Origin of the sequence: Pelomonas cellulosilytica, from assembly GCF_021353265.1 — a bacterium.
Lineage (GTDB): Bacteria > Pseudomonadota > Gammaproteobacteria > Burkholderiales > Burkholderiaceae_C > Pelomonas > Pelomonas cellulosilytica.
The window spans coordinates 1-222935 of sequence record NZ_JAJTWU010000005.1 but is presented as its reverse complement, the minus strand read 5'-3'; the positions used below and the strand labels follow the sequence as shown (position 1 = coordinate 222935).

General features: G+C 69.0%; 204 protein-coding genes and 6 pseudogenes (1 of these 210 running past the window's edge). 102 read left to right on the top strand and 108 right to left on the bottom strand.

Annotation, left to right across the window (positions count from 1 at the left end; all coding sequences use genetic code 11):
* Window positions 1-57: the end of an ABC transporter ATP-binding protein gene (locus LXT13_RS14275; RefSeq protein WP_233372588.1), read on the top strand. 831 nt of this gene lie to the left of the window's left edge; only the last 57 of its 888 coding nucleotides appear in the window; the start codon falls outside the window, past its left edge; it ends in the stop codon at window positions 55-57.
* Window positions 57-1499 (top strand): hypothetical protein, encoded by a 1443-nt coding sequence (locus LXT13_RS14270; RefSeq protein WP_233372587.1) that lies wholly within the window; start codon window positions 57-59, stop codon window positions 1497-1499. Before LXT13_RS14275 ends, LXT13_RS14270 begins: the two co-directional genes overlap by 1 nt.
* 5 nt (window positions 1500-1504) lie before the next feature.
* Here LXT13_RS14270 and LXT13_RS14265 read toward each other — a convergent pair whose 3' ends face one another.
* On the bottom strand, window positions 1505-1948 hold the full coding sequence (locus tag LXT13_RS14265; protein WP_233372586.1) for an SRPBCC family protein: 444 nt from the start codon (window positions 1946-1948) through the stop codon (window positions 1505-1507).
* 157 nt (window positions 1949-2105) lie between these two features.
* Window positions 2106-2582, bottom strand: a complete 477-nt coding sequence (locus tag LXT13_RS14260; RefSeq protein WP_233372585.1) for a flavin reductase family protein — start codon at window positions 2580-2582, stop codon at window positions 2106-2108.
* A gap of 72 nt (window positions 2583-2654) precedes the next feature.
* On the opposite strand from LXT13_RS14260, the gene LXT13_RS14255 reads away from it, so the two are divergent.
* Window positions 2655-3623: a M48 family metallopeptidase gene (locus LXT13_RS14255; protein WP_233372584.1), complete on the top strand. Its 969-nt coding sequence runs from the start codon at window positions 2655-2657 to the stop codon at window positions 3621-3623.
* A gap of 3 nt (window positions 3624-3626) precedes the next feature.
* Here LXT13_RS14255 and LXT13_RS14250 read toward each other — a convergent pair whose 3' ends face one another.
* Window positions 3627-4259, bottom strand: coding sequence for a Crp/Fnr family transcriptional regulator (locus LXT13_RS14250; protein WP_233372583.1), 633 nt, complete (start codon window positions 4257-4259; stop codon window positions 3627-3629).
* A gap of 92 nt (window positions 4260-4351) precedes the next feature.
* Window positions 4352-5035 carry a helix-turn-helix transcriptional regulator gene (locus tag LXT13_RS14245; RefSeq protein ID WP_233372582.1) on the bottom strand — a complete coding sequence of 228 codons (684 nt, stop codon included), beginning with the start codon at window positions 5033-5035 and terminating at the stop codon, window positions 4352-4354.
* 268 nt (window positions 5036-5303) lie between these two features.
* On the opposite strand from LXT13_RS14245, the gene LXT13_RS14240 reads away from it, so the two are divergent.
* The gene (locus LXT13_RS14240) at window positions 5304-6101 is read left to right on the top strand and encodes a class II glutamine amidotransferase (RefSeq protein WP_233372581.1); all 798 of its coding nucleotides are present in this window, start codon (window positions 5304-5306) and stop codon (window positions 6099-6101) included.
* On the opposite strand, the gene LXT13_RS14235 is transcribed toward LXT13_RS14240, so the two are convergent.
* From LXT13_RS14235 to LXT13_RS14220, 4 genes are all read right to left on the bottom strand, one after another.
* Entirely contained in the window at window positions 6065-7270 is a 1206-nt protein-coding gene (locus tag LXT13_RS14235; RefSeq protein ID WP_233372580.1) for an acyltransferase family protein, read from the bottom strand. The genes LXT13_RS14240 and LXT13_RS14235 overlap by 37 nt on opposite strands.
* Before the next feature lie 59 nt (window positions 7271-7329).
* A complete protein-coding gene (locus tag LXT13_RS14230; RefSeq protein ID WP_233372578.1) occupies window positions 7330-8022 on the bottom strand; it encodes a LytR/AlgR family response regulator transcription factor in 693 nt (230 codons plus the stop codon).
* Window positions 8010-9077 carry a sensor histidine kinase gene (locus LXT13_RS14225; protein WP_233372577.1) on the bottom strand — a complete coding sequence of 356 codons (1068 nt, stop codon included), beginning with the start codon at window positions 9075-9077 and terminating at the stop codon, window positions 8010-8012. The genes LXT13_RS14230 and LXT13_RS14225 overlap by 13 nt, the downstream gene beginning before the upstream one ends.
* Window positions 9078-9150: 73 nt before the next feature.
* The gene (locus LXT13_RS14220; protein WP_233372576.1) at window positions 9151-9417 is read right to left on the bottom strand and encodes a hypothetical protein; all 267 of its coding nucleotides are present in this window, start codon (window positions 9415-9417) and stop codon (window positions 9151-9153) included.
* A 177-nt stretch (window positions 9418-9594) separates the two neighbouring features.
* On the opposite strand from LXT13_RS14220, the gene LXT13_RS14215 reads away from it, so the two are divergent.
* The 4 genes from LXT13_RS14215 to LXT13_RS14200 are packed head-to-tail and all read left to right on the top strand — an operon-like array spanning window position 9595 to window position 13170.
* On the top strand, window positions 9595-10746 hold the full coding sequence (locus tag LXT13_RS14215; RefSeq protein ID WP_233372575.1) for an MlaE family ABC transporter permease: 1152 nt from the start codon (window positions 9595-9597) through the stop codon (window positions 10744-10746).
* 17 nt (window positions 10747-10763) lie between these two features.
* Window positions 10764-11516 carry an ABC transporter ATP-binding protein gene (locus LXT13_RS14210; protein ID WP_233372574.1) on the top strand — a complete coding sequence of 251 codons (753 nt, stop codon included), beginning with the start codon at window positions 10764-10766 and terminating at the stop codon, window positions 11514-11516.
* Complete coding sequence (locus LXT13_RS14205) at window positions 11513-12550, top strand: MlaD family protein (RefSeq protein WP_233372573.1); 1038 nt, start codon at window positions 11513-11515, stop codon at window positions 12548-12550. The genes LXT13_RS14210 and LXT13_RS14205 overlap by 4 nt, the downstream gene beginning before the upstream one ends.
* Complete coding sequence (locus tag LXT13_RS14200) at window positions 12547-13170, top strand: PqiC family protein (RefSeq protein ID WP_233372571.1); 624 nt, start codon at window positions 12547-12549, stop codon at window positions 13168-13170. The genes LXT13_RS14205 and LXT13_RS14200 overlap by 4 nt, the downstream gene beginning before the upstream one ends.
* On the opposite strand, the gene LXT13_RS14195 is transcribed toward LXT13_RS14200, so the two are convergent.
* Together LXT13_RS14195 and LXT13_RS14190 are read right to left on the bottom strand one after the other, a co-directional pair.
* A complete protein-coding gene (locus tag LXT13_RS14195; protein WP_233372570.1) occupies window positions 13167-15650 on the bottom strand; it encodes a YbcC family protein in 2484 nt (827 codons plus the stop codon). The two genes, LXT13_RS14200 and LXT13_RS14195, sit on opposite strands and share 4 nt — an antisense overlap.
* 14 nt (window positions 15651-15664) lie before the next feature.
* A complete protein-coding gene (locus LXT13_RS14190) occupies window positions 15665-17182 on the bottom strand; it encodes an NADH-quinone oxidoreductase subunit L (protein ID WP_233372568.1) in 1518 nt (505 codons plus the stop codon).
* Between the two features lie 98 nt (window positions 17183-17280).
* Here LXT13_RS14190 and LXT13_RS14185 point away from each other — a divergent pair, with 98 nt between their 5' ends.
* From LXT13_RS14185 to LXT13_RS14175, 3 genes are read left to right on the top strand one after another with little or no spacing between them, the layout of a single operon-like run.
* Window positions 17281-18165 carry a LysR family transcriptional regulator gene (locus LXT13_RS14185; RefSeq protein WP_233372567.1) on the top strand — a complete coding sequence of 295 codons (885 nt, stop codon included), beginning with the start codon at window positions 17281-17283 and terminating at the stop codon, window positions 18163-18165.
* 28 nt (window positions 18166-18193) lie between these two features.
* Window positions 18194-18364, top strand: coding sequence for a hypothetical protein (locus LXT13_RS14180; RefSeq protein WP_233372566.1), 171 nt, complete (start codon window positions 18194-18196; stop codon window positions 18362-18364).
* Window positions 18361-18645 carry a hypothetical protein gene (locus LXT13_RS14175; protein ID WP_233372565.1) on the top strand — a complete coding sequence of 95 codons (285 nt, stop codon included), beginning with the start codon at window positions 18361-18363 and terminating at the stop codon, window positions 18643-18645. Before LXT13_RS14180 ends, LXT13_RS14175 begins: the two co-directional genes overlap by 4 nt.
* 49 nt (window positions 18646-18694) lie before the next feature.
* Here the strand turns inward: LXT13_RS14175 and LXT13_RS14170 are convergent, their stop codons facing one another.
* The 8 genes from LXT13_RS14170 to LXT13_RS14135 form a co-directional block, all read right to left on the bottom strand.
* On the bottom strand, window positions 18695-20086 hold the full coding sequence (locus LXT13_RS14170; protein ID WP_233372564.1) for an efflux transporter outer membrane subunit: 1392 nt from the start codon (window positions 20084-20086) through the stop codon (window positions 18695-18697).
* Window positions 20087-20088: 2 nt separating this feature from the next.
* Window positions 20089-23379, bottom strand: a complete 3291-nt coding sequence (locus LXT13_RS14165) for an efflux RND transporter permease subunit (RefSeq protein WP_233372563.1) — start codon at window positions 23377-23379, stop codon at window positions 20089-20091.
* 18 nt (window positions 23380-23397) lie between these two features.
* Entirely contained in the window at window positions 23398-24618 is a 1221-nt protein-coding gene (locus tag LXT13_RS14160; protein WP_233372562.1) for an efflux RND transporter periplasmic adaptor subunit, read from the bottom strand.
* Between the two features lie 188 nt (window positions 24619-24806).
* A complete protein-coding gene (locus tag LXT13_RS14155; RefSeq protein WP_233372561.1) occupies window positions 24807-26357 on the bottom strand; it encodes a peptide MFS transporter in 1551 nt (516 codons plus the stop codon).
* 131 nt (window positions 26358-26488) lie between these two features.
* The gene (locus LXT13_RS14150) at window positions 26489-27037 is read right to left on the bottom strand and encodes a L,D-transpeptidase (RefSeq protein WP_233372560.1); all 549 of its coding nucleotides are present in this window, start codon (window positions 27035-27037) and stop codon (window positions 26489-26491) included.
* 153 nt (window positions 27038-27190) lie between these two features.
* Window positions 27191-28015, bottom strand: a complete 825-nt coding sequence (locus LXT13_RS14145; protein ID WP_233372559.1) for a hypothetical protein — start codon at window positions 28013-28015, stop codon at window positions 27191-27193.
* A 37-nt stretch (window positions 28016-28052) separates the two neighbouring features.
* Window positions 28053-28526 (bottom strand): RodZ family helix-turn-helix domain-containing protein, encoded by a 474-nt coding sequence (locus LXT13_RS14140; protein ID WP_233372558.1) that lies wholly within the window; start codon window positions 28524-28526, stop codon window positions 28053-28055.
* A gap of 178 nt (window positions 28527-28704) precedes the next feature.
* Window positions 28705-29496: an exodeoxyribonuclease III gene (locus LXT13_RS14135; protein WP_233372557.1), complete on the bottom strand. Its 792-nt coding sequence runs from the start codon at window positions 29494-29496 to the stop codon at window positions 28705-28707.
* 181 nt (window positions 29497-29677) lie between these two features.
* Between LXT13_RS14135 and LXT13_RS14130 the strand changes: the two genes are divergently transcribed.
* The 3 genes from LXT13_RS14130 (at window position 29678) to LXT13_RS14120 (ending at window position 33427) form a co-directional block, all read left to right on the top strand.
* Window positions 29678-31957: a TonB-dependent receptor gene (locus LXT13_RS14130; protein WP_233372556.1), complete on the top strand. Its 2280-nt coding sequence runs from the start codon at window positions 29678-29680 to the stop codon at window positions 31955-31957.
* 104 nt (window positions 31958-32061) lie between these two features.
* Complete coding sequence (pyrE, locus tag LXT13_RS14125) at window positions 32062-32727, top strand: orotate phosphoribosyltransferase (protein ID WP_233372555.1); 666 nt, start codon at window positions 32062-32064, stop codon at window positions 32725-32727.
* 7 nt (window positions 32728-32734) lie between these two features.
* On the top strand, window positions 32735-33427 hold the full coding sequence (locus LXT13_RS14120; protein ID WP_233372554.1) for a hypothetical protein: 693 nt from the start codon (window positions 32735-32737) through the stop codon (window positions 33425-33427).
* A 73-nt stretch (window positions 33428-33500) separates the two neighbouring features.
* Here LXT13_RS14120 and gatB read toward each other — a convergent pair whose 3' ends face one another.
* The 3 genes from gatB to gatC form a co-directional block, all read right to left on the bottom strand.
* Window positions 33501-34952, bottom strand: coding sequence for an Asp-tRNA(Asn)/Glu-tRNA(Gln) amidotransferase subunit GatB (gene gatB, locus LXT13_RS14115; RefSeq protein WP_233372553.1), 1452 nt, complete (start codon window positions 34950-34952; stop codon window positions 33501-33503).
* A gap of 79 nt (window positions 34953-35031) precedes the next feature.
* Window positions 35032-36522, bottom strand: coding sequence for an Asp-tRNA(Asn)/Glu-tRNA(Gln) amidotransferase subunit GatA (gene gatA, locus LXT13_RS14110; protein WP_233372552.1), 1491 nt, complete (start codon window positions 36520-36522; stop codon window positions 35032-35034).
* Window positions 36519-36818, bottom strand: a complete 300-nt coding sequence (gene gatC, locus LXT13_RS14105; RefSeq protein ID WP_233372551.1) for an Asp-tRNA(Asn)/Glu-tRNA(Gln) amidotransferase subunit GatC — start codon at window positions 36816-36818, stop codon at window positions 36519-36521. The genes gatA and gatC overlap by 4 nt, the downstream gene beginning before the upstream one ends.
* A gap of 209 nt (window positions 36819-37027) precedes the next feature.
* Here gatC and LXT13_RS14100 point away from each other — a divergent pair, with 209 nt between their 5' ends.
* The 5 genes from LXT13_RS14100 to rodA all read left to right on the top strand — a co-directional run bounded on the left by LXT13_RS14100 (window position 37028) and on the right by rodA (window position 43057).
* Window positions 37028-38071 (top strand): rod shape-determining protein, encoded by a 1044-nt coding sequence (locus LXT13_RS14100; protein ID WP_056191483.1) that lies wholly within the window; start codon window positions 37028-37030, stop codon window positions 38069-38071.
* An 18-nt stretch (window positions 38072-38089) separates the two neighbouring features.
* Window positions 38090-39094 carry a rod shape-determining protein MreC gene (mreC, locus tag LXT13_RS14095; RefSeq protein WP_233372550.1) on the top strand — a complete coding sequence of 335 codons (1005 nt, stop codon included), beginning with the start codon at window positions 38090-38092 and terminating at the stop codon, window positions 39092-39094.
* A gap of 88 nt (window positions 39095-39182) precedes the next feature.
* Entirely contained in the window at window positions 39183-39704 is a 522-nt protein-coding gene (gene mreD / locus LXT13_RS14090; protein ID WP_233372549.1) for a rod shape-determining protein MreD, read from the top strand.
* Window positions 39705-39896: 192 nt separating this feature from the next.
* The gene (mrdA, locus tag LXT13_RS14085) at window positions 39897-41906 is read left to right on the top strand and encodes a penicillin-binding protein 2 (protein WP_233372548.1); all 2010 of its coding nucleotides are present in this window, start codon (window positions 39897-39899) and stop codon (window positions 41904-41906) included.
* On the top strand, window positions 41903-43057 hold the full coding sequence (rodA, locus tag LXT13_RS14080) for a rod shape-determining protein RodA (RefSeq protein WP_233372547.1): 1155 nt from the start codon (window positions 41903-41905) through the stop codon (window positions 43055-43057). Before mrdA ends, rodA begins: the two co-directional genes overlap by 4 nt.
* An 18-nt stretch (window positions 43058-43075) precedes the next feature.
* Here rodA and LXT13_RS14075 read toward each other — a convergent pair whose 3' ends face one another.
* Together LXT13_RS14075 and LXT13_RS14070 are read right to left on the bottom strand one after the other, a co-directional pair.
* A complete protein-coding gene (locus LXT13_RS14075) occupies window positions 43076-44575 on the bottom strand; it encodes a sensor histidine kinase (RefSeq protein ID WP_233372546.1) in 1500 nt (499 codons plus the stop codon).
* Between the two features lie 3 nt (window positions 44576-44578).
* A complete protein-coding gene (locus LXT13_RS14070) occupies window positions 44579-45250 on the bottom strand; it encodes a response regulator (RefSeq protein WP_233372545.1) in 672 nt (223 codons plus the stop codon).
* Window positions 45251-45398: 148 nt separating this feature from the next.
* On the opposite strand from LXT13_RS14070, the gene recA reads away from it, so the two are divergent.
* The 16 genes from recA to LXT13_RS13985 all read left to right on the top strand — a co-directional run bounded on the left by recA (window position 45399) and on the right by LXT13_RS13985 (window position 62381).
* Window positions 45399-46442, top strand: a complete 1044-nt coding sequence (gene recA / locus LXT13_RS14065; protein WP_233372544.1) for a recombinase RecA — start codon at window positions 45399-45401, stop codon at window positions 46440-46442.
* Window positions 46443-46466: 24 nt separating this feature from the next.
* Window positions 46467-47000, top strand: coding sequence for a regulatory protein RecX (locus tag LXT13_RS14060; protein ID WP_349254838.1), 534 nt, complete (start codon window positions 46467-46469; stop codon window positions 46998-47000).
* A gap of 352 nt (window positions 47001-47352) precedes the next feature.
* Window positions 47353-48513 (top strand): ADP-forming succinate--CoA ligase subunit beta, encoded by a 1161-nt coding sequence (sucC, locus tag LXT13_RS14055; protein WP_233372542.1) that lies wholly within the window; start codon window positions 47353-47355, stop codon window positions 48511-48513.
* 18 nt (window positions 48514-48531) lie between these two features.
* The gene (gene sucD / locus LXT13_RS14050; RefSeq protein WP_233372541.1) at window positions 48532-49425 is read left to right on the top strand and encodes a succinate--CoA ligase subunit alpha; all 894 of its coding nucleotides are present in this window, start codon (window positions 48532-48534) and stop codon (window positions 49423-49425) included.
* A gap of 60 nt (window positions 49426-49485) precedes the next feature.
* On the top strand, window positions 49486-50181 hold the full coding sequence (locus tag LXT13_RS14045; protein ID WP_233372540.1) for a TerC family protein: 696 nt from the start codon (window positions 49486-49488) through the stop codon (window positions 50179-50181).
* 10 nt (window positions 50182-50191) lie between these two features.
* A complete protein-coding gene (locus LXT13_RS14040) occupies window positions 50192-51313 on the top strand; it encodes a serine/threonine-protein kinase (protein ID WP_233372539.1) in 1122 nt (373 codons plus the stop codon).
* The gene (locus tag LXT13_RS14035; protein WP_233372538.1) at window positions 51310-52107 is read left to right on the top strand and encodes a Stp1/IreP family PP2C-type Ser/Thr phosphatase; all 798 of its coding nucleotides are present in this window, start codon (window positions 51310-51312) and stop codon (window positions 52105-52107) included. Before LXT13_RS14040 ends, LXT13_RS14035 begins: the two co-directional genes overlap by 4 nt.
* Window positions 52108-52158: 51 nt before the next feature.
* Window positions 52159-52809 carry an FHA domain-containing protein gene (locus LXT13_RS14030; RefSeq protein WP_233372537.1) on the top strand — a complete coding sequence of 217 codons (651 nt, stop codon included), beginning with the start codon at window positions 52159-52161 and terminating at the stop codon, window positions 52807-52809.
* Window positions 52810-53049: 240 nt separating this feature from the next.
* Window positions 53050-53835, top strand: coding sequence for an MBL fold metallo-hydrolase (locus LXT13_RS14025; RefSeq protein ID WP_233372536.1), 786 nt, complete (start codon window positions 53050-53052; stop codon window positions 53833-53835).
* A gap of 245 nt (window positions 53836-54080) precedes the next feature.
* Window positions 54081-54539: a pilin gene (locus tag LXT13_RS14015; RefSeq protein ID WP_304622816.1), complete on the top strand. Its 459-nt coding sequence runs from the start codon at window positions 54081-54083 to the stop codon at window positions 54537-54539.
* A 94-nt stretch (window positions 54540-54633) separates the two neighbouring features.
* The gene (locus LXT13_RS14010) at window positions 54634-56517 is read left to right on the top strand and encodes a hypothetical protein (protein WP_233372535.1); all 1884 of its coding nucleotides are present in this window, start codon (window positions 54634-54636) and stop codon (window positions 56515-56517) included.
* 2 nt (window positions 56518-56519) lie between these two features.
* Complete coding sequence (locus LXT13_RS14005; RefSeq protein WP_233372534.1) at window positions 56520-56933, top strand: GtrA family protein; 414 nt, start codon at window positions 56520-56522, stop codon at window positions 56931-56933.
* The gene (locus LXT13_RS14000) at window positions 56930-58501 is read left to right on the top strand and encodes an NAD(P)/FAD-dependent oxidoreductase (protein WP_233372533.1); all 1572 of its coding nucleotides are present in this window, start codon (window positions 56930-56932) and stop codon (window positions 58499-58501) included. Before LXT13_RS14005 ends, LXT13_RS14000 begins: the two co-directional genes overlap by 4 nt.
* Before the next feature lie 33 nt (window positions 58502-58534).
* A complete protein-coding gene (locus tag LXT13_RS13995) occupies window positions 58535-59023 on the top strand; it encodes a hypothetical protein (protein WP_233372532.1) in 489 nt (162 codons plus the stop codon).
* Entirely contained in the window at window positions 59020-60546 is a 1527-nt protein-coding gene (locus LXT13_RS13990; protein WP_233372531.1) for a hypothetical protein, read from the top strand. Before LXT13_RS13995 ends, LXT13_RS13990 begins: the two co-directional genes overlap by 4 nt.
* Window positions 60547-60575: 29 nt before the next feature.
* Window positions 60576-62381, top strand: coding sequence for a PglL family O-oligosaccharyltransferase (locus LXT13_RS13985; protein WP_233372530.1), 1806 nt, complete (start codon window positions 60576-60578; stop codon window positions 62379-62381).
* Here LXT13_RS13985 and moaC read toward each other — a convergent pair.
* Complete coding sequence (gene moaC / locus LXT13_RS13980) at window positions 62373-62861, bottom strand: cyclic pyranopterin monophosphate synthase MoaC (protein ID WP_233372529.1); 489 nt, start codon at window positions 62859-62861, stop codon at window positions 62373-62375. The genes LXT13_RS13985 and moaC overlap by 9 nt on opposite strands.
* A 74-nt stretch (window positions 62862-62935) precedes the next feature.
* Here moaC and LXT13_RS13975 point away from each other — a divergent pair, with 74 nt between their 5' ends.
* A complete protein-coding gene (locus LXT13_RS13975; RefSeq protein ID WP_233372528.1) occupies window positions 62936-64540 on the top strand; it encodes a M48 family metalloprotease in 1605 nt (534 codons plus the stop codon).
* 40 nt (window positions 64541-64580) lie between these two features.
* Here LXT13_RS13975 and LXT13_RS13970 read toward each other — a convergent pair whose 3' ends face one another.
* The 3 genes from LXT13_RS13970 to LXT13_RS13955 form a co-directional block, all read right to left on the bottom strand.
* On the bottom strand, window positions 64581-64787 hold the full coding sequence (locus tag LXT13_RS13970) for a hypothetical protein (protein ID WP_233372848.1): 207 nt from the start codon (window positions 64785-64787) through the stop codon (window positions 64581-64583).
* A gap of 239 nt (window positions 64788-65026) precedes the next feature.
* A complete protein-coding gene (locus tag LXT13_RS13960) occupies window positions 65027-66124 on the bottom strand; it encodes a DVUA0089 family protein (RefSeq protein ID WP_233372527.1) in 1098 nt (365 codons plus the stop codon).
* A 104-nt stretch (window positions 66125-66228) separates the two neighbouring features.
* Window positions 66229-66579: a phage holin family protein gene (locus LXT13_RS13955; protein ID WP_233372842.1), complete on the bottom strand. Its 351-nt coding sequence runs from the start codon at window positions 66577-66579 to the stop codon at window positions 66229-66231.
* Between the two features lie 129 nt (window positions 66580-66708).
* Between LXT13_RS13955 and LXT13_RS28805 the strand changes: the two genes are divergently transcribed.
* The 7 genes from LXT13_RS28805 to LXT13_RS13920 all read left to right on the top strand — a co-directional run bounded on the left by LXT13_RS28805 (window position 66709) and on the right by LXT13_RS13920 (window position 73149).
* A complete protein-coding gene (locus LXT13_RS28805; protein WP_233372526.1) occupies window positions 66709-67464 on the top strand; it encodes a TonB family protein in 756 nt (251 codons plus the stop codon).
* A gap of 98 nt (window positions 67465-67562) precedes the next feature.
* The gene (locus tag LXT13_RS13945; RefSeq protein WP_233372525.1) at window positions 67563-69821 is read left to right on the top strand and encodes a TonB-dependent receptor; all 2259 of its coding nucleotides are present in this window, start codon (window positions 67563-67565) and stop codon (window positions 69819-69821) included.
* A 25-nt stretch (window positions 69822-69846) separates the two neighbouring features.
* On the top strand, window positions 69847-70530 hold the full coding sequence (locus tag LXT13_RS13940) for a Fe2+-dependent dioxygenase (protein ID WP_233372524.1): 684 nt from the start codon (window positions 69847-69849) through the stop codon (window positions 70528-70530).
* Window positions 70527-71648: an alpha-hydroxy acid oxidase gene (locus LXT13_RS13935; RefSeq protein WP_233372523.1), complete on the top strand. Its 1122-nt coding sequence runs from the start codon at window positions 70527-70529 to the stop codon at window positions 71646-71648. Before LXT13_RS13940 ends, LXT13_RS13935 begins: the two co-directional genes overlap by 4 nt.
* An 11-nt stretch (window positions 71649-71659) precedes the next feature.
* Window positions 71660-71947, top strand: a complete 288-nt coding sequence (locus tag LXT13_RS13930) for a PepSY domain-containing protein (protein ID WP_233372522.1) — start codon at window positions 71660-71662, stop codon at window positions 71945-71947.
* Between the two features lie 3 nt (window positions 71948-71950).
* On the top strand, window positions 71951-72502 hold the full coding sequence (locus tag LXT13_RS13925; RefSeq protein WP_233372521.1) for a cytochrome b/b6 domain-containing protein: 552 nt from the start codon (window positions 71951-71953) through the stop codon (window positions 72500-72502).
* 221 nt (window positions 72503-72723) lie between these two features.
* On the top strand, window positions 72724-73149 hold the full coding sequence (locus LXT13_RS13920; protein ID WP_233372520.1) for an SWIB/MDM2 domain-containing protein: 426 nt from the start codon (window positions 72724-72726) through the stop codon (window positions 73147-73149).
* An 83-nt stretch (window positions 73150-73232) separates the two neighbouring features.
* On the opposite strand, the gene LXT13_RS13915 is transcribed toward LXT13_RS13920, so the two are convergent.
* The gene (locus LXT13_RS13915; RefSeq protein ID WP_233372519.1) at window positions 73233-73628 is read right to left on the bottom strand and encodes a response regulator; all 396 of its coding nucleotides are present in this window, start codon (window positions 73626-73628) and stop codon (window positions 73233-73235) included.
* Window positions 73629-73749: 121 nt separating this feature from the next.
* Window positions 73750-76659: an excinuclease ABC subunit UvrA gene (gene uvrA, locus LXT13_RS13910; RefSeq protein ID WP_233372518.1), complete on the bottom strand. Its 2910-nt coding sequence runs from the start codon at window positions 76657-76659 to the stop codon at window positions 73750-73752.
* Between the two features lie 198 nt (window positions 76660-76857).
* Between uvrA and LXT13_RS13905 the strand changes: the two genes are divergently transcribed.
* The 5 genes from LXT13_RS13905 to LXT13_RS13885 all read left to right on the top strand — a co-directional run bounded on the left by LXT13_RS13905 (window position 76858) and on the right by LXT13_RS13885 (window position 82804).
* Window positions 76858-77082 carry a hypothetical protein gene (locus LXT13_RS13905; RefSeq protein WP_233372517.1) on the top strand — a complete coding sequence of 75 codons (225 nt, stop codon included), beginning with the start codon at window positions 76858-76860 and terminating at the stop codon, window positions 77080-77082.
* A gap of 198 nt (window positions 77083-77280) precedes the next feature.
* Window positions 77281-78486, top strand: coding sequence for a hypothetical protein (locus LXT13_RS13900; protein WP_233372516.1), 1206 nt, complete (start codon window positions 77281-77283; stop codon window positions 78484-78486).
* A gap of 41 nt (window positions 78487-78527) precedes the next feature.
* Entirely contained in the window at window positions 78528-81527 is a 3000-nt protein-coding gene (locus tag LXT13_RS13895; RefSeq protein WP_233372515.1) for an ATP-binding protein, read from the top strand.
* Window positions 81528-81539: 12 nt separating this feature from the next.
* Window positions 81540-81998: a hypothetical protein gene (locus LXT13_RS13890; RefSeq protein WP_233372514.1), complete on the top strand. Its 459-nt coding sequence runs from the start codon at window positions 81540-81542 to the stop codon at window positions 81996-81998.
* Window positions 81999-82129: 131 nt separating this feature from the next.
* The gene (locus LXT13_RS13885; protein ID WP_233372513.1) at window positions 82130-82804 is read left to right on the top strand and encodes a calcium-binding protein; all 675 of its coding nucleotides are present in this window, start codon (window positions 82130-82132) and stop codon (window positions 82802-82804) included.
* A gap of 139 nt (window positions 82805-82943) precedes the next feature.
* Here the strand turns inward: LXT13_RS13885 and LXT13_RS13880 are convergent, their stop codons facing one another.
* Both LXT13_RS13880 and LXT13_RS13875 read right to left on the bottom strand, forming a co-directional pair.
* Window positions 82944-83735 (bottom strand): putative signal transducing protein, encoded by a 792-nt coding sequence (locus LXT13_RS13880; protein ID WP_233372512.1) that lies wholly within the window; start codon window positions 83733-83735, stop codon window positions 82944-82946.
* Entirely contained in the window at window positions 83735-87262 is a 3528-nt protein-coding gene (locus tag LXT13_RS13875) for a Dyp-type peroxidase (protein ID WP_233372511.1), read from the bottom strand. The genes LXT13_RS13880 and LXT13_RS13875 overlap by 1 nt, the downstream gene beginning before the upstream one ends.
* Window positions 87263-87473: 211 nt before the next feature.
* Here LXT13_RS13875 and LXT13_RS13870 point away from each other — a divergent pair, with 211 nt between their 5' ends.
* The gene (locus tag LXT13_RS13870) at window positions 87474-87746 is read left to right on the top strand and encodes a hypothetical protein (RefSeq protein ID WP_233372510.1); all 273 of its coding nucleotides are present in this window, start codon (window positions 87474-87476) and stop codon (window positions 87744-87746) included.
* 10 nt (window positions 87747-87756) lie between these two features.
* Here the strand turns inward: LXT13_RS13870 and recQ are convergent, their stop codons facing one another.
* On the bottom strand, window positions 87757-89646 hold the full coding sequence (gene recQ / locus LXT13_RS13865; protein WP_233372509.1) for a DNA helicase RecQ: 1890 nt from the start codon (window positions 89644-89646) through the stop codon (window positions 87757-87759).
* 26 nt (window positions 89647-89672) lie between these two features.
* Here recQ and LXT13_RS13860 point away from each other — a divergent pair, with 26 nt between their 5' ends.
* The gene (locus LXT13_RS13860; protein ID WP_233372508.1) at window positions 89673-90167 is read left to right on the top strand and encodes a cupin domain-containing protein; all 495 of its coding nucleotides are present in this window, start codon (window positions 89673-89675) and stop codon (window positions 90165-90167) included.
* Here LXT13_RS13860 and LXT13_RS13855 read toward each other — a convergent pair.
* The 6 genes from LXT13_RS13855 to LXT13_RS13830 form a co-directional block, all read right to left on the bottom strand.
* Entirely contained in the window at window positions 90146-92077 is a 1932-nt protein-coding gene (locus LXT13_RS13855; RefSeq protein WP_233372507.1) for an AAA family ATPase, read from the bottom strand. The two genes, LXT13_RS13860 and LXT13_RS13855, sit on opposite strands and share 22 nt — an antisense overlap.
* A 311-nt stretch (window positions 92078-92388) precedes the next feature.
* Complete coding sequence (locus LXT13_RS13850) at window positions 92389-92607, bottom strand: SlyX family protein (protein WP_233372506.1); 219 nt, start codon at window positions 92605-92607, stop codon at window positions 92389-92391.
* Between the two features lie 12 nt (window positions 92608-92619).
* Window positions 92620-93498 (bottom strand): hypothetical protein, encoded by an 879-nt coding sequence (locus LXT13_RS13845; RefSeq protein WP_233372505.1) that lies wholly within the window; start codon window positions 93496-93498, stop codon window positions 92620-92622.
* 66 nt (window positions 93499-93564) lie between these two features.
* The gene (locus LXT13_RS13840) at window positions 93565-94368 is read right to left on the bottom strand and encodes a head GIN domain-containing protein (RefSeq protein WP_233372504.1); all 804 of its coding nucleotides are present in this window, start codon (window positions 94366-94368) and stop codon (window positions 93565-93567) included.
* Window positions 94365-95108, bottom strand: coding sequence for a LytR/AlgR family response regulator transcription factor (locus LXT13_RS13835; protein WP_233372503.1), 744 nt, complete (start codon window positions 95106-95108; stop codon window positions 94365-94367). Before LXT13_RS13835 ends, LXT13_RS13840 begins: the two co-directional genes overlap by 4 nt.
* Before the next feature lie 59 nt (window positions 95109-95167).
* On the bottom strand, window positions 95168-96271 hold the full coding sequence (locus LXT13_RS13830) for a sensor histidine kinase (RefSeq protein ID WP_233372502.1): 1104 nt from the start codon (window positions 96269-96271) through the stop codon (window positions 95168-95170).
* 159 nt (window positions 96272-96430) lie between these two features.
* Here LXT13_RS13830 and ssb point away from each other — a divergent pair, with 159 nt between their 5' ends.
* Together ssb and LXT13_RS13820 are read left to right on the top strand one after the other, a co-directional pair.
* Complete coding sequence (ssb, locus tag LXT13_RS13825; RefSeq protein ID WP_233372501.1) at window positions 96431-96952, top strand: single-stranded DNA-binding protein; 522 nt, start codon at window positions 96431-96433, stop codon at window positions 96950-96952.
* Between the two features lie 178 nt (window positions 96953-97130).
* Window positions 97131-97457, top strand: a complete 327-nt coding sequence (locus LXT13_RS13820) for a type 2 periplasmic-binding domain-containing protein (protein ID WP_233372500.1) — start codon at window positions 97131-97133, stop codon at window positions 97455-97457.
* Window positions 97458-97496: 39 nt separating this feature from the next.
* On the opposite strand, the gene LXT13_RS13815 is transcribed toward LXT13_RS13820, so the two are convergent.
* Window positions 97497-98000 carry a hypothetical protein gene (locus tag LXT13_RS13815; RefSeq protein WP_233372499.1) on the bottom strand — a complete coding sequence of 168 codons (504 nt, stop codon included), beginning with the start codon at window positions 97998-98000 and terminating at the stop codon, window positions 97497-97499.
* 226 nt (window positions 98001-98226) lie between these two features.
* Here LXT13_RS13815 and LXT13_RS13810 point away from each other — a divergent pair, with 226 nt between their 5' ends.
* The 5 genes from LXT13_RS13810 to LXT13_RS13790 all read left to right on the top strand — a co-directional run bounded on the left by LXT13_RS13810 (window position 98227) and on the right by LXT13_RS13790 (window position 103050).
* Entirely contained in the window at window positions 98227-98373 is a 147-nt protein-coding gene (locus LXT13_RS13810) for a hypothetical protein (protein WP_233372498.1), read from the top strand.
* A gap of 5 nt (window positions 98374-98378) precedes the next feature.
* Window positions 98379-99227 (top strand): non-homologous end joining protein Ku, encoded by an 849-nt coding sequence (ku, locus tag LXT13_RS13805; protein ID WP_233372497.1) that lies wholly within the window; start codon window positions 98379-98381, stop codon window positions 99225-99227.
* A gap of 112 nt (window positions 99228-99339) precedes the next feature.
* Window positions 99340-100104, top strand: a complete 765-nt coding sequence (locus LXT13_RS13800) for a SapC family protein (RefSeq protein WP_233372496.1) — start codon at window positions 99340-99342, stop codon at window positions 100102-100104.
* Between the two features lie 190 nt (window positions 100105-100294).
* Window positions 100295-101887: a methyl-accepting chemotaxis protein gene (locus LXT13_RS13795; protein WP_233372495.1), complete on the top strand. Its 1593-nt coding sequence runs from the start codon at window positions 100295-100297 to the stop codon at window positions 101885-101887.
* Window positions 101888-102027: 140 nt separating this feature from the next.
* Window positions 102028-103050, top strand: coding sequence for a zinc-dependent alcohol dehydrogenase (locus LXT13_RS13790; RefSeq protein ID WP_233372494.1), 1023 nt, complete (start codon window positions 102028-102030; stop codon window positions 103048-103050).
* A 24-nt stretch (window positions 103051-103074) separates the two neighbouring features.
* Here the strand turns inward: LXT13_RS13790 and LXT13_RS13785 are convergent, their stop codons facing one another.
* On the bottom strand, window positions 103075-103797 hold the full coding sequence (locus LXT13_RS13785; protein WP_233372493.1) for a Rossmann-fold NAD(P)-binding domain-containing protein: 723 nt from the start codon (window positions 103795-103797) through the stop codon (window positions 103075-103077).
* 225 nt (window positions 103798-104022) lie between these two features.
* Here LXT13_RS13785 and LXT13_RS13780 point away from each other — a divergent pair, with 225 nt between their 5' ends.
* The 3 genes from LXT13_RS13780 (at window position 104023) to LXT13_RS13770 (ending at window position 105700) form a co-directional block, all read left to right on the top strand.
* Window positions 104023-104904 carry an AraC family transcriptional regulator gene (locus LXT13_RS13780; RefSeq protein WP_233372492.1) on the top strand — a complete coding sequence of 294 codons (882 nt, stop codon included), beginning with the start codon at window positions 104023-104025 and terminating at the stop codon, window positions 104902-104904.
* A gap of 276 nt (window positions 104905-105180) precedes the next feature.
* The gene (locus tag LXT13_RS13775) at window positions 105181-105336 is read left to right on the top strand and encodes a hypothetical protein (RefSeq protein ID WP_233372491.1); all 156 of its coding nucleotides are present in this window, start codon (window positions 105181-105183) and stop codon (window positions 105334-105336) included.
* A 4-nt stretch (window positions 105337-105340) separates the two neighbouring features.
* Window positions 105341-105700 (top strand): hypothetical protein, encoded by a 360-nt coding sequence (locus LXT13_RS13770; RefSeq protein WP_233372490.1) that lies wholly within the window; start codon window positions 105341-105343, stop codon window positions 105698-105700.
* Window positions 105701-105877: 177 nt separating this feature from the next.
* Here LXT13_RS13770 and LXT13_RS13765 read toward each other — a convergent pair whose 3' ends face one another.
* The 3 genes from LXT13_RS13765 to LXT13_RS13755 form a co-directional block, all read right to left on the bottom strand.
* Window positions 105878-107131 carry a D-alanyl-D-alanine carboxypeptidase family protein gene (locus LXT13_RS13765; RefSeq protein ID WP_233372489.1) on the bottom strand — a complete coding sequence of 418 codons (1254 nt, stop codon included), beginning with the start codon at window positions 107129-107131 and terminating at the stop codon, window positions 105878-105880.
* A gap of 69 nt (window positions 107132-107200) precedes the next feature.
* A complete protein-coding gene (gene eutC, locus LXT13_RS13760) occupies window positions 107201-107998 on the bottom strand; it encodes an ethanolamine ammonia-lyase subunit EutC (RefSeq protein WP_233372488.1) in 798 nt (265 codons plus the stop codon).
* The gene (locus LXT13_RS13755) at window positions 107995-109365 is read right to left on the bottom strand and encodes an ethanolamine ammonia-lyase subunit EutB (protein ID WP_233372487.1); all 1371 of its coding nucleotides are present in this window, start codon (window positions 109363-109365) and stop codon (window positions 107995-107997) included. Before LXT13_RS13755 ends, eutC begins: the two co-directional genes overlap by 4 nt.
* A gap of 194 nt (window positions 109366-109559) precedes the next feature.
* On the opposite strand from LXT13_RS13755, the gene LXT13_RS13750 reads away from it, so the two are divergent.
* From LXT13_RS13750 to LXT13_RS13740, 3 genes are read left to right on the top strand one after another with little or no spacing between them, the layout of a single operon-like run.
* Window positions 109560-111191 carry a hypothetical protein gene (locus LXT13_RS13750; protein WP_233372486.1) on the top strand — a complete coding sequence of 544 codons (1632 nt, stop codon included), beginning with the start codon at window positions 109560-109562 and terminating at the stop codon, window positions 111189-111191.
* Window positions 111166-112782, top strand: coding sequence for a hypothetical protein (locus LXT13_RS13745; RefSeq protein ID WP_233372485.1), 1617 nt, complete (start codon window positions 111166-111168; stop codon window positions 112780-112782). The genes LXT13_RS13750 and LXT13_RS13745 overlap by 26 nt, the downstream gene beginning before the upstream one ends.
* A gap of 23 nt (window positions 112783-112805) precedes the next feature.
* On the top strand, window positions 112806-113531 hold the full coding sequence (locus LXT13_RS13740) for a DUF6683 family protein (protein WP_233372484.1): 726 nt from the start codon (window positions 112806-112808) through the stop codon (window positions 113529-113531).
* Between the two features lie 6 nt (window positions 113532-113537).
* Here LXT13_RS13740 and LXT13_RS13735 read toward each other — a convergent pair whose 3' ends face one another.
* The gene (locus LXT13_RS13735) at window positions 113538-114419 is read right to left on the bottom strand and encodes a LysR family transcriptional regulator (RefSeq protein ID WP_233372483.1); all 882 of its coding nucleotides are present in this window, start codon (window positions 114417-114419) and stop codon (window positions 113538-113540) included.
* Between the two features lie 132 nt (window positions 114420-114551).
* Here LXT13_RS13735 and LXT13_RS13730 point away from each other — a divergent pair, with 132 nt between their 5' ends.
* Window positions 114552-115502: a DMT family transporter gene (locus LXT13_RS13730; RefSeq protein WP_233372482.1), complete on the top strand. Its 951-nt coding sequence runs from the start codon at window positions 114552-114554 to the stop codon at window positions 115500-115502.
* Between the two features lie 5 nt (window positions 115503-115507).
* Here LXT13_RS13730 and LXT13_RS13725 read toward each other — a convergent pair whose 3' ends face one another.
* A complete protein-coding gene (locus LXT13_RS13725; RefSeq protein ID WP_233372481.1) occupies window positions 115508-116065 on the bottom strand; it encodes a hypothetical protein in 558 nt (185 codons plus the stop codon).
* 121 nt (window positions 116066-116186) lie between these two features.
* Between LXT13_RS13725 and LXT13_RS13720 the strand changes: the two genes are divergently transcribed.
* From LXT13_RS13720 to LXT13_RS13705, 4 genes are all read left to right on the top strand, one after another.
* Window positions 116187-117047 carry an alpha/beta hydrolase family protein gene (locus LXT13_RS13720; protein WP_233372480.1) on the top strand — a complete coding sequence of 287 codons (861 nt, stop codon included), beginning with the start codon at window positions 116187-116189 and terminating at the stop codon, window positions 117045-117047.
* On the top strand, window positions 117044-117820 hold the full coding sequence (locus LXT13_RS13715) for a ThuA domain-containing protein (protein ID WP_233372479.1): 777 nt from the start codon (window positions 117044-117046) through the stop codon (window positions 117818-117820). Before LXT13_RS13720 ends, LXT13_RS13715 begins: the two co-directional genes overlap by 4 nt.
* Before the next feature lie 107 nt (window positions 117821-117927).
* The gene (locus LXT13_RS13710) at window positions 117928-118875 is read left to right on the top strand and encodes an alpha/beta hydrolase (RefSeq protein ID WP_233372478.1); all 948 of its coding nucleotides are present in this window, start codon (window positions 117928-117930) and stop codon (window positions 118873-118875) included.
* Between the two features lie 1190 nt (window positions 118876-120065).
* Window positions 120066-121445 (top strand): TAXI family TRAP transporter solute-binding subunit, encoded by a 1380-nt coding sequence (locus tag LXT13_RS13705; protein WP_233372477.1) that lies wholly within the window; start codon window positions 120066-120068, stop codon window positions 121443-121445.
* An 88-nt stretch (window positions 121446-121533) separates the two neighbouring features.
* Here LXT13_RS13705 and LXT13_RS28685 read toward each other — a convergent pair whose 3' ends face one another.
* The 6 genes from LXT13_RS28685 to LXT13_RS13670 all read right to left on the bottom strand — a co-directional run bounded on the left by LXT13_RS28685 (window position 121534) and on the right by LXT13_RS13670 (window position 127527).
* Window positions 121534-123093, bottom strand: a complete 1560-nt coding sequence (locus LXT13_RS28685) for a methyl-accepting chemotaxis protein (RefSeq protein ID WP_304622815.1) — start codon at window positions 123091-123093, stop codon at window positions 121534-121536.
* Window positions 123094-123661: 568 nt separating this feature from the next.
* Complete coding sequence (locus LXT13_RS13690) at window positions 123662-124639, bottom strand: relaxase/mobilization nuclease domain-containing protein (protein WP_233372476.1); 978 nt, start codon at window positions 124637-124639, stop codon at window positions 123662-123664.
* A 2-nt stretch (window positions 124640-124641) separates the two neighbouring features.
* Entirely contained in the window at window positions 124642-125301 is a 660-nt protein-coding gene (locus tag LXT13_RS13685) for a hypothetical protein (RefSeq protein ID WP_233372475.1), read from the bottom strand.
* A gap of 13 nt (window positions 125302-125314) precedes the next feature.
* A complete protein-coding gene (locus tag LXT13_RS13680; protein ID WP_233372474.1) occupies window positions 125315-125560 on the bottom strand; it encodes a hypothetical protein in 246 nt (81 codons plus the stop codon).
* Window positions 125561-126433: 873 nt separating this feature from the next.
* Complete coding sequence (locus LXT13_RS13675; protein ID WP_233372473.1) at window positions 126434-126928, bottom strand: RNA polymerase sigma factor; 495 nt, start codon at window positions 126926-126928, stop codon at window positions 126434-126436.
* A gap of 5 nt (window positions 126929-126933) precedes the next feature.
* Window positions 126934-127527: a transposase gene (locus LXT13_RS13670; RefSeq protein WP_233372472.1), complete on the bottom strand. Its 594-nt coding sequence runs from the start codon at window positions 127525-127527 to the stop codon at window positions 126934-126936.
* 282 nt (window positions 127528-127809) lie between these two features.
* Here LXT13_RS13670 and LXT13_RS13665 point away from each other — a divergent pair, with 282 nt between their 5' ends.
* From LXT13_RS13665 to LXT13_RS13655, 3 genes and pseudogenes are all read left to right on the top strand, one after another.
* The gene (locus LXT13_RS13665) at window positions 127810-128076 is read left to right on the top strand and encodes a helix-turn-helix domain-containing protein (RefSeq protein WP_233372471.1); all 267 of its coding nucleotides are present in this window, start codon (window positions 127810-127812) and stop codon (window positions 128074-128076) included.
* Between the two features lie 17 nt (window positions 128077-128093).
* Entirely contained in the window at window positions 128094-128255 is a 162-nt protein-coding gene (locus LXT13_RS13660) for a hypothetical protein (RefSeq protein ID WP_233372470.1), read from the top strand.
* A 68-nt stretch (window positions 128256-128323) separates the two neighbouring features.
* Window positions 128324-128706, top strand: a pseudogene (locus tag LXT13_RS13655) (ATP-binding protein); the annotation flags it as partial.
* Window positions 128707-129161: 455 nt separating this feature from the next.
* Here LXT13_RS13655 and LXT13_RS13650 read toward each other — a convergent pair.
* Together LXT13_RS13650 and LXT13_RS13645 are read right to left on the bottom strand one after the other, a co-directional pair.
* Window positions 129162-129368 (bottom strand): annotated as a pseudogene (locus LXT13_RS13650) (transposase); the annotation flags it as partial.
* A 172-nt stretch (window positions 129369-129540) separates the two neighbouring features.
* Window positions 129541-130002: a MarR family winged helix-turn-helix transcriptional regulator gene (locus LXT13_RS13645; protein ID WP_233372469.1), complete on the bottom strand. Its 462-nt coding sequence runs from the start codon at window positions 130000-130002 to the stop codon at window positions 129541-129543.
* Between the two features lie 54 nt (window positions 130003-130056).
* Between LXT13_RS13645 and LXT13_RS13640 the strand changes: the two genes are divergently transcribed.
* Both LXT13_RS13640 and LXT13_RS13635 read left to right on the top strand, forming a co-directional pair.
* Window positions 130057-130425 carry a VOC family protein gene (locus tag LXT13_RS13640; protein ID WP_233372468.1) on the top strand — a complete coding sequence of 123 codons (369 nt, stop codon included), beginning with the start codon at window positions 130057-130059 and terminating at the stop codon, window positions 130423-130425.
* Between the two features lie 258 nt (window positions 130426-130683).
* A complete protein-coding gene (locus tag LXT13_RS13635) occupies window positions 130684-131115 on the top strand; it encodes a hypothetical protein (protein ID WP_233372467.1) in 432 nt (143 codons plus the stop codon).
* Between the two features lie 81 nt (window positions 131116-131196).
* Here LXT13_RS13635 and LXT13_RS13630 read toward each other — a convergent pair whose 3' ends face one another.
* The 5 genes and pseudogenes from LXT13_RS13630 to tnpB all read right to left on the bottom strand — a co-directional run bounded on the left by LXT13_RS13630 (window position 131197) and on the right by tnpB (window position 134990).
* Window positions 131197-131517 (bottom strand): type II toxin-antitoxin system RelE/ParE family toxin, encoded by a 321-nt coding sequence (locus tag LXT13_RS13630; RefSeq protein ID WP_233372466.1) that lies wholly within the window; start codon window positions 131515-131517, stop codon window positions 131197-131199.
* Window positions 131507-131971, bottom strand: a complete 465-nt coding sequence (locus LXT13_RS13625; RefSeq protein ID WP_233372465.1) for an antitoxin PaaA2 family protein — start codon at window positions 131969-131971, stop codon at window positions 131507-131509. Before LXT13_RS13625 ends, LXT13_RS13630 begins: the two co-directional genes overlap by 11 nt.
* A gap of 274 nt (window positions 131972-132245) precedes the next feature.
* Window positions 132246-133146: pseudogene (locus tag LXT13_RS13620) on the bottom strand (IS1634 family transposase); the annotation flags it as partial.
* Between the two features lie 845 nt (window positions 133147-133991).
* A pseudogene (locus LXT13_RS13615) lies at window positions 133992-134600 on the bottom strand (IS66 family transposase zinc-finger binding domain-containing protein); the annotation flags it as partial.
* A gap of 39 nt (window positions 134601-134639) precedes the next feature.
* Window positions 134640-134990: an IS66 family insertion sequence element accessory protein TnpB gene (gene tnpB / locus LXT13_RS13610; RefSeq protein WP_233372464.1), complete on the bottom strand. Its 351-nt coding sequence runs from the start codon at window positions 134988-134990 to the stop codon at window positions 134640-134642.
* 384 nt (window positions 134991-135374) lie between these two features.
* Between tnpB and LXT13_RS13605 the strand changes: the two genes are divergently transcribed.
* Complete coding sequence (locus LXT13_RS13605; protein WP_233372463.1) at window positions 135375-135815, top strand: hypothetical protein; 441 nt, start codon at window positions 135375-135377, stop codon at window positions 135813-135815.
* Between the two features lie 18 nt (window positions 135816-135833).
* Here LXT13_RS13605 and LXT13_RS13600 read toward each other — a convergent pair.
* A pseudogene (locus LXT13_RS13600) lies at window positions 135834-136031 on the bottom strand (transposase domain-containing protein); the annotation flags it as partial.
* Between the two features lie 22 nt (window positions 136032-136053).
* Here LXT13_RS13600 and LXT13_RS13595 point away from each other — a divergent pair.
* Window positions 136054-136254, top strand: a pseudogene (locus LXT13_RS13595) (transposase domain-containing protein); the annotation flags it as partial.
* An 807-nt stretch (window positions 136255-137061) separates the two neighbouring features.
* Here LXT13_RS13595 and gyrB read toward each other — a convergent pair.
* The 3 genes from gyrB to dnaA form a co-directional block, all read right to left on the bottom strand.
* Window positions 137062-139572 (bottom strand): DNA topoisomerase (ATP-hydrolyzing) subunit B, encoded by a 2511-nt coding sequence (gene gyrB / locus LXT13_RS13590; protein ID WP_233372462.1) that lies wholly within the window; start codon window positions 139570-139572, stop codon window positions 137062-137064.
* 77 nt (window positions 139573-139649) lie between these two features.
* On the bottom strand, window positions 139650-140771 hold the full coding sequence (dnaN, locus tag LXT13_RS13585) for a DNA polymerase III subunit beta (protein ID WP_233372461.1): 1122 nt from the start codon (window positions 140769-140771) through the stop codon (window positions 139650-139652).
* Window positions 140772-140985: 214 nt separating this feature from the next.
* Window positions 140986-142467: a chromosomal replication initiator protein DnaA gene (gene dnaA, locus LXT13_RS13580; protein WP_233372841.1), complete on the bottom strand. Its 1482-nt coding sequence runs from the start codon at window positions 142465-142467 to the stop codon at window positions 140986-140988.
* 304 nt (window positions 142468-142771) lie between these two features.
* Between dnaA and rpmH the strand changes: the two genes are divergently transcribed.
* Genes rpmH through yidC form a run of 4 tightly spaced genes read left to right on the top strand, consistent with a single transcriptional unit; the run spans window position 142772 to window position 145471 of the window.
* Window positions 142772-142906: a 50S ribosomal protein L34 gene (gene rpmH / locus LXT13_RS13575; RefSeq protein ID WP_058937081.1), complete on the top strand. Its 135-nt coding sequence runs from the start codon at window positions 142772-142774 to the stop codon at window positions 142904-142906.
* A gap of 51 nt (window positions 142907-142957) precedes the next feature.
* Window positions 142958-143440, top strand: coding sequence for a ribonuclease P protein component (locus tag LXT13_RS13570; protein ID WP_233372460.1), 483 nt, complete (start codon window positions 142958-142960; stop codon window positions 143438-143440).
* On the top strand, window positions 143437-143781 hold the full coding sequence (yidD, locus tag LXT13_RS13565) for a membrane protein insertion efficiency factor YidD (protein ID WP_419964675.1): 345 nt from the start codon (window positions 143437-143439) through the stop codon (window positions 143779-143781). Before LXT13_RS13570 ends, yidD begins: the two co-directional genes overlap by 4 nt.
* Window positions 143774-145471, top strand: coding sequence for a membrane protein insertase YidC (yidC, locus tag LXT13_RS13560; protein ID WP_233372459.1), 1698 nt, complete (start codon window positions 143774-143776; stop codon window positions 145469-145471). Before yidD ends, yidC begins: the two co-directional genes overlap by 8 nt.
* Window positions 145472-145779: 308 nt before the next feature.
* Here the strand turns inward: yidC and LXT13_RS13555 are convergent, their stop codons facing one another.
* The 4 genes from LXT13_RS13555 to LXT13_RS13540 form a co-directional block, all read right to left on the bottom strand.
* Window positions 145780-147612, bottom strand: coding sequence for a hypothetical protein (locus LXT13_RS13555; protein ID WP_233372458.1), 1833 nt, complete (start codon window positions 147610-147612; stop codon window positions 145780-145782).
* 70 nt (window positions 147613-147682) lie between these two features.
* Window positions 147683-148660 (bottom strand): hypothetical protein, encoded by a 978-nt coding sequence (locus LXT13_RS13550; protein WP_233372457.1) that lies wholly within the window; start codon window positions 148658-148660, stop codon window positions 147683-147685.
* Between the two features lie 109 nt (window positions 148661-148769).
* Window positions 148770-151439, bottom strand: a complete 2670-nt coding sequence (locus tag LXT13_RS13545; protein WP_233372456.1) for a serine/threonine-protein kinase — start codon at window positions 151437-151439, stop codon at window positions 148770-148772.
* 34 nt (window positions 151440-151473) lie between these two features.
* The gene (locus LXT13_RS13540) at window positions 151474-152004 is read right to left on the bottom strand and encodes an ECF-type sigma factor (protein WP_233372455.1); all 531 of its coding nucleotides are present in this window, start codon (window positions 152002-152004) and stop codon (window positions 151474-151476) included.
* 51 nt (window positions 152005-152055) lie between these two features.
* On the opposite strand from LXT13_RS13540, the gene mnmE reads away from it, so the two are divergent.
* The 3 genes from mnmE (at window position 152056) to LXT13_RS13525 (ending at window position 154910) form a co-directional block, all read left to right on the top strand.
* Window positions 152056-153420, top strand: a complete 1365-nt coding sequence (gene mnmE, locus LXT13_RS13535; RefSeq protein ID WP_233372454.1) for a tRNA uridine-5-carboxymethylaminomethyl(34) synthesis GTPase MnmE — start codon at window positions 152056-152058, stop codon at window positions 153418-153420.
* Window positions 153421-153437: 17 nt separating this feature from the next.
* The gene (locus tag LXT13_RS13530) at window positions 153438-154586 is read left to right on the top strand and encodes a GGDEF domain-containing protein (RefSeq protein ID WP_233372453.1); all 1149 of its coding nucleotides are present in this window, start codon (window positions 153438-153440) and stop codon (window positions 154584-154586) included.
* Window positions 154587-154733: 147 nt separating this feature from the next.
* Window positions 154734-154910, top strand: a complete 177-nt coding sequence (locus tag LXT13_RS13525) for a hypothetical protein (protein WP_233372452.1) — start codon at window positions 154734-154736, stop codon at window positions 154908-154910.
* A 1-nt stretch (window position 154911) separates the two neighbouring features.
* On the opposite strand, the gene LXT13_RS13520 is transcribed toward LXT13_RS13525, so the two are convergent.
* The 3 genes from LXT13_RS13520 to LXT13_RS13510 are packed head-to-tail and all read right to left on the bottom strand — an operon-like array spanning window position 154912 to window position 157387.
* On the bottom strand, window positions 154912-155838 hold the full coding sequence (locus LXT13_RS13520; RefSeq protein ID WP_233372451.1) for an SMP-30/gluconolactonase/LRE family protein: 927 nt from the start codon (window positions 155836-155838) through the stop codon (window positions 154912-154914).
* Window positions 155828-156307: an acyl-CoA thioesterase gene (locus LXT13_RS13515; protein ID WP_233372450.1), complete on the bottom strand. Its 480-nt coding sequence runs from the start codon at window positions 156305-156307 to the stop codon at window positions 155828-155830. The genes LXT13_RS13520 and LXT13_RS13515 overlap by 11 nt, the downstream gene beginning before the upstream one ends.
* 12 nt (window positions 156308-156319) lie before the next feature.
* Window positions 156320-157387 carry an aldose epimerase family protein gene (locus LXT13_RS13510; protein ID WP_233372449.1) on the bottom strand — a complete coding sequence of 356 codons (1068 nt, stop codon included), beginning with the start codon at window positions 157385-157387 and terminating at the stop codon, window positions 156320-156322.
* Between the two features lie 265 nt (window positions 157388-157652).
* On the opposite strand from LXT13_RS13510, the gene LXT13_RS13505 reads away from it, so the two are divergent.
* The 4 genes from LXT13_RS13505 (at window position 157653) to LXT13_RS13490 (ending at window position 162403) form a co-directional block, all read left to right on the top strand.
* A complete protein-coding gene (locus LXT13_RS13505) occupies window positions 157653-158594 on the top strand; it encodes a dihydrodipicolinate synthase family protein (protein WP_233372448.1) in 942 nt (313 codons plus the stop codon).
* A 147-nt stretch (window positions 158595-158741) separates the two neighbouring features.
* Complete coding sequence (locus LXT13_RS13500) at window positions 158742-160640, top strand: glycoside hydrolase family 97 protein (RefSeq protein WP_233372447.1); 1899 nt, start codon at window positions 158742-158744, stop codon at window positions 160638-160640.
* Window positions 160641-160660: 20 nt separating this feature from the next.
* The gene (locus LXT13_RS13495; protein WP_233372839.1) at window positions 160661-161413 is read left to right on the top strand and encodes a FadR/GntR family transcriptional regulator; all 753 of its coding nucleotides are present in this window, start codon (window positions 160661-160663) and stop codon (window positions 161411-161413) included.
* Window positions 161414-161428: 15 nt separating this feature from the next.
* Complete coding sequence (locus LXT13_RS13490) at window positions 161429-162403, top strand: LysR family transcriptional regulator (RefSeq protein WP_233372446.1); 975 nt, start codon at window positions 161429-161431, stop codon at window positions 162401-162403.
* Between the two features lie 6 nt (window positions 162404-162409).
* On the opposite strand, the gene LXT13_RS13485 is transcribed toward LXT13_RS13490, so the two are convergent.
* Complete coding sequence (locus LXT13_RS13485) at window positions 162410-162712, bottom strand: hypothetical protein (protein ID WP_233372445.1); 303 nt, start codon at window positions 162710-162712, stop codon at window positions 162410-162412.
* A 44-nt stretch (window positions 162713-162756) separates the two neighbouring features.
* Window positions 162757-163443, bottom strand: coding sequence for a hypothetical protein (locus LXT13_RS13480; protein ID WP_233372444.1), 687 nt, complete (start codon window positions 163441-163443; stop codon window positions 162757-162759).
* A gap of 279 nt (window positions 163444-163722) precedes the next feature.
* On the opposite strand from LXT13_RS13480, the gene LXT13_RS13475 reads away from it, so the two are divergent.
* Window positions 163723-164526: a TSUP family transporter gene (locus LXT13_RS13475; protein ID WP_233372443.1), complete on the top strand. Its 804-nt coding sequence runs from the start codon at window positions 163723-163725 to the stop codon at window positions 164524-164526.
* A gap of 13 nt (window positions 164527-164539) precedes the next feature.
* On the opposite strand, the gene LXT13_RS13470 is transcribed toward LXT13_RS13475, so the two are convergent.
* From LXT13_RS13470 to LXT13_RS13460, 3 genes are read right to left on the bottom strand one after another with little or no spacing between them, the layout of a single operon-like run.
* Window positions 164540-165088 (bottom strand): ECF-type sigma factor, encoded by a 549-nt coding sequence (locus LXT13_RS13470; RefSeq protein ID WP_233372442.1) that lies wholly within the window; start codon window positions 165086-165088, stop codon window positions 164540-164542.
* A 16-nt stretch (window positions 165089-165104) separates the two neighbouring features.
* A complete protein-coding gene (locus LXT13_RS13465; RefSeq protein ID WP_233372441.1) occupies window positions 165105-166406 on the bottom strand; it encodes a serine/threonine protein kinase in 1302 nt (433 codons plus the stop codon).
* Window positions 166406-166678: a DUF4242 domain-containing protein gene (locus LXT13_RS13460; protein ID WP_233372440.1), complete on the bottom strand. Its 273-nt coding sequence runs from the start codon at window positions 166676-166678 to the stop codon at window positions 166406-166408. The genes LXT13_RS13465 and LXT13_RS13460 overlap by 1 nt, the downstream gene beginning before the upstream one ends.
* Window positions 166679-166756: 78 nt before the next feature.
* Here LXT13_RS13460 and LXT13_RS13455 point away from each other — a divergent pair, with 78 nt between their 5' ends.
* The gene (locus LXT13_RS13455) at window positions 166757-169345 is read left to right on the top strand and encodes an ATP-binding protein (protein ID WP_233372439.1); all 2589 of its coding nucleotides are present in this window, start codon (window positions 166757-166759) and stop codon (window positions 169343-169345) included.
* Here the strand turns inward: LXT13_RS13455 and LXT13_RS13450 are convergent.
* From LXT13_RS13450 to LXT13_RS13390, 13 genes are all read right to left on the bottom strand, one after another.
* Window positions 169342-169959 carry a glutathione S-transferase family protein gene (locus LXT13_RS13450; RefSeq protein WP_233372438.1) on the bottom strand — a complete coding sequence of 206 codons (618 nt, stop codon included), beginning with the start codon at window positions 169957-169959 and terminating at the stop codon, window positions 169342-169344. The genes LXT13_RS13455 and LXT13_RS13450 overlap by 4 nt on opposite strands.
* A gap of 76 nt (window positions 169960-170035) precedes the next feature.
* On the bottom strand, window positions 170036-171004 hold the full coding sequence (yjfF, locus tag LXT13_RS13445; RefSeq protein ID WP_233372437.1) for a galactofuranose ABC transporter, permease protein YjfF: 969 nt from the start codon (window positions 171002-171004) through the stop codon (window positions 170036-170038).
* Window positions 171001-171984, bottom strand: a complete 984-nt coding sequence (locus tag LXT13_RS13440) for an ABC transporter permease (protein WP_233372436.1) — start codon at window positions 171982-171984, stop codon at window positions 171001-171003. Before LXT13_RS13440 ends, yjfF begins: the two co-directional genes overlap by 4 nt.
* A gap of 17 nt (window positions 171985-172001) precedes the next feature.
* The gene (locus tag LXT13_RS13435) at window positions 172002-174950 is read right to left on the bottom strand and encodes a glycoside hydrolase family 31 protein (protein ID WP_233372435.1); all 2949 of its coding nucleotides are present in this window, start codon (window positions 174948-174950) and stop codon (window positions 172002-172004) included.
* Window positions 174943-176481: a sugar ABC transporter ATP-binding protein gene (locus tag LXT13_RS13430; RefSeq protein ID WP_233372434.1), complete on the bottom strand. Its 1539-nt coding sequence runs from the start codon at window positions 176479-176481 to the stop codon at window positions 174943-174945. The genes LXT13_RS13435 and LXT13_RS13430 overlap by 8 nt, the downstream gene beginning before the upstream one ends.
* 140 nt (window positions 176482-176621) lie before the next feature.
* Window positions 176622-177572 (bottom strand): ABC transporter substrate-binding protein, encoded by a 951-nt coding sequence (locus LXT13_RS13425; RefSeq protein WP_233372433.1) that lies wholly within the window; start codon window positions 177570-177572, stop codon window positions 176622-176624.
* Between the two features lie 43 nt (window positions 177573-177615).
* On the bottom strand, window positions 177616-179217 hold the full coding sequence (locus LXT13_RS13420) for an alpha-L-fucosidase (RefSeq protein ID WP_233372432.1): 1602 nt from the start codon (window positions 179215-179217) through the stop codon (window positions 177616-177618).
* A complete protein-coding gene (locus tag LXT13_RS13415; protein WP_233372431.1) occupies window positions 179214-181598 on the bottom strand; it encodes a glycoside hydrolase family 127 protein in 2385 nt (794 codons plus the stop codon). The genes LXT13_RS13420 and LXT13_RS13415 overlap by 4 nt, the downstream gene beginning before the upstream one ends.
* A gap of 29 nt (window positions 181599-181627) precedes the next feature.
* Complete coding sequence (locus tag LXT13_RS13410) at window positions 181628-183169, bottom strand: alpha-N-arabinofuranosidase (protein WP_233372430.1); 1542 nt, start codon at window positions 183167-183169, stop codon at window positions 181628-181630.
* Between the two features lie 156 nt (window positions 183170-183325).
* The gene (locus LXT13_RS13405) at window positions 183326-184912 is read right to left on the bottom strand and encodes an aldehyde dehydrogenase (NADP(+)) (protein ID WP_233372429.1); all 1587 of its coding nucleotides are present in this window, start codon (window positions 184910-184912) and stop codon (window positions 183326-183328) included.
* Window positions 184913-185033: 121 nt separating this feature from the next.
* A complete protein-coding gene (locus LXT13_RS13400) occupies window positions 185034-186788 on the bottom strand; it encodes an IlvD/Edd family dehydratase (RefSeq protein ID WP_233372428.1) in 1755 nt (584 codons plus the stop codon).
* 163 nt (window positions 186789-186951) lie between these two features.
* Window positions 186952-187185 carry a DUF2805 domain-containing protein gene (locus LXT13_RS13395; protein WP_233372427.1) on the bottom strand — a complete coding sequence of 78 codons (234 nt, stop codon included), beginning with the start codon at window positions 187183-187185 and terminating at the stop codon, window positions 186952-186954.
* A gap of 37 nt (window positions 187186-187222) precedes the next feature.
* Window positions 187223-187618, bottom strand: coding sequence for a DUF2177 family protein (locus LXT13_RS13390; RefSeq protein ID WP_233372426.1), 396 nt, complete (start codon window positions 187616-187618; stop codon window positions 187223-187225).
* A gap of 147 nt (window positions 187619-187765) precedes the next feature.
* Between LXT13_RS13390 and LXT13_RS13385 the strand changes: the two genes are divergently transcribed.
* From LXT13_RS13385 to LXT13_RS13370, 4 genes are all read left to right on the top strand, one after another.
* Window positions 187766-188521, top strand: a complete 756-nt coding sequence (locus LXT13_RS13385) for an alpha/beta hydrolase (RefSeq protein ID WP_233372425.1) — start codon at window positions 187766-187768, stop codon at window positions 188519-188521.
* The gene (locus tag LXT13_RS13380) at window positions 188518-190278 is read left to right on the top strand and encodes a RecQ family ATP-dependent DNA helicase (RefSeq protein WP_233372424.1); all 1761 of its coding nucleotides are present in this window, start codon (window positions 188518-188520) and stop codon (window positions 190276-190278) included. The genes LXT13_RS13385 and LXT13_RS13380 overlap by 4 nt, the downstream gene beginning before the upstream one ends.
* 126 nt (window positions 190279-190404) lie before the next feature.
* On the top strand, window positions 190405-192078 hold the full coding sequence (locus LXT13_RS13375; protein WP_233372423.1) for a long-chain-fatty-acid--CoA ligase: 1674 nt from the start codon (window positions 190405-190407) through the stop codon (window positions 192076-192078).
* 62 nt (window positions 192079-192140) lie between these two features.
* Window positions 192141-192656: a hypothetical protein gene (locus LXT13_RS13370; protein ID WP_233372422.1), complete on the top strand. Its 516-nt coding sequence runs from the start codon at window positions 192141-192143 to the stop codon at window positions 192654-192656.
* A 9-nt stretch (window positions 192657-192665) separates the two neighbouring features.
* Here the strand turns inward: LXT13_RS13370 and LXT13_RS13365 are convergent, their stop codons facing one another.
* Complete coding sequence (locus LXT13_RS13365) at window positions 192666-193226, bottom strand: thymidine kinase (protein ID WP_233372421.1); 561 nt, start codon at window positions 193224-193226, stop codon at window positions 192666-192668.
* Between the two features lie 167 nt (window positions 193227-193393).
* Between LXT13_RS13365 and LXT13_RS13360 the strand changes: the two genes are divergently transcribed.
* The 5 genes from LXT13_RS13360 (at window position 193394) to LXT13_RS13340 (ending at window position 196762) form a co-directional block, all read left to right on the top strand.
* Entirely contained in the window at window positions 193394-193597 is a 204-nt protein-coding gene (locus LXT13_RS13360) for a hypothetical protein (protein ID WP_233372420.1), read from the top strand.
* Between the two features lie 84 nt (window positions 193598-193681).
* Window positions 193682-194329: a hypothetical protein gene (locus tag LXT13_RS13355; RefSeq protein ID WP_233372419.1), complete on the top strand. Its 648-nt coding sequence runs from the start codon at window positions 193682-193684 to the stop codon at window positions 194327-194329.
* Window positions 194326-195546: a glycoside hydrolase family 19 protein gene (locus LXT13_RS13350; protein WP_233372418.1), complete on the top strand. Its 1221-nt coding sequence runs from the start codon at window positions 194326-194328 to the stop codon at window positions 195544-195546. Before LXT13_RS13355 ends, LXT13_RS13350 begins: the two co-directional genes overlap by 4 nt.
* Window positions 195547-195605: 59 nt before the next feature.
* Entirely contained in the window at window positions 195606-196097 is a 492-nt protein-coding gene (locus tag LXT13_RS13345) for a MarR family winged helix-turn-helix transcriptional regulator (protein WP_233372417.1), read from the top strand.
* Window positions 196094-196762: a GNAT family N-acetyltransferase gene (locus LXT13_RS13340; RefSeq protein WP_233372416.1), complete on the top strand. Its 669-nt coding sequence runs from the start codon at window positions 196094-196096 to the stop codon at window positions 196760-196762. The genes LXT13_RS13345 and LXT13_RS13340 overlap by 4 nt, the downstream gene beginning before the upstream one ends.
* Here LXT13_RS13340 and LXT13_RS13335 read toward each other — a convergent pair.
* The 4 genes from LXT13_RS13335 to LXT13_RS13320 form a co-directional block, all read right to left on the bottom strand.
* Window positions 196759-198156: an efflux transporter outer membrane subunit gene (locus LXT13_RS13335; RefSeq protein WP_233372415.1), complete on the bottom strand. Its 1398-nt coding sequence runs from the start codon at window positions 198154-198156 to the stop codon at window positions 196759-196761. The genes LXT13_RS13340 and LXT13_RS13335 overlap by 4 nt on opposite strands.
* A gap of 5 nt (window positions 198157-198161) precedes the next feature.
* Window positions 198162-201395, bottom strand: coding sequence for an efflux RND transporter permease subunit (locus LXT13_RS13330; RefSeq protein WP_233372414.1), 3234 nt, complete (start codon window positions 201393-201395; stop codon window positions 198162-198164).
* A gap of 80 nt (window positions 201396-201475) precedes the next feature.
* A complete protein-coding gene (locus LXT13_RS13325) occupies window positions 201476-202702 on the bottom strand; it encodes an efflux RND transporter periplasmic adaptor subunit (protein WP_233372413.1) in 1227 nt (408 codons plus the stop codon).
* Window positions 202703-202726: 24 nt separating this feature from the next.
* Window positions 202727-203512, bottom strand: a complete 786-nt coding sequence (locus LXT13_RS13320) for an alpha/beta hydrolase (protein ID WP_233372412.1) — start codon at window positions 203510-203512, stop codon at window positions 202727-202729.
* A 109-nt stretch (window positions 203513-203621) separates the two neighbouring features.
* Between LXT13_RS13320 and LXT13_RS13315 the strand changes: the two genes are divergently transcribed.
* On the top strand, window positions 203622-204557 hold the full coding sequence (locus LXT13_RS13315; protein WP_233372411.1) for a LysR family transcriptional regulator: 936 nt from the start codon (window positions 203622-203624) through the stop codon (window positions 204555-204557).
* On the opposite strand, the gene LXT13_RS13310 is transcribed toward LXT13_RS13315, so the two are convergent.
* From LXT13_RS13310 to LXT13_RS13265, 10 genes are all read right to left on the bottom strand, one after another.
* Entirely contained in the window at window positions 204554-204703 is a 150-nt protein-coding gene (locus tag LXT13_RS13310) for a hypothetical protein (protein WP_233372410.1), read from the bottom strand. The two genes, LXT13_RS13315 and LXT13_RS13310, sit on opposite strands and share 4 nt — an antisense overlap.
* 139 nt (window positions 204704-204842) lie before the next feature.
* Complete coding sequence (locus tag LXT13_RS13305) at window positions 204843-205529, bottom strand: uracil-DNA glycosylase (protein ID WP_233372409.1); 687 nt, start codon at window positions 205527-205529, stop codon at window positions 204843-204845.
* A 7-nt stretch (window positions 205530-205536) separates the two neighbouring features.
* Window positions 205537-206328 carry an indole-3-glycerol phosphate synthase TrpC gene (gene trpC, locus LXT13_RS13300; protein ID WP_233372408.1) on the bottom strand — a complete coding sequence of 264 codons (792 nt, stop codon included), beginning with the start codon at window positions 206326-206328 and terminating at the stop codon, window positions 205537-205539.
* Complete coding sequence (trpD, locus tag LXT13_RS13295; protein WP_233372407.1) at window positions 206325-207362, bottom strand: anthranilate phosphoribosyltransferase; 1038 nt, start codon at window positions 207360-207362, stop codon at window positions 206325-206327. The genes trpC and trpD overlap by 4 nt, the downstream gene beginning before the upstream one ends.
* Before the next feature lies 1 nt (window position 207363).
* Window positions 207364-207873 (bottom strand): DinB family protein, encoded by a 510-nt coding sequence (locus tag LXT13_RS13290; RefSeq protein WP_233372406.1) that lies wholly within the window; start codon window positions 207871-207873, stop codon window positions 207364-207366.
* A gap of 2 nt (window positions 207874-207875) precedes the next feature.
* On the bottom strand, window positions 207876-208922 hold the full coding sequence (ltaE, locus tag LXT13_RS13285) for a low-specificity L-threonine aldolase (RefSeq protein ID WP_349254837.1): 1047 nt from the start codon (window positions 208920-208922) through the stop codon (window positions 207876-207878).
* On the bottom strand, window positions 208919-209503 hold the full coding sequence (locus tag LXT13_RS13280; RefSeq protein ID WP_233372405.1) for an anthranilate synthase component II: 585 nt from the start codon (window positions 209501-209503) through the stop codon (window positions 208919-208921). Before LXT13_RS13280 ends, ltaE begins: the two co-directional genes overlap by 4 nt.
* Before the next feature lie 316 nt (window positions 209504-209819).
* A complete protein-coding gene (locus LXT13_RS13275) occupies window positions 209820-210230 on the bottom strand; it encodes a type 2 periplasmic-binding domain-containing protein (protein WP_233372404.1) in 411 nt (136 codons plus the stop codon).
* A 14-nt stretch (window positions 210231-210244) separates the two neighbouring features.
* Window positions 210245-211378: a porin gene (locus tag LXT13_RS13270; RefSeq protein WP_233372403.1), complete on the bottom strand. Its 1134-nt coding sequence runs from the start codon at window positions 211376-211378 to the stop codon at window positions 210245-210247.
* Window positions 211379-211442: 64 nt separating this feature from the next.
* Window positions 211443-212963, bottom strand: coding sequence for a methyl-accepting chemotaxis protein (locus tag LXT13_RS13265; protein ID WP_233372402.1), 1521 nt, complete (start codon window positions 212961-212963; stop codon window positions 211443-211445).
* 410 nt (window positions 212964-213373) lie between these two features.
* On the opposite strand from LXT13_RS13265, the gene LXT13_RS28680 reads away from it, so the two are divergent.
* Entirely contained in the window at window positions 213374-214975 is a 1602-nt protein-coding gene (locus LXT13_RS28680) for a methyl-accepting chemotaxis protein (protein WP_304622814.1), read from the top strand.
* Window positions 214976-215003: 28 nt separating this feature from the next.
* On the opposite strand, the gene trpE is transcribed toward LXT13_RS28680, so the two are convergent.
* Complete coding sequence (gene trpE / locus LXT13_RS13250; RefSeq protein WP_233372401.1) at window positions 215004-216491, bottom strand: anthranilate synthase component I; 1488 nt, start codon at window positions 216489-216491, stop codon at window positions 215004-215006.
* Window positions 216492-216764: 273 nt separating this feature from the next.
* On the opposite strand from trpE, the gene LXT13_RS13245 reads away from it, so the two are divergent.
* The gene (locus LXT13_RS13245) at window positions 216765-217364 is read left to right on the top strand and encodes a chalcone isomerase family protein (protein WP_233372400.1); all 600 of its coding nucleotides are present in this window, start codon (window positions 216765-216767) and stop codon (window positions 217362-217364) included.
* A gap of 164 nt (window positions 217365-217528) precedes the next feature.
* Here the strand turns inward: LXT13_RS13245 and LXT13_RS13240 are convergent, their stop codons facing one another.
* Complete coding sequence (locus LXT13_RS13240) at window positions 217529-218158, bottom strand: HAD-IA family hydrolase (RefSeq protein ID WP_233372399.1); 630 nt, start codon at window positions 218156-218158, stop codon at window positions 217529-217531.
* Window positions 218159-218535: 377 nt separating this feature from the next.
* Between LXT13_RS13240 and LXT13_RS28975 the strand changes: the two genes are divergently transcribed.
* The gene (locus tag LXT13_RS28975; RefSeq protein WP_419964674.1) at window positions 218536-219051 is read left to right on the top strand and encodes a DUF6933 domain-containing protein; all 516 of its coding nucleotides are present in this window, start codon (window positions 218536-218538) and stop codon (window positions 219049-219051) included.
* A gap of 502 nt (window positions 219052-219553) precedes the next feature.
* Here the strand turns inward: LXT13_RS28975 and LXT13_RS28485 are convergent.
* The 4 genes from LXT13_RS28485 to alaC form a co-directional block, all read right to left on the bottom strand.
* Window positions 219554-219769 carry a PIN domain-containing protein gene (locus tag LXT13_RS28485; RefSeq protein ID WP_255719473.1) on the bottom strand — a complete coding sequence of 72 codons (216 nt, stop codon included), beginning with the start codon at window positions 219767-219769 and terminating at the stop codon, window positions 219554-219556.
* On the bottom strand, window positions 219753-220010 hold the full coding sequence (locus tag LXT13_RS28480) for a PIN domain-containing protein (RefSeq protein ID WP_255719472.1): 258 nt from the start codon (window positions 220008-220010) through the stop codon (window positions 219753-219755). Before LXT13_RS28480 ends, LXT13_RS28485 begins: the two co-directional genes overlap by 17 nt.
* Before the next feature lie 7 nt (window positions 220011-220017).
* Window positions 220018-220323, bottom strand: a complete 306-nt coding sequence (locus tag LXT13_RS13225) for a type II toxin-antitoxin system Phd/YefM family antitoxin (RefSeq protein ID WP_233372397.1) — start codon at window positions 220321-220323, stop codon at window positions 220018-220020.
* A gap of 460 nt (window positions 220324-220783) precedes the next feature.
* Complete coding sequence (gene alaC, locus LXT13_RS13220; RefSeq protein ID WP_233372396.1) at window positions 220784-222004, bottom strand: alanine transaminase; 1221 nt, start codon at window positions 222002-222004, stop codon at window positions 220784-220786.
* A gap of 129 nt (window positions 222005-222133) precedes the next feature.
* Between alaC and LXT13_RS13215 the strand changes: the two genes are divergently transcribed.
* Entirely contained in the window at window positions 222134-222838 is a 705-nt protein-coding gene (locus LXT13_RS13215) for an alpha/beta hydrolase family protein (protein ID WP_233372395.1), read from the top strand.
* Window positions 222839-222935: the final 97 nt, after the last annotated feature.

Here is a 222935-nt window from a genome sequence, read left to right as displayed (position 1 = left end):
GACAGCGTGGCGGTGGACCGCGTGAACCTGGACGATCTCTTCACGGAGCTGACATGATGACGGCCACGCAGTTTTCTCAGGTCGTGCTCGCATCGTGGCGGCAGCGGGACCGTAGCGCGCCGTGGGGGCGGCTCGTACTGGCGCTGCTGTTGGTGGGCAGCCTCGTCATCACGGGCGTGTTCGCGCCGCTGGCCATCGCTTGGCGCATCTGGCTGGGCATCGCTGTGTTCACGCTGCATTGCACCTGGTGGGTGGTCGGCCTGAACCTGTCGGAGCAGAACCACCCGCATGCCGCCCGCTGCGTCCCTGGGCACCTGCGCGCGTTGCGCCAAGCCGCGCTGCTTGCATGGGTGCTGCATGCCGGCGCCACCACGTCGCTGGTGGTGCTCATCCTCCCAGGGCATGGCCATTGGGAGTTGGCGCTGCTCGTCAACAGCGCCATCGCCACCTTCCTGCTGTGGTCGGCCCGACTCTGGTGGCTGTGGCTGCTGCTCATTTTCCAATCGCCCCTCATCGGCGCGCTGTCGCAGCGGCTTGCACCGCTAGGCGCGCAGCTGTCGGCGGCGTGGCTGGCTCAGCCGCAAACGCTGCTGGCGCTGGCGCTGCTGCTGCAGGCCGGACTCGTCACGCTGATGTTCGACGACGGCGGGCCCAGGCACCGCGAGCGTTACGCGCGGCAGACGCAGCGCCGCGCCGTGATGCGCATGATGGCGGATGGCCGGCAGCCGAACCTGGCGGCCTGGGGTGGGCGCATCGAATGGCTGTTCCGCCCCTTCGAGCGCATGTTGTCGGCCTGGCGGCAACGGCTGCTGGCGCAGGCGGGCCCACACAACGTGATGGCCCGTGCCGACATCGTGCTGCGCGGCCCTCAGCACTGGCTGAATCAGGCGCTGACCTTCGGCACGATGGCGGCGGTCATGGCGTTAATTTTCGCGGCAGTCTGTCGGATCTATGAGCTCGACATGGCCAAAGTCTGGCGCACGGGCGGGACGAGCATCGGCCTGTGGCTGGTCTGCATGGGGCTCAATCCTGCGTTCATGCTGCCCAACGCTCTGTGGCAGAGCCGCCGCGAGCAGGCGCTGCTGCGCTTGCTGCCGGGCATGCCGCAAGGGGCCGCGCTGAACCGCGCCGTGGCCGGCCGGCAATTGCGCGACTGCTTCGTGACCTGGCTGGTGACGCTGGTGGTGCTGTGCGTCGTCTCCGTGAACGGCTACTCGCCGGCCTTGCCCTACCTGGCCCTCGGTGCGCTGCCCGTGGCGGTGCTGTCGCTCACTCGCCGGCCGGCGCTCATGCGCGCGCCCACGCCGGGTACGACGGTGCTGCCGGTCTTCGCATACCTCGGGCTGGGCGGACTGCTGTACCTGGCGGTCGACCGCGTCGGCGTGCCGCGGGCGCTGGTCATCACCGTCGTGCCGATCGTGTCGGCGGGCCTGCTCGCCTGGCGCTGGCGCGTGGTGCAGAACGCACCCGCTGCGCTGCCGGCCGGGCGCCTGGCCTGAGCACCCTAGCCGCGGATCTCCGGCTCAGCCACCTGGGCCAGCTGCACCAGCGACTCCTGCCAACCGAGCATGCAGCCAGCCACCGGGATCACCTCCGGGATGCCGTCCTGCGTGATGCGCACATCCGTGCCGCACGACACGGCGCGCAGCTCCACGGTGGTCGTCATCTCGCCCGGCAGGTGCGGGTCATCGAACGTCGCCGTGTAGCGCAGCCGCTCTCCCGGCACCAGCTCCACGTAGCGGCCACCGAAGCCGTGGCTGTCGCCTGTCGTGAAATTCGTGAACGACATGCGCCAGCTGCCGCCGACCCGGGCGTCCATCTCGTGGACGGTGCCGGTGAAGCCGAAAGGTGGCAGCCACTTGGCCATTGCGGCCGGTGTCGTGAAGGCGCGATAGACGCGCTCGGGCGGGCAGCGCAGCACGCGGTGCAGGGTGACGGTGTTTGGCATGGCTGTGGACGTGACTGGGCAGAGGACGACCCTCTGCGGTGACGACGATCAGAACGCAGGGATATCGACATCGCCATCCCGAAATTCCCACAGCCTCGCGTTTTCGGGCCGCGCGCCGGGCCGGGCCGCCTCGAGCAGGTCGGTCAGACCACAGGCGTCAGATAGGGAGCTCGGTGAAATACCGGCCGCCGTGGAAGATCAGCGGCTGCGCGCCGGGGCGGGCCGTGCAGCGCTCCACCTCGCCGACGAAGATGACATGGTCGCCCTCCTCGTAGCGGCTGCGGTTGGCGCATTCGAAGACGGCCACCGCGCCGTCCAGCACCGGCGCGCCGCCGGCACCTTCGCGCCACGCCACGCCGGCAAAGCGGTCGATGTCGCGCGTCGCAAAGCGCTGGGCCAGGTCCTTCTGGTCGGCCGCCAGGATGTTGATCGCGTAGTGCGTGCCGTGCGTGAACACCGGCAGCGAGCCCGCGCGGCGCGCGAGGCTCCACAGCACCAGCGGCGGCTCCAGAGACACCGAGTTGAACGAGTTGGCCGTCAGCCCGACGAGGCCGCCGTCCGCCGAGCGCACGGTGATGACGGTCACGCCGGTGGCGAACATACCGAGGGCGGCGCGGAATTGCTGGCTGTCCATGGCGGCATTGTCGCCAGTCCCGCATGTCGTCCTACGGCGAAGGGCCTCGCCGCCATCGCACAATGCCGGCCCATGGACGACCCTGACTTCCAGGTACGCGACGACCTGCAATTCACCACCCCGCGGCCGCGCATGTTCGGCGACTGCGCCGATTGCGCCGCCGGCCGCTGCACGCCACCGGCCCAGCGCAGCCGGCGGCTCTTCACCGGGCTGCTGGGTGCGTCGGCCTTCATGCCGGCCTGGGCGCGCGAGGGCGTGGACGTGGGCCCCAAGAGCCGCTTCGCCGGCATGATCTCGGCGGACGACATCGAGCGCGGCGGCGGCCAGCAGTACGCGCAGATGATGCAGCAGGCCGCCCAGCAGCGGGCGCTGGCGCCGATGGACCACCCGCAGCTGCAGCGGCTGCGCTACATCGCCCAGCGCATCATCCCGCATAGCTACGAGTGGAACGACCGCGCCCGGCAGTGGAAGTGGGAGGTCAACCTGCTTGGCAGCCCGGAGCTGAACGCCTTCTGCATGCCGGGCGGCAAGATCGCCTTCTATTACGGCATCCTCGAGAAGTTGAAGCTGGAGGACGACGAGGTCGCGGCCATCATGGGCCACGAGGTGTCGCATGCGCTGCGCGAGCACGCCCGTGAGCGCATGGGCAAGACGGCCGTCACGAACGGCGTCGTTGAACTCGGTGCGGCGCTGCTGGGCCTGGGCAACCTCGGTCGCGGGCTGGCCAATGTCGGCGCGCAGCTGATGACGCTGCGCTTCAGCCGCGAGGACGAGACCGAGGCCGACCTCGTCGGCATCGAGCTGTCCGCGCGCGCGGGCTACGACCCGTCGGCCGCCGTGCGGCTGTGGGAGAAGATGATGGCGGCCAACAAGGGGGCGCCGCCGCAGTGGCTGTCCACCCACCCGGCCAGCGGCACGCGCATCCGCGACATCCAGGCCAACCTGCCCAAGGTGGAAGGGCTGTACGCGCGCGCATCCAGACCGGACCAGCGCTTCCCGGTCGCGCCGCCGCTCAAGTCGCGGCAGCAGCCGGCGCAGTAGCGCTCACCAGCGCGCCGGCAGGTTCTTGAGCCGCTGGTACTCGCCGGCGGCCACGCGCCGCAGGTAGCCGCCCAGCTCCAGGTCCTTGACGAGCTTGGACACCATTTCGCGCGAGCAGCCCAGCCGCTGCGCCATTCCCTGGTGCGTCAGCGCGAGGTGGCGGCCGTCGATCGTCAGGTCCTCGACGAGGCTGCGCAACCGGCCGTAGACGTCGTTGAGGGCCAGCTGCTTGGTGGACAACGTCGCCGCGCGAGCGCGGCGGATGACCTTGGTCAGCAGCTCGAAAGCGAACTCAGGGTGCTCGCTGATGTGCGTCAGCAGGCTCGCCCGCGTGACCATGACCAGCCGGCTGGCCTCCTCGGTGATGACGCTGGCCGAGCGCGGTCCGCCGTCCAGGCTCATCTCGCCGACGTACTCGCCGGGGCCGTAGACGCCATAGGTGATCTCGCGGCCGCGGGCGTCGCTGCTGTAGGCGCGCAGCGAACCGGACAGGATCACGTAGAGGTTGTCGCCGACCGAGCCTTCCTCGATCAGCACGACGTCCTTGCGATAGCTGCGGGCGATGCCACGCACCGCGAGCTGGCGCAGCGCGGGAGGCAAGGCCTGGAATTCGGCGTCGGTGGGGGTGTCGGACATCCAGCAGCGCCGCAGGCAAGGGGCCTGCCCGGCGTGGGGCCGGATGTTAGTTCACCGGTTCAATGGACCACCCCGGGCGGGGCGGTCCCGATTCAATTGACCAGATTGGCGGGCCGCAGCGACGACACCAGCGGCGGCAGCAGTGCCAGTTGACGCATCAGCTCGCCGATGCTGTCGGCGCCGCTCTTGGCGCGGATGCTCTGGATCTGGCTGCGCACGGTGGAGATGGCCACGCCCTGGCGCTGCGCGACCTCCGTCGGCTTGACACCGTTGGACAGCGCCTTCAACACCTCGGTCTCCGCAGGCGTCAGTTGGTAGCGCAGCGCAAACCATTGCGCGGCCAGGTCGCCGCAGAGCTGGCGCCGCTCCAGCAGCAGCAGCACGGCCGCCTGGCTCACGTCGCGGTTCAGCGGCACGACGACGACATTGGCCCGGCCGCATTCGGCGCGGTCGTCGCCAAGGCGCAGCAGGCAACGGCGCCCGCCCGTCTCGGCGCTTTCAAGGGCCTCGGCCAGCGGCACCGCATCGGTCAGCAGCCGCGCGCGCAGGTGGGGGCCCACCTGCTCCAGCGGATGGCCCGTCTCCAGCGTCGCACGCGCCGCCAGGTTGGTGTGCAGCACGCGGCCCGCGCCGTTGAGCAGCACGACGCCGTAGTCGAGCTCTTCTAGCACCAGGCCGAGCCACTGGCTCGACAACGAAGCCGCGGCGCGGCGCTCCTGGCGGGGGCGGGCGCCGGACACGCCGTGGTCCGGCAGGAAGACGTCATTCATCCACATGTCAGCACTCCTCGGCCCGCAGTGCGAGCTCGAATGAAAGCGTAGGAGAGCATGCCTGACGTCAGGAGTAAATGTTGCAGGATGTGTTTGTGAACGAATCACCGCACGGCGTCACACGCGTCCGACGCCTTTGCAATCTAGGGATTGCCGCTGCGTCGTGTACAAAGCACGACTGCATGAGCTCATGACGGAAGGTTCGTTGCCCTTCATGTCATCCATCGTCAGACTTGCCGCGTTGCCTCCATACGCCCGCTGCCTGACGCCTCCGATGTGTGAGCTCTTCGCCCTCAACAGCCGCCTGCCGGCTGCCGCCAACTTCTCGCTGAGCGGCTTCGCCGCTCGCGGCGGACGCACGGCGGACCATGTCGATGGCTGGGGCGTGGCCTTCCACGACGGCGAGCGCTGCGATGTCGTCGTCGAGGACCGTCCGGCCGCCGAGTCGGATCTGGCCTCGCACTACGGCCGCCATCCGGTGCCGGCGCGCAACATCATGGCCCACATCCGCAAGGCGACACAGGGCGCACGGTCGGTCGACAACTGCCACCCGTTCCGTCGCCACTGGGCCGGACGCACGTGGGTGTTTGCCCACAACGGCGACCTGAAGGACTTCCACCCCCGGCTCGACGGCAGCTTCCTGCCGACCGGGCAGACCGACAGCGAGCGCGCCTTCTGCTGGCTGATGCAGCGGCTGCAGCAGCGCTTCGGCGACCGCCTGCCCGCCTGGCCCGAGCTGGCCGACACGCTGGTGCCGTGGCTGCACGAGGTTTCCCGGCACGGCCGCTTCAACCTGTTGCTGAGCGACGGCCACGCGATGCTGGCGCATGCGTCCACGCGGCTGCACTGGCTGCGCCGCGAGCCGCCGTTCGGCCATGTGCGGCTGCGCGATGGCGACCTGAGCGTGGACCTCGCGACGCTGAACGGCCCGCGCGACCTGATGACGCTGGTCGCCACCGAGCCGCTGACGCATGACGAGGCCTGGCGGGCGTTCGCGCCGGGCGAGGTTCGCGTGTTCGCCCAGGGCGAGTGCGTCTACGTCAACGAGGGCGCCGCGGCCGTCGCAGCCTGATCCGGCGCGCCAGGCCGGCGGCGCTGGATGCCCAGCAGCAGCGCCAGCCCCGGCACCCGACGGGCGCCCAGGTAGGCCAGCGCGCACAGCCCGAACGTCAGCGCGACCAGCACGAGCGCCTCCACACCCCACGGCTGGCCGAGCGGCCGGAGCGCCTGGGTCAGCACCACGATGACGCTCTGGTGCAGGATGTACAGGCAGAACACCGCCGCGCTGGCCTGCCTCAGCGCCGGTGATTCCCGCGTGAAGGCGCGCTGTGCCCAGCCGCAGGCGGCCAGGAGCGACCACCACACCATCGCGGCGCGCAGGCTGCGGGCGGCGGCCAGCAAGGCGTCGGGCGGGGCGGCGTCGCCGTAGTGGGCATTGAACGCCTGCAGCGCCGCCCAGCCGGCCACGGCCAGGCCCAGTGCCGCCCAGCGCCACCGCAGCGCGGCCGGCCAGAGCCCCTGGCCCAGCGATGTGCGGCTGGCCCAGCCCACCGCGAAGACGAAGCCGTACTGCAGGTGGTTGTAGAGGTCGTGCACGAGGTCATGCGTCGTGGGCCAGTGCGGCATGACGAACACCCGAAGCAGCGCCAGCGGCACGGCGGGCAGCAGCAGCCATGCCCAGCCGGGTAGCGCGAGCCCAGGCACCGGCTTTCGCCACGCTGCAGCGGCCAGCGCGCCGAGCACGGCGTAGACCCACAGGTAGGGCAGGAACCAAAGGTGGTTCCATGTCGGCACCACCATGCAGTCGTCGCCGCGGCAGTAGCGGCCGCCCTGCAGGTAGGCGCGCCAGAAGTCCAGGTAGCCGCCGTCGCCGGGCAAGAGCTGCGGCGCCTTGGTGAGCACTTCGTAGTAGGCCTGCGGTGGCACGATGACGGCCATGCCGAACAGCAATGGCAGCAGCAGGCGCATCGACCGGTCCTTCACCGTGCCCGCCAGGCCGCGCCAGGCGAACAGGCCCCGGCAGGCCGCGCCGGCGATGAGGAACAGCAGGCTCAGCCGCCAGGGCGAGCTGAGCATCATGAACGGCTCCAGCGCCGTGGAGGCTGCGGGGCTCTTCACGTGCCAATCCCACGTCACGTAGTACATGCCGACGTGATAGGGGATCAGCAGTGCGAAGGCGGCCACGCGCAGGCCGTCGAGGAAGGGCAGCCGGCGGGCCGGCAAGGTGGTGTCGGTGTGCATGGCGCCAGCTTCGCGGCCGGCGGCCACGCGGGCGAGGGGGCCGGGGCGAAGCGCTGGCGCTACGGGGCGAGTGACGCCAGCGCAGCCCGGTAGCCGCGCGACGCGCGCAGCGTCTCGCCACAGGTCAGCGTCAGCAGCGCCTCGCCGCTGCCCAGGCGCTCGATGCGCTGCACATGCCCCGGGTTCACCGCATGGCTGCGGTGCACGCGCAGGAAGCGGGTGGCCCAGCCGGGGCGGGACAGCGCCTCCCGCAGCGTGGCACGTTCCAGCAGGCTGCGTGGCGGCAGGTGCAGTTCGATGTAGTTGTCGGCAGCCGAGATCCACTGCACGTCGGCCAGCCGCACCCGCTCGCCCTCCACCCACCACTGGCCCACGGGTGGCACGGGGCGGGCCAGGCGCTCGCGCACGCGGGCCAGCGCGTCGGCCAGGCGCTCGGCGGTGTAGGGCTTGAGCAGGTAGTCCAGTGCGGCCAGCTCGAACGCGCGCAGCGCATGCTCGGCGTGCGCCGTGGAGAAGATGACACTTCGCACGCCGGCCTCGCGCAACGCGGCGGCCAGCTGCACACCATTGCCGCCGGGCATCTCGATGTCCAGCAGGGCCAGGTCCGGCGGCGCGGATTGCTGGCGGACGAGCGCCAGCGCGGCCGGTGCGTCGGGTGCCTCCAGCAGCTCCGCCACGTCGGCCTCAGCGGCGAGAAGCCGGCGCAGCTTGGCGCGCGCGCCCGGTTCGTCATCGACGATCAGCACGCGCACGGCAACTCCACGCACAGCGTCACGCCCTGCGCATCGGGCCCGAAGTCGACGCGCGCCGCGGCGCCGTAGCGCGCTTCCAGTCGCTCGCGCAGGTTGCGCAGGCCCAGGCCGCCGTCGGGGTCGGGCGGCGTCTGCGGCACCGGCATGCCGCCGTGGTTGCTCACACGCAGCCGCAGTCGATCACCGTCGCGCTCAGCCGCCACGCTGACCGTCACGCGCCCGCGGTGGCGCGCCACGTCGTGCTTGATGGCGTTCTCCACCGGCGCCAGCAGCAGCAGCGCGGGCAGCCGGCAATCCTGGGCAGCCGTGTCGGCCATGAGGTGGACGACCAGCCGCTCCGGTCCGAAGCGTGCCTGCATCAGCGCGAGGAAGGGCTGCACCAGCGCCAGCTCCTCGCGCAGCGTGTGCTCAGCGCGCTGCTGAGCGGCCAGCGTCTGGCGCAGCAGGTCGGCCAGTTGGCACAGCAGCCGGTCGGCGCTCGGCACGTCCTCGTACATGACCGCGCTGATCAGGTTCAGCGTGTTGAACAGGAAGTGCGGCTGTACCTGGTCGGCCAGCCGCGCCAGCCGCACCTCGGCCAGCTCGCGCCGCGCGCGCTCCAACTCCTGCGCACGCGCGGCCGCCGCGTGGGCCATCCACACGCCGCGCGCGATGAGGCAGAAGCTGATGTAGGTGACTGCGTCCTTGCCACCTTCATAGAGCAGCAGCGTGGGCAGCGAGTCCGGGTGGTAGGGCTGTCCGACCAGGCCGTAGACGAACAGGCGCAGGCCGAACATGCCAGCAATGTGCAGGCCACTGAACACCGGCAGAGCGACGGCATGCACCGTCAGCTGGTGCGGCCAGGCTTGTCCGCGCAACCGCCCCATCAGCGCGTGCACGCCCAGGCCCAGGGCGCCGACGACGTAGACCGAGCTGAACTCCCACAGGAAGGGCTCCCACGCATGTCGCCCTCCCGAGAGTCGGTAGGCCTGCAGCGCCGAGACGCTCAGCAGCAGGCCGACGACGGTCAGCAGCGCGACATACGGTAGGCGCCAACGAGGCGGCAGGATTGACATGGCGGGAGGTTAGCCCGCCGGCGGCAGCGCCCGGCGCCATTGGCCACCTCCGGCCCGCCATTCGCCCCAGGGCTCAGCGCTGCGACGACGGCTTGCGGTCGCTGGCGGCCCGTTCGCCGCCCTTCACCAGGTCGCCGCGCCGTTCGGCGTCCAGCCCTGGCGTGGCGCGCAGGTCGGTGTCCACCTGGCCTTGCGCCAGGTCACGCGCGGCGCGGTCGATGTGCGGGTTGGGCTTGGCTTCGGTCGACGCGGCCTGCTGGTCCCGGTCGTGCGGCAACGACGGGCCTTGCGGGCGTGACGCATCGCCGGGCGTGCGGGGCTGGTCCTGCTTGGGGGTCATGAAGGGCTCCTGTAAGAGGCACCAACTGTGCGCGCCGGCGTCGCCGCAGGGCATCGTCCATGGGTGGGTCGACTCGTCGGCCGCCGCCGACAGCGCAGGCGCAAGGCGCCGTCCTACAGGCGCCGTCGTCCGCGTCCGGGGCTGTGAGACGTGACGGCGGCCGAGCATCGCGCTGCCATGTCGACCGCTCAACCCGCCCTGCCGCCGATGCTCGCCGTGCCCGATGCCGAGCGCGCGCGCCAGGCCGCGGGCCAGGCCCGATGGGAGGGCGAGGGGCCGCAGTGGCGGCTGGTGCTGGCCGGCCGCTGGGGAGACGACGGCGCCACGTTGCCGGCGGCCCCTCCGGGGTTGACGGCCGACGCGGGCACGAGGGTGTCGTTCGACACGTCGGCCATGACGCATTGGGAACCGCCGCTGGCGGCGCTGCTGTGGCAGGCGCTGGCACCGCTGGCGCGCCAGGGCGTCGCGCTGGACCTGGGCGGCCTGCCGCGCGGCCTGCAGCCGCTGCTGCAGCTGAGCTTGCCGGCGCCGGATGGGGGCTCGGCTCCCAAGGCGGACGAGACGGCCGCTGTCGCCGAGCCGCCCTGGCACACGACGCTCGCGTTCGTGGGCGACCTGCTCGTCGCGCTGGGCCGGCTGGCCCGCGGCCGCACGGCGATGCGGCGCAGCGACTGGCTGTGGCAGATCGAGCAGACGGGGCCGCGCAGCCTGCCCATCGTGCTGCTGGTCAGCAGCCTCGTCGGCCTGATCGTGGCCTACATGGGCGCGCAGCAGCTGCAGCGCTTCGGCGCGCAGAGCTTCATCGCGAATCTTGTGACCATCGGCGTCGTGCGCGAGATCGCCGCGCTGGTCGTAGGCATTGTGCTTGCGGGCCGCGTGGGCGCGGCGTTCGCGGCGCAGATCGGCAGCATGCGCGCCGGCGAGGAGATCGACGCGTTGACGACGCTGGGTGTCGACCCGGTGGAGCACCTCGTGCTGCCCCGCATGCTGGCGCTGCTCGTCACCGGGCCGCTGCTGACGCTGTGCGCCGGTGTCGCTGGGCTGGCGGTGGGCGGCGTCATCGCGGTCGGCCTGTATGACGTGCCGGCCGCCGCCTACGTTGCGACGACGCGCGAATCGCTGACCGGCGCCGACCTGTTCGTTGGCCTGCTGAAAGGCAGCGTCTACGCGGTGCTCGTCGCGCTGGCCGGCTGCCGGCAGGGGCTGAACGCCGGCCGCAGCGCGCAGGCCGTGGGCGAGGCGACGACGGCCGCCGTCGTGCAGGCCATCGTCTGGATGGTCGTCGCGGCGTCAACGCTCACAGTCATTTTTCAGAGGCTGGACATCTGATGGCTGGTGAGGTGCTCATGCGCGTCGACGACCTCAGCCTGCACGCCGGTGGCCGCGAGCTGCAGCATGGCCTGACGTTCGATGTGCGGGCCGGCGAGGTGCTGGCCATCTGCGGCGCCAGCGGCTGCGGCAAGAGCACGCTGCTGCGCCACATGATCGGTCTGCAGACGCCGCGGCAGGGCCGCGTGACCTGGGTGGCCGGCGGCCGCGAGCGCGATGTGCATGGCGACGACCCGCCGCGGCGCGAGATCGGCGTGGCCTTCCAGGCCGGAGCGCTGTGGAGCAGCATGACGGTCGGCGAGAACGTCATGCTTCCGCTGGAGCTGCACACCGACCTCGGCGAGGTCGCGCGGGAGCGGCAGGCGCGCTTCAAGCTGGCGCTGGCTGGGCTCCCTGACGCCGCGACCTTCGACGCCGAGCCGGCCTCGCTGTCCGGTGGCATGAGAAAGCGCGCGGCCATCGCCCGCGCGCTGGTCCTGGACCCGCCGCTGCTGTGCCTGGACGAGCCCTCCGCGGGCCTGGACCCGCTGACCTCCGCGCGGCTGGACGACCTCATCCAGCGTCTGAAGACGGACCTCGGCACCGCCATCGTGCTCGTCACGCACGAGCTGGACAGCCTGTTCGCCGTGGCCGACCGGCTGCTGTTCCTCGACGTCGAGGCACACACCGCGACGGCGCTCGGCCCGCCCGCCGAGCTGCGCGACCACGGGCCCGAGGCCGTGAGCGAGTTCCTGACCCGCGGCGGGCTCGACCGCCGGCAGGCCGCATGAAGCGACGCCGCGCCAACCCGTTCGCCATCGGCGCCTTCGTCGTGGCCGGCATCGCCGCGCTCGCCACGGCCCTCATCGCGCTGCCGGGCCGGCACTGGTTCGACCAGCCGCAGAAGGTCGTCATGTTCTTCTCGGGCTCGGTGTTCGGCCTGCAGAAGGGCGCGCCGGTCGTCTTCCGAGGCGTGCGCGTGGGCAGCGTGACGGACATCAGCGTGCGCTACGAAACCAAGACCGACACGTTCGCCATCCCCGTGATGGCCCAACTGGACGACGACGCGGTGCGCGGGCTGGAGGGCCGCTTCTCGCACGACGACATCGGCCATGCACTGCCGGTGCTCATCAAGCGCGGCCTGACCGCGCAGCTCGGCACGCAGAGCCTGCTGACCGGACAGCTGTATGTGGATCTCGACTTCCGCAGCAAGCCGCCCGGTATCGTGCACGGCGGCGAGCATGGCGACGCCACCGAGATTCCGACGAGCGCGACGGCCTTCCAGGCGCTGAAGAACCAGCTGGAGAGCGTGGACCTGCGCAAGGTCCTCGATGACCTGAGCCAGATCGCGAACTCGACGCGCTCGCTGGTGGCGGCCCCAGAGCTGAAGCAGGGGCTGAGGGATTTCGCCGCCACCGCCGCCCATGCCCGCGCGTTGGCAGCGCAGCTGGAGCGCCGCGCCGCGCCGCTGACGCGCGGCGCCGAGCGTGCGATGTCCAGCGTGGACCGGGCGGGCGAGCGCGTGTCGGGCGCAGCCGACAAACTGGGAAGCAGCGCCGACCGCGCCGGCCGGCTGCTCGACCCGGACGGCCCGTTGGTGCCGGACGTGCAACGCACGCTGGCGGAGCTGCAGCGCGCCAGCAGCTCGCTGCGCGAAGCGGCCGATCGCGACGGTCCGCTGCTGCAGCAGACCGATCGCACGTTGCAGGACCTGTCACAGGCCGCCCGCGCACTGCGGCGTCTGGCCGACACGCTGGACGCGCAGCCCGAGGCGCTGCTGCGCGGCCGCAAGCCCGATGCGCCGCTGCCGGAGTCCCGCCGATGACGCCCCTCACCCCATGGGCCGCGCTGCCCCGCCGCCGCCTGCTGCTGCTGGCCGCTGCGTCCCTCGCCGGCTGCGCGACGCGTGAAACGCCGCCACGCCGCCTCTTCGGCCTGACCGGCACGCCGCCGCTGCCGGCCGATGCCCGGCCGGGCCAGGACGACCGCGCCTGGGTGTTGAGCCCGCAGGTCGCGCTGCCGGAGCTGCTGGACCGCGACGAACTGCTGGTGGCCGAAGGCAGCGCCGGCCTGCGCCCCTGGCCCGAGGCGCGCTGGGCCGAGCCGCTGCGCGACGCACTGCCACGGCTGCTGGCCGAGGACCTGGGCCGGCTGCGCGCGCCGTATGCCGTCTGGCTCGGCGGCGCGGCGGACCGGGACGTGGAATCGCTCCGGCTGAACGTGCGCGTGGACGAATGGCTGGCCCGGCCCGACGGCAGCGGCCTGGTGCTCACGCTGCGCGCCCGCTGGCATTGGGCCCCGCTGCAGGCGCCGGCCGGCACGGCGCTCCCACCCGCGGGCAACGCCGACATCGCGCAGCGCTGCGCGGCCGACGCCGATTCGCTGGCCGACGCCTACCGGCGCAGCATCGTCGCGCTCGCCGCGCGCATCGTGGCCGGCTCCTAGCCCAGCGCCGTCCAGCGGCCGTCGTCGCGGCGTGCCAGGGCGCCCTCGCCGAACCGCCACAGATGCAGCCAGCCGTTGCTGAGCAGCTGCTGCAGCACCGCGTGCTTCGCGATGACTGCCTCGATGGCTGCCTCCGGCGCGTCGATGACGACGGTCAGCCGCAGCGGCTCGTGCACCCAGCGCTCGCCGTCGTGCAGCGACTGTCGCGACAGGCCGATGCGCAGGTCGCCGCCATTGCCTTCGAAAACGCCGAGGTGGCCGCCGACGACGTTGTGCAGCAGCTTGTTGCCACTGCCCAGGCGCTCCGGCTCGCAGGTGGAGGCGTGGTACTGCCAGTTGATCCAGTGCGTGACCAGCATCGGCGCCGTCATCAGCAGTTCCAGCAGACTGCCGTCGGCGTCGTGGGCGGCGTCGTAGTCGTGCAGGAAGGCGCGGCCCTGCAGCACGGTGCCCCAGGTGCGACGGCGCGGCGCGATGACGAAGGCGGCATTGCCGGCCAGGCCCCACTCGGGCCGCGTCTGCGCGCCGTCGTTGGCGCGGCGGCGCAGCGCGGCCAGCAGCTTGCCAGCGGGCGCACGCGGGTCCAGCCTCAGCGACGCGGCCCGCTCGCGGCGCACGCGGTCGCCCGCTTCGGCGAAGACTGGCTGCCACTGCTGCCACCGCTGGCGCGTCTCGGGCGGCAGCAGGTCGACGTCGAAGCCTTCGATCTCATCGGTCGTCGTGTTGTGCAGCGCGGCGACGAAGCGCGTGCCCCCGGGCAGCGTGATGCCCAGCGCCGGCAGCCGCTCGCGCACGTCGGCGTCGTTGAGCAGCAGCGCCAGGCTGCGGGCGTTGACCTCGCCCGTCTGGCCACAGCAGGCGCCGCAGTCCAGCGCCGCGGCCTGCGCGTTGTTGGCCGACTGGCTGCCATGGCCCACCAGCATGACCAGCGGCGCCGCGCCTTGCGCCAGGCCCAGCGCACGCAGCACCTTGGCGGCGAGCGCCGCGCGCTCGTCGAGCGACAGCCCCAGCAGCTGCGGTCGGCACATGGGCCGGTACCGGGCAGGCAGGCCGGCCTGGTCGCCGCCGTCGCGCACGCGTTCGGCCGGCCTCAGCCAACCGCCCAGCTTGCCGAGGTACCCCATGCCCAGCGACTCGACAAAGGAGAACGCAGCGCCCGGCCAGCGAGTGGTGGTGGCCCACTGCTCCGCCCAGCCCAGGCGCTGGCGACGGGCCCGCTCGGCCTCAGCCTGGGCAACTGGGTTGCCGGGCAGCAGGCGGTCGACCACCTCGACCACCGGTTGCAACAGGCCGGGCAGCTGCGGGCGCCGCGCCGTGGTGCCCAGCGGCGTGTAGGCCGCCGGCACGCCGAAGAAGCCGGCAAAGCCCAGCGTCTGCAGTGTCGGCGCGGTGGCCTCCAGCGCGCGGCGCAGCGGCTCGCTGCGCACGTCGATGCAGAACACCGCCTGCGCCTCGGGCTCAGCCGGCGTGAAACCCGGCGCCTGGGCCAGTTGCGCGGCCAACTGGCGCTGGTAGCCGATCTCCAGCGCCAGCTGCCAGACCTCGTCGACGAGCAGCGCGGTCTCCGCCTTCGCCAGCCGATCCGGCGCACGCCGCCACGCAGCCTGCAAGGCAGCGAAGGCCTGGCGCGCGGCGAGGTCGTCCTTGACGTAGAGCAGCAGCGCGCCCCAGGCCAGCCGGATCGCCAGCAGGTCGCGCAGATGACGCGTCTCGGGCGCACCGGCCGGCGCCTGCCAAGCCCGGTATGCGCACCAGGACGCCCAGCCGTTGACGGTCAGCAGCACGGCCTCGAGGTAGTCGGCCCAGGCGTCTTCGTGCAGGCCCAGGTGCTGCAGCGCCCACGCCTCGGCGTCCTCGCGCGTGGCGGGCAGCGCCGGCAGGCCGCGCTGCAGCTGCGGCAGGCCCATCAGCGTGCCGATGCCATGGTCGTGCGTGATCGTGTCGCGCCAGAAGGCGTAGAGGCCGCCGTCGCGCTCGGGCTGCCAGTCGGCCTGCGCGGTGTCGAAGAAGGCGGCGCAGGTCTGGCTGACCTGGTGCGTGATGGCCTGGCGCCATGTCAGCCGGTTGTCGCGTGCGGGGTCGTTGTCGAGCACGTCGATGAGCAGCGGCAGCGGCGCGAGGCCCGGCGTGCGGTCGAGCGCAGCAATGCAGTCGGCCTCGGTGAGCCCGGTCGCGGCAGATAGGCGCTGCAGCGCCAGGGCCAGGTCTTGCGGCGTGATGCGGCCGGCCTGCCAGGTTTCGCGCTGGCGCTCGCGCGGCGGGAAGACCTGCAGCCCGCCCAGCAGGGCCATGCGCGCGGCGACGCGGCGCAGCGGCAGGCCGATGCGCTGCCAGTGCGGGTTGACGGCGATGGCGCGGTCCAGCGGCCAGGCCGGGGCGATGGCGTGGCAGGCGGCGTCGCAGGCGGCCTCGATGCGGCGGCGGGCCTCGGGTGTGGCAGCGTGGGCCACGGCTTGCTGTTCGGCGGCGTCGGTGTGCATGGCGGGTGCTCCAGTCAGAGGGCCGGGTGGGGGCAGGTCGTCGCGGGCGCGGCGGGCGTCCAGCGGCGCGGCCACAGGCGCAGGCTCCAGCGCGTGTAGAACTCGTCGAGATAGAAGCCGGTGTAGCTCCAGCGCCGGGCCACTCCCAGCGCCGCGGGGCGCCACTGCAGCGTGGCCAATACCGCATAGAGCGCCGCGAAGCCGGCCAGCGCGGGCACGCCCAGCGCGTCATGCGGCGCGTCCGCCAGGCCCAGCGGCAGCGCGTGGGCGGCGAGTGCAACGCCCGTCAACGCGGCGGCCAGCGCGAGACCTGTGGCGAGCGGCGCGGGCCGCCAGCCGGGCAGCCACAGCAGCGGCGCCCAGGCCAGCGCCAGCAGGCCGCTCCACCACCACGGCCACGGCGCACCGCCCGCGGCCCACGCGACACCGGCGACGACGGCCGCGGCCAACACCGGCGCCACCAGCAGGATCGCGCCGTGGACCAGTGCTGGCTCATACAGCGCCCGGCGCCGCGTCTGGCGCACGGAGTCGGAAGCGGCGAGGAAGGCATGGGCCTTGTAGAGCGAGTGGCCCACTAGGTGCAGCGCGGCCAGCGTCGTCAGGCCCAGGCCGCACTCCAGCACCATGAAGCCCATCTGCGCGACGGTGGACCAGGCCAGTCTCACCTTGATGCTGATGCGCGTCAGCATGACGAGCCCCGCCCCCAGCGCCGTGCCCAGGCCGAACACGACGAGCAACCCGCGCGCGACGAACGCCGGCTCCAGCAGTTCGGCGAAGCGGATCAGCACGACGCCGCCGAGGTTGACGACGCCGGCATGCAGCAACGCCGACACCGGCGTCGGCGCCTCCATGACCTGGATCAGCCAGCCATGAACCGGCATCAGCGCCGTGCGCAGCACGACGGCCAGGACCAGCAGCACGGCCGCCACCTGCAGCGCCGGAGACAGGCCGTTCGCCTGCACATGGGCGCTCAGATCGCTCAGGGAGCCGGTGCCCACCTCATGCCAGCTCAGGCCGGCGGCGGCGACCAGCAGCACGTCCGCGGTACGGTCGGCCACGCGCTTCTTGTGCGCAGCCAGCAGCGCGAACGGCCGGTCGCCGTAGAAGCACAGTAGCCGCTCCAGCGCCAGGCCTACGGCGGCCCAGGCGGCGATCAGCAGGCCCCAGTGGTCGGCCAGCAGCAGCACCTGCACGGCAGCCAGCACGGTGGCCAGCGCCGCAGCGTAGCGCCGTTGGTCCGGCTCGCCCTGCAGGTAGCGCGCGGAGAACACGCCGACCACCAGGCCCACCGTCTGCACCAGTACGGCGATGGCGAGGCCGAGGCGGCTGACCTGCAGACCGGGCAGGTCGGCGAGCCGCGGCGGCAAATCAACCAGCAGCACCGCGGTGGCCAGCAGCGCGACTGCCGTGCCGGCACCTAGCCAGCGCCAGGTGGAGCGGGTGGTCATCGGCACGACCGCGAGCAGCAGCGCGACGAGCGACATGCAGGCCGCCGGCAGCAGCGGGGCGAGGGAGAAGGGCAGGGCATCCATGTCCGTGGGGCGTGAGTCGCGACGGACGGCATGGTGCGGACGGCGACACGTTCCGTAAAATTCAATAAACGAAACGAATCAATCTCACAAACAGAACGATGCGGCTGGGGCAGCTGAACTTCCACCACCTGTTCTACTTCTGGCGCGTCGCCAAGCTGGGCCACCTGACGCGCGCGGCGGAAGAGGTGCACACGTCGCAGTCGGCGCTGTCGGCACAGATCCGCCAGCTTGAAGACCGCCTCGGCGAACCGCTGTTCAGCCGCGAGGGCCGGCGCCTGGTGCTGACCGAGGCGGGACAGGTCGTGCTGTCCTACGCCGAGGACATCTTCGGCCTGGGCCAGGAGCTTCTCGGCCGGTTGCAGGGTCACAGCCAGGGCCTCGTGCGGCTGCGCGTGGGTAGTGTCGCGACGATGTCGCGCAACTTCCAGGAGAACCTGCTGCGACCGTTGCTGGACGACCCGGGCGTCGTGCTAACGCTGGAGTCCGGCCTGCTGGACGGCCTGCTGCAGCGGCTGCTGGAGCACCAGCTGGACGCCGTGCTGGCCAACGAGAGCGTGCCGGCCGACGCGGAGCGGCCGCTGCACTGCCAGTTCCTTGCCAGTCAGGCGATCTCCATCGTCGGTCCGGCGTCACGCTGGGCTGCCGGCAGCCTGCGCGTGCCGCAGGACCTGCATGGCGTGGACATCGCGCTGCCCGGCCCGCGCAATGCGGTGCGCGGCCAGTTCGACGCGCTGTGCGCGTCAGCCGGCGTCGTGCCGCGGCTGCGCGCCGAGGTCGACGACATGGCGCTACTGCGCCTGATCGCCCGCGACAGCGGCTGGCTGGCACTGCTTCCCGAGGTGGTGGTGCAGGACGAGCTGAAGAGCGGCCAGCTTGTCATCGCCGGCCAGTCGGCCGACGTCGTCGAACGTTTCTACGCGATCACCGCGCCGCGGCGGCATCGGCTGGAGGCGCTGGAGAAGCTCCTCGCCGCGGCGGGGTGAGGTTGTCGCAGGCGGCCAAGCTGTACCGTTGAGCGAGACTTCAAGCTTCGCATCCAACCCGCCTTCCGTGCAGATCCAGACCTTTCGCCTTAACCGCGTCTTCGACGTGAAGCGAGATCCCATCGCCCGAGAGCCGGCCACCGCTCCCTCTCCGTTCATCTGCCCGGCTCGCCTCGCGTGGAGGCTGGAGACGCTGTGACAGCGGTGTTGCCCGAGACCGGCAACTGGCAGCAGCTGCGCGGCTGGAAGAACCTGTCGAACGGCGAAGTGGTCGTGTGCGGCGAACTCCGCGCCGCGGACTACTTGCGGCTGACGGCGACATTGGTGATCGCCTTCAGCCTCTGGCGTGGCGCGCTGGCCGGCAATGGCACCAGCGTACTGTCCAGCTTGCTGCTGACGTTGTGCGGCTTGATGGCCTTGGCATTGCTGCGGCAGCAGTGGGGCTCCGTCCAGGTGAGGCGGTTGCTGAGCCGCGATTGATTCACGACTCGGCAGCCGGGACCACGAAGGCCGCCGGCTTCCGACGCCCTCAGCGTTGGGCCGTCAGCTTTGCCGCAAACGCCTTGTGCACCGCCAGCAACGCCGCGGCGCGTGCCGTTTGCACCTGGATCAGCGCATCCTGCGCCACAAGCCGTTCCTGCTCGGCCGTCAGCAGCGTGTAGAAGTCGGTCACGCCGGCTTCGTAGCGCTTGAGGGCGAGATCGCGGGCGCGCGTCGTCGCCTCGGCCGCGGTGGCCTGGGAGACGGCCTGCAGCTCCGTTTCGCGCAGCGTCGACAGGCTGCCTTGCGCGTCCTGCAGCGCGGTGAGCTGAGCCTGCTCCGCCGTGGCGACGGCGGCCTCGTAGCCGGCGCGCGCGGCGTTCTCTTCGGCGCGACGGGCGCCGAAGTCGAGGAACTGCCAGTTCAGCGCCCCGGCGATGCTGTGGATCTGCGAGCCGCTCTTGAACAGGTCGCCCGCGCGGCCGGCGCTCCAGCCGATCTGGCCGGTCAGACCCAAGCTGGGCCAGCGCGCGGCCCAGGCGACCTGGGCGCGGGCGGCCGCGGCCTGCGCGCGGCTGGCCGCGGCCCGCACGTCGGGGCGGGCGGCGAGCAGGCCGGCGGGGTCGGGCAGCGTGCCGAGGCTGATGAGGCGCGGTTCAGGCATGGCGGGTAGCGGGTCGCTGTCGGCCTTGTCGCAATCGGCCGGTGGCTGGCCACGCAGCACGTCGAGCTGCAGGCGCGTCAGGCAGGCGGCGTTGCGCAGCGCAGGGACGCTCGCGGCCGTCTGCGCGACAAGCGCCTCGGCACGCGCCTGGTCCACTGCGGTGCCGCGGCCTGCGCCGACGCGTGCCTTGACGAGATCCAGCAGCTGGTTCTGCACCGTCAGCGCTTCCTTGGCGAGCGCCAGGCGATGGCCCAGGCCGATGAGCTGGGCCTGCAGGTTCAGCGCCGTGCCCGCCAGGCTCAGCTGCGCGGCGTCACGGTCCTGCGCGGCGCCTTCGGCGTCATAGCCGGCAGCCCGCGCATTGGCGGCAGCACGGCCCCACAGGTCGACCTCCCAGGCGGCCGTCGCATTGACCCCGTAGCTGTTGAAGTTGCGGAACTGGCCCTGGTCGTTGGGTGCGCGCTGCCGGCTGGCGCTGGCGCCGACGCCCACGCTCGGCAGGCGCTGAGCGCCCGCGGCGTCGGCCAGCGCCTCGGCCTGCTTCAGGCGCGCGGCGGCGGCCCGCAGGTCTCGGTTGTTGGCGAGCACGTCATCAACGACACGCTGCAGCTGCGCGCTGTCGGCAAAGGCGGTGGTCATCGTGGCCGCGCCGGCGTTGGATGGCGGCAGTTGCGCGAACGCGGCCGGTGCGAGGTTGGTCGGGCCGCTGGACAGGCCGGGCGCGGCGCAGCCGACCAGTGCAGCGGCCGCGGCGAGGAGGGTGAGACGGGCGATCATGCTTAGTGGCCCTTCGCATTCGTGGAGGCGTCGTCGTCGACACCGGGGTGGAAGGCATGGGCCGAGGCGTCGATCTGCGCCTTCAGCGCGGCGGCGCGGGCGCGGCGCTTCTCGGTGCCGGCGCGCAGCAGGCTGTAGAACACCGGCGTCAGGAAAATACCGAACAGCGTCACGCCCAGCATGCCAGCGAACACGGCGATGCCCATGGCGCGGCGCATCTCGCTGCCGGCGCCGCTGCCGAGGATCAGCGGGATGACACCGGCGCAGAAGGCGATGGACGTCATCAGGATGGGGCGCAGTCGCAGACGGCAGGCCTCGATGACGGCGTCCAGCATGGGCTTGCCGCGCTCCTCCAGCTCCTTCGCGAACTCGACGATCAGGATGGCGTTCTTGCACGCCAGGCCCACCAGCACGACCAGCGCCACCTGCGTGAAGATGTTCAGGTCGCCTGCCTGCATGAACGGCGGGAGATGCGACAGCCACACGCCGAACAGCGCCGACAGGATGCACATCGGCACGATCAGGATGATGGCCAGCGGCAGGCTCCAGCTTTCGTACTGTGCGGCCAGCACGAGGATGACCAGCAGCACCGAGAAGGCCAGCACCGCCGCCAGCGTGGGCACCTGGATGTTGAGCACCGGCAACGTCACGCTGCGGGTCAACCGGTCCTGGTAGCTCAGGTCGGTGAACTCGTAGCCGAAGCCGCGCGGCAGCGTCTTCAGCAGCCGCTCGATCTCCGCCTCCGCCTGGCCCGAGGAGAAGCCGGGCTTGGGCGCGCCGTTGATGTCCGCAGCCGGGAAGCCGTTGTAGCGTGTGACGCGCGTCGGGCCGAAGGTGGGCTCCACGCTCAGCAGCGAGCCCAGCGGCACCATCTGGCCGGCGTCGTTGCGGGTCTTGAGCTGCACGAGGTCGTCGGCCTTGGCGCGGAACGGGGCGTCGGCCTGCACGATGACTTGGTAGGTCTTGCCGAACTTGGTGAAGTCGTTGACGTACAGCGAGCCGAGGTTGATCTGCAGCGTGTCGTAGATGGAGCCCAGCGGCACGCCCATCTGCTTGGCCTTGGTGCGGTCCACGTTGGCGAACAGCTGCGGCACGTTGATGTCGTAGTTGGAGTACGGCGTGCCGATGCTGGTGTTGGGGTTGCCGTAGATCTGCCCCAGCGTGCCCCAGGTCGCTCCGTACAAGGCCTGCTCGCCCTGGCCGCCACGGTCCTGCACCTGCACCTTGAAGCCGCCGGCAATGCCCAGCCCGTCCACAGGCGGCGGCGGCACGACGAACATGCGCGCGCCCTGGATCTGCTGGATGGCGCCGTTGACCTGGCCGAGGATGGCTTCCTTGCTCTTCTCGCGCGACGTGCGCTGGTCGAAGCCCTCCAGGCCGAAGAAGACGATGCCTTCGTTCGGCGCGGCGGAGAAGCCGGCGACCGACAGGCCGGGGAAGGCCACCGAGTCGACGATGCCGGGCACCTTGAGCGCGATGGCGCTCATCTGGCGGATGACTTCCTCCGTGCGGTCGAGGCTGGCACCGGCCGGCAGCTGCGCGACGCCGATCAGGTACTGCTTGTCCGGCGCAGGCACGAAGCCGCTGGGAATGCGCGTGAACAGCAGGCCGGTCAGGCCCAGCAGGATCGCGTAGACGATGACGGCGGCCGACTTGCGCCTCAGGATGCCGGTCACGCCGCGGCCGTAGGACTCCGATCGGCGGTGGAAGAAGCGGTTGAACCAGTGGAAGAAGCCGCCGAACAGCTTGTCCATGCCTCGCGTCAACGCGTCCTTGGGCGCGTCGTGCGGGCGCAGCAGGATGGCGGCGAGCGCGGGCGACAGCGTCAGCGAGTTGAACGCCGAGATCACCGTCGAAATCGCGATCGTCACGGCGAACTGCTTGTAGAACTGGCCCGACAGCCCTGGCACCAGCGTCAGCGGGATGAACACCGCGCACAGCACCAGCGCGATGGCGATGATGGGCCCGGACACTTCCTGCATCGCCTTGACCGTCGCGTCATGCGGCGTCAGCCCGTCCTGGATGTTCCGCTCGACGTTCTCGACGACGACGATCGCGTCGTCCACGACGATGCCGATGGCCAGCACGAGGCCGAACAGCGTCAGCGTGTTGATCGAGAAGCCCAGCAGCAGCAGCACGGCGAAGGTGCCGACGATCGACACCGGCACGGCCACCAGCGGGATGATGGACGCGCGCCACGTCTGCAGGAAGACGATGACGACCAGCACCACCAGCGCGATGGCCTCGAACAGCGTGTGCACGACCTTCTCGATGGAGCTCTGCACGAAGCGCGTCGGGTCGTAGACGATGGCGTAGTCCACGCCCTTCGGGAAGCTGGGCTTCAGGCGCTCCATCGTCGCGCGGACGTTGTCGGAGATGGCCAGCGCGTTGGAGCCAGGCGCCTGGAAGATGGCGATGGCCGCGGCTTCCTTGTTGTTCAGCAGGCTGCGCAGCGCATAGGTGTTGGCGCTGATCTCGACGCGTCCGACATCCTTGACGCGCACCATGGCGCCCGTCTTCGTGTCGCTGCGGACGATGATGTTGCCGAACTCCTCCTCGGTGGCGAGGCGCCCTTGGGCGTTGATCGCGAGCTGGAAATCGGTGCCCTTGGGCGACGGCGACGCACCCAGCACGCCGGCGGCGACCTGCGTGTTTTGCTCGCGGATCGCGCCGACGACATCACCGGCAGTGAGGTTGCGGCCGGCCAGCTTCTGCGGGTCCAGCCAGATGCGCATCGCGTAGTCACCAGCGCCGAAGCTCAGCACCGAGCCCATGCCGGGCACGCGCAGCAGGTCGTCACGCACGTTCAGCGTGCCGTAGTTGCGCAGGTACAGCGCGTCGCGCGAGTTGTCCGGGCTGACCAGGTGGACCACCATCGTCAGGTTGGACGCGGCCTTCTCCGTCGTCACGCCGATCTGGCGCACGATATCGGGCAGGCGCGGCAGCGCGCGGTTGATGCGGTTCTGCACGGCCGTCTCGGCCGCCTCGGGGTGCGTGCCGATCTTGAACGTGACCGTCAGCGCCATGCTGCCGTCGCCGGTGGCCTGGCTCTCGAAATACAGCACGTTCTCGAGGCCGTTGATCTGCTCCTCCAGCGGCGTGGCCACCGTTTCGGAGATCACGCGCGGATTGGCACCGGGATACTGCGCGCGCACGACGACCTGCGGCGGCGCGACCTCGGGGTATTCCGAGATCGGCAGCAGCGGGATGGCCAGCGCGCCGATGAGGAAGATGAACAGGGACAACACGGTCGCGAAGCGCGGCCGGTCGATGAAAAAGCGTGAGATGTCCATGGGGCGTCTGCCTTCGGATTACTTCGAGGCGGCAGAGGCCGGCGCCGGAGCGGGCGCGGCACCGGGCTGGCCGGGAGGCGCGGCCGGGACGGGCATGCCCTTGTCGTCCACCTTCAGCACCTGCGGCGTGACCGGGGCGCCGGGGAAGGCGCGCAGCAGGCCGTCGACGATGACCAGCTCGCCGGCCTTCACGCCGTTCACGACGCGCATGCCGTCGATCAGCGCGCCGGGGGTGACCGGGCGAGGCTGGACGATGTTGTTGGCGCCGACGACGAGAACGATCTTGCGGGTCTGGTCGGTCGTGATCGCGCGGTCGGGCACGACGACTCCGGCGTAGCTGGCCGCACCGCCCAGCTTGATACGCGCGTACAGGCCCGGCGTGAACTGACCATTCTTATTGTCGAACACCGCGCGGGCGCGGATGGACGCCGTGGCCGGGTCCAGCCGGTTGTCAACGAAGTCCAGCTTGCCGGTGTGCGGGAAGCCCTCTTCGTTGGACAGGCCCATCTGCACGGCCAGCGACGCGGGCGACGCGACGCGGCCCTCACGCGCGGCGCGCATGTACTTCAGATAGGTCGCCTCGCTGGCGTCGAAGTACGCGTAGACCTTGTCGCTGGAGACCAGCGTCGTCAGCACCGGGTCGCCGACGCCCACCAGGTTGCCCGGCGTGACATTGGCCCGCGACGTACGGCCGCTGACGGGCGCGGTGATGTTGGCGTACTCGACGTTGAGTCGGGCCTGCACCAGCGCCGCCTCGGCGGCCTTCTGGTTGGCCTCGGCGGCCCGCAGCGCGGCGCGCTGCTGGTCGATCTCCTGCGGGCTCACCGCGTTGACGCTGACGAGCTTCTCCGAGCGGGCCAGTTCGGCACGGGCGAGGTCCACCTGCGTCTTCAGCGCGGCGATCTGCGCGTCGGCACGCGCGACGTCGGCCTTGAAGGCGCGGGCGTCGATGCTGAACAGCGGATCGCCCTTCCTGACGAGCTGGCCTTCCTTGAAGCGCACCGCCTCGATGGTGCCGGCCACGCGGGCCCGCACGTCGACGGTGTCGGGCGCCTCCAGACGCGCGGTGAACTCGTCGAACTCCTGAATGTCACGCTGCGTGGCCGGCGCTACGGACACCGGCGGCGGACCGCCCGCACCACCCGGGCCGCCTGCGCCGTCGGGGTGTTGTCCGCACGCGGCAAGCAGCGCGACGACCGCAAGGGGAGACAGGCTCAGGGCCAGGCTTTTCTTTGTCATGGGGGGCTCCGAATGCAAGCCGGCCACTGTAGCGAGATCAATCAGCCGCTAACTATTTCTCGCCTGAAGTCCCCTGAACCTGCTGACACTACTTGTCACCAGCGCCGAACTGTGACCGACAAGGCGCGTTGACGAGTCGTTCGGTTACGCGCTGGTTTCATCCGCCGACCTGGCGCCGCGTGCAGCGGTCAATGCACGCCGTGCATCCATTTCTTCATGAGCGGCGTCATCGCCATCAGCACCAATCCGGCTGCAATGGGGATGACCGTGAAGATCAGGAAGAAGGCCGACATCGAGTAACGCGTTGAAATCTCGTCGATGAACGAGCCGCTGACGCCGGCCAGCTTGTTGGCGATGGCGGTGTTCAGGAACCAGACGCCGAACATGACGCCCAGCAGCCGCGCCGGTGCCAGCTTGGAGATGTAGGACAGGCCCACCGGCGACAGGCACAGCTCGCCCATCGTGTGCAGCAGGTAGGCCAGCGTCAGGTAGAGCATGCTGACCTGCGCCGTCTTGGCGCCTTGTGGAATGCCGGCCGAGCCGTACGACAGCGCCGCGAAGCCCAGGCCCAGCAGCACCAGGCCCAGGCCGAACTTCACCGGGCCGGGCGGGTTCCACCGACGCTCCCACATCTTGGAGAAGCTCGGCGCCAGGATGACGAGGAAGAAGGAGTTCAGCACACCGAACCAGCTGGCCGGCACCTCGGACTGCTCCAGCGCGAACTCGCGGCCCAGCATCCAGATCACCAGGCCCCAGATGACGGCGAAGGCGAGCGCCAGCAGGCCATTGGCCAGCAAGTAGCGGCTGCCGGTGGCGCGGTTGAGCTTCCACAGCAGCCAGGTCAGGATGAACGCGGGCAGCACCGTCATCAGCGAGTTGATGACCTTGAACGCGAAGCCGCTGGCGCCGACCAGCGTGCGGTCGGTGTAGTCGGCCGCGAAGATCGTCATCGAGCCGCCGGCCTGCTCGAAGGCGAACCAGAAGAAGATCGTGAAGAACGAGAACACGAAGATGGCCTTCAGGCGGTCGGCCACGACGTGGGCCGGCGATTCATCTTGCGCAGCGGTGACGGCCGCCTTCTCGCCGGGCCGCGGCGGCTCGCCGATGGCGCCGAAAATGGCCTGGCTGAAATAGAACTGCAGCGCGCCGAGGATCATGAACAGGCCCGCCAGACCGAAGCCGAGGTGCCAGGACACCTTCTCGCCGATGTAGCCGCACAGCAGGATGCCGAAGAAGGCGCCCGCGTTCACGCCCATGTAGAACAGTGTGTAGCCGCCGTCGCGGGCGTTGTCTTCGTCGGGCCCGTAGAGCTGGCCGACGATGGCCGACACGTTGGGCTTGAACAGCCCTGTGCCCAGCACGACGAGCGCCAGGCCGGCATAGAAGCTCGGCACCGTGTTCAGGAACATCGACACGTGGCCCGCCGCGATGACGAAGCCGCCTATCAGCACCGCGCGTCGCGTGCCCAGCATCCGGTCGGCGATGTAGCCGCCCAGCACGGGCAGCAGGTAGGCGCCCATCGTGTACCAGCCGTACAGGGTGGTCGCCTCGGCGCGCGTCCAGCCCCAGCCGCCCTTGGCGACCTCGGACACCAGGAACAGCACGAGCAGGCCGCGCATGCCGTAGTAGGAGAAGCGCTCCCACATCTCCGTGAAGAACAGGACGAAGAGGGAGTTGGGCTGGCCGAGGATGCTGCGGCCGGACGCGGCCGGATCGGTCGCGGGGGTGGAGGTAGTCACGTCGTTCGTTCCAGGTGGGCCCAGTGGGGCGGAGAGGCGGGCGGTAGCCCGCGGCAGGGCTCGCAATTTTCCTGCCTGGAACGGTGCTTCTCGATCAGCCGGCCTCCGGGATTGCCCCGAGGCTCAGCCGCTCAGGGCGCGGCAGCGGCGCGAGAGGACCCCGCCGTGCCGGCCGCGACGGCGTCGCGCTCCGGCAGGATGTAGACGAGGCTCGGGCCGTTGCCCAGCGTCGGCAGCACGACATCGTCGAAGAAGGCCGGGTCGACGACGACGCAGCCGAACGTGATGCGGTGGTCCTGCGCGTGGGCGGAAACCAGGCGCTCGGGGCGGCGCTGGCTGGCCGCCACCGGCCGCAGCCGGTGGATCGCGAGGTGGGTGTCGTAGTTGAACCAGACGACACGCTCGCCGTTGAGATTGCGGCCCGGTATGGCCTCGAAGCGGCCGGCGGGTGTCACGCGTTCGTGCGTGCCGAGCTGGCCCGGCGTCTTGCCGCGCGCGCTGGCCGGCTCGACATCGCCGGGCGTCAGCCCCAGTAGCGCGGCCGTGCGGCCGACAAGGTGGCCATCGGCGGCGTAGACCGAGAGCGTCGCCTGGCGCTTGTCGACGATGGCGAAGGGGCGGCCGTCCTGCGCGTCATGCGCCACCGGCCGCACCGCCACGTCGGCCGAGGCGGCCGCCATCGAAATGACGCTCCATCCCACGAGAACGCCGGCCCCGACCCGGCTCGCCCATTTGCTGTCCACCTGCTGCCCCGCTGTCCATGCGTGGCGCCACCTGGCACCACCTTGGCAGGCAGTCTAGGAACGTGCAGCGCCCGCGCACAGGCGAGAACTTCACGGTCTGGCTCTGTTACCGTGGCCGCCCGCCTGGGCCAGCGTCGGCGTGTCGGCGGCGCCAGGGAAGAACGCGGTAAGGGGCAGGCGCTCCGGCAGCACGTAGACGACGCCCCGGCCCTTGCCGATGTTCGGCCACAGCGTCGTGTCGAAGAAGGCGACGGGGACGTTGATGCAGCCCCAGCTGATGCGGTTGTCGGCCGGCGTGGGCGTGGCCAGGCGCTGCAGGCGACGCTCCGACGGGTTGCTGTTGATGACGCGGTGCATGGACACGGCGGCGTCGTAGTCGACCCAGACGACGTCCTGATCGTGTGCATTGCGGCCCGGCTCGGACTGGAACCGGCCCGCCGGTGTCGTGCGTTCGCTCGGCTTGATGTCCTCGAGCTTCTTGTTGCCGATGCCTTCGACGGTGAGGTCACCCGCGGCGTAGCCGAGCAGCACGGGGCTGGTGCCCAGCAGCTTGCCCGTCACGTCGAACACGTAAAGGCTTGCGCCGCGCTTGTCGACGATGGCGAAGGGGCGGTCGCCGTTGTCGGCTTGCGCCACGGCCCAGGCCGCGACGCGAGTCACGTCGGCGGGCGCCTTCGCCGTGCCGAAGTCGAGCCGTCTCTGGATGGCGGGCGGCGGCGTCACGGGTGCTACGGCGACCGGTGGCGGCGGCGCTGCAGGCGTCGTGCGGTGGCGCTTTAAGAGGTGGCCGAAAGCGCCGTAGAGAACGGCCAGGGCCACGGCGGCGATCAGCGCGCCCTGGCCCAGGCCGGAGAGGATGTCGCGCCGGGCAGCGCCGGCGGCGGCATCCTTCGGGCGCGTGTCGTCGAATCGCATGGCGGTTCAGCGGGCGCGTCCTGTCAGCGGTACTCGATCAGTTCCGGTCGGCGCGCGGTGCGGGCTCGTAAGTGCTGCCGCGGTTGTTGGTGGCATTGTTGTTGTACGTGCTGTCGGTGCCGGTCGACGGGCTGGACATCGAGCTGCTATTGGCCGTCGATGTGTTGCTGTTGTCCATGCTGCTCGACGAGGGCGCACCGTTGGCATTCGTCGCCGCCTGGTTGGTGTTCAGCGAGTTCGGCGTGGCCGTGCTGTTGGCCGGCAGTTGCGCCGTGCTGTCGACCGGCGGGTTGGTGGCCGCGGGGGCGCCGGTGTTGGCCGGGTCAACGGCCATCGTGCCGGTCGTGGGCGCGTTCGGGTCGGCGGGCGTCTGCTCGCTCGGCATCGTGCCGGCGGCGGTCGTCGACGGTGTGGGCTGCGCCGAGTCGTCGGCCTGAGCCCAGGCCAGGCTGATGCCGGTGACGAGGGCGACGGCGGTCAGCGCGGAGGTGGCGGTCTTGAGGGTGGACATGGTGGATTCCTTTCAAAGCTTGGGGAGCCGGCCATTGCCACCGGCTGGAATCCACTCTAGACAGGTCGCTTCGGCGCCGGGGTCGGCTCCGTGCCCAACCGACTGTAGGAGGGCGGGCCACACCGTAGCGGCTCGTTACGCGCTGCAACCGAGCGCTTCTATCGCCCTTCTGCTCGCTTCAGAGCGTGAAGTCGTAGTCGATCGTCAGCGGCGCGTGGTCGCTGAACAGCTGGCCGGTGTAGATGGACTCGGCTCGCGCGAGTGCGGCGACGCCGGGCGTGGCCAGGTGGTAGTCCAGCCGCCACCCGACGTTGTTCGCGCGCGCGGCACCACGGTTGCTCCACCAGGTGTACTGCTCGGGCCTGTCGTTGAGCGTGCGGAAGACATCCACGAGACCGCCGCCAGCGGCCGTGTCGAACAATCGGGTGAGCCAGGCGCGCTCCTCCGGCAGAAAGCCGCTGTTCTTCTGGTTGCCGCGCCAGTTCTTCAGGTCGATTTCCTTGTGCGCGATGTTGACGTCGGCCACGAGGATGAACTCGCGCTCAGCCTTCAGCGCCATCAGGTGGGGGTAGACGGCGTCGAGGAAGCGGTACTTCACCTGCTGGCGCTCCTCGCCGCTGGTGCCGCTGGGGAAGTAGACGCTGATCAGGCTGAGCTTGCGGCCGGGCTTGTCGAAGCGCTTCTCGACCCACCGCCCCTCGCTGTCGAACTCGGGCAGGCCGAGGCCGGTGATGACGTCGCTGGGCGCCTCGCGGGTGTAGAGACCGACGCCGGAATAGCCCTTCTTCTCGGCGTAGTGGAAATGGCCGTCCAGCTTCTCGCAGCTGCGGAACTGCGTCTCGACGACGTCGGCCTGGGCCTTGAGTTCCTGCACGCCGACCGCATCAGCCTGCTGTTGTTCGAGCCATTGGAAGAAACCCTTGCTGGCGGCGGAACGCACGCCGTTGAGGTTGGCAGTGATGAAGCGCATGGCAGTGAAAGCAGAGGTCAGCGACCCAGTATCGCAGTGCAGCATGGACACAACAGGGGGGGCGCTTTCATCGTGAAACTGTCACGTGATCTTTACTATCCCGTAGCAATCCGGCGGCATCACAAATGCCCGGCTGCGTCTCCCCTCCTCCCCCGTCTCACCCGTCATCCGAGGATTTCCTATGCCGTATCCCCGCATCACTCCGACCCTGCTTGTGCTGGCGCTGAGCGCGGCCTTCCCCGTGCCGGCCGCGCTGGCGCAGGAGGCTCCCGCGGCCGACGCCAAGAAGGACGTGAACCAGCTGCAGGCCGTCATCGTCACCGGCAGCCGCCGGGCCGAGAACCTGAAAGACGTGCCCCAGTCCATCTCGGCCATCAAGTCGGAAGAGCTCGACGTCTACAACGCCAGCGGTCAGGACATCCGCGCGCTGGCAGGCAAGGTGCCGAGCCTGAACATCGAGTCCGACTATGGCCGTACCTTCCCGCGCTTCTATGTGCGCGGCCTGGGCAACACCGACTTCGACATGAACGCCTCCCAGCCGGTGGGGCTGGTGTACGACGACGTCGTTCAGGAGAGCATTGCGCTGAAGGGTTTCCCGGTCTTCGACATGGAGCAGGTCGAGCTGCTGCGCGGCCCGCAGGGCACGCTGTTCGGCCGTAACTCGCCGGCCGGCGTCATGAAGTTCGACTCCGCCAAGCCGACCAAGCGGCTGGAAGGTTATGCCAACCTGGGCTTCGGCCGCTGGAATGCGATGAACCTGGAGGCTGCCGTCAACGCGCCGGTCAACAGCGAGCTGTCGCTGCGCGTGGCCGGCCTCGTGCAGCGCCAGGACGATCGCGTCCACAACCCGCTGGCCGCCACCGGCAGCGCGACTGCCGACCTCGAGGGCTACAACGACAAGGCCATCCGCGTGCAGGCGCTGTACAAGACGAGCGGCTTCGAGGGTCTTTTCAAGGTGCAGGCGCGTGACTACAAGGGCACGGCCACGACCTTCCGCGCCAACATCATCAAGCAGGGCACGAACGAGCTGGTGGATGGCTACAACGACAGCTACTACCCCACCGACGGCTATAACTCGCAGACGCTGAAGTCCAGCGAAGTCAGCGCCCGGCTGCGCTGGGACTTCGACGGCGTGTCGCTGTACTCGATCACCGCGCACGACCAGGCTAAGTTCTACAGCCGCGGCGACGTGGACGGCGGCTTCGGCCCGAACAACGGCGTGTCCGGCCCCGACTACGGCAGCCAGAAAGCCAACATCCCGTTCGATTCGCAGACCGCAGACGGTATCCCCTACCTGCGCCAGACGACGCAGGAGTTCCGGCTGCAGTCCAACACCGGGGATCCGCTGCAGTGGATCGCGGGGCTTTACTACTTCAACGAGAAGCTGCAGGTGGACAGCTTCAACTACGACAGCTTCAGCGCCGGCGACCCGCAGAACGGTTATGCCGTGCAGCACCAGGAAGCCAAGTCCTGGGCCGGTTTCGGCAACATCAAGTACGCCGTCACGCCGGAGCTCAAGGTGACCGCCGGCCTGCGCTACACGCACGACCAGAAGGACTTCGACGCTGCCCGAACGCAGACGCCCTTCGGTGGCGCCAACGTCGGCCCGCTGACGGCCAACCCCAAAGCGTCCAACTGGAGCTGGGACCTGGGCGCCAACTATGCGCTGGACAAGGCCACCAGCCTGTTCGCCCGCGTCGCCACCGGCTACCGCGCGCCGTCCATCCAGGGCCGCGTGCTGTTCGGCGACACGATCTCGATCGGCAACGCCGAGAAGGTGCTGTCCGTGGAGGCCGGCTTCAAGGCCGACCTGCTGGACAACACCGCCCGCATCAGCGGCACGGTGTTCAAGTACCGCGTGAAGGACATGCAGCTCACCGCTGGCAGCGGCTCGGTCAACCAGAACCGCCTCGTCAACGCCGCCAAGGCCGAGGGCCAGGGCTTCGAGATCGATGCGCAGGCCATCATCGCCCGCGACTGGCGCACGACGCTGGGTCTGTCATACAACGACACGGAGATCAAGGACCCCAACCTGTTCGTGCGGGCCTGCGGTGCCCCATGCACGGTGCTGAACCCGCTGGTCGCCGGCTTCCCGGCCTCGGACAAGATCGTCAGCATCAACGGAAATCCGCTGCCGCGCGCACCCAAGCTGGTGTGGAACTGGACGCTGAAGTACAGCACCGAGCTGGCCGGCGGCGAGCTGACCGTGCTGACCGACTGGGCCTATAAAGACAAGTACGACATGTTCCTCTACAAGGCCGTCGAGTACACCGCCAAGTCGGCGCTGGAAGGCGGTCTGCGCGTGGGCTATGGCTGGGCCAACGGCAAGTACGAGGTGGCCGCCTACGGCCGCAACATCACCGACCACCGCCAGGTCGTCGCTGCCATCGACTTCAATAACCTGACCGGCATCGTCAACGAGCCGCGCAGCTACGGCGTGCAGTTCAAGGCGTCGTTCTGACCCCCTGACTGGGCGGGCTTCAGCCCGACCGGTGAAAACCAGCACAGGCCCGCGCCCTTTCTAGGGGTCGGGCCTGTTTTTTTGCCCCCTAGAATCTTTGTCACATGTCCATCGCCGCCGACTCCCTCGCCCAGTCCTTTGTCGCGTTTGCCGTCGAGGCAGGCGTCCTGCGCTTCGGCGAGTTCAAGACCAAGGCGGGCCGGCTCAGTCCGTACTTCTTCAACGCCGGCCTGTTCGACGACGGCGCCAAGCTCGGCCGCCTCGCCAGCTTCTACGCCGAGCGCCTGATCGCGTCGGGCCTCGCGTTCGACATGATCTTCGGCCCGGCCTACAAGGGCATCACGCTGGCTGCCGCGGTGTCGATGGAGCTGGCGCGGCGTGGCCATAACGTCCCGTTCGCCTACAACCGCAAGGAAGCGAAGGACCACGGAGAAGGGGGCACCCTCGTCGGCGCGCCGGTGAAGGGCCGCGTGCTCATCATCGACGACGTCATCTCGGCCGGCACGTCGGTGCGAGAGTCCATCCAGATGATCGAAGCCGCCGGCGCCACGCCCTGCGGTGTCGCCATCGCGCTGGACCGCCAGGAGAAGGCGGCCGAGAACGGTGTCGACAGCGCCCACTCCGCCGTGCAGCAGGTGCAGCAGCGCTACGGCTTGCCGGTCGTCGCCGTCGCGGGCCTGGCCGACCTGCTGGCCTACCTGGACGGCACGCCCCAGCTGGCCTCGCACCGCCCGGCAGTGCTGGCCTACCGCGAGCGCTACGGCGTCTGAGCCCCCGATGCGTGCCCTGCTGCTCGTTGCCGGCCTGCTGGCTGTCACCGCGGTCCACGCGCAAGACGGTGCCCCGGGCAAGGGCATCTACACCTGCACGACGCCCGATGGCCGCAAACTCACGAGCGACCGGCCGATTGCCGAATGCGTGTCGCGCGAGCAGCGAGTGCTCAACGCCGACGGCTCGCAGCGCGCGACGCTGCCGCCCTTCATGAGCCCCGAGGAGCGCGCCGCCAAGGACGCCGCCGACCGCCGCGCCGCCGCGGAACGTGCCGCCCAGCTGGACGCCATCCGCCGTGACCGCACGCTGATGCAGCGCTACCCCAACGAGACCGCCCACCAGCAGGCGCGCAATGCAGCGCTGGATGACGCCAGCAAGGCGATGCGCATCTCCGAGCGCCGCATCAAGGACCTCGGCACCGAGCGCAAGCCACTGCTGGACGAGGCCGAGTTCTATAAGGGCAAGCCGCTGCCTCCCAAGCTCAAGCAGCAGCTCGATGCCAACGATGCGTCCGTCGAGGCGCAGCAGGTGCTCATCGAGAACCAGAAGGCCGAGATCGTGCGCATCAACACGCGCTTCGATGCCGAACTGGCGCGCCTGAAGAAGCTCTGGACCGGCACCGCCCCGGGCACGCTGCCGCCGCTCAACGAGATGCCGCGGACAACGCCACCGGCGACGTCCAAGTCGGGCGCGAAGTAGCGGCACCAGGCCCGCGCGGGGCGCGGACCGGCCTCGCAAGGGGTGGGGCAAGATGCAGGTCTTGCCCTCGGCCCTAGCCCAGCTTCTTCTTCAGCAGCTCGTTGACGAGCGCCGGGTTGGCCTTGCCCTTGGTGGCCTTCATCGCCTGGCCGACCAGCGCGTTGAACGCCTTGTCCTTGCCGGCGCGGTACTCGTCGACGGACTTCTGATTCGCCGCGAGCACCTCGTCGAGGATGGCTTCGATGGCGCCGGTATCGCTGACCTGCTTGAGGCCCTTCGCTTCGATGATGGCGTCCACGTCGCTGGCCTCGCCGGTCCACAGCGACTCGAACACCTGCTTCGCGGCGTTGTTCGAGATCGTGCCGTCCGAGATGCGGCCGATCAGCTTGGCCAGCAGTTCAGGGCCGACCGGCGCGGCGTCGATCTCGCCGCCGCTGGCGTTGAGCCGCTTGCTGATCTCGCCCATGACCCAGTTCGCCACCAGCTTGGGTGTCGCGCCCGCGGCCTTGGCCGCCTCGTAGTAGCGGGCCGTGGCCAGGCTCTGCGTCATCATCATCGCGTCGTAGCCGGGCAGGCCGTCCACGCTCTCGAAGCGCGCCGCCATCACCGACGGCAGCTCCGGCATCTCGCCCTTCACGCGCTCCACCCATTCCGGCGCGATGACCAGCGGCGGCAGGTCGGGGTCGGGGAAGTAGCGGTAGTCGGCAGAGTCTTCCTTGCTGCGCATCGCGCGGGTCTCGCCGGTGTCCGGGTTGTAGAGCACGGTCGCCTGCTGGATCTTGCGGCCGTCCTCGATCTCGTCGATCTGCCAGTTCACCTCGTAGTTCACCGCGTCCACCAGGAAGCGGAAGCTGTTGAGGTTCTTGATCTCGCGGCGCGTGCCGAAGGGCTCGCCCGGCTTGCGCACCGACACATTGACATCGCAACGGAACGAGCCTTCCTGCATGTTGCCGTCGCAGATGCCCAGCCACATCACCAGCGCGTGCAGCGTCTTGGCGTATTCGGCGGCTTCCGCGCCCGAGCGCATGTCGGGCTCGGAGACGATCTCCAGCAGCGGCGTGCCGGCGCGGTTCAGGTCGATGCCCGACTGGCCGTGGTAGTCCTCGTGCAGGCTCTTGCCCGCATCCTCTTCCAGGTGGGCGCGCGTCAGGTTGACGACGTGCTTCTTGTCGCCGACGAAGAACTCCACTTTGCCGCCCTGGACGACCGGGATCTCGAACTGGCTGATCTGGTAGCCCTTGGGCAGGTCGGGATAGAAGTAGTTCTTGCGCGCGAAGATCGACAGCGGCGCCACCTTGGCGCCGACCGCCAGGCCGAAGCGGATGGCCCGCTCGACGGCGGCGCGGTTCAGTACCGGCAGCGTGCCGGGCAGCGCCAGGTCCACGGGCGAGGCCTGCGTGTTGGGCTCGGCACCGAAGGCGGTGGAGCTGCCGCTGAAGATCTTGCTCTGCGTGGAGAGCTGGACGTGGTTTTCGAGACCGATGACGACCTCGTAGCCGCGGATGAGTTTGGGCGTGGTGGGCATGTTCAGAGACTCCGCAGAGCCGCCTCAAGGAGGCTCGCACCCCCTCGGGGGGCAGCGAACAAAGTGAGCGTGGGGGCCATCAATATCCTGCCGGGGCACGCTGGTGCCAGTCGGTTGCCTGCTGCAGAGCATGCGCGGCGTGCAGCAGCTGCCCTTCCTTGAAGTAGTTGCCGATCAGCTGCAGGCCCACCGGCATGCCGCCGTCGCCGGTGCCGACCGGCACGCTCATGCCGGGCAGGCCGGCGAGCGAGCCGGGCAGCGTGAAGATGTCGGCGAGATACGCCTGCGTCGGGTCGTCGGCACCGGTCCCGGCCTTCCAGGCGACCGTCGGCGCCACCGGGCCGGCGATCAGGTCGCACTGCGTGAAGCACTGCTGGAAGTCGTCCGCGATCATGCGGCGCAGCTTCTGCGCCTGCAGGTAGTAGGCGTCGTAATAGCCGTGCGAGAGCACGTAGGTGCCGATCATGATGCGGCGCTTCACCTCGGGGCCGAAGCCCTCGGCGCGCGTCTTCTTGTACATGTCGAGCAGGTCGTCGAACTGCGCGGCGCGGTGGCCGAACTTGACGCCGTCGAAACGACTCAGGTTGGAGCTCGCCTCGGCCGGCGCAATGATGTAGTAGACGGGGATGGCCAGCTCGGTACGCGGCAGGCTCACGTCCACCAGCGTCGCGCCCAGCTTCTCCAGCTCCGCGAGGCCCGCGCGGACGGCGGCGTTGACGTCGGCGGACAGGCCCGCCGGGAAGAACTCCTTCGGCAGGCCGATGCGCAGGCCCTTCAGCGGCTGCATGGCGGTGGCGCCTTCGCGGGCGGCCAGCATCTGCGCATGGAAGTCCTGCGGCGGCTGGTTGACGCTGGTCGCGTCGCGCTCGTCGAAGCCGCTCATGTTGGACAGTAGCAGCGCGCAGTCCTCGGCCGAGCGGGCCATCGGGCCAGCCTGGTCCAGGCTGGAGGCGAAGGCGATCATCCCGTAGCGCGAGCAGATGCCATACGTCGGCTTGATGCCCGTGATACCCGTGAAGCTGGCCGGCTGGCGGATGGAGCCGCCGGTGTCGGTGCCGGTCGTGCCGGGCACAAGGCGCGCCGCCACGGCCACGGCCGAGCCGCCGGACGAGCCACCGGGCACGCGGCTCACGTCCCAGGGGTTGTGGGCTGGGAAGTACGCGCTGTTCTCGTTGGCCGAGCCCATCGCGAACTCGTCGCAGTTCAGCTTGCCTAGGCTCACGGTGCCGGCCGCGTTGAGCCGCGCGACGACCGTGGCGTCGAACGGGCTCCGGTAGCCGGCCAGCATCTTCGAGCCGGCCGTCGTGGGCATGTCGGCCGTGACGTAGATGTCCTTGTGCGCGATCGGCACGCCGGCCAGCGCGCCCGCGGTGCCGGCAGCCCGTGCGGCGTCGGCCGCCGCGGCGCGCGCCAGCGCGCCCTCGGCGTCCACATGCAGGAAGGCGCCAAGCGCCTTGTCGTGGGCGGCGATGCGGTCCAGCAGCGCCTGCGTGGCCTCGCGGCTGGACAAGGCACGGCTTCTCAGGGCGGCGGCCAGCTCGGCCACGCCCATGTCGTGAACGGGCTTCATTCGATGACCTTGGGAACGAGGAAGAGGCCGTCCTCGACGGCCGGGGCGCTCTGCTGGTTGCGCTCGCGCTGGTTGGTCTCGGTGACCACGTCGTCGCGCAGGCGCAGTTGCACCTGCTGGATGGCCGACAGCGGCGTGTACAGCGGCTCGACGCCGGCGGTGTCCACGGCGCTCATCTGGCCGACGATCTCGAAGAAGCCGTTGAGTTGCCCGAGCAGGGCGTCGGACTGGGCCGGCTGCAGTTCCAGCCGGGCCAGATGGGCGATACGGCTGACGTCGTCAGGAGAGAGGCTCATGAAGGGTTTTCAGATGTAAGCCACACGCCAGAAACCTGGTGTTCGACGGCTTGAAAACAGGGGGTTCGGTTATTATCGCCCTCCATCTTCATGGCCTTCGGGGCTGCCCTTTCAGCGATGCTTTTCGTCGCTGACCGGGCGGCCTCGCTGCTTATCAGCCCCCCGTTTTTCGAGCCGCGCCCGCCGGCGAGGCTTCTCCCGCGCCCACCATGTTCGCCTCCCTGCGCCGCTACTTCTCCACCGACCTCGCCATCGACCTTGGCACAGCCAACACCCTGATCTACGTTCGCGGCAAGGGCATCGTGCTGGACGAGCCGTCGGTGGTGTCCATCCGCCACGAGGGCGGCCCGAACGGCAAGAAGACCATCCAGGCCGTCGGCCGCGAGGCCAAGGCCATGCTGGGCAAGGTGCCCGGAAACATCGAGGCGATCCGCCCGATGAAGGACGGCGTTATCGCCGACTTCACGGTGACGGAGCAGATGCTCAAGCAGTTCATCAAGATGGTCCACGACTCGAAGACGTTCAAGCCGTCTCCGAGGATCATCATCTGCGTGCCCTGCGGCTCCACCCAGGTCGAGCGCCGCGCGATCCGCGAATCGGCCCTCGGCGCCGGCGCCAGCGAGGTCTACCTGATCGAGGAACCGATGGCCGCTGCCATCGGTGCCGGCCTGCCGGTGGCCGAGGCCTCGGGCTCCATGGTCGTCGATATCGGCGGCGGCACGACGGAAGTCGGTGTCATCTCGCTGGGCGGCATGGTCTACAAGGGTTCGGTCCGCGTCGGCGGCGATAAGTTCGATGAGGCCATCATCAACTACATCCGCCGCAACTACGGCATGCTGATCGGCGAGCCCACCGCCGAGGCGATCAAGAAGAACATCGGCAGCGCCTTCCCCGGCTCCGAGGTCAAGGAGATGGAGGTCAAGGGCCGCAACCTCTCCGAAGGCGTGCCGCGCAGCTTCACGATCTCGTCCAACGAGATCCTGGAAGCCCTGACCGACCCGCTGAACCAGATCGTCAGCGCCGTGAAGAACGCGCTGGAGCAGACGCCGCCCGAGCTGGGTGCCGACATCGCCGAGCGCGGCATGATGCTGACCGGTGGCGGCGCGCTGCTGCGCGACCTGGACCGCCTGCTCGGCGAAGAGACCGGCCTGCCCGTGCTGGTGGCCGAGGACCCGCTGACCTGCGTCGTGCGCGGCTGCGGCATGGCGCTGGAGCGCATGGAACGCCTGGGCTCCATCTTCACCTCTGAATAAGCACGCGCCCCGCGCGCCATGCCCCTCGGCACCCTCGACCGCTCCCCACCGCCGTTCTTCCGCCAGGGTCCGTCGGCGCTGACCAAGCTCGTGCTGTGTTCCGCGCTGGCGCTCGTGCTGATGGTGGCCGATTCGCGCTTCAAGCTGATGCAGCCTGCCCGCGCCGCGCTGGCGCTCGTGCTGCAACCCGTGCAGCGCCTGTTGCTGACGCCGGTGGACGCGTGGGAGACCGCCGGCGACTACTTGCGCGGCACCAAGCGGGCGATGGCCGCGGAGGATCAGGCGCGCCGGCTGCTCGTGGAGCAGGCCGAACGGCTGTCCCGCACCGCCTCGCTGCAGGCCGAGAACGACCGGCTGCGCAAGCTGCTGGGCCTGCAGCCTGCCCTTGCCGTGCCGGCGGTGGCCGCCGAGGTGCTGTTCGAGGCGCCGGACCCGTTCTCCCGTCGCGTCGTCATCGACCGCGGCGCGACGCAGGGTGTGGCGCCGGGCTCGCCGGTCATCAACGAGGCCGGGGTGCTGGGCCAGGTGACGCGGGTCTATCCGCTGTCCAGCGAGGTGACGCTGTTGACCGACAAGGACGCCGCTATCCCGCTGCTGAACGAACGCACGCAGATGCGCAACGCCGCCGCCGGCCGGGCTGATGGCTCGGGCATGGAGCTGCGCTTCTTGGCCGCGAATGCCGATGTGAAGGTGGGCGACCTGATGACGACATCGGGCCTGGACGGCATCTACCCGCCAGGCCTGCCGGTGGCCAAGGTGACGGCTGTCGAGCGCCGCGGCGACTCCAGCTTCGCGCAGGTGCAGCTGGCCCCGATCGCCCAGCCCGACAGCGCGCGCCACGTGCTGGTGCTGCAGCCGATGGACCGCCACATCGCGGCCAAGAAGGAAGCCGACGTGGCGGCCGCGGCCGAAGCGGCATCGGCCGCCGAAGCCAAGGCCGCCGCGCGCGACGCGAAGAAGGCCGCACGCGCCGAGAAGGCGGCCGAGCGGGCGGCCGCCAAGGCCTCGGGGGGGGCGCCATGATCATGCGTAGCTGCTGCTCGCGGCGGCATCCTGAGGGGGCCGGGCCTTGCTTGGGGCGGCCCGGCGCGCGGCCCGTGAGGAGCGCGTCATGATCATGCCGCGCGCAGCCGAGAAGCTGCTGCTGCCCGCCAACCCGTGGTTCATCGCGTTCACGCTGGTCGTCGCGCTGATGATCGACATGGTGCCGGTGGGGCGCGCCGCGGCGATGCCGGACGTGCTGGCCGTGGTGCTGGTGTTCTGGGGTGTGCACCAGCCGCGGCGCGTGGGCGTGCTGTGGGCGTTCGTGTTCGGCCTGCTGATCGACGTGCATGACGGCGCGCTGCTGGGCCAGCATGCGCTGGCCTACAGCGGCCTGAGCTTTGGCGCCATCATGCTGCATCGGCGCCTGCCCTGGTTCAGCCTGGGCGCGCAGGCCGTCCAGGTGCTGCCGCTGTTCTTCGCCGCGCATGTGCTGGCGCTGGTCGTGCGGATGATCATCGGCGGCATGTGGCCGGGCTGGGGCGTGCTGCTGGCGCCGGTGTTCGAGGCACTGCTGTGGCCAGTGGCCAGCGTGCTACTGCTCGCGCCTCAGAAACGCGCGCCGGACCGCGACGCTCACCGGCCCTTGTGATGAGACTGCCCCTCGTCCAACCTCGCCGCGCTGAACGCGGGCGAGTCTGGCCGGTCCCTCTTGGGGACGAGGCGGTGCGCGGCATTGAGCCGCGGACGATCCCTTGCGGGCCGGATTGGGGCGCTCCGGCGCTCGGCCGGAGGCGTTCAACCCGCATCCATCGGCAGCGCCACGCTGCGTCGGACCGCTGACGTGGTTGTCCTCAAGAACCTCCACCAGGAGCTGTCGCGCTTCCGCCTGCGCGTGGTAGCGGCCGGCGCCTTCGTTCTGTTCTGTTTCGGGCTGCTGGTGGCGCGTCTGGTCTACCTGCAGGTCTTCCAGTACGACAGCTTCGCCGAGCGCGCCGAGTCCAACCGCATCGCGGTCGTGCCCATCGTGCCCAACCGTGGGCTCATCAAGGACCGCAACGGCGTCGTGCTGGCCAGCAACTACTCGGCCTACACGCTGGAGATCAACCCTGAGAAGGTCACCGACCTGGATGGCACCATCGAAGCGCTGGGCGAGGTCATCGAGATCCAGGCGCGAGACAAGCGCCGCTTCAAGCGCCTGCTGGAGGAGGCCAAGCACACCGACTCTCTGCCCATCCGCACCAAACTGACGGACGAGGAGGTCGCGCGCTTCACGGCGCAGCGCTTCCGTTTCCCTGGCGTCGAGATCAAGGCGCGCCTGTTCCGCTCCTACCCGCTGGGCGAAGTTGGCGCCCACCTGATCGGCTACATCGGCCGCATCAACCAGGCCGAGAAGAAGGCCATGGACGACTGGGAAGAAGAGGACATCGCCAACTACCGCGGCACCGAGTACATCGGCAAGCTTGGGCTGGAGCAAGCCTATGAGCGCGAGCTGCACGGCACGACCGGCTTCGAGCAGGTTGAGACGAGTGCCGGCGGCCGCGCGGTGCGCCGGCTGGACCACAAGCCGCCCACGCCCGGCAACACGCTGAACCTGTCCATCGACATCAAGCTGCAGGCGCTGGTGGAGCAGCTGTTCGGCGACCGCCGTGGCGCGCTGGTGGCCATCGACCCCAGAACCGGCGAGGTGCTGGCCTTCGTCTCCAAGCCGACGTTCGACCCCAACCTGTTCGTCGACGGCATCGATGCCGACTCCTGGCGCGACCTCAACGAAGACATCGACAAGCCGCTGCTGAACCGCGCGCTGCGCGGTACCTATCCGCCGGGCTCCACGTTCAAGCCGCTGATGGCGATGGCGGCGCTGAACAGCGGCAAGCGCGACCCGCACCTCGTCATCCAGGACAACCTCAGCTACAGCTTCGGCGGCCGCACCTTCGGCAGCCCGGAGACGGACCGCGCCGGTCCGAAGGACATGCGGCTGGCCATCGTCACGTCGTCCAACGTCTACTTCTACAGCCTCGCCAACGAGATGGGTGTGGACCTCATCCATGACCAGCTGGAGCCCTTCGGCCTGGGCCGCAAGACCGACATCGACGTGCAGGGCGAGGTCACCGGCGTGCTGCCCTCGCAGGCCTGGAAGCGCGAGTACTTCCGCCGCAGCCCGGCAAACCAGAAGTGGTTCCCTGGCGAGACCATCTCGCTGGGCATCGGCCAGGGCTACAACAGCTTCACGATGCTGCAGATGGCCAATGCCTACGCCACACTGGCCTCCGGTGGCCAGCGCTTCAAGCCCCGCCTGGTCCGAGAGATTGAGGATGTCGTGAAACACCAGCAGCGCCGGATTGCCAGCGACGCGCGCGAGCCGCTGCCGCTGCGCTCGGCCGATGTCGATGTCATCCGCAACGCGATGAACGGCGTGACGCTGGAAGGCACGTCGCGCCAGGTCTTCATGGGGGCGCCTTACCAGAGCGGCGGCAAGACCGGCACGGCCCAGGCCGTGGGCCTGAAGACCGGCGAGAAATACAGCAGCATCAAGGCCGACGAGCGCAAGCGCGACCATTCGCTCTACGTCGGCTTCGCGCCGCTGGACCATCCCACCGTCGCGCTGGCGCTGATCGTCGAGAACGCCGGCTGGGGCTCGTCGTCGGCGGCGCCGATCGCGCGTCGCGTGTTCGACTACCTGCTGCTGGGCCAGTACCCCAGCGAGGAAGACATCGCCAAGACGCAGCTGGGCCAGACTTTCGCGCCCATCGGCACGCCACGCCGCGCCGCCGACGTGCCGCTGCCCGGTCAGGCGGCATCGGCAGCCCCGGCTGCATCTGCGGCGCCGGCCGCCTCAGGAGCCTCGCGATGACCGTCATCGAGCGCCCGCCGCTGCTGAGCCGCCTGCGGCCCTGGCTCAGCGGCTTCGACATCCCGCTGCTGCTTGCCGTGCTGTGGCTGTGCGGCTGGGGCCTGCTGTGCATGTACTCGGCCGGCTACGACAACGGTACGCGCTTCCCCGACCACGCCCGCAACATGGTGCTGGCCCTCGGCCTGATGTTCATCGTCGCCCAGGTGCCGCCACAGAAACTGATGGCCATCGCCATCCCGCTCTACACGCTGGGCGTGCTGCTGCTGGTGGCCACGGCGCTGTTCGGCGTCACGAAGAAGGGCGCGACGCGCTGGCTCAGCATCGGCATCACGCAGATCCAGCCGTCCGAGCTGTTGAAGCTCGCGACGCCGCTGATGCTGGCCTGGTGGTTCCAGAAGCGCGAGGGCATCCTGCGCTGGCCGGACTTCATCGCTGCCTTCGGCCTGCTGTTGTTGCCGTTCCTGCTGATCGCCAAGCAGCCCGATCTCGGCACCGGCATCCTCGTGCTGGCTGCGGGGCTGTACGTGATCTTCTTCGCCGGCCTGCCGTGGAAACTCATCGTGCCGGCCTTCGTCATCGGCGCGGCTGCCGCGACGGCGCTGGTGCTCAGCGAAGACAAAATCTGCGAGCCGGACGTGACGTGGCCGGTGCTGAAGGAATACCAGAAGCACCGCATCTGCACGCTGCTAGACCCGAGCAAGGACCCGCTGGGCAAGGGCTTCCACATCATCCAGGGAGAGATCGCCATCGGCTCTGGCGGCACGACCGGCAAGGGCTTCATGAAGGGCACGCAGACCCACCTGGAGTTCATTCCCGAACGCACGACGGACTTCATCTTCGCGGCCTTCGGCGAGGAGTTCGGCTTGTTCGGCGCGCTGGCGCTTCTGGTCGGCTTCACGGCGCTGATCCTGCGCGGGCTGATGATCGCGTCCGACGCGCCGACGCTGTTCACGCGGCTGATGGCTGGCGCCGTGACGCTGAGCTTCTTCACCTACGTCTTCGTCAACATGGGCATGGTCAGCGGCATCCTGCCCGTCGTCGGCGTACCGCTGCCCTTCATCAGCTACGGCGGCACGGCGATGGTGACGCTGGGGCTGTCGCTGGGCCTGCTGCTGTCGATTGCGCGGGTCAGGAAGCTGGTCAAGACCTGAAGGCTGCCCGGGGCGCGCTCAGGGCGTCTCGGCCGGGCCGGCGGGGAAGCGGATCGTGAACCGCGCGCCGGGCCCCTGCCCGTCGGGCGACTCGCCTCCCGCGGCGCGGCGCACCCGGGTGTCGTCCAACGCCAGTTCCGCATCGTGCTGCTGCGCGATCTCTTTGACGATGGCCAGCCCCAGGCCCGAGCCCTCCACGCCGCTGCCCAGCGACCGGTAGAAGGGCTGGAACACCTTCTCGCGCTCGCCCGGCGCAATGCCTGGTCCGGTGTCCTCCACCTGCAGCACGACGACCTGGCCGAACGGGTCCTCCACGACGCGCACCGTGACGAGGCCGCCCGCCGGCGTGTACAGCAGCGCGTTGTCGACGAGATTGCGGATCAGTTCGCCAATGAGCACCGGCTGGCCCTGTACGCGCAGCCGGCTGTCCTCCGGCAGCACGCCGTCATAGCCGAGGTCGATGCGCCGCTCCAGCGCGCGGGGCACGAAGTCGCGCACCGTGTCGATGGCGATCTCGGCCAGGTTGACCGGCTCGCGGCGCATGCCTTGCTCGGCATCTTCGGCGCGCGCCATCGACAACAGCTGGTTCACCATGTGCGCGGCGCGCTCGCTGGCGCGGGCGATCTGCGCGAGCGAACGCTTCAGCTCGTCGGGGTTGGAGCGGCCGGCGTCGATCTCACGCTGGATGAGCTCGGCCTGTGTGCGCAGACCGGCCAGCGGCGTCTTCAGCTGGTGGGCGGCATCGGCGAGGAAATGCTTTTGCCGGCTCATCGACGAGTCCAGCCGCGCGAGCAGATCGTTGATCGCCTGCACCAGCGGCGCAACTTCGTCGGGCACGCGCTGCTCGTCGATGGGCGACAGATCCGAGCTGTCGCGCGAGCGGATGCGGCGCTGCAGCTCGTTCAGCGGCGAGATGCCGCGCGCCAGCGCCAGCCAAACCAGCAGCACCGCCAGCGGCAGGATGACGAACTGCGGCAGGATGACGCCCTTGATGATCTCGTTAGTCAGCCGCGTGCGCTTGCCCAGCGTCTCGGCCACCTGCACGAGCAGCGTCCTGCCGGCCGGCGCCTGGCCCTCGGGCGCCACCCACAGGTATGCGACGCGCACGGCATCCGTGCCGACCTCGTCGTCGCGGAAGTGCAGCTCCCATGGCACGACGGGCGCGTCTTCGGTGGGCACGGGCAACCCCGCGTCGCCGCTGAGCAACTCGCCGCGCTGGCCCAGCACCTGGTAGAAAACCGTGTCGGACGCATCCACGCGCAGCAGTGCCGCGGCCTCGGGCGCCAGCGCATAACGGTCCCGTCCCTTGACCGGCGCTTCCGCCGCGGCCACCTGCTGGCCGAGGCTGCGCGCCATCTCGCCCAGCTCGCGGTCGTAAGGCCGCCCGGCGATGCCCTGCGCCACCAGCCAGGTCAACGCGACGCTGATCGGCCAGATCAGCAACAGCGGGGCGAGCATCCAATCCAGGATCTCGCCGAACAGCGAGCCCTGCTGCGCGCTGCCGTCCTTGCCTGACATTGATCAGGACGGGATCTTCTCGAGGCAGTAGCCCAGCCCGCGCACGGTTGCGATGCGGATGGGCCCCTGCTCGATCTTCTTGCGCAGCCGGTGGATGTAGACCTCGATCGCGTTGTTCGAGACCTCCTCGCCCCATTCGCACAGCCGCTCGACGAGCTGATCCTTGCTGACGAGGCGCCCCGCGCGCTGCAGCAGCACCTCCAGCAGCGACAGCTCGCGCGCCGACAGCTCCAGCATCTGCTCATTGATGTAGGCCACGCGGCCAGTGGCGTCGAACGTCAATGGGCCATGCTTGATGACGCTGCTGGCAGTGCCAAGGCCACGCCGCGTCAGCGCGCGCACGCGAGCCTCCAGCTCCTGCAGCGAGAACGGCTTGGCCATGTAGTCGTCGGCTCCCAGATCAAGTCCCTTGACACGCTGCTCGACGCTGTCGGCCGCGGTCAGGATCAGCACCGGCATCGTCGACCCGCGCGCGCGTAGCTTGCGCAGCACTTCCAGGCCATGCAGCCGCGGCAGGCCGAGGTCCAGGATGACCAGGTCGAACTCATGCGTCGCCAGCGCCGTGTCGGCCTCCGTGCCGGAACTCACCCGGTCAACGGCGTAGCCGGAGGCTCGCAACGCCCGCAGCAAACCATCGGCCAGCACTTGATCGTCTTCGGCAATCAGGATGCGCATTTCATTTGTCTCCTCGGCCGATGTTAGGCGCTGGGCTGCTGGCTCACCTCATGAGCTACCCGCCCCGTAGCATTCATCAACCCTGGGGCCAACCACTGTACAAACATACAGATTGCCCCATAATCACGCCATTCCTTTGGAGAACCGCATGGACGCCCCCGTCAAAGCCCTGAACACCGAAAAAGCCAAGGCCCTGCAGGCCGCCCTCGCCCAGATCGAGAAGCAATTCGGCAAGGGTTCCATCATGCGCCTGGGTGAAGGCGAGGTCATCGAAGACATCCAGGTCGTCTCCACCGGTTCCCTGGGCCTGGACATCGCGCTCGGCGTTGGCGGCCTGCCGCGCGGCCGTGTCATCGAGATCTACGGCCCCGAGTCCTCCGGCAAGACCACGCTGACGCTGCAGGTCATCGCCGAGATGCAAAAGATCTCCGGCACCTGTGCCTTCATCGACGCCGAGCACGCGCTGGACATCCAGTACGCCCAGAAGCTCGGCGTCAACCTGCAGGACCTGCTCATCAGCCAGCCCGACACCGGCGAACAGGCGCTCGAGATCGTCGACGCGCTGGTGCGCTCCGGCTCGGTCGACCTCATCGTCGTCGACTCCGTCGCCGCGCTCACGCCCAGGGCCGAAATCGAAGGCGAGATGGGCGACCAGCTCCCAGGCCTGCAGGCCCGCCTGATGAGCCAGGCGCTTCGGAAGCTGACCGCAACGATCAAGAAGACCAACTGCACGGTCATCTTCATCAACCAGATCCGCATGAAGATCGGCGTCATGTTCGGCTCGCCCGAAACCACCACCGGTGGCAACGCGCTGAAGTTCTACGCCTCGGTCCGCCTCGACATCCGGCGTATCGGCTCGATCAAGAAAGGCGAAGAGGTCATTGGCTCCGAGACGAAGGTCAAGGTCGTCAAGAACAAGGTCAGCCCGCCGTTCAAGACGGCTGAGTTCGACATCCTCTACGGCGAAGGCATCAGCCGCGAGGGCGAGATCGTCGACATGGGCGTTGTGCACAAGATCGTCGACAAGTCCGGTGCCTGGTACGCCTACAACGGCGACAAGATTGGCCAAGGCAAGGACAACGCCCGCGAGTACCTCCGCGAGAACCCCGACATCGCTCGCGAGATTGAAAACCGCATCCGCGAAGCGGTCGGCGTCGCCCGCTTGGGCGAGGCCGAGGGCGCGAGCGAATAACGGCTGGCGACTCCCCACATGGCGATGCGCGCGCCGCTGTCGTTGAAGGCGCGCGCCATCGGGTTGCTGGCCCAGCGTGAGCACAGCCGCACGGAGCTGCGGCGCAAGCTGTTGCGCATCGAACAGCAGCGGGCCCGGCAGTCGGCCGCGGCGATGACCGATGAGGCGATCGACGCTGCCGACGATGGCGATGCCACGCCTGACGCAGCCGAATACGACGACGAGGCCGTCGAAACCACCGTCGATACGCTGCTGGACGCGCTCGCGGCCCAGGGGTATCTGGACGAAACCCGCTTCGTCGAGTCCCGGCTGCACCTGCGTGCCGGGCGATTCGGGACACAGCGCATTCAGCAGGAGCTGGCCCAGCACGGGTTGAAGCTGGATGCCGAGCAACAGGCCACGCTGCGCGACACCGAGCTCGAACGCGCCCGCCAGGTCTGGGTCAAGCGCTTTGGCGCCGAGCCGTCCGTCGAGCCGACGGAACGCGCTCGGCAAACGCGGTTCCTGCTAGCCCGAGGGTTTGCCCCCGATCTTGTGCGCCGCCTGCTGCGCCTCTAAGAGCCCGCTCAGCCCGGGCACAGGGGAGTTTTCACCCTCCGTGCTACATTGCCGGCTGCCCAAAAAACGAGGGTTCATCCGGTTACAGGCGTTCTGCCGCTCCCTGGCAGAGGCCGGAAAAGCCGGGCTGACCCCGTCCCGGCGCCGGCCGGGTTGACTTGCCATCCCGCCTCCATGCCCGTCGTCCACCCCTCCATCCCGCGCCGTCCGCTACATCGCTGCGCCCACGATGTGAAGGCTTTTGCTCGGCCGAATGGGCAGTCGGGCGTTCTGCGCTCCCCGCGCCTGCCGCTGGTCACGCCAGCGACCGCCGAGACCGTTTCCTGACTCCTCCGACCCGAAAGACCCAGCCATGAAAATCCACGAATACCAGGGCAAAGAAATCCTGCGCCAGTTCGGCGTGCCGGTGCCGCGCGGCATCCCGGCCTTCACTGTGCAGGAGGCCGTTGAAGCCGCCCAGAAGCTGGGTGGCCCGGTCTGGGTCGTGAAGGCCCAGATCCACGCGGGTGGCCGCGGCAAGGGCGGCGGCGTCAAGGTCGCCAAGACCATCGATGACGTGAAGGAAAAGTCTGAGGCCATCCTGGGCATGCAGCTCAAGACGCACCAGACCGGTCCCGAAGGCCAGAAGGTCCGCCGCCTCTACATCGAGGACGGCGCCGACATCGGCAAGGAGTTCTACGTGTCGCTGGTCACTGACCGCGCCACGCAGAAGGTCGCCTTCATCGCCTCCAGCGAAGGCGGCATGGACATCGAAGAGGTGGCTCACAGCACGCCCGAGAAGATCTTCACCGAAGTGATCGATCCGCTGACCGGCATCACCGTCGACCAGGCCAAGAAGATCGCCGGCGCAATCGGCATGGAGGGCCATACGGTGGACCAGGCCGTCGACCTGTTCACGAAGCTCTACAAGTGCTACATGGACACCGACGCTTCGCTGGTGGAGATCAACCCGCTGAACCGCGACAGCAAGGGCAACCTGATGGCGCTGGACGCGAAGTTCAACTTCGACGCCAATGCGCTGTTCCGCCACCCCGAAATCGTCGCCTACCGCGACCTCGATGAAGAAGACCCGGCCGAGATCGAAGCCTCCAAGTTCGACCTCGCCTACATCTCGCTGGACGGCAACATCGGTTGCCTGGTGAACGGCGCCGGCCTGGCCATGGCCACGATGGACACCATCAAGCTGTTCGGCGGCGAGCCGGCCAACTTCCTGGACGTCGGCGGTGGCGCAACGGCCGAGAAGGTGACCGAGGCGTTCAAGATCATGCTCAAGAACAAGAGCGTGAAGGGCATCCTGGTCAACATCTTCGGCGGCATCATGAAGTGCGACACCATCGCCGAAGGCGTCATCACCGCCTGCAAGGCCGTGAACCTGTCCGTGCCGCTGGTCGTGCGCATGAAGGGCACCAACGAAGAACTGGGCAAGAAGATGCTGGCCGAATCCGGCCTGCCCATCATCGCCGCTGACACGATGGCCGAAGCGGCCACCAAGATCGTCGCGGCCGTTGCCTAAAGCCCAGGAGTAAGAAACATGTCGATCTACATCAACAAAGACACCAAGGTCATCACCCAGGGCATCACCGGCAAGACCGGTCAGTTCCACACGCTGGGTTGCCAGGCCTATGCCAACGGCAAGAACGCCTTCGTCGCGGGCGTGAACCCGAAGAAGGCCGGTGAGAAGTTCTCCGAAATTCCCATCTACGCGACCGTCAAGGAAGCCGCTTCGCAGACCGGCGCGACCGTGTCGGTCATCTATGTGCCGCCCGCCGGCGCTGCGGCCGCCATCTGGGAAGCCGTCGAGGCCGACCTGGACCTGGCCATCTGCATCACGGAAGGCATCCCCGTCCGCGACATGCTGGAAGTGCGCAACAAGATGAAGGCCAAGGAAGCCGCCGGCGGCAAGAAGACGCTGCTGCTGGGCCCCAACTGCCCGGGCCTCATCACGCCGGAAGAAATCAAGATCGGCATCATGCCGGGCCACATCCACAAGAAGGGCCGCATCGGCGTCGTGTCCCGCTCGGGCACGCTGACGTATGAAGCCGTGGCACAGCTGACCGAGATCGGCCTCGGCCAATCGAGCGCGGTCGGAATCGGCGGCGACCCGATCAATGGCCTGAAGCACATCGACGTCATGAGGGCCTTCAATGACGATCCTGACACCGACGCCGTCATCATGATCGGCGAGATCGGTGGCCCGGACGAGGCGGAAGCCGCCCGCTGGTGCAAGGCCAACATGAAGAAGCCCATCGTCGGCTTCATCGCTGGCGTCACCGCCCCTCCGGGCAAGCGCATGGGTCACGCCGGCGCGCTGATCTCCGGCGGCGCCGACACGGCCGATGCCAAGCTCGCCATCATGGAAGAGTGCGGCTTCAAGGTCACGCGCAACCCGTCCGAGATGGGCAAGCTGCTCAAGGCCCTGCTGTAATCGGGCCTCGACCCCATCCCAGCCGCCGGGTTCGTCTGGCGGCTTTTTTTTGCTCCGTCCATGGATCTCCTGAACGCCGCCTTTTTCCTTGCGCTGCTGAAGATCGTCTGGGTCAACATCCTGCTGTCTGGCGACAACGCCGTCGTCATCGCATTGGCCTCGCGCAACCTGCCGGCCGACCAGCAGAAGCGGGCCATCGTCTTCGGCAGCGGCGCGGCCATCGTGCTGCGTGTCGTGCTGACCTTGTTTGCCGTTGAACTGCTGCAACTGCCCTGGCTCAAGCTCGTGGGTGCCGCATTGCTGCTGTGGATCGGCATTCAGCTGCTGGCGGACAGCGACGACGATGCCGATGTGCATGCACACCCGACGATGTGGGGCGCGATCCGCACCATCCTTGTCGCCGACCTTGTCATGAGCCTGGACAACGTCATCGCCGTGGCCGCGGCAGCCAACAGCGCGCCCGAGTCCCTGCGGCTGGCGCTGCTGATCGTCGGCCTGGGGCTGTCGATTCCGTTGATCATCTTCGGCAGTACGCTGCTGCTGAAGCTGATGGAGCGCGTACCGGCCATCATCACGCTGGGTGCCGCACTGCTGGGCTTTGTCGCCGGCGAGATGGCGACGACCGACGCCGCTGTGCACGACTGGTTCGAGACGCACCTGCACCACCTGGACTACACCGTCAGCATCGGCTGCGCGGTCTTCGTTGTCGCGGTGGGGCTGGTTCTGGCCCGGCGGGGCAAGGCGCAATCGACCTAAGATCGGCTGCATGGCAAGTGGCGGCAAAACCGGCTTCTGGCAGCGCCTCATCGGCCGAGGGGCAGTGCCGGCTGTTGCAGACACCGGCCCGCTGCCGACAAGCCCGGTCGTCCAGCAAACACAGGCACCCGGCGCCTCACCGCCTCAGGCACGCGCGCCGATACCGCCGCCTGACCTGCGCGACTTCGAGCTGGGCGCCGAGATCGGCCGCGGGGCCATGGCCATCGTCTATAAGGCCACACAGCGTTCCACTGGCCGCCAGGTCGCCATCAAGCGCCTCGCGCTGAGCCGCGAGTTCTCCGCGGACGACCTGGTGGACGTCCGGGACCGCTTCATGCGCGAAGCCCGCGCCGCACGCCAGCTGGAGCATCCCGACATCCTGCAGGTCGTCGATGCCGGCCAGGATGGCCGCGACGCCTGGATTGCGCTCGAATACGTGCTGGGCCGCGACCTGAGCCTTTTCACGAAACCGGGCCAGCTGCTGCCGGTGCGCGAGGTCGTGCTGCTGGGCATACGCCTGGCGCGCGCACTGGACTACGCGCACAGCCAGGGCGTCGTGCACCGCGACATCAAGCCGGCCAACGTCATGCTGGACCGTGTCAACGGCAGCCTCAAGCTGATGGACTTTGGCATCGCCCGCGTCGGTGACGGCAGCCGCACGCGCACCGGCCTCGTGCTCGGCACGCCATCGTTCATGTCGCCCGAGCAGCTCGCCGGCCTGGCGGTCGACGGCCGCAGTGACCTCTACTCCCTCGGCGTGCTGCTGTATCAGCTGCTGACCGGCACGTTGCCCCACCAGGGCGACTCGATGGCGCGACTCATGCAGCAGATCGCCACCGAGCCGGCGCCGGACATCCGCACGCACCGTCGCGGCCTGCCCGAGTCGCTCGCCCTGGTCCTGGCCCTCGCGTTGGAAAAGCGCCCCGAGCTGCGCTACCCGACCGGAGAGCAGATGGCGCGCGACCTCGAGGCCGTCCTCGTGATGGACCTGCACGCCGAGCCGCCGCCGCCTGACGCCATCGTCCGGGCGCAGGGCCCCGCCTTCGCGCAAACACTGCGCTTGGCGCCCGAGGAAGCAGGGCAGAATCGCCCTTCGCCCACGGAGCCGTCCGAGCCACCCCAAGCCTCATGATCCTGGAGTTCTTCAGCGCCACCGACGTGGGCCGTGCGCGCGACAACAACGAAGACTCGGTCGCGTTGGATGAGGCGGCGGGGCTGGCGGTGCTGGCCGACGGCATGGGCGGCTACAACGCCGGCGAGGTGGCCAGCCAGATGCTGACCGGCTTCGTCAGCAGCGAGCTCGGTCGCTGGCTCAAGGACGCCGGACGCGAAGCGAAGGCGGGCGAAGTCAAGCGGGCGATGGACATCTGCGTGGACAACGCCAATCGTGCCATCTTCAACGCCGCCAACACCAACCCGCGCTATGCAGGCATGGGCACGACGCTGGTACTGGGCGTCTTCCGCCCCGAGGGGCTGTTGCTGGGCCATGTGGGTGACTCCCGCGGCTACCGCCTGCGGGCAGGGCGGCTGCAGCAGATCACGCGCGACCACTCGCTGCTGCAGGAGCAGATCGACGCCGGCCTCCTCACCGTGGAGGAAGCCGCCTACTCCAGCAACAAGAACCTCGTCACGCGCGCCGTGGGCGTGGAAGACACCGTGCTGATGGAGCTGCACCTGCACGAGGTGCAGCCCGGCGATACCTTCCTCTTGTGCTCGGACGGGCTGTCCGACATGCTGGACGACGACAGCATGGCCAACCTGCTGAATGGCTACGGGAGCCTGGCCGAAGCGGCCCGCGTCCTGATCAACGCAGCCAATGACCGCGGAGGTCGGGATAACATCGCGCTCATCCTGGCCCGCGCCGAGGGCCGCCAAAAAACCGAAGGACGGGGCTGGTGGCCCTTCGGCCGACGTGGCGGCAATTGATGTACCTTGCCTGACGAGTCGCGGCCCGCATAACAGAACTTGAGGTCTTTCATGGGCAAACTGGTGGTGTCGCTCGACGGCGTCGTGATCAAGGAGGTACAGATCACCAAGGACAAGACCACGCTCGGCCGGCGGCCTTACAACGACATCGTCATCGACAACCTCGCGGTGTCGGGCGAGCACGCCGTGCTGCAGATGGTCGGCAACGACGTCTTCATCGAAGACCTCAACTCCACCAATGGCACCTACATCAACGGCAAGGCCATCAAGAAGCAGCTCCTTGCCGACAACGACACCGTCGAGATCGGCAAGTACAAGATCAAGTACCTGACCAACGACGGCGGCGACTACGAAAAGACGATGATCCTGAAGCATGGCCAGAGCCCTTCGCAGCTCGGTGGCCTGGCCTCGGGATTCGGCGGCCTCGGTGCTGCTGCCATCGGCCCCGCTTCCATCAAGGTGCTGACCGGTGCCGCGGCCGGCCGTGAAGTCGCGCTGACGAAGGTGGTCACGACGCTCGGCAAGCCGGGTGTTCAGGTGGCCTCCATCACCAAGCGTCCCACAGGCTACGTCTTCGCCCATGTGGAAGGCGCACAGCGTCCCAGCGTCAACGGCATCCCGCTGACGGGCGAATCTATTGCACTGCGCAGCGGAGATCTGATCGAGCTCGCCGGCACCCAGATGCAGTTCATCCAGGGCTGACGCGTCGCGCGTGACCGGGCGAAATCGCTGCGCCCGGCCACTCTTCCCTAACGGTCCAAGCGGTCCGGCCCGATCTGCGCCGGCGGCGCCCGGCGCTGTATTCGAGGCCGCGTGACATCCTCACGCGAGTGGCACCAGCAACCCGGTAATCCGACCGTCCGTGGACAGGGGCGGCTGCGTACATTCTTGGCTCCACCTCGCCGCCGCGCGAGGCCCCAGATTCCCGAGCCAACGCACCGCATGAACATCAGCGTCCTGGGCTGCTCCGGCGCCATCGCCGCCGGCTACAAGACCACCGCCTTCCTGCTCGACGACGACATCCTCATCGACGCAGGTACCGGCGTGGGCGACCTGCCGCTGGATGCCCTGGCGGGCGTCGACCACATCCTGCTCAGCCACTCCCACCTGGACCACGTGCTGGGCATTCCGCTGCTGGCCGATGCCGTGCTGCGCCTGCGCGCCGCCGCCGGCCGCCCGCCGATCCAGGTTCACGCGCTGCCCGAAACACTCGATGCATTGCGCCGCCACATCTTCAACGGCGCGATCTGGCCCGACTTCACCGCGCTGCCCAGCCGTGAAGCGCCGGTGCTGTCGCTGCACCCTTTCCAGATCGGCGAACGCTTGAATCTCGGCGGTCGCATCATCGAAGTCCTCCCTGCCGCCCACACGGTCCCGGCAGTCGGCTTCGCCGTCGATGGCGGCGAGACCAGCGGCCATGCGCACTGGGTCTACACCGGCGATACCGGCCCGAATCCGGCGCTCTGGCAGCGCCTGTCGGAGCTGCGCCTGTCCCACCTCGTCATCGAGACGGCCTTCAGCGACGACGAGTGCGAACTCGCCCATGTCAGCCGGCATCTATGCCCCACCGACCTCGGCCAGGAGCTCCGCCATCTCTCCGGCAGCGTCGATGTGCGCATCACGCACATCAAGCCGGGCGAGGTGGAGGCCGTCATGGCTGGCGTCCAGGCCTTGCAAAGCCCGCACCGTATCAGCGCGCTGCATGCGGGGCAGGCGATGGTGCTGTAAGTACTTGTTTCTAAAGCACAAAACGGCGCCGCGGGCGCCGTTTTTCAGGTCTGACGTTTTGCGTCCGCCGGCCGAAGAGTGACAAAAGTCGTCACCCAGACCTGACGATTTTTGTCAGAAGTCGGGGCGCTCGACCGTCGAACCGTGCGCTTTCCCACGTCCAAGGCGCCGGAACGGGCTGGCACGCGACCTGCGTTGGAAGAGGTGCTCACCTCCCAACCCGCTCTTCCTCCTGGAGTATCGACATGCAACTGAAATCCCGCGCCCAACAGGGCTTCACCCTGATCGAACTGATGATCGTCGTAGCCATCATCGGTATCCTGGCGGCTGTGGCTCTGCCGCAGTACCGCACTTACACCACCCGCGCCAAAGCGGCCAACGCGCTCACCGTCGGTGATCAGTACAAGGCAGCGGTTGCCCTTTGCATCCTCGAAAAGGGTGGTAGCAAGACCGGCTGCAGCCTGAACTCGAATGGTATCCCGGGTAGCGTGACCACCAAGGAAGTCAACAAGGTGGAAGTCACTGATGGCCTCATCAAGCTGACGCTCAACGACATTGGCACGAATACCGCCGGCAAGACAATCACGTTCGACGTGGCAAACGTCGTTGGCGAGGCCGTGATTTGGACCACCGATACCACCCTTACCGCCGCCGACAACCAGATCGTTATCGACGCCCTCAAGAAGAACAACATCAGCAGCTGATCGTCATAACGGACATGCCGCCACGGCGGCATGCAGATACAAGGGGCTTCGGCCCCTTTCTTTTTGGTGCCTGCTACCCCTCGCGCGTTTGCCTATGACCAAGCTGGATCGCCTGCCATCGCTGGCTGCACTGCTGCCCATCGGCGCATGGATGATCCTGGCGCACTCTTACATGGGCATTCGGCATGACGGCGTGCTTTACCTCGGGCAAGCGCTTCTTCACTCGCAGGCACCTTCGCTCAGCCAGGACACCTTTTTTGCCGGCGGCTCGCAGGATCGATATTCCATCTACGGCCACTTGATGGCGCCCCTTTACGAGCATGTGGGCATGCTCCCCGCCCATGTCGCCGTGCTGGCGGCAAGTTGGCTGGCGATGATGGCCGCCGTCGGCGTGCTGCTCCGCCGCTTCGAGCCATCCAGCGGGCAGACGCTCTGGGGGATGCTGGCCTTCGCCGTGATGTCGCCCTTCTATGGAGGGAGCTGGATCTTCAGCTACACCGAGGCCTTCGTCACCGCACGCGGCTTTGCAGAGCCGCTGCTGCTATGGAGCTTTGTCGCACTGCTCGCTGGGCGCTGGCACAGCGCTCTTGCCTTGCAGTCACTGGCAGCGCTGTTTCATCCCTTGATGACCCTGCCCGTCATCGTCGTGAGCTGGGGCTATCTCGTTGCCGCCGACCGACGCTGGCTGTGGCTGATAGCTGTACTGCCGGTCACGTTGATTGCCGCCTTGGCCGACCTGGCGCCGTGGAACGGGCTGCTCAGAATCTACGACCCCTACTGGTGGTCGCTGATCGAAACCGGCAATCGTCAGGTGCTGCTGGCCTACTGGACGATGGAAGACAAGCTTGGTCTGCTACTGGACCTCACCGTCCTGATGGCCGTGACGCGGCTCCGCGGCTTCGACGCGTGGACCCGCCTCCTTCACGCCATCGTCCTCGCCACGCTGGCTCTGGTGGGTCTGACGGCGGTGGCTGCCGATGGACTGCATTCCGTGCTGATCACACAGCTGCAACTATGGCGTGTCCACTGGATCACTCACCTGTTTGCCATGGCTCTTTCGCCCTGGCTGCTGACTCGCCTGTGGCAATGTGGCGGACTCTGGCCGGCCAGCGCCTGCGCGTTGGGCCTGGCTCTCTTGAACGCCCACATTGGCATGGATCACGGCCTACCGGCGTTGGGGCTGTGGGCGGCCACGTCGTTGGCAGCATGGCGGCTACGCAAGGTTTCGGCGGGAGTTGTCCACCTGGTCTGTGGCTCTATCCTGCTCTGCGTGCTGGCTCTTTCTGGGTACCAAATCGACAGCCTGCTTGAGCAGCAACATTGGCGCGATCCCAACGCGAGCTGGAACGACCGGTTCGCCACCTGGGCGTCGTTTCCGACCGTGGCCGTTGCGAGCTTTGCTTTGCTGATCTCTCTGGCCCGCCGCGGCCGAGCTGGCGTCGTCGCAGCGTTGTCCGCCGGCACCGCACTGATGGGCGTTGCCATCCTGAGCTGGGATCAACGCCCCGACCTTGAGCGGGCTGTCGAATCACAGCCGCCGCACACGCATCCCTTCATTGCCCACCTGCCAGCGAAAGCCACCGTCTATTGGCCGACGCAGCTGCTGACGGTTTGGGGACTGCTGGAACGTCCCAGTCACTACGCCGCACAGCAGGGTGCCGGTGTGCTGTTTAACCGGGATACGGGTTTGATCTTCGGTCCGCGCAAGGAGGGCTACCGTCGCATCAACGAGGATCGCGAACGGTGCCTGACCGGCGCCTCGCTCGCCAAAGATTTGGCAGCTCGGCTTGCCTGCGAGATGCCAGCGAGAGAGCGCCTGGAGTCACTGTGCCGGCAGAACGACGCGCCTGACTACCTGGTGCTGCGAGGCCGGCTTCCACTGGAGCCCCTGGCCACCTGGCAGCCGCCCGTGCATCGAGATCCGCCGCAAAACTACGCCCTCTACGCATGCTCCCAGCTGAACGCCCAAGGAACCTAGTCATGGCGTCGACCCTGCGCGAATTCCTGCTCTACCTCGCCGCCAGCGCCGCCGCGCTCGCGCTGGATACCGCCGTTTTCAGCCTCGGCATGCGCCTGGGCGTCAACCTGGCAGTGTCTGCGTGCCTCGGCTTCAGTCTGGGCCTGATGCTGATCTACACGGTCAGCACCCGCCTTGTGTTCTCGCAACACCGCATGGCCGACCGGCGCGGTGAATTCGCGCTGTTCGCACTGATCGGCGTCGCTGGGCTGCTGTTGACCGAAGCGCTGCTCTGGCTGCTCGTGCGCCAGCTCGGCGTGGCACCCGTCGCTGCGAAGCTCACGAGCGCCTGTGGCGTGTTCCTCTTCAACTTCGTCCTGCGCAAGACGCTGCTCTTCACCAATCAACGCCGCGCCGCGCTGCGCACGTCCCCATGACCCAAGCTCCCACCGTCATCATCGGCGCCGGCCCCGCAGGCCTGACTGCTGGCCTGGAATTGCTGCGTGCCGGCTACCCGCAAGTCACGATCCTGGAAGCTACGGACGCCATTGGCGGCATCTCCAAGACGGTCAACTACAAGGGCAACCGCATCGACATCGGCGGCCATCGGTTCTTCTCGAAGTCCGACTGGGTCATGGACTGGTGGCGGCAGGTGCTGCCGGTGGCCAAGCCGGCGCAGGGCAGCGGCCCGACCCAACTGGCCTACCAGGGCCAGCAACGCCTGCTCGGCAGCGATGCCGCGACCGCCAGCGAAACAGACGACGCGGTCATGCTGATCCGCAGCCGCCAGTCGCGCATCTACTTCGGCGGCCAGTTCTTCGACTACCCGCTCAAGCCCGGCATGGACCTCGTCCGCAAGATGGGGCCCGTGCGCTGCCTGCTGTTCGCCGGCAGCTACGTGGCCGCGGCGGCCAGCCCCATCCAGCCCGAGCGCACGCTGGAGGACTTCTTCATCAACCGCTTCGGCCGCCAGCTGTACCGCCAGTTCTTCAAGGACTACACGGAGAAGGTCTGGGGCGTGCCTTGCCGTGACATCAGCGCGGACTGGGGCGCACAGCGCATCAAGAGCCTGTCCATCGGCAGCGCGGCCAAGCAGGCGCTCAAGAAGATCGTCACCGGCAAGACCGACACGCAGCACACCTCGCTGATCGAGAGCTTCCTCTACCCCAAGTACGGCCCCGGCCAGATGTGGGAGACGGCGGCGGTCGAGTTCGAACGCCGCGGCGGACGGCTGCTGCGTGGCTGGGCCGTGGACGAGATCCACCGCCAGGAGCGGCGCGTCGAGCGCGTCGTCGCCCGCGACGCCGCCGGCCAGCGACAGAGCTTCGATGCCAGCGCCGTCGTGTCGACGATGCCCATCCGCGAGCTGGCGCAGGCGTTGCGGCCCGCGCCGGATGCGCCGACCTTGTCCATCGCCTCGGGCCTGGAGTACCGCGACTTCATCACCGTCGGCCTGCTATACCGCCGCATGAGCCCGAAAGTCAGCGGCAAAGCGCGCTGCGTGACGGACAACTGGATCTACATCCAGGAGCCTGGCGTCAAGGTGGGCCGTCTGCAGGTGTTCAACAACTGGAGCCCCTACATGGTGGCCGACCCCGACACGGTGTGGCTGGGGCTGGAGTTCTTCGCGCGCGACGACGACGATCTGTGGGCCTTGAGTGAAGACAAGCTGAAGGCGCTTGCTGTGCGCGAGATGCAGCAGCTGGGCCTAGCCGACGAGGCGGAACTGCTCGACGCCACCGTGCTGCGCCAGCCCAAGGCCTACCCGGGTTATTTCGGGAGCGCATTCGAGCGCTTCGATGAACTGCGCGGCTGGCTGGACGGCCTGGACAACTTGTTCCTGTGCGGCCGCAACGGCATGCACCGCTACAACAACCAGGACCACTCGATGTTGTCCGCACGGCTGGCCGCGCAGGCGATCCTGAATGGCGGTGCGGGCCGCGACGCCATCTGGGCCGTCAACATCGACGACGACTACCATGAGGAAGGTAGCAACAAGGGTTGAAGTGGGCGGCGACCGCTCGTCACGGACGGCCTTATGCACATCCTCCTCGGGAGCCTCAGCTTCCTTGCCCTCTTTGTCGTGACGCGCCAGGTGTGGCCGGCGGGCATCCTGTTCTACCAGGGGCTCGGCTGCGCTGTGCTGTGCGCTGCTGCGCAGGGACTGGCGGCGTGGCGTTGGTCTACGGCCGCCCGGCCCCCCGTCGCCAAGGACGCCTTACTGACGTTGTTGCTGGCCTATGCCTTCATGTTCACCGTGCCGACGACGGTGGACCGCGCCTACTCCGTGCGCATGATCCAGCAGCTTGCCAGCCGCCCCGAGGGCATGAGCCGCGCCGACATGGAAGACTGGTTTGCCCGCCACTTCGTGGCCCAGGGCGGCGTGGAGCGCCGGGTTCGTGAGCAACTGGCCACCGGCACGCTGGAAGCGCGGGACGGGCGCTTCGTGCTGACTGAACGCGGCCGCTGGCTGGCCGGCGCCTTCGGCTTCTTCCAGCGCCTCTTCAATTGCGGCGATCCGGCATGACGCCCACCTCGCCGCGCGCCGGTGCAGGGCGCAGCGAAGGCGTGGCCGCGCTGCTGTACCTCTGCTCGCCCGCCTTGTTGTTCCTGGGGGCCTTCGTGAAGCCCGTGTTGGGTCTGCCGCTGGGGGTCGCACTGGTGGCGCTTCTGGCACATGCCGCACGGCGTGGCTGGGCGCTGTCGGCCGTGCCCTTGCCTCCTCGGGGACCTAAGTTCGTCGTCGCATTGCTGATGGCGCTCGGCGTGGTAGCGCTGATGGGTTTTGCAACCGGCGAGTACTGCTGGGACTGGATCAAGCATTGGGCGTTGCTCAACAGCCTGGAGCAACTGCCCTGGCCAGTGCGCGTGGAGCTGCAAGGCCAGCCGGGCTACCTTCGCTTCTACATCGGTGCCTATCTAGTGCCGGCGGTGCTTGCTAGTCTGACGGGGCTCAGCATCGTCGCCTGCACGGCGCTCTGGTACGGAGCGGGCCTGGTGCTCGCGTTCATGCTGCTGGGCTCGGGGGGCACCCGCGACGGCAGCCGGTGGCGGCTGCTGTGGGCCGTGCCGCTGCTGCTGGCGATGGCCGGCGGCGACGCGTGGCTGGACGTGCTGCTGCGCGCGGACAGCCGGCCCATCACGTTCAGCGGCTTCCACCACGAATGGTGGGCCAACGCGCTGGTGGACCATCCGCTGCAGTACGGCTCGATGCTGTGTCTGCTGCTGTGGGTGCCGCACCAGGCGATCCCGACGTTCATCGTCGTCGGGCTGCTGCGCCGCCTGCGAACGGCCGACGCGCTCGGCCCCACGGCGCTGGCCACCAGCATGCTCGCGTTGTGGTCGCCGTACGCGCTCATCGGCGCCGTCGTGCTGTTCCTTGCACATGTCTGCGGCCAGCCTGTGCTGCGCCAGGCCTTGCGGCATCCCGGCATTGCGCGTGGCGGCGCGGCCGTGGTGGCCACAGCCTTCGCCGGGCTGATGGCCTGGACGCTCGCGCACGAATTGCCCGGCGGCGGGTTGTGCGTGAGCTGCGCTGCCGACCGCCTGACCCGGCCAGGGGCCTATGTGCTGTTTATCGCCGTCGAGCTGGCCATCCCACTGCTCGTGCTTCGGCGTCGGCTCTTCGACGATCCGACCAGCATCGCGGCGCTGCTCACGCTGATCGTGCTGCCATGGATTGGCGGCCCGGTGCCGGACCCGGTCATGCGGATCTCGATGCCGGCCCTCATTTACCTGTTCGCCCGCTGTGCGCATGAGATCGCCGCGATGCCGCTGCCTCGCATGGCTGGGGCCACGCTGCTGGTGCTGCTCCTCGCTGGGCCCACCACCTGGGGCGAGATCGGCTTCCACGTTGAAGGCGGCGCACGCCATCGGGCGTTGCCGGCACGCGACCCGATGGCGGCGCCCTATTACACCGTCTGGGCGACGCGCACGACCTACACGGCCCAGGAGTTCTTCGAGATCTGCGGCTGGATGTGGCGACCGCAGTACTTCACCACCACGCCGCCACCCACCTGGCCCGTGTCGGCGTCGGCACCGGCACGTTGAACCGATGGCGCATGCCATCATGCGCGCCCATGTCCTTTCAGACCTCTTCCGCTGACGACGACGCCGCGCCGCTGGGCATCGTCATCGCGGCGGCTCTGCCGCCGCTCATCGCGTTCAACCAGACGCCCGCGGCGACGCTCTACAACCATCTGCTGGCGTTGGCCGGCTGGGGCCTCGTGCTGCTGCTTTGGGCGCGCGCCACGCCGAACTGGCGCGCGGCCTTCACCGGCCCGGCCGCGTGGGCGCTGTTGCTGCTGCTCATTGCGCCGCTCACATCCTTCGTCTGGCGCGCGCTGCCGCTGTCGCTGGCGCTCGGCGCCATGGCCATCATCGGCGCTGGGCTCGCCGTGCTGGTGCTGGCGCAGGGGCTGTCCGGCGCGGCGCGAGCCGCAGCGGCGGAGGGCTTGTGCGCAGGCCTCGTGCTGGCTGGCCTGGCCAGCGTCGTCGTCAGCGTCGTGCAGGTCTTCCTGCCGAATCTGGCGGATGGCGTCTTCATCGCGCGTTCGGGCGTCGTCGGCAGCGCCGTCGGCAACCTGCGCCAGCCCAATCATCTGGCGAGCCTGATGATGTGGTCGTCCATCGGCGCCGTCTTCGTGGCGGAGAAGCGCCGTTGGCCGCTGCTGCTGCCCCCGCTGTTGTTCGCCTTCGTCTTCGTCGTCGTGCTGAGCGCCTCGCGCACCGGCTACATCGGCATCGGCATGCTGGCCGTCTGGGGCCTCGTGGACCGGCGGCTGTCTCGCACCGCGCGGCTGAGCCTGCTGGCCACGCCGCTGATGCTGGGCGCCGCGTGGTGGGTGATGTCGATTTGGTCCGCCGAAAGCGGCCACGCCTTTCGCGGCGCATCGCGGCTGGCAGAAGGCGCAGGCTCGCCGTCGCGTCTGGCCATCTTGCGTGACGCCTGGGCGCTGACGCTCGCCAACCCGTGGCTGGGCGTCGGCTGGGGCGAGTTCAATGTCGCCTGGAGCCTCACACCCTTCCCGACACGGCCCATCGCCTTCTTCGACCACACGCACAACCTGGTGTCGCAGCTGGCAGTAGAGCTGGGCCTGCCCTGGGCCGGCGTGGTACTGGCACTCCTGGCGTGGGCGATATGGAAGGCCTGGTGCGACGCCTTTGGCATGGGCGCCCGTTTGCGGACTTTTATCCTCTGCGTCCTGACCCTCCCCGTGTCGTGGCTGCTTCTGCCATGGGCACTTTGGAAGGCTTGGCGCGCTGCGCCGGAGTCGGCCGACGACGCGCTCTTGCGCCGCGCCGCGCTGATGATCGTGCTGACCATCGGCCTGCACAGCCTGCTGGAGTACCCGCTGTGGTACGCCTATTTCCTGTTGCCGGCCTGCTTCGCCCTGGGGCTGGCGCTGCCGGCGCCGGCCCGCTCACCTCGCTCGACGCCGAGGTTGTGGGGCTTGCTCGGCGGCGGGCTGATCGTCGGCAGCCTGTTTGCCGTGTGGGACTACGAGCGCGTCGTCGCCATCTACGCACCGGCGGCGGATGCGCCCCCGCTGGTGCAGCGCATCGCTGCCGGCCAGCGCTCGCTGTTCTTCAGCCACCAGGCCGACTACGCGGCCGCTACCAGCGTGTCGCCGGGCCGCATCGCGCTCGCGGCGGCGCGGCGCACGGCCTTCAGCCTCGTCGATGCGCGGCTGCTGATGCACTGGTCGATGTCGCTGGAAGCCACGGGTGACCTGGAAGGCGCACGCTACCTCGCCGACCGCCTTCGCGAGTTCCGCAACCCGACGGGCGACACCTGGTTCGCGGCCTGCACCGAGCCCGCCTCTGCGCCCATGGTGCAGTGCCAGCCGGCGTCCGGCGTCGTCGACTGGCGCTCGCTACGCTGATGCGGGTGCGTGCCAGTCGCCGCTCTTGCCGCCCTGCTTTTCCAGCACCCGCACCTGGCCGATGACCATGCCGCGGTCGGCGGCCTTGCACATGTCGTAGACAGTGAGCAAGCCCACCTGCACGGCGCACAGCGCCTCCATCTCCACGCCCGTGCGGCCCAGCGTCTCGACCTGGGCGCGGCACAGCACGCGGCTGCCCGCCTCGTCCAGCTCGAAGTCCACTTTCACGCGCGTGATCGGCAGCGGATGGCACAGCGGCACGAGGTCGCTGCAGCGCTTGGCGCCCTGAATGGCTGCGATGCGCGCCACGCCCAGTACATCGCCCTTCTTCGCCGTGCCGCTGGCGATGAGCGCGAAGGTCTCAGGCTGCATGCGGATCTCACCCTCCGCCACTGCCACGCGGTGCGTCTCGGCCTTGGCGGACACGTCCACCATGTGCGCCCGGCCCTGGGCGTCGAAATGCGTCAGTGGGGTCGACATGCCGGGAAACGTTCAGGAAACAGAGGGTCAGGCATCATAGACAGCCGGCTGCCGCCGGCCGGAGTCCCTTGCTGATGAAGAAGTCCCCTGCCTCCCGCACCCTGCTCAGCCTCGTCGCCGCTGCGGTGCTCGCCCTGCCGGGCGCGCCGCTGAACGCTCAGGTCAACCTGCCCGCGCTCGGCGACTCGGTCTCGCAGGACCTCGATGTTGGTTCCGAGCGCCGCCTGGGCGACCAGGTCATGCGCCAGATTCGCATCGACCCCGACTACGTGATGGACCCGCTGCTGCAGGAGTACATCGAGGGCGTCTGGACGCCGCTGGTGGCCGCCGCGCGCAAGCTGGGCCAGATCGGCGACGAGACGCAGGCGCGCTTCGCGTGGGAGCCCTTTCTCGTGCGCGACAAGAGCGTCAATGCCTTTGCGCTGCCGGGCGGCTTCGTCGGCACGCACCTGGGCCTGATCGCGATGACCGTCTCGCGCGATGAGCTGGCCTCGGTGCTGGCACACGAGCTCTCGCACATCACGCAGCGCCACATTGCGCGGCGCATCGCGGGCGACTCCAAGAACAGCATGATTGCCATCGCCGGCCTGCTGCTGGGCATCCTGGCCGCCACGCGCGGCAATGCGGAAATGGCCCAGGCTGGCATCGTCGGCGGTCAGGCCGCGGCGACGCAGCTGTCGCTGAACTTCTCGCGTGACATGGAGCGCGAAGCCGATCGCGTGGGCTTCAACGTGCTGGTGGAGGCGGGCTTTGCGGGCAGCGGCATGGTCAGCATGTTCGAGCGGATGGAGCAGGCCTACCACCTGATGGACAACGGCGCCTACCCGTACCTGCGCTCACACCCGCTGACGAGCGAGCGCATCGGCGACGCGCGCACACGGCTGGCGCTGGAGCCCTTCGCGCGCCCGCGCGGTCTGGCCGAGCACGCCATCATGGCTGGCCGCGCACGCGCGCTGATGGACCCGCGGGTGGACGCGTGGAAGGTGCTGGAAAACTACGACGCCGGCGCCCGCAACATCAAGGAGAGCGGCGGCTACGAGCAGCTCGGTGCCCGTTACGCCGCCGCGCTGTCGTCCATCAAGCTGCGCAATTTCGACCGCGCCGAGGCGACGCTGCGCAGCGCCGAGGTGACGCTGGACCTCATCAATCCCAGCCCGGCTGAGAAGGCCGCGGCCGCCCGGCTGTTGACCTACCTGCGCGCCGAACTCGCCGAGGCCCGAGGTCGGCCGATGGAAGGCATTGCTGCGCTCGACACGTTGCAGGGCGAGAAGTCCCGCCCGATGCTGATGGCCCGCGTGGGTCTGGCGCTGGCCGCCGGACCGGCGTCGAGCGCCGGCCCACAGCTGCGGGAGGCAGCCGACGCGCTGCAGACGCATGTGAGCCTGGAGCCGAACGACGCGCTCGCCTGGCACGAGCTGTCGCTGATCTGGGAAAAGCTGGGCCAGCCGCTGCGCGCCGTGCGGGCCCAGGCCGAGGTGCATGCCGCCGCGGGCGACCTGAACGGCGCCATCGACCGCCTGCGCTCGGGCTTGCGGCAGTCCCGCCGGCCCGATGCCGACCAGGTGGAGGCCTCCGTGATCGACGCACGTCTGCGCACGCTGGTCTACCAGCGCCAGGCCATCCTGGGCGAGATGTTCAAGGGGCGTTACATCCCGCCGGATGTGGAGTTGCCGGACTAGCTTGCTGGCCACGGGGCGCCGCTGACCACCAATGCCCACTTCATGGCCCGGTCACCGTCGTTGCCGACGCGCAAACCGCAGTAACGCGCAAGGTGTGCGTGACGAACAGGCTACTGTTGGTGGCCCTGCGCGCGTACTTTGATCGCTCTTCCGATGGACGGGGGCCGGCGAAGTTGACCACGACTTCGTTCTGTTTACCTGGAAAGTCCCTGAAGCCGCAACCACCGCCGATGACGTAGGTGTTCACCGGGCAAGCGACCCAAGTCTCATTCGATACAGTGGGCGCCACCTGATAGTCGTAGCTCCGGTACCGGGGTGAAAGCGGGCCTGCCGGACCAGTTGCACCGACCGCCCCCTGCGGCCCAGTCGGACCCGCAGGACCCGCCGGACCGACAGGACCGATAGGACCGGCGGCACCAGGGTCTCCCTTGTCGCCCTTAGGCCCCTTGGGGCCTGCATCCCCCTTCGGCCCTTGGTCCGCCAATGTCAGGTCCAGCGGGCCACATGCGCCGTCGCCGTGTTCTGCTTGCTGTCCAGGAACACCACCGTGCCCGGCGCCGACAGCGCCGGCGTGAGCGCGAAGCCGAAGTTGGTGGCGGGGTTGGTGATCCAGCCCTTGACCGCGTTCGTCACGTCCACTGCGATGAACTGACCGGCCGCACCGACCGGCACGTTGATGCCGCTGCCCGCGCCTGAAGTGGGTGGCGTGGTGTTCAGCGTCACGCCGGCCTCGGCCCAGCTGCCGTTGATCGTTTGCAGCTCCAGTGCACCGGGTGCGCCGATGCGGTTGACATACAGCACGAGGTTGGCCTTGATGAGCTTGGCCGCTGTCGTACCGCTGGGCAGCGTGCCCAGGTCGAAGCGCAGCAGCGCGGTCGAGCCCCCGCCGACGCTGAGGATCGGCAGGTTGCCGAAGTTGAGGGCCCGCTGCGTCGTGGCGACATGGGTATCGGCCGCCAGCGGCGCCTCCAGCGCCAACGCAGGAAATGACGCTGCGGCGCCCAGGCCCAGCAGCAGCGCGCCACGCCGGCGCCACGCCAGCAAGGCGACGCCGCCGGCCAGCATCAACAGCACGGACGCCGGCTCGGGCACCGCCGCGGCCTCAAGCGTGAAGCGCCAGTCGCCGGTGCGCTGCGTGCCGTCCGGGTTGATGAAGCGCTTGCCTGTCTCGTTGAGGAACCATTGGCCCGTGAAGTCCGGCGTGCCGGTCATGCCGAAGCCATCGGAAAGCCTCGTGCCCGCCGGCCCATTGCCGCTCTGGGACAGAAGCAACCGGTAGTGCCCCGCCGTCAAATCCACGTGAAAGGCGGCGTCCCAGCAGAAGCTGCCTGCGCCCGGGCACGTGTGCATGGGGCCAATGTCCGACTGGATCATGTTGCCCCAGCCGTCGTAAAGCCACAGCGCCGGCGCGAAGCCGCCAGCGGCAAAAGAGTCGGTGACGACGCTGAGCGACCCTTCGTCAGGCAGCGTCAGGTCGAGCATGAACAGCTCGTCGTCCTGCGTGAAGCGGCCACTGTAGGTGGCGGAGCCCGCCGACGCGGCCAGGCTGCAGGCGAGCATGAGGAGGGCTAGCAGGAATCGCATGATGACCTCGGAGGTGGCGGGGCTTCAGCGCCCCCTTGCATGGACGCCAACTCGAGGTGCCTCGCGACAGCCGGCCACCCGTTCAGGGGGCCGCCGCCCATCGATCAATCGGGGAACGAACGTTCCATGACCACGTCGATGACCATGCCGCACAGGCTGTACAGCAGCGAGCCCACCAGCGCCGCGCCGAAGCCCGTCACCGCCAGGCCGCCAAGCAGCGAAGCCGCCGCCCAGAACATCAGCGCGTTAATGACAAACAGGAAGAGCCCGAGGCTCAGCACCGTCACCGGCAAGGTCAGCAGCACGAGGACGGGACGCAGCAGCGTGTTCAGCAGCCCCAGCACCAGCGCCGCGATCAGCGCCGATGTGAAGCTGTTCACGACGACGCCCGGGTAGAGGTGAGCCACCAGCAGCAACGCGCCGGCCAGCAGCAGCCAACGGACGAGGATCTTCATGCGGCCGAGCATATCGACATCCGCCCCCACTTCGGTGGTGTCGCGTGTTCGCTGCAACATACGTCTACTTAAATAGGAATCGTTCGCATTCGTGTTACTCTTTCATCGTCGTCCCTGCCGAGGCCCATCGTGAAGCCCGCTCTTGCCTTCGTCGCTCCCAGCCCTGTTGCCCTGCCGGCGCGGCCCGTGGCGGTGAGCGTGCCGCAGCCGGCCCGGCCCAACTATGCCGACCCGGCCCGCGCGCCGCGCAGCCGCCGGCTGGTGCTGGTGGGCATTGCCGCGCTGCATGTGCTGGGCCTGTGGGGCCTGAGTCGCATGCAGGACGTCCGCCACACGCTTCAGCGCGTGACACCCATCGTCGTGCGAATCGTCACGCCCGCCGAGCCGCCCAAGCCGCAGCCGCCGCAACCCGTGGCCATGCCGGAGTTCAAGTCCCCGCCGACGACGCTGATCGAGCCGCCACTGATCGCGATTGCCGCAGCGCCCGCGCCCGCCCCGGTCGTCGCCGCGCTGCCCCCGCCGCCGCCCGCCGTCGCGCCCGTGCAAACGGCGCCGGCGCCAGTCGTGCAGGTCGTGCCGCCGCCCGCGCCGCCCACCATCAAGCGCCTGCCGGCCAGCGCCGTGCGCTGGTTGAAAGAGCCGCGCATGACGGTGCCGCTGATGTCCAAGCGGCTGCGTGAGTCCGGCGTCGTACAGGTGCGCGTCGTCGTCGACGTGAACGGCCTGCCTCGCGAGGTGTCGCTGGCCAAGTCGTCAGGCTTCGCGCGGCTGGACGAGCAGGCGCTGCAGGACATCCGCACGGCGCGCTTCGTGCCGTACACCGAGAACGGCCAGGCCGTCGAGTGGGAGGTCATCGCGCCGATGTCCTACGAAGTCGACCGCTGACGCCCCGCCTTTTCCTTCCCTGACTAGCCATGCCGTGGGCGGCGCCTTGCGCCGTCGTGGGCAAAGCCATGCCCATTCAAAACCCATCGGAGAGTTCCATGTCCCGCCACAACAAGAAACCCAAACCCGTCTTGCGGCCCGCTGTCCTGCCGCTGGGGGCACTGGCCGCCGGCTTTGGCCTGGCGTCCGCAGCGCTGGCCCAGACCGCGCCCGCCAAGGACGACAACGTGCTGCCCGTCGTGCGTGCGAAGGCCAGCGCCGAGAAGCAGGGCAAGGACGACTACCAGGCCACCGAGACCCGCATCGGCAAGGGCAAGCAAGAGATCCGCGACATCCCGCAGTCGCTGACCGTCGTCACCGAGAAGGTCATCGACGACCGCAACTTCAGCAACGTGAAGCAGGTCCTGAAGAACACTGCCGGCATCACCTTCCAGGCGGCCGAGGGCGGCGAGGAGGACATCAAGGTCCACGGCATCTCGCTGCAAAGCACCGGCGACATCTTCATTGACGGCATGCGCGACCCGGCCTTCTATGACCGCGACACGTTCTTCCTCGACAGGATCGAGCTCCTGCGCGGCTCGGCCTCGCTGCTGTTCGGGCGCGGCTCCACGGGCGGTGCCGTCAACCAGGTGACCAAGCAGGCGCAGCTGGCCAATCAGAACCAGATCGACGTCAGCATGGGGAGCCACGGCAGCCTGCGCGCGATCGCCGACTTCGACACCCGCACCGGCGAGACGTCGGGCCTGCGCGTGAGCGCGATGAGCGACACGGCCGACAGCGACGGCGCCGGCTCGAAGATCGACAAGCGCGGCATCGGTCTGAACTACCGCGTCGGCGTCGACGAGACCGACGAATTCAGCCTCACGCTGTATGGCCTGCAGAATGACAACGGGATCAACTATGGCGTGCGCTGGATGCGCCAGAGCCCGACAGACACGGTTGCCAACAAGCTCAACACGAAGCTCGATCCGAACGCCTACTACGGGCTGTCCAGCGACTTCAACAAGGGCACGGCGTACTACGGCATGCTCACGCACACGCATCGCTTCTCGCCCGCGACGGAGCTCGTGACGAAGGTGCGCTACGCCGAATACACCCGCGACCAGCGGGCCACGCTGTGGAACTTCGCGCCCCAGGCCCAGCAACCTGGCGGGCAGGTGGTGTCGCTGGACACGTTGAGCGATGCAACGGTCCTGACCCGGGGCTTCCAGCCCAAGAAGCAGGACGTGCAGACGGTCACCGCGCAGAGCGACCTCACGAGCCGAGTGCAGGCCTGGGGCATGCAGCATGTGCTGCAGGCCGGCCTGGACTTCGCCAAGGAGAAGAAGCAGGTGTTCGGCCAGATCACGGCCGCGCAGGGCGGGACCGTGCCGACGCGTCCCAACACCACCATCGGCACGCCTTACGACGGTGCCGGCATCGACGAAAACCTGCGCAGCTACCGCAAGACCAGCGCCTACGTGTCCGACGCCTACGGCGGCTATATCCAGGACATGGTGGAAATCGCACCGATGTGGAAGGTGCTCGCCGGTCTGCGCTATGACCACCTGAAGGGCGACTACGACACCTACGCGGTCCCGAACAACGCGCTCACGCCAGTGACGACGAGCGGCTACCAGATGAAGGTCTCGGAGGTCAGCAAACGCGCCGCCGTGCTGTTCCAGCCCGACGCCCAGTGGTCCTTCCACCTGATGGGAGCGACGTCCTTCAACACCTCGGGCGACGCGTACTCGCTCAACGCGGCCAACCAGGACATCCCGCCTGAGAAGTCGGTCAACGTCGAACTCGGCGCGAAGTGGGACAGCTCCGACGGCAAGCTCAGCGTGCGGGCTGGCGCCTTCCGCAACACGAAGCTGCACGAGCGCAATACCGATCCGCTGAACGCCAACGTCGTGACGCTGTCCGGCAAGCGCCACGCGTCAGGTCTGGACGTCGACATCGTCGGCCGCATCACGCCGCAATGGGAGGTCTTCGGCAACTTCACGTGGATGCCGGTCGCGAAGATCGACATCTCAAGCGCGACGGGCGGCGAACTCCAGGGGCAGCGCCCGTCGCTGACACCCCGCTATTCCGGCAGCCTGTGGACGGCCTACCAGGTCCTGCCGCAGCTGCGCCTGGGCGCCGGCCTCAACGCCCGCAGCGGCCAGACGCCCAATCGCAACCCGGTGGGCATCTACGCCCCGAAGTTCGTGACGGCCGACCTGATGGCCGAGTACGCGGTGGTGCCCGACCAGCTGAGCTTCAAGCTCTACGTCAGCAACATCGCCAACAAGCTCTATGCTGACCAGCTGTACACCAGCTTTTACGTGCCGGGCACCGGCCGTGTGACCAGCGTGACTGGCACGTACAAGTTCTGACCCCCGCGACGGACCGCGCCACGCCATGCTGCTGAAGATCCCGCAGATCCTGGATGCCACCGGCGTGGCGCGAGCGCGCCAGCTGCTGGCCGAGGCCCCATGGGCCGATGGCCGCACGACAGCCGGCGCGCAGGCCGCCCTCGTCAAGAACAACCAGCAGCTGCAGCCCGGCAGCGAGCAGCACCGCGAGCTGCAGGCACTGGTGCTGCAGGCGCTGGAGAAACACCCGCTGTTCTTCAGCGCCACGTTGCCCAAGCGCGTGCTGCCGCCGCTGTTCAACCGCTACGGCGGACATGCCAATGCCTATGGCAGTCATGTGGACCAGGCCATCCGCTACCTGCCCGGCGGCGTGCAGCGCGTTCGCACCGACATCTCCTGCACGATGTTTTTCAGCGACCCGGCTGACTACGATGGCGGCGAGCTGGTCATCGAGCACAGCTACGGCGAGCAGCGCGTGAAGCTGTCGGCCGGCGACATCGTCGTCTACCCCGGCACCAGCGTGCACCGAGTCGAGCCCGTCACGCGCGGCGAGCGGCTGGCCAGCTTCTTCTGGATCGAGAGCATGGTGCGCGCCGACGAGCAGCGCCGGCTGCTCTACGAGATGGACATGAGTCTCATGAAGCTGCGCAGCGAGCTGGGCGAGACGGCAGAGCTGGTGCAGCTGACGGGGACTTATCACAATCTCCTCAGGATGTGGGCCGACACGTGAGCGCGCCGCTCATCGAAAAGCTGCCTGATGGCCTGGCCAACCTCGCGGACTTCGAGCCGCACGCCCAGGCCCGCGTCGATGCCAACGCCTGGGCCTACCTGAACGGCGGCGCCGCCGACGAAATCACGCTGCGCGCCAACCGCGCCGCGTGGGATGCCATCAAGCTGCACCCGCGCGTGCTGCGCGACCTGTCTGGCGGCCACACGCGCGTGGCGCTGCTGGGCCGCGAGCTGCTGCACCCCATCCTGCTGGCGCCCATCGCCTACCAGCGGCTCTTCCATGCCGATGGCGAGGTCGCCATCGCGCACGCGGCGGCCGCGCAGGGCGCCGGCATCGTGCTCAGCGCGCAGGCCAGCGTGCCGATGGAGGACGTGGCCGCGCCAATGCGGGCCGACCCGACCGCCGGGCCGCTGTGGTTTCAGCTCTACTGGCGCGACGACCGCGACTTCATGCGCGCGCTGCTGCGGCGCGTCGAGGCGGCCGGCTTCCAGGCGCTGGTGCTGACCGTCGATGCGCCGGTGCATGGGGCGCGCGACCGCGAGCGCCGTGCCGGCTTCAAGCTGCCGGACCACATCCGCGCCGTCAACCTCGGCGGCCTGAAGAAGCCGCTGGACCTGCAGCCCGGCCAGAGCGCGCTGTTCGACGGCCTGATGCCGCGCGCCGCCACTTGGCGCGAGATCGACTGGCTGCGCGCCGAGAGCAAGCTGCCGCTGCTGCTGAAGGGTCTTACGCATGTCGACGACGCCCGCGATGCGCTGGCCCGCGGCGTGACTGGCTTCGTCGTCTCCAACCACGGCGGCCGCGCGCTCGACACGCTGCCGCCCACCACCGAGCTGCTGCCGCCGCTGCGCGTCGCCCTCGGCCCGGACGTGCCGCTGCTGGTCGACGGTGGCATCCGGCGCGGCACCGACGTGCTGAAGGCGATCGCGCTCGGCGCCGACGCCGTGCTCGTGGGCCGTCCCTATGTGCATGCGCTGGCCGCCAGCGGCGCTTTGGGCGTGGCCCATGCGCTGCGGCTGCTGCGCGACGAGCTGGAGATCGCGATGGCGCTCTCCGGCTGCAAGACCCTCGCCGACGCCGGCCCGGCATTGCTCTGGCCCGGCACCTCCTTCCGTTGAAAGGCCTTTTCATGAAGCTGATCGCCACGCTGGCCCTGACCCTGGCCGCCTCCGCCGCATTCGCCCACGGCAACGTCTCCTGCCCCGCCGTGCCCAAGGAAGAGAAGAAGCCGCAGATGGAACTGCAGAAGAAGCTTGAAGGCGAAGGCTGGAAGGTGCGCAAGGTCCAGAACTACAACGGCTGCTACGAGGTCTATGGCTTCGACGGCAGCGGCAAGAAGGCCGAAGCCTTCTTCGACCCCAAGACCTTCGAGCGCGTCTACCCCGAGGGCGAGCAGCCCGCCGCACCCGCGAAGTAAGCGATGCGCGTCCGCGTTCGCGTCTGGGACGGCCTCGTCCGCACGCTGCACTGGACGCTGGCCGCCGCTGTCGCGACCGCCTGGATCAGCGGCCATTGGCCGCCCAGCCATTTCGACGACTGGCATCACACGGCCGGCTATGTCGCCGGCGCCGCGGTCCTGCTGCGGCTGGGCTGGGGCTGGGCCGGCCGCGGCCACGCGCGGCTGGCCAGCTTCGTCAGGCGCCCGCGCGACGTGCTGGCCTACGCCCGCGCGCTGCGGGCGGGCCATGAGCCGCGCTACATCGGCCATAACCCTCTGGGTGGATGGATGGTGCTGGCGCTGTGGGCCACGGCCTTCGCGCTGGCGCTGACCGGCTGGCTCTACACGACCGACTGGCTGTGGGGCTACGAGTGGCTGTCGGACCTGCATGCATGGCTGGCCTGGGGCCTGCTCGTGCTGGTGGCCGGCCATCTCGGCGGCGTCGTGGTGACGAGCTGGCGGCACCGCGAGAACCTCGTCGGCGCGATGTTCAGCGGCGCCAAGCGTGCGCCCGAGGGCAACGACATCGCGTGAAGCGAGCGCCTTGCGAGGCCCGGATTGATGCGGCCCCGCGACAGGCAGGGCCGAAAGGCCCGATTTCATGGGGCTCTGCGGGTCATCCCCTCTATGAAAGCCTTCTATTCCTCCATGGAGCGCAGTACCATCGCCGCCGCAGGGTGCTAGAGAGTATTGAAGGCTTACGCGGCCTTCACCCGGACCCGGCACATCAACAACTTTTGATGGAGTGAATCGACATGGCAACTGCGAAGAAGGCCGCGCCCGCGAAGAAGGCGGCTGCACCGGCCAAGAAGGCCGCCCCGGCGAAGAAGGCGGCAGCGCCCGCGAAGAAGGCAGCCGCCCCGGCCAAGAAGGCTGCGGCCCCCGCGAAGAAGGCAGCGCCGGCCAAGAAGGCCGCCGCCCCCGCCAAGAAGCGCACGCCCAACGCTGCCTTCATGAAGGCGCTGACCCCCAGCGCGGCCCTGGCCGCCATCGTCGGCGCAGCCCCGCTGCCGCGCACCGACGTGACCAAGAAGGTCTGGGAGTACATCAAGAAGAACAAGCTGCAGGACGAACTGCAGAAGCGCGTCATCAACGCCGACGCCAAGCTGAAGGAGATCTTCGGCAAGGCCAAGGCCGACATGTTCGAGATGACGAAGCTGATCAACAGCCACCTGAAGTGAAGCGGCGCCGCCTCGCGCGGCTTCGTGAACAGAGCCCGGCACCGCCGGGCTTTTTTGCGTCCGGCGCTCGGCCGATCAGCCGATCAGCCGATCAGCCGGCGCAGCGCGGCCTGCAGGTGCGGCACCTCGATGGGCTTGAGCCAGTAGTCGTCGAAGCCGGCCGCCCGTGCGGCGCGCACCATGGCGCTCGGATCGTCTGCCGACAGCGCCACCCAGCGCGTGCCCGCCAGCCGGGCGGACAGCGTCGCGTCCGCCGTCACGTGCTCGCGCAGCGCGAGGCCCGTCATGTCGGGCAGGTTCATGTCCACCAGCACCAGCCGCGGGGCCGGGCCTTCCGCCAGTGCGGCCAGTGCCTCGGCACCGGTCTCGGCGCAGCGCAGGGCCCAGTCCGGCAGCAGCCGGAACACCTCTTCCATGAGGATGAGATGGATGCGGTCGTCTTCGACGTAGAGCACCTGCGGCGCGGCGCGGTCGGGCATGGCGGGAGGCGGGTGGGGCGGATCGGAGCGCCGGCACGATAGCAGCAAAGGCTCGCGCCGCCGGCCTGTCCAACGGCCGAAGACGACCCACGTCAAATTCGGCGCAAAAGCGTGACTTATCTCACCGCCGCAGCAGCGGTGCGAGGTAGCGGCCGGTGTGGCTGGCCTCGCAGGCCGCCACGTCTTCCGGAGTGCCGGCCACCAGCAGCGTGCCGCCGCCCGCGCCGCCCTCCGGGCCCATGTCGATGAGCCAGTCGGCGGTCTTGATGACGTCCAGGTTGTGCTCGATGACGACGATGGTGTTGCCCGCGTCGCGCAGTTGGTGCAGCACCTTCAGCAGCAGCGCGATGTCGGCAAAGTGCAGGCCGGTCGTCGGCTCGTCCAGGATATAGAGCGTGCGGCCGGTGTCGCGTTTGGACAGCTCCAGAGCCAGCTTCACGCGCTGCGCCTCGCCGCCGGACAGCGTCGTGGCGCTCTGGCCCAGCTTCACATAGCCCAGGCCCACGTCCAGCAGCGTCTGCAGCTTGCGCGCGAGCGTCGGCACGGCGTTGAACAGGTTGAAGGCGTCCTCCACCGTCATGTTCAGCACGTCGGTGATGTTCTTGCCCTTGTAGAGCACTTCCAGCGTCTCGCGGTTGTAGCGCCGGCCCTGGCAGACGTCGCAGGGCACGTAGACGTCGGGCAGGAAGTGCATCTCCACCTTCAGCACGCCGTCGCCCTGGCAGGCCTCGCAGCGGCCGCCGGCGACGTTGAAGCTGAAACGCCCCGGGCCGTAGCCGCGCTCGCGCGCCGTGGGCATCTCGGCGAACAGCTCGCGGATGGGCGTGAACAGGCCCGTGTACGTGGCCGGGTTGGAGCGCGGCGTGCGGCCGATGGGGGATTGATCAACGTTGATGACCTTGTCGAACGCATCCAGGCCCTCGATCTCGTCGTAGGCGGCCGGGTCGGCATGGCTCTGATAGAGCTTCTTGGCGACGGCGGTGTACAGCGTGTCATTGACCAGCGTGCTCTTGCCGGAGCCAGACACACCGGTAACGCAGGTCAGCACGCCGACTGGAATCTCGACCGTCACGCCCTTCAGGTTGTTGCCGCTGGCGTTGACGATGCGCAGCACCTGCCCGCCCACGGCCGGGTGGCGGGTCGCCGGCACCTCAATGCGGGCGGCGCCACTCAAGTACCGGCCGGTGGGCGAGTCCGGGTTGGCGGCCACCTGGTCGGGCGTGCCCTGGGCCATGATGCGGCCGCCGTGCACGCCAGCGCCCGGCCCGAGGTCCAGTACCCAGTCGGCGGCGCGGATGGCGTCCTCGTCGTGCTCCACCACCAGTACCGAGTTGCCGAGGTCGCGCAGTCGGCGCAGCGTGGCGATGAGGCGGTCGTTGTCGCGCTGGTGCAGGCCGATGCTGGGCTCGTCCAGCACGTACATGACGCCGGTCAGCCCGGAACCGATCTGCGACGCAAGGCGGATGCGTTGCGCCTCGCCGCCCGACAACGTGTCGGCGCTGCGATCCAGGCTCAGGTAGTTCAGGCCTACGTCGTTCAGGAAGCGCAGCCGGGACGCTATCTCGCGGATGACCTTGTCGCCGATCTCGGCCTTGTTGCCCTTGAGCTTCAGACTGTCGAAGTAGTCCAGGCATTCGCGTAGCGTCGAGTGCTCGACCTCGTAGATCGGCCGGCCCTTGAAGCCGGGCGGCGCATCTGCCGGCTGCAGTACGACGTGGCGCGCCTCGATGCGCAGCCGCGAGCCCTCGCAGGCGGGGCAGGGCTTGGCCGCCATGTAGCGGGCCAGGTCCTCGCGCACGGCGGCCGAGTCGGTCTCCTTGTAGCGGCGCTGCAGGTTGGGCAGGATGCCCTCGAACGGGTGGCTGCGCTTGACCGAGCGCTTCTTGCCGGTGGACGTCTCGGCCTGGTAGACGAAGGCGATCTCGGTCTCGCCCGAGCCGTGCAGCAGCACCTGCTGCACGTCGGGCGGAAGGCTCTCCCACGGTGCCTCGACATCGAAGGTGTAATGCGCCGCCACTGCCTCCAGCATGGAGAACGTGTAGGGGTTGCGCCGGTCCCAGCCCTTGACGGCGCCGCTGGCCAGCGACAGCGTTGGGAAGGCGATGACCCGCTCGGGGTCGAACACCGTCACCTGGCCCAGGCCCTCGCAGCTGGGGCAGGCGCCCACCGGAGAGTTGAACGAGAACAGCCGCGGCTCCAGCTCGGGCAGGGAGTACGAGCACACCGGACAGGCAAACTTGCTGGAAAACAGCGTCGTCTGCTCGGACTCCATGTCCATCACCAGCGCCCGGCCGTCGGCCAGCCGCAGCGCGGCCTCGAAGCTCTCGGCCAGCCGCTGGCGCAACGAATCCGCCGCATCGTGGCGCAGCTTGATGCGGTCCACGACGACGTCGATGTCGTGCTTCTCCGTCTTCTTCAGCGCCGGCAGGTCGGGCACCTCCACCGTCGCGCCATCGACGCGGAAGCGCACATAGCCCTGGGCCTGCAGGTCCTGGAAGAGCTCGACGAACTCGCCCTTGCGGTCGCGCACGACCGGCGCCAGCAGCAGCAGCTTGCTTTCGTCGGGCATCGCCAGCACGGCGTCCACCATCTGGCTGACGGACTGCGCCTCCAGCGGCAGGTGGTGGTCCGGGCAGAACGGCGTGCCGGCGCGGGCGTAGAGCAGACGCAGGTAATCGTGGATCTCGGTGACGGTGCCGACCGTCGAGCGCGGGTTGTGCGAGGTCGCCTTCTGCTCGATGGAGATCGCCGGGCTCAGGCCCTCGATGACGTCCACGTCCGGCTTGTCCATCAGCTGCAGGAACTGCCGCGCGTAGCTGGACAGGCTTTCCACGTAGCGCCGCTGGCCCTCGGCGTACAGCGTGTCGAACGCCAGCGACGACTTGCCCGAGCCCGACAGGCCGGTGATGACGACCAGCGCATGTCGCGGCAGGTCGACGTCGATGTTCTTCAGGTTGTGGGTGCGCGCGCCGCGGACGCGGATGAACCGGGACTCGGGAACGGCAGAGGGCGGGGTCAGATCCGGCGGCATGGCAGTGAGGACAAGCGAACCGGCCATGATAGGCCGCCCCTCGCCACAGTGCTTCAGCAGCGGCTCATCCGGGCGGCCTGCAGCTCATCGCGCCGCGCCGGCGATTCGTCGCAGCGCCATGGCGGCGCACCGGCCCGCTCGCCACACTGCTTCCATCGACACAGCAATTCCGCTGTGCGAACACCGAAAGGAAGCATCATGAAGACCACCGTTCTGATCCAAGCCGCTGCTGTCGCCGCCTTCGCCTTCACCGCGCTGACCGCCAGCGCTGCCCCCGCCGAGGTGCAGAAGTTGCCCCGCGTCGTCATCACCGGCAAGGCCGTCAAGGAAGTCGCCCAGTTGCCGCGCGTCGTCGTGACCGGGGTGGCCGTGCGCGAAGTGGCCCTGCTGCCGCGCGTCGTCGTCACCAGCCGCCGCGCCTGAACCCGGCATGACGATGCCCCTGAAGACGATCCTCCGAGCCGAGTCGCCGGCGCAGCAGGCCGGTGGCCCGCGCTGCGCCGCCGAGTCGGCTTGAACTGCTTCTAGCCGTCACGTCTCTGAAAGACAATCGGGCTTCTTCATCGGAGCCCGCTTGTGAAAGAAGAGTTGCGCAAACGCCGGTCATGGCTGGATGGCTTCATGGCCTATCCCGCGCCGGCCACCGTGAGCGAAACCCACCTTCGCGAGAACATCATCCTGCTCGACCAGGCGCTCTACGCGCTTTGGAACCTCGGCGACAACCTCATCTTCGCGTGGACGCCCGAGGCGCGCGGCCTGCGCGTGCTGGTGGCACCGCACCAGATGCTCACCGAGTACGCGCTGGACGACGGCCGGCTGCCGCCCGAGGAGCTGGCCCGCCGCGCGCGGCTGCTGGACAACCTGCTGTCCAACCAGGAGCACCTCGACGCACAGGCCTTCGATGCCGTCAGCGAGGATCTCGGCGTCAAACCCCGCTTCATCAGCCTGCCGTTCTCGCCGGAGAAGGGCCTGGGCCTGCCGCTGATCGCCGCCATCGCCGCGCGCTACGGTGTTCGCCTGGTGGAAGACCGGGCCGTCATCCTGTTCGACGCCGTCGGCTTTTCGCTGCTGACGCCGCTGCAGCAGGTCGTGCAGCTCAACAGCCTGTCGTGCTCGGTCAACGCGGCCTACGCCAAGCTGCTGGACCGCGAGATCAACATCAACTTCGCCCGCACGACGACGGGCGACGGCTTCTACATCTGGAACCGCATGCGCGGCGTGGAGGCCAACGTCGAGCTCTACCAGCTGATGCAGTTCATCCTGGCCGACAACGCACTGGCCCACGAGCGCGCCACGCGGCCGGAGTCCGTGCCGCGGCTGCGCGCCTGCTTCCACGTCGGCTCGCACTACGAGTTCTATCAGTCCGAAGGCCTGAATCCGACTTCCTTCAGCTACTTGGTCGGCCAGGTCACCATCGAGTTGGCCCGCATGATCGAGCGCGCGGAGCCCGGCCAGATCCTGGTCGGCAAGTTCAACACGATGATGCGCGACGAGACCTCCGGCGAGGATGTGCGCATCGACAGCCTCGACTTCGTCGAGCGCACCCGCGCGCCGCTGCGCAGCCTCAACGGCCTGAAGCTCGCCGGCTCCGAGGTCGACGAGATCGCCTGCTACCTGACCGGCCGGCGCGACGCCTCGGGCCTGTGGGGCATCAGCGAATACCAGGTGGCCGACAAGCACGGGCGCATCCACCGCGTCTACAACGCCAAGATCAACATCCACCGCCGCAACGGCGAGCCCATCTACCTCGGCCTGCGCGAGGAAGACCTGCCGCCGGACGCACCGCGCACGACGGCGGAGACCGACCTCCTGCCACTGCACGCCTGAGCCCACGTTGCCCGGAGCCCATGACCCCGGATGAAGTCACCATGACCGCATCCCCCGTCTCCGCCGCCACTCCCGACACCGCCGGCGCCGGTCAGCGCCGGCTGCTGACGCTGCTGTTCGCCGACCTGAGCGGCTCCACGGCGATGGCCGAGTGGATGGAGGCCGAGCATTACGCGGCCATGCTCGCGGCGCTGCGCGAGGTACACGAGCGCATCGTGCCGCACCACGGCGGCGTCATCGCGCGCATCCAGGGCGATGGCATGCTGGCCGTGTTCGGCCATCCGGAGGTGCGCGAGGACGACGGCCGCCGCGCCACGGAGGCCGCGCTGGAGCTGCATGCCGCCGTGCGCCGCCTCGTGCCGCCAGGCCCCAAGCCCTCGGGCTTCCGCGGCCTCACGCTGCACAGCGGCATTCACGCCGGCATCGTGCTCATCAACGACGGCGACCAGATGCGCGGCCGCTTCGAGTTGTTGGGCAACGCCCCCAACATCGCCGCGCGGCTGGCCGAGGCCGCCAAGGCCGACGAGATCATCGCCAGCGAAGAGAGCCTGGGCCTGCAGAGCCAGTTCTTCGACACCGGCCCGCGACTCACGCTGCAGCTGCGCGGGCGCGCCACGCCGCTGGCCGCCTACCGCGTGCTGGGTCGCGCCGCCGTGGGGCGGCGCTTTGACGCTAGCGTGCGCCGTGGCCTGACGCCTTTCGTCGGCCGCGAGGCCGAGCTGGCCCAGCTGCAAGCCGCGCTCGGCGGCGCACTGTCGGGCCAGACGCTGTGGCTGGGCGTGCGCGCCGGCGCGGGCGTCGGCAAGACGCGGCTGGCCGAGGAGTTCCTGCGCCACGCCGCCGAGCTGGCGGCCCACGCGGGGCAGCCCTGCCACATCCACCGCGGCTATTGCGAGAGCTACCTCAGCGCCGAGCCGCTGCAGCCCTTCCTGCAGATGCTGCGGGCGCTGGACGGCATGGGCGACCCGCCCGCCGAGCTGGCCGCCGCGCAGCACAGCGCGCCGGGCGACCGCGCCGATGCGCTGCTGGCGCTGATGACAGCGCTGGCGCGCCGTGCGCCACAGCTGGTCTTCATCGACGACCTGCAATGGGCCGACGACGCATCCATGCGGCTGCTGCACCGGCTGCGCGCGACGGCCGCCCGCCAGAGCCTGCCGCTGCTGTTGCTCAGCGCCAGCCGGCCCGCCACCGCCCGGCTGGCCGCGCACGACGAAGGCGCCCACATCATCGACCTGCCGCCGCTGGCCGAGCGCGAGGCCGCCCACGCCGTGCAGCAGTTGTTGCCGCAGGGCGACCCCTTCGTCGCCGCCGAGGTGCAGCGGCACGCGGGCGGCAACCCGCTGTTCATCGAGGAGCTGTGCCACGCCGCGGCCGAGACGCCCGACGGCCTGGTGCAGGGCCAGAGCAGCTCGGCCTGGCTGGCTGCCCTCGTCGAATCCCGCGTCGGCCGCCTGTTGCCCGAGCAGGCCGCGCTCGTGCGTGTGGCGGCCGTCATCGGCAACGTCATCCCCGCGTGGCTGTTGGAGGCGCTGTCCGGTTGCGGCGAGCAACACCCGGCCGTGCGCGCGCTGGCGGTGCAGGATTTCATCTTTCCCGACCAGCTGCCTGGCCAACTGCGCTTCAAGCACGGCATCACGCGTGATGTCGTCTACGAGGCCACCGGCCTGCACGAGCGTCAGGCACTGCACCGGCGCATCCGCATCGAGCTGACGGCGCGCGGCGGCACCGAGAGCCAGCTGCACGAGCAGCTGGCCTACCACGCCGCCGCCGCCAACGACTGGGCCGCCGCCGCGCTGCATGCTGAAGCCGCAGGCGACCAGGCGCTGGCCGTGTCGGCGCTGGACCGTGCCAAGAAGCAGTTCCGCGCCGCGCTCGCGGCGCTGGAATTCCTCGAAACACCCGACGAGAGCGAGGAGGCCACGCGCCTGCGCCACCGCCGCTGGGTGGGCATTGCGCAGCGCCTGGGCATGGCCTGCGTGTTCGACGCGTCGCAGGACGACCTGCGCGTGCTGCGCCATGCCGCCGCGCTCGCCGAGGCCGACGGCGACCCCGGGCTGATCGCCCGCACCGAGTACTGGCTGGCCTACGTCGGCTATGCGCTCGGCGAGACGCGTGTCAGCCTGCGCCATGCCCGCTCCGCCGTCGCCAAGGCCGAGCAATGCGGCGACCAGGCCCTGCTGGCGCAGCTGCCGGGCACCGTCGGCCAGCTGCAGGCTGCCGCGGCGCACTACGCCGATGCGCTGCCCATGCTGGACCTGGCCATCGGCCGACAGCGCTCGCGCGCCAGCAAGAGCGCTATCAACCGCATCGGCCTGGGTTTCTCATTGTGCTGCCGCGCCTATGTGCGCGGCGACCAGGGGCATTTCGACGAGGCGCATGCGCTCTTCGCCGAGGCGCTGGCGCCGTTCGCCGGTAGCGGCCATGCGGTGGAGGCCAGCATCCAGGGCTGGCGGGCCGCCGTGCTGCTGTGGCAGGGCCGCTGGGCCGAGGCCCGCGAAGCCGCTGACGTGGCCCACCGCGTTGGCGCGCAGGTGCGCAGCATGTTCACCTGCGCGATGGGCCATGCTGCGGCTGCCTATGGCGCCTGGATGCAGTCGGCCGACCCGGGCGCGGCGCAGCGCATCCTCGACGCCACCGCGTGGCTGGCCCCGCGCGGCGGCGGCCTCTACAGCAGCTTCAACCATGGCTGGCTGGCCGACATCTACGCGGTGCAGGGTCATGCGCGCGCCGCGCGCCACCACATCGCGCTGGCGCTGCAGCGCGGGCGGCAGCATGACTGGATCGGTGGCGCCATGGCCTACCGCGCCGCGGCGCGGCTGGCCGCCTGCGCCGGGGATGCGACGCAGGCGCGGCGCTACGTCGCCCTCGCCCGCCGCGTGGCCGACCGCCGCGACTCGGCGCACGAAGCCGCCGTCACGACGCTGTTGGCCGCCGAGCTGAAGCTCGACGCCGGCTGGCCCGACGCGCTGGACCGCGCCCGCGCCGAACTCACCCGGCTGGGCATGGCCGGCTTCCTGCAACGCCCCCACCACCGCTGCTGACCTGCCACGCCGATGCGCTTCATTCCCGCCTCACTCGTCGCGCTGGCCGCCGCCGCCGGCGCCGCGCCCCAGCCCTTCACCGGCCCCGACTACAGCGGCCGCTACCAGTGTCGAGGCCAGGACGACCACGAAGGCCCCTACACCGGCACGGTGACGCTGACCCTCGTGCGCGAGCAGAGCAGCGGCCGGCATGGCGCCTACCGCTTCGAGCTGGAGGTGCCCGGCTACGGCCGCTACCCTGGCGAGGCCGCCAGCGACGGCGCGCAGATGGCCATCCATTTCGCGCTGACGGACCAGGCCACTCAGGACTACGGCACCGGCATCGCCAGTTTCCGCAAGACGCGCGACGGCCGCTGGCAGTTCAGCAAGTGGTACTACGAGCCGGCGTTCAAGGGCGGCAACTTCGGCAGCGAGACCTGCATGCAGGCCAAAGCTGGCAGCGCACCGGCTGGGGTGTCATTACCGCACTGACCGGGAGCTTTTTTGGAGCCGACGCGGTCACGGACAGGCCCGGTACGTTCCCTCGAACGCGGGGTGCCATGCGACTAGCTCCTGCGGCATCGTGCCGCCGCAAACGTCGCACGCGACGTGAAGGAGAAAGAATGAAACCTGCAAGGCACCGCGTTCAACTGGGGCGGGTCGCCGCCGTGGCGCTGGTGGCCGTGTTCGCAGGGGCCGGTCCGGCCGGTCCGGCCGAGGCGGCCACGATCGGCATCAATGGCACAGTGCTGATAGCGACCGCGGATGGTGGAGACGACCTGTTGACGGCTACGCTGTCGGGTTCCGAGCTGGATTTCTTCGGTCTCTCGTTCACCGTCGTCACGCCAGGCTGTAGCGGGGAGTTCAGCACCGTGCGGTGCTCGTTGACGGGTGTGACCGAAGTGCGCATCGACATGGGCACCGGCGACGACGTGCTCGACCTGAGCGGCGTCGACACCATCGCAATGCCTGCCGGCATGCCACCGATGAAGTTTGTGGCACTCGGGGGTGCGGGAAACGACGTACTGATCGCCAGTGCCGGCAATGTCAACGAGTTTTGGGGTGGCGCGGGCGACGATGTGCTCACCGGTTCAGCGACCGGCGCTTCGTGCCTCAACGGAGGCGACGGTCAAAACGTCCTCATTGCCGGAGCCGGCGTTGGCTTGCCGGGAGCGAGCTGCAACAGCTCACAGCCGGTTTTTGGCCCCGCGCAGCCTGTGCAGGTGCCGGAGCCGCATGGCCTGGCGCTGGTCTTGAGCGCATTCGGCATGGCAGGCCTAGCGCGGCGCCGAAAGTAGCTGGTCCGCCCTCGGGGATATGGCTGATCGTCAACGACCGCCGGAATGCCACGGTCACCAGGCAGCCGAGCAGCATCAGCATGGAACGCCCTGCGTGAGCGCCAGCCGATCCCGAGGGAGACTCGCGTGAATCAACACGTCACCTCTCCAGCGGCTCGTGTGATTCGACGTCGCCCAGCTTGCCGTATCTGAGTCGCACGTCCAGCCGGCCACGGCCGTCGCTGTCCACCTCTGCAGACTTCAGCACGCCCATCACGTAGTGTTCGACGCGCAACGGCTTGCCGGTGGCCGGGTTGATGAACTCCACCGTGTCGACGACACCATGGGTGTAGTGGGTGCGCAGGTCGGGATAGAGGTCGCCATCGGTGTCCGACTCCGACACCGCGACATTGCCGTTCTTGAACCATTGCCGGGTCTCGAACACGCCGTCGAAGTTGTCGTCAGCCTCCGCGGACGCGACGCGCCCCTTGGCGTCGTAGTGAACGACGTAATCGATCTTGCCGTCCAGGTTGCGGTCCACTTCCGCCTTCAGCATCAGGCCGTTGGGCGAGGTGGTCCATTTCTCGTCCAGCTGCCCGTCGCCGTTGTAGTCGATACCCTCCGTGGAGGCCGGCGCGCGGTAGGCGGCGTAGGTTCCGCCGACGCCGAGGGCCAGGCCGATCAGCATGCCACGCAACGTCGACGACTTCCGCGCACCTTCAGGCCGCGGCGTGGGTTCGACCTGCGTGCGCTCCCAGCGTTCGATGACGGCCCGTGCCGCCGGGTGATCTGCGTCCGCCACTTCCAGCCGCACCAGCCCGGTCGCCGGAATCTCGCCCACCGCGCCCTGCAGCGCCTCGCCGCGGATGTGGGCGTCGATTCCCTCCTGCTTCAGCAGGTCGACCAGCATGTGCGCCTCGATGGCGCTGCCGGCTTCGTAGGCCGTCTTCATCAGACCGAAAGCGCTACCACCGTCGGTGACCCGGTGAAGCGCATGACGCCGGCGTCCAGCACGGCCGCGATGACGCCCAGCATGACGCCCATGCCCATGCCGTAACCCGGGCAGGCATGCGGCGGTGCGCCTTGCGGGTCGGCACGGTCGCCGCCGAAGACGACGTGGTGGCGCAGCGGGTCCTGCTGCGTGGCGGAGCCGAGCGCCGCGACGACGGTGTCGCCGGCCTTCACGTCCACCTGGCCCAGCCGGTGGTCCGTACGCGCCAGGCGCCAGATCTGGAAGGGAGTGGGCTTGTAGTTCAGCGTGGCCACCAGCGCCGGGCGCAGGCGGGCGACGGCGGCCGTATAGCGCTCCGGCAGGCTGGCCGTGGCGGGCACCTCGTGCCATTGCGGCTGCAGCTCCCACAGCTTGCGCGTCTGCACCCAGATGGCCAGCGTGGCCAGCAGGTTGGCATGCGTCGTCGGCGGGAAGCCCAGCATGACGCCGGCCAGCGTACGCAGCGGCAGGTCGGGCGGCGCATCCGGCACGGCGCGGGAGGCGGCCAGGATGGCCTGCGTCAGCCTGGGCAGCTGCTCCGGCGGCGTGGCGTCCAGCCAGCGGCCCACGGCCGCGGTGAAGGCGCTGCCGGCCTCGCGCCCGGCCTGGCAGACGGCCGGCGTCGGGTGCGGGCCGAAAACGTAGCGGGACACACGAAACAGCGCGGCCGGGCAGCGCGGCGCGGCGGGCTCGGTCGGCGAGTGGAACTCGGTGCCCCAGACATGCCGGCCATCCGGCGGGCCGAACCAGACCTGGCACAGCTTGGCCAGCACGCCTTCACTCAGGCGCTCCAGGTCCAGCGGCGTGTCGGTGGGCAGGTCGGCCGGTTTCTGGCTGACTGGGAAGGCGGCCAGCAGCGCCTGCGCTTCCTGCCGAAGCCCGGCGATGCCCCCGCTGGCGACCTGGTAGGCGGCCATGAAGGCATCGGCCTCGGTGACGCTTTCCAGGATCTTGTTGACGGCCGGTGCCTGCTCGCGGTGGCCGCTGTCGTCGTCCAGTCCCAGAAAGCCGACGCCGACCGAGTCGGCCATCCGCTGGCCGTAGCCGCGGTTGGAGTAGCGGTCGGGGCTGTTGCGCAGCACCTCCTGCACGCGGTCGGCTGCGCCGACGAGCACGCCGTAGGCGGTGGCAACGACGCCGCCCGGCTGGGCGCGCACCCAGGCCCAGGTGGCGTCGCGCTTGTTGGGGTCCTCCAGCGCCTCGCGCCAGCCGTCAGCGTCGTCCGGCGCGGGCATGGCGGCCGGCAGCGCCGCGGCCGGAAGTTGCGGCAGCGGCAATTCAACGAGACCCGGCAGCGCCTTCAGCGCCCGCACCGATGGCACGAAGAAGTACGCGCCCCACTGCAGCGTGACGAAGGGCTCGCGGCCGAGGTCGATCTCGTAGGCGCGCTTGTCATGCTCGAAGGGGTAGATGCGAGGCGCGTTGCCGTCCACCACACCCAGCAGCGGGTCGTTTTGCGCGGAGTAGCCACCGCTGGCATTACCGCCGGCTACCCAGCGCTGCACGACCTCGAACTGCTCGGCCAGGTGGGCGTTGTAGGCCATGAAGACGAGGCCGCGGTCGGCGTCGTCCGCCGGCTGCTGGCGGTTGGGCGGCGGGCCATAGCTCATGCCGCGGCGCAGGATGCGCGGCATGCGAGCCTTCGCGAAGGCCATGTCAGCGCCCTGGTCGCGCGGGTTGGTGCGGCGAATGTGCGCGTGGAAGGGGCACAGCGCGCCCTTGGCATCGGCCTCGTAGTTGAAGTCATTGACGGCCTTGTCGTCGGCCAGCGGCTCGCCGGTGCGCCAGCGGCCCATCAGCTTGGCCAGCAGCACCTCCTTGGACAGTCCGGTGCGCGCGGCCTCGGCCGTCACGCGCGCGTCCAGCCGGCCGACGTACTGGCGCAGCTTGCGCACGACGAGGAAGCTGCCGCGGTCCAGCAGCGGGTCGGGCTGCTCGGGCACGGCATAGCCCTTGTCGCGCGCAGTGGGGAAGCCCTGCAGGATCTCGCCGTCGTGCACGCGGTCGTCCCAGCGCTGGCCGGTGGGCTGCGGCGCCTGCCATTGCGGCACAGGCTGGCTGATGCCGTCCTTGAAGCCGAAGTTCTCCTGGTCCAGTGCGTTGCTGCGCAGCGGCTCGAGGGCCATCAGCGCGAGGCCCGTGCCCTGGGTCAGCGCCTGCGCGGCGGCCTCGATGCGGGCCTGGTCGGCCGGCGTGACCGCCTCGCCCGCGTCGGTGCTGGCAAAGCGCAGCTGCACAAGCATATGGGCCGTGGCGGGGTCGAAGCGGTCGCGCCCGTTGACATGCGGCGCCAGCGCCCAGTGGCTGGGGTGGTTGTGGCGCACGTCGCCCAGCAGGCCGGCGCGTGCAGCCATGCCCTCCTTGAACGCCTGCGGGAAGCGCTCCAGCCGCGCTGCCGGCACGCCCAGCGCGGCCAGGCCGGCAAGCGTCAGCGCCAACTGGGTCCAGACGCCTTGCAGCGGGCCGGCGGCTGGCGGGTGCTGGCCCTCGGCCGTCGTGGGCGCGGTGGACAGCCAGGCCAGCGCCGCGGCCGGCTGGGCGATGCGCAGAAGCAGTAGCGCGCCGCGGTTGGTGGGCAGCTTGGTCAGCATGCCAGCCTGCAGGTCTACATCTGTCACGTCCAGCGCACGGGCCTGCACGGCGGGCGCGGGCAGCGGCGTCTCGAACCACTGCAGCATCGCGAAATGACGCCGCCGCAGCAGCTCGCCCGGCGTGTTGCCGGCGCCGATGGGGAACTGCGCGTGCGTGTCCAGTCGCGTCAGCTCGAACAGCACGTCCTGCGCGGCGCGCAGCAGCACACGGCCGTCCCAGGCGGTCTCGTTGAAGTAGCGCTGAAGCGTGAACAGCCCGGCCAGCGGCACCAGGCCGCGCGCGGCCATAGCGAAGCGGTCGGCCGGCGTCGTGGGCAGCGGCGTCACCTCGCCGACGGCCGGGGCGCGCAGGCGGTCGGCCGCCAGCTCGCTGGCCCGGCCGCGCTGGCTGGCCTCCAGCTTGGCGAGGTATTCGGCATCGCTGACCGTGCGGCCGGATTCGATGAACAGGAAGTCCGCCGAGATCTCGTGCGCGCGCACCCAGCGCGCGTAGGTCTCGAAGCTGCAGTTGCACGACAGCTCGTATCCCTCCACATGGCACAGGATCAGGTCCAGCGTGGAGCCGAGCTGGTCCCAGATGACGCGCATGTACGGCTCCCAGCCGCCATCGAAGTTGACGTTGAGCAGCAGCCGGTCGGGTGCGCCGTCCTTGCCGTCGATGATGGCCCATCGGAAGGAGTGGACGATGCGCCATCGGGCGACGATGTCGGTGTAGGGCGAGGCGGGTGCGCTGCTCTCGCGCGAGCCCAGCCGCAGGCCGTTGAGCGTGCGCAGCACCTTGCGCAGCCGGTCCACGTACGTCGCCACCTCCAGTGCGTCGACAAAGCCGGGTTTGATGTCGGCGATCAGCACCAGATCGGTGATGCCGCCTAGTTGAACGTCGTTGCCACGGGCCATCTTGTGCCTCCCTCGTTGCGTCGGGCGCGAGTATGCAAGCGCCGGGTGACCCGTGTCTGGAAGCACCGCCCACAAGGTTGATTAGGCCGGCTGCCTGAGGCTGGTCGCCACCAGCCACAACTCGTCCCCGAAATGGCGCAACCTATCGCAAACCCGCAGACGCCCGGGCCGCCGACGCGCACAGTGCAAGCCATCGACACGGGAGCACACCATGAACCGCATCAGCACCACCAACCGTCGCACCGCTAACCTGCAGGCCGCCGCCGCCGTGGCGCTCATCGCTCTCGTGGCGACGACGGGCGCAGCCTGGATGACGCTGACCGTGCCGGCCGAGGGCCAGGCCATCGTGACGCTGGAGCCGGTGCTGATCGAAGGCCGGCGCAGCAACGCCGCGTCCGACGTGGCCGAGCTTCAGCAGCTGCCGCGGGTGGTGGTGGTCGGCCGACGCAGCGCCGAACCGGTGCAGCTGGCCTCGGCCAACTGACTGCCCGCGCTCAGCGGCCCAGCACGCGCAGGATCTCGCGGCCGTAGGCTTCCAGCTTCTTGGCGCCCACGCCGCTGATCTCGCCCAGCTCGGTGAGGTCACCGGGCACGACGCGCGCCATCTCGGCCAGCGTCGTGTTGTGGAAGATCACGTAGCCGGGCAGGCCGTGCTCCTTGGCCACCTCGGTACGCCAGGCCTTCAGCGCCTCGAAGCGCTCTGCGGCCTCGGCGTCCAGCCCCAGCGCCGGGTCGGCCTTGGGCTTGGCGCCGCCGCGTGACGCCTTCATCCGGCCGCGCGGCTTCTTCTCCTCGGCCTCGCGCAGCCGCACCTCCACCTCGCCCTTGAGCACCGCGCGCGCGCCGTCCTGCAGCGCCAGCGTGTTGAACTCGCCCTCGGCAGCCACATGGCCCAGCGCGATCAGCTGGCGCAGCACCGCGCGCCACTGTTGCTCGGACAGGTCCGCCCCCACGCCCCAGGTGGACAGCGACTCGTGCTGGTACTGCTTCGTCTTGTCCGTCGTCTTGCCGCGCAGCACGTCGATCAGGTGGCCGGCGCCGAAGCGCTCGCCGCGCTGATGAAAGCGGTAAATGCAGCTCAGCAGCTTGCGCGCGGCCTCGGTCGCGTCCCACGTGGCTGGCGGTGTCAGACAGTTGTCGCAGTTGCCACAGGGTTGGCTGGCTTCACCGAAGTAATTCAGCAGCCTAACGCGCCGGCAGTCGGTTGCCTCGGCCAGCGCCAGCAGCGCGTCCAGCTTGCCGCGCTGGCCTTGCTTGAAGGTCTCGTCGGCCGGGCTCTCGTCGATCATGCGGCGCTGGTTGACGACGTCCGCCAGACCGTAGGTCATCCACGCCTCGGCCGGCGCGCCATCGCGGCCAGCGCGGCCGGTCTCCTGGTAGTAGGCCTCGATGTTCTTGGGCAGGTCCAGGTGGGCGACGAAGCGCACGTCGGGCTTGTCGATGCCCATGCCGAAGGCGATGGTAGCCACCATGATGAGCCCGTCCTCGCGCAGGAAGCGGTCCTGGTGCCGGCGCCGCACGTCGGCGTCCAGGCCGGCGTGGTAGGGCAGCGCGTTCAGGCCCTCGGAGGTCAGCCAGTCGGCCGTCTCCTCGACCTTCTTGCGGCTCTGGCAGTAGACGATGCCGGCCTCGCCCTCGTGCTCGTCGCGGATGAAGCGCAGCAGCTGCTCGCGCGGCGAGCCGTTCTTCTCGACGATGAGGTAGCGGATGTTGGGCCGGTCGAAGCTGCTGATGAAGACGCGCGCGTCCTGCAGCTGCAGCCGCTCGATGATGTCGCGCCGCGTCAGCTCGTCGGCCGTAGCGGTCAGCGCGATGCGCGGCACGTCGGGGAAGCGCTCGTGCAGCAGGCTCAGCTGAAGGTATTCCGAGCGGAAGTCGTGCCCCCACTGACTGACGCAGTGCGCCTCGTCGATGGCGAACATGCTCAGCAGCCCGCGCTCGTGCAGCGAGGCCAGTTGCGCGAGGAAGCGCGGCGTCGTCAGCCGTTCGGGCGCGGCGTAGAGCATCGTGAGGCGCCCGCTCATCATCTCGCGCTCGATGCGGCTGGCCTCCTCACCGGTCAGGCTGGAGTTCAGAAAGTTGGCGTGTACGCCGGCTTCCTCCAGTGCACCGACCTGGTCATGCATCAGCGCGATCAGCGGGCTCACGACGACGGCCACGCCCTGGCCGCGGTTGTGGCGCAGGATGGCCGGCACCTGGTAGCACAGGCTCTTTCCCCCGCCGGTGGGCATCAGCACCAGCGCATCGCCGCCAGCGGCCACCTGCTCGACGATCTCGGCCTGCTGGCCCCGGAAGGCGGTGTAGCCGAAGACTGCTGACAGGACCTGGCGCGCGGCAGTGGGCAGGTCGTCGTTCGGGCTGGGAAGATGCACGGGCGGATTCACGCCGCCATTGTCCCAGGAGCCTTCCCATGACCTCGTCCGACCCAGCCGCCGCCTTGCGCGATCGACTGATCCGCAACTTCAACGACGTGCCGCGTGAGCGATTCGTTCGCGCGCCGCGCTACGACACTGAGGGCGGCTCGCTCTCGCAAGGCACGGCCGCCACGCAGCTCGGTGCGCGCATCGAAGTGCTCGCCCCCGGCCAGCAGGGCTGCCCCTACCACTACCACCACGCCGAGGAGGAGATGTTCGTCGTGCTGCAGGGCGAGGGCACGCTGCGCGTGGCCGGCGAGCTCGTGCCCATTCGCGCGGGCGACACGATCTTCATCCCCGCGGGTCCGGAGTACCCGCACCACATCATCAACACGTCCGCCGCGCCGCTGCAGATTCTGTCGGTCAGCACGCAGGCCGCCGTGGAGGTGTGCGTCTACCCGGACTCGGGCAAGGTCGGCAGCTTCGCGCCGGGTGTACGGCTGCTGCAGCACCAGGGCGCGGGGGTGGACTACTGGGACGGCGAGGCTTGAACGCAGGTTTGCAGCGGCACGCTGATCGAGGTCGCTCCACCCAACGCCAGGCGCAGCGGCGCGCCGCTCACGGTCTCCTGCCCCAGCAGCAGCTCAGCGAGCGCCGCGAGGCGGTCGCGCTGCTCCTCCAGCACGCGGCGGCAGTCGGCCTGGGCACCCTCCAGTAGCGCGCGGGCTTCGTCCAGCAGCGACTTCTGCACATCGGGCCCGATCAGCTCGCGTGGCACGCCGGCCATGCTGAGCAGGCCGAACGTCTTGCCGAAACCATACGAGCCGACCATCGACGTGGCCAGTTCGGACGCGCGCTTGAGGTCGTCCGCCGCGCCGGATGAGGCGTTGCCGAACGCGATCAGCTCCGCCTCGCGGCCCGCAAGCATCATGGCCAGCCGGGCACGCAGCTCGGGCTCGCCGTACAGCGGCTCGTCGCGGTGGCGGGTGATGTAGGTGACGCCAAGTGCCGGCCCGCGTGGCTCGATGCTGACGCGCTCCACGCTGCCCGCGGCCAGCACATGCGCCACCAGCGCATGGCCCGACTCGTGGAAGGCGATGCGGCGCAGCGTCTCGGGCGAGATGACTGCCTTGCTGCTGTTGACCTCGCCGCCGAGCTGGTGGGTTTCGAGCGACTGGTAGAGGCGCTCCTGCCCCACCTCGGTCTCGCCTGCCTCGGCGGCATAGGCCGCGGCGCGGTTGACGCAGTTGGCGATGTCGGCCGGCGACATGCCGACCGAGGTGCGCGCGAACGAGGCCACGTCCATTCCCGCGGCAGCCTTCACTTGGCCCAGGTACAGCTCGAAGAGCCGCTCGCGCTCCGGCGCGGTCGGTAGCGCGGTGCGCACGATCATGTCGAAGCGGCCGGGCCGGCGCAGTGCCTCGTCGACGTTGTCGACATGGTTGGTGGCGCCGATGACGACGACGTTGTCCAGCGCCTCGAAGCCGTCCATCTCGACGAGCAGCCGGTTGATGATGCGGTTCTGCTCCTGCTCTCCGCTAGCGGCGCCTTCCTTGCCGCTGCTGCGCCGGCCGATGCCGTCGATCTCGTCGATGAAGATGATGCACGGCGCGGCCTCGCGGGCACGCTTGAACAGCTCCTTCACGCGGCCGATGCCGGCGCCGTAGAACATCGCGCTGAAGGCCGAACCGTCCACGCTGATGAAGTTGGCACCGCACTCGCCGGCCAGCGCCTTGGCCAGCAGCGTCTTGCCGGTTCCCGGCGGGCCGTCCAGCAGCACGCCGCGTGGCGCGCGGGCGCCGACGGCCGCGTACTGGCGCGGGTCTTTCATGAAGGCGGCCACGCGGCGCAGCGCTTGCTTGGCCTCGCCGGCGCCGATGACATCGTCGAACCGCAGCGCCGGCTTGGCGGCCAGCGGCGTGCGACCGCTCAGCAGCCCGCGCCGGTGCGCCAGCAACAGCAGGCCGCCGACCGCAGCGACCGCCAGCAGCGGCGCCAGCGGCGCGAGGCCCCGCTCCACGGCCTGGGTGAGGCGCTGGCTGCCGGTGCGGGCGTCCACGTCTATCTGGGTCAGCGTGAAGCCCTGCGCCAGGCTCAACTCGCCCAGCCGCGCGCCGGTCTCGCCGCGACACGGCGGGCCGCAGTCGATGAGCCGCGTGCTGTAGTGCTGGCCTGCCCGGTCGGTGTAGAGCACGAGCGGGCCATCCACACCCACGGCGGCGACCGCACCGGTGCGCAGCGCCCGCTCGAAGACGGACGCCTCGCGCGGCTGCGCCAGCCACTGCTCGGGCCGGCTCTCGAAGGCGAGCGCGGTAGCGTTCTTGCGCGCCCGCACCTCGCCGGCGGCGCGCTGCTGCAGCAGCGTCAGGCCACATAGCATCAGCAATAGGACCGCGACGGAGACGGCGATGAGAAGCTTCTGGCGGAAGGCGGGGGCGGGCGTCTTGCTGGCGCTGTCCATGGTGTCGAAGAACGGGGGGCGGCAATGGGAGCCGGCGCGTGCCGGTCAGGCAAGACTAGTCGCCCGGCGCCGGCGCGGCGTGTGCATCGTTCAGGCCTGACGCCACCGTTACACGCACCGCGTGCAACAGCCGTAACGACCGCGCATTACTGCCGGGCCGGGCGGCGTCCTCCGTGTTTCGGGGGGGCGCACGGGCTGCGCAGGCTGCCTTGTCAGTGCCCTGGCAGCTGCTTCCGCAGCGCAGCGGCTGGGTCGCGCCCGAGGCTTTGCTGCGATCACCGGCCCCGTGGCAACGGGCATGTATCGCAGGCTCAGTAATGCGGCGGCAACTCGTCGCGCAGGCTACGGACCCCTCCGGGCTCTGCTGCCGCGCGGTCGCGCAGCTCCACCAGCTCGCGCACCAGCCGGTCGATCTGCGCCTGCTGGCGCACGACGACGGCGTTGAGCTGCTCCACAGTGTCCTCCGTGAAGCTGAGCTTGATCTCCAGGTCGGTGATGCGCTGTTCCAGCGCGTGCAGGTCGGGGTCCATGCCCCTATTGGATCAGGGCAGTGCGTCCAGCGCCTCGGCCCATCGTGCGGCCACCTTGTCGTAGCCGCCGCGCGTAGGATGGATCTCGTTGGCCCAGTCGCCCGAGGCGCCGGTCGAGTCGCGCTCGGCCAGCACGAGGCCGGCGGCCTGGCTGTTGACGATCTGGATGGGGCCGGCATCGGGATGGGCGTCCATGCGGGCCGCGGCGAGCTGGTTCAGCAGCGCGCCCAGGCGTTGCATCAACAGCTGGCCGATGCCCAGCCACGCGTCCTCAGGCACCTGGAAGTCCACCAGCGCCGGCTGCAGCCACGGGCCGAAGCCGGCGCCAGCCGGCGCGGGGCGCGGGCGAAGCAGCGCGTAGTCGTGCATGACGAGCGGCTTCAGCCGGCTGGCGCCGCTGTCGCGCAGGTCCAGCAGCCCGTCGAAGACGGCGCCGAGGTAGGTACTGAAGGTCTGCCAGCCCTCGTCGCTGAGGTAGCCGGCGGGGTCGTTCGGCGTGCCGCGCTCGGCGGGCGTCAGCAGCAGGCGCTGGTCGCGCGCGGCCGTGGGCGGCGCGCCGATGGCCTCGATGAGGTCGTTGCCGCCGCCGGAGACGAGGATGGCGGTCCACTCGCGCTGCACGTTGCCGCACAGCAGGTCGACGAACTTCGGGTTGCGAACGCTGTCGGTCATGCGGCGCAGCACGGCGCCGGGTGCGGCGCAGTTGACCGCCACGGCGCCACGTTGCAACACCAGCTCGGCCAGCACGTTGGTCGTCAGGTAGGGCGGAATGGCGCCGATGGAGAACCACGAATCGCCCTGGGCCAGGAAACGCTGGCCGTAGAGGTCGAGCGGAAAGGGCTCTTCGCCGTCGAGGTCGTAGGGACTGATGAGCTTGACGGGGTGCGACATCGCGGAGGTCTCCTGCAAAGCCCCGCAGTGAACGCCGCCAGCCGCGCCGGCGCAACCTCAAAACTGCTAACGCGGCCGCTCGCCCCGTGAGCTGATCGACGCCATCCCCGACACGGAGCGCTGAACGCTGGGGTTGCCGAAGTACTCCACCGAGCCGACGCCCGAGATCCGCGCCGCCAGCTCGTCGGTCACCCACATCACGACGCTGCCGATGCCGCTGACGCCCACACTCGCGCGGCTGGCCTGCAGCCGGTCGGCGGCGACCTTGCCTTTGCCGGAGATCTGCAGCGCAAGGTCGTCGACGCGGCCGCTGAGCTGGCCGGTGCCGGCGCCGGAAATGGCAAAGCTCAGCTGGCGGGCCTGCAGCTGGTCCAGCCGCACGTTACCCGCGCCGCTGATACTGAGCCGCAGCTGGTCGCTGCGCAGCAGGCCGGGCGCGTAGAGGTCGCTGGCGCCAGAGACGGAGAGCTCGCGTAGCTGACGCATCTCGACCTGCACGAACAGCTTGTCGGCGTTCCAGAACTTCCAGCCGCCGGTCGGGCGGATGACGAGCTGGTGGTCGTTGAGCTGCACGTCGACGCCCTGCTGCGCCTCGGCATCGCCGGCGATGTAGGCCTGGTCGCGATCGCCCTGCACGAGCACCACGCGCGCGGCACCAGCCAGCTCCAGCCGGTCGAAGGGGCCGGGCGTGTAGACCTTGCCGGGGCCTGGCGGCAGCGGCGGCACCGGGCTGGGCGGGGCCGCAGTCGCAGGTGGCGCCAGTGGTGCGGTCGGCGCTGGCGCCGCAGGCGCGGTCGGCGTCTGCGCGGTGGCGAGTGTGGTGGCCCATGCGGCGGCCAGCAGCACGCCGTTCAGCAGGCGCCGCTTCACAACGACTGCTCCCTGAGCATCTTGGACACCTCGCGGTTGGCCGTGATGCGCGTGCCGTCGCGCAGCTGCACGACGAGCTGGGAGTTCTCGTCGGGCGTCATGCTGTCGACGAAATCGAGATTGACGATGCAGCCGCGCTGCACGCGCAGGAAGCGGCTCTTGTCCAGCCGCTCCTCGAAGCTGGCGATGGGCAGCCGCACGAGGAAGCTGCGGCCCTTGCTGGTGATGGCGGTGTATTTGTTGTCGGAGCGCAGGCTCTCGATGTCGGCCACTTGCAGCGGGAAGATCTTGCCCTGGTCACGCACCAGCAGGCGGGTCAGCGGCGTGTCGGCCGGCGAGCCGAGCGCCTGGGCCACGTCGGCGGGGCTGGGCGCGGCCTCGCGCAGCGCGTGGCCGATGGCCTCATCGAAACGCTCGCGCGAGAACGGCTTGAGCAGATAGTCCAGCGCGTGCAGTTCGAAGGCCGTGACCGCGTGCTGGTCGAAGGCGGTCGTGAAGATGATGCGCGGCGGGTGGTCGTCGCCCTGCAACTGCTGAACGACCTGCAGGCCGGTCATGCCGGGCATCTGGATGTCGGTCAGCACCAGTGCGGGCCGCAGCGCGCGGATCTGCGCGAGCGCTTCGTCGCCGTCCTGGCAGACGGCCACAAGCTGCAGGCCTGGCGTGGCCTTCACCCAGTCGGCCAGCGCCTCGGCGGCGAGCGGTTCGTCTTCGGCGATCAGGACAGTGGTGGTGGTCATGACGGGGTACTCCAGCGATTCATGGCAACGAGTGCGCGCGACGTGGGCAGGTGACGATCTCATGCCTGGGGAATGAAAAGGTCGACGCGGAAGCCGGTGCCGGGCGCGGTGTGGATGCGCAATCGCGCCTGGCCGCCGTAGTCCAGTGCGAAGCGCTTTTTCAACGCGGACAGGCCCACGCCGCGGCGCTGTCCGGGCCGGGCCTCCAGCGCGGCCGGATCGCAGCCGGGGCCGTCGTCGGACACGGCCAGCTCAAGCCCCTGGTTGAGCGCGTTGCGTCGCGCCGAGATCGTCACGCAGCCACCGGTCTTGCGCGGCGCCACGGCATGCAGGATTGAGTTCTCCACCAGCGGCTGCAGCGTCAGCGGCGGTAGCTCGTCGGCCATCACGCGCTCCTCCAGCTGCCAATCCACGCGCAGCCGCGGGCCCAGTCGCAGCGCCTCCAGCGCCAGGTAGTCACGCAGGAAGTCGATCTCGTCGCACAGCATGACGCGGTCCTCGGCGCCGCGCTTGGTGTCCAGCACGTAGCGCAGCATCGACGCGAACTGCAGCAACGCCGCCTCGGCGCCGGCGGGGTCCTTGCGGGTCAGCGCGATGAGCGTGTTCAGCGTGTTGAACAGGAAATGCGGGTTGAGCTTGCCGCTGATGGCGGACAGCTCGGCCTTGGCCAGTGCGCTCTCGGCCTGCGCCGCCGCCACGGCCGCCGTGCGGGCCGCGCGCGCCTGCAGCACAGCCGTGAAGGCGGTGGCGATGACCGCATAGGCCACCAGCCCCCAAATGGAGCGCCACAGCAGCCCAGCCACCAGCACGGCGCCAGCATGGTCCATGCCGAACAGCAGCGCATTGACGGCGAACTCGCCGGCCTGCCAGCAGACGGCAAAGCCCAGCGCGGCCAGCAGGTGCGCCATGGCGGTCGGCAGCGGCCCGGCGTCGCTGGTGTGCAGGCGGTGCGCCACCGGCCACACGGCCACGCCCAACAGCATCGGCGCCCACAGCATCGTCGTGGCCTGATAGACCGCCAGCCAGAACGGGTCCAGGCCGCGGTCGAATTCGCTGCCGGCCAGCACGAACAGCGTCCACGTCAGCAGGCAGCAGCCGGCGTAGGTCAGCCACAGCCTGCGGCGGCTGCGCAGGGTGTGAGGGGCTGGGGTGGCGGGCATCATGGCTTCATCTTAGGGAGCCCGACCGGCCTCCCGGGTGGGCGGGAGACGAAGTGCGGCCCTGGGGGTGCGGGATGCGGTCTCCGCGGTGTTGCTGACTGCCGCAAGCCCCCCCTCGAAGTCATAATTCGTCCCCTTCCCCATCGAATTCGGACGAGCGTCATGGCCAGCGTCAACAAAGTCATCCTCATCGGCAACGTCGGCAAAGACCCCGAGGTTCGCTATAACCCCAGCGGCGGCGCCTGGTGCACGCTGAGCTTGGCCACCACGCGCAACTGGAAGAACCGCGAGACCGGCGAGCGCCAAGAAGAAACCGAATGGCACCGCGTCGTCTTCAACGACCGCTTGGCCGAGATCGTCGGCGAGTACGTCAAGAAGGGCCGGCCGCTGTACGTCGAGGGCCGCCTGAAGACCCGCAAGTGGCAGGACAAGGAAGGCCGCGACACCTACACCACCGAAATCATCGCCCAGGAGATGCAGCTGCTGGGCGGCCGTGAAGGCATGGGCGGTGGCGACGAAGGCGGCGGTGGCGGCTACGGCCGCGGCTCGGACGACATGGGCGGCGGCGCCCCGCGCGCTGCAGCCCGCCCGGCGGCCCCGCGTCCCGCGCCCCAGCGCGCACCGGCCCCGGCGCCCAAGGCGTCGACCGGCTTCGACGATATGGAAGACGACATTCCCTTCTAGACCGACCATTAAAGCGTTGTAAACAAAAGGCCCGTGGCGCCAGTCACCACGGGCCTTTTGCTTGTTTACGCGCTTCCCTTGCTGGGTCGGAGCGACACCAAGGGGTGATCCGAAATGGTGGCGCGCGATGGGTGATTCTCGCCGCGCGGCAGATAGGGCCAACTTTTCCCATCGGGCGGTGATTGCCAACCCGGCCGTCGGGACGCTGACGAAGGAGCAGGTTGCCGACCTGTTCCTCGGCAAGAGCCAGGCCTTCACGCCTATCGACCAGAACGAGGGCTCTGCGGCCTACGCGGACTTCTACAAGAAGGCCGGCGGCCGCGATGTGGCCCAGGTGAAGGCCACCTGGTCGCGCATCGTCTTCTCCGGCAAACGCCAGGCACCCAGGCAGGTGGCCGATTCGGCAGCAGTCAAGAAGGCCGTCGCGGCGGATCCGAAGGCGGTCGGCTACGTGGACAAGAGCGTTGTCGACAGCAGCGTCAAGGTGCTGTTCAGCCTGGATTGAGCCTGTTGCGGGCCGCTGCAGTTCAGGCGGCCCGCGTGCTCACCAAGTCGCCGAATACGCGACCATCACCCGCCGCGCCTGCGGTTTGAGCGTCAGCTTGCTCTGCGAGCTGAGCCGGTAGCTGAAGGCTCCGCGCAGGCCGGCCATGCCGGCATCCTTGGGCTTCTCGAAGTTCATGCGCGACGCCCAGCCGCTGTCGCGCTGCCACAGGGGGGCCTCGACGCCGCCGCTGATGCGCCGCGTGACGTCGTAGCTCACGCCGGCCCACAGCGCCTCGCGCACGGCCGCCTGCGGGCCGAACTGCAGCGGCGAGCGAAGCTGCTGCTCCACACCCAGCTGGTAGCGCCAGCGGGAGGACTCGCGCTGGCGCGCGAGCCACTGGGGGTCACGCCAGTTGAGCTGGGGGTCCGGCACCGCGGCCGAGAACTGGGACGCGGACTGGCCGGCGAGCGGCGCGCCGCTGAGGCTGACTTTCTGCACTTGGGCGTGGACCGGGCCGGCGAGGCTCAGGCAGGACAGCAAGGCGATCAGGCGGGTTGACATGGCAGGCTCCGAATGGCTGGGCAGCACCTCATCGATGAGACAAATATTGGTCGACCGCCTCGCCTGCCGGTGTCGGCATCGGCTGGAGCCGCTTATCGGACGAGGGTGTGCCGCGCCATGGCCGCTTTTCTTGCCGGTCGGCCGCGGCCTACAGGGCAACGTCCGCGATGCCGACCCTGCGGCACACCGCCACGCCGGACAGTGCAGCCATCCCCGGAGGTCTGCCATGAAGCCCCAGCAACTCGCCCTGCTGGTGTCGGGCGCCCTGCTTGCGCTGGTCGTGCTGTCGGCCTGCCGCAAGGAGGTGCCGCCTACACCCGCGCCTGATAACCCACCCAAACCCACCGTGCTGGCCGCGGTGTTCGGCCGCTAGCCGCCATGGCAGGCGGCAGCCCGCGGGCGCTCTGGAAGGGCGCGATCTCCTTCGGCCTCGTGCATGTGCCGGTGGCGCTGCATGCAGCGTCGCAGGAGCAGGAAGTCGATTTCGACTGGCTGGACGCCCGCACGCTGGACCCGGTGGGCTACAAACGCATCAACAAGCGCACCGGCAAGGAAATCGCCCGCGAACACATCGTCAAGGGCGTGAAGCTGGCGGGCGATGAGGTCGTTGTCTTGTCGGACGACGAGATCCGCGCGGCCTACCCCAAGCGCACGCAGACGATCCAGATCGAGCAGTTTGTGAAGGCCGAGGATGTGTCCTTCGTCTACCTCGAGAAGCCCTACTACCTGGCGCCGGACGACCGCGCCGAGCACGTCTACGCGCTGCTGCGCGAGGCGTTGGCGGCGTCGGCCGTCATCGGCATCGCGCGTTTCGTGCTTCACAACAAGGAGCACCTGGCCGCGCTCGTGCCGGCCGGCCCGGCACTGATGCTCGGTACGCTACGCTGGGCCGACGAGATCCGCGCCGCCGACAGTCTCGGCCTGCCGCGGGCCGGCGCCGACGACCCCAAGCCCGCTGAGCTGAAGATGGCCCGCCAGCTCGTCGAACAGATGACCGGCGACTGGCGGCCGCAGGACTTCAAGGATGACTTCGCCACCGCCATCCGCACGCTGGTGCAGCGCAAGGCCCGGGCCGGCGACAAGGCGACGGTGCAGGCCCTCGAGGAGGCGCCCGACCTGAAGGGCGCCGACGTGGTGGACCTCACCGACCTGCTGCGCCAGAGCCTGCGGGGGGGCCAGCGCGAGCGACCGGCCACTCGCAAGACTGCCCGCAAGAAAGCGGCCTGACCGCTTCCATCCGCAGGCCGGGTCGGCACGTCCCGCGAATCCGGGATGCGGTGGCCGTACCCGCCGGCGGTCGACTTCCGCAGAATCAGGGTCCCTCCGGAGGACGCCCGCCATGAAAACCCTGCTCATCTACGACGACCTCGTCGCACTGAACCGCGACCAGCACCGCCACCTCAAGCTCGCGCCGCCGAGCCAGCCGTTCGCCTTCGCGCGCGGCACGAACTCCGTGCTGATTGCCGCGAGCGAGCTGCCGCTGGCGGCACTGGACTTTCCCTGCGTCTTCGTCGAGGCCGCCGACGGCCACAGCCTGGCGGCCCTCGTGGGCCTGCGCGACCACGAGAACCTGTTCGTCCAGCCCGATGGCCACTGGGCCCGCGGCAGCTACCTGCCGGCGTTCTTCCGCCGCTACCCCTTCGTGCTGGCCGAGGCCGAGGGCAGCGACACCTTCACCGTCTGCCTTGACCGCGCCTCCCCGGGCCTGGGTACCGACCAGGGCCAGGCCTTGTTCGACGACGACGGCGGCGAGACGCCGTGGCTGGAGGAGGTCAAGCGCTTCCTGCTGAACTTCCGCCAGGAGATGCAGGTGAGCCGCGACTTCGCCAACCACCTGGCCGCGCTGGAACTGTTGCAGGACGGCGTCATCGAATACACGCTGGACGGCGAGAAGAGCACGCTGCGCGGCTTCAAGACCGTCAACGAGGCCAAGCTGCGCAGCCTGGACGCCGCCGCGCTGCAGGACCTCGCGGCCCGCGGCTGGCTGGGCTGGGCTTACGCCCATCTGCTGTCCATCCAGCAGGTGCAGCGACTGGCGCTGCGGCTGGACGAGCGCCGCACGCTGGACAAGGCCGAGCGCGACGCCGCACCGGCCACGCACTGACGGCGGTGGGGCGAGCCGCTTCATTGGCGCGCTTGGCACAGCGCGTCTCCGAAGCGCGAACAGCGCCGGCGAAGGCCGCCATTTAGCGGTTCAACTGCTCGAAATCCCCCTGCTCCAAGTATTCCCCCACTGGCGCGCGCGTTCGCCTTGACGGAGCATCGCGTCACAAATTCAGCCGCTGGAGGGAGAAATGCGCGATAACGGTCCCGTCACGCAGGACGAATTCGTCCTCAGCCCCGACGCGCCCCTCGTCTCGACGACCGACTTGCAGAGTCACATTACCTACTGCAATCCGGCGTTCGTCACGGCCAGCGGTTTCCAGCGCGACGAGCTGATCGGCCATCCGCACAACCTCATCCGGCACCCGGACATGCCGGCCGAGGCCTTCCGCGACATGTGGGACACGCTGAAGGCCGGCGAACCCTGGACGGCACTCGTCAAGAACCGGCGCAAGGACGGCGGCTTCTACTGGGTGCGCGCCAACGTGACGCCGGTTCGGGACGCCACCGGCGTCTGCGGCTACATGTCCGTGCGCACCAAGCCCGGCGCGGAGGAGGTGCGCGCTGCCGAAAAGCTCTACGCGCAGATGCGTGAGGAGCACCGCGCCGCCGGCGGCGGCAAGAACCCGCGCCTGCCGACACGGCTGCACCGTGGGGAGCTGCTGCGCCCGGGCTGGGCCGGCGTGCAGGCGCGTCTGGCCCGCCATGCGGACGTGCTGCTGGAAGGCGGCGCGCTGCTGGCCGGCGCCGCGGTGGCCGGCGCGCTGGCGCTGGGGGGCGTCGGCGCGATGTCGCTCTCTCCCGTGCTGGCCGTGGCAGGCGCCGCCGTCGTCACCACCGTGCCCTTGCTGGCCTGGCTACGGAGCCGGCGCGACCGGCCGCTGCTGGAGGCCGCGCTGGCCGCGGAGCGGCTGGCGTCTGGCGACCTGACGCAACAGCTCACCAGCCAGCGCCGAGGCTCCGAAGGCCGGCTGATGCGCGCGCTGTCGCAGCTGAACGTCAACCTGCAGGCCGTCGTCGGCGACGTGCGTCAGGAGGTGGACGGCGTGCACCTGGCCTGCGCCGAGATCGCCTCGGGCGGGCGCGACCTCGGTGAACGTACTGAACAGCAGGCCGGCAGCCTGGAGCAGGCCGCTGCAGCGCTGGAGCAGGTGGCCGCCAACGTCAAGCAGACCGCCGATGGCGCGTCCAACGCGCGCGGCCTGGCCGGCAACACGTCCACTGCCGCGCGCAACACCGGCCGCACGAGCGCCGAGGCCGGCCAAAGCATGGACGCGGTGCGCGAGGCGACGACGCGCATCAACGAGATCGTCGGCGTCATCGACGGCATCTCGTTCCAGACCAACATCCTGGCGCTGAACGCCGCCGTCGAGGCCGCGCGGGCGGGTGACGCCGGCCGGGGCTTCGCCGTCGTGGCCACCGAGGTGCGCATGCTGGCCGGTCGCACCCGCGACGCCGCCCGCGAGATCAAGCAGCTGGCCGAGGAGGCGCGCAACCGCGTCGAGGAGGGCGTGCGCATCGTGGCCGACACCGCACGCTCCGCGCATGAGGCCGAGACGGCCGTCGACGAAATGAACGACCTCATCGGCCGCATCAGCGACGCGGTGCAGCAGCAGAGCGGCGGTATCGCCGAGGTCAACGGCAGCGTGGCCGACATCGACGGCTTCACGCAGCAGAACTCGGCGCTCGTCGAGGAGCTGTCGGCATCCGCCATGTCGCTGGCGCAGCGCGCCGAGCTCGTCACGCAGGCGGTGCGCGTGTTCCGGCTGAGCAGCGCGCGCTAGCGGGAACAACTGCATGACAGCCGTGTGATGACGCTGCGGCGTGCCTGCTTCGGCACGCCGAGGAAGGCTGATCTGCATCAAGCCGGCGCGGCGCCAGCCGCGACAGACTGCGCTCATCCCCACCCCCTGGCGAGGTTGTCATGGCGCAGATGATGAAGGCCGCAGTCGTGCATGAGTTCGGCCGACCGCTCGTGGTCGAGGACGTCCCGGTGCCCGACGTGCCGCCGGGTCAGGTGCTGGTGAAGGTCGTCGCCTCGGGCGTCTGCCACACCGACCTGCACGCGGCTGACGGCGACTGGCCGGTCAAGCCCACGCTGCCCTTCATCCCGGGCCACGAGGGCGTGGGCTATGTGGCCGGCGTCGGTGCCGGCGTGAAGTGGGTCAAGGAAGGCGACCGCGTCGGCGTGCCCTGGCTGCACACCGCTTGCGGTCACTGCGAGCACTGCCTGGGTGGCTGGGAGACGCTGTGCGACCACCAGCAGATGACTGGCTACACCGTCAACGGCGGCTATGCCGAGTACGTGCTGGCCGATCCAGGCTACATCGGCCACCTGCCGTCCACGCTGGAGTTCGCGCCGGCCGCGCCGGTGCTGTGCGCGGGCGTCACCGTCTACAAGGGTTTGAAGGTGCTGGAGTGCAAACCGGGCGACTGGGTGGCCATTTCCGGCATCGGCGGGCTGGGACACATGGCCGTGCAGTACGCCAAGGCGATGGGTTATCACGTCGTCGCGGTGGACGTGGCCGACGACAAGCTGGCGCTGGCGAGAACCCTGGGCGCTGAGCTGACGGTGAACGCCGCGACGCAGGACCCGGTGGTCGAGGTGCAGCGCGCGCTGCGTGGCGCACACGGTGTGCTCGTCACGGCCGTGTCCCGCACGGCGTTCGCGCAGGGGCTGGGCATGCTGCACAAGCGCGGCACGATGTCGCTCGTGGGCCTGCCGCCGGGTGGCTTCGAGCTGCCGATCTTCGATATGGTGCTCAACGCCAAGACCGTGCGTGGCTCCATCGTCGGCACGCGGCTGGACCTGGTGGAAGCGCTGCAGTTTGCCGGCGAAGGCAAGGTGCGCTCGCACTACTCGACTGACAAGCTCGACAACATCAACGCCGTGTTCGGCGCGATGAAGCAGGGCCGTATCGACGGGCGGGTGGTCATGGAGCTGTAGGCGCCGGCGCGGGCCGCGCCGGCGTCAGAACGCCTCCGACGTGACCCTGTCATGCGCCGTCTCTCGCACCGCAGCCGGCGGCCACAGCGCCTGCAACCGCGCGAGCGTGGCCTGCTCGTGCTGTCCGTCGGCCAGCAGCCCTGCCACGCTGCCGACGAAGGCGGCGAGCGACATGCCCTCGCGTTCGGCCGGCGCGGCCGCCGCGCGTGAAGGCGGGGCGATGTCGACGACCTGCAGGCGGGCACTCGCCCAGCGCTTGCGGACCGCCATCGTGAACGCCGGCGTGCTGCCGTCGGTGAGCGGCGGCGGCTCCGGCTGCAGCGGCGCACCCGCCGGCCCGGCAACCACCCGCATGACGGCGCCGTGGCTGCGCTTGCGCAACTGCGGCAGCAGCGCGCCGGTCAGGTGCTGCACGCCCAGCCGGTCGGCTGGCCCCTCATGCCGCAGCGAGCCGCCGTGCAATAGCGCCTGCATGCCGGGTAGGTGGTGTGCCGGGAAGGCGATCGACATGTCGACAAGCACGTTCAGGCCGGGGCAGGTCGCCGCGACCTGCTCGGCAAAGGCCGCGACGCTCCAGGGGTCGGCCAGGTCGATGTCGACCCCGCGCAGTCCCGGGCTGGCCCGAGAGCCGGCCGGCGCACCCAACACGAGGACCTCGTTGCCCAGGCGGTGCAGCAGCTCGGCCAGCCCACGTCCGATGCCGCTGGCGCCGCCCGCCACCAGCATGGTGTTGCCCCGCATCTTCATGACAGCCTCCTTTGCGAAGGACCGCATTGAATCGGCAGGCGGGCGTTGGAGCGCAGCCCGATCCGCTCAGGTCATTGCACGAATCCGCCAGGATGCGATCGACCTCGCCGAACGGCCCCGGCGAGCCGGGCTGCGATAGTCAAAAACCGCCAAGCTCTTGCACAAACCGCTCATTTCCGCATGCCGGCTCTTGAGAGCTCACCGCGCAGCAGTTACGGTGCCGCCATGAACTCTCTGGAAGCATTGCAGGCACTGATCCGGCGTCATGCGATCGTCGGCCACGATTGCAAGGACGGCGTGTTCGCGGTGATGACTGAAGCCCCCAGCGAGATGCAGCACCATGTGCTGGAGCCGACCTTTGTCGTCGTCGCGCAGGGGGCCAAGCGCGCCATGCTCGGTGACGAGGTGTTCGAGTACCGCGGCGGGCAGTTCCTTGTCGTCGGTGTGGACTTGCCGATCGCCGGCGGCGTCACCGAGGCGAGCCCGGCCTTGCCCTATCTCGCCGCCGGCATGAGGCTCAGGCCGGCAACCATCTCCTCGCTGCTGCTGGAGATGAACCCGGCCGACATGGCACCGCCCACGCCCTCGGGCTTCGCAGTCAGCGACGCGCCGGACGAACTGCTGGACACCGTCGTGCGCCTGCTGCGGCTGAAGGACTCGCCGCGCGACGCCGCCGTGCTGCAGCCGCTGGTGGAGCGCGAGCTGGTGTGGCGGCTGCTGCACGGCTCGCAGGGCGCGATGGTGCGGCAGATCGGGCTCGCGGACAGCCGGCTGTCGCAGATCGGCCGGGCCATCCGCTTCATCCGCGCCCACCACGCCGAACCCATCTCCATCCCGATGCTGGCCGACATGGTGGCCATGAGCGAGTCGTCCTTCCACCGCCACTTCCGCGGCGCGACGAAGATGAGTCCGCTGCAGTTCCAGAAGCTGATCCGGCTGCAGGAGGCCCGGGCGCGGATCCTGTCAGACGCCGGCGACGTGGCCGCCATCGGCTACAGCGTGGGCTACGACAGCCCGTCGCAGTTCAGCCGCGAGTACAGCCGGCTGTTCGGCGCGCCGCCGGGGAGGGACAAGGCGCGGCTGGGGGTGAGGGCGACGGGGACGTGAGGCGACGAGGTCCAGCGGTGCGGCTGACTGCTCTTCGGTTCGTGCGTTGGCGGGCTGCGCGTGCCGGATTCAGGGCGGAAGCGGCCCTTTGACAGGGCCGTTCTGCTAACCGTCAGAGTGCCGGCCGTCTCCGGCCAGACCGTGGTGTAGTGTGGTCGTGCGCTGGACTTTGCCGAAGTGGGCACAAAGTCATGGATGCAAAACGACTGGCTCACCCTGTGAGCCACTTGCCCTCAAGAATCCTGAGTACCGGTTCATTCTTGAGGGAGCATTTCAATGAACAACAGCAGTTCACCGCTGGAGCACTTGGCTGCATTTGCCATCACGTTCGCGTGTGGGATGGTCACAGCGGTCGCCATGGGCGCCTACGGGCGCTTCATTTCTCGCAAGGCTCGCGCCGACTTGCAAAAGCCAGCCGAACGGGAGGCGTGAAGACATGAAGAAGATTGCCACATTGATCTTCGTTCACGTCGTCTTGCCATTTCTGCAGGAGATCCTTGCCCAGGTCATGAGGCAGTGCGCGGGCATGATGATTGGCGTATTCAGGTCGCTACTTCAAAAGTGGCATGAAAAGGACTTGGAAGCCGCTTCGTCGGAAGACGAGAAAGAGCAGGCAAAGCGCAGATTCGAGGAAAGGATGCAGCAGTTTGACGAAACAGTTGCCGCGATGCCGGACAAGATGGAAGACATCGTCAGGCAAACGTTCGTGAAGGCTCAACCGAATCAGGAACTGCTCGTCGACTCACTGCAATCCGACGTTGCACGGCTGAGCTCAGGCAAGTCGGGTAAGGCTTAGCATTTCCGACGGCAATTCACTGGTGCGACCGAATCCGTTAATCAGCAAGGCGCGAGTTGGAGGGGCAATCGCTGCGGAGACGCCCTCTCGGCCAATGCGTCGACGCGAAAGCCCTGGGCGTCGGGCCGCCGGCAACGCCCAGCTCCGCGGAGCGAGCGTTGACCGGCAGCCAGCGCCCTACTTCGAGAACCAGCCAACAACCCGCTGCCGCAGCCGCTCAAAGAACCCGGCACGCTCCACATCGGCGAGCGCAACGATCGGAGCCTCACCAACCTGCTTGCCATTGGCCGTGGCGACGATCTTGCCGATCTGGGCGCCCTTGGCGATCGGTGCCGTGAGTTCGGGATTCAGCGAGATCGAGGTCTGAACGGCGGCGGCCTGGCCCTTGGGCACCAGCAACGTCCAAGCCTGGGCCAGGCCCGCGGCGACCGTGGGCGCCACGCCATAGGTGAGCTTGGCGTTCGTCAGCACCGCGCCGGCCTGGGCGGGCGTGGCCTGCTCGAAGTTGCTGTAGCCCCAGTTGAACAGCACGCGGGTCTGGTCTGCCCGGGCCTGCTTGCTGTCCGCGTTCATGATGACCGAGATCAACCGCATGCCGTTGCGCTTGGCCGAGGCGGTCAGGCAGTAGCCGGCTTCGTCCGTGTGGCCGGTCTTGAGGCCGTCGACCGTGGGGTCGGTGTACAGCAGCGCATTGCGGTTGCCCTGCTTGATGCCGTTGTAGGTGAACTCGCGCTCCGCATAGATCGGGTAGTACTCGGCGCTGTTGCGGATGATGGCGGCCGCCAGCACGGCCAGGTCGCGGGCCGAGGCCTTGTTGTTGGGGTCGGGCAGACCGGCCGCGTTCGCGAACTGGGTCTTGCTCATGCCCAGCTTCTTGGCCTCGGCATTCATCATCGCAACGAAGCCCGCCTCCGAGCCGCCGACATGCTCGGCCAGGGCCTTGGAGGCGTCGTTGCCGCTGGCGATGACGACGCCGCGCAGCATGTCCATGACGGACGCCTGCGCGTTGAGCGGCACGAACATGCAGCTGTCGCCCTCCTTGCCGCCTCGGCACCAGGCACTGAGGCTCATCGTGACGGATTCGGTGGGCTTGAGCTTGCCGGTCTTGAGCCCCTGTTCCACCAGGTAGCTGGTCATCATCTTGGTCAGCGACGCGGGTGGCAGCGGCTCGTCGGGGTTGGACGAGGCCAGGATCTGCCCGGTGTCGAAGTCCATCAGCACCCAGGCCTTGTTGGCGAGCACCGGTACCGAACGCCCGTTGGCGTCGGTGGTCATCTCGGGTTCGGTGGGCGCGGCGGCGGCCTTGTGCTTTTTGGCGGCGGCGTGCGGCTTGGCATGCGGCGCGCCAAGGGCCGTCGCAGGCACCGCGACGAGGAGCGCGCCGGCCAGGGCGAAGGGGAGCAGCTGTGAGGGAGAGAAGCGGGAAATCATCGAGAGGTACTTTTCAGGAAGGCAATCGCCTGGCGGCATGTTAGGCCGACCTCCGCGGAAGGGCTTTCTTCACGCGCCGCCCAGCCGCCGCATCAGGCCCGACGACACCGTCGCGGCCGCCCGGTCATCCTGCTCGTCCTTGAGTGCAACGCCGCTCAGTTGCCGCGTTCGGGCGTCGCGCAACAGCACATGCAGCTTGGCGGCGGCGGCATCCGGAGCGAGACCTTCGGGGCGGACGTTGGAGATGCAGTTGCGCTGCGCATCGACCAGGCCGAGTCGCGGCGCCCAGCTGAAGTAAACGCCCAGGCTGTCTGGCGCGCTCAGGCCGGGCCGCTCGCCGATCAGCACGACGACGCAGCGCGCGTTCAGCAGCGCGCCGGCTTCGTCGCCCAGCGCGACGCGGGCCTGGGTCGCGACGACGGGCGGCGCCCACGTCCAGCCACCCTCGGCCAGCAGCCGCTCGCGCAGCGCCGTGAACAGCGGCAGGGCCTGACGCTGCAGCGCGAGCGCGGAGAGGCCGTCGGCCAGCACGAAGGCCAGGTCGCCGGGCACCGCCTGCACCGCCGCCAGCGTGGCCGCCGACGCCTCGCTCAGGCGCCTCCCGAGGTCGGGCCGCTGCAGATAGGTGGCGCGATCCGGCGCGCGGCTGTGGACGTGCCGCGGTGCCTCGCCCAGCGTGTGCAGGCCGGCCACCAGCGCGTCCACGTCCAGCGGCGTGTGCACCGCGTCGCGGGCTTCGGCGTGGGCCTGCTGGAAGGCCAGATGGGCGGCGGTGGGCAGGCTGGCGCCGGCACGGCCCAGGCCGATGCGCGCGGCGGTGTGCGCCCGCAACGCAGCCCAGGGCTGGGCGGTGACGGCGGGCTTCATGGCGACGGCGCCTCCAGCAGCGCCGCAAAACGCGCGGGCAGGCCGTCGGCCAGCGTCAGCGGGCCGTCGAAGATGCCCACGCGCAGGAGCCAGGCCTCGAACTCGGGCGCGGGCCGCAGGCCCAGCAGGCGACGCATAGCCAGCGCGTCGTGGAAGCTGGTGCTCTGGTAGCCCAGCATGATGTCGTCCGAGCCGGGCACGCCCATGATGTAGTGGCAGCCGGCCGTGCACAGCAGCGTCAGCAGGCTGTCGAGGTCGTCCACATCGGCCTCGGCGTGGTTGGTGAAGCAGACATCCACGCCCATCGGCAGGCCCAGCAACTTGCCGGCGCAGTGGTCTTCCAACCCCGCGCGCAGGATCTGCTTGCCGTCGAACAGGTACTCCGGCCCGATGAAGCCGACGACGCTGTTGACCAGCAGCGGGTCGAAGTGCCGAGCGACGCCATACGCGCGGCATTCCAGCGTCTGCTGGTCGCAGCCGTGGTGCGTGCCGCTGGACAGCGCACTGCCCTGGCCGGTCTCGAAGTACATGACCTGCCGGCCGCCGCGCCGCAACGACAGCGCCGCGTCGCGCGCCTCCCGCAGCAGCGCGAGCGTGATGCCGAAGCCGATGTTGGCGCCCTCGGTTCCGGCGATGGACTGGAACACCAGGTCAACCGGCGCGCCGCGGCGGATGGCCTCGATCGTCGTCGTCACATGCGTCAGCACGCAGCTCTGCGTCGGGACCTCGTGACGGGCGATCACCGCATCGAGCAGCTGCAGCAGCCGCATCACCTGTGGCAGGTTGTCCGTTGCGGGGTTGATGCCGATGACCGCGTCGCCGGCACCCATCAGCAGACCGTCCAGCAGGCTGGCGGCGATGCCCGTCTCGTCGTCGGTCGGGTGGTTGGGCTGCAGCCGCGTAGCGAGGCGCCCGCGCCCGCCCAGCGTGCTGCGGAACTGCGTGACCACCTCGCAGCGCTGCGCGATCAGCAGCAGGTCCTGCACGCGGCACAGCTTGGTCACGGCCGCGGCCATCTCGGGCGTGAGGCCCGGCGCGATGTCGGCGGGCTCGACCGTGCCGGCCAGCAGTGCATCGCGCAGGTCGCCGACCGTCAGATGAGCGATGGGCGCGAACGCCGCGGCGTCGTGCGTGTCGACGATGAGGCGCGTGACTTCGTCGGCCTCGTAGGGCACGACGGCCTCGTTCAGGAAGGTGGTCAGCGGCACGTCCGCCAGCGCCAGCTGCGCGGCGACGCGCTCCCGGGCTTGCGCCGCCGCCACGCCGGCCAGTTCATCGCCCGAGCGGCGCGGGCTGGCGCGGGCCAGCAGCGTGCGCAGGTCGCCAAACGTGTAGCGCTCGCCACCGAGCGTGTGGGTGAAGGCCATGGCGCGAGTGTGCGCAAAACCCGCGGCGGCTGCATGACAAGGTCGTGACGTGGCCGCGGCCCAGCGGACGTGCGGATTACCGGACTGCCGACCGTGGGATTGCCCGGCCCGGGCCGCGTGCGGACCATCGCGCCTCCCCGATCCAACGTTTCCTTTTCATTCGACGCATGACGTGTTCTTGCAGGCCGGCCCTCATGAGGGGCTGGCGGGCCGTGGCCTGGTGCCTCGCCGGGTTTTCCGCCGTCCTTTCCGCGACTGCTGCACTCGCCGCCCCGGCGGTCGACCCGCAGGCCGTGCAGCAGCTGGTCAGCGCGGTCGGGCTGGACATGATGTCCGAGGCCTCGGTGGAAGCCTGTGACGACATCGGTGCGCCCTCCGCCCCGGCGATGCGCGCCGCTTGGGTGGCCTGGCGCACGAAGCATGACATCGCGCCGCTGCGCCAGGTGCTCACACGCTTGCGCGGCGCGGCGCACAACCGGCCCGGCCTGGCGCCGTGGGAGCAGCTCACCGATCCCATCCGCGAGCGCGTGCTGCAGGACTCCCAGCCCGAGGCGGCCTGCGCCGCGCTGATGCGCGACTGGCAGACGCCGGGCATGGACGTGGGCGCGCTCTACCCCCGGGCACGGGATGGCGCGGCCGCGATGGTGGCGGCGGAGCTCGCCTGGCCGCCGTCAACGCCCCCCGCTGCCAATGCCCCGGCTGGCGCCACGCTGCTGCTGCCCAGCCAGCTGGAGGCGTTGGCGGCGCAGCACAGCCGGGGCTGGCAGACGCTCTCGGTGGAGCAGGCGCGTCAGCGCCTGGGCGACGTCTTCGTGAAAGGCCGCGTGGTGCGCTGGTCGCGCAACCCGGACCGCTTCCGGCTCATCCACGAGCAGGGCGGTCGCACGGCCTATACCAAGGTGTACGTGGACGGCAACCTGGAACCCTGGGTGGGCCGCGAAGTGGTGCTGCGCGGCGTGGCGACGTCGCTGGACTGGAGCGCCATGCATCTGAGCGACGTCGCGATCGTGACGGAGGCGGGCGCGCTGAAGCCCTCGACGCTGGCGCAGTCACGGCTGGAGCGCCCCGGCGTGCTGCTGCAGCGTGTGCTGGCCAAGCCCGGCCAGGGCCTGCAGGACAAGGACGTGGCCGCCGTCGTGGTCTGGGGCGAGGCGGACTACAACAACGGCAGCAGCTGGACCGACGACGTGCGCTTCCTGCTGCGCGACGGCACCGCCTACGCGCGCGCCGTGATGCCGCCGGACGAACTCAACGCCACGGCCTCGCGCCAGCTGGAGCCGCGGCAGTGGAGCCGCTGGCGCAAAGGCGACATCGGCTACGAGCTGCAGGACTGGGACGATGATGGCAAGCCCAGCGGTGACTGGGAGCGCATCAAGCACCTTCCCGCGCGCGCCTGGCCGGCCGGCACCCTGCTGGAGGGTTACTTCGAGAATGCCAACTTCAGCGGCAGCCTGATGCTGGGCGGCACGACGACGCGGCGCGGCTACCGTTTCACGCGAGATGGTCGCTTCGAGCGCAGCTTCGGTCGCGTGTCGGGCTCGGGCGGCATGGCAGCGGCCGGTGGCGCGGTGGTGTCGGCCTCGTCGCAGCGCGACGGCTCGGGCAGCCGCAGCAGCGCGGGCGGCGTGGCCGGCGGCGTGGGCACTGCCAGCCAGCGCAGCATCGACGACGGCGCGAGCTACCGCGGCCGCTACAAGCTCGGCGGCTACACGCTGGTGCTGGACTTCGACGACGGCCACCAGGAGCGGATGTTGAGCTTCATCGTCTACCCCGACAGCGACAAGACCATCTTCATCGGCCATGCAAGCTACCAACGTCAGAAGTAAGGCGGCGCTGCTGTGGGCGGCGCTGGCCACGGCGGCCCAGGCCGCACCCAGCCCCGAGGCCCAGCGCCTGGCCACCGACAGGGCCGCCGTGCAGCAGCTCGTGGGTGCCGTCAGCCTGGACGTGATGACCGAGGCGTCGGTCGACGCCTGTGAGGACATCGGCGCGCCGTCCGCCCCCGTCGCCCAGGCCGCCTGGGTGACGTGGCGCGAGCGCCACCAACTGGCGCCCATGCGTTCGGTGCTCGACTCCAGCAAGCGCCGGCAGGGCGGCGATGCGCTCTCCTGGGGCCGGCTCATCGAGCCCATGCGCCAGCGCGTGCTGGGCGAGGCCAACCCCGAGCCGATCTGCGCCGGCCTCGCGCGCGACCTGCAGACGCCCGCGATGGACGCCACGGCGCTCTACCCGCAGGCGGGCCCCGTCGCCCGCGCGCTCGTGGCGGTGGAGATGGCACAAAAGCCCGACCTGCCGACCGTCGTGCCGGGCCAGCCTCGCGGCGCAGTGGTGCTGCCCAGCCAGGTGTCGGCGCTGGCCAAGGCGTCGCAGCGCGCGGGCGAGGTCGTGGTCGTGAAGGGCTGGGTGAAGCGCTGGGGCAGCGCGGGCGACAAGTTCGAGCTGGTGCACCGCGCCGAGGGCGGCCGGCGGCGGCCCGGCGCCATCCTGCTCGACTTCGATGCCGAACCCTGGGTGGGGCGCGAGATCGTGCTGCGCGGCAAGACCTCGTCGCTCGGCGGCTCGACGATGTCGCTCAACGAGGCCGCGCTGGTGGCTGATGCGTCGGCCCTCACGCCCTCGCCGCTGCCGCAGGCCCCGCCGGAGCGTGAGGAGGTGCTGCTGCAACGCGTGACCACCGCGCCCGCCAAGGGCCTGGCCGACAAAGACCTGGCCGCCATCGTCATCCACGGCTGGAGCAACTTCAACAACGGCACGACGTGGGAGGAGGACGTGCGCTTCCTGCTGCGCGACGGCAGCGTCTACCGCCGCACCGAGATGCCGCCGGACCAGCTCAACGTCGCCGTGTCGCGGCAGCTGGAGCCGCAGCAGTGGGGCCGCTGGCGCGCGGCCGGCAACGGCTACGAGATGCAGCCGCAGGACGACGACGGCCGCCCCGGCGCCTGGCAGGTCGAGAAGCACTACGCCGTCAAACCCTGGCCGGCCGACACGAAGCTGGAAGGCAGCTTCAGCCGCGGCAGCTTCCACGGCAGCCTTGTGCTGGGCGGCATGTCGTTCCGCAACGGCATGCGCTTCACGCGTGACGGCCGCTTCGAGCGCAGCAGCAGCAGCCTGGGCACGTCCGGCTCGATGGCTGCCACGCTCAACGGCACGATGATCAGCGGCTCGTCGCAGGCCGATGGCAGCGGCAGCAGCAGCACCGGCGGCGGCGTCGTGGGCGGGCCGCTCGGTACGGCGGGAGCAGTCAGCTCGCGCAAGGTCGACGACGGCGCCAGCCGCCGCGGGCGCTACCGCTTGAGCGGCTATGTGCTGACGCTGGACTTCGACGACGGCCATCAGGAGCGCCTGCTCAGCTTTCCCGTGCACGGCGATGCCGACACGGTCTACGTCGGCAGCGGCAGCCTCAGCCGCGACAAATGATGTCTCGTTCCCCTGGAGTGTTCATGCCCCGATTCGCCTTCCGCGCGGCCATCGCCGCGCTCGTGGTCGCCGCCGGCGCCGCCTCGGCCCAGGTCGCCCCGTCGCTCAGCCTCGCCGAGCAGATGCGCGGCATGCTGGGCACGCCGGCCGGCAGCAGCCCCGCGCCGGCCCAGTCCGGCCAGCCCAAGCCGGCTGCCGCACCGGCGTTTGGCGCCACGCCGGCCGCGCCGCTGGTGGCCGGTGGCGCGCCCGTCATCGCCAACGCCCCCGCGCAGGTTCACCAGTCGGCCGTCGAGCTGGCGCAGCGCTTCCCGGCGCAACACCGCGCCGCGATGACCAAGGCCTTCGAGGAGTCCTTCCTGTTCTGGCAAAAGCTGGAGACGCAGCTGGGCCTCACGCCCAACGACGTCGGCGCGGCCACGGCCGCCTTCATCGCCGGCAACTACGCGGCCTTCATGCAGCAGCAGGTGCCGGACGCCGACTTCAAGGCCCTCGTCACGCAGATGCAGGGTTTGCTGGCCCGCAACGCCGCCTTCGCGCAGGGCAGCCCGGCGCTCAAGCGCCAGATGTACGAGCAGCTGGCCATGGTGGGTACCTTCATGGCCGTCTACCGTGAACAGCTGGCTCGCCAGCCTGACGCGAACCAGGAGGTCAATTTCCGCAACGCCGCCAAGGCCAACCTGGAAGCCGGCCTGGGCCTGGCCATCGAGCGCATCCAGATCGGGCCGCAGGGGCTGGTGACGCGCTGACCCCGTTCAGACCCACGTCTGCGCGACTGCGTCGCGCACGGCGGCCACGGCGGGCTGGGTCAGCGCCTGCGGGCTGCTGATCCAGCAGAACCAGGTCGGCGCCGACCATCCCGGCCACACGCGCGCCTGGCCGGCGTCCTCCAGCAGCGCCGCCTGGTCGCGCCGCATCATGCCGGCGCCCATGCCGGCGGCCACCATGCCGCGCACGGCCACTTCGGTGTCCGCCGTCAGCCCCACGTCCAGCGGCATGCCGGCCTGGGCGAAGAGCCGTTCCTGGTGGGCCCGTAGTCCGCAGTCCGGCGGCGTGGTGACCCAGGGCAGCGCGGCCAGGCCCGCCAGGTCGGCCGGTAAGCCTCCGTTCAGCAGCAGGCGCCGCGGCACGACGGGCACGATCTCGGCGGCCTGCAGCCGCCGCAGCTCCAGGCCGTCGATGGCCTCGTGCTCATGCAGCACGCAGGCGCAGTCCAGCTCGCCGCGGCGCACGGCGGCGATCGCCCGCAGCGACACCTGCTGCTGCAACTGCAGCTGCACACCGGGGTGGTGCTCGGCCAGGTGCACGAACACCTCGCCCAGCCGCAGCGCCACCGCATCGCTGACGGTGGCCATGCGCACCTGGCCGCGCGCCTCGCCGCGGATCTGCGCGGCCGCTGCCTGCATGGCCTGGGCCGCGGATAGCGTGCGCCGCGCCTCGGCCAGCAACCGCTCACCGGCCGGCGTGAGCGTCATGCCGCGGGCGCTGCGGTCGAACAACCGCACGCCGAACTCGTCCTCCAGCGCTTTGAGCTGCGCGCTGACGGCCGGCGGGCTCGTGAACACGCGCTCGGCGGCGCGGGTGAGGTTGCCCTCGGTGGCCACGGCGACAAAGGTCTTGAGCTGGTAGATCTCCATGGCCGGCATTCTGCGCAGCACGCGCGGCGGCCGGGTGCGGATTTTCCGAACGGGGCGGTCCGTGGAAACGAATGGACCGGGCGGCGGGTGCCCACGACAGTGACTGGCATCGGAATCCATCGGGAGCCCTGCATGACCACCACCACCCGCCCCGCCGCCATCGCGGCGCTGCTTTTCGCCACGACGGCCTGGGGCAGCCTCTTCCTCATCGGCAAACCCATCACCGCCCAGCTGGACCCGGCATGGTTCACGCTCGTGCGCTACACGCTGGCGACCGCCGTGCTTGCGGCGCTGGTGCAGCGGTTCGGTGACGCGCCCTGGCTCAAGCTGCGCCGCCATGCGTTTCGCCACACGCTGGTGGGCCTGGCGGGCTATGGACTGTTCAGCCTGCTTGTGTTCCACGGGCTGAAGCTGTCGCTGCCGTCGCATGGATCGGTGCTGATGGCCACGATGCCGTTCACGACGCTGGGCCTGCGCTGGGCGCTGGACGGCCACAAGCCGCCGCTGCGCGCGCTGCTGGGCGCCGCGCTGGCGTTGGCCGGCGTGGCCACGGTGGCGCACCCGCTGGGCCATGGCGGCGAGCTGAACGCCCACGTGCTGCTCGGCGATGCGCTGACGCTGGCCGGCACGCTGGGCTGGGTGTTCTACACGCGCGGCGCAGCCAAGGTGCCTGACCACAGCCCGCTGGAGTACACCGCACTGACGGCGGTCGCCGCGCTGCCCTGGCTGGCGTTGGGCACGGGCCTGGCCACGGCCGCCGGCTGGGTGGACGCGCCGACGCCCGAGGTGCTGGCAGGCCTGGCGCCCAGTCTGGTCTACATCGCGCTTCTGCCCACCGTGGCCGCGGCGCTGGCCTTCAACGCCGGCGTCAAGCGGCTGGGCGCACCGATGGGCACGCTGTTCCTGAACATGGTGCCGGTGTCGGTCATTGCCGTGCGCGCGGTGATGGGCCATGCGCCGCAGGCCAGTGAGATCGCTGGCGCCGCCCTCGTGGGCCTGGGCCTGGCGTTGACGGTGTGGACGCCGAAGTCGCGGTCCGTCGCCGCACCGCGGCCCGCCACGTCACGGCGCTGCACGGCCTGAACGCGTCAGGTGAAGGCTCCCGTGGCCGACATGTGCAGCCGCCATTGCGCATCGTGCAGCCAGCGGCCGCGGCGCCCGCCGCGCAGGGCGCGGTCTGCCGCCAGCCCGCGGGCCCAGTCCTGGGCGGTGACCGTGGCCCAGTGCAAGTCGCCGCCGTGGAGCAACTGCGTGATGAACCAGAAATCCGCATCGCTGAACGCCTCAGGCGCCGGGCTCCGCAACAGCCGGTCAGCGTGCGTCCAGGGTGTGTCGAAGAACGGCTGGTTCGGGTCAAACAGTCGCTCCGCGTAGGTCGGCACGCCGTCCCACCGTTCTCCGCGCGCGTCGCCCAGGTGGGCGCCGAAGAAGGCTTCGGCGCGCTCACGCTCGGCCCGCGCCGCAAACGGCCGCCACCAGTGGCCGGTGCGTCGCCACGCCCACAGACCGTGTGGCCACACGGGCGGCCAGCCCAGCTGCGCCGGCGCCAGCAGCGCGCGTCGTTGGGCCTCCGGGCAGCCCGGCCACGCGCGCTCCAGCGCTGCCTGGAGCTCGGCGGGCAGCGATAAAAGATCGAGATCGGGCATTGCGCGCGGACCTTACCCCGGCGCCACGGCCGCGCTGACGGACAAGCTAGGGAGGCGCGGGGCTCACGGCGTTGTCATGCCCAGGCCCTAGCCTCCCCGGTTTTGCCTGCCTGCCGCGACGATGCCCCTGTTTGCCGACCTCCCCCCGTGGGCCTGGGCCCTGCTCGCCGCGGCGCTGCTGCTGGCCGCGACGGTGCTGATGCAGGGCCGGCTGCTGTTCGGCCGCACCTGGCGCATCCGCCGCACCGACCCGGGCCCTGCCGCCGCGCACCGCCGCACCGAGGCCGTATGGCTGCGCCGCCCAGGTGGCGTGAGCCTGCAGGGCTGGCTCACACTGTCGGTGGACCGGCCGCCGCGCCGTCTGCTGCTGTGGTTCGGCGGGCGCAACGAGCATGTCGCGTGGACGCCGGACCTCGCCGGCTGGCTGCCCGACGACTGCGCGCTGCTGGCCTTCAACTACCGGGGCCTGGGCGCGAGCAGCGGCTGGCCCGGCGAGGCCGCCTGCGTGGCCGATGCCGAGGCCGCCGCGGCCTGGGGCCTCGCCCGCCTGGGCCTGCCGCCCGGCGCGCTGCACCTGGCCGGCCGCAGCATCGGCACCGGCGTGGCGATGCAGCTGGCCGCGCGCCGCGTCGCCGCGGGCGTCGGGCCCGCCGGCGTCACGTTGATTTCGCCGTTCCAGAGCCTGCGCGCCGTACTGGCCCTCAGCCCCGTGTTGGCGCCGTTGACGCCTCTGCTGCGTTCGCCGCTGGACTCACTGAGCGCCGCCCGCTCGCTGCGTTGCCGCGTGCTGGTGCTGCTGGCCGAGCGCGACCGCCAGGTGCCGCACGCGCAGTCCTACGCAGTGGCCGAGGCGCTGCGCCGCGCCGGCTCCGCCGTCACCGTGCACCAGCTCGCCGGCACCAACCACCGCAGTCTCGCGCGGACGCCGGCGGCCATGCAAACCCTGGGCGGCTGGTTGCTGGAAGAATCGGCCACACGATGAATGCCCAACCCCTCCAGGCCCTCGCCGTGGCCGCCGCCATCGCCAGCACGCCGGCGCTCGCCGCCGACACGCAGTTCGCCGTGCTCGTGCTGGCCATGCCCACGAAGTACCACTACGAGTACATCCCCGTCGCGCGGGACAGCTTCGAGAAGCTGGCCAGGCTGCACGCGTTCGAGCTGACGTGGACGGCCCAGCCAGCCGCCTTCGAGGCCGACCTGAGCAAGTACGCCGCCGTCGTGCTGCTGAACAGCTCGGGCGAGGAGTTCAACGAGGCCCAGCGCGCGGGCCTGGAGCGCTACATGAAGGCCGGCGGCAACGCCGTCGTCGTGCACCGCGCCATCATCGTCGCCAAGCCGGGCCAGTGGCCCTGGTACGAGAAGCTCGTCGGCCGCAACTTCGTCATCCACCCGATGCTGCAGACGGCCGTCGTCACCAAGGCCGACGCCACCCACCCCGCCACCTTCGGCCTGCCGGACCGCTGGTTGTGGAGCGACGAGTGGTACGAGTTCAGCAACCCGTACGGTGTGACCATCCACCCCATCCTGTCCGTTGACGAGCGTAGTTATGACCCGACGAAGATCTGGCCCGGGCAGGTCGCCAAGGGCATGGGCGGCGACCACCCGGTGAGCTGGTGGCACTCGTACGAGCAGGGCCGCGTGTTCGTCACGGCGCTGGGCCACAACGTCGAGATGTACCGCGACGGCCGCTACCTGGACCACCTATGGGGCGGGCTCTGGTGGGCCGCCAAGGGCCTGGGCCAGCCTCCGCGCTGACGCTGCCGCACGATCGCCCGTCAACCTGCTGAGCGGATGCCGCCGCTCCCACCCGTGACGCCCGCGCACCGGCACACTGCGCCGTCATGAACTCCACCCGCCGCCTCATGACCCTGCTGCCCCTAGCCGGCCTGCTGCCAGTCGCCGCGCCCGCCGCGGCGCCTCACCTTCTTGCGCCCGCCGTGCTGCCGCTGTGGCCCGAAGGCGTGCCGCCCGCCGGCCGCGCCGACGCCCCTGCCGCGCGCTTCGACATCGGCGCCGAGCGAGACGACGGTGGCCGCATCACGCGCGTGTCGCAACCAACGCTCACCGTCGTGCCGCCCGCCGTGGACCGCGCCAACGGCACCGCCGTCATCGTGTGCCCCGGCGGCGGCTACACCTTCCTGTCCATGGCCCGCGAGGGCACCCAGTACGCCAACTGGCTCAGCACGCTGGGCATCACCACCTTCATCCTGAAAAGCCGGCTGGAGGACTGGGGCCACCCGGCGCCGCTGCAGGACGTGCTGCGCGCCATCCGCCTCGTGCGCTCGCGTGCCGCCGAATTCGGCGTGAAGCCCGACCGTATCGGCGTCATCGGCAGCTCCGCCGGCGGCCACCTCGCTGCCAGCGCCAGCACGCTGTACGACCATGCCGACGGCCGCACCGGTGCCGCGCTGGACACGGTGAGCGCGCGGCCCGACTTCGCGTTGCTGGTCTATCCCGTCATCACGATGCGCGACCCCGCCGCCCACGCCGGCTCACGCCGCGCGTTGCTGGGCGATGGGCCGACCACGGCGCTGCTGGCCCAGATGTCCGTCGAGCAGCAGGTGACCGCCGCCACGCCGCCCACGCTGCTGCTGCACACCCAAGGCGACAAGGCCGTGCCGGTGCAGAACAGCCTGATGTACTTCGACGCCCTCACCCGCGCTGGCGTGCCGGCCGAGCTGTATGTGTTCGAGCAGGGCGGCCATGGTATCGGCATGAGCGAAGGGCTCGGCACCGCATCCGCCTGGCCGCGGCGGGCGGAAGAGTGGCTGCGGCAGCGTGGGCTGCTGACCAGGGAAGTAGCGCGCTGACTGAACTTCTCGCCACTCGGAGTTCTTAACCCTTCAGGGCAGCGCAGAACCGCTGCCGTATCCGGATTGAAGGGCTTGAGCGGCAGCGCGAAGCTGCCGTTCTCCAGCCCCAGCGTGGCCTGCGTCAGCGCGCCCATCGCGGCCAGCACGGAGTCGTGCATGGCGTTGACTCGGTTGGATAGCGCGCCGTAGTACTCGACCTCAGCATCCAGCACGAATACGACGGTCTCGCGGGCCGCGTCGCGCAGGCGCTTGCGGCTTTGCATCACGTCGTAGGAGATCGCTGCAGCGCCCTCCAGCAGTTCCTCGCGCTCGCGGCCGTTGATGAGCTGGTTCCAGGTCACGTGCGTTCCGCGCCGTTCTGCGCGCCTGCGCGCTGCAGGTCCAGCTTCAGCGGACCGGCCTCGCCGCTTCCACGATGTCACCCCGCAACAGCAGGTCGCCGGGACGCAGCGCCACCATCGACCCGTCTCGCAGCACGCGTGCCGTGGCGCCGCCCTCGCGCACTTTGCCCACCACGCGGCGCGACCTCGGTGGCGGCCACCGGACCTGCGGCCTCACCGGCTTGCGGCGCGGCAGGCGGCACAGCGCCACCGTCGTCCTGGCCTGGCACCGATTCGGCGAGCGACTGCTGCCTTGCATCAGCGGTGCTGGATTCAGTGACGTTCTGAGACGCCTGTGGGGCTTGCTGCGCTGCGACCATGGTGGGGAGGACTCTCAGAAAAGCGTCAAAGACGAAACCAAAGGGGCACGGTGGGTGTCCCTGTCAGCGATTGCCGTGGGCAATTGAAGAGGTTTGCCAAGGCCCAGCCCCCATCAGGCGGGCGTGGCACGCGGCAGGCGCCGCAGCGGCCTCCTCGCGGCTCGTCAACATCGACCGAGATCGAGAGACGCGCATGGCCTCTGGTGCCGACTGAAAGCGCCTGACGGCGTCATCGCAGACGAGGTGGCGGGCATTGGCCGGCGAGTGGGCTCCATCGGAGTAGGGCGGTGCCGGTGAGAGGTGCCGCCGAGTTGGGCGGTTTGCTTCAGGGCGCGTTTGTCGTGCAAGCGTTAGCAGGCCACGTCGCAGGCGGCAAAGCGTCACAGCCCGCCCGAACGCCGCGCATACGATGCGCGGGTTCGATCCGCGAGGTTTCTCCCATGCGATGCTGCGGCGTCACGTTCACGTTTCTGTCCATGGGCAAGCCATGACACCGATCCCGCAGTGGCATGCAACACGAAGCCTGCGCCTGCTGCTTCAGACGCTGCGCGACATGATGGTCTCGATAGGCCCCTTGCTGCTGCTTGGCGGTGGCCTGGTTGTGGCGGCCTACTGGTGGCTAGACCCGCAGCCGCCGCGTCGCGTGCGGCTGGCCACCGGTCCCACCGGGAGTGCCTACGCGGCCTTTGGCGAGGGCTATGTGAAGGCGCTGGCACATGAGCGCATCGAGGTGGAGCTGATCGCCACCGAAGGCGCGCAGGACGACCTAGCGCTGTTGCGCGCGGGAGATGCCGACGTCGGCTTCGTCCGCGGCGGCATGGCCGACCCAGCGGCCGACACCGAGGCGGGCATCGTCTCGCTGGGCAGCTTGTTCTACGAACCCCTCTGGGTCTTCTATCGCCGGGACCTCGCCATCGCGCGCCGCCAGCCCGGTGGTGAATTGCAGCGCCTAGCCCAGTTGCGCGGCCTGCGAGTGAATGTCGATCAGGACGGCAGCGGTGTGCCGCAGATCGTCGACAAGCTGCTTGCGCTCAACCAACTCAAGCCCGCTGACCTGCGGCTGTCCAACCTCGCGCCAGACGCCGCCGGCGCCGCCCTGCGCGAGGGCCGGCTGGATGCCGCCGTGCTGATCTCTGCGCCGCAGGCCGGCCTAATCCGCGCGCTGCTGCGCGACCCGGCAATTGCGCTTATGGCCTTCGAGCAGAACGAGGCCTATTCGCGACACCTGCCTTTCTTGTCCACCGTGCGGCTGCCGCGCGGCGTGGTGGACCTGGCGGCCGATCTGCCCCGTCAGGACGTGCCGCTGCTGGCTACCACCACCGCGCTGCTCGCGCGCGAGCAGACGCACCCGGCGTTGCGCCAGCTGTTCGCGCAGGCGGCCTTGGGCCAGCACAGCGAGGCGGGCTGGTTCAACGGTGTGCGCGATTTCCCCAACACACGCACCAGCGAGCTGCCCGTCAGCGCCGAAGGCGACCGCGCCATCAACGGCACGCCACCGGCCTGGGCTCGCTACCTGCCGTTCTGGGCCGGCAATTTGCTGGAACGCATGTGGCTGGTGGTCGGCGGCCTGCTCGTGCTGATGCTGCCGCTGTCACGCGTGGTTCCGCCTCTCTACACCTTCCGCGTGCGCTCGCGCGTGTTCCGCTGGTATGCGCGGCTGCGGGAGGTCGAGGCCAAGCTGGAGGCGGGCAGCGGCGAGCGCGACGCGTTGCTTGACGAACTCGACGAACTGGACCGTGTCACGCACCGGATTGCGGTGCCGTTGTCGTATGCAGAGGAGCTCTACGCGTTGCGCAACAACATCCATGCGGTGCGCAAGCGGCTGCTGGCGCAAAGGAGCAGGGCGGCTGCTGAGCCGCCAGGCTGATGGCCCTGGGGCTTCAAGTTGAGAAGCCGTGAACTCAGCGTGTGCCTCCGCTGTGCCGATACTGAAGCTCGACCGGGAGGAGGCGTGACTAGCTTGCAGCGACTGCGTGCAACCTGAAATGCGCCACCGCCGCTTGCAGCGAACCGGCCTGCTGCTTCAGTGACTCCGCCGCCGCAGCGCTTTCTTCCACCAGCGCCGCGTTCTGCTGGGTCATGCCGTCGAGTTGCACGATGGCGGTGTTGACCTCGCCCACGCTGTCGCTCTGGGAGTGGATGGCGCCGGCGATGTGGCCGATGAGGTCGCGCACCTCGTAGACGGACTGCACCACGCGTTCCATCGTGCCGCCGGCTTCGGTAACAAGGCGTCCACCGGCTTCTACCTGCTCCACGGAGTTGGCGATCAGTGTCTTGATCTCGCGTGCGGCCTGCGCCGAGCGTTGTGCCAGCGTGCGCACCTCGCTGGCAACCACTGCGAAGCCGCGGCCCTGTTCACCGGCGCGGGCAGCCTCTACCGCCGCGTTGAGCGCGAGGATGTTGGTCTGGAATGCGATGCCATCGATGACGCCGATGATGTCGGCGATCTTGCGCGAGCTGCCCTGGATGCCCTCCATCGTGCTTACCACCCGCGCCACCACCTCGCCGCCCTGGCAGGCCACTTGGGCGGCGGCCTCGGAGAGTTGGCGGGCCTGGGCGGCCGACGCGGCGCTTTGCCGCACGACCTCGGCCACCTGTTGCATCGCCGCCGACGTCTGCTCGATGCTGGCCGCGGCCTCCTCAGTGCGGGCCGAGAGGTCGTGCCCGCCGCTGGAGACTTCGCTGGCCGCAGTGGCCACGGCGTCAGCGCCTTCGCGCACCGCACGCACGGCGGTGTTGAGGCCAGCCTGCATGCGCTGCAGCGCGCGCTGCAGGTCACCAAACTCGTCTTGGCGCTTCACCTCCATGCGCTCACTCAGGTCGCCATTGGCCACCAGATCGGCCGTGCGGGCAGCGGCCCGCAGCGGGACAGTGATGGATTGGGTCATCAGCCAGGCGATCAAGCCGCCCAGCAGCAGGGCCAGACCCATCATCAGCCACAGTCCCAGCCGCACAGCGGTGTAGCTGGCGCTGCTGCGGGCTTCTGCGGCGCTGGCGCCCTGGGTGTTGATCTCGGTGAGCTTGGCCAGGGCCTCCGTCGTGGCACGGAAGGCCTTGCGCGACTCGCCGCGCAGCCAGCTGCGCGCCTCTTCGCCCTTGCCCTCGGAGAGCAGCGCCGTGAGCGGGGGCTGCGTCTCCTTGTACCTGTGGATGGCATCGGTCAGCTGCTGGAAGGCCTGGATCTCCGTGCCAGCCGCCAGTGTGGCCTCGTAGGCCTTGAGCAGCGGCGGCAGCAGCGCCCACTGCTTGGCGATGCGGTCGCCTTCGTCCTTGATGGCTGCGGCATCTCCGCCCAGCATCATCTGCAGCTCGGCCCGCCGCATCTGGTTCAAGGACTCGTTCACGCCGGCAAGCTGTTGGGTGCTGGGCAGCCAGTCGTCCGACAGCTCGACGACGCTGGTCTGTACCTGCTGTACCTTCTGCAGGGCATACAGCCCCATGCCCAGCATCAGCAACAACAGCAAGCCAAAGGCACTGCCCAGCCGGGCACCGACACGCAGATTCGAAAGTCGCATCTTCTTCCTCCCCGTTGCCCCTGCGCCGAAGCCTAACGAGGGCCTTCAGGCTCGCCTAATGTAGGGCTGCCAGGGACGTTAGGCCAGTGATGATGCCGCTGTGCGACAGCGCATCCGTGCACTCGCGAGGCGCGGCGGTGCAGGCAAGCCCGGCCGGGTGCGGCGTCGGCCTCACCGGGTTGCAGGTGCGCGCCCCCCGGCGTCGGGCCCGAGGCGGCGCTGGCCACGCAAGCGTGGTTTCGCTATGGCGCCGTAATCCTCACCCCGCATGCAGGACCTCAGAAGTGGTGAAGCGCAGGCCGATGCCGATGGCGTCCCGCCGCTTCTTGTAGTTCGCCAACGTGTTCATCGGTCCTCAAGGCGCCCGCACGTACACCGGCAGAAGCCATGCCGCGGGAGCATGCCGGCCCAGCTTATGGGAGCCGGTCCGCCAGCCTCGATCCCAGGCCCGGCATCTCCGCTGGCTGCTCATTGAACGCCCGAACATGATGTGTCTCGTGGAAGGCGCTTCGAAACGGAAGTCGCCGGGGGCTTTGAACAGCCCCGCGGCGCCGGGCCCCTGCGATCGTCATCGTCCCCACTCCGGCCCGGCCCGGTCCAGGGCCGCCACCCGCTGCGGGTGCGCCTCCAGGCGCTTCCTCGCCTCGGGAAGCGCCTCGGGATGACGCCGCAGCACGTCGTGGATGTACGGCGTGCGGCAGAGAAAGTCGGCGACCAGCGGTGCCAGCTCGCGGTCCGACTCCAGCTCGGACGCCGCGAGCGCCTTCAGGATCTGGCCCCAGCACGCCATAGCCTCGTCACGGGCGCGCTCGCAGACCGGGCCTGTCTTGACGGGACGGATGCTCGTCTTCAGCCGACCTTCGTCTTTCGCCTTCAGGCGCCACAGCGAGTCGAAGTTCCGTGTTGCACCGCGGGCGATCTGGCTGGTTGCCTCCGCCTCGACACCCCGTGACCGCAGACGCTCTGCGAACGTGGCGCGCCACCGCTTGAGGTCGGGGCGGCCACAGCTCAGGCGCTGGCCGGCGATCGATTCGCGCTTGACGCAGAGGTGGACGTGCGGACTGGTCTGGTGCCTGTGCAACACCATCACATAGCGATGGCCTGCCAACTCAATCTTCGCGAACTCGCGTGCCGCGTCCCTGACCGCCTCCGGGTCCGTTCCCGAAGGCATGGCGAGCATGATATTGACCGCTTCCCGCAGCTTTTCGACCTCCGCGATGAACCTGCTGCCATGGCGCCAGCCATTCATCAGATCGCGCAGCGCTTCCTTGCCGTCGCGCACTGTGCCGCGATCGTCTTCAAACTCCAAAGCCCCGGACTTGGTGATGTAGCGCAGGTGGTCGGCGATGGCGCCCATGCCCCGGCCACCTCCGGCCACCCTGACGATCACCTGGGGTGCACGGCGTATCTGCGCCGAGATGTGCCGCCTGATCGCAGCGGCCCGGGCCTTCAGCCGCGGTGTCGGATCAGTTGGTTCGATCCGATTGCCGGGATAGAACAACCGGTCGCCCCATTGCACCAGGAGCCCGTCGATATCGCGTCCCATCGCTACCACCGCGCCCTTCTGTAAGGCTTGAGTTCGGCAATCAGCACCGAAGCTGCCCTCATGTGTTCCATGACGACGGCGGCGAGCGACCCGATGCTTTCGCGATAGGGGGCCAGGGACTCGTCAGTATCCGTCGTGCGCTTCAGCAGTCGCAAGAATTCGCCGAGATCGGTGGACATCGCCGCAAGCCGATCAGTCGAGTCCCGAAGGGCCTGCACCGCGGCCTTGTGGTCCGCGGCAAGCGGGGGCGGCGACAAGCCCTTCAGCAGCGACAACACGAATTCGCCCCGCGTCATGTCCGCCGCCCGTGTGCGGGCGGTGAGCTCCTGCCAGCAGGCGGCGGGCAGGTAGAGACGAAAGCGCACGTTTCGTGCGGACTGCTCGAACGGTGGGGCCACGGCGCTGCCGACCGTCGGTACCTGCTCGTCGAGCATCCGCAGCGTCGCCCGACGCACCAGCGCGGCCATCGAGGTTCCCGAGCGAGCCGCGTGTTCGCGAAGGCGCGGCCCGATGGGGCCGAGGTGGAACTGCAGCTTCAAGGGATCGTTGGAGAACTTCTTCCTCCGGGCGGCCGGCATCTCAAGGCCTTTCAGGAGCTGCGCGGTCGCCGCGTCGCGCAGCACCAGCTGCTCTGGCTCCGGCCTGCATTGCGACTCATCCACTGGTAGTCCTCCTTCATGTGTGGAACGCCGGCAGCCGGTTCGCAGGGGAGATCTTCAGTCGCTTGCGCATTTGCTCATCGTCCCAGTAGGCCTGCCAGTACCGGACGATGCTCAGCACCCCGGCCTTCGAAGGGTTGACGAGGTTCGGCGCCAGAAACCGCCCGCCTGCCAGGTATGGCGCGAGGATGGCCAACCCGGCATACGAGACGCAAAAGAAGGCAATCGCTGTCGGCTTCTGACTGGTTGACCAGGAGCCCATGGGTACCCCCGCCGCATTCGTTCAACGACATACAAGCCGCACAGCGATGGCATGGCGTGCAGCACCGAACTCCAATCTAGGCGCGACAGGCGATGAGCGACAGCGCGGGGCAAAGCGCGAGCAGGGTGACCGCGACTCACATATCGCGCTCAACGTCACGCGGCGATGGCGGGTTTGAAGGAATTCACCGAACGAATGTCTCGCCGTACCGCTGTCCCAGTCCCGGGGGATCGTGAAACCACCGATGAAGGTGGACCAGAAAATTGGCGGACTAAAACGTCCAGGCCACTTGGTGTTGCCCGACTTTTACTTTCCCTTACACCTGCGCGCGTCATTGACCTGACTCACACCGGCACCGCCGCCGGGACAGAGCTGCGCACGTGTCCAGGGCATATTTCAAGGGGTCGAGCGGTGCCGAGGTTGGCACGCCACGGCGCTGGCCAGAGCCGGTCGCTCCCGGTCCGGGGTTGACGAGACGTCACAGCGATGGACCGACCAGTTCGAACCCGCCATCACGCGAGCCGACGACATCCAAATCGGTTACCTCCCGAGCCAGCGCCTCGCGGTCGCCGCCGCCCCACTGCGCCGCGTATTGCACTGGAGCACCGGGTCGGGAGGATGAGTCGCAAAAACGAAGCACGCAAGATGCCCGCCACCTCCCGCCAGGTGTCCACGCAGCGCACGAAGGCCCAGCGATGCGCGACGGACGTGCCTTCCACACCTGGCATTCACATCCTTGGCGCGACACCTTTCGGGCCCATGCGGGCGGGCCGGCCAGGCGGCCGCCCACGCTGCGAGATCTTGGGTGACAAGTGTGACGAGTGGCTGCTCGCCTCGCGCCGCCGGCGAGGCGGCGGCCCGGCCGCGCCACGGCTACCAGCCTTCCATCCAACTGGTCAGGCGCAGCGTCGCCTTGGCAACGTGGGCATGAACCGTCGTGACGCTGATGCCGTGCAGCTTTGCAATTTCCGCGTAGGGCAGCCCGTCAACTCGATGGGCCAGGAAAACATCTCGGGTCTTCTCGCTCAAACGACCCAGCCCCACTGTCAAACGGGCCATCCGTTCCTTTGCCAGCAGCACTGCCTCGATAGACGGGGTTGCGTCGATCAGCACGGCGTCCTCTAGCAAGACATGCTCGCCACGACATGCGCTGGCACGGTACGCGTCGATAGACAGGTTCAGGGCGGTGCGCATCAAGAAGGCCTCTGGCTGCTGCACAGGCTGCTTCTCTTCTTCGTAGCGGGCCAGACGCAGCCAGGCTTCCTGAACCAGGTCGTCTGCTTCATGCGCAGTGCGCCCGCGACGCTGCAGCGCTCCGCGCACCGTTGAGAGGATGTCCTGCCAATTCTTCAGCAGCCGCACCGACATGGCGTTCAGGCGGCGCGTGCCAGCGAATCCACAAAGGCTCCCTGACCGTACGGTGCGAGGCCCCTTCGATCCAGTCGGTCATGGAGCAGATCGCGGTCCGCCCGTTGAAACGCCTGCGCGATGAAGTCGGCCGCCGCGTCGTCGTCGGCCAATGGCCCGCACGACCGCGCAGCTCTCTGCACGCGGCATTGCACTCGCTGCGCCGCAGCGTCGGTCCAACGAATGGCCCGCAGCATGCGCGGCCCGAAAACGCCGCTCTCAGCGAGCTCCGTCATGCTCTGACGGCACGCCTTTGAACGGAAGCCCTCGATGGCCGCGACCAGTGGCGCATCGCCAGCAAGCGCCTTGATCCGCTCGATGCCTCGGTCCCGGAGGTCCTGGGCGACACGCTGGGGAGTTTCGACGCTTTCGTTGCGCCACGCGCCGAGCACCTCGAATTGGCCGTCGGTGATGAAGCCCACCGCCCAATGCCAATCGGCGTCGGCGACCAATCCCCCGCGCACCATCGGCAGGCGCAGCCTATCGAACCGGACGGCCAAGTACCGGCAGCACAGAGGGCGCCTGAACCACCGGCTGGAATCCATGAAGAACAAGGGCATAGATTTCTCCTTAGGACACAGCGAGTTGCGCGCTTCTGCCGCTGTTCCATCTGTCCGGCGAGTGACGACTGGTCCGCACGCCATCAGCAATGGCGATGCGCCACCACGTCGACGTCTCACAGCGGTTGACGGCCCGCTACCAAGCGCGGCATGGGCCCTCGCACAAAGGTTCAACTTATAACTACAAGAATGCTCTAAAAGTGCCTTAATGTTCATCAAAGTGAACTTAATGTACTTTCAATGGTGTGGAGTGGCAAGGCGCATAACCCGATGCTCGTTGTCATGTCCAAGGAAAAATCAACGCTGACCGCGCGCGAGGTGTTTGCTAGGAATCTGCGCAGGGCTCGGCGTCTTAAGGACATGACGCAGGAGAGCCTCGCATTGGATGCGGGTGTGCCGAGGGGCTACTTGAGCCGGGTTGAGCGCGGCTCGATCAACATCTCTATGGACAATGCCGATGCACTCTCCCATGCAATCGGCGTTCCCCTGTACGACTTGGTGAATCCAGCGAAGTTCGTCGGCCTTGACGAGCAAGACAAGGGCGGCTAGCCGATCAGAGCCGGCCGGTGACCGTCGACGAAGTGCTGCGCCTGACCGGCAAGCGCGCTCCCCTGCCCCTGGAGACGTTGACCACGCTGCAACTGCCGAGTGCCGACGCCGACCCGCCGCAGCAGCAGGCGTGCTGCGGGCTTGCGCGCATCCGACCGCGTGAAACCGTCAGTCAGTGAAAACAAGACTGACGACGAGTTGCTGGACCACTACCAACTGGCCCAAGGCCCTCGGCTGACCCGCCTCTGTGCGCTACGTCGAGGCCGACACCGCGCTAGCCCAGTACGCCCTGGCCACCACTCAGGAGCAGGCTGAGTTGGTCAAGTCCTGGAGCGTGCCAGATCTGCTGGTCCTGGACGACCTGTTCCTCGCCCGTCGCATCCCCGAGGCAGTGGCCGAGCTGCTCTAGGCCAGGCCGTCGTGCATAGCCGCTACGAGCTGCGCCGCTCCATCGCCATCACCTCCAACCGAGCCGTAACCGACTGGGGCAAGTACCTCAAGGACGCCACCATGGCCACCACCATCGTCGACCGGCTCATGCACCGCTGTTCGATGCTTGAGTTCGAGGGCAAGAGCTACAGGCTCAAGGAGGCTGCCAGCCGCCTGGCCATCAACCTTGAAAACTCATAATCCGCCGTCCTTGCTTGGGGGAATTTGGACTGGCCATCGGGGGCAACCGAGCTGAGGTCGCGCGTGGCCTCTTCGACGACGTCAGGCGATCGGGACTGTCCTGCGGTGCTGCGACCAGGGGGCAGACATCCTCCGCGGCTTGACGCCGCGGTCAATGTGGTTCCTCCAGACGTACATGGACGCCCCCGGTTTGCCAAGCTTCCAGCTCACTGCTGCACGAAGAAAAGATTGCACCCGTACATTCGGACTTTCAATGCGAGACGAGCTCGCTGTCCCTGATGGGTTCTGCTGGTCGGCGCCCAATCGCTCACACGCACTCGAAGTGCCTCGTCCGGCGCGGGCTGTGCCAACCACGGTCTGACCTGTCGTGCCATCAACTTGCTGGTTGCCTGAGCAATCGGCGGTGGGAATCTCCTGTTGCTGTAGGTGTCGTCGATGTCGGGCTACGCAGCGGCGTAACCCACGATCAGCATGCGCAGCATCAGCTCGGGGTCGATGGACGGGCGCCCGATCGGGCTGTAGTGCTCAGCGAGGTGCTCGCGCAGACCGCCGAAGTCGAGGCAGCGGTCGATGCCGCGCAGCAGGTGGTTCTGAGGGACGTGGTCTTCGAGATTGAACGAGTAGAACAGCCGATCCTGCCCGCTCGCTTGTCGTCCCATCATCTCGGCGCCCTCCAAGATCAGAACTGCTAACGCTCTAATTGTACGAATTAAGGGCCAGATTGGGCGGGGAGTTTTTCAACAGAATCGGCCATATGCGGTCGATCGCCGAGAGCTGCTTTCGGATAGGCTGGATTCAGCCGATGCTCGCTTGGCGCCCCAGACATGCCGATAACTAGCTGTCAGACGGCTCGCCGTCCAGGGCGGCGGCGCAGCGCTTGAGCAACTCGCAAAGAACCCGGGCCTCTTCGACTGAGAGCGTGGAGAGCATCTGCCGTTCCACCACATCGGCAGCTTTCGCGCCCTCGGCGACGGCCTGTTGGCCGGCCGTCGTCAGCTCGGTCATGATGACCCTGCCATGCTCGGGATGCGGGCTGCGCACGATCAGACCTCCGCGTTCGAGATTGACCAGGATCGCCTGCATGGTCTGCGGCGTCACGAACGCAGCGCGAGCCAACTCGGCATTCGAGATGCGCGGATTGCCAGAGACAGCAAGCAGGACGGCGTTCTGTGGTGCCGTGATGCCGAGCCGCGCGAGTTCGGCATCGAGGCGTTGCCTCAAACGATGTTGCGTGATCTTCAGGTTGTAGCCGATCCAGTCGGCTCCGCTCCGAGGCATCGGCTTCACCGTTGACATATCAGGCTCCTTACATTAGTATCAGGCCACTGATATTAATCGATAGGAACTCCCATGACAACGCCCATCGGTCCCGACTTCATTGCCTTACAAGTGCGCGACCTAGCCGCGTCCCGCAAGTTTTACCTCGAGATCTTCGGTTTCGAAGCTTCGGCGCACTGTCCTCCCGGTGCAGTCATTTTCAAGACCGAGCCGATCCCGTTGGCACTGCGGGTACCTCTGCGTGCGCTTCCTGAGGCTGGGCCGCTCGGTGTGGGCTTGGTGCTCTGGATCGCATGCGCCGACGCCGATGCGCTGCATGACCTCATCGTCAAGCAGGGCGGAGAAATCCTCAGCCCGCTCAGCGACGGCCCTTTCGGTCGCTTCTTCGTCGCCGGCGATCCCGACGGCTACGCGATCACCTTTCATACGGCGCGGGGCTGACCGACGTCCGCGAATGTCCGCTGTGAGACGTTTGATCTTTGGATCGCCGCGCCCGCAATGGGTCGGCACCCCCCGGTCGCTGTGGGCCAGACCGGTCGTTCAAGGCCTGATATGGCCCGCGCCTAGTCGAATACCCGGTCTCGGAGGAGCAGCGGACATACGCGACGCCGTCAGTCGAATGGCCGGTGTCGATCGGAGCCGCCGCTCAGGCGACCGAATGCGAATGACGCGGAGCAGCCTATGGACTAATTCCCGCATGTGATCCACAAGGCCATCGGACCTGTCGGAGCCGAAGAGCTGGTGGCGCAGTGCTTGTCGATCCACCATCGCCTGCAGCCCGTCATCGAGGACTGGCTTGGCGTGCCGGTCGTCTACACCATCGGTCGGGTAGATGGCTCAGGCGATGGCCTCTTCAAATTCGACGAGGCGTTTGTCGTCGATCTGCTGAAGAAAGCTTCGCTGAAGACCCCGCCGCCTCGGTCGCTGGGCGTGCATGCATGGCTGACGCTGCCCAGCATGGAGCTGCTGGATCTGTCTTTGGCGACCAGCATTGCGTTCGCTCAAAAGATGCCGGAAGGGATGGGCCGGGTGATGGCCAAGTACGCCAACGACGTGACTGACATCGCCTACAAGCCGATGCTGCTCGGCGACGATTGGCTACGGCGAATCGGCGTGCTGATCGAGTTCTAAGGTGTTCGTCTTTGGCCGGGAGCTGGGAGGCCCTGGCCAACGGAACTCATATAACAATTCGGCCCTCATCAGCGCCCGTGTTCATTTGGCTTGACGCTTGATCGGAGGCCACTGCCGACGAGCATGGATCACGTTGACGATTTCCACCAACGTGGGTGACTCCCGGCAGAACACCACGTAGTTCGGCCGGACCACCATTTCGCGCAGGCCCTTGGCCCGCGGCGAGGGCTTGTAAATCCTGGGGTGGTCGAGCAGGGCCGCAGCCTTGCTTTCGATCTCGTTCATGAGCTTGTCGGCGGCGTCTGGGTTGTCTTCGGCGATCTCGGCCACGATCAGCAGGAGGTTGGCGCTGGCTCGTGACCGCCATTCCAGGCGCAGTTTGGCGGGCGGCTTAGCCGGCATGCTGCTTGCGCTTCTTGGCGATCAACGCGCGCGCCTGGCGCATCACCTCGTCATGCTGCAGGTTGGGCGCTGGATCGGCCAGCGAAGCCGCGATTGACTCTTTGACCCACTGGTCGTGTGCGGCGGCAGCGTGCGCCGCCTTGAGCCGATCTGAGGCCACCACGCGGCGCTTCTCCGTGCCGGGTTGGATCTCCTTCGCGCCTGGCTCGAACTCGGCCAGGTGGACGGTGCATTCCGTGATGCTCATGTCCTTGAGGTAGCTGGCCAGTGTCTCGAACTTGCGGAAGGTGCGGGGCTCACCACGGGCGGCGGCCAGCGTCTGGCTGGCCCGGCCGTAGTTGATGACCACACCCCAGCTCCCGGCCTGGCCGAAGATCTCCGCGCCGACGTGCGCGCCGGCACTCACCAGGCGGCGCAGCGTGCCGTGGTCAATGGTTTTCTCAAGGGCGGGCATGGCGACGACTCCTGTAACTTGAACGCTTAGATGGCGAGCCACAGTTTATAAGAAAGTGTTTTCCGCTGCCCAAGGCGGCGGGCTGGCTGTGCGACATAACGTCTGTTGTTGCTGGCCAGCGGCAGCCGCAGGTCTTGTCGCCGTTGACTTTCCCGACTTGGATGCTAGTGACATCCGGGCGCGCTGGCAGTCCTCTCTCGGCCGCCGGACTCCCGAGTTCGACACGAAGCGCGGTAAGTGGTTGACTTCCCTCAAAAGGGTCTCGAAGTTTCCACTACAGGAGGTTCAGCTGAGCGTCGGCGGCGGGCTTCCTGAGGTTCATGGCCGCAAACAAGTCGGCCTGCTCTCGGTTGATGTTGGAGATGCCGGTGATCGGCGCCCCCTGGTTGATGCTGACGCTTTGGCGCTGAATGCGGCGCAGCTGCGCCAGGGCCGACTCGGGCGAGGCGTGATGGCCGGCCAGCTTCAGTCGCTGGCGCATCACCCGGTACAGGATCAAGGCCATGAAGCAGATGCTGGCGTGTGCGCGAATCCGCTCGGGCAGCCGGTGGTACACCGGCGCGATCTCGATCTCGGACTTCAACACCTTGAAGCCGCGCTCGATGTCGGCCAGGCTCTTGTACCGAGCGACGATTTGAGCGGGCGTAAGGTCGGCCACGTTGGTGACGAGCAGCAGCTTGCCGTCCATCATCTGTGCGCGCTCCAGCGCCTGGGCATCAATGTCGTAGGTGAAGAGCTCGGACTTCAGATCGACCTTCACGATCTTGGACAGGTGGGCTTCGGCGACTTCGTGGAAGAAGCGGGCCTTGGCGCCAGAATCGCTGAGCTTGCGGCCGCGGTGAACCTCTCCTGCGTCTTGCCCGTCGAGCTTGCCAGCCAATTGCTCGGCACGCGCCTGCAGTGCGGCGATGCGCGTGGCGCGAAGCGCGGTCGGCTCCTGCGCGCGCACGGGGTCGTGCGCCATCACCAGCCGATGGCCTTCCCAGCGCGCTTCAGCGAGGGTCTCCTGCTGCGACGCGGCCGCTGTGGCATTCAAAGGCCCCAGCAGCTCCGTGAACTCCGTGTTAGCGACGCCCCGGCACGGCCAGGATGAATTCCAGGGGCTGGCCATTGGGCAACGTGATGCGTGTGAGATCGGCCAGGTTGTCGACCGACAGCAAGCCCCTGTCGGCCAGGCGCGGTCTTAGTCCTCGTGCCTAGCGGGACGCTCAAAAGCCTGCCATCGGGGCCCCGCTCTAGGCCTTCGACCAAAGTCCCGCCTGCTCAACTTGGTCCGCAGGCAACTCCACATTCCCACCATTCGGAAACGACCCGGCGAATTCTGTTTGTTGGCGCCGTGGCAACCGCTTGGTCCCTGAAGCCACACCAATACAGAGATCGCCAGGTCCCATACCTTCGACTTCAAAGGGTAGGCCAGTCGCATCAACTAACGCCCGCCAGTCGCAAAACTGTGGCGCGAGTCGCAACTAACTCGGCGCCCTACGTCTACCGTAGGGCGACAAATTTGTTGCACTGGCACGGATCGTAGATCAAGGACTTGGCGGGTTTCGCGCCACAGCCTACACCCAGGCGAAGCACGACTTGTTGCGACTGGCCTTCGAGCGCGCCAAAGTTCTTGCACGCCCTGTCTGGCGGGTCTTGAAGAGCCAGTTTTCGGTCTCGCTGAACGGCTGAAGGGGTGCTTGAGCGGGTCAGCCAAGGCGGGCTAAGTTCGCGGGGATCCAGCGGGGGCTCAACACTTCCCCAGGCTCCCCGAAGGCGAAGAAGAGACAACGCTATCGAGCCTGCAGTTCCCATAGGAGCGAGCGGCCATGGCTCAAATGGTCCGTGCCTCTTACGGCCGGTGGGCGGCGGCCCGGCCCCGATCTCCAAGGCAGACCTACCGCTCGGCTTGAGGCTTTCCTCGATGACCGCCGACGTGAACTCCGCGGTGTGCTGCCGCCGACGAAGCCGGCCCATCAGATCGACCCCATAAGTGTTCACGTGTCCGCCTGCTTCTAAGCGGACAGATGTTCACTCTCTCGGTGAAAAGGCCTCTGGGAATGAGCTGGGCGGGGCGCGGCGCCAGCCGCATGCCGCCGTCACAGCACGGGCAGGCGTACTTGACGCGCTAGTGCCGGATGACGCGCACCTGCTGCGGGATGATGTCCAGCTGTTCGCTGGCTTCCACGCCGATCTCGCTCAAGCGCGCACCGTCGTGCGGGCACACGCGCTCGCCTTCGGGCAGCTCGTGACGGATCACCTCGCGTGGCAGTGCCGGGTCCAGGGGCTTGCGGCCGCGCTTGGCCCGCTTGTTGCCCGGCACGTCGATCTAGTCGCTGTCGTCGTTGTCGCTGCTCTCTTCAGTGGCGGGCTCGGCCTGAGCGCCGAGATCCTCGGCCTCGTTGAAGAACATGTCCTTTTGCAGGACAGCGGCCTCGCTGCTGGCGGCGAAGAGCTGCCGCGTGAACTTGCTGAGCTTCTCCTTGAGGAGGTCGCGCTCGGCGCGTGTCACGCGCAGTTCGCCGGCCAACGACTCATTGCGCTTGAGCGCCTCGGCCAGCGCCTGCTGCAATGCGATGACTTCGTCGGGCGATGGGCATGCTGACCATCGAGGGGCAGTGTCTGCGCCCCCTGTGCGCCGCGCCATTCGGATCTGCCGCAATGGCGCGCGTGCGCGCTGGCGTTCTCAGCCGACGTGCTGGTACACGCGCTGAGGGTGCCGCTGCACGACGCCGATGTCGATGCCCTCGAGCAACCAGTGCAGCTGCTCGACGGTCAGTGTCGGCGCCGCCGTCTCAGCAGGCCAGATGAAGCGGTCTTCCTCCAGCCGCTTGAGCAGCAGCCAGAAGCCGTTGAGGTCCCAGCCGAGGATCTTCACGCGGTTGCGGCGCCGGTTGCTGAACACATACACGCAGGCGGCGAACGGATCCAGGCCGAGGGCTTGCTGAACCAGGGTGGCCAGGCCGTTGATGTTGAGGCGGAAGTCCACCGGTGCACGGTGCAGGTAGACCATCAGACGCTCGTCGAGACGGAACACGTCAGCCTCCCCAAGGTCTGCAGAACATCTGCAAGCTGGCGCAACCGCACGCCGCGAAGCTCGACCATGACCCCGTTGGGCAGCGTGGCTTGCAAGCCCACATCGTGACCGACATCGAGCTCGTCCACGACCGACGGTACTTGCGCTGTGAGCACCGGCACCGCCACGAAGGCCGAGGCCTCTGGCGTCGAGGCGTATCCGTCCGGCGATCCCGCGTCGTAGCTTGGGCGTACGGCCTACCTCGTCGATGTGATGCAAACTGACGGGATGCCACATACGTTAGACGCCGTTGTTGCTTCATTTCGCGATGCCCTGGTTCGGGCGCTGCTGGCTGCCGCTCCTCATTTTGAGAGCTGGCCTTCGACTCCGAGAGGTGGCCGAAACTTGTCCGGGCTGTCCCTCGACCTCTTCATTCAATACGGATACGTTCAGATTTCGCTGCGATTGCGCGAAGAGCGGGAGTTGGGCGGCAACATCGGGGCTTGGGCTAACCAGGGCTTCCTGTCTTCTAAGGATGGCCCCTGTGATGAAGAGCTTGGCGCCATCGTTTCGTCGATTGAGCAGTTCATGGGCGGTGCCACTGGGACAGCTGAAGACCTCCGCCATGTCCTCTTCATGGCCGCGGCTGAAGCGCTGCTCGCCCCTGAAGTCGCCACGCTCCTCAGGAGCTATGGCGTCGATGCCCCAGATTTCGGCTCGGCGTTGGGCGGATATCCGTTTTACTTCTACGTGATGGACCCAGACGAGGCTCTTCGGGTGAACTACTGCGATGTAGTTCGAGCCAATCGAGTGGTGGCGCGCGTACTTGACGCCCAAGAACGCTAGCTTGGGAAGTACGACCGGTCACACGTCGGCTTGTGACCAAAGATGCGGAAGTAGGTCGCTGATCTGGCTGGCCGGCTGAGTTGGCAGCCGCTCCAGCACGTCGCGGAGATAGACGTAGGGATCAAGCCCGTTGAGCTTGGCCGAATGGATGAGGCTCATCACGGCCGCGGCCCGTTTACCCGCGCGCAAGCTGCCGGCGAACAGCCAGTTCTTGCGCTTATGCGGAGCTTCGCATAATCGTCAAAACTGGCTCTTCGCCGACACGGTGCACGGCGCCAACGCCAGCGCCAACCTGTACTCGCTGCTGCAGACCTGCAGTGTCAATGGCATCGACGGCTACCGCTACTTGCGCGCGCTGTTCACTGCGCTGCCCAATGCCAAGACAGCCGACGACTACGCCGCGCTTCTGCCCTGGAACATCGACCTCAGCAACGGCTGAACCTCACCTGCTCGATTGCCTCGGGAGAGGCAAGGACGCGGTTAATTGACCGCGTACGAAGGAGCGCATGCTACAGAACTCATGGATGCCACCCACCTGCTGCAGTCTGGCATCGACATGAGCGCCGTGCATGAACTCCTGGGCGACGCAGATGGGCCACGACCATGATTTACACCCACGTTCTCGAGGCGGGAGGTGGCGCCGCAGGTAGCCTCTTGACTCTCTGACCGCCACTGAACTGCCTCAAAGCAGACGTTGACGAACTTCCGCTGTCAGCCTGGTCCTGACCTCCACATGGTGGCAGGCAGGTCCGCAGCGGGTGCGGTCCATAGACTCGCCCAACTCAGCGACCTGAAGCTGTCGTTCAACGTTGAAGCTGAACCCGGTCGGCCTATCACGTAAAACTTGGCTGTCCCTCGCCAGTCGTCCGGTGCTCCTTGTCGGAAGCAGCTCCTACGCTCATGGCGCCTCAAGCGTCGGCAACATATTGATACCATCTTCCGAAAAAGGGCGAACACCGCCTGGGGGAGAGAAATGGCCACGCCTGTATTCATCAGCGACGTTGAAGATGTGCTTGCTGTGAGGGGGTTGGAAACGCCCGATCTGGCTGCGCTCCAAGCCACGCATCAGAGCTACCGCGCGCTGCTACTCCAGCCGTCAGGTCCAATCTATGCAGACACCCAGCGGATTGGCTGGTCCCATACCTTCGACTTCAAAGGGTAGGCCAGTCGCATCAACTAACGCCCGCCAGTCGCAGAACTGTGGCGCGAGTCGCAATTAACTCGGTGCCCTACGTCTACAACAACGTTAAACGTCGATGTTCCCTGCGCGCAAGGCGTTGGTTTCGATGAAATCGCGCCGCGGCTCCACCTCGTCCCCCATCAGCATCGTGAACACCTTGTCCGCCTCGATGGCGTCCTCGATCTGCACGCGAAGCAGGCGGCGGACGGTCGGGTCCATCGTCGTCTCCCACAGCTGCTCGGGGTTCATCTCGCCCAGACCCTTGTAGCGCTGGCGGCCGACGCTGTTTTCGGCCTGGCTCATCAGCCAGGCCATGGCGGCGCGGAAGTCGTCGACCTTCGCCTCCTTGGCCTTCTCACCCTCGCCCTTGCGCACGACGGCGCCGGGCTTGATGAGGCCCTGGAAGCTCAGGCCCGCATCGGCCAGCACTTCGTAGTCGGCGCCGTGGACGAAGTCGGCGGAGATGACGCTGGCGCGCACGTTGCCGTGGTGGATGCGGGCAATCTTCAAGAAGAGCTTGTCGGTGCGCGGGTCGGCCTCGACGGTGACCTCGGCGCTGTGCAGCGCGGCCTTCAGCGCGGCGGCGCTGGCCTCGGCTTCCTCGCGCGTATCGACCTTCAGCGCCAGCCCGTTGGCCAGCACATGCAGGGCCTCGCCGTCCATCCAGTTGGACAGGCGCTCGATGACGCTTTGAGCGGCGACGTACTTGCGGGCTAGCGCGTCGAGAGTGTCGCCGGCGAGCGTCGTGCCATCGCCGGTGTCCAGTGCCGCGTCCTGCAGAGCGACCTTGAGCAGGAAGCTGTCGAGCTCGGGCGCGTCCTTCAGGTATTGCTCGTGCTTGCCAACTTTGACTTTGTAGAGCGGCGGCTGCGCGATGTAGATGTGGCCGCGCTCCACCAGTTCGGGCATCTGGCGGTAGAAGAAGGTCAGCAGCAGCGTGCGGATGTGGGCGCCGTCCACGTCCGCGTCGGTCATGATGATGATGCGGTGGTAGCGGAGCTTGTCGGGGTTGAAATCGTCGCCGCCAGCACCGCGTCCAATGCCCGTGCCTAGCGCGGTGATCAGCGTGAGGATTTCATTGCTGGTCAGCAGCTTCTCGTAGCGGGCCTTCTCGACGTTCAGGATCTTGCCGCGCAGCGGCAGGATGGCCTGGAACTTCCGGTCGCGGCCCTGCTTGGCGGAGCCGCCGGCGGAGTCACCCTCGACGATGTAGATCTCGCAGAGCGCGGGATCCTTTTCCTGGCAGTCGGCCAGCTTGCCGGGCAGGCCCAGGCCGTCGAGCACGCCCTTGCGGCGCGTCATCTCGCGGGCCTTGCGGGCGGCTTCGCGGGCTCGGGCGGCGTCGAGGATCTTGCCGCAGATGGTCTTGGCGTCCAGCGGGTTCTCGAGCAGGTAGTCGGTCAGCAGGCGGCTGACGATGTCTTCCACCGGCGCGCGAACTTCAGACGAGACGAGCTTGTCTTTCGTCTGCGAGCTGAACTTGGGCTCAGGCACCTTCACGCTGACGACGCAGGCCAGGCCTTCGCGCATGTCGTCACCGGCGACTTCGACCTTGGCCTTCTTGGCGAGCTCGTTATCCTCAATGTACTTGTTGATGACGCGGGTCATCGCGGCGCGCAGGCCAGTCAGGTGAGTGCCGCCGTCGCGCTGCGGGATGTTGTTCGTGAAGCAGAGGACGTTCTCGTTGAAGCCGTCGTTCCACTGCATGGCCACTTCGACGCCGACGTTGGTGCCTTGGTCGCTGATCTTGTCACCCACGGCGTGGAAGATGTTGGGGTGCAGGGTCGTCTTGCCCTTGTTGATGAACTCGACGAAGCCCTTCACGCCGCCGGCGTAGGCGAAGTTGTCTTCCTTGTTGGTGCGCTCGTCTACGAGGCGGATCTTGACGCCGTTGTTCAGGAAGGACAGCTCACGCAGGCGCTTGGCAAGGATGTCGTAGTGGTAGTCGTTGTTCTGCTGGAAGATTTCCGTGTCCGGCAGGAAGTGGACTTCGGTACCGCGCTTGTCGGTCTCGCCGATGATCTTCATGGGCCGCGTCTCGACGCCGTCGACGATGACGCTCTCGCCGTTCTGAGGAATGCCCTTGGCGAACTCCAGCAAGTGCACCTTGCCGTTCTGGCGCACCGTCAGGCGCAGGAACTTGGACAGGCCGTTCACACAGGACACGCCAACGCCGTGCAGGCCGCCCGACACCTTGTACGAGTTCTGGTTGAACTTGCCGCCGGCGTGCAGCTCGGTCAGCGCGATCTCGGCGGCCGAGCGCTTGGGCTCGTGCTTGTCGTCCATCTTGACGCCGGTGGGTATGCCGCGGCCGTTGTCGATGACGGAGATGGAGTTGTCGGTGTGGATGGTGACGACGATGTCGTCGCAGTAGCCGGCCAGGGCCTCGTCGATGGAGTTGTCCACCACTTCGAACACGAGGTGGTGCAGGCCGGTGCCGTCCGACGTGTCGCCGATGTACATGCCCGGCCGCTTGCGCACCGCCTCCAGGCCTTCCAGGATCTGGATGGAGCTGGCGTCATAGGCCTGCTGGGGCGCCGGTGCGGGGACGTTCTCGGGGGTGGCGTTGTCGCTCATCGGGGACTTTCAGGAAACTCTTGAAACGGCAAGGCGGGCCGCGTGGGCCCGCCTGCTAGGCATGCGGTCGTCTGGGTTCAGATCCGCATCGGCATGACCACGTACTTGAACCCGGTGGTCTCGGGGATGGTCAGCAGCGCGCTGGAGGCGCTGTCGTTGAGGTCGATGCAGACCATGTCCTGGCTCATGTTGGACAGCGCGTCCATCAGATAGGTCACGTTGAAGCCGGTCTCGATCTTGTCGCCGCCGTAGTCGATCTCGATCTCTTCCTTGGCTTCTTCCTGCTCGGCGTTGCTGGACGCGATGGACAGCAGGCCTGGCTCGAAGGTCAGGCGCACGGCCTTGAACTTCTCGCTGGTCAGGATGGCTGCGCGTTGCAGGCTGCTCAGCAGCGGCGCGCGGCCCAGCGTCAGGCGGAACTTGTGGTTCTTGGGGATGACGCGGTTGTAGTCGGGGAACTTGCCCTCCACCAGCTTGGTCACGAACTCCATGCCGCTGAAGCTGAACTTGGCCTGGTTGCCGGCAAAGCGCATCTCGATGGCGCTGTTCTCGTCCTGGTCCTTGCCGTCCTTCAGCAGTCGCTGCAGCTCCAGCACCGTCTTGCGCGGCAGGATGACTTCCTGCTTGGGGATGTCGACTTCCAGCTCGGCCTGGGCCAGCGCCAGGCGGTGGCCGTCGGTGGCAACGAGGGTGAGGTTCCTGCCCTCGGCAACGAACAGGATGCCGTTGAGGTAGTAGCGGATGTCGTGCACCGCCATCGCGAAGTGCACCTGGTTGATCAGGCCCTTGAGCGCCTTCTGCGGCACGCTGAACGCGGGACCGAAGTCGGCGGCTTCCTGCACGAGGGGAAAGTCGTCGGCTGGCAGCGTCTGCAGCGTGAATCGACTCTTGCCGCCCTGCAGCGTCATCTTGTTCTGGTTGCTCGTCAGGCTGACGGTCTGGTCGGCCGGCATGGAGCGCAGGATGTCGATGAGCTTGCGCGCACCGACGGTGGTCGACAGGTTGCCGGCATCGCCGTCGAACTCGACCGTGGTGCGGACCTGGATCTCGAGGTCGCTGGTCGTGAGCTCCACCTGGTTGCCGGTCTTGCGGATCAGCACGTTGGCCAGGATCGGCAGCGTGTGGCGCCGCTCGACGATGCCCGACACGGCCTGCAGCGCGCCGAGCACCTGGTCCTGGGGAGCTTTCAAAACGATCATGGAGGCCTCTTGGTAACGACTTGGGGCACGCCCCAAAGCTCTTGCCGCGCCACGAACCGCGCGCGCGCGTGAAGCTGCGATTGTCGCCCGGAAAGGGGGCGCCGCCGGGCGGCTAGGCGGGACTGAAGGCTACGGGTCAACCCTGAAGCCCCTCGCGAGGAGGGGCGGTCCGGGAGCGGCCCCGGCGCTCGGCGCCAACTTCCGTGCAGCCGGGTCAGCCCTTCAGCGTCTGCTCCAGCACGTGCAGCTGCTGGTTCAGCTCGGTGTTCTTCTGCCGCTCGCCGCCGATCTTGCGCACCGCGTGCAGCACGGTCGTGTGGTCGCGTCCGCCGAACAGCTCGCCGATCTCCGGGAGGCTCTTTTGCGTCAGCTCCTTGGCCAGGTACATCGCGATCTGACGCGGCCGCGCGATGCTGGCCGGGCGCTTCTTGGAGTACATGTCGGCGACCTTGATCTTGTAGAAGTCGGCCACCGTCTTCTGGATGTTTTCCACACCGATCTGGCGGTTCTGGATGGACAGCAGGTCCTTCAGCGCCTCGCGGGCCAGCGTGATGCTGATTTCCTTGTGCGAGAACTTGGCATAGGCCAGCACCTTGCGCAGCGCACCTTCCAGCTCGCGCACGTTGGCGCGCACGTTCTTGGCGATGAAGAAGGCCACGTCCTCGGGCATGGGCGCCCCCTCGGCGATGGCCTTCTTGATCAGGATGGCGACGCGCATCTCCAGCTCGGGCGGCTCGATGGCAACCGTCAGGCCGGCGTCGAAGCGGCTGGTCAGGCGCTCGTCGATGTCCACAAGGCCCTTCGGATACGTGTCCGAGGTCATGATGATGTGCGCCTTCTTGGCCAGCAGCGCCTCGAAGGCGTTGAAGAACTCCTCCTGCGTGCGGTCCTTGCCAGCGAAGAACTGCACATCGTCGATGAGCAGCAGGTCCAGCGAGTGGTACTTGGCCTTGAGCTCGTCGAAGGTCTTGCGCTGGTAGTTCTTGACCACGTCGGAAATGAACTGCTCGGCGTGCAGGTAGAGAACGCGGGCGTCAGGGCGGTCCTTCAGCAGTGCGTTGCCGACAGCGTGGATCAAATGAGTCTTGCCCAGGCCCACGCCGCCGTAAATGAACAGCGGGTTGTAGGTGATGCCGGGCGCGCCGGCGACGTGCAACGCCGCCGTGCGGGCCATCTGGTTGGCGCGGCCGGGCACGAGGGTGTCGAACGTCAGTTGCGGGTTGATGCGGTGCTTGGCCGACGCCGGCGCCTGCGACGGCAGCACGACGGCGGGCGCCGCAACGACGGGCTTGAGGGCAGCGCTGGGTTCCGTGCCTGGCGCCGCATTCGAGGCGGTCGAGGTCTGGGCGGCCGCTGCGGCCGGGGCGGCGACCGGCGCCGGAGCCATGCCGACCGGCTCGCGCGCCGACAGCGCCAGCTCCAGCCGCGTCGGGCGGCCGGCCAGCTCGGTCAGGATGGCCTCGATACGGGCCGCGTACTGGCGACGGATCCAGTCGCGCTTGAAGTGATTGGGCACGCGCAGCGTGGCCACCAGCGCGCTGGCGGCGTCGCTTCCCTCGCCGGCCACCGTAGCGGGCGGGAGCGGGCGGATCCAGGTGTTGAACTGCTGCTCGGGCAGCTCGGTGGCCAGGCGTTCACAGCCGCGGCGCCAGAGATCTGACGCCCACGTCGCTGCATCCAGTCCTGCCGCACCCATTGCCCGCACTTGCACCCCATCCGCCCCGTGTTCTTGTAGGCTCATTGTGGAAAACTCGTTTTCGAGCGGCTGGATTGTACGGAAGCGCCGCATGTCGAATCAGGGGTTATCCACAGATTTCTGAAAGGGGTCAATCCCTGGCAAACCCGGCTTGAGCAAGGCGACTTATTGACCGCTCCCGGCGCTTCTGCTGTAATCGCGGGTTTTCGCGCACTGCGGCGCAGGCCGCCTTGCGCTTTTTGCCGGGTACCAACCGCTGTGCCCGGGCTCAACAAACCCTCAAAGACCTCCAAAGGGGTTCCCCATGAAGCGTACCTATCAAGGCTCCAAGACCCGCCGCGCCCGCACTCACGGCTTCCTCGTGCGCATGAAGACCCGTGGCGGCCGTGCCGTCATCGCTGCGCGCCGCGCCAAGGGCCGCAAGCGCCTGGCAGTCTAAGGTCTTGTCACGCCTGGCGGCGCTCCCCGCGCCGCCCATTCCGGGCTCTCGATGATCGGTCGCATCCAACGCCCGGTGGATTTCGAGCGGGTGCTCGCCCGCCCGACGCGCGCTCGCAGCGCGCACTTCGCCTTGCACCACCTGTCCGCCAGTCCGGCGCCCAGTGCCTGGGTTGCCGCGCAGTTGCGCACAGCCTCGGCGAAGTTATCAACAGGCGAATCACAGCCTGCCCACACGCTTGTGGAACAAGTGCCGCTCGCCACACCTCAGCTGCCCGACGGCTGTTGGGTGGGCATGGTCGTGCCCAAGCGGCACGCCCGTCGGTCCGTGACGCGCCAGCTCTTGAAGCGGCAGATCCGCGCCGCATTTGCGGACCGCCCCGGCATGCCGCCGGGTTTGTGGGTCGTCCGCTTGCGCTCTCCGTTCGATCGTCAGCAATTCCCCAGCGCTGCGTCGGACGCGCTGCGCCACGCCGCGCGTGCGGAACTGGCCCAGCTGCTGGACCGTGCGATGACCTCCGGGGTCCGGGCATGAGCCTGGGCGGCACCGCGCCAGCCGCGTCCGCGAGCCCGAGCTGGCCTGCCCGCGCGCTGATGGCCGCCGTCCGTGGCTACCGGCTGCTGCTGAGCCCGTGGCTGGGCAATGCCTGTCGTTTCGAGCCGACCTGCTCCCGGTATTCGCTCGCGGCGCTGGAAAGGCACGGCGCGCTGGCCGGCACCTACCTGACCGTGCATCGCATCCTGCGCTGCAACCCGTGGTGCGACGGCGGGCACGACCCGGTGCCTGACAATCCGCCGCGGCTGTTCACCCGCCTCCTGTCCCCGTCCGTCGCGCATGGCGCGGCGCCTTCCCCGTCCGAGACTTCCCATGACTGATATTCGCCGCACCGTGCTGTGGGTGGTGTTCACGATGTCCCTCGTCCTGCTGTGGGACGGCTGGCAAAAGCACAACGGGCATCCGTCGATGTTCAGCCCCACGCCCAAGAGCGTGGCCACCGCCCCGGCCGCGACGCCGGCCTCGGGCAGCGTGCCGGCAGCCACCGCCGCTGCGGGCCAGTCCGCCGCACCGGCCACGACCACCGCCGCCGCGCCGTCCGAGAAGATTACCGTGCACACCGACGTGCTGACGGTCACGGTCGACACGCTGGGCGGCGACATCGTCCGCGCCGAGCTGCCGAAGTACCTCACCTCCTACGACCCGAGCGTGACGGACCAACTGCTGCAGATGGTGGGTCTGCAGAAAAAGCCCGACTTCCAGCCCCAGCCTGTCGTGCTGTTCAACGAAGGTCAGCATTACCGTGCGCAGACCGGTCTGGTCAGCGCCCAGGGCGCGCTGCCCGCGCACAACACGCCGATGACGGCCGTGCCGGGCGACCGCGACCTCAAGGCCGGTCAGGACGAGGTCAAGCTGCGCCTGGAGTCGCCCGAGGTCGGCGGCGTCAAGCTGGTCAAGACCTTCACGTTCAAGCGTGGCGCCTACACGGTGGATGTCAAGCACGAGGTCATGAACGTCGGCACCGCGCCGGTCACGCCGCAGGTCTACCTGCAGCTGGTGCGCGACGGCAGCACCGTCACTGGCGGCGCAGCCTTCACGCCCAGCTTCACGGGCCCGGCGGTCTACAACGACAAGAACAAGTTCCAGACGATCAAGTTCGAGGACATCGACAAGGACAAGGTCGACATCGAGAAGCAGGCCGCCGATGGCTGGGTGTCGATGATCCAGCACTACTTCGCCAGCGCCTGGCTCGTCAACGAACCGGGCAACCGCGAGTTCTTCGTGCGCAAGCAGCCCAACCACCTGTACGCCACCGGCCTCGTCTTCACGCTGCCGACGCTGGCCCCCAACGCCAGCACGACGCAGAGCGCCACGCTGTTCGCCGGCCCGCAGGAGGAGAACAACCTGGCTGCGCTGGCCCCGGGCCTGGAGCGCGTCAAGGACTACGGCAAGCTGACGATCCTCGCCGAGCCGCTGTTCTGGCTGCTGGACAAGCTGCACGGCTTCATCGGCAACTGGGGCTGGACGATCGTCGCCCTCGTCGTGCTGCTGAAGATCGCGCTGTACTGGCTCAACGCCAGTGCCTACAAGTCCATGGCGCGCATGAAAGCCGTGGCACCGCGCATCAACGAGCTGAAGGAGCGCTACAAGGACAAGCCGCAGGAGATGCAGCAGGAGATGATGAAGATCTACCGCGAGGAGAAGATCAACCCCATCGGCGGCTGCCTGCCCATCTTCCTGCAGATGCCCATCTTCATGGCGTTGTACTGGGTGCTGTTGAGCACCGTGGAGATGCGCCAAGCGCCGTGGATGCTGTGGATCACCGACCTGTCGGTGCGCGACCCGTACTTCATCCTGCCGCTGCTGATGATGGCCACCAGCCTGTTCCAGGTCTGGCTCAACCCGCCCGCGGGCGACCCGGTGCAGCAGAAGATGATGTGGATCATGCCGGTCGCGTTCGGCGTCATGTTCTTCGTCTTCCCGGCCGGCCTGGTGCTGTACTGGCTGACGAACAACATCCTGTCCATCGCGCAGCAGTGGATGATCAACAAACAGCTCGGCGTGAACTGAGTCACGCCGCCGAAACGGCCCCCGCTCGCGGGGGCTTTTTTTCGTGCGCCCGGCAGGGCGCACCTACTTGGAGGTGAAAGTCCTCTACGAGCCTGGCAAGGGGAATGGTCATCCACCAGCGACTCCAGCGTCTTATTTGAACCGCCGGATGCGGAACCGAGCGCGCGGTGGTGTGACAGGGCTGAGTGAGCAATCCCTCACCCTACTCGATGCCCGGCGCCGGCGCTTCAATGGCCCGGCGGGGGGCACCACGGCCCGGCCGGCCTCACGAGAGCGCCATCCGCCGGGCCTCCCCCCGCGCCAGCGTCTCAGTTCCCCCACCAGGTCCAGAGCACGCCGTACGGGCCAGACACCATCAGCCGGCCGGCCGGCGCGACCCACAGAGGGCTACGCAGCACGTAGCGCTTGCCGGTCAGGCGCTCGGTGATCTGCAGCTGGCAGACCGCACTGAACTGGTTGGCGTGCATCGAAGCCGGCGCAATAGCGTAGGTGACCGTGGTGGAGAAGTTGCCTTGTTTGTGCGTCAACGGCACGCCGTCTCGCACCAGCCCCAGCAGCGGGTCCTGCAGATCGGCCGCACAGGTCGGCGTGCTCGGGCCCTCGAAGCGGACGATCCAGTCGTCGCTGGACCCCACGTCCACCCCGCTGCCGTCGGCGCGGCGTAGCTGGGGCTGTAGCGTGTGGGCGCAGGCCTGCACGGTTTCCAGAGGCTTGGCCTCCAGATCGAAGACGGGTTGTTGCCAGCACGGCGTGCCGACGTTGAAGGCGGTCTGCACGTCCGGCGCCACGGCATCGACCGCCAGCACCAGCTGGTAGCCGGTGAGTTGCTCGGCCCCCGCGGGCAACGGCAGCAGCGCTAGGCCATCCACTGGCGCGGCGCCAGGCGTCGGGGGAGTAGGGGGCGGCCCAGGCTCCGTCGCCGGTGGCGCCTGGCAGGCGGCCAGGTCGCCACCGCTGCCCAGTGGCCAGGGCGCGGTGCTGCCGCTCGCCTGCATGTCACCGCTGCCCCGCCTGAGCTTGGCACCGGCCTCCAGGCTCAGCTCGGCCTTCCAGCCCACGCAGTTGTGCAGGCCATCGCTGACCACCTGGCCGCTGACGCCGAAATTCGCCCGCAGGCTGGCGCTCAGTGGCGCGATGGTCTCCAGCAGGCGAAGCTGCAGGTCCGGCCCGACCTTGAGCTGCAGGCCCAGGCTAGTGGTGGCCTTGGCCGGCGCTGGCGTGCCCGTCGGCGGTTGGCTCGCAGCGCTGCTGTCGATGGCGTTGCTGGACTGCAGCTGGCCGGACGCCGGGTCGTAATGCAGTGCTACATGCGCTCGCGTCTCGCCGTCGATGACGCGCATCTCCATCTTGGCGTCGCCGCTGGCCTGTGCCTGCAGCATCACCGGCACCTCCACCTGCGCCAGCCCCAGCGTCTGCGGGATCACGTAGCGAAAGCGCGCCAGCTCCAGGCCCTTGCTGGTGCTGCCGTCAGCGGCTGTCGTCTGCAGGTGCAGTTGCAGCGTCTGCGTAAAGCTCAGGTCGCCGGTGAGGTCGAAGGTCTTGAAGCCGCTGGCGGCCGTGAAATCCAGGTCCAGGTTGAGCTTCATCGCCAGCTGGCCCTTGTAGCTGACGCCCACCGGGCCCAGCGAACCCAGCTCGGCCGCGAAGCTGGTGCTGCCCGTGGCGCTCGCCATCGGCCGCGCTAGGCCGGCCGGCGCGGGTATAGCGCTGGCGTCCTGCATGCTGGCCTTCAGGCGCAGGCTGGCGAACACCTCGCCCAGCTCCGGTGCCCGCGTGCTGAGCCGCGAGCCGGTGGCGTCCACCGCGGTAACGACGTACGCCCGCCCTGCCACGATCAGCACCTGGCCCACCTGCGCACCCGGCGCCGCACTGAACTGCAGGCCGCCGTCGATGTCGCTCTGCAGCAGCTGCGGGGTGCCGGAGGCGGTACCGAGCTCGCGCACGCCCGGCTGGTAGGTGGCCTGAACGACGGTGTCGCCGCTGGCCGATGGCGGCACGGGCACGACCAGCGCGCTGGCCGGCTGAGGTTGTGGTGTCGTCGTCGGCGGCTCGGTGCCGCCGCCACCACCACAAGCGGCGAGCAGTGCGAGCAGCAGCGCCGCTGAAGAGCGACGGATCGGAGATGAGAACGAGATGATCATGGGCGGGCCTTCATGCGGCAGCGGGCGGCACGAGGCCGCCCGGTGGGGGAGAAGCGTCGTGCGACGGTGCTCAGCTGCTGACGAGCAGCGACACGAAGCCCTTGCTGCCCAGCGACGCATTGCCGCCCGTGGGTGTGCCCTGGATGACGATGACGTAGCGCGGCGTGCCGCCGGTGCGCGTCAGGCTGTAGGCATGCATTGCATAGCTGCCCGCCGCCTTGCCGGCAGCGCTGGGCACCGCCACGTCGCCCACCACGCCGAGGCCCGTGCCGCCGGACGCCAGCGCGGCGGCCACGTCCGGTGCCGCGATCGCGAAGCTGGCCGCGCCGGTGGGCGAGAGGGTCAGCGAACCGTCGGCGTTCACCACCGCGTTGTCATTGGCCTGTGGCGTGACCTTGGCGATGTCGCCGGTAGGGGCACTGCCGGTGAACTGGCAGTCTTCGGCCGCATAGAGCCGCGTGCCGGCGGGGATGTCCGTGGCCTTGGCCAGCACCGTCGCGGTCGGCGCCACCATGACCATCATGCTCTTGGCATAGCCGCCGATGCTGGCGCCGTTCACGTCCTGACGCACTACCGAGCACTGCTGCATCAGCCGGCCATCGGCGCCCGGCGCCAGCCAGCTCAAATCAGCCGCCGGCACGATGGCGCTCTTGAGGCTGACGCTGTCGGTGCCCAGCGTGACCGTCGTCTCGCCACCGCCGAACGCGCCGCGGAAGTTCACCGAGCCCGTGGCGACCATGCCCTGCGTGGCCGACACCGAGGCCACCGTGTTGCCGCCGATGTTCAGGCCCGTGCCGTAGAGCGCGTAGACGTCGTAGCGGGCGTACGGAAAGCTGGTGGCGTTGCCGCCCGACGAGCTGCCCGAGCCGGAACCCGTGGAGCCCCCCGACCCTGCGCCGCCTCCCGACGACCCGCCGCTGCCCGAACCGGCGCCCGTGCTGCCGCCGGCGGAACCCGCACTACTGCCAGCCCCGTCACTGCCGCCGCCACAGGCCGCCAGCGCAGCCGCCACCACCAGGCCCAGTGCCAGGGTCGAAATCTTCTTCATTGCCAGTTCTCCTTCGTTGCGCAATGCGGCCCGGGCGTCATGCCGGGGCCTCCATCCGCATTCACGAGAACGGGCGCCGAAAAGCGTCACGGCCGCTGGAGCAGCCGGCTCAGTCTTCTCGTAGCAGTCCCAAGGGTGTGGCGAATCCGGACTCCGCGTCGGCATCCAGCAACTGCACACGCAGGCGCCGGGCCAGGGCGCGACTGGGTTCGTCAAGTGCCTGCCGCGCGCGCAGGTCTGCCCAAGCCTGCGCGCGAGCGGTGACGATGCTGGTGTCGTCCAGGCTCAGCACCTGCTTCCAGTGCGCGACGGCGTCTTCGACTTGCCCTTTAGCGGCGAGCCATTCGCCCTCCCGCAGCCACAGCACGGCGTGGCGCGCCGGGACCTGCGCGAAGAACTGACTCGCAACAGCCCGCCCCTGGTCGAGCAGTGCACGGGCACGACCCAGGTCGCCGACATGGATCGCCTCTGCGGCGCAGGCCTGCTGCACTCTGAGCCGAAGCGCCGGCTGCGGCGCCTGGACGTCGCTGCCCCAGCGCGCGCAGCCTTCGCGCAACGCAGCCCAATCGCCGGACTGCTGGGCCACGTCGAGCGCGGTGGCCTCCACTGTGAGGCCGAAAGCGAGCATGGCCCGGTTGGCCGGCAGGGTGGCAATACGCCGTGCCTCGTCGACGTGGGCCCGTGCCTCGTCGACATGGCCTGCCGCCATGGCCAGCAGCGCCAGATTCGCCTCACCGCGCGCAAGGATCACCACGTCAGGCCCCATCGTCTTGCGCAGCACCTGCAGGCCATGCCGGATCAGGCGATCGGCTTCTTTCGGGCGCAGCGTGAACAGCGCCAGCTGACCCACCTGATCCTCGGAGGCAGCGGTCTTCCAGTCTTCCGCGCCGCGCTGTGCGCGGTTGGCCGCCACGCCCTGCATGCCGGCCTGGTAGGCAGCTTCCATGTCCCCGCGGCCAAGATGGGCGACCAGCAGCTGCTCGTAGACAACGCCCAGCAGGTTGGGGCCGGGCAGCGGTGCCAGCAGGCGAGCTGCGGTCACCAGATGGTCGATGTCTGCAGCCCCCGGAGCGTGCAGCCGAGCGCCGAAGCCGCCGAGTGTGAGATGGGCCAGCGCAAGCCGCTGAGGATCGCGCTCCCCCAGGGCTTGATAGATCGCCAAGGCCTCGGTCGCCGCCTTGAAACCGTCTTCATAAAGGCCGGCGCTTTCCCACAGGTCGCGCTGGCCCAGCAGCGCATCCGCATAGGCGCGGCTCTGCGTACCGTGGAGTGCGCGGGCCTGGCGGACGCGTTCCTCGGCCAGCTGACGAGACAGGTCTGGCAAGCCGAGTTGCTGGGTGAGCGTGCTCAAGTCGATCAGCAGCTGCTCGCGCGCGAGCGGCTCATCGTGAAGTGAGCCCAGGACACGTCGGGCGCCGTCCTCGATCAGTTCGCGAGCCGGAAGATCGCGGTGGCGGGTGTCGGGCTGCGCTTCGCGCAGCGGGTTGAACAGCCCGGTCAGGAACTCGTACATCGCGCCCGAGCGCCGCGCCTCCTGTCGCGCCTCGCGCGCCGCGTACAGCGCCCACCCCGTCGTCCCCACCAGCGCCAGTACCGCCAGCGTGGATACGCCTACCGCCCAACGATTCCGCGCGATGAGGCGAGCCGCGCGGTAGCGCCACGATGGGGGCCGGGCGCCCACGGCCTCGCCGGCGAGGTGGCGGCGCATGTCGGCGGCGAGTGCGTCCATCGTCGCGTAGCGGCACGCCGGCTCCTTGGCCAGCGCCTTGGCTACGATGGCGTCCAGGTCGCCGCGTAGTGCCTTGCGGGTGGCGGCGTCGGTCGCTGCCGTGGACAGCAGCGGCGGCTCGGCTTCCAGCACCGCGCATTCCAATGCGTGCCGCGAGGCCGGTGCCGCGGCGGCGTAGGGGCTGGCGCCGGCGAGCAGCCGGTAGGCCAGCACGCCGAAGGCGTAGACGTCGCTGGCGATGCCCGGCTCCTCGCCGCGCACCTGTTCGGGCGACGCGTACTCAGGTGTCATCGGCCGCTGCCCCAGCTGCGTCAGCGCGGCCTCGCCGTCGGCCGAGGCCAGGCTGCGCGCGATGCCGAAGTCCAGCAGCCGCACCTGGCCGTCGTCCTGCACCATGACGTTGGCGGGCTTGATGTCCCGGTGCAGCACCAGGCGGCTGTGCGCGTACTGCAGCGCATCGGCCACCTGCAGCAGCAGGCCCACGCGCTCGCGCACGCTGGCCTGGCGGGCGTCGCACCAGGCCAGCACGTCGCGGCCCTGCACGCATTCCATCGCCAGCCAGGGCAGGCCGTTGGCGTCAACGCCGGCGTCGTACAGCCGCGCTATGCCGGCGTGCTGCAGCCGCGCTAGCAGGTCGCGTTCGCGCTTGAGGCGCTCCAGCCAGCCGGGCGCCGGGCTGTGCGGCAGCTTGAGCGCCACCTCGCGCTGGAAGTCGCCGCTGTGCGGCTGCGCGCGCCACACGCTGGCCATGCCGCCACGGCCCAGTTCCTCCACCAGTACCCAGGGGCCCACCTTCTGGGCGGCCTGCCACTGGGGCGCGTCGGCAACGGGGCCCTCGGTTCCGCCGGTCAGGCTGGCGGCCCGGCTCAGGAAGCCGGCGTCGGCCGCCGCGGCCTCGGCCTGCAGCAGCCGCTCCAGCGTCGGGCGCCAGCGTTGCTGCGCGGGCACCAAGTTGTCGAGGAACCGCTGCCGCTCGTCAGGCGGCAGTGCGAGGGCGGCATCGAGCAGCGGCTCGACGGTGAGCCAGTCGTCGGGAGAAAGTGCCAGCATGGGAGAGGGCGGCGCCGGGCGCCGCGGAGCGGGGTCAGTCGTTCAGGGAGGCCCACAGCAGCGCACGCGCCTTCTGCCAGTCGCGCTGCACGGTGCGGCGCGACTGGCCCAGCGCCTCGGCGCATTCGGTCTCTTCCAGGCCGACGAAGAAGCGCAGCTCGACGAGCCGGGCCAGGCGCGGGTCCTGGCGCTCGAGGTCTGTCAGCGCGTCGTGGATCTGCAGGTATTCGTCGTCGCGGTGGGCCAGCGTCGGCAGCTCGTCCAGCGGCACATGGGTGGCGCCGCCGCCGCGCTGCTGGGTCTGCCGGGCGCGCGCATAGTCGACGACGATGGAGCGCATCACCGTCGCCGCATAGGCCATGAAATGAGCCGGCTCCAGCGACTGCCAGCCCGGCGTGCGGGCCAGCTTGAGCCAGCCTTCGTGCACAAGGTCGGTGGTATGCAGCAGCGTCATCGGGCCGCTGCGGCGTAGCCGCTGTCGGGCCAGTTGACGCAGCTCGCGGTAGAGCTCGTCCCGCAGCGCCGGGTCCAGGGTGGGGAGCGGGGAAGAATCGATCGTGTTCACTGGCGGTGGCGGGGGATCGGGGGCGGCTGCCGGAGGTTCGACAATCCCGCCATGCTGTCTCGCCATGCCGACCCCATCGCCGCCATCGCCACCGCTCCCGGACGGGGTGCGGTCGGCATCGTCAGGGTGTCGTCACCGCAAGACCTGTCCCCATTGATCTTAGCGGTCTGCGGCCGACCGCTTCGGCCGCGCGAGGCGACCTACCTGCCGTTTCGCGATGCCTCCGGCCAGGCCATCGACCAGGGCCTGGCGCTGCACTTCCCGGCGCCGCATTCCTACACCGGCGAGCATGTGCTGGAGCTGCAGGCGCATGGCGGCGCGGTCGTCATGCAGCTGCTGCTGGCGCGGGTCATCGAGGCCGGCCAGGACGTGCGGCTCGCCGAGCCCGGCGAGTTCACGCAGCGCGCGTTTCTGAACGGCAAGCTTGATCTGGCCCAGGCCGAGGCCGTGGCGGACCTCATCGACGCCAGCACGGAGGCCGCCGCTCGCAGTGCCAGCCGCGCTTTGGGCGGGGCGCTGAGCCACGAGGTCGGCGTGCTGCGCGACCAGCTCATCCAGCTGCGCATGCTCGTTGAGGCGACGCTGGACTTCCCCGAGGAGGAGATCGACTTCCTCGAAAAGGCCGACGCCTTTGGCCGGCTGGACCGGCTGACCGCGCAACTGAGCGCCGTGCAGGACCGCACGCGCCAGGGCGCGCTGCTGCGCGACGGGCTGAAGGTCGTGCTGGCAGGTCAGCCCAACGTGGGCAAGAGTTCGCTGCTGAATGCGCTGGCCGGCGCCGAGCTGGCCATCGTCACGCCCATCCCCGGCACGACGCGCGACAAAGTCAGCCAGACCATCCAGATCGAAGGCGTGCCGCTGCACATCACCGACACGGCCGGACTGCGTGACGCCACGGCCGACGAAGTGGAGCGCATAGGCGTGTCGCGGTCGTGGGACGCGATCGCCGACGCCGACGTCGTGCTGTTCCTGCACGACCTGGGCCGCGTCGGTCAGGCTGACTATGAGGCCGAGGACGAGCGCATCCGCGCGCGGCTGGCCGGGGTGGACGCGGGCCGCGTCGTGCAGGTGTTCAACAAGACGGACCTGGGCGCCGCACCGGCGGGCGAGATCGCTTTGAGCCTGAAGACCGGCGATGGGCTGGAGACGCTGCGCCGGCGGCTGTTGCAGACGGCCGGCTGGCAGGCCGTGCCCGAGGGTTTGTTCATTGCCCGCGAGCGCCATGTGCAGGCGCTTGCCCGCACGGCCGAGCACCTGGCGTTGGCCCGTGCCATCGCCCAGCAGCGCGACGCGGCGCTGGACCTGCTGGCCGAGGAGCTGCGGCTGGCACACGACGCGCTGGGTGAGATCACCGGCGCTTTCTCAGCCGACGAGCTGCTCGGCGTCATCTTCAGCAGCTTCTGCATCGGAAAGTAAGCTGTGCGGCGCAGGTCATGATTTCGCTCGACATCTCGACGGTGCTGTTCCTCTACCAGTCGTCGTTGCTGGTGGGGGCGGCCGCCTTTCTGCTGAACCGGCGTCAGACCGGGCCGACGCGCGGGCTGGGCATGGTGTCGGCTGCGCTGGGCATCCTGGGCATCGGGGCTGCGCTGGCGAGTCTTGGCGAGCAGGCCCGGCTGCCCCGGCACCTCTGGACGCTGGCCACGCTGTGCTCCGGCCTGTGGGGGCATGCGCTGCTGGCGGCGGGGCTGGCCTGCCTGAGCCAGGGGCGTCCGCCCCGGCACTGGAAGCTGCTGTGGCTGTGGCCCGCGCCGTTCTGGCTGTTGGCGGCGCTGACACAGTTCCATTTGCACAACCCGTCGCGCGCCATCGCCTTCCATTTGAACGCGGCGGTTTGCCTGGCACTGGCCGCCTGGGTGATCTGGCGCGGCCGGCGGCTGGAGCCGCTGCCTTCGCGCGAGCCGCTCGCGCTGGTGCTGCTCGCCACGTCGCTGTCCTTCGCCGCCGGCGCGGCCGTCATCCGGTGGGTAGACGCGTTCGTGCCCTGGCTGGCGCTGGAGTTCTTCGTCCAGATCCTCGGTAATTTCTCGCTGGTCATCCTCGTCGGTGGCATGACGACCGATCGCGCCGAGGCGCATCTGCGCCGGCAGGCCTGCCTCGATCCGCTGACCGGCATCGGCAACCGCCGCTGGCTGGCGGACAGCGTGCCCGCCACGCTGAAAGTCGGCGACACGGTGCTGTGTCTGGACCTGGACCACTTCAAGCAGATCAACGACCTGCACGGGCACGCGGGGGGCGACCTGGTGCTGGTGGCTGCCGCCAACGTGCTCCGCGAGGGCCTGCGGCAAGGTGACTGCCTCGCCCGCGTGGGCGGCGAGGAGTTCGTGCTGTTTCTGCCGGAGCTGGACGAGCGTCAGGCTTTGCTCTTGGCGGAGCGGTTGCGTGCGGCCATCGAGACGCTGGCCGTGCCCTACCGCGGACAGGTAGTTGCGGTCACCGCCAGCCTCGGCATCGCGCGGTGCGGGCAGGCGGGGCAGGACTGGCAGGAACTGCACCACGCGGCCGACACGGCGCTGTACGCCGCCAAGCAGGCGGGCCGCAACCGGGTGCAGCTGGCCGGGGCGGAGAGCCGGACGACTTGAGGGGGGCGCCGGCTCGTTGGCCCGCCGTCAGCGAGCGGTCAGGCAGCCGTTACGGTTCTTTCAAATCGGCGTCGTCCGGGGCGGCCGCTGATGCGTTCCTGATGCACCGGGCCGCACAGTGGCCCCGTTGCATCACGAGGAGGACGCATGCGACGCCTTCAACACTTCAGCTTCACGGCCACCGAGATGGCCCCGCGCACGCCGGCGCTGCCGGCCAAGGCCGCCGCCGCGCCGCAGCCGCGCGACGAGATGTGGCGCTCGCGCCGCGTGCTGTCGGGCTCGGACTGGATGGAGGCCTGGGTGCGCAAGCCCGGCCCGAGATAGGTCAGTCGTCGTTGAACAGAGCGTCGGCCACGACCAGTCCCTCGCCCACCGTCACGCCGAACAGGCTGCCGGACAGCGGCTGGGCCATCAGCTCGGCGGTGCTCAGGCCCGCGCGGGCGGTGGTGACGAACAGCTGGTCGCCGTTCGGGCCGCCGAGCGCCGGGCACGTGGGGTTGCTGACAGGCACCGGGTAGCGGCCTAGCAGCCGGCCATCCGGCGCATAGCGAGCAATGGCGGCGTTGCCCCATTCGGCGTTCCACAGGCAGCCCTTGGCGTCGATGATGGAGCCGTCGGGCGAGCAGCCGTCGAAGTCCTTCTTCACGAACAGCCGCGGCTCCGAGACGCGCGCCGTCGCGGCGTCGTAGTCGCAGACGAGGATACGCGGGTGCATCGTGTCGCAGTAGTACATGCGCCGGCCGTCCAGGCTGAAGCAGACGCTGTTGGCGATGGCAACGCCATCCAGCGGCAGGCGGCGCAGGCCGTGGGCGGTGGAGTACTGGTAGAAGCTGCCGATGGGCTGGCGCGGGTCGCCTTCGTCCAGCGTGCCGAAGACGAAGTTGCCGCTTCGGTCGCAGCGGCCGTCGTTGGCGCGCGTGGTGGGCAGGTGGGCCTCGAGCGGCGCCAGCTCCTCGGGCTGCACTTCGAAGCTGCCGGTGGCCTGCAGGTCCGGGATGCGCAGCCGCGCGACGCGCTTGGCCAGCGCCAGCAGCAGTGCGCCGGAGCGGCAGTGTGTGAAACAACCCACGCGCTCCGCAAAGCGCAGCACCAGCGTCGTGCTGGCGCCGGGCGTCCACGCGTTGACGGTGCGGCCTTCGATGTCCGTCCACCACCAGCGGCCGCTGGGTGCGTGCCATTGCAGGCCTTCGCCGAGCGTGGCGGACTGGGTGAGCGCGGGGGTCAGCGTGGGCAGGGCGGTGTCAGGCGTCATGGGCGGTGTCTTCCAGGCGGGCCAGCTGCGAGCGGGCCTGCTTGCGGGCGATGGCTGCGGCGTGGCGGCGCCGCTCTTCGGGGGTGAAGGGACGCAGCGGCGGCACGGGCACGGGCTTGTTGTCGTCGCCCACAGCCACCATCGTGAAGTAGCAGCTGTTGACGTGCCGCGTCTCCTGCGTTCGGATGTTCTGCGCAACGACCTTGATGCCCACTTCCATCGACGACGTGCCGGTGTGGTTCACGCTGGCCAGGAAGGTCACCAGCTCGCCGACGTGGATGGGCTGGCGGAAGATGACGCGGTCCACCGACAGCGTGACGACATAGCGCCCCGCGTAGCGGCTGCCGCAGGCGTAGGCGACCTGGTCCAGCAGCTTCAGCAGGTTGCCGCCGTGGACGTTGCCGGCGAAGTTGGCGGTGTCCGGCGTCATCAGCACCGTCATCGTCAGTTGGTGGGCGGGCAGGTCCATGGCATCACCGTGTCAGCGAAAGACGTGGATTGTCGTGCTGCGGAAAACTTCGCCCGGCCGCAGCACGGTCGTCGGCCAGTCGGTGCTGGCCGCGTGGTGCGGAGAGTCCGGGTGGTGCTGGGTCTCCAGGCACAGGCCATCACCCTGGCGGTAGATGCGCCCGCCGGGGCCGGCCAGGCTGCCGTCAAGGAAGTTGCCGGAATAGAACTGCACGGCCGGCTCGGTGGTGAGCACGTCCATGCTGCGGCCCGACAGCGGGTCCTGCAGCGTCGCGGCCGCGCGCAGGCCGTCGGCATCGGGCGCGCCGTCGAGCAGCCAGTTATGGTCGTAGCCCTTGGCGAGCAGCAGCTGCGGGTGCGCGCGGCGGATGCGTTCGCCGATGCGCGTCGCGTTGCGGAAGTCGAACGGCGTGCCGTCGACAGGCGCGTGCCGCTGCGGGATTAGGTACTTGTCGACCTCGCTGTAGCGGGACGCCGGCAGCGTCAGCCGGTGGTCCAGCACGCTGCCGTCGCCGGCGAGGTTGAAGTAGTCGTGGTGCGTCAGGTTGACGACGGTGGCGCGGTCGGTCGTCGCGTCGTAGTCGATGCGCCAGGCGTTGCGCGTGGCGCTGACCGCGTAGCGCACCGTCACGCGCAGCTCGCCGGGGAAGCCCTGGTCCCCCTGCGGGCTGGACAGGTGCAGACGCAGCGCCTGGGCCTCGCCGGGCAGGGGCTCGACGGGCTCGGCCTGCCAGAGTCGGTGGCCGAAGCCCTCGACACCGCCGTGCAGGCAGTTGGGGCCATCGTTGCGGCTGAGTGTGTGCGTGTGGCCGTCCAGCTCGAAGCTCGCGCCGGCGATGCGGTTGCCGTAGCGGCCGACGATGATGCCGAAGGACGGGTTGCGGTGGACGTAGTCGTCCAGGTTGTCGAAGCCCAGCACGACGTTGCCGCTGGCGCCATGCGCATCCGGCACCCACAGACCGGTGACGATGCCGCCCAGCGTGATCGCGGTCAGCTGCAGGCCCAGGCCGTTGCTCAGCGTGTATTCATGGACGGCCCGGCCGTCGGGCAGGCGGCCGTATTCGCGGCAGGCCGGCGTCATGCCGGCTCCTGAACGCGAGGGCATGGCACGGCGCGAGTCATCAGGGGCGGTCTCCGGTGGGGGGCCGGTCGGCCGTCGTGGCCGCCGAGTGCGCGCCATTATTAGTCATACTTTTTTGCGTGCAACCACGCGTGGTGACGGGTTTACCCCAATCTTCAGTCTCAAATAGTCATACTTTAATGAGCAGCCATTGCCGGCGCTGCCTGCCGGTGCGCGCCGTCGCCGGCGCGGTCATTCCAAACGCCCACGAGACAAGGGACCGCCCATGAGCGCCTCCACCGCCTCCCGCCCGACCCGCCCGTACCGCGGTGTCTTCCCGGTCGTGCCGACCATCTTCCACGCCGACGGCGGCCTGGATCTGGCCGGCCAGCTGCGCTGCATCGACTTCATGATTGACGCCGGCTCCACGGGCCTGTGCATCCTCGCCAACTTCTCCGAGCAGTTCGTGCTGTCGGACGCCGAGCGCGAGACGCTGACGCGGGCCATCCTGGAACACGTCGCCGGCCGCGTGCCTGTCATCGTCACGACGACGCACTACGCGACGCAGATCTGCATCGAGCGCAGCCGGCTCGCGCAAGAACTCGGCGCGGCGATGGTCATGGTGATGCCGCCGTATCACGGGGCCACGTTCCGCGTGTCCGAAGGGCAGATCGAGAGCTTCTACCAGCGGCTGTCGGACGCCATCGACATCCCCATCATGATCCAGGACGCGCCCGTGGCCGGCACGCCGCTGTCGGTGCCGCTGCTGGCGCGCATGGCACAGAACATCGCCAACGTGAAGTACTTCAAGCTGGAGATGCCGCAGGCCGCCAGCAAGATGCGCGAGCTGATCCGCGTGGGCGGCGCCGCCATCGAGGGACCGTGGGACGGCGAGGAGGCCATCACGCTGCTGGCAGACCTGGACGCCGGTGCGACCGGCGCGATGACCGGCGGCGGCTATCCCGACGGCATCCGCAAGATCGTCGACGCATATCACGCCGGTGACCGCGAGACCGCCGTGCTGGAGTACGGCCGCTGGCTGCCGCTGATCAACTACGAGAACCGCCAGGGCGGCATCCTGACCGCCAAGGCGCTGATGAAGGAAGGTGGCGTCATCAAGAGCGACGCGCCGCGCCACCCCTTCCCCGAGATGAGCCCCGAGGTGCGCGCCGGCCTGCTGGACGCCGCCCGCCGGCTGGACCCGCTCGTCCTGCGCTGGGGTCGATAGACGACCCTCTACCGGCTTCGCCGGCCCCCTCAAGGGGCGTCGCCGATGGCCCGGCCAAGCCGGTTCCATGGCGGCCGCGCGAGGACCGGCGCCGCTGCGCCGGGCTCCCACATCCTTGTCACCCACGTTGTCTGCAAGGCCTTCACCATGCGCCTCATTGCCTCCCTCCTGCTCGCGCTGCCCGCCCTGGCCCAGGCTCTCAGCAGCCCCGATGGCCAGTTGCAGGTCGACGTGACCGTCAACGCCGACCAGCAGCTCGTCTACACGGTGCAGCGCGCCGGCCAGCCGGTGCTGCTGGCCTCGCGGCTGGGGCTGGTGCTGGCCGAAGCCGACTTCTCCACCGGCCTCAAGCTCGTGGCCACCTCGTCCGTGGCGCCGCACCGCGAGCACTACCGGCTGGTCACCGGCAAGCGCAGCAGCGTGGACGTGCGCGCCAACGAGCAGCGCTTCACCGTCGCCAACGCTGCTGGCCAGGAACTGGTGCTGACTCTGCGCGCCGCCAATGACGGCGTGGGACTGCGCTACACGGTGCCGGGGGCCGGCGCCAAGCACTTCAAGGAGGAGCTGACGAGCTTCGCCTTCGCGCCCGAGGCGCGGGCCTGGTTGCAGCCGATGTCCGTCGCCAAGACCGGCTGGAAGCGCACCAACCCGTCGTACGAGGAGCACTACCAGGTGGACATCCCCGTCGGCACGCCGGCGCCGTCGCATGCAGGCTGGGTCTTCCCGGCGCTGTTCCGCAGCGGCGCGAACTGGGTGGCGCTGACCGAGGCCGGCATGGACGGCCGCTTCCACGCATCGCGCCTGCAGGCCGACTCGACCCGCGGCATCTACCGCATCGGCGTGCCGGAGGCGAGCGAGGTCTTCACCGGCGGGGGCCTGCTGGCTGAAGGCGACGGCCCGCTGACGACGCCCTGGCGCGTGCTGGCGATCGGCCCGCTGAAGACGGTCATGGAGTCCACGCTCGGCACCGACTTCGCGCCGCCCGCGGCTGCCGCCGTCGACTGGCGCTGGGTGAAGCCCGGCGCCGCCTCATGGAGCTGGGCGATCCTGAAGGACGATGGCACCGTCTTCGACGTGCAGAAGCGCTTCATCGACTACGCTGCCGACATGCGCTGGCCCTACACGCTGGTGGATGCCGACTGGGATCAGAAGATCGGCGACGCGAAGATGAAGGAACTGGCGACCTACGCCAAGTCCAAGGGCGTGTCGCTGCTGGCCTGGTACAACTCCTCGGGCGACTGGAACGAGACGCCCTATACGCCCAAGAGCGCGCTGCTGACGCCGGCCGACCGCGCGCGCGAGTTCGCACGGCTCAAGGCCATCGGCGTCGCCGGCATGAAGATCGACTTCTTCGGCGGCGACGGTGCCTCCATGCAGGCCTACTACCTGGACCTGCTGAAGGAAACCGCAGCCGCCGGCCTGCTGCTGAACTTCCACGGCGCGACGCTGCCGCGCGGATGGGCCCGCACCTATCCGAACCTGCTGACGACCGAGGCCGTGAAGGGCTTCGAGTTCACCACCTTCAGCCAGGGCGACCAGGACCAGGTCGCCCGCCACGCCGCGATGCTGCCGTTCGCGCGCAATCTGTTCGACCCCATGGACTTCACGCCCATGGTGTTCGCCGACATCCCCAACATCAAGCGCGCCACGCGCAACGGCCTGGAGCTGGCCGAGGCGGTGATCTTCTTGTCGGGCATCCAGCACTACGCCGAGACGCCTGACGGCATGGCCACTGTGCCGGCCGCCGTGAAGCAGCTGCTGCGCGAGCTGCCGAGGCAGTGGGACGAGGTGCGCTTTCTCGACGGCGAGCCTGGCAAGTTCGTCGTGCTGGCCCGGCGCGCCGGCAAGCAATGGTTCATCGCCGGACTCAACGGCGAGGACACCCCGCGCGAGCTGACGCTGGACCTCGGCTGGCTGGGCCGGCGCGCGGGCCAGCTCATCACTGACGGCGACGGCCCGCGGGACTTCGCCGTGCAGCGCATCGCCGGTCCCACCGCGCGACTGACGCTGGCGCCCCGCGGCGGTTTCGTGGCCCGCTGGCGCTGATGCTCACGGGCACACCTCGCATGCGCAGCCGGGCCGACCACGCCACCTACGCCGCCCAGGCTGAGGGCAAGAGCCGACACGCCCTCATCGTCAGCGAGCTGGGGCTGGCCATCGTGGGCGGCAAGCTCAAGCCCGGTGACAAGCTGCCGCCCGAGCCGCAGCTGCTGGAGCGCTACGAGATCAGCCGGCCCGTGATGCGCGAGGCCGTGCGCGTGCTCGTCGCCAAGGGGCTGGTCGTGTCGCGCCAGCGGGCCGGCGCCATCGTGCGGCCCCGCAACGAATGGCACCTGCTGGACCCGGACGTGCTGTACTGGCTCATCCAGGCCCAGCCGCAGCGCGACTTCGTGCAGACACTGCTGGAAGTTCGCCGCATCTTCGAACCCGCCGCCGCCGCGCTGGCCGCTCGCGTCGCGACGGACGGGCAGCTGCAGTCCATCGCGGCTGCCTACGCCGGCATGGCCGCCGCCCGCACGACGGCCGAGCTGCTGGAGCCCGACCTGGCTTTCCACCGCCGCATCGCCGAGGCCACCGGCAACGACCTACTCGCCTACATCGGCAACATGCTGTCGCTGGCGCTGCGCGAGTCCATCATCCTGTCCAGCCAGCTGCCCAACACGCACGAGCTGTCGCTGCCGCGGCACAAGGCCATCCTGACCGCGCTGCAGGCGCGAGACGCCCTCGGCGCCCGCCAGGCCACCCTGCTGCAGCTCGAAGAGACGGGTGACGACATCGACACCGTGCTGGCGGCCGATGGCCGCGTCAATCTCGCCTGAGGAGGGGGAACTGCCATGGTCCACGACGACGACGAAGACGCGCTGACCGACGCCAGCCCCAACCCGAACTGGTTCCTGCGCGCGCGGCTGAAAACGCGCCAGTTGCTGCTGCTCATCGCGCTGGACGACGAGCGCAACATCCACCGCGCCGCCGACGTGCTGTGCATGACGCAGCCGGCCGCGTCCAAGCAGCTGAAGGACCTCGAGGACATGCTGGACGTGAAGCTCTTCGAGCGCCACCCGCGCGGCATGGAGCCCACGCTGTACGGCGAGACGATGATCCGCCACGCCCGCATGGCGCTCACGTCGCTGTCGGCTGCGCACGAGGACATCGTGTCGCTGAAGAACGGCCTGGCCGGCCAGGTCGAGGTCGGCGTCATCATGACCCCGGCCATGGGCCTGCTGCCGCGCGCAATCGCGCGCATCAAGCAGCAGGCGCCCAAGCTGCGCATCGGCGTGCACGTGGAGAGCAGCAAGGTGCTTCTGGCCATGCTGCAGCGGGGCACGCTGGACTTCATGATCGGCCGCATCGTTGAGGAGGAAAGCGCCGCCGGCCTGCACTACGAGGAGCTGGCCGTCGAGCCGGTCTGCGCCGTCGCGCGCGTGGGCCATCCGCTGGCCCGCGTCGACAACCTGAAGCTCGCCGACCTGGCCGACCAGCCGTGGATACTGCCACCGCCCGGCAGCATCCTGCGTCACCGTTGGGAGCTGATGTTCCGCCGCGCCGCGCTGGAGCCGCCAGGCAACGTCGTGGACACGACGGCGCTGCTGTTGATCACGGCGCTGCTGCAGCAGACCGACGCGCTGCATGTGATGCCGGTGGAGGTGGCGCGCTACTACGCGTCGCTGAAGGTGCTGGCCATCCTGCCCATCGAACTGCCGTGCCGGATGGATGCCTTCGGCATCATCACGCGCGAAGGGCATCTGATGTCGCCCGGCGCTCGGCAGCTGCTGCACGAAGTGCGGCTGGGCGCGCGCGACCTGTACTGAGCCGCCTCAGGCGTCGTCGGGCTCGCCGAAGGCCGCCTGGAAAGCGTCGGCGAATTCGGCCGACGCGCTGAACGTCAGCGTGACCGTCACCCAGCCGCCGGCCTCGTGCTGCACGAGCAGCTCGTGGTCCCAGTCGAAGCCGTCCTCCACCGGGCCCTGGCGGCCACCGAACTGGACCTGCGCCCAGGCCACCACCCGCGACACCTCGGCCATCACGGCCGGGTGCTCGGTCTCACGCGTGGAGGCCATGGCCTCCAGCGTGAAGACGCCATCGGAACCGTCGCTGAGGTCGAAGAGGAGGTGGGGCATCGGCGGAGTGTCGCTTCGGCACACCCCACCTTAGGGTCAGCGCGTCAGTTCGCCGCCTGACGGTCGCAGGACACGCGCGGATTCCAGTCCGAGAAGCTGCCGCTCGGGTTGTCCTCCCAGGCCCAGACATGCAGCTCGTAGAAGCTGGGCAGCGCATAGCGGTTGGGCTCGCCGACGAAATTCGCCAGGTGCCCGTCCACCGACGGCGCCGTGCCGGCCGGGTTGCGGCTGGCCCACTCGCTGGCGAGCACGAGGTACTCGACGCCCACCAGCCGGTAGCCGCCGCCGCGCTGCGGTTCGTAGATCAGCAGCTCCGGCTCGTCGGCCTTCAACGCGCCGTCGTGCAGGCGATCGGGCTTCAGGAAGTGGACGCCCATGGCACCTTCGTTCGGGCCGCTGACGCAGGGCGTCGCCGGTACCCAGCCTTCGCCGAGTGCCACGTTGATGTCGAGGTAGCGGCGCGTGGCGACCCGCACCTTGTTCACCAGCGGCGAGGACGACGGCAGGCGGTCCCCCGGGCCGCCGCCATGCACATGGCTGGCCGACGCCGGCTCAGCAGCCGGGCCTGCAACCGCGCAGCCCGTGGCGATGGCCGCGGCGGCCAGCAGCGCCAGGCGGCGAGCGACCCGCCGGCAGCGGGACCCGGGCCTGGCCTGCGGCGCGTGGGTCGTGTGAGAGGAGATGGCGCCGCTGCCGGCGAGTGAATCGAGAGAACGATGAGAGAGGTCCATGGGGTTCCTGTCCGCCGGTTCGGCGATGGGTGGGCACGTCGCGGCGCCGTGACCCCGGCGACCGCACGCGAGCCGCAGTGGCCTGAAGCCATCAGTGGTGCGCTCCTGGCAAATCGAGATCCGCCGCCCGAACCCGACATCGGTACCGCGTGAATCAGGCCGGCCCCCTGGGGCCGGGGGGGCTTGTCCGGCTGCCGGCTGCGAATCCGATCTCAAGAAGGTCGAACCCTCAGGGCCCGCGCCGCGGTGCCGGGGTTCGGCGCTGCCGCGGCGGATGCCATGCCTCCCTTCTTCGAGTTCTCCTGCCTCGTCCAACCGCATGTCGCGCTGGCGCTGGCGCTCATCTACACCACCGCCTCGGTCTTCAGCGGCTTGTCCGGCTTCGGCTTCTCGGCCATCGGCTGCTTGAGCCTGCTGGTGCTGCCACCGCCGCTGGCCGTGGCGCTGCTGATGGGCCTGTCGCTGCTGACGCAGCTGGCCAGCTTCGGCTCGCTGCGGCGGGAGCTGCGGCAGCACTTGGGGCCGTGGCGCCGGCGTGACGGCGTGTTGCCCTACCTCGCGGGTGGCACCGTCGGCCTGCCGGTCGGCCTGCACATACTGGGCGCAGCCGGCGCGCCCGCGCTCACCACCGGCCTGGGCCTGCTGCTCATCGCCTATGCCGGCTGGTCGCTGGCCCGGCCCGCCGCGCGGCCGCCGATGGCCGGGGAGCCCAGCCTGCTGCGGCCCTTCCTCGTCGGTGCGGCCGGCGGCGTGGTGGGCGGCTTCTCGGCCTTTCCAGGCTCGGCGGTGGTCGTCTGGCACAGCCTGCGCGGCACCGGCAAGCAGCAGGGGCGAGCGCTGACCCAGCCTTACATCCTGTGGATGCAGTTGGTCGGGCTGGCGCTGCTCGCCGCCACGCAGCCGCAGCTGTTCGGGCACCCGTTCCAGATGGTCTTCGTGGCGGCCGCGCCGCTGACGCTGCTCGGCAACCTGCTGGGTGTGGCCATCTACCGGCGCACCGGCGACGTGGGCTACCGCCAGCTGACGCTGCTGGCGCTGGGTCTGGCGGGCGTGGGCCTGCTGCTCAAGGTGGCGCTGGCATGACCGTCGCAGCGCGTCAGCCGAGGGCCAGCTGCAGCAGCAGGCGCGCCTTTTCCCACTGGCGCTGCACCGTCCGCTCGGAGACCTGCTTCATCGTGGCGATCTCGGCCAGCGTGAAGCCGCAGAAGAAGCGCAGGTCGACGACGTCGGCCAGGTCTGCTTCGAGCGCCGCCAGCGCGTCGATGGCCTCGCTCAGCGGCTCCATCGACTCCGGTCGCATCACCTCGTCCTGATGGTGCGTGTCCAGCGCGGTGATGACCACGTCGCCGCCTCGCTTCATCGCGCGGGACGCCCGGAGCTGGTCCACCATCAGGCCGCGCATCGTGCGCGCCGCGTAGGCCAGGAACCGGCCCGGCCCGTCGAAGGCCAGCGAACGCCGCTGGTGGATGTCCAGCCAGGCTTCATGGACCAGCGTGCCCGTGCCGACGAGATGCTGCCCGCCGCTGCGGCGCACCTCGCGGCGCGCCAAGCGCGACAGCTCGGCATACAGCGTATTGAAGAGCTCCGACGCGGCGGTAGGCTGGCAGCCGGGTGCCTGGTGGCAAGGGCCTGGAGAAGCGTCCATGGAGGATGATCCGTTGTCAGAAAGCGCGGCTGGCCAGCACGAAGGCGCTGGCGAACGCCGTGCCAAGGCAGGCCCCCACCGCCAGCGCGGCCAGCAGGTCCGGAGGCGGCGGCTCGCGGGGGACATCGGCCGCGGCCGGGCGCGCGCTCACCGGCTCGCCGCGCAGGTAGCGGCGCACATCGTCCGCGCAGGCTGCCACGCTGGCATAGCGCCCCTGCACGTCCTTGTGCATGGCCTGGGCCACCAAGTGGCTCAGATCGCCCGCCAGGTCCTGCTGCAGGCGCTCAGGCGTGGTGCCGCGTGCGGCGGCGGCCACGGTGGCTGCTGCCGCATCGCCTTGCAAGGCCTGCGCGAGAGCCGGCGGGGCATCCTGCACGGCTTGGCGCATCCAGGCCACCGTGTCTACGGCGTCGCCGCGCGGGCTGCGCCCGCACAGCAGCTCGTACATCAGCACACCGAGCGCGTAGATGTCGACCGCCGCCGTGACGGGCTCGCCGAGCAACTGCTCCGGTGCGGCGTAGCGCGGCGTCATCACCGGGCGGCCCTCGGCCGTGACCGGCGGGTGGTCGGCCTCGGGGCCGCCGAGCCGCTTGGCGATGCCGAAATCGAGCAGCTTGACTTGCCCCGCGCGTGTCACCAGCACGTTGGCCGGCTTGACGTCGCGATGCACGAGCTGCTGCGCATGCACGTGTTCGAGGGCCGTCATCAGTTGCAACACCAGCCGCAGCCGGGGCTGCAGGCCCAGCCGGTGCTCGTCGCAGTGCTGGACGATGGAGACGCCGTCCACGTACTCCAGCACCAGATAGGGTTGGCCTGCCGGCGTCACGCCGGCGTGACGCCACCTCGCGATGTGCGGGTGGCACAGGCCGGCCTGCAGCGCGCTCTCCTGCCTGAACCGCTGCTCGGCGGACCGGCCGGCCAGCGACGGATGCAGCAGCTTGATGGCCACCGGTGCCGCCGCGCGGCGGCCGGGTCGGCGGGCGAGCCAGACCGTTCCCGAACCGCCGCGGCCGAGCTCGCGCTCGATGCGGTAGATGCCGATGCGCCGGTCCACCCAGCCGGGTTCGTCCAGCCCGGCTGCCAGCGTGCCGCTGAGGAAACCGGTCTGCTGCGCCCGTCGGGCGGCGCGCAGCGCCGCATGCATGCGCACGGCGAGCCGGGGCTCGTCGTGTTCCAGCCGCTGCAGGCGTTCGCGCCGGAGCGGTTCGTCGAGGTCGAGGATCTCGTCCATCCACCGGCTGAACCGCGCCCAGTCCTCGGGGTCAGTGACCCAGTGCGAGACCCGGGAAGCGCCCGGGTCGGGCGCGTCCTCGTCCATCACTCGGCCGTCGAGGGATCGATGATTGTGCGCACCTGGGATACCTTGTCGCACGGGAAGCCGCCCTCGGCGGCATGGCGGCGGATCGCGGCTTCGTCCGGCGCCAGGTAGATGCAATAGAGCCGATCATCCGTGACATAACTCTGAATCCACTGAATGCCGGGGCCCATGCGATTGAGCACGGCGCACGAGCGCTGCGAGACCGCCTTGAGGTCGCCGGTTGTCAGCTGGCCGGCGCCGGGAATGTTTCTCTCGATGACGAACTTGGGCATGAAAGCTCCTAGGGAATGAAAGGAACGCCATGGTCCGCAAAGGCCTGCGCCACGTCCTTAAGCGCGAATGAAATCCGCATGAAATCGACCCCGCCATCGCCACCGCCGCTGCAACTCAAGGCCGAAACGGCCGATGCGCCGCTGCGGCACGAGTACCGGTTCGGCGACTTCCTGCTGCGTCCGGCCGAGCGCCAGCTGCTGCTGGCCGGAGAGACCGTTGCCATCACCGCCCGCGCCTTCGATGTGCTGGTGCTGCTCGTGCAGCGCAGCGGCCACCTGGTGACGAAAGACCAGCTCATGCAGCAGGTGTGGGGCGGCGTCGTCGTGGAAGACAACAACATCGCCGTGCAGGTGGCCCAGCTGCGCAAGCTGGTCGGTGCGCGGGCCATCGCCACCATCTCAGGCGTGGGCTACCGGTTCACGCTGACACCCGAGGCCATCGATGCCGACGCGCGCGCGCAAGAGGCCGCGCCAGCGCCCGTCGAGCTGCCGCCGGGCAACCTGCCGGCGCGGGCGCCGGCGCTGATCGGTCGCGACGACGAGATGACCCGCCTGACGGCGCTATTGAGCGAACACCCGCTCGTGACCCTCGTGGGCGCCGCGGGCGTCGGCAAGACGCATCTGGCGATGGCCGCCGCGCGACACCGGGCCGCGCACCACCCGGACGGTGTCTTCTGGGTCGAGCTTGCGCCGCTGACGGACCCGGCGCAGGTGGCGCCGCTGCTGCTGCGAGTGCTGGGCATCAAGCCGGGCGCCGCGGACGAGCCGCTGGAGGAGCTGCGGCGCAAACTGCGAGCCGCGCGCCTGCTCGTCGTGCTGGACAACGCGGAACACCTCGTCGGCGAGGTCGAGCGTGTGGCTGAAGCGCTGGTGCGGGACACGGAGCGGCTGTCGCTGCTCATCACGAGCCAGGTGCCGCTGCGCACGCCGGCGCAGCAGATCTTCCGGCTCGGCCCGCTGGCTTTGCCCGATGAGGGCGCGACGGTCGAGCAGGTGCAGCGCAGCGGCGCGGTCCAGTTGCTGGCGCAGCGCGCCGCGGGGTCCGGCAGCGCGCTGCAGTGGGACGCGGCCAGCGCCGTCATCGCCTCCGGCATCTGCCGGGAGCTGGACGGTAATGCGCTTGCCATCGAGTTGGCGGCCGCGCGGCTGCCGTCGCTGGGCATTGCGGGCCTGGCGGCACGGTTGCACCAGCGGCTGGGCCTGCTGTCGCCGTCATCGCACCCGTCCCGGCGCAACGCGCTGGCCGTGGCGTTCGACTGGAGCCACGGCCTGCTGAGCGACGCCGAGCAGCGGGTGTTCCGCTGGCTGTCGGTCTTCCCCGGCTCGTTCGACCTGGACGCGGCCGCCTCGTGCCTGGCCGACGACACGATGACGACGACGCGCGTCGTCGAGATCATCCTGGACCTTGTCGACCGGTCGCTCGTCACGCAGGACCGCGCGAATGCGCCCCGCTACCGGCTGCTCGAAACGGCCCGTCTGTTCGCACAGGACAAGCTGGAGGCCTCGGGCGAGGCCCGGGCGGCCCGGCAGGCCTTCATGCGGGGCATCCGCCGGCTGTTCGAGCAGAGCTTCGACGAGCACTGGCAGCTGCCCACGCGCAGCTGGGCCGCACGCTGGGCTCCGGAGATCGACAACCTCCGCGCGGCCATCGACCTGGCGCTGGAGGCCGACGCCGAGACGGCAATCGCGCTGTACGGCACGGGCTGGCCGCTTTGGCTGACGCTGCTGCAGCATGCCGAGGCGCGCTCGCGCGGCGAGCTCTTGTCGCACAGGCTGGGCCCGCAGACGCCGTCGCCGGTGGCCGCCAGGTTCTGGGAGGGCGTGACGCGCGCCAACAGCACGGAGTACCCGCAGCACGCGCGCACGACGGCCGAGCGGGCGGCGCGGCTGTATGCCGAGCTGGGCGACGCGCGCGGCCAGTACATGGCGTGGGCCGAATATGCGTTCAACTGGCGCGTGGACCATCCGCAGGCGCGGCGGGCGATGGCGCTGGCCAAGGCGGTCGAGGACCCGCGCTGGCCGTCCAACATCCTGTCGCGCGGGCGCACGACGGAAGCCACGCTGGAGCTGACTGCCGGCCGGACGACCGAGGCGCGCGAACTGCTGCAGTCGGTGCTGGACCTGTGCCGCCGCGACGGCGACGTGGAAGGCGAGCTGCGCGCCGGCGTCAACCTGGCCGATGTCGAGCGCGCCGCGGGCGAGCTGGACCGCTCTGTCGCGCGCAGCGAGACGTTGCTGCCGCTGATCCCGAAGGACGGCTCGTCGCCGGCCGAGTTCAGCGTCCTCGGCAACCTGATCGGCGCGCTCGTGGCGCAGGGCAACCTGGCGCGTGCGAAGGAGATCGTGGCCGAGTGTGCGCGCCGGCAGCGGCGGCTGGCGTCAGACAACTTGTGGTGCGCGCTGGACGCCCTGGCCTTGCTGCATGCGCTCGAGCAGCGCTGGCAGACGGCCGGGCAACTGGCGGGTGCGGCCGACCGTGCCTATCGCGACCGCGGCCAGGAGCACCGGCAGCCCAACGAGGTCGCCGACCGCGAGCGGCTGGACCGCCTGCTGGCGGCCCAGGTGGACGGGAACCAACTGGCGCGATGGAAGTCCGAAGGCGACGCGCTGGACGTGAGCCAGGTCTGGCAGCTGGCGCTGTCGATCGGCGGCGACGCGCAGTCCTAAAGGCCTTCGAACGGGTTGGCCCATGCGGGAATCTGCGCGAGCTGTCCCGCCCAGCGGCTGATGGCCGGGTAGGCCGACAGATCGATGCGGGCTTGCTGCGCGAACGGCAGCGCTGCGCCCACCCGGAAGTCGGCGTAAGTCAGCGTGTCGCCCAGCATCCAGCGCCGCTGTGCGAGATGCGCGTCCAGGATGGGGGCCAGGCGCTTGAGCTCCGCCGCATGCCCTGCCATGACGCTGTCGCTCAACGGCGCCAGGCCGTAACGCGGCACGACAAGGTGCTGGAAGTAGAAGCCCGAGCAGGCCTGCCCCCAGTGCATGGCCGACCAGCTCAGCCAGCGCAGCATTTCGGGCAGCAGCTCCCCGTCGGGGAAGAAGTCGGTGCGGCCGCACCGCCGCGACAGCTGGCAGACGATGGCGTCCGTCTCCCACAGGCTGGGGCCGTCGTCGCCGGCCAGCACCGGCACGCGCAGGTTGGGGTTCAGCGGCGCGAACGCCTCGGCGTTGCCAGGTGCCAGCGGCGCTGCCGCCTGGTATCGGACGGGCGCCTCCAGGTAGCGCGCCGCTGCAACGCAGAGCCGGGGATTCAGGTTGTCGGAGTAGTAGAGCGTCAGCATGGCAAGGCCTCGGGGGGGTGATGACTTACGACGAACGAAGCCGGGCGGGATCGACAACCCGGCGCACCACCTCGCCTCAGCCCTGGGTCTTGCGCAGCGACAGCAGCCGCTGCACGGCGCAGAAGACAAACAGCAGCGCACCGATGACGATCTTGGTCCACCAGCTGCTGAGCGTGCCGTCGAAGGCGATCAGCGTCTGGATCAGGCCCAGGACCAGCACGCCCGACAGCGCGCCGGCCACGTAGCCGTAACCGCCCGTCAGCACGGTGCCGCCGATGACGACGGCGGCGATTGCGTCCAGCTCCACGCCCTGGCCGTGCTGGCCGTAGCCGCTGAGCATGTAGAACGCGAACAGCAGGCCGGCCAGCGACGCGCAGAAGCCGCTCAGGCCGTAGACGGCAATCTTCGTGCGGCCCACGGCCAGGCCCATCATCAGCGCGGAAGTCTCGCTGCCACCCAACGCATAGACGGTGCGACCGAAGGCCGTGCAGTGCGCCACCCACAGGCCCGCGCCGAGCACGCCGAGCGCGATGACCGCGCCGGGCGACAGGAAGGCGCCGCCGAACAGCGGGATCTGCGTCTGCGACAGCGTGACGAACAGCGGCGCATCGATGGTGACGCTGTCGACGCTGATCAGGAAGCACAGGCCGCGCGCGAGGAACATGCCGGCCAGCGTGACGATGAAGGGCTGCAGCCTGAACACGTGGATGACGACGCCCTGCAGCGCGCCGAAGGTCGCGCCGCCCAGCAGCACGGTCACGATGACCACCTCGGCGGGCCAGTGCGCCACCTGCAGCAGCCAGGCGGCGACCATCGTCGTCAGCGCCAGCACGGAGCCCACCGACAGGTCAATGCCGCCGGACAGGATGACAAAGCTCATGCCTACCGCGATGACGAGCAGGAAGGCGTTGTCGATGAGCAGGTTCAGCACCACCTGCGGCGATGCAAAGCCGGTGTAGTTGACCGCGCCGCCGATGAACAGCAGCACCAGCAGAGCCACGCTGACCCAGCTGGTGAATGAAGGCGCCGAAAGCAGACGCTTCATGCCGACCTCCTCGACCAGATGGACGACTGCGAGATGCAGACCGCGAACACGACGATGGCCTTGACGACCATCGTCACCTGCGGCGGCACGCCCAGCGCGTAGATGGTGGACGTGAGCGTCTGGATGATCAGCGCGCCGACGAGGCTGCCGGCCAGGCTGAACTTGCCGCCGCTCAGCTGACCGCCGCCCAGCGTGACGGCCAGGATGGCGTCCAGCTCCAGCAGCAGGCCGGCGTTGTTGGCGTCGGCGCTCTTGATGTTGGACGCGATCATCAGCCCGGCCAGGCCCGCGCCGAGGCTGCAGTAGACGTAGACGAAGAAGACGATGGCCGCGGTGCGCACGCCCGCCAGCCGCGCGGCGACGGGGTTGATGCCCACCGTCTGGATGAACAGGCCCAGCGCCGTGCGCTGCATCAGCAGCGCGGTGAGGCCCGCCACGGTCGCCACGACGAACAGCGACACCGGCAGGCCCAGCAGGTAGCCGCCGCCCAGCCAGAAGAAGCTGGCCGGCTCGTAGACGGTGATGATCTGGCCGTCTGTCAGCAGCTGGGCCAGGCCTCGCCCGGCGACCATCAGGATCAGCGTCGCGATGATGGGCTGCAGGCCCAGCGCCGACACCAGCAGGCCGTTCCACAGCCCGCACAGCAGCGCCGCGCCGAGCGCGGCGGCGATGGCGAGGGCCAGACCCTGCGAACCCACCAGCACGCAGCCCACCGTGGCGGCGATGGCGACGACGGCGCCCACCGACACGTCGATGCCGCGCGTCGCGATGACCAGCGTCATGCCCAGCGCCGCGAGCATCAGTGGCGCGGCGCGGTGAAGGATGTCGATCAGGTTGCCGTAGAGGTGGCCGTCCTTGATCTCAAGATGCAGGAAGCCCGGCACGCTGGCGGCGGCAACCGCCAGCAGCAAGGCCAGCGCCGCGACGGGCCGGGCCAGGGGGTGGCGCCACAAAGGGGCGGACGAGGGGCGAGAGGGCATGGTGGCGGAAGACAGGCTCATCGTGGAGCCGGGAACTGCAGGTCTGCGGCGAGGCCGCGGTAATCGAGGTGGCGCACGGGCGCGGCGCGGCCGGATGCTGCGATGAGTTTCACGTCCAGTCGACGACGCTCGACGAGGCCCGGGAAGCGGCCTTCGCGCGCGCTGACGTGCAGCACGCGGCGCGCGTCGTCCCAGCGCAGCGTGACGGTGGCGCGCTGGCCCTTCTCGTACGCGTACGTCTGGCCGTCGTCTTCGTAGAGCGTGAACTCCGCGTCGGCGCCGGCGTAGACGCGCACTTCCAGCGGCGCATCGGGCTTCTGGCTCACGTGCTCCACCACCGGGCCCATTGGCACGATGCTGCCGGCCCGCACGAACAGCGGGAAGCGGTCGAGCGGGTAGGAGGCCTTCACCGTGCTGCCGCCGGCATGCAGCTGCCCGCTCCAGAAGTCGAACCAGTTCGAGCCCGAAGGCAGGCGGGTGGCGATGCGCGGGTCGATGCGGGCCTGCTCGTCAGCCAGCGCCTGCAGCTGGGCCGGCGTGCGCCAGGACAGGCGCAGCGATCGCTCGCCACCGCCTTGGTAGAACTCGACGCGCACGCGCGCGGGCCGGTCCTTCTGCAGCACGACCTTCGCGGTCTGGCGCCGGGTGGCGCCGTTCTTCCAGTCGTCGATGACGAGCTTGTCGTCGAGCCAGAGGCGGAAGCCGTCGTCGCCTTCCAGCCCGATCTCGTACTCGCCCGCCTCGGGTGCCACCAGCTGGCCCTGCCAGCGCGCCGAGAAGTTGTTGATGCTGCCCAGTCCCGGCGGAAAGCTGCTCAGCGGCGGCTCGGGCCAGTTGTGGTCGACCGTGTTGTCGACCGCATGGCCGGCCTCGCGGTCGAAGTGGGTGCCGTCGTAGTAGGTGACGGCCAGGCCGGGCTGGCCCTCGGGCGTGCGCAGCGCGGTGGCGGGCACCGTGTCGGCGCGAGGTAGCTCGGGGTATTGGACCGAGCGTGTCACCGGGCGCACGAGGAAGGCGGGGCCGAACATGAACGCGTCGTCGATGCCGCGCAGCGCGGTCTCGTCGGGAAAGTCCATCGCCAGGCCGCGCATCGGGATGTAGCCTTCGTTGTGCGTGCGCCAGGCCAGGCCGTAGTGGTAAGGCAGCAGGCGGTAGCGCAGCTCGGCGGCGCTGCGCAGCGAGCGGTAGAAGGCCGGGTCCAGCGTCTTGAAGTGGTAAGGCTCGCGGACGACGTCGGTGCCGTGGATGCGGTAGACCGGGTTGAAGATGCCGAACTGGTGCCAGCGTGCGAACAGCTCCCGGTAGGCCGGGTTGCGCTCGCCGCCGGGGTAGCTGACGAAGAAGCCGCCGGTGTCCTGCGTCCAGTACGGTTGGCCGCCCATGCCCACGTTCAGGCCGCCCGAAATCTGCGCGCGGAAGGTGGCCCAGCTGGCCCGCGTGTCGCCCGACCACGCGAAGGCGCCGTAGCGCTGCTGGCCGGCCCAGGCGGAGCGGGTCAGCGTCAGCACGCGCTGGTCGCCACGCGGACCGGGCAGGGCGCGCTGGCCCTCATAAACGCCACGCGTCGTGAGCAGGCTGTAGACGTTGAGGTAGCGCGCGAAGTCGCCCATCGCGTTGCGGCCCATGGCCTTGATGTCGCGCTCCACGGTGCCCGGGTCGTGCGCGGCGCCGCTGACCTCGACCTCGGTGCCATCCATCCACAGCGCATCGACGCCGACGTCGAGCAGGCCTTTCTTCAGGTGGCGGAAGTAGATCTCGCGGCCTTCGGCGCTGAAGGCGTCGTAGATCTGCGCCTGGCTGGCTACGCCTTCCATCGGCCCGAAGCGCAGACCGTGGGCATCCAGCTCGCGGGCCAGCGCAGTGTTGTTGCCGACCGAGGGCCAGATCGAGATCATGAACTGCGCGTGCAGGTCACGATGCAGCGTGTCGATCATCGCGCGCGGATCGGGGTAACGCGAGGCGTCCCAGATCATGCCGCTCCACGTGCCGTCGGCGGCGCCGCCCCAGTACTGCCAGTCCTGCACGATGTTGTCGAGCGGGAAGTGGTCGGCGCGGAAGCGCCGCACGACGTCCAGCACCTGCGCCTGCGTCTGGTAGCGCTCCTTGCTCATGAAGAGGCCGAAGGCGCTCTTCGGGAACATCGGTGCGGCGCCGGTCAGGTGGCGGTAGCCGGCCATCACGTCGTCCATCGACGAGCCGGCGACGAGGTAGTAGTCGGCGCCGGCCGGCGCGCTCTCGGCCCAGAAGCGCGCGCCCTGCGCGTCGTCGGTGAAGCGCATTTTGGAATACACGTCCCACAGCACACCCCAGCGCCGCGTGGACACCATGAACGGCAGCACGATGCCGATGTTGGTCTGCACCATCAGCACGTCGCGGCCGCGGTAGTCCCAGTACGGCTCGTTGTACTGGCCGAGGCCGTAGAGCGACTCGTCCGGCGCGAGGCTGAAGGCCTGCGTCATCGTGTAGGTCGGCGCGCCGGAGAAGCTCGCCGGTTTCAGCGCCGCCGGCGCCTGCTCGCGTGTCAGCGGGCTGCCATCGGCCCGCTGGAAGGCGAGCGCGCCGCTGCGCCGGTCGATCTGCACGCGCAGCGCGGCACTGGCCAGCACGAGCGTGTCGGCCGTTTCCTGGATGTCAAAGGCGGGCGCCTGCGGCTGCGCCACGACGACGAGACTGGGCTGCGTTGCGTGGCTCTCGCCCAGGTTGGTCGTCACGCGGACGATGCCGGGGCCGTAGAACAGCACGTTGCGCGTCAGTGCGCCGAGCTGCAGCTGCACGCCGGACTCCAGCCGCTTCCACGCCAGGCCCTGAGCGGCAGCAGCGAGCGGCAGCCGTTGCGGCTGGCCCAGCGCATCCAGGCCGGTGTCGGCCTGCGCGGCCGGCAATGCGACCGCCAGCAGGCCCGCGACGAGCGCGGTGGTAAACGCGGTGGTGAGCGCGCGGCGTGCGCGGAGGTGGCGTTCAGACATCGGTGACGACTTCCGTGGCCGCCGGCTCGGCGGCGATGACTTCGAGCACGCTGCGTTCGTCCAGCTCGCCGCGGCGGTACTCGCCGGCGGCGCGACGGTCGCGCAGCACGACGACGCGGTCGCTGCAGTGCAGCACTTCGGGCAGTTCGGACGAGATGAACAGGATGGACATGCCACTGCCGTCCTCCTTGTGGGCGAGGGCCCGCACGGCGTCCATCAGGTCTTCCTTCGCGCGCACGTCGATGCCGCGCGTCGGTTCGTCCAGGATCAGCACGGCGGGCTCGGTGGCCAGCCAGCGGGCGAACAGCGCCTTCTGCTGGTTGCCGCCGGACAGCTGGCCGATGGGCGTCTCGGCGCTGGCGGTCTTGATGCCCAAGCGCTTGATGTAATCGTCGGCCAGCGCCTGCTGCTGCTCGCGCGTCATGACGAGGCGCAGGCCGGCGCGGGCCTGCAGCGCGAGCAGGATGTTGTCGCGCACCGAGAGGTCGAGGATGGCGCCTTCGTGCTTGCGGTCTTCCGAGCAGAAGGCGATGCCGGCGGCGATGGCCTGGCGCGGCGAATGCCAGCGGCCCTGGTGGCCGTCGGTCTCGACATGGCCGGCATCGGCCGTGTCGGCGCCGAACAGCAGCCGCGCGGCCTCCGTGCGGCCCGAACCCAGCAGGCCCGCGAGGCCCAGCACCTCGCCGCGGCGCAGTTCCAGGTCCAGCGGATGCAGCGCGCCGCGCCGGCCCAGGCCCTGGGCCTTGAGCACCGGTGTGCCGGTGCCGGCGGCTTGGCTGTCCAGCCGCGACGGCTGCTGGTCCGGCGGCGCGCCGACCATCTTGTTGACGAGGGCCAGCCGGCTCAGGTCGGCGGCCAGGTACTCGCCTTCGGTCTCGCCGTTGCGCATGACGGTGATGCGGTCGGCCAGCGCATAGGTCTGGTCGAGGAAGTGCGTGACGAACAGGATGGCAAGGCCCTGCTCACGTAGCCGGCGCAGCACGGTGAAGAGGCGCTGCACGGCTGCGTCGTCGAGGCTGGACGTGGGCTCGTCAAGGATGAGCACGCGGGCCGAAATGCGCAGCGCACGCGCGATGGCCACCATCTGCTGCACCGACAGCGAGTAGCGCGACAGCGGCGCGGTGACGTCGATGTCCAGGTCCATCTGTGCCAGCACGCGGCGGGCCTCGGCGTGGACGGTAGTCCAGTCGATGCGGCCCCACTTGCGGGGGAAGCGGCCGGCGCAGATGTTCTCGGCGACGCTGAGGTTGGGGCAGAGGTTGACTTCCTGGTAGACCGTGCGGATGCCGAGGTCTTGCGCGTCTTCCGTGCGCTTGGGCGCGGTCGGCTGGCCATCGAGCGTGATGGCGCCGGCGTCGGGCTGGTAGAGGCCCGTCAGTACCTTGATGAGGGTCGACTTGCCGGCGCCGTTCTGGCCCATCAGCGCGTGCACTTCGCCGGGGAAGAGGCGAAGGCGCACGTCGGCAAGGGCTTTGACGCCGGTGAAGGATTTGTGGATGCCCGTCAGTTCGAGCACCGGTGCCGTGCTCATGTGTACAGCTCCGTGGTTGGGTTAGCGCCATCGTTCATGCCGGGAATTGCCTGCGGCGAAACCTTCGGTTTTCGCCCCGGCATGGGCCTGGCCATCAAGCCAAAGCAGCGAAGAAGCACCCCGGCAACCACGACCAGACGTCAATACTTCCGATTCGGCAGCTCCTTGGCCGCCGTATCCGCCGTGAACACTCCTTCGTTGACGGTGATCCGCTTGTCCACCGGCTTCTTGGCCACGATGTCCTTGGCCAGCTGCATCAGCTGCGGGCCCAGCAGCGGGTTGCATTCGACGGTGACGTTCAGCTTGCCCGCCTTCATGGCCTCAAAGGCGCCCCGCACCCCGTCGATGGAGATGATCAGGATGTCGACGCCCGGCTTCAGGCCCGCCTCCTCGATGGCCTGGATCGCGCCGATCGCCATGTCGTCGTTGTGCGCGTAGAGCACGTCGATCTTCTTGTCGCGCTGCTTCAGGAAGGACTCCATGACCTCCTTGCCCTTGGCCCGCGTGAACTCGCCCGACTGCGAGCGGATGATCTGAAGCTTGGGGTTGGCCTTGATGCCTTCCTCGAAGCCCTTCTTGCGGTCGATGGCCGGGGCTGAGCCCACCGTGCCCTGCAGCTCGACGATGTTCAGCGCCGCGTTGGGCGTCTTGGCGGCGCGCTCCACCAGCCACTTGGCGGCCTTGCGGCCTTCCTCGACGAAGTCAGAGCCGATGAAGGTCACGTACAGCGACGGATCGGACACCTTCACGGCGCGGTCGGTCAGGATGACGGGGATGCCGGCGGCCTTGGCCTCCTTCAGCACCGTGTCCCAGCCGCTCTCGACGACCGGCGAGAAGGCGATGACGTCGACTTTCTGCGCGATGAAGCTGCGCAGCGCCTTGACCTGGTTCTCCTGCTTCTGCTGCGCGTCGGCGAACTTCAGCGTAATGCCCGCCTCCTTGGCCGCAGCCTTGATGGACGCGGTATTGGCGGTGCGCCATTCGCTCTCGGCGCCGACCTGCGAAAACCCCATCGTCAGCGGGGCGGCAAAGGCGGTGGCGGCCGGCAGCACAAGGGCGGCGGCAAGCAGGGCACGGCGAAGTGGGTTCATGGCGGTCTCCGTTCAGGTTCGTGTTTAGGGTTCAGCAAGTTTCTCAGGCAATGCGCAGCACGAAGGCGGGCAGCCCCGCCAGGCCCTGGGCGGGTAGTTCCACCGCCAGGCCGTCGTCGCCCTGCGTGAAGCGCAGGCCTTGTGCGCCGCCCAGCAGGTCCACGCGCTGCACCGGGCGGTGCTGGCCGCGGGCCAGGCTGTGGATCAGAGCGCGGCCACCTTCCGGCACGGCGAAGCCGCTCGCATAGACGACATCGCCACGCGCGGTGAAGCGGTAGTCGCCCACGCCCAGCGGCGCGCCCTTGCCTTCGTTGAAGCCCTGGGCCTGCAGCGGCGCCTGCTTTTCCAGCGCAGGGCCCTCGCCGAAGACGCGCCACGGCCGCGTGCCGTAGATGCTGTCGCCATGGCGCTGCAGCCAGACGCCGATCTCCTCGACGGTGCGGCGCTCCAGCGCATCGATGCGGCCGTCGCCCTTGACCGGCACGTTCAGCAGCAGGTTGCCGTTCTTGCTGACCACGTCGATCAGCATCTGCACGACCGTTGCCGACGACTTGTACTGCTGCTTCGCGAAGACGCTGCGGTCGTAGTGCCAGCCGCCCAGGCAGGTGTCGGTCTGCCAGGGCAGCGGCTCGATGCCTTGCGCCTGGCCGCGCTCGATGTCCCACACCATGCAGCGGCGCTGCTGCTCGTCGAGGATCTTGCCGAACAGCACGGCCTGCGTGCGGCCCTCGGCGTCCAGGTGCTGGTTGTAGAGGTGGGACGCGATGTCCAGGCCCACCGTACTTACCGGCCACAGCGGCAGCGCGGTGTCGTCGAAGTAAACCAGTTCCGGGTGGTGCTGGTCCAGTAGGTCCAGCGTGCGGGCGAGGAAGTTGCGGCAGTAGGCGTCGCTCGGCCGCGCGGCGCCCTCGCCCCAGTTCCACTGCCGGTGGATGGCGTTGCGGTCCTGCGCGTCGGCGCTCAGCGCGTGGTCTTGCGCGTACAGCGCCTGCGGGTCCAGGCCTTCCCACCACTGACCCTTGCCGTCTTCCAGCCGGAGCCGGCCGTCATAGGGCACGCCGGCCTTGGGGCCCTGCGTGTCCGCGCGCTGCGCGGGCTCGTACCATGTCCAGGCATGGGCGGCGTGCACGCTCACGCCCAGCGGCAGGCCCTGCGCGCGCGCCGCGGTGGCCCAGCGCTTGATGATGTCCTGGCGGGGACCGACGCGCGTCGAGTTCCACACATGGTGGCGGCTGGCGAACAGGTCCAGGTTGTCATGGTGGTTGGCCATCGCCATGAAGTAGCGCGCCCCGGCCTGCTTGTACAGCGTCAGCAGCTCCTCCGGCTCCCAGCGCTCGGCGCGCCAGTCGCGGATGACTTCCTTGAAGCCGTAGACCGACGGGTGCCCGTACGTGGCCACGTGGTGGCGGTACTTGGCGCTGCCCTCGATGTACATCTCGCGGGCATACCAGTCCCCGGCTTCGGGCTGGCATTGCGGGCCCCAGTGAGCCCAGATGCCGAACTTGGCATCGCGGAACCATTCCGGCACCTGGTAGCGGGCCAGCGAGTCCCAGCTGGGCTGGAAACCCGCGGCCGCCGGTGCAGCACCCGCGCCCAGCGCGGACAGGCTGCCCAGGGCGCCTTGCAGCAGTTGGCGGCGCTTCATGGGGCGGTGTCTCCGGATTTCAGCAGTCGCAGTCCGTACAGGCCGCCGGCGATGCTGCCCGGCTGGGCCACGAACTTGACGACCAGCTGGCCGCTGCTGGCGCGCACGAGTTCGGCGGGCAGCGGGAAGTCTCGCGTGTAGAGGTCCTGCGGGCCATCGGGGCGGTCCAGCGTGATCTCGGCGATGCGCTGGCCGTTGACGAGCAGGTCGAAGCGCCGGCCGGCGTCTCCCTTGGCAAAGGTCAGCCGCAGCACACGCGCCTCGCCGCGCGGGTCGCGCAGTTCGTAGCTGAACCACTGCTTCGCATGGCGCCAGCGGCCCGCCGGCGCGATGCCGTTCTCGGCGCCTTCGCCGCGGAAGCCGTGGTCCGTCTCGGGCTGCTGCTCGCCGGGCGCGACCTGGTCGATGGTGATCGCGTCCAGCGCCAGCCGGGATTGCTCGGCCTTGGCCAGCTCGACGCGCAGCAGGCTTTGCTGCGTCGGTGTGCTGCGGGCCCAATAGACCATGTAGCGCGAGTCGTGCAGCCGGAAGAAGGGAATCAGCTCCAGCTTCTCCGCGCCCTTGGCGCCCTGGATGAGGCCGGGGGCGGTGAAGGTCAGTGGCTGGCCCGGCACCGGCCTGAAGCGGCGGACGATGTCTGCCTCCTTCAGGTTCGGGCTGACGAACACCGGCGCGGCCTCCTGCGGGCAGACGGCCCCCTGTGCAACGTGGCCCATACGCGACGCGTCGGCCCGGAAGCTGAGCGTCTCGCCTGGCTGCGGCGTCTTGGCGGCCAGCACGATGGGGCCGTGCAGCACGGCGACGTAGTTCTTCAGGCCCGGCATCGGCTCCAGCGTCGTGCGCATCGGCAGCTCGACGTCGACCTGGTCGCCGGCCTGCCAGTCGCGCTTCAGCTCGACGTAGCCGCCGGGCTTCCCGCTGACGACCACGGGCTTGCCGTTGACCTTCAGTTTCAGCGCGCCGGGCGCGACCCAGCCGGGGTAGCGCAGCTTCAGCGCGAAGTGGCCGGCGTTGTCCACCGTCAGCCGCGTGCGCGGCTCGTCGGGAAAGCGGGTGCTTTGCGTGACATGGATGCCGCGCTCGCGCCAGTCCAGCGTGGAGGCGATAAAGAGGTTGACGACCAGCGTGTCGTCGTCGTGCGCGTAGATGAATTCGCCATGCCGCGCATGGCTCTCGATGCCGGAGCCGACGCAGCACCACATGCCCTGGTCGACCTGCGAGTACACGCGGTAATGCTGCGGCCGCATCGGCGTGAAGTAGACGAAGCCGCCCTCGCCCGGATGCTGCGACGCGAGGATGTGGTTGTAGAGGGTGCGCTCGTAGAAGTCGGCGTAGCGCCCCTGACCGTCATGCGCCTGCGACAGCAGCGCGGTCAGCTTCAGCATGTTGTAGCTGTTGCAGGTCTCGGGGCCTTCTACCTCGTTGAGCATGGGCCGGAAGTCGTCGGCCGGGTGGAAGTGCTCCTTGACGCTGTTGCCGCCGATGGCCACGGACCGCTTCTCGGTCACCGTGTCCCAGAAGAACTCGGCAGCGCGTTCGCCCTCGTCCTCGCCGGCCAGCCGCGCGATGCGGGCGAAGCCGATGACCTTGGGAATCTGCGTGTTGGCATGCAGGCCCGTCAGCTTGTCCTGGCCGGCGGCCAGCGGCTGCAGCAGCGCCTGGTGCTCGAAGCGCCGGGCCAGCGCCAGATAGCGCAGGTCGCCGGTCATCTGCGACACGTCGGCTAGCACCTCGGCCATGCCGCCGTGCTCGGCACGCAGCATGTCCTGCATCTGCGCGTCGGTCAGCGGTGTCGTCAGCCGCAGCGCCCAGTCGCTCAGCCGCACGAGCATGGTCTTGGCGTCGGCATTGCCGCCCTGCACCGCCGCGTCGCGCAGGCCAGCGAATAGCTTGTGCAGGTTGTACCAGGGCACCCAGCGGCCGTTCACCGAGAAGCTGTCGACCTTCAGCTGGCCGGCGCCCACCTGGTCCCAGGCGGTGGCGCCGTCAGGGATGCCGCCGATGTAGCCCGTGCCGAGGGTGTCCTGGCAGCGCTTGAGCTCGGCGACGACGTAGTCCAGTCGGCGCTTGACCTCGGCATCTCCCGTGGACGCCCACATCAGCGCCAGCGCCGACAGGTAGTGCCCGCCCATGTGGCCGTCCAGGCCGCTGGACTCCCAGTTGCCGTAGCTGGGTGTGGGCACGGGCAGGCCGGCCTCGCGGCGGAACGGCGCGAGCAGCCGCTCGGGGTCCAGCGCCATCAGATAGTGCAGGTCGGTGGTCTGCGCGTCCAGGAACGGGCCGTCCAGCAGCCGCACCCGGTCGAGCGGGAACGGCTGCGTGGCGCCACCCGCGCTGTGCGCGCACAGCACCAGAGCGACGGCGGCGAGCAGCTGTTTCATCGGACGGCCCGGGGTGCCGTTCAACGCGTTCAGCCTTCGACGGCGACGACGACGACCGACTTGGGCGGCAGCTTCAGCGTGAGCTTGCCGTCGGCAGCCTGCGCCTCGTAGGGCACCGGCACGACTTGCGGCGCCTTGCCCAGTTCGTTCTGCGCGTCCATGGCCGCGGCGGTCAGCAGCTTGCCCTTGACGGCCTTGGGTGCACCGCTGCCCACCTGCACGGTCAGCTCGGCCGGCGCGTTGGCATTGGCGTTGACCAGGCCGATGTAGAGCTTGCCGTCCTTGCCACGCGCGGCGGTGGCGCTGAGCGTGGGCATCTCGAACTTGTCGACCTTGTAGACCGGGTTGCCTTCCAGCGTGGCGGGCAGCGAGGTGGCGTCCTGGAAGGGCGTGTACATCGCGAACGCGTGGTAAGTCGGCGTCAGCACGAGCTTGTCCTTGCTCGTCTGGATCATGGCCTGCAGCACGTTGACCATCTGCGCGATGTTGGTCATGTGCACGCGGTCGGCGTGGTTGTGGAACACGTTGAAGTGCAGCGCGGCCAGCAGTGCATCACGCAGCGTGTTGCGCTGGACGAGGAAGCCGGGGTTGCTGCCGGGCTCCGGGTCATACCAGCTGCCCCACTCGTCGAAGTAGAAACCGATCTTCTTGGACGGGTCGTTCTTGTCCAGCACCGCGGCGTTCTTGGCGATCATCTGGTCGATCTGCTGCACGTTGCCCAGCGTCGCGACCCATTCGCTCTCGGGGAAGCCGACGGCTGCGCCCTTCTTGTCCCAGTTGCCGGTGGGCAGCGTGTAGGCATGGTGGCTGATCGCGTTGACGCCGGGCACGCCCTTGCTGAGCACGTCGGTCCACTCGGTTTGCATGCCGTTGCCGCCGCTGGCGATGATGACCGGGCGGTTGTGCGGTGGTGTGCGCAGGAAGGTGGCCACCTGGCGGAACTGGTCCGCGTAGTACTCGGGCCGCATGTTGCCGCCGCAACCCCAGGTCTCGTTGCCGACGGCGAAGTAATGCACGCGGAACGGCTTGTCGCGGCCGTTCTTGCGGCGCAGCTCGGCCAGCGTGGACTTGCCCTCGGCCGTCATGTACTCCAGCCACTCGGCCATTTCTTGCGCGCTGCCGGTGCCGATGTTGCCGTTCACATAGGCCTCGGCGCCCAGCTGCTCGACGAGGTCGAAGAACTCGTGCGTGCCGACGGCGTTGTTCTCGGCCACGCCGCCCCAGTTGCTGTTGACCTTGACGGGCCGCTTGCTGCGCGGGCCGATGCCTTCGCGCCAGTGGTATTCGTCGGCGAAGCAGCCGCCCGGCCAGCGCACCAGCGGCACCTTCAGCTCCTTGAGCGCCGCCACGACGTCCTTGCGCCAGCCGCGCACGTTGGGGATCTTGCTCTCCGGGCCGACCCACATGCCCTCGTAGATGCCGGTGCCCAGGTGCTCGGCGAACTGGCCGTAGATGTTGCGGTGGATGACGGGGCCGGGCTGGTCGGCCTTGACGACCAGCTTGATGTCGGCGGCCAGCGCGCTGGCGCCGACCGCCAGGGTGGCCACGAGGGCCAGCAGTTGCTTCTTCATCGTCGTTGTCTCCTTGGTTGTTCTGTCAATTCATTGCGGGCCGAGCGCCGGGCCGCCCGAAGCCGGCCCGCCCTCGCGATGTGTCGGCCGGTCGATCCGGCTCCCATCGGCATTCCCTCGGGGGACCGTCCAGCGCGCAGCGCCAGACAAGGCGCTTCAGTTCCTCGTCAACGCGCCATCGCGTCGGCGCCAGACGCCGCGCTCGTTGGGTTCGCGCAGCACGGCGGGCAGCAGCGAGCGTGGCAGGTTCTGGTAGCAGACGGGCCGCAGGAAGCGCTGGATGGCCGCCGTGCCGACGGAGCTGCTGCGGCCGTCGCTCGTCGCCGGGAACGGGCCGCCGTGCACCATCGCCGTCGACACCTCCACGCCGGTCGGGAAGCCGTTGGCCAGGATGCGGCCGACCTTGCGTTCAAGCGCCGGCAGCAGCGTGCGCGCGGCGGCGATGTCGGCCTCGTCGTCGTCCTGCAATTGCAGCGTGGCGGTCAGCTGGCCTTCCAGGCCCTCGATGACGGCCAGCAGCTCGGCCACGTCGCGGCAGGCCACCAGCAGCGAGGCCGGGCCGAAGATCTCGGCCGACATCGCATGGTTGGCCAGGAACGCAGCGCCCGTCGTCTTGAACAGGCTGGGCGCGCCCTGGCAGCCGGCCGAGGTGCCGCGCAGCAGCGCGTCCACGCCGGGCTGGCCGGAGAGCTGGTCCTCGCCGCGCTGGAACGCGCTGGCAATGCCGGGCGTCAGCATCGTGGCTGCCGGAATGGGCTTGAGCGCTTCGGCCGCGGCCGCGGCGAAGCGGTCGAAGTCGGGGCCGGCCAGGCCCAGCACGAGGCCGGGGTTGGTGCAGAACTGGCCCACGCCCATCGTCAGCGAGGTGGCGAAGCCCGTGGCGATCTCGGCACCGCGTGCGCTGAGCGCACCGGCCAACAGGATGACCGGGTTGATGCTGCTCATCTCGGCATAGACGGGGATGGGCTGCGGGCGTGCCGCGGCCGCGGCCATCAGCGCCGTGCCACCGCTGCGCGAGCCGGTGAAGCCGACGGCCTGGATGGCCGGGTGGCGCACCAGCGTGTCGCCGATGCCGTGGCCGCTGCCGGTCAGCAGCGCGAAGACGCCGGCCGGCAGGCCGGCTTGCTTGACCGCCTCGACGACCGCGCGGCCGACGAGCTCCGACGTGCCGGGGTGGGCCGAGTGCGCCTTGACGACGACCGGGCAGCCGGCGGCCAGCGCCGCGGCGGTGTCACCGCCGGCGACCGAGAAGGCCAGCGGGAAGTTGCTGGCGCCGAACACGGCGACGGGGCCGACGCCGACGAAGCGCAGCCGCAGGTCCGGCCGCGGCGGCGTGCGGGTGGGCAGCGCGGAGTCGATGCGGGCGTCCTGCCAGCTGCCTTCGCGCAGCAGTTCGCCGAACATCTTCAGCTGGTTCATCGTGCGGGCGCGCTCGCCTTCCAGGCGGGGCCGCGGCAGGCCGGTCTCGGCCATCGCGCGCTCGATGAGCGCATCGCCCAGCGCGAGGATCTGCGCGGCGATCAGGTCCAGGAAGTCGGCACGCTCATGGTCGCTCGTCGCCCGGAAGGCGTCGAACGCGGCGCCGGCCAGCGCGCAGGCCTGCTCGACCTGGGCCGCGTCGACCGCGTTGAAGTCCGGGCCGATGGCCTGGTTCTTGGCCGGGTCGAAGGCCTGGAAGGCCTTGCCGTTGCCGCGCACGGGCTGGCCGTTGATCAGGGCCAGGCCCTGGATCGTGTTGCTCATCGTTCGTTACCTCTTGGTGTTTTCGGGCCGAGCGCCGTGCCGCCCCAAGCCGACCCCTCGGGGGACCGACCGGACTCGCTCGCGTTCAGCGAAGCGAGGGCGGGCGAGGGGCGCCATCATTTCAGTGGGAGTGGCGCGGCACGGCAGAGCCGCGGCAGCCGCGCAGGAAGTCGAAGTCGCAGCCCTCGTCGGCCTGCAGCACGTGCTGCACGTAGAGGTGGCGGTAGCCCGAGGCGTCGGCCGGGTCCACCGTCTGCGCGGCGGCCCAGGCGTCCAGGCGGGCCTTCAGCTCCTCGTCGGACACGTCCAGGTGCAGGCGACCGGCGGCGCAGTCCAGCTCGATGAAGTCGCCTTCCTGCACGACAGCCAGCGGGCCGCCCGCACGCGCCTCGGGCGCCACGTGCAGCACGACGGTGCCGTAGGCGGTGCCGCTCATGCGCGCGTCGGAGATGCGCACCATGTCCTTCACGCCGGCCGCCAGCAGCTTCGGCGGCAGGCCCATGTTGCCGACCTCTGCCATGCCGGGGTAGCCCTTGGGGCCGCAGTTCTTCATGACGAGGATGCAGCTGGCGTCCACATCCAGGTCCGGATCGACGATGCGAGCCTTGTAGTCCTCGAGGTTCTCGAACACGACGGCGCGGCCCCGGTGCTTCATCAGCTCGGGCGTGGCGGCCGAGGGCTTGAGCACGGCGCCGCGCGGCGCGAGGTTGCCGCGCAGGATGCAGATGCCGCCGTCTTCGATCAGCGGCTTGTCCAGCGGGCGGATGACCTCGTCGTCGTAGATCGGCGCGTCCTGGCAGTTGGCCCACAGGCTCTTGCCGTTGACGGTCAGGGCGCCGGGGTTGGGCAGCTTGCCGGCTTCGCCCAGGCGGCGGATGACGCCGGGCAGGCCGCCAGCGTAGTAGAACTCCTCCATCAGGAAGCGGCCCGACGGCAGCAGGTCCACCAGCGTGGGCGTGCCGCGGCCGATGCGAGTCCAATCCTCCAGCGCCAGGTCCACGCCGATGCGGCCGGCGATGGCCTTCAGGTGGATGACGGCGTTGGTCGAGCCGCCGATGGCCGCATTCACGCGGATGGCGTTCTCGAAGGCTTCCTTCGTCAGCACCTTGGACAGGCGCAGGTCTTCCCACACCATCTCGACGATGCGCATGCCGGAGAGATGCGCCAGCACGTAGCGACGCGCGTCGACGGCAGGAATCGCGGCGTTGTGCGGCAGCGAGGTGCCCAGCGACTCGGCCATGCAGGCCATCGTCGACGCGGTGCCCATCGTGTTGCAGGTGCCGGCGGAGCGCGAGTGGCCGGCCTCGGCGGCCAGGAAGTCGTGCATCTGGATCTCGCCGGCCTTGACCTGCTCGTGCAGCTGCCACACGGCCGTGCCGGAGCCGATGTTCTTGCCATTGAGCTTGCCGTTGAGCATCGGGCCGCCGGTGACGACGATGGCCGGCACGTCGCAGCTGGCGGCGCCCATCAGCAGCGCGGGGGTGGTCTTGTCGCAGCCCACCAGCAGCACCACGGCGTCGATGGGATTGCCGCGGATGCTTTCTTCCACGTCCATGCTGGCGAGATTGCGCGTCAGCATCGCGGTGGGGCGCAGGTTGCTCTCGCCGTTGGAGAACACCGGGAACTCGACCGGAAAGCCGCCGGCTTCCAGGATGCCCTTCTTCACATGCTCGGCGAGCTTGCGGAAGTGGGCGTTGCAGGGCGTCAGCTCGCTCCAGGTGTTGCAGATGCCGATGATGGGCTTGCCCTGGAACTCATGGTCGGGGATGCCCTGGTTCTTCATCCAGGAGCGGTACATGAAGCCGTTCTTGTCCTGGGTGCCGAACCATTCGGCCGAGCGCAGCTTGACCTTGCTCTTCTTGTCCTCTGTCGTCATGGGGGTCTCGTCGTTCTCTCGGCCAGGCGGCGTGGTGGCTGGGGTCGGTGCCGCTCGCGGCGCATGCTAGGGAGGCGGGGGATCGCTTTCCAATCAATTTCCGCCGTTTAGCGATACCAAATCGCGTATCAACTGGGGCGACGCGCCCGCGAGCGACGACCTGTCAGCGGCCGTGAGGCCAGACGGCGCGCTTCGTCGGCCCCTTGCTGCCGCGGCCGCGGGCGGCCCAGAGCTTGTAGGCGGCGGGCGTCAGTTCCCGCTTCAGCAAGGCCACCAGCTCGCCATGGCCGATGCCGTGTTCGCGCATGACGCGGGTGTAGGGCGGCACGTCGTCCCAGGCGGTCGCGATGACGCGCTGGATCTCGTCGGGGGGAAGTCGGGGAGCGGTTTTGGCCACGGCCGCATTCTGCGCCCCACCGCGCCGCGGTCGTCGCTCAGTTGAAGCGCTGTGCCACCCACGCCGCCGCCGCGCCGGCCACCGCGCTGGCGAAGCAGCCCCAGGCGGTGTCCACCAGCGCCAGCCGCAGCGGCCACTGCCGCAGCGTCGCCAGGTTGGACATGTCGTAGACGCCGTAGGCCGTCAGGCCTACGAGCGCGGCCCGCGCCACCTGCATCGCCAGCGGCTGCCCTGTCGGGTACAGCGCCAGCGCGACCAGTGCTGCGGGGTAGCCGAAATAGAACACGGCCGCCGCGCTCCAGCGTACCGAGTCGGCCATCTGCGGGCCGATCTCCTGGCGGTAGAAGTCGCGGGCCAGCCCGCCCAACCACAGCGCGTCCAGCGCCCCCATGACGACGAGGGCGGTCAGGTAGGGCTTCAGGAAGGCGCTCATGGTGGACGCAGTGTGCACGCGCGCGGCAAGCGCTGGCGTCAGAGAGCGCCGCGTGTTCGTCCTACAGCGTGCCAGCCGGCATGCTGGCAGCCGCAGCGTCGACCGGGAGACAGCATCGGCACATCGCTTTTTCTGCAGTCCACCACCATGACCGACACCTCGCTGCCCTTGATGCCGCCCCGCCCGGCGAGTGCGCCCAACCGGCGCCCGGCGCTGACGCTGCTGGCCTCGGAGCCCGCCCGCGCGACGCTGGAGGCCGTGCAGGCGCTGGGCCACTGGCTGCGTGCGCCCGAGCCGGTGGGCCAGGGCCACCCGGTTGTGCTGTTCCCGGGCCTGGGCACCGACGGTGTGACGCTGTGGCCGTTGCGCCGCCACCTGGAGCGGGCGGGATTCCGCGCGATCGATTGGGGACAGGGTCTGAACACCGGCCCGCGCGGCGATGTGGACGCCTGGCTGGACGGCCTGGCCGAAGCCGTGCACGACCGCATCGCTCCGGCGCATGACGTGAGCTTCGTCGGCTGGAGCCTGGGCGGCTTCTATGCGCGCGAGTTGGCCAAGCGCTGGCCGGAGCGGGTGCATCACGTCATCACCATCGGCACGCCGTTCAACGGCAGCGCGGACGACACGCATGTGGGCTGGCTGTTCCGCCTTCTCAACGGCCAGCACGCACCGAAAGAGGCCGCGCTGCGCGAGCGGCTGGCCGAGCCACCGCCGGTGCCGACGATCTCGCTCTACAGCCGCCGCGACGGCATCGTGTCGTGGGAAGCCTGTACCCATGACCGGCGCTGGCCGCTGGCGCGCGACATCGAGGTGGACGCCAGCCACCTCGGCATGGGCTGGGCGCCTGAGGTGCTTTCGCGCGTGACCCAGCTGCTGGCCTGCCGGCGCCGGGGTGCCGAATGAGCGTCGCCGCCGTGCTGCAACAGCAAGCCGGCCCGCGCGAGGACTCTCCGCGCCCGGCGCCGCCGCCCGAGAAGCTGCCGCCTCGCGAGCCTGTCACGCCGGTCAAGCTGCGGCAGGCACTGCGGCGCGTCTTCGGCCTGCGGGCGCTGCGGCCGGGGCAGGCGGAAGTCATCGACCGCGTGCTGGCCGGCGACAGCACACTGGCCGTCATGCCCACGGGCGCCGGCAAGTCGCTGTGCTACCAGCTGCCGGCCGTGCTCAGCGATGCGCTGACCGTCGTCATCTCGCCACTGATCGCGCTGATGAAGGACCAGTGCGACACGCTCAACGACCATGGCGTGGCGGCCGTGCAGCTGCACTCCGCGCTGGACGCCAACCGCCGGCTGGAGGCCGAGGCGCTGCTGGCGCGCGGCGCGGCGCGCATCGTCTTCACGACGCCCGAGCGGCTGGCCGACGCGCATACGCGAGGCCTGCTGCAGGATCAGCGCGTGGGACTGCTGGTGGTGGACGAGGCGCACTGCATCGCGCAGTGGGGCCACGACTTTCGCCCGGCGTTCAGTGCGCTGCGCGACGCCCGCCGCGCGCTCGGCCGGCCGCCCGTGCTGGCGCTGACGGCTACGGCTTCGGCGCGCGTGCAGCGCGAGATCGCCCAGGCGCTGGACATCCCGCGCGACGGCATCCTCAGTCACGGCGTCTATCGCCCCAACCTGCGCCTGGCGGTGGAGCTGCCGCAGACCGAGGCCGAGCGCCGCGCCTTCGTGCTGCGCCGGCTGCGCGAACTGGACGGGAGCGCCATCGTCTACTGCGCCACGGTGCGCGAAGCCACTGCCCTGCACGCCCAGCTGCGCGGCGCCGACGTGGGCGCCGGGCTCTACCACGGCAAGCTGCCCAAGGCAGAGCGCGAGGCTACGCAGGACGCCTTCATGCGCGACGAGGCGCGCGTGATGGTGGCCACCAACGCCTTCGGCATGGGCATCGACAAGCCCGACATCCGCCTCGTGCTGCACGCGCAGATGCCGGCCTCCATCGAGGCCTACGTTCAAGAGTGCGGCCGGGCCGGCCGCGATGGCGAGCCTGCCGACTGCGTGCTGCTGTTCCGCGAGGGCGACCGGGCGCTGCAGCAGTTCTTCGCCGGCGGCCAGGCGCCGTCGCGCGAGGAGCTGGCGAGCGTCTGGCGGGCGCTAGCCAGCCACACGCCGCAGGGCGGCTGGGTGCCTGCTGCGCTGGCCGAGATGGCGCGGCTGCCGCAGCGCCGGGCGGAGCAAGTGCTGGCGGCGCTGCGCTCGGTGCGCGCCGTGCGCTCGGCCGGCGGCGGCGATGCCGGCGTGCGGCCGGCCACGCGGCGCACGGCGGATGCCGTCGTCAACGCGGCCGAGGCCGCCGCGCGCGAGCGTCAGCAGCACGACCGTGACGGCCTGGCCGCCATGGTGCTCTACGCCAAGGCCGGCAACTGTCGATGGGCAGCCGTTCTGGCCCATTTCGGCGAGGCACTGGACGACGGCGCCACGCGCTGCGGCCATTGCGACAGCTGCGCCCGCTTCGAGGCCTTGCTGGCCGCGGAGCAGCAGTCCGACGACGGCAGCGACATGCAGCCCACGCGGCAGCGCGCCTTCGAGCCTGGACAGCGCGTGCGCGTGCGGCGCTTCGGCTGGGGCGAGGTGGAGGATTGCAGCGCCGACGCCGTGGCGATCCGCTTCCCGCGGCATGGCCTGCGCACCATCCATCCGGACTTCGTGCTGGCGGCGGCTGCGGGCTAGCTGTCGAGCCAGGTCGACAAGCTGGTTCTGCGCTGCAGACCCGCTTGATGCGCGCTATCGAATCCCCTGAGCAGGGCGTTGTCAGCTATCGGTCAGAATCCGCGCAACCGATAAGGAGACAAGGCCATGGAGCCGATCTGGCTGAAGCACTACCCGGAGGAGGTGCCGCGCGACGTCAATGTGGCGCTCTACCCCAGCCTGGTAGACCTGCTGGACACCGCATTCAGGAAGCATGCCGACCAGGCGGCCTATCTGATGATGGGCAAGCGCATCAGCTTCGCGGAGGTGGACGAGGCCTCGCGTGCGCTCGCCGCCTACTTGCAAGGCCTCGGCCTGGAGAAGGGCGACCGCGTCGCGCTGATGATGCCCAACCTGTTCCAGTACCCGGTGGCTGTCGCTGCCGTGCTGCGGGCAGGATACGTGGTCGTCAATGTCAACCCGCTCTACACACCGCGTGAGCTGGAGCACCAGCTGAAGGACTCCGGCGCCAAGGCCATCGTCATCATCGAGAACTTCGCGTCAGTGCTGCAGCAGGTGCTGGCCCATGTGCCGACCAAGCACATCATCCTCGCGTCGATGGGCGACATGCTGGGCTTCGTGAAGGGCGCCATAGTCAACTACGTCGTTCGCAACGTCAGGAAGATGGTGCCAGCCTTCGACCTGCCCGGCGCCGTGCGCTTCAACGATGCGTTGGCGAAGGGGCGGGGCCTGACCTACACGGCGCCGCGCCTGGGGCCGGACGACATCGCCGTGTTGCAGTACACGGGGGGCACGACCGGCGTGTCCAAGGGCGCGGTGCTGATGCACCGCAACCTCGTGGCCAACATCCTGCAGTGCGAGGCCTGGTACCAACCAGCGCTGAAGAAGGTCCCGAAGGGCGAACAGATCGTCACCATCTGTGCCCTGCCGCTGTATCACATCTTCGGATTCAATACGAACATGATGTTGTCCATGCACATGGGCGGCGCCAATGTGCTGATTCCGAACCCTCGCGACCTGCCGGCCGTCTTCAAGGAGCTTGCCGGACATCGATTCCACAGCTTCCCGGCGGTCAATACCTTGTTCATGGCCATGGCCAACCATGCCGATTTCCCCACGGTGGACTGGAGCCATCTCGTCATCTCAGTAGGCGGCGGCATGGCGGTGCAGCAGGCCACCGCCAAGCTGTGGCTGGAGAAGACGGGTTGCCCCATCATCGAGGGCTACGGCCTGTCCGAAACGTCGCCTACGGCTACCTGCAACCCGGCGGACAGCATGGCCTACACCGGCACCATCGGCCTGCCGTTGCCGCTGACCGAGCTGCGCCTGCTGGACGACGATGGTCGCGAGGTGCCGCTGGGCGAGCGCGGCGAGATCGCCATTCGCGGGCCGCAGGTCATGGCTGGCTACTGGCAGCGGCCGGACGAAACGGCCAAGGTCATGACGGCCGACGGTTTTTTCCGCACGGGCGACATCGGCACCGTCGACGAGCGCGGTTACTTCAAGATCGTGGACCGAAAGAAGGACATGATCCTCGTTAGTGGTTTCAATGTGTATCCGAACGAGGTCGAGGATGTGCTGACGCTGATGCCCGGCGTGCTGGAGTGCGCCGCGGTCGGCGTGCCGGACGCGAAGGCCGGCGAGGCGGTGAAGGTGGTTATCGTGAAGCGGGACCCGCAGCTCACCGAAGCCGACGTGCGGGCTTACTGCGAGATCAACCTGACCGGCTACAAGCGCCCGAAAATCGTCGAGTTCCGCACCGACCTGCCCAAGACTCCCGTCGGCAAGATTTTGCGTCGCGAGCTGCGCGACAAGAGCTGATGTCCCTATTCCGTGAACTAGCTGGCTTGCGGCGATACCGCAGCTGAGAGACCCTCCGCACCGTGCTCGATCTGCTGCATTCAAAAACCGACGCCGGCCGCGCTGAAATCCGTGCCCGCGCCCTGCCGTTGTCCCGCGCCGCGCGCAACCTGCTGCTAGTGCTGGATGCCAGCAAGCCGCCGCGCGAATGGCTGCGCCTCGTCGGCGGCGCCACGGAGGCGGATTTCGATTCGCTGCGCCAGCAGGGCCTGATCGCTGCGCAGGCCGGCGGCGGCACAGCGCAGGCGGCGGTGCCATCGATGCCGCCAGCGGCCCAGCCCGCCGCGGCGCCGGCACCTGCGGCCGCCCCGTCCACCGGGACGTTGCTGCTGGACCGCGCCGCCCTCTACACCTACCTCAGCGGCCAGGCCACCAAGCTGCTGGGGCCGTTCAAGGGCTATGCCTTCGCGCTGGAGGTGGAGCGTGCCGACAGCCTGTCGGCATTGCAGGCGCTGGCGCTGCAGCTCGTGGAGCGGGTGCAGAAGGCCAAGGGTGACGCCGCGGCCGCCGCCGTGCGCGACGCGCTGGGCCTGCGCTGAATCTCGGCGTCAGCCCTGGCGAAAGCACCGCCCGCAGACCGAGCGGTAGCGCGCGTTGCCGCCGATCTCCACCTGGGCGCCCTCGGTGACCTTGCGGTTGTCGGCGTCCACGCGCATGTTCATCGTCGCCTTGCGGCCGCAGTCGCAGATGGTCTTCATCTCGTCCATCTCGTCGGCCAGCGCCAGCAGCGTGGCCGAGCCGGGGAACAGTTCGCCGCGGAAGTCCGTGCGCAGGCCGTAGCAGATGGCCGGCAGGTTGTGCAGGTGCGCCAGCTCGTGCAGCTGCTGTACCTGGCGCTTGGACAGGAACTGCGCCTCGTCCACGAGGATGCAGGCGATGCCGGGGCTCGCGGCCATCACGGCGGCGAAGTCTGTGGCGTCGTCGAACGGCTCGGCCTCGCGCTGTGGACCCAGACGTGACGTGACGTAGCCGCGGCCGTAGCGGTCGTCCAGCCGGGCCGTGAAGATGCGGACGCGGTGGCCGCGTTCTTCATAGTTGTGGGCCACCTGCAGCAGGGCGGTGGACTTGCCGGCGTTCATCGCGGCGTAGCGGAAAAAGAGCTTGGCCATGGTCGGTTCGAGGGTGCAGCCATTGTCCCCGGCCGCCGCCCCCCTCAACCGCGGGCTAGGGGAAGCCCGCGGTTTGGGCCGATTCGGCGCCGGGACTGGTGCTAGCGAGGTGGCGCTGTCATGAACGCTGTGCGTCAATCCATCATTCGTCCTGACCTCTGCGAAGAATGAGCAAAGACACCGTGACCGCGGTCCGTGAAGACGGCTTGCGCTACCAGTCGAAAGTGGGCGGTTCGCCCTTCTTGGGCAGCGGCCACACCCGCTCCTGCTTCAAGTGCGGCAAGCACCGTGCGCCGACCGGTCTGCAGTCCATCCGGCTGCTCGGTCGCAACGAGGTGGTCTGCAAGCCCAACTGCAAGACGCTCCCCTAGAACTCGCAGCGTCCTCAGTTCGGAGGATGAGGCGGCTGCCAACTGCCGCCTAAGCTGCGCCGGTCTCAGCAGACCGGAGCAGACATGCCGATTCCCCTGATCGCTGCAGCACTGTCGGCGATTGCGCCGCAGCTGGCGCAAAAAGGGCTGGATTTGCTCAGCGGCGTCTTCCGCGGTGCGCTGGACAAGGGCACGACCGAGATTGCCGACCTCATCCAGCAGAAGACGGGCATCGACATCAATGATGTCGCCGACAACAAGCTGACCGACGCGCAGTGGGCCCAGCTGAAGCAGTTCGAGTTCGAGTACCAGGGCAAGCTGCTGGCCTACCGTCAGCAGAGCGATGCCAACCAGATCGAGCAGGAGCGCATCGCCGCCGCCGACCGTGCGAGCGCGCGCCACATGCAGGAGGCGGCCATCGCCAGCCCCGACGCCTTCGTGCGGCGCTTCATCTACATCTACGCCAGCGTGCTGACGCTGCTGACGTTCGCCTTCATCTTCGTCGCCGCCTTCGGTCCCAGGTACGAGCCCACCGACCCGCGGGCGCGCGTCATCGACACGGTGCTGGGCTTCCTGCTTGGAGTGTCCCTGTCGGCCATCATCCAGTACTTCTTCGGGTCGAGTGCAGGCAGCAAGGCCAAGGACGACAAGATCGGCCAGCTCGCCATCCGTGCGCAAAGCGCGGCGCTGCAGGGTGAAGGTGGCGATGGCAGCCGCGGAGCCCAATCATGACCGAGCTGGTCCGCGAGCAATCGGTCTTCCTGGTGCATGTCTGCGAGCTGGTGCGCAAGGCCGGCGAACTGGGGTTCTCGGCCTCGGCCGGCGAGCTCTATCGCACGCCGGAGCAGCAGGCCCTGCACGTGATGAACGGCCGCAGCACGACGATGGCGAGCCAGCACCTGAAGCGCCTGGCCATCGACATCAACTTCTTCCGAGACGCACCGGACGGCCGCCCGCTGCTGGTCTCCGACGTCGAGACGCTGCGCCCGTTGGGCCAGTTCTGGGAGGGGCTGGACGGCGCCAATCGCTGGGGCGGCAATTGGACGAGCGCCAAGGATTTGCCGCATTTTGAGCGCCGCGAGGCGCTCGACGCCGGGGTGGCGCCTGCCAGCGCCTTGGTGGCAACCGCCTCGCCCGTCGGCGCGCGCGGCCGGGGCCTGACGACCGGCGCCGTTGGGGCGCAGTGCAGCAACGCGCGCGACGATGTGGAGAGCGTGCAGCAGCTGCTGAACCTGTGTGCCGCGGCCGGCCGCGTGCAGCTGCCCGAGCCGCTGAAGCCCGATGGCGCCTTCGGGCAGAAGACGCTGGACGCGATCATGGCCTTCCAGCGCAGTGCACAGGCCCAGAGCGAGCCCGATGGCCGCGTGGACGCCAACGGCGCAACGCTGCTGAGCCTGTGCGAGTCGTTGCCCGAGGCCGTCACGCCGGGCTGGCTCGGCGTGCTCTACCTGCGCGCCAACGGCGAGGAGGTGGCTGAGTTCTCGCCACGCCTGCAGCAGGTGATGGCCAACCGGCACATCGACACGCCGCTGCGCCAGGCTCACTTCCTTGCGCAGATCGGGCACGAATCCGGCGAGTTCCGCTTCCGCGCCGAGATCGCCAACGGCGAGGCCTACCAGGGCCGGGCGGACCTCGGCAACCTGCAGCCGGGCGACGGCCGCAAGTTCAAGGGCCGCGGCCTGATCCAGCTGACCGGCCGTGCCAACTACGCCGAATACGGCCGTGCCATCGGCCAGGAGGCCGAGCTGTTGGACAGCCCCGAGCGAGTGGCGACCGACGCCGCGCTGTGCGCGGACGTGGCCGGCTGGTACTGGGCGAAGAACAACCTGAATGCGCTGGCCGATGCCGACGACTTGACGACGCTCACGCGGCGCATCAACGGTGGCCTCAACGGCTACGACGACCGGCGCCGGCTGCTGCTGCGTGCGAAGGCGCTGCTGGCGATCTGAGCTCGCCGAAGCTCCAACGGCCCGCGGTTGACGACTCGAGGGATGATGCATAGCATGCTATGCATTTCGTCGTCTGGGGGTCTCGCGTGGAAGATGTCGTCAGGGTGCTGGGTCACCTGAGCCTGGGAACTCGGCTCAAGCGCATCGGCGAGACCTTGCAGGCGCAGACACAAGCCGTACTGGCGGCCCATGGCTTCGAGCAGCCGGCGGCGTGGTTTCCGCTGCTGGCCGCGCTGGACCGCCTCGGCCCGTTGAGCGTGGGCGAATTGAGCAGCGCCATCGGCGTCACTCAGCCCGTCATCACCCGGTCGCTGGGCGGGCTGGAGGAGGAGGGGCTGGTGGAATCCCAGGCGCTGGAGGCCGACCGGCGTGTGCGCCGCGTCGCCTTGACTCGCAAAGGCCGGAGCCTCGTGCAACGCGCGCGGCGTGAGGCTTGGCCGGCGATCGAAGCAGCGGTGGCGCAGGCATGCGCCGGGTTGACAGGCGATTTGCTGGCGCAGCTTGCGGGACTGGAAGACGCGTTGGCGGCCACGCCGTTGGTGCAGCGATGAGCGCGCTCGACCGCCCCCTGTGGGCCACGCTCGAACACCAGCCGCACTGGTCGCTTGGGGACGAGCGTGCACGGCGCTTCGTGCCGGACATCAACTGCTTCGCCGCAGTGCCCGGGGAGTCGGCACCGCACCTTGATGCTCTGGCTGCCCTGGTGCAGTGTGGCGAGGACCGCGTCTACCTGCTGCAGGTGCCGCCTATCGTCATCCCCGCGGGGCTCATGGCCGAGAAGGCGGCGCCCGGGGTGCAGATGCTTGCGCGGCGCCGCCTGCCGGTGGACGACGGCGTCATGGTACTTGGCGAGGCCGATGCCGCCGAGATGCGGGCGTTGGCCTCGTTGACAGAACCGGGTCCGTTCCTGCCGCGCACGCACACGATGGGCCGCTTCGTCGGCCTGCGCATCGATGGGCGGCTGGCCGCCATGGCCGGAGAGCGCATGCGCTTCCCGGGCCACGTGGAGGTCAGCGGCGTGTGCACGCACCCTGACTTTCGTGGCCGGGGGCTCGCGCGCCGCCTGTCGACCGCCGTCACGGCGGAGATCCAGCGTCGCGGCGAGCAGCCTTTCCTGCACGCGTGGGCCAACAACACCACGGCCATCGCGCTCTACGAGAGCCTGGGGTTCGAGGTGCGTGCGCCGGTCCACGTCGCGCTGCTGGCACGGCGCTAGACGCCGGCCATCTTTACGGCGTCCTGGCTGCTCCAGCCGCCGCCCAGCGCACGGATCAGTCCGACCGTCGCCTGGTACCGAGCCGAGCGCACCTGCAGAGCCGCCCGCTTGTTGGCCAGCTCGCTGCGGCGCGCGTCCAGCAGCTCCAGCTGGCTGACAAGGCCGTTGCGGTAGCGCGCGTCGGACAGCCTCAGTGCCTGGCCGGCCGCCGACACCGCGCGGGCGCTGGCCTGCTCCTGCGCCTGCAGCAGCGCAAGGGCGCCGAGCTGGTCCTCCACGTCCTTGAGCGCCAGCAGGAATTGCTCGCGGAAAGCAATGGCTTCGCCCTGCAACTGCGCCTGCGCGGCATTGACGCCGGCCTCGCGGCGACCGCCGTCGAAGATCGGCAGCGCGGCCAGCAGGCCGACACCCCAGGTGCTGGCACCGCTCTTGAGCAGGTTGGACACCTCGCTGGACACGCCGCCGCCCTGTGCCGTGAGCTGCAGGCTCGGCCACCACGCGGAACGCGCGACGCCGACGCGCGCCTGCGCCGCGTCGAGCTGGCTGCGCGCCGCGGCCAGATCGGGCCTGCGCTGCAGCAGCTCGCTCGGCAGGCCGGCGGGCACAGTGGGCAGCACCGTCGTCCACGTGATGGGCTTCAGGCTGAACGTGGAGGGTGCCTCGCCGACGAGCACGGCCAGCGCCGTCTCCAGCTCCAGCCGCCGCCGGTCCAGCGCCAGCGCCTCAGCCTCGTTGGCGGCCAGCTCGGCACGCACGCGGGCCAGGTCCAGGTCGGCCACGTCACCGGCGCGTGCCCGCTTCTCGGTCAGCGACAGCGTCTCGCCATAGGCGGCGACGGTGTCGCGCACGATGTCGCGCTCGGTGTCCAGCGCGCGCAGCGCGAGATAGCCGCGCGCGACGTTGGCTTGCACCAGCAGGCGCGCATCGGCCAGTAGCTGCTCGCGGGCCTGCACGTCCAGCGCCGCGGCGTTGCGCTCGTGCAGCAGCCGGCCGCCGAGGTCCAGCTCATAGGCGAGGTTCAGGCCGGCGCTGTACTGCGTGGCCGGCTGCGGCACCAGCTGGCCCGGCGTGGACGAGCGGCCTGCGCCGGCCGACACGCCGGCCTGCGGCAGCCGGGCCGCCTGTGCAGAGCCCAACGCTGCGCGGGCCAGCGCGAGCCGGCTCGCGGCCGCCTGCACGCTGGTGTTGGCCGCCATGGCGCGGGCGACGAGGTCGTCCAGCGCCGGGTCGGCAAAGGGCTGCCACCAGCTGGTGGTCAGTGCAGCCGCGTCGTTCGCGGAGGCGCCCTTGTACATCGCCGGGGGCTGCGGCAGCTGCGAGGGCTCCACGGTGCCGACCGACGCACAGCCGGCCAGCAGCAGCGCCGCGAAAAGTGGGGTCAGGGTCGATTTCATAGGGATCACTTGCCTCGTTGCGGGAGGGCGTCGACGACGGGCGCGACGTGCGGCGTGGGTCCGGCATGCGCCGTCGGCGCGGCGACCTGGCCGCCGTGGTGGCGCAGCGGTGCGTTGCCGGTGAGGCGGCGCACGATGACGTAGAACAGCGGCGTCAGGAACAGGCCGAACAGCGTCACGCCGATCATTCCGGCGAACACCGCCACGCCCATCGCCTTGCGCATCTCGGCGCCGGCGCCGGTGCTCAGCACCAGCGGCAGCACGCCCATGACGAAGGCCATCGACGTCATCAGGATGGGCCGCAGTCGCAGCCGTGCCGCTTCCAGCGCGGCCTGCACCGGCGTGCGGCCGGCGAACTCCAGCTCACGTGCGAACTCGACGATCAGAATCGCGTTCTTGGCCGACAGGCCCACAAGCACGATGAGCCCGATCTGCGTGAACACGTTGTTGTCGCCGTGGCTCAACCACACGCCGGTCATCGCGGCGAGCAGCCCCATCGGCACGATAAGCAGGATGGCCAGCGGCAGCGACAGGCTCTCGTACTGTGCAGCCAGCACCAGGAACACCAGCAGGATGGCCAGCGGGAACACCCACGCGCCCGAGTTGCCGGCGATCTTTTCCTGGTAGGTCAGGTCGGTCCACTCGTAGCCGATGCCCGGGGGCAGCGTCTCGGCGGCGATGCGCTCCACGGCGGCCTGAGCCTGGCCCGACGAGAAGCCGGGCGCGGCGCCGCCGTTGATGTCGGCGGACAGGTAGCCGTTGTAGCGCAGCGCGCGCTCGGGGCCGAAGCTGGGGTTGACCTTCATCAGCGCCGACAGCGGCACCATCTCGCCGCTGGACGAGCGCACCTTCAGCGCGCCGATGTCCTCGGCCCGGGCGCGGAACGGCGCGTCCGCCTGCACGCGCACGGAGTACGTGCGGCCGAATTTGTTGAAGTCGTTGACGTACAGGCTGCCGAGGTAGATCTGCATCGTGTCGAACACGTCCGTCACGGCTACGCCGAGCTGGCGGGCGCGCGTACGGTCGAGGTCGGCGAACAGCTGCGGCACGTTGACCTGGAAGCTCGAGAACAGGCCGGCCAGTTCCGGCGCCTTGGACGCCTTCGCGATGAATGCCTTCAGTGCCCCGTCCAGCGCCTCGTAACCGAGGCCACCGCGGTCCTGCAACTGCAGCTTGAAGCCGCCCGTCGTGCCCAGGCCCTGCACGGGTGGCGGCGGGAACATGACGATGAAGGCGTCCTCGATCTGGCCGTACTGCGCGTTCAGCGAGCCCGCGATGGCGCCGGCCGACAGGTCCTTGGTCTTGCGTTCGTCGAAGGGCTTCAGCGTCGCGAACACGATGCCGGAGCTGGCGCTGTTCGTGAAGCCGTTGATCGACAGCCCGGGGAAGGCCACCGCGTGCTCGACACCCGGCGTCTTCAGCGTGATGTCGGTCATGCGGCGGATGACGTCCTCGGTGCGGTCCAGCGTGGCGCCGTCGGGCAGCTGGGCGAAGCCGATCAGGTACTGCTTGTCCTGCCCAGGCACGAAGCCGCCGGGCACGGCCTTGAAGAGGCCGGCCGTGGCCGCCACCAAGCCCAGGTAGATGACCATCATGAGAGCCTTGCGCGACATCAGCGTCTTCACGCCGCTGCCGTACTTCTCGGAGCTGCGCGTGAACAGTCGGTTGAAGCGCCGGAAGAAGCCGCCCAGGACACGGTCCATGCCGCGGGTCAGCGCATCCTTGGGCGCGTGATGGCCCTTCAGCAGCAGCGCGGCAAGCGCGGGCGACAGCGTCAGCGAATTGATCGCCGAGATCACCGTCGAGATGGCGATGGTCAGCGCGAACTGCTTGTAGAACTGGCCCGTAAGGCCCGTGATGAACGCAAGCGGCACGAACACCGAGATCAGCGTCAGCGCGATCGCGATGATGGGTCCTGAGACTTCCCGCATCGCCTGGTAAGTCGCGTCGCGCGGCGACAGGCCCGCCTCGATGTTGCGCTCGACGTTCTCCACGACAACGATGGCGTCGTCCACGACGATGCCGATGGCGAGCACCAGGCCGAACAGGCTCAGCGCGTTGATCGAGAAGCCGAAGCCGTGCATCACCGCGAAGGTGCCGATGATGGAAACCGGAACGGCCAGCAGCGGGATGATGGACGCGCGCCAGGTCTGCAGGAACAGGATGACCACCAGCACGACCAGCGCGACAGCTTCGAGCAGCGTGTGGATGACGGACTCGATGGACGCGCGGACGAACTGCGTGGGGTCATAGACGATGGTGTAGTCCACGCCTTCGGGCATCGCGGTCTTCAGCTCTTCCATCGTCGCGCGCACGTTGGCGGAGATGTCCAGCGCATTGCCGCCCGGGGCCTGGAAGATGGGCACGGCGACGGCCTGCTTGTTGTCGAGCAACGAGCGCAGTGCGTACTCGGACGCGCCGAGTTCAACGCGCCCCAGGTCTCGCAGCCTCGTCACGGCGCCGTTCGCGCCGGTCTTCACGATGATGTCGCCGAACTCCTCGACCGACTGCAGGCGGCCCTGCGCGTTGACGGAGAGCTGCAGGTCGATACCTTGCAACCCCGGCGACGCGCCGACCACGCCGGCGGCGGCCTGCACGTTCTGCCCGCGGATGGCAGCCACGACGTCACTGGCCGACAGGCCGTGTTCCGCCACCTTCTGCGGGTCCAGCCACACACGCATCGCGTAGTCGCCCGACCCGAACATCAGCACCTGGCCCACGCCGGGGATGCGCGCGAGGCGGTCCTTGACGTTCAGCAGCGCGTAGTTGCGCAGATAGGTCATGTCGTAGCGGCCGTTGGGCGAGGTCAGGTGCACGACCATCGTCAGGTCGGGGCTGCTCTTGACCGTCGTCACGCCCAGGCGCTTGACCTCCTCGGGCAGGCGCGCTTCGGCTTGCGACACGCGGTTCTGCACCAGCTGCTGGGCCTTGTCGGGGTCGGTGCCGAGCTTGAAGCTGACGGTCAGCGTCAACAGGCCGTCCGTCGTCGCCTGGCTGCTCATGTAGAGCATGTCCTCGACGCCGTTGATGGCCTCTTCGAGCGGTGTTGCCACCGTCTCGGCGATGACCTTCGGATTGGCGCCGGGGTATTGCGCGCGCACAACGACGGACGGCGGGACGACGTCGGGGTATTCCGAGATCGGCAGCGCGCGGATCGACAGCAGGCCGCCGATGAAGATCAGCAGCGACAGCACGCCCGCGAAGATCGGGCGGTCGATGAAGAATTTGGAGAGATTCATGGGTGCTCCAGGCAACACACGCCCCGCAGGCCGGCTGGACCGGCCCGCAAGACGGGGCTTGTGGTGAGGGGTGGGCTAGATCAGGAAGTCTTGGCGCTGGCTTGCTGTGCGGCCAATTCGGGCTTGGCGTCCATCGCGACGTCCTTGGGCGCGAGGACCGAGCCCGGCCGCACGCGCTGCACGCCGCCGACGACGACGCGCTCGCCGGCCTTCAGGCCGCTCGTGACGACGCGCAGACCGTTCACGCTGGCGCCCAACGTCACTGGCCGCCACTCGGCCTGGTTGCCCTGGCCGACGACGATGACGAAGCGCTTGTCCTGGTCGGTGCCGACGGCGCGCTCGTTGACGAGCAGCGCCGGTTCGTTCTTCGCCTGGCCCATGCGCAGCTTGGCGAACTGGCCGGGCATCAGGCTGCCGTCCTTGTTGTCGAAGACCGCCCGCACGCGCAACGTGCCGCTGCGCGCGTCGACCTGGTTGTCCACCAGCTGCAGCCGGCCTGTCGTGGCTTTGTCGCTCCCTGCCAGCATCTCGACCGGGATGCGCTCGAGCCCCTTGCGTTCCGCTGCGCCGCCGGGCAGCGACGCCAGTGCCTCGCGCACGATCTTCTCGTCGGCGTCGAAGCTCGCGTAGATGGGGCTGACGGACACCAGCGTCGTCAGCACGGGCGCACCGGCACCGGCGGCGACGAGGTTGCCCGTCGTCACCTCGATCTTGCCGACGCGGCCGGCTACCGGCGCACGCACCTGCGTGTAGCCGAGGTTCAGTTGTGCCGCTTGCAACGCTGCCTGGGCGGCGCGCAGGTTGGCGGCGGCCTCGCGGGCAGCGTTGTCTTTTTCGTCGAACTCGCGGCGGGCGACGGCGCGGTCTTCCAGCAGCGACTTGGCGCGCTGTGCCTCGCTTTGCGAGTAGCTCACTCGGGCCTGCGCGGCGGCCAACTGCGCTTCCAGACGTGCAACCTCGGCCTGGTAGGGCGCGGGGTCGATGGTCACCAGCAGGTCGCCTGCCTTCACGAGGCTGCCCTCGCGGAAATGCACGGCCTGCACCGCGCCGGACACGCGGGCGCGCACGTCGACGCGGTCTACGGCCTCCAGGCGACCGGAGAACTCGTTCCAGGCCGAGACGTCCTGGCTGACGACCTGGGCGACGGACACGGGCGTGGCCGGCGGTGCGCCAGGCGCGTTCTGCGCCTGCGCGGCATGGGTGCCGAACTGGCCGAGGCCCACGGCGCCAATGGCGACCAGGGCAGCAGCGCTGGCGACGAGCGCGATGCGGCGCGTCGGGCGATGGAAACGAGGGGTGGACGACATTTCGATTTCTCTCCGAGGGATGGATCAGGCAGGAAGCGACAGCGCGCGGCGGGCCGCCTCGCGCAGGAATTCGTGGATGGGGGCGATGGCTTCAGCCGGCGTCAGGGCGGCCAGCGTCAGCTCCCGCGCGGCGCTGCCGTGCTCTCGCAGCGCTGTCGCGTAGCGGCGCGATTCATCGTTCAGCGGATGGCCGGCGACGCCCAGCACCAGCGCCGGCGCCAAGCCCGCGAGGCGGCTGGCGGCCAGCGGCACGGCATAGGGATGGTCGGCGCGCGTGGTGCTGCCGAGATAGGCCTTCCAGCCTTTGGAGTAGAGGCACTCGCAGCCGCCGCATTCGCCTTCGCGCATCGACGCGCTGCCCAGGTGCGGGTCCAGCATCGGCGAGATCAGCAACTGACCGGCCAGCGCCGGCGCGCGCTGGTCCCGCGCCATCAGCGCCAGTGCCGCGGCGATGTTGCCGCCGGCCTCCTCGCCGGCCACGAACAGCGCGGTGTGCACCGAGCCCGTCAGCTTGACCGGTTTGGCGGCAAGCGCCTGCAGCGCCTCGAAAGCCGCACTGAGGCCGGCCGGGAACGGGTGTTCCGGCGCGAGTGGGTAGTCCAGCGCGACGACGTCGGCACCGGCTTCTGCCAGCCACTCGCTGCGTTCTCGGCTGGTCTGCAGCGAACCATCCGTGAACCGGCCGCCGTGCAGCCACAGCAGCAATGCGCGCGCATCGCCGTCCAGCGGCCGCCGCGCCGGGGTGACCTGCGCCACGACGCCGGGTGCTGGGCCCAAGCGCAACGTGGTGGGGGAAGCGGTGTTGTCCATGGGGCGAAAGATAGGCATTCATGCCTTTGAGATAAACACCCCGCGCAATGACTCACTTTTCCTTGTCGTGGAACAATCTGCGCATTCCAGCCCATCGACCTGACACGCCATGGACCGACTCTCTGCGATGCAAGCCTATGTCCGGGTCGTAGAGGCCGGCACCTTCACGAAGGCCGCCGACTCGCTGGATCTCCCCAAGGCCACCGTGACGCGGCTCATCCAGACGCTGGAGTCTCACCTGCGCACCAAGCTGCTGAACCGCACGACGCGCCGCGTGACCGTCACGCCGGATGGGGCGGCCTACTACGAGCGCGCGATGCGGCTGCTGTCCGACCTGGAGGAGCTGGAAGGCAGCATGAGCCAGGCCCGCGTGACGCCGCGTGGTCGCATCCGCATCGACGTGCCGGGCGTTGTCGGGCGGGACATGATCATTCCGCACCTGCCGGACTTCTATGCGAAGTACCCCGACATCCAGATCGAGCTGGGCGTCAGCGACCGGCCGGTGGACCTCATCAGCGACAACGTCGACTGCGTCATCCGCGGCGGCGAGCTGACCGACCAGAGCCTCGTGGCGCGGCGCATCGGCGAGTTCCATTTCGTGACCTGCGCGACTCCCGAGTACCTGCGCCGCCACGGCAACCCTGCACACCCGCTGGAACTGGGTCAGGCGCCGCACCGCATGGTGGGTTACTTCTCGGCGCGCAACGGCAAGCTGATGGGTGACACCTTCCGCCGTGATGGCGAGGTGGTGGAGGTGGCGGGTAACCACTGCATCGCCGTCAACGACGCGAGCGGTTATCTGAAGGCAGGGCTGGCGCACCTCGGCGCCATGCAGCTGACCTGCTTCATGGCCGCGCCGCTGATCAAAAGCGGCGAACTGGTGCGCATCCTCGACGACTGGCAGACCGATCCCATCCCCGTGCACGTGGTCTACCCGCCCAACCGCCACCTCAGCAGCAAGCTGCGCGTGTTCGTGGACTGGGTCGTCGAGCTGCTCGGTCAGTCGTCGACGGCGGGGATGAAGATCCGCTGCGGGCTGAGTTAAGCCTCGCCGGCCGGCGCGCTGGTGGCGACCGCATCGCCGAATTCGGGTGCAGGTGCATTGATCGCCAGCAACATGCCCGCCGCCAGCGCCACGACGGCCGTGGCGGCGGTGATCAGCGTGAAAAGCGAGCGGGTGGTGTTGTTCATGGCTACCTCCTGGCCGGCCCCACGGGATGTGGAATTGCCGACAGGGTGCCACTGTAGGAATTGCAGCCCGCCGGAAAAAGAGGGCTGAATAGAACGGCGAGTTGCTCGCGGCGGAACAATCGCCGCGATGCGTCGCCGCTCAGGCCTTGCGCGGTGTGCCCCGGCCGCGCTCTTCCAGCCAGGCCTTCGCTTCCGAGAAATGCCCGCAGCCGATGAAGGGCCGTGGCGGCTTCAGCGCCGACAGAGGCGACGGGTGGTTGGCCTTCAGCACGAGGTGGTCTTGTCGCGCCGCGTCAATCAGCGGCGCCTTGGCCTGGGCGTAGCTGCCCCAGAGCATGAAGACCTTCGGGGCCGGGTCCTTGGCCGCGGCCTGGATGAGGGCGTCCGTCAACGCCTCCCAGCCGCGGTTCGCGTGGCTGGCCGGCTGGCCGTCCTCCACGGTCAGCACGGCGTTGAGCAGCAAGGTGCCGCCCTCGGCCCAGCGTACGAGGCTGCCATTGGGCGGGAAGGGCTTGCCGAGGTCGCGCTGGATCTCCTTGAAGATGTTGCGCAGACTGGGCGGGAAGGGCACGCCCTCCGGCACGCTGAAAGACAGGCCCTCGGCCTGGCCCGGGCCGTGGTAGGGGTCCTGCCCCAGGATGACGACGCGCGTGTGGGCCAGCGGCGTGAGGCGCAATGCGCGCAGCGGCTCGGGCGGATAGATCGTTGCGCCCGCGGCGACGCGTTCTTCGAGAAAGGCCTGCAAGCGTTGGCCTGCGGGCGACGCCGCCCAGGCCTCGACGACGGGGCGCCAGTCGGTGTCGGGGATCTCCAGCGGCAACTGCATGGCCGCTTCAGCCGAACAGCTGGGCCAGCGCCGCGCCGGGGTCCGGCGCGCGCATGAACGTCTCGCCGACGAGGAAGGCGTTCACGTTGGCGTCGCGCATGCGCTTCACGTCGGCGGCGCCGAGGATGCCGCTTTCGGTGACCAGCAGCCGGTCGGCCGGCACGCGTGGCAGCAGCGAGAGCGTCGTGTCCAGCGTCACGTCGAAGGTGCGCAGGTTGCGGTTGTTGATGCCCAGCAGCGGCGTCTTCAGCTTCAGCGCGCGGTCCAGCTCGTCGCCGTCGTGGACTTCCACCAGCACGTCCAGGCCGATGGCATGGGCGGTGGCTTCGAGGTCGGCCATCTGCGAATCGGCCAGGCAGGCGGCGATCAGCAGGATGCAGTCCGCGCCGATAGCGCCGGCTTCCATGACCTGGTATTCGTCGACCATGAAGTCCTTGCGCAGCACCGGCAGCTCGCATGCAGCGCGGGCCTGGCGCAGGTAGGCGATGGAACCCTGGAAGAAGCGCTCGTCAGTTAGCACGGACAGGCAGGAGGCGCCGTTACGCGCGTAGGTCTCGGCGATTTCGGCGGGCTTGAAGTCCTCGCGGATCACGCCCTTGCTCGGGCTGGCCTTCTTGATCTCGGCGATGACCCCTGCATGGCCCGCCGCGATGCTGGCGCGCAGCGAGCGCTCGAAGCCCAGTTGCTCGCCTCGGCGGGCTTCGGCTTCCTCACGCTGCGAGGCCAGTGAGCGCTTCAACTTGGCCGTGGCAACCTCTTCCCACTTGACCTCGACGATCTTCTTCAGGATGTCACTCATGCCTTGCCCCCGAGGCCCTGCGTCACCTTGACGAAGCTGTCCAGCTTGGCCCGCGCCGCGCCGCTGTCCAGCGCCTGCCGGGCGCGGGCGATGCCTTCGGCGATGCTGGCCGTCACGTTGGCCGCATAAAGCGTCGCGCCGGCGTTCAGCAGCACGATGTCGCGCGCCGGGCCGGTGTGGCCGTCCAGCACGCCCAGCAGCATCTGGCGCGACTGCTCCGGGCCTTCCACCTTCAAGCTGCGGTTGCTGGCCATCTGGAAGCCGAAGTCCTCGGGATGCACTTCGTACTCGCGCACGGCGCCGTCCTTCAGCTCGCCGACCAGCGTCGTCGCGCCGAGCGAGATCTCGTCCATACCGTCCTTGCCGTAGACGACCAGCGCGTGCTCGGCGCCCAGGCGCTGCAGCACGCGTACCTGGATGCCGACGAGGTCGGGGTGGAACACACCCATCAGGATGTTGGGCGCGCCGGCGGGGTTGGTAAGCGGGCCCAGGATGTTGAAGATGGTCCGCACGCCCAGCTCGCGGCGCACCGGGGCGATGTTCTTCATCGCCGGGTGGTGGTTGGGCGCGAACATGAAGCCGATGTCGCACTCGGCGACGGAGGCCGCCACTTGGCGCGGCGTCAGCTGGATGTTGGCGCCCAGCGCCTCCAGCACGTCGGCGCTGCCGGTCTTGCTGCTGACGCTGCGGTTGCCGTGCTTGGCCACCTGCGCGCCCGCGGCCGCGGCGACGAACATCGAGCAGGTCGAGATGTTGAAGCTGTGCGCGCCGTCGCCGCCCGTGCCGACGACGTCGACGAGGTGCGGCTGCGGTGCCAGCGGCACCTTGTTGCTCAGCTCGCGCATGACCTGCGCGGCGGCTGTGATCTCGCCGATGGTTTCCTTCTTCACGCGCAGGCCGGTCAGCAGCGCAGCGGCCATGACGGGCGACATCTCGCCGGCCATGATGCGGCGCATCAGCGTCAGCATCTCGTCGTGGAAGATCTCCCGGTGCTCGATGACGCGGGTCAGGGCTTCGGTGTCGGTGATCGGCATGTCAGACCTTGGTGGCAGAGCGGCGCTCGGGCTCGTTCTGATGGAGGTAACGGGTGAACAGGTCGCGCGGCGGCGGCTGGTCGGCCTGCTTCATCAGCATGCCGACGTTGCCACGGTGGTGGCTGCCGTGGTGGATGACGTGAGCGAGGATTTCCTCGCGGCTCATGCGGCCGGTGTCACCGTCGGTGAAGCGGAAGCTGACCACGTCCTCGAACTGTTCAGGCGCCAGGCCGCGGACGTAGTTGACATACCAGCCGTCAAGCTGCTCGAACGACGCACGCAGATCCGGCAGCGTCGGCGTGGCCTCGGTGTTGGTGGCTTTGAGGCCGTGGGGCTCGCCGCTCAGGTGGGCCGCAAAGATGCGGTCCACCGTGTGGATGTGGTTGAGCGTGCGGATCGCGCTGTGGCGGTTCTCGGGCGACAGCGGGGCGTCGGCCAGCGAAGCGAGGAACTCGCGGTCGATGGCGGCCTTCTGCTCGAAGAGCGAGATCAGCAGCGTGGATGTGGACATGGTCAGCCCTTCAGGAACTCGCGTGCAGCCGCAATGGCGTGGTCGATGCCGGGGGCATCGACATCGAGGTGGGTCACGAAGCGCAGGCCGATGAGGCCGGTGGCCAGCACGCCGCGCGATTTCAGGTGTTCCAGCAGCGCCGGCCCGCGGCCGTCACTGACCTGCGCGAAGACGATATTCGTTTGCGGTGGCGTGACGGTGACACCCGGCAGCGCGGTCAGCCCTTCAGCAAGCCTGCGGGCCAGCGCGTGGTCGTCGGCGAGGCGCTCGACGTGGTGGGTCAGTGCGTGGTCGGCCGCGGCGGCCAGCAGGCCCACCTGGCGCAGGCCGCCGCCCACCATCTTCCGGACGCGGTGGGCGCGGGCAATCAGCGCCTTCGAGCCGACGAGCATGGAGCCAATGGGGGCGCCCAGGCCCTTGCTGAAGCAGAGGGAGACGGAGTCGAAAGGGCGAGCCAGCTCTGCCACTGTGCGGCCCGACGCCACCGCCGCGTTGAACAGCCGCGCGCCGTCGAGGTGTGTGGCCAGGCCGCGCGAACGAGCCAGCTCGCAGGCGTCGGCCACGTAGGTGCCCGGCAGCACGTTGCCGTTCCAGGTGTTCTCCAGCGCCAACAGCCGCGTGCGTGCGAAGTGCGGGTCGTCGGGCTTGATGGCCGCCGCGATGTCCTCCAGCTTCAGCGTGCCGTCGGGCTGGTTGGGCAGCGGCTGCGGCTGGATGCTGCCCAGCACCGCCGCGCCACCGCCTTCGTAGCGGTAGGTGTGGGCGAGCTGGCCGACGATGTACTCGTCACCGCGCCCGCAATGCGCCAGCAGGCCGCAGAGATTGCTCTGCGTGCCGCTGCTCATGAAGAGGGCGGCATCCTTGCCCAGCAGCGCCGCGACGCGCTCCTGCAAAGCATTGACGGTGGGGTCGTCGCCGAAGACGTCATCCCCGACCGCGGCCGCCGCGATGGCCGCGCGCATGGCCGGCGTCGGCCGGGTGACCGTGTCGCTGCGCAGGTCGACGATGGCTTCTCCGCCACCGCCGGAAGACGGGGCGTAGTCAGTCACGGCCGGAGCTCCAGGAAGTTGCGCAGCATCGCGTGCCCATGCTCGCTGAGGATGGACTCGGGGTGGAACTGCACGCCCTCGCACGGCGTGGCGGTGCCGGCCAGCTCGCGGTGGCGCACGCCCATGATTTCGCCGTCCTCGCTGCGCGACGTAATCTCCAGCGCCGCCGGGCAGGTCGCCTCCTCGATGACGAGGGAGTGGTAACGGATGACGGAGAAGTCCTTGGGCAGGCCGGTGTAGACGCCGCGCTGGTCCGTCGTGATCGTGCTGGCCTTGCCGTGCATCTGGCGCTGTGCGCGAATGATGTTGCCGCCCAGTGCCTGGCCCATGGACTGGTGGCCCAGGCAGACGCCCAGCAGCGGCTTCTTGCCGAGGAAGTGCTGGATGGCCTCCACGCAGACGCCGGCTTCGTTGGGCGTGCAGGGGCCGGGGGAGAAGACGATGTGATCGGGGTTCAGCGCCGCCATCTCGGCGACGGTGATCTCGTCGTTGCGGGCCACCTTCACGTCTGCGCCCAGTTCACCGAGGTACTGGACGATGTTGAACGTGAAGCTGTCGTAGTTGTCGATCATCAGCAGCATGGAAGCTCCAGCTTGAGAACTTGGTCGGTCCGGCAGGGCTGCGAGGCCGCGCCGGAAGATCCCCTCGGAAGCCCGCGCGAGGTGGCCCGACGGGGCTCGGGCGCTGCGGGCGTGCAGTGTCGTCTGGCGGCTAGCGCCACCAACGCTGGCGCCAGGCCAGTTGCGGTTCCGAGTGCTGCTGAGTGCGCATGGGCGCGGATTGTAGGGGGCATGCGCGGGCCGGCGCTTCGGCTGCGCACAAGGCTGCATCCGCCAAAGCGACACAGACCGCGCGCGACGGGTGCGTCGCGGCGGCCTGTGAAGGGGCGGGCAGGCGTCAGCGCTTGATGATGCGCACGCCGGGCCGGGTCTTGCCGGACTCGACGTAGCCGATGCCGCCGGGCGTCTCTGCCACGTACTTCAGCACGGCGTCGTCGCCGTCCAGCTCCTGCGGCGGCTTGGCGCCGCCGGTGAACACCTGCTGGGCCCAGTAGGCCTTGAGCTGTGAGCCGTTCTTCTTCAGCACCTGCGTTCGGAACGCTTCAGTGACCGGGCCGTCCTTCTGCGTGACGGGGCTGGCCGGTGCGCCGTCCGGGAAGGTCTTGACCTGGCGCAGGAAGATCTTGGCGGCGGCCTCGTCGTCGATGTGGGCGCTGTTGGCCGCGTTGACGGCCAGCACCGGGTCGGCGATGGCGGCGACGCTGGCGCAGGCCAGCAGGGCGGTGGCGATGAAGGAAATGAGCTTCATGGTCGGTCGCTCCGTCAGAACACGGTGTCTAGCGACATGGACAGCAACCGCGAGTTGCCGACATAGGACAGGTCGGGGCCCGACATGTCGCGGAAGCGGTCCCACTGCAGCTTCACGGCGGTGGCGCTGTTCAGCTCGTAGCGCAGCGTGGCGGAGTAGCCGCTGTCGTGCTGCTGGCCATCGGGCGCGAAGCGGTTGCGCTCGCGGTAGTTGGTGCGCGTGACGAGCGTCGTGAAGTCGCCGAAGCGGCGGCCCACGCCAAGCATGTAGGCCTGCGAGCGGTAGCTGTAGCCACTGCGGTCGAACACGCTGTACTCGGAGCGCAGCAGCCAGTCGTCCCAGTCGACATTGGCGGACAGGCCGTAGATGCGCTGCTTCTCGGCGCTCTTGCTGCTGTCCGGCGCGGGCGTGACGCGCGCGCCGGAGCTGCGGTCCCATTGCTGGACATCGGACTGGATGTAGGTGGCCCGCGTGGTCAACACGCCGCGCGTGAGAACCAGGTCGCCGCCCACGATGTTCTTCCACGTCACGTTCTGCGGCGTGTCGTAGTAGATGCGCTGCATCAGGTTGTCGCGGCTGTTCTCGCGGCCGAAGAAGACGTTGGCCTTGGCTGCCCAGCCGCCCCAGTCGCCGCGGTAGGTGGCGTTGGCGCCGTTGTAGTTGACGATCTCCCAGCCGTAGAGGTCGGCCGGCGGGCGCACCCAGGTGTAGGCGAAGCCGACGTCCTGGAAGTCGGAGTAGTAGTAGATCGGCAGCCGCTTGCGGCCCAGTTGCACGGTCCAGCTGTCGTTCACGTCGTAGGAGAGATAGGCCCACTCCAGGCTGGCCTTGACGCCGTCCACGCCGCGGCCGACGACCTGCGCGGTGGCGGAGAGTTTGGGCGTAAAGGTGTAGGTGCCCTGAATGCCGACCTTGCTCTCCTGCTTGACCTGCCAGCGTTCGCTGTAAAGCGCACCATGGCCGTAGTCGGCGATGAAGCAGGGGCAGTCATAGCGGAAGAAGGGCTCGGTGCGGTCGCCTGAGAGCACCTTGCCGGCCACGAGGGAGGCAAAGCCGGAGATCTGGAGAGCGTCGTCGGCCCGGGCCGGGGCGGCCAGGGCGGCCGCCAGCACGCCGACCAGCGCCAGGCGCTGCTGCGAAGAGGTCATGGGAGAGTCCCTGAAGAGAAAGGTAGCGGGGAGGAAGGTCGCGCCACCGGCGTGGCGCGTGGTGTCAGCTGCGGTTCGGCGCGGTGTCGTCCAGCCGGAAGCGGCCAACGGCCACGCCCAGCTGTGCGGCCACCTGCTGCAGCAGCTGCGAGGCCTGACCGGCCTCGGCGACGAGCTTGTGGTTGTCCTCGGTGTGACCACTGAGTTCGGCCACCATCGCGTTGACGTGTTCGATGCCCGATCGCTGCTCGGAGGAGGCCGTGGAAATCTGCTCCACGTGGTGGCCGACCTGCTTGACGGACTCGACGAGATTGCTCATCACCGCCCCAGCCGCATTGACATGGCGTGAGCCGTCCTCGATGCGACTGGCTGAATCGTCGATCAACGTCTTGATGTCCTTGGCCGCGGCGCTGGCGCGCTGGGCCAGCGAGCGCACTTCGCCGGCCACGACGTTGAAGCCTCGGCCCTGTTCGCCCGCACGCGCGGCCTCGACGGCCGCATTCAGCGCCAGGATGTTGGTCTGGAAGGCGATGCCGTCGATCAGCGACGTGATCTCGACGATCTTGCGGGCGCGGTCCGAGATCGCGGCCATGGCGTCCACGGCGTCGGCCACGGCACGGCCGCCTTCGTCGGCGACGGTGCTGGCGCGGTGGGCCAGCAGGCGGGCCTGTTCGGCGCTGTCGGCGTTGCTGCGAACCGAGGCGGTCAACTGGTCGATGCTGGACGCGCTCGCGTGCAGGCTCTGGCGCTGGCGCTCCGAGCGCTCGGACAGCACCTCATTGCCCTTCCCAAGGGCACCTACGGCGTCATGCACCTGGTGCACCGCGTCGCGGACCTCGCCGATGACCTCGGACAGCCGCTCCTGCATGCTGCGCATGGAGAACAGCAGGCTGCGCTCGTCCTGGGTCTTCAGCTGCACCGGTTCGCTGAGATCGCCGCCGGCGATGCGCTGCACGATGTGCGTGGCGTCTTCCGGCCGCCCGCCGAGCTGGCGAGTCAGCTCGCGCACCGCGGCGATCGAGACGCCGACCGACAGCGCGAGCATCAGCAGCGACGCAGCGATGTTGGCCGCGAAGCCCCGGTGCACCAGCGCCTGCGTCTGCTCGATGTGCGCGTCCAGCGCGGCCTGGGTCTGGGCCTTCTGCGTGGCGAGGTCCTTGTCCAGTGTCGTGAACGCGGCCTGCATGGCGGACGGGGCGTCCCCCAACTCGTCGGCCTTGCCGGCGATGATGAGGCGCGTGACCTTGCTGGCCGTCTGCTGGTAGGCCTCGAAGGCGGTGGACAGCCTGGCAGCCTCCTCGGCGCGGCCCGGCACGTCGCCATAGGCCTTCAGGCCGGAGCGCAGGCGCTTGACCTTCTCGTCCACGGCGTCCAGCGCGGAGGCGTCGGCTGCCGCGGCGGCACTCTTGAAGCCGTCGGCCACGCTGGTCAGGTCGAAGGCGAGCGCCTGCACGCGGCTGAGCGCCGGTGAGTCGCTGCGGCCCAGGTCTTCGAGCAGGTTGTTGGTGGCGCTGGAGTAGACGTAGCTGGTGACGGCTCCGAGCGCGATGGCCAGGAGCGGCAGCATCCACAAAAGGCGTTTCATACGGGGGACATTCCTCGCCATCCCGGAGGCTCGATGGGCCCCGTCGGGTGAGTGAAAAATTCTAGGAAGCTCCTTCACGCGCCAAGGCGAACTGCACCGTCGGTGTGCGCACTAATTGGCGCATCGGGCGGATACGGCAACCGTTTGCATAACTGTCGCCTCGCGTGAAGAGCGGCACGCAGAACGTCGCTGTGACCGCGCTGCGCATTGACCGCGTTGTCATGTGAGCCACAAACTGTGCGGTTGTGCGGACGCCGAGGCGCGCGCGTGGACACGCGCCGACCTGGAGGACGGGCCTGCGCAATCACTCCTGCCCGCCACCGTACCAGGTGGCATCGCCAAGTCGCGCAAGCGACCGTCTCTGCACGGGATGGTCGCGCCGCGCGCGTGGCCTGAAGAAAACAAGGTCCATGTTCAAGAATCTGACAGTCGCCCGGCGACTGACCCTCGGCTTTGGCCTGATCTCGGTGCTCATCCTGGCCTTCGCGTGCGTGGCCTGGGTCCAGATGTCGGACGTCAAGGCCGCCATCGTGCAGGTCGTTGACGATCGCTACCCGAAGATCGACATCTCGCGCGACATCTATGACACGGTGAACGCCCAGGCGCGCATGCTGCGCAACGCCATCGTCGCGACGAGTGTTGGCAAGACGTCCGAGGCCGGTGAGTTCCTGGCGCGGATGGACCAGCAGGTCGAGTCCAACAACGAGCGCATGGACAAGCTCCGGGCAATCGTCAATACGCCCAAGGGAACGCAGTTGTTCAAGGCGATGTCCGACGCCCGGGCCGAATATGGCAAGGCGCGGCTTGAGACCGTCCGGTTGCTGCACGCTGGCCATTGGGAAGATGCTGCCCGGTACATGCTCGGCGAAGTCCGGGCCAAGCAGGACGCGCTCTTTGGCGCGATCGAGAACATGGTCGAGTTCCAGCAGGAGCTGATGCTCGCGAACAGCGCGGTCGCGAAGGATCGGGCCGCCCAGACGATCGTCGCCACGATCGGCGTTGCCGCGGTGGTGCTGGTGCTGTCGTTGTCGGCGGCGTACCTGATCGCCCGGTCGCTGCTGAGCGACCTCGGTGGCGAGCCCGCGACCGCACGCAGCGAAGCCCAGCGCATTGCCGGCGGCGACCTGACGGGAGCCATTCCCGTCAAGCCGGGTGACACGAGTTCGCTGTTTGCGGCGCTCCAGCGGATGCACGAGTCCTTTGTCGAAACGGTGTCGCGCGTCCGGGAGAGCAGCGAGTCGGTGGCGTCGGCGTCGTCACAGATTGCGCTGGGAAATCACGACCTGAGTCAGCGCACCGAAGAGCAGGCCAGCGCGCTGCAGCAGACGGCCGCGACGATGGAGGAGCTCAGCGCGACCGTGCGCCACAACGCCGAGAGCGCCAAGCAGGCCAACCAACTGGCCCAGGGGGCGTCGGTGGTGGCGGCCCAGGGCGGGCAGGTGGTCGGCCGGGTCGTGGACACGATGCAGGGCATCAGCGACAGCAGCCGCAGGATCGGCGACATCATCGGTGTCATCGACGGCATTGCGTTCCAGACCAACATCCTGGCGTTGAACGCGGCCGTCGAGGCGGCGCGTGCCGGCGAACAGGGGCGCGGCTTTGCCGTCGTGGCCGGCGAGGTGCGCACGCTGGCCAGGCGCAGCGCCGAGGCGGCCAAGGAGATCAAGACGTTGATCGGCCGCAGCGTGGATCAGGTCGAACAGGGCGCGCTGCTGGTGGACCAGGCCGGCAAGACGATGGGAGAGATCGTGGACTCGATCCGCCGCGTCAGCGACATCGTGGGCGAGATCACGGCCGCCAGCGTCGAGCAGAGCTCGGGCATTTCGCAGGTCGGAGAAGCCGTCAGCCAGATGGATCAGGTGACCCAGCAGAACGCAGCGCTCGTCGAGGAAAGCGCCGCGGCCGCCGAGAGCCTGAAAGGCCAGGCTCAGCAGCTCGTGGAGGCGGTGGCGACCTTCAGGCTGCCGGCGTTGCAGGCCCAGCCGCATCGAAGTGCCGATGCGCTGAGCTGAGGCGGGGCTCCCCGCTTCAAAGACTGGCTCAGAAGCCTTCTTCGACCAGCTCCGCTGCCCGCAGCAGCGCGCGCGCCTTGGCCTCGGTCTCCTGCCATTCCAGTTCGGGCACCGAGTCCGCCACGATGCCGGCGGCCGCCTGCACGTAGAGCATGCCGTTCTTGACGATGCCGGTGCGGATGGTGATGGCCAGGTCCATGTCGCCGGCAAAGCTCAGGTAGCCGCAGGCGCCGCCGTAGATGCCGCGCTGCACGGGCTCCAGCTCGTCGATGAGCTCCATCGCGCGCACCTTGGGTGCGCCGCTGAGCGTGCCGGCCGGGAAGGTGGCCTTCAGCACATCGAGCTGGCCGACCTCGGGCCGCAGCACGCCCTCGACGTTGCTGACGATGTGCATCACGTGCGAATAGCGCTCCACGTCGAAGGCCTGGGTCACCTGCACGCTGCCCGTGCGGGCGATACGGCCGATGTCGTTGCGCGCCAGGTCGATCAGCATCAGGTGCTCGGCGCGCTCCTTGGGATCGGCCTTCAGCTCGGCTTCCAGCTGCTGGTCGCGTTCGGGCGTGCTGCCGCGCGGGCGGGTGCCCGCCAGCGGCCGGATCGTCGCCTTGCGCGATCCATCGCCTGCATGCTCCTCGCGCACCAGGATCTCGGGGCTGGCGCCGACGACCTGGAAGTCGCCGAAGTCGTAGAAGTACATGTAGGGGCTGGGGTTCAGCGCCCGCAGCGCGCGATACAGCGAAATCGGCTCGGCCTTGAAGGGCTTGGCCAGGCGCTGACCGATGACGACCTGCATCAGGTCGCCTGCGGCGATGTACTCCTTGGCGCGCTCGACGGCGGCCATCAGCTCGGCCTTGGAAAACTCGCGCTGCACGGCGTGCGATTCGCTACGCAGCACGCGCGGCACGCTGACCGAGTAATGCAGCTTGTCGCGCAGCTGCGTCAGCCGCTTGGTCGCGCGGAAATAGGCCTCGGGCTGACGCGGGTCGGCCCAGACGATGAGATACAGGCGCCCCGACAGGTTGTCGATGACGGCGACCTCTTCGCTGAGCAGCAACTGGATGTCGGGCGTGCCGAGGCCGCCGTCCTTCTTGGTATTGGCCAGGCGCTTCTCAATGGAGCGCACGGCCTCGTAGCCGAAGTAGCCGGCCAGGCCGCCGCAGAAGCGCGGCAGGCCGGCGGGGATCTTCGGCTTGATGCGGTCCTGGAAGGCGGCGATGAAGTCCAGCGGGTTGCCGTCGTGCGTCTCGACAACGACGCCGTCGGTGACGACCTCGCAGCGCGTGCCGGTGGCGCGCACCAGCGTGCGGCAGGGCAGGCCGATGAAGGAGTAGCGCCCGAAGCGCTCGCCGCCGACGACGGACTCCAGCAGGAAGCTGTTTCGGCCCTGACCGCTGCCGGCGCAGAGCTTGAGGTAGAGGGACAGCGGGGTTTCGAGATCCGCAAAGGCCTCGCTGATCAGCGGGATGCGGTTGTAGCCCTCGGAAGCGAGGCTCTGGAATTCGAGTTCGGTGATCACGGCGTCAAACCTTGAAAGAAAGACTTCAGGGCTTGGCGTGCAGCCCGGTGGAGAACCGGCAACGCGATGAGAAGCGCGTCAGGGCGCGCCAAGCGGCATCAGACAGCGGTGGCCCAGGGACGCCAGGGCCAGGCTCCCCGGTCGCTCGACCCTGTGATGTGCTTGCGCGTGATGAACATGGTCGGATCAGTGTATCAGCGGGGTCTGCGCGGACCGGCACGATACTTCGCCGCACGAAGACGCCGCCATCGCGGCAGAACAACGGAGCGAGTCATGCGCGCATTCATCCTCGCGGCCCTGCTGGCTGCGACCGGCCTGGGCGGGGTGGCCCTGGCCGATACGGTCGAAGTGGCCAATGTGAAGTACGAGACAACGGCTGAGCTGGCCGGTCAGAAGCTGCAGCTCAACGGGGCCGGCATCCGCTACAAGTTCGTCGTCAAGGTCTACACGGCGGGGCTGTACCTGACGGCCCGCGCTGGCTCGACCCAGGAGGTGCTGGCAGCGCGTGGCCCGAAGCGCATCCAGATCCACATGCTGCGCGACATCGATGGCAACGAGCTCGGCGCGCTGTTCACGAAGGGTATCGAGGCCAACGTGTCGCGCGACGAGTTCGCCAAGAGCATCAATGGCGTGCTCAAGCTCAGCGAGGTGTTCGCCAGCCGCAAGCAGCTCAGCAGCGGCGACAACTTCGCCGTCGACTATGTGCCCGGCGTCGGCTCGACGCTGCTGGTCAATGGCAAGTCGGTGCTGGCCGAGCCGATCAAGGAGCCGGAGTTCTTCTCGGCGCTGCTGCGCATCTGGCTGGGCGACAAGCCGGCCGACGATTCGCTGAAGGACGCGCTGCTGGGCGTCAAGCGCGAACGGCGCCGTTGAATCGAAGGCCCTCGCCCACACTCGGATCTCTGAACGCGGGCGAATCTGGTCGGTTCCCAAGGGGACGGCGATGCTTTCCGGCATCCTGCCGCAAGCACATCGCCAGAACGGGTCGGCTTGGGAGCGGCCCGGCGCTAGGCCCGTGCAGGCGCTCCAACGCCTTGTCAGAAGAACGTGATGTCGTCCAGCCGGGTGACATGGCGCCAGGCCGGCACGGCGCGGATGTCCTCGCCATGGTTGTAGCCGTAGGTCACGAGCACCAGCGGGCAGCCGGCGGCGTGCGCGGCCTCGGCATCGTTGCGCGAATCGCCCACCATCCACGTCGCTGACGGTGGCGTGCCTAGCGCCTCGCAGGTTTTCAGCAGGGGCAGCGGGTCGGGCTTCTTGCGCTCGAAGCTGTCGCCGCCGAACACGTGCGTGAAGAAGCCGTCCAACCCCTTGCGACGCAGCAGCTCGGCCGCCGGCGCGGCGGGCTTGTTCGTCAGCACGGCGAGCGGGACGCCGCGAAAGCGCAGCGCTTCCAACCCCTCGACAACCCCGGGGTAGACCGTTGCATGGGCGCCGTTGAGGCCAGCATAGATGCGCTGGTAAAGCGGCCACGCGTGGCCAAACAGCTCGGCGGGGCCGCCCGCCTCGGCGAGTGTCGAGCGCACCAGGTGCTCGCCGCCGCGGCCCACGGTACGTTCGATGAAGCCGGACGTGACGGCGGGCAGGCCCAGTTCGTCGAGCATGCAGCCCAGCGCCGCGACGAAATCGCCCAGCGTGTGAACCAGCGTGCCGTCCAGGTCGAGCATGCATGCCTGCAGCGACGGCTGGTGCGAGTTAATAGAGTTCAAAAGTCAGAAATAGAGTTCAAAAAATCTGTCCGCTTCGTCCCACCCCACCGCGAATAGAGTTCAAAAATCAGCGAAGGCGTTTGACCTGTAGTAGGCACCATGGGGATCTTCGCACCCTTCATGTCGGCGTTGTCGGCATGCGAATCGAGCGGAACAGCAGGTCGCTGGCTATGGCAGCACCAGGCTGAACTGAGTCACTCGATGTTGAAGTCCTGAGTGGCGGCGACGCTCGTCACCGGGCATTCGATGTCCCGGGCGACGTACGACCGCACTACTGCCGATAGCGAACATTGGCCAGGCTCGATACTTGACACTTGCCTCCCAGGCTCCGCATTGTGTTTGTCCTTCGCTGCACTCAGAAGCTCCTCGACCGTCTCAACGCCACGCCTGATTCAGATCCAGCTCCGGCGGATACTGTCCTGGGCGACTGGTACGCCAATCTGATCCGCGTAGGCCGAATCCAGGTGGTGCTCGCTGTCAGCGAGCGGAGTTTGCTGCCCGTAGTCGTGCCGGCACGGGATGGTCGAGCCCTCGTTCAGCGACTCTGCGAGGCCCTGGAGCCGATGCTCACCGCCATCGGCGTTCCAGCGGACGATACGACTGCCGAGCGCGGCGCCATGCAACATTGGGCCGTTGGAAAGACGGCGAACCGTAGCGTCCTGGGGTCGCTCAACGACTTGGCATTTCAGCTTCAAGTCGGGCTGCTCGATTTCCCGGATCGAACACTGCTGGCGCAATCGCTCTGGTTGGCCAAGACGCCACTGAAGGTCATCGACTACGGCGCTCCCGACCAGGCCACACTCGCGGCGTTCGCTGCGCACCGGGCACTGCAGGCGGTCATCGGCCGATGACCGCTTCACCTTGAAGCGGGTGGCAAGCCGCGGCGAGTTGTTGCCGAATGCTCAAGCGACCACTGCGGCTGCTTAGTGCCCAAAGCTGAAATTGGTCGGGTGGCAGCAGGAGGCTGGTCAGAGTCATTCGCGGCGCAGGACGTGAACGACGGCGCCCGCAAACACCGGTCATAGATCGCTGACCACCTCGACCGTCAGCTCAACCACAGACACCGGCCACTCGGCCGCGGCACATCGAATGCGCCGGAGCGAACGGCTGCTCCCGTTCACCGCGACCGGCACAAGTCGACGCTGAGCGGACCTAGAAACTGCGGAATTCGGCGCCCGCTTGCAGTCGGTCGGTCTCGACGTTCGATCTTGGGAGTACCTCTTGCGGCATCACCGCTCCCAAAGCACAACGACTCCGCCCGGCGCCGGCGGCCTCAGGGTGCCTGACATGGGTTCCGATGCGCCGTCCTGGCCAGCAACCCTAGGCCCCAGCCTACGTATCGGCCCATCGATCTCACCCTGCAGACTCTTCGGGCGAGGGAGACTCGTCAGGTGACAAGTACAACTTGACCCGGCTGGTCGTCCAGGTGGCCACACCCGTGCCGAAGAAGTCGGCGTCTTCGGTCCAAACGGGGCAACCCAACATCAATGCACAGGCCAGAGCTGGCCAGTCGTCGGCATCGCGTTCCCCTATGCGTGAGAGGGCGCGCTGCTCAAATGACCGGTACATCTCTGATGTCCAGCGGGCGTACCACGGACTCAAGTGCATCGAGCGTGGCGAGGGCAGCCACGCCGTCGACACCTCGCTTCTCCAACAATCCTGGGAGGTACTTGCGCGCTTCGTCGAAGGCGGTGTCCGGAGCAAAAAAGCTCACGTCAGCCAGAGACCCCACGATCAGCTCGCGCACACGCTGCCCCAGAACAGCGCGGATCAAGATGTTTGCATCGAGGACGATAGCGCGCTGCCTCATCGCCTGATCACGCAAGCTTCGAACGAACGACAGTCTTGCTCTGCTGCTTTGAGCCTGCCTTACGCGCAGCCTTGAACTCCGATGCAACCTCGCCGACGTCGATCGCCCTGGCAGCCAAGATGCGATCCAGCTCGGCTGCTGCCTTCTTCAGCGCGACGACATCGGCTTCGGACTGGCCGTGTGTCGGGATGAAGTAGCCCACCGTTTGGCCATGCCGGGTAACCGCAACAGGTGTGTCTGACGCGATGAACTCGGCAAGCCCCGCGCGAAACTCACGAATGCCGACCCTTGCGCTTTCCATGTTGAACTCCATGAGCATCTTGCGTGCTGGGTATTGTGATCAATGTGTACACAAGAGCAAGGGGAGGGATGGAGCCTGGCTCGCGGGACGGTCAAGCGACGTGAGCCGTCTCGTAGCTGCCTGTCGTGAGCGACCGCAAATGGCCGAGACCGGGTCTTGCCTGGCGATCTCGTAAGCTGACCGTAGCTGGGTTGGTTGGATGGGCCTTGCCTCCAGTAGCGACAGCACGCTGACAGGGACACTGTGCTCGATGCGGCTAGCTGAACGCCGGCGCTGAATAGAGCGACCCTTTCAGAAGAATTGGGATCTGACTCAAGCTTTTGGACTCTGTTGTTTTGCGAGTGGGGCGTTGCACCCGTCAAGACAACTAGTTCTTGAACTATTCGCCCCCGGAGTCCAGTGTCCAAACACCGTGCTCTCCTATGAGCGCGGTCGGCTTGAGTGAACTCTATTCATCGAACCAGCGGCATTGTCATGGGGGCACCATGCCGTCGGCCTTGAACATCGCCTTGATGCCGCGCACCGCCTGGCGGATGCGCGACTCGTTCTCGATGAGCGCGAAGCGCACATGGCCGTCGCCGTGGTCGCCGAAACCGATGCCGGGCGACACGCAGACCTTGGCCTTCTCCAGCAGCTGGCGTGCGAACTCCAGCGAGCCGAGCTCGCGGTAGGGCTCCGGGATGGGTGCCCAGATGTACATGCTGGCCTTCGGGCAGTCGACCATCCAGCCGGCTTCGATGAGGCCCTTGTAGAGCACGTCGCGGCGGCGCTGATAGCTGGCGGCGATGTCCTTCACGCACTGCTGGTCGCCCTCCAGCGCGGCGATGGCTGCGACCTGCAGCGGCGTGAAAGTGCCGTAGTCGTGATAGCTCTTGATGCGGGCCAGCGCGGCGACGAGGTCGGGGTTGCCGACCATGAATCCCACGCGCCAGCCGGCCATGTTGTAGCTCTTGCTCAGCGTGAAGAACTCGACCGCCACGTCCTTGGCACCGGGCACCTGCATGATGGACGGCGCCACGTAGCCGTCGAACACGATGTCGGCATAGGCCAGGTCGTGTACGACGAGGATGTCGTGCTTCTTCGCCAGCCCCACGACGCGCTCGAAGAAGCCGAGGTCCACGCATTGCGCCGTCGGGTTGGATGGGAAGCCGAACACCATCATCTTGGGCTTGGGGTAGCTGCCGCGGATGGTGCGCTCCAGCTCGGCGAAGAAGTCCACCTCGCTGCTGACCGGGATGGCGCGGATGTCCGCCCCGGCGATGACCGCGCCGTAGATGTGGATGGGGTAGCTGGGGTCGGGCACCAGCACGGTGTCGCCGCGGTCCAGGGTGGCCAGCATCAGGTGGGCCAGGCCTTCCTTGGAGCCGATGGTGACGATGGCCTCCGTGTCGGGGTTGATGTCGACGCCGTAGCGGCGCTGGTACCAGTGCGAAATCGCGCGGCGCAGCCGCGGAATGCCCTTGCTGGCCGAGTAGCCGTGGGTGTCAGGCCGTTGCGAGACCTCGTTGAGTTTGGCGACGATGTGCGGCGGCGTCGCCCCGTCGGGGTTGCCCATGCTCATGTCGATGATGTCTTCGCCCCGTCGGCGGGCCGCGAGCTTGAGCTCGGCCGTGATGTTGAAGACGTAGGGCGGGAGCCGGTCGATGCGCGCGAAACGGCGCTTGCCGCCGGAGGCGGAAGAGGGAGAAGTCATTGGCAATGTCACGTGAGCGCCCGGAACCGTCCGAGCGACGTGGGCGGCGTGGCGCCGCACCGGAGTCGACTCTAGCGCAGCGGCGCGAGGCCCTAAGCTGCGGTCCCTGCAGCACCGTTGCCGCTTGCCATGAACGCGCCGAAGCCCTTCTCACTGACCGTCGATGCCGCCACTGTGGTGTCCGCCCTCTGGTGGCAGCCGCCGCGGCCGCATGCGGTCTACGTGTTCGCGCATGGGGCTGGCGCGGGAATGCAGCACAGCTTCATGGATGCGCTGTCGCAGGCATTGTCCGCGCAGTCGATTGCGACGCTGCGCTACCAGTTCCCCTACATGGAGCGTGGCTCGAAGCGCCCTGACTCCCCGGCGGTCGCGCACGCTGCCGTGCGGGCCGCGGTGGCCGAGGCGCACCGCTGCCTGCCCGATGTGCCGCTGCTCGCCGGCGGCAAGTCCTTTGGCGGCCGCATGACGTCGCAGGCCCAGGCCGCTGAGGCGATGCCCGGCGTGCACGGCCTCGTGTTCGTCGGCTTCCCGCTGCACCCGGCGGGCAAGCCGGGCGTCGAGCGCGCAGCGCATCTGGCCGACGTCGACGTGCCGATATTGTTCCTGCAGGGCACGCGCGACGAGCTGGCAGACCTCGCTCTGTTGCGTGGCGTCGTCGCCGGCTTGGGCGCGAAGGCCACGCTGCAGCTGGAGGACGACGCAGACCATGCCTTCCACGTGCGGGCCCGCAGCGGACGCAACGACGCGCAGGTCGTGCAGTCGCTAGCGTCGGGCCTCGCGTCATGGCTTCCTAGAATCGCGCGATGGTGCGTCACGAAGCAAAGGCTCAGCTGAACCCCGCGGGGCGAGGAGGAGCTGCTGCATGCTGCGCATGTCCAACGGGTGAGAGTCCCGTCCCGGTAGGCGTCGGTGCGCCGGGTAGCAGACCCCA

What these genes read in the sequence shown, in the direction of transcription:
- LXT13_RS14270 (WP_233372587.1), top strand. Translation starts at nt 57, where the DNA reads ATGACGGCCACGCAGTTTTCTCAGGTCGTGCTCGCATCGTGGCGGCAG.
- LXT13_RS14265 (WP_233372586.1), bottom strand. Translation starts at nt 1,948, where the DNA reads ATGCCAAACACCGTCACCCTGCACCGCGTGCTGCGCTGCCCGCCCGAG.
- LXT13_RS14260 (WP_233372585.1), bottom strand. Translation starts at nt 2,582, where the DNA reads ATGGACAGCCAGCAATTCCGCGCCGCCCTCGGTATGTTCGCCACCGGC.
- LXT13_RS14255 (WP_233372584.1), top strand. Translation starts at nt 2,655, where the DNA reads ATGGACGACCCTGACTTCCAGGTACGCGACGACCTGCAATTCACCACC.
- LXT13_RS14250 (WP_233372583.1), bottom strand. Translation starts at nt 4,259, where the DNA reads ATGTCCGACACCCCCACCGACGCCGAATTCCAGGCCTTGCCTCCCGCG.
- LXT13_RS14245 (WP_233372582.1), bottom strand. Translation starts at nt 5,035, where the DNA reads ATGTGGATGAATGACGTCTTCCTGCCGGACCACGGCGTGTCCGGCGCC.
- LXT13_RS14240 (WP_233372581.1), top strand. Translation starts at nt 5,304, where the DNA reads ATGTGTGAGCTCTTCGCCCTCAACAGCCGCCTGCCGGCTGCCGCCAAC.
- LXT13_RS14235 (WP_233372580.1), bottom strand. Translation starts at nt 7,270, where the DNA reads ATGCACACCGACACCACCTTGCCGGCCCGCCGGCTGCCCTTCCTCGAC.
- LXT13_RS14225 (WP_233372577.1), bottom strand. Translation starts at nt 9,077, where the DNA reads ATGTCAATCCTGCCGCCTCGTTGGCGCCTACCGTATGTCGCGCTGCTG.
- LXT13_RS14220 (WP_233372576.1), bottom strand. Translation starts at nt 9,417, where the DNA reads ATGACCCCCAAGCAGGACCAGCCCCGCACGCCCGGCGATGCGTCACGC.
- LXT13_RS14215 (WP_233372575.1), top strand. Translation starts at nt 9,595, where the DNA reads ATGTCGACCGCTCAACCCGCCCTGCCGCCGATGCTCGCCGTGCCCGAT.
- LXT13_RS14210 (WP_233372574.1), top strand. Translation starts at nt 10,764, where the DNA reads ATGCGCGTCGACGACCTCAGCCTGCACGCCGGTGGCCGCGAGCTGCAG.
- LXT13_RS14205 (WP_233372573.1), top strand. Translation starts at nt 11,513, where the DNA reads ATGAAGCGACGCCGCGCCAACCCGTTCGCCATCGGCGCCTTCGTCGTG.
- LXT13_RS14200 (WP_233372571.1), top strand. Translation starts at nt 12,547, where the DNA reads ATGACGCCCCTCACCCCATGGGCCGCGCTGCCCCGCCGCCGCCTGCTG.
- LXT13_RS14195 (WP_233372570.1), bottom strand. Translation starts at nt 15,650, where the DNA reads ATGCACACCGACGCCGCCGAACAGCAAGCCGTGGCCCACGCTGCCACA.
- LXT13_RS14190 (WP_233372568.1), bottom strand. Translation starts at nt 17,182, where the DNA reads ATGGATGCCCTGCCCTTCTCCCTCGCCCCGCTGCTGCCGGCGGCCTGC.
- LXT13_RS14185 (WP_233372567.1), top strand. Translation starts at nt 17,281, where the DNA reads ATGCGGCTGGGGCAGCTGAACTTCCACCACCTGTTCTACTTCTGGCGC.
- LXT13_RS14170 (WP_233372564.1), bottom strand. Translation starts at nt 20,086, where the DNA reads ATGATCGCCCGTCTCACCCTCCTCGCCGCGGCCGCTGCACTGGTCGGC.
- LXT13_RS14165 (WP_233372563.1), bottom strand. Translation starts at nt 23,379, where the DNA reads ATGGACATCTCACGCTTTTTCATCGACCGGCCGCGCTTCGCGACCGTG.
- LXT13_RS14160 (WP_233372562.1), bottom strand. Translation starts at nt 24,618, where the DNA reads ATGACAAAGAAAAGCCTGGCCCTGAGCCTGTCTCCCCTTGCGGTCGTC.
- LXT13_RS14150 (WP_233372560.1), bottom strand. Translation starts at nt 27,037, where the DNA reads ATGGCGGCCGCCTCGGCCGACGTGGCGGTGCGGCCGGTGGCGCATGAC.
- LXT13_RS14145 (WP_233372559.1), bottom strand. Translation starts at nt 28,015, where the DNA reads ATGCGATTCGACGACACGCGCCCGAAGGATGCCGCCGCCGGCGCTGCC.
- LXT13_RS14140 (WP_233372558.1), bottom strand. Translation starts at nt 28,526, where the DNA reads ATGTCCACCCTCAAGACCGCCACCTCCGCGCTGACCGCCGTCGCCCTC.
- LXT13_RS14135 (WP_233372557.1), bottom strand. Translation starts at nt 29,496, where the DNA reads ATGCGCTTCATCACTGCCAACCTCAACGGCGTGCGTTCCGCCGCCAGC.
- LXT13_RS14130 (WP_233372556.1), top strand. Translation starts at nt 29,678, where the DNA reads ATGCCGTATCCCCGCATCACTCCGACCCTGCTTGTGCTGGCGCTGAGC.
- pyrE (WP_233372555.1), top strand. Translation starts at nt 32,062, where the DNA reads ATGTCCATCGCCGCCGACTCCCTCGCCCAGTCCTTTGTCGCGTTTGCC.
- LXT13_RS14120 (WP_233372554.1), top strand. Translation starts at nt 32,735, where the DNA reads ATGCGTGCCCTGCTGCTCGTTGCCGGCCTGCTGGCTGTCACCGCGGTC.
- gatB (WP_233372553.1), bottom strand. Translation starts at nt 34,952, where the DNA reads ATGCCCACCACGCCCAAACTCATCCGCGGCTACGAGGTCGTCATCGGT.
- gatA (WP_233372552.1), bottom strand. Translation starts at nt 36,522, where the DNA reads ATGAAGCCCGTTCACGACATGGGCGTGGCCGAGCTGGCCGCCGCCCTG.
- gatC (WP_233372551.1), bottom strand. Translation starts at nt 36,818, where the DNA reads ATGAGCCTCTCTCCTGACGACGTCAGCCGTATCGCCCATCTGGCCCGG.
- LXT13_RS14100 (WP_056191483.1), top strand. Translation starts at nt 37,028, where the DNA reads ATGTTCGCCTCCCTGCGCCGCTACTTCTCCACCGACCTCGCCATCGAC.
- mreC (WP_233372550.1), top strand. Translation starts at nt 38,090, where the DNA reads ATGCCCCTCGGCACCCTCGACCGCTCCCCACCGCCGTTCTTCCGCCAG.
- mreD (WP_233372549.1), top strand. Translation starts at nt 39,183, where the DNA reads ATGATCATGCCGCGCGCAGCCGAGAAGCTGCTGCTGCCCGCCAACCCG.
- rodA (WP_233372547.1), top strand. Translation starts at nt 41,903, where the DNA reads ATGACCGTCATCGAGCGCCCGCCGCTGCTGAGCCGCCTGCGGCCCTGG.
- LXT13_RS14075 (WP_233372546.1), bottom strand. Translation starts at nt 44,575, where the DNA reads ATGTCAGGCAAGGACGGCAGCGCGCAGCAGGGCTCGCTGTTCGGCGAG.
- LXT13_RS14070 (WP_233372545.1), bottom strand. Translation starts at nt 45,250, where the DNA reads ATGCGCATCCTGATTGCCGAAGACGATCAAGTGCTGGCCGATGGTTTG.
- recA (WP_233372544.1), top strand. Translation starts at nt 45,399, where the DNA reads ATGGACGCCCCCGTCAAAGCCCTGAACACCGAAAAAGCCAAGGCCCTG.
- LXT13_RS14060 (WP_349254838.1), top strand. Translation starts at nt 46,467, where the DNA reads ATGCGCGCGCCGCTGTCGTTGAAGGCGCGCGCCATCGGGTTGCTGGCC.
- sucC (WP_233372542.1), top strand. Translation starts at nt 47,353, where the DNA reads ATGAAAATCCACGAATACCAGGGCAAAGAAATCCTGCGCCAGTTCGGC.
- sucD (WP_233372541.1), top strand. Translation starts at nt 48,532, where the DNA reads ATGTCGATCTACATCAACAAAGACACCAAGGTCATCACCCAGGGCATC.
- LXT13_RS14045 (WP_233372540.1), top strand. Translation starts at nt 49,486, where the DNA reads ATGGATCTCCTGAACGCCGCCTTTTTCCTTGCGCTGCTGAAGATCGTC.
- LXT13_RS14040 (WP_233372539.1), top strand. Translation starts at nt 50,192, where the DNA reads ATGGCAAGTGGCGGCAAAACCGGCTTCTGGCAGCGCCTCATCGGCCGA.
- LXT13_RS14035 (WP_233372538.1), top strand. Translation starts at nt 51,310, where the DNA reads ATGATCCTGGAGTTCTTCAGCGCCACCGACGTGGGCCGTGCGCGCGAC.
- LXT13_RS14030 (WP_233372537.1), top strand. Translation starts at nt 52,159, where the DNA reads ATGGGCAAACTGGTGGTGTCGCTCGACGGCGTCGTGATCAAGGAGGTA.
- LXT13_RS14025 (WP_233372536.1), top strand. Translation starts at nt 53,050, where the DNA reads ATGAACATCAGCGTCCTGGGCTGCTCCGGCGCCATCGCCGCCGGCTAC.
- LXT13_RS14015 (WP_304622816.1), top strand. Translation starts at nt 54,081, where the DNA reads ATGCAACTGAAATCCCGCGCCCAACAGGGCTTCACCCTGATCGAACTG.
- LXT13_RS14010 (WP_233372535.1), top strand. Translation starts at nt 54,634, where the DNA reads ATGACCAAGCTGGATCGCCTGCCATCGCTGGCTGCACTGCTGCCCATC.
- LXT13_RS14005 (WP_233372534.1), top strand. Translation starts at nt 56,520, where the DNA reads ATGGCGTCGACCCTGCGCGAATTCCTGCTCTACCTCGCCGCCAGCGCC.
- LXT13_RS14000 (WP_233372533.1), top strand. Translation starts at nt 56,930, where the DNA reads ATGACCCAAGCTCCCACCGTCATCATCGGCGCCGGCCCCGCAGGCCTG.
- LXT13_RS13995 (WP_233372532.1), top strand. Translation starts at nt 58,535, where the DNA reads ATGCACATCCTCCTCGGGAGCCTCAGCTTCCTTGCCCTCTTTGTCGTG.
- LXT13_RS13990 (WP_233372531.1), top strand. Translation starts at nt 59,020, where the DNA reads ATGACGCCCACCTCGCCGCGCGCCGGTGCAGGGCGCAGCGAAGGCGTG.
- LXT13_RS13985 (WP_233372530.1), top strand. Translation starts at nt 60,576, where the DNA reads ATGTCCTTTCAGACCTCTTCCGCTGACGACGACGCCGCGCCGCTGGGC.
- moaC (WP_233372529.1), bottom strand. Translation starts at nt 62,861, where the DNA reads ATGTCGACCCCACTGACGCATTTCGACGCCCAGGGCCGGGCGCACATG.
- LXT13_RS13975 (WP_233372528.1), top strand. Translation starts at nt 62,936, where the DNA reads ATGAAGAAGTCCCCTGCCTCCCGCACCCTGCTCAGCCTCGTCGCCGCT.
- LXT13_RS13960 (WP_233372527.1), bottom strand. Translation starts at nt 66,124, where the DNA reads ATGCGATTCCTGCTAGCCCTCCTCATGCTCGCCTGCAGCCTGGCCGCG.
- LXT13_RS13955 (WP_233372842.1), bottom strand. Translation starts at nt 66,579, where the DNA reads ATGAAGATCCTCGTCCGTTGGCTGCTGCTGGCCGGCGCGTTGCTGCTG.
- LXT13_RS13945 (WP_233372525.1), top strand. Translation starts at nt 67,563, where the DNA reads ATGTCCCGCCACAACAAGAAACCCAAACCCGTCTTGCGGCCCGCTGTC.
- LXT13_RS13940 (WP_233372524.1), top strand. Translation starts at nt 69,847, where the DNA reads ATGCTGCTGAAGATCCCGCAGATCCTGGATGCCACCGGCGTGGCGCGA.
- LXT13_RS13930 (WP_233372522.1), top strand. Translation starts at nt 71,660, where the DNA reads ATGAAGCTGATCGCCACGCTGGCCCTGACCCTGGCCGCCTCCGCCGCA.
- LXT13_RS13925 (WP_233372521.1), top strand. Translation starts at nt 71,951, where the DNA reads ATGCGCGTCCGCGTTCGCGTCTGGGACGGCCTCGTCCGCACGCTGCAC.
- LXT13_RS13920 (WP_233372520.1), top strand. Translation starts at nt 72,724, where the DNA reads ATGGCAACTGCGAAGAAGGCCGCGCCCGCGAAGAAGGCGGCTGCACCG.
- LXT13_RS13915 (WP_233372519.1), bottom strand. Translation starts at nt 73,628, where the DNA reads ATGCCCGACCGCGCCGCGCCGCAGGTGCTCTACGTCGAAGACGACCGC.
- uvrA (WP_233372518.1), bottom strand. Translation starts at nt 76,659, where the DNA reads ATGCCGCCGGATCTGACCCCGCCCTCTGCCGTTCCCGAGTCCCGGTTC.
- LXT13_RS13905 (WP_233372517.1), top strand. Translation starts at nt 76,858, where the DNA reads ATGAAGACCACCGTTCTGATCCAAGCCGCTGCTGTCGCCGCCTTCGCC.
- LXT13_RS13900 (WP_233372516.1), top strand. Translation starts at nt 77,281, where the DNA reads ATGGCCTATCCCGCGCCGGCCACCGTGAGCGAAACCCACCTTCGCGAG.
- LXT13_RS13895 (WP_233372515.1), top strand. Translation starts at nt 78,528, where the DNA reads ATGACCGCATCCCCCGTCTCCGCCGCCACTCCCGACACCGCCGGCGCC.
- LXT13_RS13890 (WP_233372514.1), top strand. Translation starts at nt 81,540, where the DNA reads ATGCGCTTCATTCCCGCCTCACTCGTCGCGCTGGCCGCCGCCGCCGGC.
- LXT13_RS13885 (WP_233372513.1), top strand. Translation starts at nt 82,130, where the DNA reads ATGAAACCTGCAAGGCACCGCGTTCAACTGGGGCGGGTCGCCGCCGTG.
- LXT13_RS13880 (WP_233372512.1), bottom strand. Translation starts at nt 83,735, where the DNA reads ATGAAGACGGCCTACGAAGCCGGCAGCGCCATCGAGGCGCACATGCTG.
- LXT13_RS13875 (WP_233372511.1), bottom strand. Translation starts at nt 87,262, where the DNA reads ATGGCCCGTGGCAACGACGTTCAACTAGGCGGCATCACCGATCTGGTG.
- LXT13_RS13870 (WP_233372510.1), top strand. Translation starts at nt 87,474, where the DNA reads ATGAACCGCATCAGCACCACCAACCGTCGCACCGCTAACCTGCAGGCC.
- LXT13_RS13860 (WP_233372508.1), top strand. Translation starts at nt 89,673, where the DNA reads ATGACCTCGTCCGACCCAGCCGCCGCCTTGCGCGATCGACTGATCCGC.
- LXT13_RS13855 (WP_233372507.1), bottom strand. Translation starts at nt 92,077, where the DNA reads ATGGACAGCGCCAGCAAGACGCCCGCCCCCGCCTTCCGCCAGAAGCTT.
- LXT13_RS13850 (WP_233372506.1), bottom strand. Translation starts at nt 92,607, where the DNA reads ATGGACCCCGACCTGCACGCGCTGGAACAGCGCATCACCGACCTGGAG.
- LXT13_RS13845 (WP_233372505.1), bottom strand. Translation starts at nt 93,498, where the DNA reads ATGTCGCACCCCGTCAAGCTCATCAGTCCCTACGACCTCGACGGCGAA.
- LXT13_RS13835 (WP_233372503.1), bottom strand. Translation starts at nt 95,108, where the DNA reads ATGACCACCACCACTGTCCTGATCGCCGAAGACGAACCGCTCGCCGCC.
- LXT13_RS13830 (WP_233372502.1), bottom strand. Translation starts at nt 96,271, where the DNA reads ATGATGCCCGCCACCCCAGCCCCTCACACCCTGCGCAGCCGCCGCAGG.
- ssb (WP_233372501.1), top strand. Translation starts at nt 96,431, where the DNA reads ATGGCCAGCGTCAACAAAGTCATCCTCATCGGCAACGTCGGCAAAGAC.
- LXT13_RS13815 (WP_233372499.1), bottom strand. Translation starts at nt 98,000, where the DNA reads ATGTCAACCCGCCTGATCGCCTTGCTGTCCTGCCTGAGCCTCGCCGGC.
- LXT13_RS13810 (WP_233372498.1), top strand. Translation starts at nt 98,227, where the DNA reads ATGAAGCCCCAGCAACTCGCCCTGCTGGTGTCGGGCGCCCTGCTTGCG.
- ku (WP_233372497.1), top strand. Translation starts at nt 98,379, where the DNA reads ATGGCAGGCGGCAGCCCGCGGGCGCTCTGGAAGGGCGCGATCTCCTTC.
- LXT13_RS13800 (WP_233372496.1), top strand. Translation starts at nt 99,340, where the DNA reads ATGAAAACCCTGCTCATCTACGACGACCTCGTCGCACTGAACCGCGAC.
- LXT13_RS13795 (WP_233372495.1), top strand. Translation starts at nt 100,295, where the DNA reads ATGCGCGATAACGGTCCCGTCACGCAGGACGAATTCGTCCTCAGCCCC.
- LXT13_RS13790 (WP_233372494.1), top strand. Translation starts at nt 102,028, where the DNA reads ATGGCGCAGATGATGAAGGCCGCAGTCGTGCATGAGTTCGGCCGACCG.
- LXT13_RS13785 (WP_233372493.1), bottom strand. Translation starts at nt 103,797, where the DNA reads ATGAAGATGCGGGGCAACACCATGCTGGTGGCGGGCGGCGCCAGCGGC.
- LXT13_RS13780 (WP_233372492.1), top strand. Translation starts at nt 104,023, where the DNA reads ATGAACTCTCTGGAAGCATTGCAGGCACTGATCCGGCGTCATGCGATC.
- LXT13_RS13775 (WP_233372491.1), top strand. Translation starts at nt 105,181, where the DNA reads ATGAACAACAGCAGTTCACCGCTGGAGCACTTGGCTGCATTTGCCATC.
- LXT13_RS13770 (WP_233372490.1), top strand. Translation starts at nt 105,341, where the DNA reads ATGAAGAAGATTGCCACATTGATCTTCGTTCACGTCGTCTTGCCATTT.
- LXT13_RS13765 (WP_233372489.1), bottom strand. Translation starts at nt 107,131, where the DNA reads ATGATTTCCCGCTTCTCTCCCTCACAGCTGCTCCCCTTCGCCCTGGCC.
- eutC (WP_233372488.1), bottom strand. Translation starts at nt 107,998, where the DNA reads ATGAAGCCCGCCGTCACCGCCCAGCCCTGGGCTGCGTTGCGGGCGCAC.
- LXT13_RS13755 (WP_233372487.1), bottom strand. Translation starts at nt 109,365, where the DNA reads ATGGCCTTCACCCACACGCTCGGTGGCGAGCGCTACACGTTTGGCGAC.
- LXT13_RS13750 (WP_233372486.1), top strand. Translation starts at nt 109,560, where the DNA reads ATGAGGGGCTGGCGGGCCGTGGCCTGGTGCCTCGCCGGGTTTTCCGCC.
- LXT13_RS13745 (WP_233372485.1), top strand. Translation starts at nt 111,166, where the DNA reads ATGCAAGCTACCAACGTCAGAAGTAAGGCGGCGCTGCTGTGGGCGGCG.
- LXT13_RS13740 (WP_233372484.1), top strand. Translation starts at nt 112,806, where the DNA reads ATGCCCCGATTCGCCTTCCGCGCGGCCATCGCCGCGCTCGTGGTCGCC.
- LXT13_RS13735 (WP_233372483.1), bottom strand. Translation starts at nt 114,419, where the DNA reads ATGGAGATCTACCAGCTCAAGACCTTTGTCGCCGTGGCCACCGAGGGC.
- LXT13_RS13730 (WP_233372482.1), top strand. Translation starts at nt 114,552, where the DNA reads ATGACCACCACCACCCGCCCCGCCGCCATCGCGGCGCTGCTTTTCGCC.
- LXT13_RS13725 (WP_233372481.1), bottom strand. Translation starts at nt 116,065, where the DNA reads ATGCCCGATCTCGATCTTTTATCGCTGCCCGCCGAGCTCCAGGCAGCG.
- LXT13_RS13720 (WP_233372480.1), top strand. Translation starts at nt 116,187, where the DNA reads ATGCCCCTGTTTGCCGACCTCCCCCCGTGGGCCTGGGCCCTGCTCGCC.
- LXT13_RS13715 (WP_233372479.1), top strand. Translation starts at nt 117,044, where the DNA reads ATGAATGCCCAACCCCTCCAGGCCCTCGCCGTGGCCGCCGCCATCGCC.
- LXT13_RS13710 (WP_233372478.1), top strand. Translation starts at nt 117,928, where the DNA reads ATGACCCTGCTGCCCCTAGCCGGCCTGCTGCCAGTCGCCGCGCCCGCC.
- LXT13_RS13705 (WP_233372477.1), top strand. Translation starts at nt 120,066, where the DNA reads ATGACACCGATCCCGCAGTGGCATGCAACACGAAGCCTGCGCCTGCTG.
- LXT13_RS28685 (WP_304622815.1), bottom strand. Translation starts at nt 123,093, where the DNA reads ATGCGACTTTCGAATCTGCGTGTCGGTGCCCGGCTGGGCAGTGCCTTT.
- LXT13_RS13690 (WP_233372476.1), bottom strand. Translation starts at nt 124,639, where the DNA reads ATGGGACGCGATATCGACGGGCTCCTGGTGCAATGGGGCGACCGGTTG.
- LXT13_RS13680 (WP_233372474.1), bottom strand. Translation starts at nt 125,560, where the DNA reads ATGGGCTCCTGGTCAACCAGTCAGAAGCCGACAGCGATTGCCTTCTTT.
- LXT13_RS13675 (WP_233372473.1), bottom strand. Translation starts at nt 126,928, where the DNA reads ATGTCGGTGCGGCTGCTGAAGAATTGGCAGGACATCCTCTCAACGGTG.
- LXT13_RS13670 (WP_233372472.1), bottom strand. Translation starts at nt 127,527, where the DNA reads ATGCCCTTGTTCTTCATGGATTCCAGCCGGTGGTTCAGGCGCCCTCTG.
- LXT13_RS13665 (WP_233372471.1), top strand. Translation starts at nt 127,810, where the DNA reads ATGTCCAAGGAAAAATCAACGCTGACCGCGCGCGAGGTGTTTGCTAGG.
- LXT13_RS13645 (WP_233372469.1), bottom strand. Translation starts at nt 130,002, where the DNA reads ATGTCAACGGTGAAGCCGATGCCTCGGAGCGGAGCCGACTGGATCGGC.
- LXT13_RS13640 (WP_233372468.1), top strand. Translation starts at nt 130,057, where the DNA reads ATGACAACGCCCATCGGTCCCGACTTCATTGCCTTACAAGTGCGCGAC.
- LXT13_RS13630 (WP_233372466.1), bottom strand. Translation starts at nt 131,517, where the DNA reads ATGCCGGCTAAGCCGCCCGCCAAACTGCGCCTGGAATGGCGGTCACGA.
- LXT13_RS13625 (WP_233372465.1), bottom strand. Translation starts at nt 131,971, where the DNA reads ATGCCCGCCCTTGAGAAAACCATTGACCACGGCACGCTGCGCCGCCTG.
- gyrB (WP_233372462.1), bottom strand. Translation starts at nt 139,572, where the DNA reads ATGAGCGACAACGCCACCCCCGAGAACGTCCCCGCACCGGCGCCCCAG.
- dnaN (WP_233372461.1), bottom strand. Translation starts at nt 140,771, where the DNA reads ATGATCGTTTTGAAAGCTCCCCAGGACCAGGTGCTCGGCGCGCTGCAG.
- dnaA (WP_233372841.1), bottom strand. Translation starts at nt 142,467, where the DNA reads ATGGGTGCGGCAGGACTGGATGCAGCGACGTGGGCGTCAGATCTCTGG.
- rpmH (WP_058937081.1), top strand. Translation starts at nt 142,772, where the DNA reads ATGAAGCGTACCTATCAAGGCTCCAAGACCCGCCGCGCCCGCACTCAC.
- LXT13_RS13570 (WP_233372460.1), top strand. Translation starts at nt 142,958, where the DNA reads ATGATCGGTCGCATCCAACGCCCGGTGGATTTCGAGCGGGTGCTCGCC.
- yidD (WP_419964675.1), top strand. Translation starts at nt 143,437, where the DNA reads ATGAGCCTGGGCGGCACCGCGCCAGCCGCGTCCGCGAGCCCGAGCTGG.
- yidC (WP_233372459.1), top strand. Translation starts at nt 143,774, where the DNA reads ATGACTGATATTCGCCGCACCGTGCTGTGGGTGGTGTTCACGATGTCC.
- LXT13_RS13555 (WP_233372458.1), bottom strand. Translation starts at nt 147,612, where the DNA reads ATGATCATCTCGTTCTCATCTCCGATCCGTCGCTCTTCAGCGGCGCTG.
- LXT13_RS13550 (WP_233372457.1), bottom strand. Translation starts at nt 148,660, where the DNA reads ATGAAGAAGATTTCGACCCTGGCACTGGGCCTGGTGGTGGCGGCTGCG.
- LXT13_RS13545 (WP_233372456.1), bottom strand. Translation starts at nt 151,439, where the DNA reads ATGCTGGCACTTTCTCCCGACGACTGGCTCACCGTCGAGCCGCTGCTC.
- mnmE (WP_233372454.1), top strand. Translation starts at nt 152,056, where the DNA reads ATGCTGTCTCGCCATGCCGACCCCATCGCCGCCATCGCCACCGCTCCC.
- LXT13_RS13530 (WP_233372453.1), top strand. Translation starts at nt 153,438, where the DNA reads ATGATTTCGCTCGACATCTCGACGGTGCTGTTCCTCTACCAGTCGTCG.
- LXT13_RS13525 (WP_233372452.1), top strand. Translation starts at nt 154,734, where the DNA reads ATGCGACGCCTTCAACACTTCAGCTTCACGGCCACCGAGATGGCCCCG.
- LXT13_RS13520 (WP_233372451.1), bottom strand. Translation starts at nt 155,838, where the DNA reads ATGACGCCTGACACCGCCCTGCCCACGCTGACCCCCGCGCTCACCCAG.
- LXT13_RS13515 (WP_233372450.1), bottom strand. Translation starts at nt 156,307, where the DNA reads ATGGACCTGCCCGCCCACCAACTGACGATGACGGTGCTGATGACGCCG.
- LXT13_RS13510 (WP_233372449.1), bottom strand. Translation starts at nt 157,387, where the DNA reads ATGACGCCGGCCTGCCGCGAATACGGCCGCCTGCCCGACGGCCGGGCC.
- LXT13_RS13505 (WP_233372448.1), top strand. Translation starts at nt 157,653, where the DNA reads ATGAGCGCCTCCACCGCCTCCCGCCCGACCCGCCCGTACCGCGGTGTC.
- LXT13_RS13500 (WP_233372447.1), top strand. Translation starts at nt 158,742, where the DNA reads ATGCGCCTCATTGCCTCCCTCCTGCTCGCGCTGCCCGCCCTGGCCCAG.
- LXT13_RS13495 (WP_233372839.1), top strand. Translation starts at nt 160,661, where the DNA reads ATGCGCAGCCGGGCCGACCACGCCACCTACGCCGCCCAGGCTGAGGGC.
- LXT13_RS13490 (WP_233372446.1), top strand. Translation starts at nt 161,429, where the DNA reads ATGGTCCACGACGACGACGAAGACGCGCTGACCGACGCCAGCCCCAAC.
- LXT13_RS13485 (WP_233372445.1), bottom strand. Translation starts at nt 162,712, where the DNA reads ATGCCCCACCTCCTCTTCGACCTCAGCGACGGTTCCGATGGCGTCTTC.
- LXT13_RS13480 (WP_233372444.1), bottom strand. Translation starts at nt 163,443, where the DNA reads ATGGACCTCTCTCATCGTTCTCTCGATTCACTCGCCGGCAGCGGCGCC.
- LXT13_RS13475 (WP_233372443.1), top strand. Translation starts at nt 163,723, where the DNA reads ATGCCTCCCTTCTTCGAGTTCTCCTGCCTCGTCCAACCGCATGTCGCG.
- LXT13_RS13470 (WP_233372442.1), bottom strand. Translation starts at nt 165,088, where the DNA reads ATGGACGCTTCTCCAGGCCCTTGCCACCAGGCACCCGGCTGCCAGCCT.
- LXT13_RS13465 (WP_233372441.1), bottom strand. Translation starts at nt 166,406, where the DNA reads ATGGACGAGGACGCGCCCGACCCGGGCGCTTCCCGGGTCTCGCACTGG.
- LXT13_RS13460 (WP_233372440.1), bottom strand. Translation starts at nt 166,678, where the DNA reads ATGCCCAAGTTCGTCATCGAGAGAAACATTCCCGGCGCCGGCCAGCTG.
- LXT13_RS13455 (WP_233372439.1), top strand. Translation starts at nt 166,757, where the DNA reads ATGAAATCGACCCCGCCATCGCCACCGCCGCTGCAACTCAAGGCCGAA.
- LXT13_RS13450 (WP_233372438.1), bottom strand. Translation starts at nt 169,959, where the DNA reads ATGCTGACGCTCTACTACTCCGACAACCTGAATCCCCGGCTCTGCGTT.
- yjfF (WP_233372437.1), bottom strand. Translation starts at nt 171,004, where the DNA reads ATGAAGCGTCTGCTTTCGGCGCCTTCATTCACCAGCTGGGTCAGCGTG.
- LXT13_RS13440 (WP_233372436.1), bottom strand. Translation starts at nt 171,984, where the DNA reads ATGCCCTCTCGCCCCTCGTCCGCCCCTTTGTGGCGCCACCCCCTGGCC.
- LXT13_RS13435 (WP_233372435.1), bottom strand. Translation starts at nt 174,950, where the DNA reads ATGTCTGAACGCCACCTCCGCGCACGCCGCGCGCTCACCACCGCGTTT.
- LXT13_RS13430 (WP_233372434.1), bottom strand. Translation starts at nt 176,481, where the DNA reads ATGAGCACGGCACCGGTGCTCGAACTGACGGGCATCCACAAATCCTTC.
- LXT13_RS13425 (WP_233372433.1), bottom strand. Translation starts at nt 177,572, where the DNA reads ATGAACCCACTTCGCCGTGCCCTGCTTGCCGCCGCCCTTGTGCTGCCG.
- LXT13_RS13420 (WP_233372432.1), bottom strand. Translation starts at nt 179,217, where the DNA reads ATGAAGCGCCGCCAACTGCTGCAAGGCGCCCTGGGCAGCCTGTCCGCG.
- LXT13_RS13415 (WP_233372431.1), bottom strand. Translation starts at nt 181,598, where the DNA reads ATGAAACAGCTGCTCGCCGCCGTCGCTCTGGTGCTGTGCGCGCACAGC.
- LXT13_RS13410 (WP_233372430.1), bottom strand. Translation starts at nt 183,169, where the DNA reads ATGAAGAAGCAACTGCTGGCCCTCGTGGCCACCCTGGCGGTCGGCGCC.
- LXT13_RS13405 (WP_233372429.1), bottom strand. Translation starts at nt 184,912, where the DNA reads ATGAGCAACACGATCCAGGGCCTGGCCCTGATCAACGGCCAGCCCGTG.
- LXT13_RS13400 (WP_233372428.1), bottom strand. Translation starts at nt 186,788, where the DNA reads ATGACGACAGAGGACAAGAAGAGCAAGGTCAAGCTGCGCTCGGCCGAA.
- LXT13_RS13390 (WP_233372426.1), bottom strand. Translation starts at nt 187,618, where the DNA reads ATGAGCGCCTTCCTGAAGCCCTACCTGACCGCCCTCGTCGTCATGGGG.
- LXT13_RS13385 (WP_233372425.1), top strand. Translation starts at nt 187,766, where the DNA reads ATGACCGACACCTCGCTGCCCTTGATGCCGCCCCGCCCGGCGAGTGCG.
- LXT13_RS13380 (WP_233372424.1), top strand. Translation starts at nt 188,518, where the DNA reads ATGAGCGTCGCCGCCGTGCTGCAACAGCAAGCCGGCCCGCGCGAGGAC.
- LXT13_RS13375 (WP_233372423.1), top strand. Translation starts at nt 190,405, where the DNA reads ATGGAGCCGATCTGGCTGAAGCACTACCCGGAGGAGGTGCCGCGCGAC.
- LXT13_RS13365 (WP_233372421.1), bottom strand. Translation starts at nt 193,226, where the DNA reads ATGGCCAAGCTCTTTTTCCGCTACGCCGCGATGAACGCCGGCAAGTCC.
- LXT13_RS13360 (WP_233372420.1), top strand. Translation starts at nt 193,394, where the DNA reads ATGAGCAAAGACACCGTGACCGCGGTCCGTGAAGACGGCTTGCGCTAC.
- LXT13_RS13355 (WP_233372419.1), top strand. Translation starts at nt 193,682, where the DNA reads ATGCCGATTCCCCTGATCGCTGCAGCACTGTCGGCGATTGCGCCGCAG.
- LXT13_RS13350 (WP_233372418.1), top strand. Translation starts at nt 194,326, where the DNA reads ATGACCGAGCTGGTCCGCGAGCAATCGGTCTTCCTGGTGCATGTCTGC.
- LXT13_RS13345 (WP_233372417.1), top strand. Translation starts at nt 195,606, where the DNA reads ATGCATTTCGTCGTCTGGGGGTCTCGCGTGGAAGATGTCGTCAGGGTG.
- LXT13_RS13340 (WP_233372416.1), top strand. Translation starts at nt 196,094, where the DNA reads ATGAGCGCGCTCGACCGCCCCCTGTGGGCCACGCTCGAACACCAGCCG.
- LXT13_RS13335 (WP_233372415.1), bottom strand. Translation starts at nt 198,156, where the DNA reads ATGAAATCGACCCTGACCCCACTTTTCGCGGCGCTGCTGCTGGCCGGC.
- LXT13_RS13330 (WP_233372414.1), bottom strand. Translation starts at nt 201,395, where the DNA reads ATGAATCTCTCCAAATTCTTCATCGACCGCCCGATCTTCGCGGGCGTG.
- LXT13_RS13325 (WP_233372413.1), bottom strand. Translation starts at nt 202,702, where the DNA reads ATGTCGTCCACCCCTCGTTTCCATCGCCCGACGCGCCGCATCGCGCTC.
- LXT13_RS13320 (WP_233372412.1), bottom strand. Translation starts at nt 203,512, where the DNA reads ATGGACAACACCGCTTCCCCCACCACGTTGCGCTTGGGCCCAGCACCC.
- LXT13_RS13315 (WP_233372411.1), top strand. Translation starts at nt 203,622, where the DNA reads ATGGACCGACTCTCTGCGATGCAAGCCTATGTCCGGGTCGTAGAGGCC.
- LXT13_RS13310 (WP_233372410.1), bottom strand. Translation starts at nt 204,703, where the DNA reads ATGAACAACACCACCCGCTCGCTTTTCACGCTGATCACCGCCGCCACG.
- LXT13_RS13305 (WP_233372409.1), bottom strand. Translation starts at nt 205,529, where the DNA reads ATGCAGTTGCCGCTGGAGATCCCCGACACCGACTGGCGCCCCGTCGTC.
- trpC (WP_233372408.1), bottom strand. Translation starts at nt 206,328, where the DNA reads ATGAGTGACATCCTGAAGAAGATCGTCGAGGTCAAGTGGGAAGAGGTT.
- trpD (WP_233372407.1), bottom strand. Translation starts at nt 207,362, where the DNA reads ATGCCGATCACCGACACCGAAGCCCTGACCCGCGTCATCGAGCACCGG.
- LXT13_RS13290 (WP_233372406.1), bottom strand. Translation starts at nt 207,873, where the DNA reads ATGTCCACATCCACGCTGCTGATCTCGCTCTTCGAGCAGAAGGCCGCC.
- LXT13_RS13280 (WP_233372405.1), bottom strand. Translation starts at nt 209,503, where the DNA reads ATGCTGCTGATGATCGACAACTACGACAGCTTCACGTTCAACATCGTC.
- LXT13_RS13275 (WP_233372404.1), bottom strand. Translation starts at nt 210,230, where the DNA reads ATGAAGCTCATTTCCTTCATCGCCACCGCCCTGCTGGCCTGCGCCAGC.
- LXT13_RS13270 (WP_233372403.1), bottom strand. Translation starts at nt 211,378, where the DNA reads ATGACCTCTTCGCAGCAGCGCCTGGCGCTGGTCGGCGTGCTGGCGGCC.
- LXT13_RS13265 (WP_233372402.1), bottom strand. Translation starts at nt 212,963, where the DNA reads ATGAAACGCCTTTTGTGGATGCTGCCGCTCCTGGCCATCGCGCTCGGA.
- LXT13_RS28680 (WP_304622814.1), top strand. Translation starts at nt 213,374, where the DNA reads ATGTTCAAGAATCTGACAGTCGCCCGGCGACTGACCCTCGGCTTTGGC.
- LXT13_RS13245 (WP_233372400.1), top strand. Translation starts at nt 216,765, where the DNA reads ATGCGCGCATTCATCCTCGCGGCCCTGCTGGCTGCGACCGGCCTGGGC.
- LXT13_RS13240 (WP_233372399.1), bottom strand. Translation starts at nt 218,158, where the DNA reads ATGCTCGACCTGGACGGCACGCTGGTTCACACGCTGGGCGATTTCGTC.
- LXT13_RS28485 (WP_255719473.1), bottom strand. Translation starts at nt 219,769, where the DNA reads ATGTACCGGTCATTTGAGCAGCGCGCCCTCTCACGCATAGGGGAACGC.
- LXT13_RS28480 (WP_255719472.1), bottom strand. Translation starts at nt 220,010, where the DNA reads ATGAGGCAGCGCGCTATCGTCCTCGATGCAAACATCTTGATCCGCGCT.
- LXT13_RS13225 (WP_233372397.1), bottom strand. Translation starts at nt 220,323, where the DNA reads ATGGAGTTCAACATGGAAAGCGCAAGGGTCGGCATTCGTGAGTTTCGC.
- alaC (WP_233372396.1), bottom strand. Translation starts at nt 222,004, where the DNA reads ATGACTTCTCCCTCTTCCGCCTCCGGCGGCAAGCGCCGTTTCGCGCGC.
- LXT13_RS13215 (WP_233372395.1), top strand. Translation starts at nt 222,134, where the DNA reads ATGAACGCGCCGAAGCCCTTCTCACTGACCGTCGATGCCGCCACTGTG.